This window comes from Luteithermobacter gelatinilyticus, from assembly GCF_005849285.1.
GTDB lineage: Bacteria > Pseudomonadota > Alphaproteobacteria > Sphingomonadales > Emcibacteraceae > Luteithermobacter > Luteithermobacter gelatinilyticus.
Map to the genome: position 1 here is coordinate 192,501 of NZ_CP040517.1, position 230,686 is coordinate 423,186.

A 230,686-nucleotide genomic window follows, 5' to 3' on the forward strand; every position below is an offset into this window, starting at 1 on the left:
TACTGGGCCTGGCGGGATGTGACGGATCGCGTAAGTTGTCTTGTCTGATCGGATTGACAAGGCCGCGAAGCGGTCCCAGGAAATAGCCCCGCCGTATAGACCGTACCCTAAACCGACACAGGTGGACAGGTAGAGCATACCAAGGCGCTTGAGAGAACGATGTTGAAGGAACTCGGCAAATTGCCTCCGTAACTTCGGGAGAAGGAGGCCCTCCATGAAGGCAACTTTATGGAGGGGGCACAGACCAGGGGGTGGCGACTGTTTACTAAAAACACAGGGCTCTGCGAAGCCGCAAGGCGACGTATAGGGTCTGACGCCTGCCCGGTGCCGGAAGGTTAAAAGGAGGTGTGCAAGCACCGAATTGAAGCCCCGGTAAACGGCGGCCGTAACTATAACGGTCCTAAGGTAGCGAAATTCCTTGTCGGGTAAGTTCCGACCTGCACGAATGGCGTAACGACTTCCCCACTGTCTCCAACATCGACTCAGCGAAATTGAATTGCCCGTGAAGATGCGGGCTACCCGCGGTTAGACGGAAAGACCCCGTGCACCTTTACTACAACTTCAGAGTGATAATGGATATGTTATGTGTAGGATAGGTGGGAGGCTTTGAAGCGCGTGCGCCAGTTCGCGTGGAGCCGTTGGTGAAATACCACCCTTAACCTGTCTATTATCTAACCGCGACCCGTGAAGCCGGGTCCGGGACCCTCTGTGGTGGGTAGTTTGACTGGGGCGGTCGCCTCCCAAAGAGTAACGGAGGCGCGCGATGGTAGGCTCAGGCTGGTCGGAAATCAGCTGTGAGAGTGCAATGGCATAAGCCTGCCTGACTGCGAGACTGACAAGTCGAGCAGAGACGAAAGTCGGTCATAGTGATCCGGTGGTCCCGCGTGGAAGGGCCATCGCTCAACGGATAAAAGGTACGCCGGGGATAACAGGCTGATACTGCCCAAGAGCTCATATCGACGGCAGTGTTTGGCACCTCGATGTCGGCTCATCTCATCCTGGGGCTGGAGCAGGTCCCAAGGGTTTGGCTGTTCGCCAATTAAAGAGGTACGCGAGCTGGGTTTAGAACGTCGTGAGACAGTTCGGTCCCTATCTGCCGTGGGCGCAGGAGAATTGAGAGGAGCTGTCCCTAGTACGAGAGGACCGGGATGGACACACCTCTGGTGGACCTGTTGTGGCGCCAGCCGCACTGCAGGGTAGCTATGTGTGGAAGGGATAACCGCTGAAAGCATCTAAGCGGGAAGCCCCCCTCAAGATAAGTTCTCCCCTGAGAGCCGTGGAAGACCACCACGTTGATAGGCCGGGTGTGGAAGTGTGGCAACACATGAAGCTAACCGGTACTAATTACTCAATCGGCTTGATCCATCACCGTCATGAACAGAGATGAGATTATCTGATCTCTACAGACGCTCACACACAAAACGGAACATAATCAGAGCATACACAAACCCGATGTTTTTAATTGACCTGGTGATCGTAACGCCTGTGTCCCACCCGGCTCCATCCCGAACCCGGAAGTGAAACCAGGTTGTGCCGATGGTACTTCGTCTTAAGACGCGGAAGAGTAGGTCGTCGCCAGGTCTATTAAAAACATCGGACCCCAAGACAAACCCAGTCACAATGTCAAAAAACAAAACAAGCGGCCCAAAGCCGCTTTTTTTGTCCCAACAACGCTCTCCCGCGCGCCAGGCTTGCGGGCAAGCGATAGGCCAGTTAGCTTAACCACGGGGGAAGCACCCCCCAGCCCTGGCTCCCCCAGGGCGAAAAGATAAAAAAGCTTCAGGTCCCCTGAAGCGGAAAACAGAAAAAACCTCGGCTCCCCCGAGGCGGAAAATAAAGTGCCGGGCAACGTCCGGAACCATGCACTCAAGCAGCAAAGCGGTAGTGCGATTAAAGTGACGCGGGGTGGAGCACGCCCCAGCTTCAGGTCCCCTGAAGCGGAAATATAAAGTGCCGGGCTGCGCCCAGCGGCCCAACATATCCTTGACGCGGGGTGGAGCAGCCCGGTAGCTCGTCAGGCTCATAACCTGAAGGTCGCAGGTTCAAATCCTGCCCCCGCAACCAAACAAGTCAAAGGGTTGGCAGAGATTCTAATCCTTTATTTTTGCCTTTGAGCGGCGGGGGGTGTCATTGCGCCGCTTTCCAGGCGGCAAGGATCTCCGCTCCCGTCGCCGGCCACAGATAATCTTTTTCCGATAACATCTGCAGCAGTTGATGCAGGATATGAATGCGAAACGGCTGGCCGATAATATAGGGAGTGAGTGAAAGGTGCAGCACGCGTCCGCCGCCCCTTTCCGCCTCCTGCGCCAGAAATTCACAGGCCTCCTTAATCTGTTCGAGATAAACCTGTTCCTGTTGTCCCAAGGTTGATAGCAGATGCCGGTCTTCCAGTTCATAGGTGTGCGGCATGGCAAACAGCGGCCCGCTGCGGGTGGTCATCTGATAGGGCAGATCGTCATTGACCCAGTCACAGACATAGTCAATGCTGTATTCCGGCAGCAGGTGCAAGGTGTTTTCACTTTCCGATCGGGCGGGCGACAGCCAGCCGGTCACCGCCTGGCCGCTTTTTTCCCGTAGCAGGTCGAGCGCGTCTTTGATGTACCGCCGTTCGGTTTTTTCATCCAGCCCGCCGTAATGAAGGGCATTCATGTCCAGGCCATGACCAATGATTTCCCAATGCCGCGCTGTCATTTCCTCAAGCAACGGGGGATAGCGTTTGGCAAGGACGGCGCTCATGGGCACGGATACCGGAAACGGAAACTGATCCAATAGTTTCAGGAGGCGGTAAATGCCCACCCGGTTGCCGTAATCCCGGGCCGTGAAGGTCCGATAATCCGGAAATGGGGTGACCATGTGACCGGGGGCGCGAAACGGGCCGTCATTGGGGCTCAGTGGAAAAAATTCCAGCGCTATGGTGATCCACAGAGCGACCTTTTTGCCGTCCGGCCAGTGCACGGGCCGGCGTTCATGGATGTAACTGACCGGATAAAGGTCATGATCCATACCATGGTGGCGGCGTGGATAAGTGAGATAAGAGGATGGCAAGCTCATGATGATCCCCTTCCGTGCTTACGGGCCCGGATATGGGCCAGGGCGTCATCGTAATAATGTTCCAGATAATATTCGGCAATTTCCACCGCCGTGGTCACCCAGACATCGTCCCGGTGATCGGTGGCATACCGCAGGATTTCGCGGAAGGGGTCAATGCGATGCGCCCGGCCGATCAGATAGGCATGGATCGGGATGCACATGACCGTACCGCTTTGCTCCCCTTCGGCGAGAAGGGTATCAAACTGTCGTTTCAGTAAATCCGTATATTCCATCGGGCTCTGGCCATAGACGTTAAAGGCGTAATGGTCATTCACCTCCAGGGAATAGGGCATGGAAATCAGTTTCTTGCCGTTTCCGGTTTTCAGGGGTTGGGGCTGGTCGTCCTGAAACAGGTCACAGCTGTAATAAAAATCATATTCGCTTAAAAGCCGGATGGTGCGCTCCGTATGGGTCAGCGCCGGGGCCAGATAGCCGCGAATTCGTTGTCCCGTGGCCTGTTGAACGGTACGGATCGAATCTTCCAAGACCGCCCGTTCCTGGGCTTCATCCATGCCATAGACATATCGGGTGTTGTAAATCCCGTGGGAAAAGAATTCCCAGTTCCGCACCCGGCAGGCATCAATGATTTCCGGATGATGCTGGCACATGGCCACCGATAGGGAAATGGAGCCGCGCACGCCATAGTCATCCATGGCTTCCATCAAACGCCAGTTGCCGACCCGATTGCCATGGTCGCGATAGGAATAGGGCATAATGTCCGGATAAGGCCGGGACCAGCTTTTGCGAAAAGGGTTTTCCGGCGGGTTCAGTTCGTAAAATTCGATATTGGGCGCAACCCAGAAGGCCAGCTTCCGTCCTCCCGGCCAGACGATTTTCGGCCGATCTTTGTAGGGCCAGTAGTCATAAAGGCCTGTATCCTCTTTTGTATTCGGTTTTGTCGTCTGTTTGGCGTGTTCCCGGGTCATTATTCCCCCTCATAAGCTTCGAGCCAGTCAATCACGTCCTGCACGCCGACCACATCGGCATATTTCAGCAACAGATCTGTGAGGTTGGCAAAATGATAACTTTCATGTTTATCGGCCACACATTCGAGGGGCACGATTGTTCTGAAGCCGTGTGACAGGCTGTCCACCGCCGTGGCTCGCACACATCCCGAGGTGGAGCCGCCGGTGACGACAACCGTGTCCACCTTGTGCCAGCGCAAGAAGGAATTAAGCGGGGTTTCAAAAAACGCCGACGGCATGCGTTTGGTATAGACCGCGTCCACAGCCGGATGGATTTCCAGCCGGTCGTCAAATTCATGGCGTTTGGAACCGTATTTGATGTTCTGAAGGCTGTCCGGCGTGTCGGTGCGAGTGCCCCAGACGCCGGCATCGGCTGCATTTTTCATATAGGCCACATGGGTCCAGACCACGGGCAATCCCTTGCGTCGGGCCAGATTGGAAATATGGTTGATATAATCCATCTGTTTGGGATCGGTGATGTAGGCGGTATTGGGAAACAGATCGGGGCGTGTATAGGCTTTTTGCGGGTCCACATTGACAATCGCCAGTCTGTCACCGAACCCGAAACGGGCGCGTGCCGGGGTGGCGCGGATTTCTTCGAATATCTCCCGGGCCGTAGCCTTTGATGCTTTCATGGTGGGGGCGAGGGGGGGAGTTTCTCTGGCCATATCTGATGTCCCTTGCATAATGCTGAAACTTGTACTCTCGTCTGGTTGTAGTGCCCAAGCAAAGCCCCGCCAAGCTTCCCGACCGGGCGAAATATCCGGCGCATAAGGGGGCGGAATGACAACGGGGCCGGATGTCTTCCTAAAGTTTGCGCGATAATTTCCCAGAGCGGCAATGACAAAAATCATTCTGGCGCCATCACTTCTGTGATATTTAAAAAAATATTATAAATATATCATTATATTCTATCGGCGGAATGGAACTGGGTCAATGCGGATTCGTCGTGAATATATGCCGTCTGAATTTGGCCAGGCGCCTATGTATCTGGCGGGAGAGGGAAAGCCACTGAAACTGGCTGAAACAAGATATTCAAACAGGTATTGAGGAGAGCATAATGGAAATTTATATGCATGACGTGCTGCGCTGGATGCATGTCATTTTCGCGGCCTACTGGTTGGGCGGTGAATGGGGGGTGTTTAATGCCTCGACCAATGTGGCGAATGCCAGTCTTACTCTGGAAGACAGGCTGCGCCATATGGAAACCGCCTACCGCATTGATATTCTGCCTCGTTCATCCATCATCTGGTTATTGCCGGTCGGTTTTCATATGGCTGACAATCTCAGCTTGTCGCCGGTTACCGGAGTCTGGGTGCCTGTGGTCTGGGTGGCGACGGGGATCTGGTGGTGTCTGATTTTTGCGGCGTTTTGGCATCGTGGCACCAAACTGGGCATCAGGCTGACTGAACTTGATGACAAGGTACGATATGTGGTGATCCCCATGCTTTGGCTTTTGGGCGGTTATACGCTTGTCACAGACAAGGTTCTGTTTGTCGGGGATACGGTGGACCAATATTGGTTTGCCACCAAATTGGTGCTATTCGGGTTTATCCTGATTATCGGACTGTCCCTGCGCTACACCATGAAAGACTGGGCCGTGGCGTTTCACAGACTGGAAGCGGAAGGGTCCAAACCCGAAATCGAACATATCTTCACGTCCACGCTGGCAAAGGCCCGCAAACATGCCTATATCTACTGGATTGGTATCGGGACCATGGCTTTTCTGGGGGTTACAAAACCGTTCTGAAGTCCCGGGGCGACGCCCGTTCCAGAATGAATTGTGATAAGCGGGACTCGTCATAGCCAGAAGCGTCAGTGACGCGGTTATCAAGCATCAATTTGCAAAACACTCTAAAGGCAGGGCGGGCCGCCCTGCCTTTTGATTTTTCATGCTGACGGGCATGCCTTTATTTCCCGATTGTCATGGGTGCCGCTGAAAAACATACCCGTCGGGATATCCTTTGGGCAATCCGGCTTCGGGGACAAACCCAAACAGGTCTTCATCAGGCAGGGCTTCGGCTAGGATGGTGCGCACCTTCAGCAGTTCTTCAAGATTGATGCCGGTCTTAAGCCCCATGGCATCCAGCATGAAAACCAGATCTTCTGTAACGATGTTGCCGCTGGCGCCGGGGGCGAACGGACAGCCGCCCAGCCCGCCCAGCGAGGCATCGAATGTGGTGATGCCCTGATCCAGCGCCGCCAGGACATTGGCGAGGCCCAACCCTCGGGTGTTATGAAGATGCAGACCAGTCAGCCTGTCCTCCCCCACCTCTTTCTTGACCGCACGGACCAGACGGGCAATGTGGCCCGGGGTTGCATAGCCGGTGGTGTCGGACAGTCCCACCTCGTCGCAGCCGGCCTCCATCAGGGCACTGGCCAGGGCAAGGATTTTGGCTTCGGGCACCGGGCCTTCTAGGGTGCAGCCAAAGGCGGTGGAAATGCCGCCTTCGAATCTGGGGCGGCGTTCCGGGGGCAGGGTCCGGATCAGAGCGACAATTTTTTTCACTTCGTCGATCATCTGGTTGTGGGTCCGGTTGACATTGGCCATGCTGTGGGTTTCACTGGCTGAGAGCGGGATGGTGACTTTGTGAACGCCGGCCTTGATGGCATTTTCCGCGCCCTTGAAATTGGGCACCAGGGCGGCCACCACAAGGCCATCAATAGTCCGCGCATGGGCCACGAGTTCCGCCGTGTCCGCCAGCTGCGGCAGGAGGCGTGGCGGCACAAAGGAACCCACCTCGATTTCCGGGACGCCACAGGCCGCTTCTGCGCTGATCCAGGCTTTTTTCGCGTCTAGCGGCATGATGCTTTTGATGCTTTGCAGGCCGTCACGGGGACCGACCTCGCTGATTTCAATGTCAATTCTATTCATAATATCAAAGCCTTATGTAATAGTTTCCGGATATGGTCATGATTTTAGTTGATCCTGGTCAGCATAAAGTATATAAATAAATGTAATAATGATATAACAAAATACTTTTTATAATAAAACAGAAACTTTATGGTTGACAGGGCAGGTCGATCATAGGGAACCGAGTATTGGGAATTATATGGCTGATACAAACGATCTTCCTCTTGATGGTGTTAAGGTAATTGAATTCACACACATGGTGATGGGGCCGACAGTTGGGGTGATCCTGGCCGATTTGGGGGCAGAAGTGATCAAGGTGGAGCCCCCGAAGGGAGATAATACCCGACGCCTTGTCGGCTCCGGTTCGGGATATTTCCCCATGTACAACCGGAACAAAAAAAGCCTGTCTTTGGATTTGAAATCTCCGGAAGGTCTGGACATCGCGCATATACTGGTGCGGCAGGCGGATGTGGTTATTGAAAATTTTCGCCCCGGGACCATGGACAAGCTTGGTCTGGGATACGAGGTCTTGAGCCAGCTTAACGAGAGACTGATTTATTGTTCGGAAAAAGGTTTTCTTGCGGGGCCTTATGAACATCGCACGGCCCTGGATGAAGTGGCGCAGATGATGGGCGGACTGGCTTATATGACGGGGCCCCCCGGACGGCCGCTGCGCGCCGGTTCCAGTGTGATTGACGTGATGGGCGGCATGTTTGGTGTGATCGGTGTGCTTGCGGCGTTGAAACAGCGGGAAATTACCGGCAAGGGGCAATATGTACAAAGCGCGCTGTTTGAGAGCACGGTGTTTCTGGTGGGCCAGCATATGGCGCAATATGCGGTTACCGGACAGCCGGCAAATCCCATGCCGGTGCGTATCTCCGCCTGGGCGATTTATGAAATATTCGAAACCGCCGATGATGAGCAGGTATTTGTCGGCGTAGTGTCTGACACCCAATGGGGGAAATTCTGTGAGGCATTCGGCTTGGAAGAATGGCGGGACGATCCGGCTTATGCCACCAATGCGGAACGGGTCAGGCGCCGGGATGATCTGATCCCGCAGGTGAAGGATTTGTTCCGGCAATACAGCAAAAAGGATCTGATGGATAAACTGGAGCATATGGGATTGCCGTTTGCGCCCATATCCCGGCCGGAGGAAATGTTCGATGATCCCCATCTGACGCAGTCGGGGGGGCTGGTTGAGCTGACGATCCCGGATGGCGAAAAAACCCGTCTGCCGGCGTTGCCCCTGGAGATGAACGGTCGAAAATTCGGGGTGCGTCATGACCTACCGCAGATTGGGGAGCAGAGTTATGATGTTCTTAAGGCGGCGGGTCTAGACGAAGAGCGGATCAGGGATCTGGCCGATCGGGGCGTGGTGAAACTTGCCGGGAAGACCTGATCCTCGTCTATCGCAACTTGCTGTTGTCTGGTGTCGCGCCTTCCTTTGTCATTGCCGCCTGTACAGGAGCGACGAGAGAGGAGCGGAAGGACACGTCATGGCGAGGCGCGGCAGTGGCGAAGCAATCCATGGCGCCGTCAGTGGTTTTCTTGTTTCTATTATGTGTCGAGAATTTCCCAGGCGGCCCGTTCAGCGGATTCAAATGCGCCTTCCATCCCGGCTGAAAAAGTGGCGGTGTGTTCGCCGGCAAAGTGAATATTGTGGTGTGGTTTATCGAACGTTGCACTGAATTTGCGGATCTGTCCGGCTTTCCAATAAGCCCAGGCGCCGCGGGCATGAGGCTGGGCGGTCCAGGAGTGGATTTTATGCACGGTCAGCTTCCCCTGGGTGGCGGGTCTGAGACGGGCGAGTTCCTCAAGGATGGTTTTTTCCTGTTCCGCTCTGGCCAGGCGGTCAAAGGTCAAAGCCTGTGCGCCATTGATCAATCCCCAGAAAATATCCACCTGTCCGGAAGGCGAGGGCAGCGGGAAAATGCGTTCCAGAATGCTCGTGGTCCACATGCCGGGCGGCAGGCCGTCCTGTTCCCAAAAGGGCGTTTCGGCGGTAAAAAAGAAAGAGGTGACCGGAAGATAGGGGATATGGGTGATGGCCTGGTGTTGCAGGGCAGGAACAGGGGGATCAAATGAGATATACCGCACCACGGAGAAGGGTGCCGTGCAGATGATGTGATTGGCGGAATACTGGCTGCCATCGCTGCATTTCACCCATAGTCTGGCCCCCTCACGGTTCACATGGATGACTTTTTTGTGATGTCTGATTTCACATTTCAGGCTTCTGGCCATGACTTCCGGCAACCGGCTTGATCCACCTTTGATTTTTTGGCTGGTGCCGTTGTTTTTTTCAAACATCATGACCCTGTTCTTGCGCAATTCGCCCAATGCGGAGACATCATTGATATTGATCCCCTGAAGGCCCACGGCAGCCATTTTCCGTATGGCGGCGCTATCCCCCATTTTATCCAGATACCGGCTTACGGGCACATCATATTGAAAAGCGTCAGCCTCTTTCCAGCTGTCAAGCTCAGCCAGCGGGTTGGGCCGGGGCAGGGCGGCATTCAGTAGCGCGAAAGGCGGAATCTTTTTTAGTTTTTCCGGCAGGGGGTTGTGACTCCAGTCTGGCCAGCCCTGTAAGGTGGTGGAGTGTCCCTCATAACTGATCATCAGGCCCGGCGGGGACGGCGGAAAGTCTTCCAGGTCGATGCCAAGCTCCACGGCGGTGGATCTCAATCTTGCATACATGGGGCCCACTTGCAAACCGCCGGCTTCCGGTCGGCCGGGAACGTCTTTCAGGGTCAGCAGTCTGCCGCCGGTGCGGGCGCTGGCTTCGAGGATAAGAAGCTTTGCCCCCTCGCGTTCAAGAATTCGTGCGGCATGGAGTCCTGATATTCCGGCGCCGATGATAAGGACATCATAATGTGATGCCGCTGCGGTATGAGTATGAGCCAGGCCGGGGCTCAAGGACGCGGCGCCGGCAACAGCCCCCAGACCGGCAAGAACACGACGCCGCGTCGGAGTCTGGACAGATTTTTTCATGAACCTTCCCCACAGAGACTAGATACAACATAATGATATAATATTATATTATATAATGCGGGGACGGTTCTGTCCAATGATTATTTTCGGTTTATTCTTGTTGGGCTGACCAGAAGTTTGACGTTTCGCCGACAACCCGGGATAGTTCGAGATTGAGCTGATACAAGTCCGGCCGGTAATAAATGGTGATATATTCTACCGGGCGGTCATATTCATCATAGACGATCCGGGCCACTTTGAGCAGGGGGGAGCCAATGGTCACATTGAGCGCCGGCCCGGTGGTGTCGTCCGCCAGGGTTGCTGTGATCGTTTGTTTGGCCCGGGAAATGACGATGCCGGCCCGTTCTATCAGCGCCAGGATTGGTTTGTTTTCCAGTTCCTCATAGGAGAAAGACCGTCCAATATCTTCCGGTACATAAGTGATGACATACGAAAAGGGGGTTTCGTCCTTGTGTCGCGTACGGATCGCTTTTTGAACGATTGAGGACGGCGGGAGTTGCAGGGCGTCCGTGGCATGGGGCGGCGCCTTGACATAATCAAATTCCAGGATGTTGACGCTGGTTTCCAGCGCGATGTTTAACAAATCGCCCATCAACCCGTCCATTGTGCCCGACGAGGACGACACGGGGTTGGAAAAAGTGACCGTGGTGCCGCGGCCCCGCTGACGGGAGACCAGCCCCTCCGCGGCCAGTTCATCCATGGCGCGCTTGACGGTGATGCGTGAAACACCGAACATTTTTTCCAGTTCATTTTCGGTTGGCAGCAGTGACCCGTTGGGATAGACCCCGGAAAAGATCTTTTCCCGCATCAGCACATAGATCTGATGATACAGGGGGGTTGGAAGGCTGTCATTAAGGGCATTTTTCGGTTTTATGATTTTGTCTGTCATATGTTGTTCCGTGTTTTGTCGCGTTACACCTTGCGCCGCCATCCTGAGGGCCGGATCCTGTATTCTGGCGGGCATCAATGACAAAAGTCATTGTTGATTACATATATTGATATATCATTTAAGTCTTAAAAGACAAGAAGATTAGGGTCAGGACCCATTAATTATGTTCATTCTGTGGTCTTTGGTCGCAGGGCCCATCAAACAGGAAAGGATCGCATATGCCGGCATATATGATCATTGTTGCGGAGCTGGAGGACCCGGACGGATTCCGGGAGTATGCCCAGGCCGCCGGCAATCTGATCGGGAAATTCGGCGGTGAATATATTGTGCGCGGGGCCCGGCGCAGCGTCTGCTTGGAAGGGGACTGGCCGGATGAACAGAAGATTGTGATCTCAAAATGGCCTTCTCTGGAGGCCGCGCAGGCTTTCTGGAATTCCAGGGAATATGGCGAGATCAGGAAACTGCGTGAAGGGCGGGCCCGGGTCAGGGTGCGCCTGGTCGAGGGGGCAGGGTCATGACCAAAAGGATCCCGGTTCGCAACCCGCGCAATGGCCGTTATGATTATGAAATAACCGTCACCACATCAGCGGAAATTTCCGCCCTGGTGGAGATAATGCGCCAGGCGCAGAAGGCTTGGCAGGTCAAGGGGCTTGCCTACCGGATCAGGGTTTTGGAAAAACTAAAGGCCGCCATTGCCCATCACCGTCGGGCCCTGATTGACGCGTTGGTGATCGATACGGGCCGGCTGTTTATTTCCGTGGCCGAAGTGGACGGTCTTGCCGGTGCCATTGACCGCTGGATTGGTATCGCCTCATCTGAAACGCCCCCGCAAACACATCAATCAACGGCCCTGCCGTTTATTGAATATCGGGTCGAGAGACAGCCCTATGCGGCTGTGGGCGTGATCAGCCCGTGGAATTTTCCGCTGACCCTTTCCCTGATTGATGCGCTGCCGGCGGTATTGGCAGGATGTAGTGTGATCATCAAGCCCAGCGAGGTGACCCCGCGTTTTGCCCAACCACTCAGGCAGGTGATCGCGGATGTGGAGGAATTGCGGGATCTTGTTCAAATTGTCGATGGGGACGGCAGTACCGGCGCGGCCTTGATCAAGCATGTGGATGTTGTCTGTTTCACAGGCAGCGTGGCCACCGGGCGGAAGGTGGCGGAAGCCGCAGCACGGAATTTTATTCCGGTTTTTCTGGAACTGGGAGGCAAAGATCCAGCAGTGGTGCTGGAAGATGCCGATGTGGACCGAGCGGTGAGCGCTTTGTTGCGGGCGTCGATTGTCAACACCGGGCACGCTTGTCAATCCATAGAACGTATTTATGTGGCCCGTTCCCTGTATGATGAGTTTCTGGCGAAACTGGTGGACCAGGCGCGCGCCGTTGACCTGAACTACCCGGATATTCATGAGGGGCATATCGGGCCGATCATTTTTGAACAGCAGGCCCGGATTATTCAGCGCCATCTAGAGGATGCGGTGGCGCGGGGCGCGATCATTCATTGTGGCGGAAAAATTGAGACCCTTGGCGGCGGGCTGTGGTGTCGGCCTACGGTGGTGAGCGATCTTCACCAGGATATGGCGCTGATGCAAGAGGAAACCTTTGGTCCGGTGCTGCCGGTCCTGGCGTTTGATAGTGAAGATCAGGCCGTTGAAATAGCCAATGACACGGCATACGGGCTGAGTGCGGCGGTGTTCTCAAGATCCCTTGAGCGGGCCCATGGAGTGGCGGCCCGCCTTGACGCCGGTGGCATCAGTATCAATGACGCCAGTCTGACCGGTTTGATGCATGAAGCCGAAAAACAATCCTTCAAACTGTCCGGGATGGGCGAATCCCGCATGGGGCCCGCCGGGTATAAACGGTTTTTCAGGAAAAAGGCGATCATGACCAATGTGGGGGACGTTTTTGACGTGGAGGCGTTCCATGAAAGCCGGGCAAATTATCCATGATTTGATCCGGCGGTGACAAATGTCATGGCCTTATCCCCGGCGGCAAGGGAAGATCAAACCATAATCCATGTTCACAGACCATATCTTGGGAGGTTGAGTGCAGAATGGGAAATGAAATGCTGTTGTTATTGTCGGGCGCTGCATCAATCGCCTTTGTTCACACATTGCTGGGTCCCGACCATTATCTGCCTTTTGTGGCGGTCGGGAAGGCCCGGGGGTGGAGCGTGCCCAAAACCGGTCTGGTGACGCTGCTGTGTGGTCTGGGGCATTCCGTGGGGTCGATCGTCCTGGGTTTGATTGGGGTGTTCGCCGGGCGGGCGCTTGCGGACCTGGTTGAAATCGAGGCGTTTCGGGGAGATCTGGCGGCCTGGAGTCTGCTGGCCTTCGGGCTGGTCTATTTTGCCTGGGGCATGAAGAAAACAGTACGCGGGAAAAAACATACCCACTGGCATACCCATGCAGACGGCACCCGTCACCGGCACGAACATGATCACTGGACCCAGCATATGCATGTCCATTCCTCTGGTGAAGGGGCAGCGTTGCAAGAGACAAAGGGACTCAGGGCATTGAGGATGCGCATTTTTGCCCCCTGGGCCCTGTTTATCGTTTTTGTGCTCGGCCCGTGCGAACCGCTGATTCCGTTGATGATGGTGCCGGCGGCCCAGGGAAATATTGCCGGCGTCATGCTGACGGTTGCCGTATTCACTGCCGTGACGGTTCTGACCATGCTGGTGGTGGTTCTGTTATCTTCATGGGGCTTGCGGTCGGTTTCCTTTGGGGGAGTAGAAAAATATAGCCATGTTATCGCCGGCGGTACCATCAGCCTGTGCGCGTTTGGCATGTTGGCCTTTGGCCTTTGAACGAAGGAACAGCGGATGACCCAGGATCGGAATACAAGGAATTTTCTGGCAATTGATGCCGTGGTCAATATCTGGACCCGCGAGGCGCTTCAACACCGCCCGGACTGGACCGATGAATTTTTTATCGGTAAGGTCAAGGGCGAACACGGTTCCGCGGGCACCTCGCTGGAAGAAATGATCGACCAGATGGACGAGGCGGGCATTGAATATGCTTTTCTGGTGGCGGCAAAGACCGGCCGTCCGGGCCTTCCGGGCTGTTATCATATGCCGCCGGAAGTGGTGGCGGAAGCCGTGGCCAAATATCCCAAACGGTTTTTCGGGCTGGTGGGTATTGACCCCTATCAGGGGATGGATGGGGTACGTGCCCTGGAAGATGACGTCAAAAACAAGGGCTTTATCGGGGCGCATCTTTATCCGCACTGGTTTGAGCTCGCACCCAACCACGCCAAATATTACCCCTTTTACGCCAAATGCATCGACCTGGATATTCCGATCCAGATGCAGGTTGGCCAGTCCCTGATATATGCCAAGAACAACCGTTGTCGTTCGGTCGGCCGGCCGATCTATCTGGATGATATTGCCTGTGATTTGCCGGAACTGAAACTGATCGGTTCGCATGTGGGGATCCCCTGGCATGAGGAAATGATCGCCATGGCCTGGAAGCACGAGAATGTCTATATCTGCACCGATGCCCACAGCCCGAAATACTGGCCCGAATCCGTCTGGAAATACATGAATTCCTATGGCCAGGATAAAGTCATCTTCGGCACGGATTTTCCAGTGTTGCGGTTTGGCCAGACGATAGAGGAAATCCGGGCTTACGGTCTGAAACCTGAGGTCGAGCGAAAGTTTCTGCGCAACAATGTCATCAAATTGTATCGCCTGGAACAGCGCGGCGTGCAGCCGGCGGTGGAGGTATGATAATGAGCGGCCCTCTTGAAGGTGTGAAAATTCTTGAATTCACCAGTGTTGTCCTGGGACCGTGGGCCTGTCAGATGCTGGGGGATCTGGGCGCGGATGTGATCAAGGTGGAACCGCCTGCTGGAGATACCAACCGCCATCTTGGGCCCCGTAATGTTCATGAGGATATGAGCGCCCTGTTTCTGACCTGCAATCGCAACAAGCGCAGCATCGTTCTGGACCTGAAACATCCGAAAGGTCGAAAGGCGGCCCTGAAACTGGCGGAACAGGCCGATGTGCTGGTGCATAATTTTAGGCCGCAAGCCATGAGGCGGCTGGGCCTTGATTACGAGACCCTCAGGGCCGTTAATCCGAAAATCATCTATTGCGCCACCTATGGCTACAGCAAAAAAGGCCCTTACGGAGACAAGGGGGCACTGGATGACAGCATTCAGGCGGGCTCTGGCGTGGCCATGCTGATGAGTATGGTGGAAGGGGAGCCGCGTTATCTGCCGACTATTGTGGCAGACAAAACCACAGGCATGGCGGTGGTCAATGCGGTGATTGCGGCGCTGTTCTATAGGGAACGCCAGGGCAAGGGACAGGAAATCGAGGTGCCCATGTATGAAACTATGGTTTCCTATGTGATGGTGGAGCATCTTTGGGGGCTGACTTTCGATCCGCCGATCGGCAAAGCGGGCTATGTCCGGTTGATGAGCCAGCACCGGCGTCCTTACAAAACCAAAGATGGTTATATTGCGGTGCTGCCTTATTGGGACAACCACTGGAAAACCTTCTGTGAGGTGGTGGGGCGGCCGGACATGATCACCGACCCGCGTTTTAATAACATGAAAAGCCGGCTGGCCAATATTGATGCAAGTTATGCGGAAACCGCCAAGGCGTTGACCCGGAAAACTACCGCCGAATGGCTGGCGCTTCTGAAACCCACCAATGTGCCGCATATGATCGTCAATACGCTGGACGGACTGATCGACGATCCGCACCTCAAGGAAACCGGATTCTGGAAAATGGTGGATCACCCCACCGAGGGGCGGCTGCGTATGGCGTCACCCCCCTATAGTTTTTCGGAAAGCGCTGCGGAAATCAGGACGCTGCCGCCGCGGTTGGGGCAGCAAAGCAAAGAGATTCTGAAAGAAGCCGGTTACGGAGAGGATGAAATCAGGGAAATGTTTGACCAGGGCATTTCCAAGGGCCCTGAGAACGGGTGAGAACGGGAGCGAGGAACTTGCATGATCAGGATGAAAGAAGGAGATGGACCATGAAACGTGTGCAGGATGAAAAACCCGAACGTTCGGCAGAGGTGAAAGCCTGGCTGAATAAGGAAATCGCCGCCCAGAAGGCGCGTTATGACGCAATCGTCAAGGAAATGGAAGACCTTCAGGAAGAACGCAACGGCTGGATCGCCGAATTTCTGAAAATTATTCAGACCAGGGGGTTTAATATGAATGGGGATATGCGCCGTCAGATTCCTGATGAAGAACTGCCTAAACGCCCTGATCGGCCGGATGCTGACAAGGTGGTCTGGTAATCACGATAATCACAGCAGAAAGGATAAGTCATGGCACGTCCGCACATTGAACCTTTTGTCGAATTGAACGAATCCTATAAAAAATTCACCTTGCCGGGTTTTTCGCCCGCAGGCAGCCATTACAAGGTCCTGTCCCTGGATACGGATGTAGGCGCCTGCACCCTGAAGATGCGTTTTGATGGTGGATACAAACGGAAACCCGGGATGAGTTATTCCGATATGGAACTCTTCATTCTCAATGGCGCCATGAAAATTGGCGACCAGATTTGCCGGGAAGGCCATTATCTTTTTGTGCCAGCCGGTTATGCGTTGGGGGCCATAGACGTGCCGCAGGGGTGTGAGGCTCTGGTCATGTATAATGACGGCGAACCCAGTTTCCTGGAATCCGATGTTCATCATCCGTTGTGTCTGAAGGAAGGTTTTGTTTCCGTGAACGGTTATGAGGATGCGCCCTGGGCCCCAGGCAATCTGGTGCAGCCTTCGGTCGCGTCCGGCTGCCTGATCAAGGTGCTGCATTATGATGTGCTGACCGAAGCCATTTCTTTCCTGTATTGCATGACGCCCGAATTTATGCAGGATAATATCTCCTACCATGACTGTGCGGAAGAAAGTTATCATATCTGGGGCACGTCCTGGATGTTGCAGTTCGGTGACCTGCCGACCGGGGGATATTTCTGGCGGCCGCCCTATATCAACCACGGCTCCTTCCGTTGCAAGCTGGGCACCATCGCCTTTGGCCGTACGGATTCCAAACTGCACAACTATTTTCATTTTAATCCGTGGTCTAACCCGGATGAAAACAAATTAAGGGCGGCGGCGCATCTGTATCGCCAACGGCCGCAGTTATATCAATGGGTGGCGTCCGATGGGCATAATCACCCGCACGGCCCGGCGGACTTTGAACACCCCCATTATCAGAGTGATCCGCAGGTGAAGCATATTCACGGTCATCATGATCATCCGCATCACCATCATCACGATCACGACTGAGGAATAAAACAGGATATGCCATGACGGATCAGAAAGACCTGCAAAAGGATTATGCGGCGGCCCAGTTCGGCGGACAGCTGTTGCCCGGCCGGTGGCCGGCGCTCATTCTGGTTGATTTTGTCATGGCGTATTTTGATCCCAAATCGCCGCTTTATGCCGGTGTGGAAAGTGCACTTGAAAGTGCAAAACGTCTTCTTGAAGCCGCGCGCAAGGCTGGGATACCTATCCTCTTTACCAATGTGAACTACAGCCCTGGCGGAAAGGACGGCGGTGTTTTTTACCGCAAGGTCGGTGCGCTGAAATGTTTCGAGCGGGGCAATCCGCTGGGCGCATTCCCGCCGAACCTGCACCCGGGGGAGGGGGAACTGGTGATTTCCAAACACTATGCCAGCGCCTTTTTTGGCACATCTCTTTCCTCTACGCTTACGGCTCTCGCGGTGGATACGCTGATTATCACGGGGCTGTCCACGTCGGGCTGCGTGCGGGCCACGGCCGTGGATGCGTGTCAGCACGGCTTTGTGCCATTAGTGGTGCGCGAGGCGGTGGGCGACCGTGATAGCCGGCCTCATGAAGCCAGTCTGTTTGATTTGCAGGCCAAATATGCCGAAGTGGTCTCGGAAGCCTTTGTCATGTCCTATCTGGCCCGTGACGTTTCATGACGGCCCGCCGCAGCGGGCTATTTTTTCCTTTGTATTATAAGCGCCTTGTGCAAAATAAAGGGAGTAACAGATTGGATGCTCAAGGAGGCGCGCGTGGGTACGGTCTGCCAAAACTGCTTGGCCCGAAACAGCCCGTTGTGTTCTGCTCTTGCTGGAGACAGGATTGAGGAGCTTTTTGCCATTGGCCACCGGGTCAGCGTCGAGGAAGGCGGCTATCTGTTGCATGAAGAAGACCCCTCCACTTATGTTTATAATATCTCGTCCGGGGTTTCCACACTGGAACGGCTGGCCAGTGACGGGCGTCGCCAGATAATGGCCTTTGTCTATCCGGGTGATTTTGTCGGCATTACTTCGGGGGCATTCTATAGTGTTAGCGGCCGCGCCCTGACGCCGCTGACGGCATGCCGGTGGCATGTACGCGATCTTGAAGGTCTGTACAAAAAATATCCCGCGCTGGAACAGCGGATTCATGAAATCGCCTCTAGGGTGCTGGCAGCGACCATGGATCAGCTGTTTGTCTTGGGGCGCAAGAATGCGGTGGAAAAAATCGCCTATTTCTTATTGTTTATTGACATGAAGCAGGAAAAGTTTGACGGCCATACCGACAGTTTTGCGCTGCCCATGTCGCGGGTGGATATTGCCGATTATCTGGGGATTACAGTGGAAACTGTTAGCCGGACTATTTCGACCCTGAAAAGGCTAGGGCTTATCGAAGTGTCGCAGTCCTGGATGGTGAACCTAAAAGATAAGGAACGTCTGCGGGACATTGCCGAGCATTACGGACCGGTTCGTTAGCGCGAATTGATGACTGCGTCATCTATCCCATTTTAGGTTTTAATTCCGGATAGCCTGCGTCATCAACACAGTTTTATATTTTGTTTTTGGTTGTCGCTGTCTCTGATTTTGACATTGAGGATGACAATGAGTTTTCGGGCTATGGCGATGATGACGACGAAGGGAGACATGTCATTACAATTCACTCTAATGTGGGGCCACCGCCGGGGGATCTCAAGAGACCGGGACCGCCTGCAGCGCTTCCCGGCCTGAAGTTTGAGTGTGGTTATATAATGTGGCGTTCTGCGAGTGCCTTGATGTCCTTTTCCGACAGGTTCAGCAGGTTCCGGTAAATGTCATCATTATGCTGTCCCAGCGCCGGTCCGGCCCACCGGACCTGGCCTGGTGTTCTGGAAAATTTCGGAAACACGTTCTGCATTTTGAGATTTTTGAACTGGGGGTGCGCCACCTTGATGATGGCTTCCCGGGCCTTGAAATGGGGATCTTCTAGCATGTCCGGCGCACGATAGATTTTCCCTTGGGGGATGTTGTATTCGTCCAACCGTGCCATCAGTTCCTCAGCAGTGAGGGTGGCGGTCCATGCGGCCACAAGCTCATCCAGTTCGGCCTGGTTTTCCCCACGGGCGGAATGGGTGCTGTAGCGGGCGTCCTCTGCCAGCTCCGGCCTGTTCATGGCAGCGGCTAGGCGCTTGAAGACCGTATCCTGATTGGCGGCAATGAGAATCATATGGCCGTCGCTGGTGGGATAGACATTCGACGGCGCCACATTTGGGAGAATCGCGCCGGAGCGTTCTCGGATATATCCGGCTTCCACATATTCGCTCACCAGGGATTCCATCATGGCAAGCACTGCTTCGTAGATGGCCGAGTCGATGACCTGGCCTTCGCCAGTCTGATGACGATGATGTAGCGCCGCCAGCGCCCCGAGGCAGGCAAATGTAGCCGCCAGTTCGTCGCCGATGGAAATACCCATGCGGCTGGGTGGGCTGGACGGATCGCCCACGACATACCGCAACCCCCCCATGGCTTCACCAATGGCGCCGTAACCGGGGCGTGAGGAATAGGGGCCGTTCTGGCCGAACCCGGAAACCCTGACCATGATCAGGCCGGGGTTGACTTTTTTCAGGTCCTCATAGCCCAGTCCCCATTTTTCCATGGTTCCAGGGCGGAAATTTTCAATCAGAATATCTGATTTGGCCACAAGGTCGCGAACGATCTGCTGACCTTCTTCGGTTCTCAGATTAAGCGTGATGGATTTTTTGTTGCGCGCAATGACCGGCCACCATAATGACAGGCCATGAGGTTTTTCCCGGCCCCATTCCCGCATAGGATCCCCGGTTCCGGGTTGCTCTACCTTGATCACTTCTGCGCCGAAATCGCCCATGATCTGACCGCAAAAGGGACCCGCCAGAAGCTGCCCCATCTCAATGACACGAATGCCTTTCAGGGGGCCTGTGGGATAATTTTCGTTGTTTTCACTCATGCTCAGTCAATCCATTTTGCAAAGTAATAATGATATAATGATATATTATCTTGCTATTATAGTCCATCTTTGTATAAAATAAATCCGCTATTTCTGAAATTATGCAGGCAGGGCGGTATGAAACGCAAAATTAATATTCTGGAGGTGTCCCCACGGGATGGCCTGCAAAGTGAAAAGACGATTGTCTCGACCGAAAATAAGCTGGCGCTGATCAAGCGCGCCATTGCAGCGGGGCTAAAACGCATTGAAGTGACCAGTTTCGTCAATCCGAAACGTGTGCCACAAATGGCCGATGCGGAGGAGCTGGTCAGGGCCCTGCCGCGCAGGGATGATGTCAGCTATGCGGGGTTGGTGCTGAATTATCGGGGATTTGAGAGGGCGCGGGCGTTGAACATTGACGAGGTGGGCTGCGTAGTGGTGGCGTCCGAAACTTTCAATCGGCGCAATCAGGGGGCGGAAATCCGTCAGACCCTGAAGGACTGGAAACGTCTTGCCGAAGATGCCCACGCCGCAGGGATCAAACCCCAGATGACCATCGCCGCCTCCTTTGGCTGCCCCTATGAGGGCGAGGTTCCGGTGCAGCAAGTCATTAATATTGCCAAAGAGATAGCAGAAAGCCGACCCGCGGAAATTGCGCTTGCCGATACTATCGGCGTTGCGGGGCCAAGTCAGGTTACCGACCTGGTCGCAGCCCTGAAAGCGGAACTTCCGGATATTCCCTTGCGGTGCCATTTCCATAACAGCCGCAACACCGGCATTGCCAATGCTTATGCAGCGGTGATGGCGGGGGTTGAAACGCTGGATGCCAGCATCGGGGGCATTGGCGGCTGTCCCTTTGCGCCCAATGCGACGGGCAATATCGCCACCGATGATCTGCTGTATATGTTGAACCGCATGGGTGTCGAAGCCGGGGTGGATCTGGAGAAAATCATTGAAACGTCGTTATGGCTGGAAACAGTGTTGGACAAACCCGTGCCCTCGCAGGTGGCCAAGTCGGGCATTTTTCCGCCTGTGGCGCAACCATAATCATGAATGACTGGATGGAATTGAGGAACAGAATATGGACTATCGTTTAGGTGTGGATGTCGGGGGGACCTTTACCGACCTATTATTGATAGAAGATGACACCGGCCGCACATATCGCAGCAAAGTACCCTCAACGCCCGACGATCCGTCTCAAGCGGTCTTGAGGGGGACGAAGAAAATTTGCGATATGGCAGGAATTGCGCCCAGCGACCTGTCGCTTTTCATGCATGGGACAACCGTGGCGACCAACGCCATACTGGAAGGCAAGTTTGCCCGGGTGGGCCTGATTGTTACGGACGGGTATCGTCAGATTCTCCAGGTGGCCCGTTCTTTGGTGCCGGGCGGTCTTGCCGCCTGGATTGTCTGGCCCAAACCCGAGCCGCTGGCGCCACTGGAATCCACTATCGAGGTCAAGGAACGTTTGGATGCGCAGGGAAATATTGTCGAATCCCTGGACGAGGCGGGACTGCGAGAGAAAATCCGGGTTCTTAAAGAAGAAAATGTCGAGGCCGTGACCGTCTGCCTGATCAATTCTTTTGCAAACAATATTCATGAAAAACGGGTGGAAGAAATCGTCAAGCAGGAAATGCCGGGCATTCCGGTGTCCATTTCTTCGGACATCCTGCCGGAAAAACAGGAATATGAGCGGGCGCTTACTACCGTTGCCAATTCAGCGGTGCGCCCGACCGTGGCCCGGTATGTCCAGAACCTGCGTAAGGAGTTGCGCGGTCAGAATATGAACGGACAGATTAATCTTCTGCGTTCCGATGGCGGCCTGATGTCGTCTGAAAAAGCCGAAGAGCTTCCGGTATCTCTGTTGATGAGTGGTCCCGCCGGCGGGGTTGCCGGGGCGGTATGGGTCGCAAAACATGCCGGTTTTGAGAATATTCTGACTTTGGACATGGGAGGAACCTCCACCGATGTATCCCTGATTGAGAATGGAGTGCCGCGGCTCACCCGGGATACGGTGGTCGGGGATCTGACGGTGCGCACTTCCTCGTTGGACGTGAAAACGGTGGGCGCTGGCGGTGGTTCGATTGCCCATGTGCCGGAACTGACCCAGGCGTTGCGGGTCGGGCCGGAAAGTGCCGGTGCCGTGCCGGGACCCGCCTGTTACGGCCGGGGTGGAGACCTGCCGACGGTGACCGATGCCAATGTGGTTCTGGGATATTTACCGGATACCCTTTTGGGCGGCGAGATGAAACTGGATGTGGAGGCATCCGTTAAGGCGGTGCAGAAGATTGCCGATGCGTTGGGGATTGGCCTGCGGGAAGCCGCGGCGGGCATTATCGACATTGTGAATGAGAATATGTTCGGGGCCATCCGTCTGGTGTCCGTGCAACAGGGATATGACAGTAGGGACTTTGCCCTGATGGCGTTTGGCGGCGGCGGGCCGCTTCAGGCCAACGCCATTGCCAAGCTGGCGCAGTCCTGGCCGGTGATTATTCCCAATGCGCCAGGGGTGTTGTGTGCCTATGGTGATGCGACAACGCGGATGCGTGCCGAAACGGCCCGCAGCTTTTCCAGCCGTCTGGATACGGCGGAGGGGGCGGAACTGGAAGAAAACCTGAACCAGATGGCCGCTGAAGTGGGGGCGGAACTGGCGGTGCAGGGCGTGCCGCGCGATGAACAGGAAGTACAGTTCGAGGCCGGCCTGCGGTACCAGGGACAGGGATTCGAAGTGGTGCTGCCCTTTGAACGACAAGGATTCGCCGAACGCGGTCTGGATTTGCTGGCGGAAGCTTTTCACAAGGAGCATGAAAAACTGTTTACTTTCCGGCTCGACGCACCCATCGAGCTGGTCAATCTCAGGGTGACGGTGCTGGGCCGGGCAGCCAATGTCAAGGCCGGACTGATTGAGATCGGCGACGGTAACCCGGAAGCCGCCATTGTCCGGACCACCCGGGTCTGGATGGATAATGAGGAAAAGGAGGCCATCATTTATGACCGCGGCAAATTAAAAGCCAAAGATAGGATCATGGGGCCCGCCATCATCACCGAAATGGATTCAACCACATTGGTGCTGAGTGAGCATGTGGCGGATATTGATACCTACGGCAATATTCTCATCAATCCGGCCAGCTAAGGAGGTTACAATGGTTGCAAAAATTATTGAAGAAAACACAACCCCTTTCAAGACGGTGGAGGTTGACCCGATTACGCTGGATCTCATTGAGAATGCACTGAAAAACGCTCGCCATGAGATGGATGCAACATTATTCCGGACGGCCATGTCGCCGGGCATTCGCGAACAGGGTGATGCCTTTCCACTGATTGCCGATCATCACGGCCTGATGCTTGCCGGACAATTCGGCTCCTTTATTCAGGGGTTTCTGGATGGTTTTGATGGTGAAATTGAAGAAGGAGATGTGTTCTGGTTGTCGGATCCTTATTCCTGCGACGGAGCGATCAGCCACGCCAATGACTGGTTGGTTTTGATGCCGATCTATCGGGAGGGGAAACTGGTCGGGTGGGGGGCCATGTTCGGTCATATGACCGATGTGGGGGGCATGGTGCCGGGATCCCTGCCCACCAATGCCACCTCTATTTTTCAGGAGGGGGTCCGTGTGCCGCCTGTGAAACTGTACCGGAAAGGCGTGCGTCAGGACGATCTTCTCAAGGTGGTTCTGCATCAATGTCGGATGCCGGACTGGGCCGGAGCTGATCTGAATGCAATTGTGGCGGCCTGTCGCATGGCAGAACGGCGGGTTCTGGAAATGTGTGACCGTTTTGGAGTGGATACTTATGTATCGGCTACGGACAAGCTTCTGGCCCGCAATAAAAAGGCCATGGCGCATCTGATTGAAACCTCTATTGGTGCGGAAAAAGTGTCCTTTGAGGATTACGTGTGTGACGACGGACGCGGTTACGGGCCGTATAAGATCAAATGCACCATGTGGCGGAAAGACGGCAAAGTCATTCTCGACTGGGAAGGCACTGATCCCCAATCTGAAAGTTCCATCAATTTCTATCTCAATGAAAACATGCTGAAAATGTTTTTCGGCATTTATATGATCATGGTGTTCGATCCGCAGATCCTATTCAATGATGGCTTTTACGATTTGGTAGAGGTCCGCATTCCCGAAGGTTCGCTGCTGAAGCCGAAATTCCCGGCGGCACTCAGCTGCCGGACTCATGCCCTGGGCCGGATTTTTGACGCCCTGGGGGCATTGCTGGGGCAGCGACAGCCGGAATTTCTCAATGCGGCCGGCTTCTCCTCCAGCCCGCATCTGATGTATTCCGGTTATGACAAGGACGGAGAATGGTTCCAGCTGTTCCAGATCGGTTTTGGGGGCATTCCGGGTCGCCCCTTTGGCGATGGTCCGGACGGTCATTCCCTATGGCCGGGGTTTACCAATGTACCCAATGAATTTCTGGAAGCCTATTTCCCGCTGCGCATTGAACGTTATGAAACCATTCCGGATTCGGGCGGTGCCGGTCTGCACCGGGGCGGCAATGGCATTTCCATCCATTACCGTTTTCTGGAAAAAGGCACGATTGCCATTCATGACGACCGCTGGTTTACCTATCCCTGGGGCGTGAACGGGGGGGCGCCGGGCCTGCGGTCGACCAAAAAGCTGATCCGCGCCAACGGGGAGACGGAGATGTTGCCATCGAAATGCGACGGGGTCATTGTCAATCGGGATGATATTCTGATTTACAATACCTGGGGCGGGGGAGGCTGGGGCAACCCGTTGCAGCGGGACGCGGAGCTTGTGGCCCTGGAGGTGAAACGGGGGCTGGTGACTCGGGAGGGCGCCCAGGCTTATGGGGTTGTCTTGCGGGATGATTGGAGTGTGGACCAGGACGCGACGGCGGCGCTGCGCGCGCAAATGGCCCCGCAAATTGCCGCTATTCAGGTGTTCAACAGCGGTCCACCGCTGGAAGAGTTGCGGGCACGATGTCTTGAGGAAACGGGGTTGGAACCCCCGATCCAGCCGGTTTGGGATGAACACCGGGCCTGAAAATTAACAGAGTTTTGGAAAAAGGGGAGGCCTGATGATATCCGGTTTTTTTGTTCAAGAAAAAATTTGTAAAAAATAGATCATAGGAGCACCGGCAATGTTTAATCCGTGCTCTAGGGGCGGTTTATGTGTGGCTTGACAATGAATAACTTGTTGAAATCCGTAGGGGGAATAGTCCGGTTTGCCGGTCGGAGGCAATTTTTGAGACTGATCTTTCCAGCCCTGATTGGAGGGGGGATTTTTTGCACCGCCAATGCGCAGGCAGGCCCGGAGCGCCGGCCAGAAGACGAATTGGTCAAACTGACCGTGGGGGCGTTTGCCGCGCCAGGCTCCCCGTGGGATGTGGACTGGCAGACCTTTCGGCGGAATCTGATGGTCCACGAAGGGATGGGACCCGAATTCAGGGTCAAGCTGTTGATCCGCGGCGAGGCTGGGGGAGAGCCGATCACCATGACCAATATCCGGCGCAACCGGATGCAGTTTGGCGGATTTACCATTGGCGGCGCATCCGCGGTGGTGCCGGAACTTTCCATGCTGCTTTCCCCTTATGTTTTTGAGAATACCGACGAACTCGACTATGTGATGGATCATTACATGCTGGATGTTTTTCAGCCCTTGTTTGCCGAGAAGGGGTTGGTGCTGATCCGCTGGGTGGATGTGGGCTGGCTTAGCATGTATGGCAAGAAGCCGATCCGCCGGCCCCAGGATGCGAAAGGGTATCGCCTGCGCTCACAGGCCTCGGAAGCCGCGCAGGTCATGATGGAATCCTTGAACGGCGATTTGCTCCAGATGGAATTTCAGGATGTGGTGCCGTCACTGCAAACCGGCCTGATTGAGGGAGGAGAGACCAATGTGGTGCTCTACAGCGTGACCGGCCTTGCCAGTGAAGCCCCGCATCTGATGCTGACCCGCCATGCCTATGATACCGGTGTCATCGTGGCGAATAAAAAGTGGTTCGATAGCCTGAGCCCTCGCGCACAGGAAAGATTGCGCCGGGCTTTCCCAACGTCAGAGGAGGCCCGGGCGGGCGTGAGAAAAATGACGGCATCGCTGCTGGCGATGCTGAGAAAAAATCCTGATGTGACCGTGCATGACCTCACCGTGGAGGAACGGGCTGCCTGGATCGAGGCAACCCGGGACAATCATAAACGCATCATTGCAGAAATCGGAGGGCAGGCGAAAAGGGTGTATGAGGCCATGATCGCCGGTCGGGATGCCTATCGCAACGCCCGACGCAACGCGGGGGGCGGACAATGATGAGTGCAGCAGGGTTTTTGAACAGGATATACCAGTTTGAACGCCTCGTGGCGGTGTTGTCCTTCCTGGTGATGACATTAGTGATCATTGCCGATGTGATCAGCCGGAAGACGGTCGGGGTTGGCATTGCCGGCGCGCCGCGGGTGGCGGTCTATGCCATGATTGTCACCGCCTTTATCAGTTTCGGTCTGGCGTCACACAAGGGGCGGCATCTGCGGCCGAAATTTGCCGACAGGGTTCTGCCCGGCTCCTGGAACACCTGGATCGTCCGGGTGCAGGAGGGGCTGATGGCGATCTTCTGCCTGGTGTTTGCCGTCGTCGCCGTGCAGGTGGTGTATGAGACTTATCTGTTGCAGGAAACCTCTCGCATGTTGCGTATTGTGATCTGGCCGATGCAGGCGGTGATTCCCCTGGCATTCGGTCTTGGGTTTATCCGCCATGGACTTTACGCCCTTGATCCTTCGATCCGGCCCCAGGAAAACAGGACCCCCCGCTTGCAGAAGGAAACCGGCAAATGATTATGGGCCTTTTTGTGTTGGCGATTGTTGCCGGTTTGCTGCTGCGCCAGCGGATCGTGGTTATTCTGGGTTTCGTATCGGCCTGGTGTTATCTGGTGTGGGGGGACGGCAAGCTCAATTATGTCATTCTGGATTTGTGGGCGGCGGCGGATCAAGAAGTGCTGCTGTCCATCCCGCTGTTTATATTGGCAGGCAATATCATGTCTACGGGAAGTATTGCCGAGCGGCTGATTACCATTATGCGGGTGGCTACGGCCCCTGTTCCCGGAGGGCTGGCCATTGCCACTATTCTGTCCTGCGCCTTTTTTGCCGCCATCTCCGGGTCGTCGACCGTGACCCTGATTGCCGTGGGGTCGATCATGTATCCGGCGCTGACCAGGGCCGGCTATTCCCGATCGTTTGCCCTTGGCGCATTATGTGCGGCGGGCACTTTGGGCATTATTGTCCCGCCCAGCATTCCGCTGATCCTGTATGGGGTAATGACGGAAACATCCATTGCCGACCTGTTCAAGGCCGGCATTGGCCCGTCGATCCTGCTGACCCTGATGATGGCGGGATATGCCTTACTCAGGAACCGGGCCATTCACCGGAACAAAACGGATTTCTGTGAACTGGCCATGGCGCTGAAAAAAGGCGGTTTTGCGCTTTTTATGCCTTTTCTTATTCTGGGAGGCATATATGCGGGATTGTTTACGGCCACGGAATCGGCGGCGGTGGCGGTTTTTTATGCGGTTTTGGTGGAAATGCTGATCCACCGGGAAATGAAATGGGCACAGCTGGAAGGGGTTGTTGTTGAAACAGCCACCATGTTGGGGTCGTTAATGCCCATGCTGATGATGGCGTTGTCCATCAATACCTTCCTGACCTATGAACAGATCCCGCATACATTGGTGCAGATTATCGAAAATCTGGTCACGGATCAGACTTCTTTCCTACTGCTGACGCTGGTGGGGCTGATCATTGTTGGCTGTTTTGTGGATATCGGGTCAGCCATCCTGATTCTGGCGCCTCTTCTGGCACCGCTGGCGGTGGCGCAGGGCGTGGACTTGATCCATTTCGGCATCATGATGATTGTCAATCTGGAGCTGGGCTATCTGACGCCGCCCTTGGGTCTGAACCTGATTGTTGCGATGGGAGCGTTTCGGGAGGATTTCTGGGTCATCGCCAAGGCGGTGTTGCCTTTTCTTCTGCTGATGTTTGTGGGGCTTCTGGTGGTGACCTTCTGGCCGGCATTGTCGCTGTTCTTGTTAAGATGAACCAAGGAAAAAACATGTCCGTGTTATGCAGCAGGCAGATTCGATTAAAAACCCGCCCTGCGGGGATCCCGGCGGCGGATCATTTTGAGCTGGTCGAATGTGACATGCCGGCGCCCGGGATTGGTGAGATCCTGTGTAAGACTCTTTATCTGTCCCTTGACCCCTATATGCGGGGTCAGATCAGTGGCCGCCATATTTCGGGCACGATCGATCCGGGCGACTTGATGCGGGGAGAAACCGTGTCTGAAGTGGTGGTGTCCAATAGTCCCGATTTCGAGGCCGGGGAGCTTGTGTGCCATTATGGCGGTTGGCAGACATATTCGCTCACCACTGCCGAGGGGGTGTCCAGAGTGGATGCGCGCCTCAGGCCGGCATCGCTGGCGCTCGGCATCATGGGCATGCCGGGGCTTACGGCCTATGCCGGGCTGTTTTACCTGGCGGAAGTGAAACCGCGTGATGTGGTTCTGGTGTCGGCAGCATCGGGGGCGGTAGGCTCCTTGGTGGGGCAGATGGCAAAAATTCAGGGTTGTCGCGTCATTGGCATTGCTGGATCTGAAGAAAAATGCGCCTGGCTGCGGCAGGTGGCGGGCTTTGACGGTTGCATCAATTATAAAACGCAACCACTATCGGATGCCCTTCGGCAGGAATGTCCCGACGGTGTTGATGTTTATTTTGATAATGTCGGCGGCGCGATACTGGATGCTGCTATGGACCAGCTTGCCATCGGGGCGCGGGTGGTTCTCTGCGGGTTGATGGCGCAATATAATACCGATAACGTGTTACCGGGACCGACCCCGGCCACCATCATCAGGTCCCGTGCGACAGTGCGCGGCCTGGTGGTGTATGACCATTTCGATAAACAACAGGAATTTCTAGACCGGGTACTCCCTTGGCTGGAGGCTGGTAAAATCAAATATCGGGAGGACGTATCGTGCGGGTTGGCACAGGCGCCGGCCGCCTTCGCCCGTCTGATGCAGGGCCGGAACTTCGGCAAAACCATCATAAAGGTTGCCTGAGGGATCTTTCAACTCCCGGGAAGAACAGCATCGCATATCAGGCGGTGCTTTTTTTATATAGGTCCTTGTCACTATGGAGCTTCTTTTATAGAGGCCCCCTTTGTATGTGGATGCTTGGTATGCGGATGCTTCTGGACTGCACATGGTTTTCCGGTAGGGCTGTTTCGTCTTATAAATATTATTGACATAATAATATAACTTTATATTATTAAGGGCATTATTTCATCAACAGACAAACTTAATCAATAACTGGATCAATAAGGGGAGTGAAAAGTTGAAACAAACCTCAGTCTTGCTGTCATCGGTTGCTCTGGGATTGCTTGTCACGTTCCCAAGTCTTATTCCGATACACGCTGCTACGGCAGAAGAAGAAAAAGAAGCCGCCATTTTTGAAGAAATCGTGGTCACCGCCCGTAAACGTGAAGAAAGTCTGCAGGAAACGCCTCTGGCCATTACGGCCTTTACGTCGGAGGGGCTGGAAAAGGCGAATATCAAAAATCTTGTGGATATCGCGGACTTTACGCCGGGCTTCAGTTTTGCCTCGGCTTTCGGGCGGCAGGGAGATCGGCCGGTAATCCGGGGCATGTCCAGCATCCAAGGCGGGGCAAATGCCTCTGTCTTTGTGGACGGGGTGTTTGTTACGGGATCCAGCCAGTCGATCCTTTTGGATAACCTGGAACGGGTTGAGGTGATCAAGGGGCCGCAAAGCGCCCTGTATGGCCGGGCTACCTTTGGCGGGGCGGTAAACTACATTACCCGCCGCCCGACTGAAGAATTGGGCGGGCGGATCTCGGCGACGGCGGCGGAATATGACAATTTCGAATTTTCCGGTTTTCTGAGCGGCCCGTTCATGAAGGACAAAATATATTTTGACATAGGGGCAAAATATTACACTTTCGGCGGGGATTACGAAAACAGTTTCCCCGGCCTGGAGGGGGAGAAAGTCGGGGCAGAGGAAACCTATACGGTTAACGGTACCCTGCTGTTTTATCCGGCAGCAGGGCTTGAAGTTATCGTCCGGGCCAATTATTCCGAAGATGATGACGGGCATTATGCCATCGCCCTTCAGGGGGCCGAGGCCAATAACTGTTTTCTTGGGGTGGCGCGGGAATATTTCTGTGGTGATGTGCCAATCCCGGAGGGCGGCCCCCGCTTGGAAACAAATTTTTTTGAGGACACGTCCGGCATTCGCCGGGAAACCTGGCGCACCAGCCTGACCCTGAATCTGGATATTGGGGGTCATCAATTGACCTCCATTACGGCATATGCCGACCGGAACGTTAGGACGATACAGGACCAAACTTTCGGCGGGACGGATCGTCATCCCTTCGGATTCCGTTTCGGTTTCATCACGGATGAAAAAGACAGCCTGGAAGATGTCGCGCAAGAGCTGCGTTTGATCTCCCCAGCCGAAAATGCCTTTCGCTATATAGTCGGGGGCTATTATTACAAACAGACCACCGAGGAGGTTTCGAGAGGATCCGACGGTCCGCCGGATGCCGATTTCGGTTTTGACGGGAAAACCGAAGTGCGCAACTATGCTCTGTTCGGGCAGGTGGAATATGATGTTAGCGAAAAGCTGACGGTCAGTGCCGAATTGCGCTATGCGGAAGATAAGCTGGAGGTGCTGACGGCTGACATAGAGACCTTCGAGGAAACCTATACCTCATGGACTCCGCGTTTTACTCTTGATTATCAGGCCAGCGAGGATGTGCTGTTTTATGGGGTGGTTTCCCGAGGGAATAAACCAGGCGGTTTTAATACGAATTCGGGACTTGACCCTGATCTGATCCCTATTGAGGAAGAAAATCTATGGAACTATGAAATTGGCATGAAGTCGGTCTGGATGGACAACCGTCTATTACTGAATTTGGCAGCCTATTACCTTGACTGGTCCGACCAGCAACTGACCCAGAATATCCTGATCAACAACAATCCGGATTCCATCACGGTTAATGTGGGTAAAACAGAAACCTATGGCTTTGAAGCCGAACTTAAATTCGCGCTTAGCCGGGAGTTGTCCGTGGAGGTGATTTATGCCTTTACCCATCCGGAAATCCAGAATTTTGATTTGTCCGGGGACCGTTTTAACGAAGCGGAACAATTGGGGTTTAAGAACGGCATTGTCAAGGGCACCTTTACGCCCCAGTCGCCGAAACACACCCTCACGCTCAGCGGTGAATATCGCACGGGACTGGGGAGCAGCGATCTCGAATTTTTTGCCCGGACGGATTATATTTATTCCTCCACCCGTTATGCCCAGGTCTTTAACCTGGCCGGGACGGGGGATCGTCATATTGTCAATCTGCGGACTGGTGTCGAAAATGACCGCTACCGTATTTCTCTGTGGGCGAAAAACCTGTTTGACAATGACACGCCCACATCCATTCTGCGTTATGTTGACGTGCCGAGTTTCTTTCAAAAAAGAGCGTTTGCCGTCAGCCTGCCCCGAAAACAGCAGTTTGGTATTACGGGAAGCGTGAGATTCTGAGCCCGGGCAATGGGCCTTCCTGAGGGGGCCAGAATTTTTGGGCTAGAATTTTTGGGCTAGAATTTTGGGGCCGGGATGTTTCCCGGCCTTTTCTTGTCTCTGCGGGGCAAATGACATTTGTCATTTCCTGACACGAGCCAGTCTGGCTTACTCAGAGTGAAGCGTGATGAGATTGACGCAATTCACTCTGGATCACTCTAGGGGTTCGGGCTTACAGGGGTTGAGAAAACAATGGCGTTTGCAAAACCGGTCTGGGTTCCGGGGCAGGAAAAGAAAATCGGTTTTGTCTTGTTTCTGGCCACATTAAGTGGATTGTCACCTTTTGCAATGGCCATTGTGGTTCCGTCCCTTCCCGGGCTCGCTCATATTTTTCAGCTTGAATATGATTCCCTGCAATATGCGGTCTCGGCGTATTTGTTGGGTATCGGGTTGTCCCAGCCGGTCCACGGTTTTTTATGTGACCGATACGGGCGTCGCCCCGTGCTGCTGTTCAGTCTACTGCTTTTTGTCCTGGCAAGTTTGGGGTGTGTGATTGTCGAGAACTGGTTCCTGCTTGTGACCATGCGTTTCATGCAGGCCATCGGTGTGGGCGTCGGCACCGTCACCAGCCGGGCAATAGTCACCGATGTGTCAAGCCGTCAGCATGCTGCCCAGACTCTGTCCTATATCGCCATGGCGATGGGGATCGGCCCGATCATAGCACCGGTACTTGGCGGGTATCTGGATGTGACCTTTGGCTGGCAGAGTAGTTTTCTGTTTAGTGGGGTGGTGGGCGCTGTGGTGTTGCTGTTTGCCTGGGCCCGGCTGGCGGAAACCAGGCCGGACGCTGTCAGGGTAACTGGGGGATCGTTCGGGCAGGTATTACGGCAGTACCTGGGTCTGCTGCGGTCCCCGGTTTTCATGGGATATACACTGGTTTTCGGCTTTTGCCAGGGAACCTTTTTTGCGTTCCTGCCGGTGGCGCCGCAGGTATTCGAAACTAGGTTCCGGATCGGCGCAGAGCTTTTTGGGGTTTACTGGGGCATCTTGTCCTTTTCTTATATGCTCGGTGCTTTTTTCAGCGGCAGGCTGATGCGGACCTTTGATCTGGACGCCACTCTTTTTGCGGGCTGTTCCGGTTTATTCGTGTCCACCCTCATTCTGTTTCTGGCTGCCCTGTATGGTTCTGTGACGTTCATGGTGCTCCTCTCCACGATCACTGTGGGAATGTTTTTTTCAGGCATTGCCAGTCCTTTGGCGCTGACCGGTTCTGTTAGTCACAATCCGGAGATGGCCGGTGCCGCCTCGGGCCTGTCCAGTTCACTGGGCATGGGGGTGGGGGCGCTGTTTTCGATTTTGACAGGACATCTGTTTGACGGCACAGAGGGCCCTATGATCCGGTTGATGGGAATGGCGGTAACGGGCGTCATGATGGCGCTTTTTATGAGCCGGAACAGAGGGGCAAAGGCAGGATGAACAAGATTCTGCTTTCCTTATAAGATATAATATTATATCATTAATGTTATTTTGAAAATAAAACGGTTTTGTGCCGTATAGGAGATAAAATGAAGATGACGCAGAAGATTAGGGGAGTAGTCCGGGGGATGATCTTGGGCGTTTGCCTTACTGGCAGTGCGGTTGCCGCGGATAATGTTGACCTGACGACTCCTGAGGGGGCGATTGTGGCCAACCGCAAGATTCAGTGTTCCACCATTGATAACAGACCTGTGTTTTATACGTGGCAGGGATCGGCTTTTTCCCGCAGACGCGGGGAGGCCGACCAGTTGTTGTTCAAAGTGTCTGGCATGAATGTGCGCCAGTGTGTGACGATCAGGGATGAAAAGCGTGGTGAGGGGTATCGTCTGGTGAGCCGGGAAATCATGATTTATCTTGATCCCAGAACCGGCAAGATTATGGACAGGTGGCGTAATCCCTTTCTGGGTCGGGATGTGGACGTGATGCATGTGGCTAATGATCCGGTCAATCAGCCGCCCAGTTTCCCCTACTCCGCATCCGCAAAGCCGGTGGCGCGCTGGTATGGTACGGAAATCACCGGGTCCTGGTTCATGAACCTGACTATTCCGCTTTTTTACCATAATGTATTGCAGGGGGAGTATCAGAAATATGTTGGCGGGGCCTATCATGCCGCCGAGATGTTTAATTTCATGGGGGAAACCGCAAACCTGATTGATGGCCGCAAAGACACCGCCGCGGTAAAGGTGGGATGGGTCCGTGTGTCCGAATGGTTGCCCTGGATGGAAATGCAGGGTCGGGAGGGGCTGGTCTATGTCCATGCCGCAGGCAAGAAACTGAATGGGTATGAAGACCTGTCACCAGAACTCAAAGAGTATATCGAGACTCGGGCTCCGGCCTATAAGGTGCCGCCTCCCGGCGATGACACACGCCCCAACGCTACAACCTGGACCGTGTTCAAGGAGCAGACCAGACCTGAAAAACTGCCCCGCGGCGGGTACCGGTAATCCCCGGGGGCTTTGGAAGAGCTATGAAATGTGAAAAGCCTATGAAAGACGTGCAGGAAAATGGCCGCGCAGACCTTGTTTGAAAAACTCTGGACTGCTCACACCGTCGCCGACCTCGGGGGCGGGGCTGCGCTGATCTATATTGACCGCATTTTTCTGCATGAACGAACGGGCAGCATCGCTTTGATCAGTCTTGCCGAGGCGGGGCGGCGTGTTGCGACCCCGGGAAAGGTGTTCTGTACGATGGACCACATTGTCGATACGTTCCCAGGACGGGGGGACGAGACGCGCATGCCCGGCGGCCGGGATTTCATCCGGATGACCCGGAAAGCCGCATGGGCGGCGGGAATCAAGTTGTTTGACATCGGAATGGAACAACAGGGTATCGTCCATGTCATCTCCCCGGAGCAGGGCATCGTACTGCCGGGACTGACACTGGTTTGCCCGGACAGCCACACCTGCACCCAGGGAGCCTTCGGGGCTCTGGCATGGGGGATCGGCTCGACAGAGGCGGAACATGCGCTGGCGACCAATACCCTGCGCCTGAAAAAACCAAAATCCATGCGTGTGAAGTTCGACGGAGACGTGCCCAGGGGCGTGACGGCCAAGGACATGATTTTGCATTTGATCGGGACATATGGTGCCGGTGGCGGCAACGGTTATGTGGTGGAATTTACCGGTGCGGCCGTCCGCCAGCTTTCCATGGAAGGCCGGATGACCTTATGTAACATGGCAGTGGAATTTGGTGCCTTTACGGGGCTTATCGCTCCGGATGAGGTGACACTATCCTATCTTAAAGGGCGGCCTTATGCGCCGCAGGGAGAAAAATGGCCGCAGGCCGTGCGCGCCTGGCGGGAGCTGGTGACGGATGAGGAAGCCGTTTTCGACAGGGAAATCGTTGTCGAGGCATCCGCCATCCGCCCCACGGTGACCTGGGGCACCAGCCCGCAGCATTGCGTCGCCATCGACGACACCGTGCCGGATCCGAAAAGTTTTAAGGACAACGACACGCGCTTGGCCGCCGAAAAGGCCCAGAAATACATGGGGCTGGTGCCGGGGCAGAAAATGACCGATCTTGCCATTGATGGCGCGTTTATCGGCTCCTGCACCAACAGCCGCCTGTCAGATCTGAGACGGGCGGCGGAGGTGCTCAGGGGCCGGAAGGTGGCCGAAGGGGTGCGGGCCATCTGTGTGCCCGGTTCAACCCGGGTGAAGCAGGAAGCGGAACGAGAGGGGTTGGACAAAATTTTTCAGGACGCTGGTTTTGAATGGCGTGAATCCGGGTGTTCCATGTGTTTTTATGCGGGTGGCGAAAGTTTCGGGTTTCAGGAGAGGGTGGTAACCAGCACCAACCGGAACTTTGAAAGCCGGCAGGGACCGCAGACCCGATCGCATCTGGCCAGTCCGGAAACCGTGGCCGCTTCGGCGGTGGCCGGGCATCTCTGTGATGCGGCGTCCCTACGGAAAAAGGAGGCATAATGGAACCTGTTCGGGAGTTGCTGGCCGTGGCCGTGCCGCTGATCCGCATCAATGTGGATACGGACGCCATCATTCCCTCGCGGGAAATGAAACGGGTTTCCAAAAAAGGGCTGAGCGCCGGGCTGTTTGCCGGCTGGCGTTACCGGGAGGTGAGCTGCCGGGAGCCCGATCCCGGCTTTATTCTTAATCACCCCGATTATGCTGAGGCCCGGATTCTGCTTTCCGGCGCAAATTTTGGTTGCGGATCGAGCCGGGAACATGCTGTGTGGGCGTTGCATGAATATGGGTTTCGGGTGATTGTCGCGCCGTCCTTCGGAACAATATTTTATAAAAACTGCATCCGCAACGGCCTTCTGCCCATAGAGCTGGAGGAAAAGGCGATCCGGTATTTGGCGGAAACGGTGCGAAAGGATCCGAAAAGAAACAGGCTATGGGTGAGTCTGCCAGCGCAGAAGATCGGTCTTCCGGGCGACAGGATGTTCGCCTTCTCTATCGCCCCGCAGGACAAGCTGATGCTTCTGGAAGGGCTGGATGCCATTGACCTGACCCTGAAACAACAGGCCGACATAGAAAAGTTCCAAGCCAGGGATCGGCGCGCCCGGCCCTGGGCCTACCTGGGCCTATTTGTAAAACTTTTCGCGGGATGGAGCCCGTCAGAAGAACTGGGTGACCCCGAGAAAACCACAAATCAGGATAAACAACCATAGCAGGAGCGCCTGCTGAGAGGCTTTGCGGCGGGTCATGCGGATGATGTTTTCGGCTTCCCGTGACGGCCCGCCCTCCCGCAGCATCATGAATCCTCTGGCCCAGGCGCCGACCTGTATTCTCAGCAGCAGCCCCAGCAGAATAATGCCGCCAAAGAAAAGAAGCTTCACGGCAAGCCAAGGGGGCATGCCTTCTGATGCGCCCACCAGACCGTAAAGCCCGTAGCCTGTTATGAGAACTAGCATGACATAGCGGATAAGAAGGTCAATCCGGCGCAACTTCTCCCCAATGGGGTGGCCCTCCTGCAGATACACTGCCCAGGTCAGGGCCAGCCAGGCCAGCCCCACGGCCCAGATCAGGACAAGCGGTGTTGCGGACAGGTCCGCCATGTCCAGATTGGCGGCCATGTGAAAGCCCACGGGCAGCATCAGAATTAGTGCTGTGCGGGGCGCCATGTCCAGCTTCAGTGCCAGATGCAAAAAATCCAGTCTTTCTTTCAGGGGCAGGGCGGGATCGGAAACCCGGTTTGCTGCCAGATAAACGCCGAGATCCCCGCCCAGCCAATATCCCATCAGGATGATATGAATGAAGGTCAGAACGTTGTGGCTGTCGATCATCGGGCTTCGCCTTGTGTTCAGATCACGTTTTTTCTCGCCAGGCGGGCAATGCAGTCCGTCTGGGTTGTCATGAAATGGGTTCTGTCAGGAATTCTGTGATGGCCCTTGTCGTTCAACAGGGTGTTGGCTTTCTGGCTACCGAGGGTGGCGTAGCTTTCGGCGAAAAGCTCGAACCTCTGGCGGGCCAGAAAATTGCCCATGCCGGGCCGGCGGCGATAACGGCGCAGGGCGTTAAGATCAATGGCGCCATATGCTGTCATGGTCTCGCCCCAGCCGGATTCCGCCAGCGTCTGTCCCTGGTAGTCAATCAGGGCGGAGCGTCCGTCTGTTGCGGCGCAGGGCAATTCATGTCCCCGGATTGTGCCGGCATTGGCGGAAATCACATAGGCCATATTTTCCAGCGCCCGCGCCTTGCGGGCAATATTTTTCGGCGTATTGGTCATGTTGCCCATCTCCCCGGTGGAATGGAGGAAAATTTCTGCACCGCGCATGGCGAGACAGCGGACGATTTCAGGATACAGGATTTCTTCGGAGGCGATGGCGGCCAGCGCGCCGATCTCGGTTCGGGCGACCGGGAAAACCCCTTCCAGGCCATAGAGGTCCAGATATTTATCCCAGACGTCATGTGGCGTTGGCGCAAACATGGAATTCAACCGCCGGTAACGCAGGATCACGTCCCCGGACGGGGCAATGATAAAACAGCTCTGGAAATAAAGGCCGGGAAAATGATCGTCCAGTTCATAGGCATTTCCGGCAAGATAGATTTTGTTATCCTGCGCGATCCGGCCCAGGGCCTCATATTCCGGGCCATCCGTGCGAATGCTTGCTTTTTGCGCCCATCCCTCAATGGTATCGCCCAAGGGGTAGGCGGTCAGGAAATATTCCGGCAGTACGAACAGTTTCGTATCCGGGCCGATAAAACGTTTGCTGGCCGGGATTTCCCGGGCCAGCCGATTGAGGGTGCGGGTTATGACCTCTGCTGCCTCCGCCTGGCTCTGACAGCCGTTCACGGCGTCTACGGCGGTTTGCAGCGCAATGGCGTAATAGGTGGGACCCAGGAGTTTCTGATCTTCAGTCATGCGACAAACCTTTGTCTAGTTCATGAGGGTGTTTCATGGGGCTGTAATTCGATATGGGCAAGATGGTCGAATTCTGTCGGCCACAGGAAGTCGGGGGTCGTGTGCAGATATTTTGCGGTATTTTCCCGGCCGTTGATGGAGTCCGTTAGTGTCCAGTTTGTCTCTTCAAGCAGTTCCTTGAGTGAGCTTTTCGAAAATCCCGTCAGCAGGGGTTCCCCATGTTTTTCGGTAAACTCAAAAAACACTTTAATACTCTTTTTTAAAACCGGATCGGTGACAAGGAAAGTGTCGTCAAACAGCCGTTCATCCATGTAATCAAAGGTCATATGGCTGCCCGGTGCCAGAATCCGGTCCAACGCTTTCAGGGTCTCAAGGATATCAGATTTTCTCAGGTAATAGGTCATTCCCATCCAGGAAACATAGACGGGCCGGCTCAGCTCAATGGTTGACCCGGATAACACGTCGGCAATGCTGTCCCGGGAAAAATCAATCGGGATGAAATGATGTTGATGAGGAGAGCGCAATTGCCGGGCCGCCAAGCGTTGCTGTTTGGTCGCCTGGGTGTTGGGATGGTCCAATTCATAAATGGCGAGGGTTTCCGGCAGTGCCGCGAATTTCAGTGCAAAGGCATCCAGTCCCGCCCCGAGAACGAGAACCTGGCGGATGCCCTGACGATAGGCGTTGTGGAAGTATTCTTCGGCATAGCGGGCCCGGGACAGGATCGTCAGGGAAGCTCCAAGCCGTCTGAGGAAATATTTTTCCATGATCAGCCGGCGCAAGAAGGGTGTTTTGACGATAAAGCGGAATAATGGGCTGGTCAGGTCAATTGCAAAGGGGTCTTCATGCAAAACCTTTTCCGGGCGATATTGATAGGTTGCCCGGATGGCGGCGGCAAAATCCGCGGTGTGGCTTGCCCTGTCCGCTTTCATGGGCGTTTACCGGGCTTCAATCAATTCGATCAGTTCCCCCGCTGCGCCGATGCAGCAGGCGGACCGGCGGCCCTCATAAGGGGGTGTGCCCAGTCTGAGGGGAGGGCTGATAAACGGGGCTTTCACCCTGTCCAGATCTTCCACAATATAGCTGGTCATGGCAATGCCGGGCGGCAGCAGGCCCTCCTTACCGGGGCGTATGGTGGTGCCCTCGGGATACTGGTCAATTTCATTATTGACGATCCGGCCGACACAGGTCATGGACAGATAATGCGGGGTCTCCTCGGGAAGATTGAAGGCGTCGTTGATTACGCCGTATTTGACATGATAGGTATTGCCCTGCGACCAGCCGAAATGATCCAGGTAGAAATCAACCGCCTTTTGCACATCTGGGGCGGCAAGGATCATAATAAAGATATGATCGACAAATGAACGGGCCATGGGCAGGTCATAATCCGGAAGATTGCCGCGTACCTGATTGAGGTAAAATACCTCATCTGCCAGTCCCACGGCCTGCATCGGATAAATCTTGTCGCTGAAATCAAGATATGTCGGATCACCGATGATTTTAAACGGGGATTCCTTCAGCCTGTCATTCAGCGCCTCCACATCCGTGACGGTAATTTCAATGGCATTCCATCCAAAGGTTTTTAGATATTCATAGTCGGGGACAGGCTCGTTTTCCACCAGCCGGATATAGACTTTTGTCCCGCTTTCCGGGCCCATGACGATCTGGCGTTTTCCTTCCATTTTCGAGGCGCCCCAGGCCCAGGCCTGTTCCGGGCTGACCGTTCCCTCATCGACCGTGATATATCCAAGATAATCCTGATAACTTCTGGCAGTGGCGTCGATGTGCGGGGCGCTCACCGTCGCGGCCTTGATCCGCCCCTCGCCATCTTCCCGGCAATCCTGTCTGATCATGTTTACATCCTTTGGGTTTGCATCCCTTGGCGTGTCCGGGAACGGCCTGACGATGATGCCTTCCGGATTTTGTAACGCCGCTACAGATCCCATGATTTCGTCGTTTATGAGCGGCGGCAATGACAAATATCATTTTGGCGGTATTAATCGTTGATATACTTCGACATGGTGATTTCGTACCGGCTTGTCCCCGAATAAGTCTGTCTCAGGCCCGCCTCAGGTTTGGATCAGGTCTGGTCCAGATGAGGTCCTGACTGGATGTGCCGGTTTTTGTCGTCAGTTGTATCGCCAGTTTTTTGGAAGGATGTTTCTGTGGATCATGATTTTAGCATTTTAAGGGAAAAACTGACAAACATCCTCGGCGGGGACAACCTGATCACCGATGCCCGGGAGTGCGCTTATTATTCGCAGGATGTCTACAGTGAAGCGCCCTATGTGACCAAGGCGGTGTTGCGTCCGGCCAATATCGGGGAACTGTCGGCAGCGGTCAGGGCTGTTACGGCGGCGCGGTTTGCCCTTTTTCCCCGTGGCGGGGGCATGTCCTATACCAGCGGTTATCTGCCGTCTCGGGAGCGGGCGGTCACGCTGGACCTGACCCGGATGGACCGGATCCTGGAAATTAATCTACAGGATATGTATATCACCGTGGAAGCCGGGTGTCGTTGGGTCGATATTTATCAGGCCTTGAAGGACAAAGGGGTGCGGCCGCCTTTCTGGGGCACGCTGTCGGGACTTTATGCCACAGTGGGCGGTGGGGTCAGTCAGAACAGTATCTTTTTCGGAACCGGTCTTTATGGGACGGCCGCGGATAGTGTGATCGGACTTCAGGTGGTCGGCGCGGACGGGGAAATCATTCGCACCGGCTCCGCTGCAGTTAAGGGGGGCACGGAATTCTTTCGCCATTACGGTCCGGATCTGACGGGCATTTTTACCGGCGATACCGGGGCGCTCGGAATCAAAGCGATTCTGACTCTGAAGCTGATCGCCAACCCGCCGCACCGTTGTTTTGGGTCTTTCTGCTTCGATCGTTATGAAGACATGTTGCCGGTGATGAGCGAAATTTCCCGATGCGGCTTGGCCAGCGAATGTTTCGGATTTGACCCTTATCTTCAGAAACAGCGGATGAAGAGGGAAAGCCTGAGCCGGGACCTCAAGAATTTGGGGGGGGTCATGCGGGCCAGCGGCGGCGTTATCGAGGCCTTTAAAAGGGGATCGAAATTGGCTATGGCCGGCCGCCGTTATATGAAAGATGTGAATTTTTCCTTCCATGTGACTACGGAAAATCGCCATAAAGCGGCGGCTGAGGGCGATCTTGAGTTGATCCGGAAGATTGTAACAGGGGCCGGGGGGCAGGAAATTGAGAACAGTATCCCCACCCTGATCAATGCCAATCCCTTCATGCCGGTGAACAACATGATCGGCCCCGAAGGCGAAAGATGGGTGCCGGTTCATGCCGTTGTCCCGCATTCCCGGGCTGTGACGTTGATGCGGGCCATGGAAGACCTGTTTTGCAACCATGCCGGCAAGATTGAACAATATGGCATCGGCATTGGCTATTTGCTGACCACCATAGGCCAGAGCGCGGTTTTGCTGGAACCGGTGTTTTTCTGGCCGGATGCGTTGAAGGAATTTCATCGCCGTCATGTGGAAAAACAGGTTCTCAAAACCATAAAAGAATTTCCGGAAAATCTAAAAATCCGGGAGTTCGTCCAACAGGTCCGCCAGCAGCTTACCCAGCTTTGTCTGGACCATGCGGCGGTGCATTTCCAGATTGGTAGAACCTATCTCTATAGCGAGGGGCTGGATTTAGGCAGTCTGGATTTAGTGCGGTCCATCAAACGGCATATGGATCCCTATGGGCTGATTAATCCTGGAGCTTTGGGGTTGGCCGGGTCAAAGGGGCCGGCAGGGAATGGATCCACCCCAGGAGAATGACGTGACGCAACAGGCACCGCAAACCCTTTATGACAAGATCTGGGAAAGCCATCTGGTCCGCACGGGTGATGACGGCAACTGTCTGATCTATATCGACCGTCATATCGTGCATGAGGTGACCAGCCCGCAGGCCTTTGAGGGCGTTAGGGAGGCGGGCCGGAAATTGCGGCGTCCGGAAACCATTTTGGCGGTGCCGGACCATAACGTGCCAACGTCCCCGGATCGAGTCATGCGGATCAGGGACCCGCAGTCCCGCCGACAACTGGATCTGCTGAAGAAAAATTGTGAAGCGTTCGGGGTCAACTATATTCCCATACAGGATATCCGCCAGGGCATTGTGCACCTTGTTGGCCCGGAACAGGGTTTCACCCTGCCGGGGACCACGGTGGTTTGCGGTGACAGCCATACTTCCACCCATGGGGCTTTCGGAGCGCTCGCATTCGGGATCGGCACCTCGGAAGTGGAACATGTCATGGCAACTCAAACCCTGGATTTGCGCCGGTCAAAGAATCTGAGAGTCACAGTGGAGGGGGAGCTGGGGATCGGGGTGACGCCAAAAGATGTTGCCCTGGCGATCATCGGAAAGCTGGGCACCGCCGGGGGCACCGGTCATGTTATCGAATATTGCGGCTCAACCATTCGCGCGTTCAGCATGGAAGGGCGTATGACGCTTTGCAATATGTCCATTGAAATGGGGGCCCGGGCCGGATTGGTGGCGCCGGATAAAAAAACTTTTGATTATCTCAGGGGACGTCCGTTGGCACCCAAGGGAGAGTTTTTTGATCAGGCGGTGGCCACATGGAAAACTCTGAAAAGTGATGCGGGGGCGCGCTATGACAAGGAAGTGTTTCTGAAAGCGGGAGACATCGAACCGCAGGTTACCTGGGGGACCAGCCCGCAGGATGTTCTGCCGATTGGGGGAGGTGTGCCGGATCCGGCGCAGGAGAGAGATGCGTCCCGGCAGGAGACGATTCGCCGGGCTCTCGATTATATGGGGCTAGAGCCGGGCATGTCGCTTCAGGATGTCCGGATTGACGTGGTGTTTATCGGCTCCTGCACCAACAGTCGCATTGAAGACATTCGCGCGGCGGCACACATCGCCCGAGGACGCCGTGTGGCCTCAGGGGTGCGGGCTCTTGTGGTGCCGGGATCGGGACTGGTCAAAAAACAGGCCGAAGATGAAGGACTGGACAAAATTTTGCGGGATGCCGGCTTTGAATGGCGGGAACCCGGCTGTTCCATGTGTCTGGCCATGAATGAAGATCGGCTATTGCCCGGGCAGAGATGTGCTTCCACCTCAAACCGTAATTTTGAGGGACGTCAGGGGCCCGGCGGCCGAACCCATCTGATGAGCCCGGCCATGGCCGCGGCTGCGGCCGTCACGGGGCATCTGACGGATGTGCGTCGGCTGATGAACGAGGACAGATAAGATGGATAAATTTGTTGCCCTAAAAGCCATCGCGGCGCCCTTGCCTCTTGAAAATGTGGACACGGATATGATTATTCCCCAGAAATTCCTGAAAACCATCGGGAAGTCGGGGCTGGGAGTGAATGCTTTTTACAACTTGCGCTATCACGGGAACGGCATGCCAAAAGAGGACTTTGTCCTGAATATACGCCCCTACCAGCAGGCGGAAATCCTGATTACCGGCGCCAATTTCGGGTGTGGGTCAAGCCGCGAGCATGCCCCCTGGGCCCTCAAGGATTTTGGCATTAAGGTGATTATCGCCTCCCACTTTGCCGATATTTTTTATGGTAATTGTTTTAAAAACGGCCTCCTGCCCATTGTTTTGCCGGATGACATCGTTAAGCATTTGATGTATCAGGTTCAGGACAAGGCCGCTGCGGTCTTGTCTGTGAACCTGCAACACCAGATTATCACTGACGTGGCCGGCCGTGATATCTCCTTCGATATTGATCCGTTTCGCAAACACTGCCTGCTCAATGGGCTGGATGAAATCGGCCTTACCTTGGAACAGGCACAGGATATTGAACAATTTGAAAAGATGCAGCGGACTCACCAGCCATGGCTATACCAGAACTGACATAGACAAGTCAGGGCATTGTGCGAGGTTGTCACACTGGCAATCCGCTGGTCCTGAGGGAGCTGTGGAGTCTTTCCAGCCCGTCAAGGCTGGTGCCGGATATTCCGGGAAGGTTGCAATTTTCCAAGGGAAATCACCTTTTGTCACCCGCCTCCAAAGAGTGGGCCCTGAAAAAGAAAAAGCGGGATCTGATCAATACACTGGACAGTCAGATTATTAAATGATATAAAGCTATGTCATTATATTAATAAAAAATGATTTATAACTTTACCGGGAGAGGATTATGGCCAGAACCCCCTACAGAGCCCCTTACAAAACCCCCTACAGAATTCCCGTTTCAGGCCCTGCAGCTGTATGGGCTGTCATATTGGGTGCCATGACGTTGAACTCACCGGCCCAGGCGGCTGAGGAGGAAGCGCTGGTGCTTGAAGAAATTGTTGTCACGGCACAACGACGGGCGCAGGGACTTCAGGAGGTGCCGATTGCGGTGTCCGCCTTCAGCGAAACCGAAATGGAAGCGCGGCAAATCACCGAAACGCTGGATATCATGGCCTATGTTCCCAATATGGTGGCGTCCAACAATACGGGGCTGGGCACCGCCAATACCTATTTTATGCGGGGGCTTGGCAACACGGAATCCATTGCCACCTTTGATCCGCCGATCGGAACCTATATCAACGATATTTATATTTCCCGTCAGAATGCCAATAACTTTTCCTTTTTTGACGTGGAACGGGTGGAAGTTCTGCGCGGGCCGCAGGGGACCCTGTTTGGCCGTAATACCACCGGTGGGGCGGTCAACATTATCCTGAAAAGGCCCGGTGAGGAAATGGCGGGATTTGCCGAGGCCGGATATGGCCGGTTTGACCGGGTCAGCTTTCGGGGCGCAGTGGACCTGCCGGTTAGCGATAAGGTGTTGACCAAATTTTCGGCCTATTATGTGGATGATGACGGTTTTGTCGATAATGTCACCACCGGTGAAACCCTGAATGATGAAACCTCCTGGGGGCTGTATGGGGCGGCCCGGATTCTGATCAGTGAAAATGCCACCTGGGATGCGTCCGTCAGTTACATGGATAGTAACAAGGCCAGCATCCTGAACTTTGTGGATCCGGACACCGGTGATCGAGTGTCGCGGACGGGACTGTCCAGTGCGGGGACCGGCCTTGATCTGGTGCGCGGGCCGAAAAATGACCTGCCTTTGGGCAACCGCACGGACACGCTCATCCTGACGTCCAGCCTGCAACTGGATTATGAGGGCGTCAATATCGAGTTCCTGACCGGTTATGTGGACCTGCATCAGGATTTTCTGTTGGATTTTCTTGATGGTCCCGTCTCCTATGGCGGATTTACCATCGTCAATATCGGGGATCATGAGCAGTTCTCCCAGGAAATCAAACTGAACGGCACATTGGGTGGCGACAAACTGGATTACGTTGTGGGGTTGTATTATCTGGATGAAAACAATGTGGTGGATTTTGCCGATATTTTTGATGTCGGGTTCCCGCTGGTGCTTGCAGATCGGATTTTGTCAAATTCCACAGAGGCCTGGGCGGCTTACGGGCAGTTCGATTATCACCTGAGCGAACAACTGACGGCCACGGCTGGGGTTCGGTACACGGATGAGGACAAGACTATCGGTTATGTGGACAACCGCGGCGGCGGGCTGACAACGGAAGCCATGGTTGCGGCGGGAATTCCAGTGCGGCAGAATGCCAAGGTCTGGACCCCGCGTTTTGTTCTAGATTACAGCTTTGATGAAGATATCAGCGTTTTCGTTTCGGCCACACGTGGCTTTAAATCCGGCGGGTGGAATGCCCGCGGTACAACGGCCGTCGCCAACACGCCGTTTGACCCGGAAAAGATCTGGTCTTATGAGGCGGGTCTGCGTTCCGAACTTTTGGACAGAAGGCTGCGTCTGAATGTCACGGCATTTTATTCGGATATTTCCGAACTCCAGGTCGTGTCCGGCGTGGACGTCGGCGGGGGCAATATCCAGTTCCTGACGGATAACTTTGCCGATATGGACGTCAAGGGGGTCGAAGCGGAACTTTACTGGCTAGTGGCCGAAGGATTGTCCATCTATTCCACTGTGGGACTGATGGATGCAGAATATACCAATATTGACCCCAGTGTACTGGCCCAGCAGGCGGCATGTCAGGCCGGAGATGTGGCCAGCTGTAACCGGGGTATCGTCAATCCACGCGGTGATATTTCAGAACCCAGCCGGACCCCGGATGTGACGCTGAATCTGGGGTTTACCTATGAGGTGCCGGTCAACGCTCTGAAGGGCCGAATCATCAGCACCGCCAATATGCGGTATATGTCAGAACATTTTGTGAATACCTCCAACCCGGATGTCGGGTTGGTGGACAACCGGCTGCTTTTTAATGGTGGAATCAGCTATGTGACGGATGATGACCGATGGACCGTTTCCGCGGAATGTCGGAACTGTTTCGGCGAGGAATATGTGCATACCGTATTGATCGTTCCTTACCTCAATGATCCGGCGACCTGGTCTCTGCGTGTCAAATATAAATTCGGGGATGATTGAGACGAGGCTTTCGCAGGATCCGGGGGCGGCGCCACGTCGCCCCCTTTTTTGTAACAAGCGGATGATCTGATAAGGGGCGATGTCAATGATTTCAGAAATGACCCGGCATTATGTGAGTGTGAACGGCCTTCGCATTCATTATCGGAAAGCCGGGCGGGGGCGACCGGTTATCTTGTTCCACCAATCGCCCCGCTCCTCAGCCGAATATGAGGACCTGATTCAGGAATGGTCGCGAGAGTTTCTTCTCATCGCCCCGGATACACCCGGTTGTGGATATTCCGATCCGCTGCCGCTGGAAGATCCCGATATGATGGATTTTGCCAAGGTTATGGCGGATTTCGTCAGGGCGTTGGACCTGGGCAAGGTCGGGCTCTATGGTTTTCATACGGGCGCTTCGCTGGCCTGCTGTGTTGCCGGCCTTCTACCGGAGCGGATTGCCATGGCGGTGGCGCATGGGCTGGCCAAATTCCGGCCCGATGAGAGAGCGGATCTTCTGGCACGTTATCTGCCCCCGTTCAGGCCGCAATGGGACGGCGGACATCTGGCCTGGCTCTGGGCGCGTTTCCGGGAACAGGCGACCTTTTTTCCGTGGTACAGGCGAGAGAATGAAACCCGGCTACGCATGTCTATGTATGATGCGGACAAGATGGCGGCACAGGTGAATGATTTCCTTTTGTCCGGCGATGAATATCGCAAGGCTTATGCCGCCGCTTTTTCCTTTAATCCCGATGCGGTTCTGGGCGATATGAAAGCGCCGATAAAAATCCTGGGCGCACCGCCGGACCCGTTGTTCATTCATTTGGACCGGCTTGAGGGATATTCCGACTGCTGTGAACTTATCGCCTATGAAAGCCCGCAACAAGCCAGGGAGGGGACCTTTGAGCTTTTGAAACAAGCCGAGTATGGCGACCCGACACCAAAGACGGCCTTGGCAGAGGGGCCGGAAAGTTCTGGAAAGGGGTTTGTTTATAGCGGGGGGGTGCGGCTGCATTACCGCAAATCGGGCGAGGACAGGCGGCAGCCGCCTGTGGTTCTGCTGCATGATCTGACGGAGAATACCGCCGCCCGGGAGGAGATAGTCAACGCGCTTGGCAAAACAAGAACGGTGATCGCCCTTGACCTGCCGGGGCATGGTGGTTCGGCCCCATTACCCACAGATGATCGCCGGCCTGTGGAAACCTGTGCGGATCTGTTGTTGGGCGCAATCTCTTCCCTAACGGGGGAAGCTGTGGAACTGTTGACCTATGGGATCTCGGCCATGATCGGGCACAGGATGCGCTGTTGCTCCGAACGCATCCTGAAACATACGGCTCTGGGTTTCCTGGTGCCCGCTGCTGACATGCTGGAGGACTTCGGGAAAAGTTTTCTGCCGGATCTGTCCCGCAATCCGTGGGGCGGACATCTTATGTCTGCCTGGTATTGCGTAAGAAACCGGCATCTGTTCTGGCCCTGGTATCAACAGCAAGCGGAAAATATTATTCCGATCACCTCGGATTTCCAGGCATCAAAATTACATAACTTTTTTGTGGCGTTGTGGCAGGTCGAGGAAAAGACGGCTCAATGTCTGTTTGAGGACATTCTGAATCGGCTCAGGACGGACGGAGTGCCGGCCTTTGAAGGGGAGAACATGGCCTGGCTTCCGGGTTGGGCAAAAGACAGCAAGCTTGTACACCTGCCCGACGGACAAGTGAAATTCTATGGGGCGGGGTCGGAGCCTCTGATCCCTGAAGCGTAGAGTTGTCTTCGGAAAGATGGGGCAAGCTGGGCTTGCCCCGCGGCGCCGTTTACGGTAATGGAAATGAGGATAAGGGGAGAAGAAAGCCTAGGTTCAATCGACATTCATACTTCACAAGATGTGTTTTATGTGATTCATAGGGTTTCACCTTTAATGTTGGAGCCCTTTTGATGTCGAAGCGCTATGAACTGACGACCACACAATGGAACCGGATCGCGCCGCTCTTGCCCGGCAAGGCGGGTGATCCCGGCCGTACCGCGGTCGATAACCGGCAATTTGTCAACGGGGTGCTGTGGGTGCTGCGCTCGGGGGCCCACTGGCACGATCTGCCGCCCCGCTACGGCAAGTGGAAAACTGTCCACAAGCGCTTCACGCGCTGGGCGAAGCGCGGGGTCTGGGACCGGATTTTCAATGACCTGGTGGAGGATCCCGACAATGATTATGTGATGCTGGATGCCACACTGGTCCGCGCCCATCAGCAGGCAGCGACCGGAAAAGGGGGGACCAAAATCAGGCTCTGGGGCGTTCCCGAGGAGGACTGACCACCAAAGTTCATATGGCGAGCGATGCCCTTGGGCGCCCCCTCCGGTTCATCCTGACACCGGGACAGCGGGGCGACATCACACAGGCTCCCGCCTTGCTTGACGGGTTGAGCGCCAGCCATGTACTGGCCGATAAAGCCTATGACAGCAATGCCCTGCGCCAGATCATCAGGGATATGGGGGCAGAGGCGGTGATCCCGTCAAACCGGACCAGAAAAATCGAGATCCCCTACGATAAAACCATCTATAAGGCGCGAAACGCCATCGAGCGAGCCTTCAACAAACTCAAACATTTCCGCCGCTTCGCAACCCGATATGATCGAAAAGCCTGCAACTTCCTCGCCTTCACCCTCCTCGCCGCATCAATCATATGGATGCGATGAATGTCGATTCGGCCTAGTGTGGTGAATTTGAAGTTCCTGTTATTGATTATGTTATATGACTTAGGAACTTCAAATTCAGAAACCACACTAGAGTCAAATAATTAACTAGTCTTCTTGTTGACTCTGAAATTCGAATAGCCTGCTACAAATATGATACGAATTTCAGAGTCAGAAGACTAGTCGTCCTGTTCGTGGAACGTGTTGACGATCTGGATATGATCGGCGGCATTATTGGCTTTGGCCATCTCATACATCAGACGGGCGTCCACCACCACGGCGATGGAGCCGTCTTCATTATACCCCACAAGCGGACCATGGGCGATGGCAAACATGGTGGTGCCATCCGGAGAATCCGGCTGGTGGATCGAGCCACTGGCTTCCAGAACGTAACTGCCCACACCGCCGCGGTCATCGTCCCCATAGCCGAACTCCCCTTCGGTTACATAGGCTTCGATGCCGCCGATATGATGATGTACCGGCGCTTCGATCCCGGGGTCCACTTTGAGCATGATGGTAAACCCGCCGGTCATTTCGTTGATGTTCAGCAGCTTGAAATAGGTCCCTTCCATAACCCAGTTGGTCCAGGGCAGTTTGTGAGTGTCCAAAAAAGCCTTGCGGTGCGGGATTAACGGTTTGATGGCGTTTTTATGGGATAATTGGGTTTGTTCTGACATGAAGTCTCCTTCCGTAAATTTGGCCGTAAATTTGGCCGTAAATTTGGCCTTAGATTTGGCCGTCGTGACCGGCCATAAGGTGATCATCGGAGGAAACTATAAAAGGACACTGGCCGGTCTCCTATGACGGAAACCACTCATTTTCCGGAAACAGGGTCATGCCGAAGGGGAGAGATGGAAAGCAAGACTGGTCCGGTTTCTGACACCCACTTTCTGGTATATGGACCGCAGATGGTTTTCCACCGTACGCACACTGATGCACAGGGTTTCGGAAATTGCCGTATTGGTGGCGCCCATGACCACCAGTGACGCAATATCCGTTTCCCGTTTCGACAGGCCGAAACGATCAATCGCACTGGCGGCAACGGCCGCAGGGGCCTTTTTGCAGGTTCTCAGCAGCAAACGCCGAGCGCCCGGATTGGTGGGTGGTCTGAGGGTTTCGACTTCTATTGTGATGTCGCCAATCTCCAAATGCGTTTTGGCCCGCCTGTTGGGGATAAGGGCTTCTTTTTCCTGATGCCGTCTCAGCATATCCCTCAGCGGTTCGCCGGGGATGATCCTGCCTTTCTGTGTTTCCTGAACACCGATCGCTGGTTTCAGATGGTTGTGTTCCAGATGAGTCCGGCCGGCGGGATTGGCAAAGATCACCTCATCATTCTCGTTCAGTATGACAAGGCCCTGTTCTGTTGGTTCTGTGCCGATGGCGGAAACAATCATGGTCTGATCGTCCAGGCGTTCCTTGAGATGCAGATTGTGAAAGGCCATGTACAGGCTGGGGCCCAGAAGGCTGATCTTCCGCGCGTCTGTTTCGGTGAACGGGCGGTGGCAATAACGATGCAGGCCGATAATGTATATCATGGAACTGTCAAGCGGCGTGGGAATGCCCAGCGCCAGCACCTGGTGAATGGAATTGGGGCGCAGAAATTCATTGTAATACTGCCCCCGCGAAAATTGTGACGGGTCGATGATATGGTCCAGCGTAAAGGTAAAACACTTGCTGCCATTCAGCCGGTTGCGCAGCCGGGTGGTGTTAAAGGCATGCGGCAGCACCGGGTCATCCGATTGAAAATTCCGGGCATAGCTGTGCAGGCAGGTTGGCTGAATGTTGCGGCTGATAAAATTGCCGGCCCGAATATGGTGGCCATCGTCTTTTTGTACAATACCGAAGATGGAGGTTTCCGCGCGCACCAGATCCGCAAGAGGCCCCAGAATATTGTGTTTGATATCACCATAGGTTGACGTGTCGGCGATCCGGTTGCTGGTCACGTGGAATTCGTCCAGCGAAAGCGTGTCAGAAAAAGCCATATGTTGAACTCCTAGCCTGAAGTACAGCCCGCCCTAGTGTGGTGAATTTGAAGTTCCTGTTATTGATTATGTCATACGACTTAGGAACTTCAAATTCAGAAACCACACTAGAGTCAAATAATTAACTAGTCTTCTTGTTGACTCTGAAATTCGAATAGCCTGCTACAAATATGATACGAATTTCAGAGTCAGAAGACTAGGGTCTGATTTTTGTTATCCGAGCCCGGCTGTCCGGTCTCCCTATATTTTGCGGCTCATGATAGCGGATTTCAGCAACAGAGAAAATGAGTGTTTTCCGCTATTGGCGCTGGGCCGCCGTTCCCTCATGATGGCGGCCGGTTTTAAAAAGACCGGCATATTGGGGGGAGGCAAAAACAAAAGGGTCCGGGGTGCCGCTGCCTGATCGGGGCGGCCATCGGGAAAACAGGGAGCTTACCATGAACAGACAGCATAAAATATATTCCGCAGTGGCCTTGGGGGCGTTGATGGGGGGTGGTATCGGGATTGGCGGCCTCGCTTTACCAGCTCAGGCAAATGAGGCGGAAGACGGGGCGGGAACGACACTGCTTTTGGAGGAAATTACCGTTACCGCCCAAAAACGTTCACAGAATTTACAGGATGTGGGTATTGCCGTCAGCGCCTTTTCCGGGGATCAGCTCAAATCACTGGGCATGGTGGATACGGCCGATATCGCTGCGCATACGCCGGGTCTGCTGTTCACCCAGCCCGGCGGGTCCCAGCTGATTGGCCTGCCGGCCATTCGCGGCGTCTCCCAGAATGATTTTGCCCCACATCAGGAAACCCCCAATGCGCTTTATGTGGATGAGGCCTATGTCAGCTTTGTGGCCGGAAATTCACAATATATGTTCGACGTGGAACGGGTCGAGGTTCTGAAAGGCCCGCAGGGCACCCTGTTTGGCCGCAACGCCACCGGGGGTCTCATTCATGTCATTTCCCGCAAACCCGGTGAGGAGCTTGAAGGATATGCGGATCTGACGGTCGGATCCTTTGACCAGATCCGGTTGGAAAGCGCCATTGGCGGGGCCTTGTCGGAAACAACGGCTTTTCGCGCCGCCGGCTTCTACAACACCCATGATGGTTATGTGAAAAACAGCATTGGCCGGGACAATTACGAAGACGACACCATCGCCGGAAGGCTGCAATTACAAGTCCAGCCCAGTGAAGATCTGGAAATCCTGCTGATCGGATCCGGCAACAAAACCGACGACATTGTTGTGGGCGGCGGCCAGTTTACCGGCGCCGGAAAGGATGACGACGGGCTGGGCATCACCATTTCGGGGCAACCAAGCCTGTTCGGCTATCTGGATACTGACGGCGATAATCATAAAGGCGCGTATGATATTGATGGCCGGATGAACAAGGAAAGCTATACGCTGACCGGCAAGCTCACCTATGATTTCGGCCTTTATACCCTGACGGCGATTTCCAGCTATACGGATTTTGAGTTTGACTATTTTGAAGATAATGACCTGACCCCGGACCCGATTTCCATGTTCAGCATGGACCAGAAATCGGAACAGTTTTCCCAGGAGCTGCGGATCAACGGCGCGCATGAGAAACTGAAATGGGTGGCGGGGGCCTATTATCTGAGCATCGAAAGTGACAATACCAGTTCCTTTGATCTTCTAGCCTTTGGGGCGGATCAAAACAATGTCTTCGCGCTGTCCACCACGTCTTGGGCGCTGTTTGGGCAGGTGGAATATGATCTGAGCTCTGAACTGACGGTTATCGGTGGTTTCCGCTGGTCCGAAGAAGACAAGGATTATACCTTCAGTTCGGCCTGTGTTGACAATGTCCCGACATTGGTTCCTGTGGGCTGCGCTGGCGCCTTTCCGGCACTTGCGGGCACCATCAACGATATCGGCACATTTAACGGGAAAATCGACAAGGGCGATTGGTCCGGCAAGGCGGAAATCGACTGGCGCCCCCATGAAGACCTTCTGGTGTATGCCAGCGTCACCCGTGGCACCAAGGCCGGCGGCTTTAATGCGCCGCTGGACGGCCTGTTGACCGCCGAGCAGATGGCCTTCGACAGTGAAATTCTCACCTCCTATGAGATGGGGATCAAATCCACCTTCTGGGATGGTCGGGCCCGGTTTAATGCCGCCGCCTTTTATTATGATTATGGCAACTATCAGTCCTTCGACATGCGCGGGTTCACCCAGGTGATCGCCAACAGCGATGCGGAAATTTATGGCCTGGATGCGGAGGTGGTCGTACAACCTGGATATGGTCTTTCCCTGATGGCCGGACTCAGCCTGCTGGACGCCACCGTAAAGGATACGCCGCTGCCCTCCGGACGCCTTACCGACACCGAACCGCCCCAGGCGCCAAGCTTTTCGGCCAACGGGCTGATTGCCAAGGACTGGGACATGACAACGGGCCTCATCCGTGCCCAGTTTGATTTTAGCTATGTAGGCGACTATCAGGTCGGGGTCGCCAATGCGGAAGTGACCGCCATTGACAGCTATTTTCTGGGCAATGCCCGGATCAGTTATGTGGACGGGGAGGATCGGTTTGAAATCGCCCTGTTCGCCAAGAATGTTTTCAACAATGACATCCGGGTCTATGCCTATGACATTTCCAATCTGGGATTTGGGGAAAATGTCTATCTGCCGCCCCGGTGGTTTGGCGGCCAGTTTATTGTCCGCTTCTGATCTGTTGTTACGGGAGAGTTTGCAGATGCAAAGATTTAACAGAAAGCGGGCGCTGGTGACCGGCGGCGCTTCCGGTATCGGGCGCGAAACAGCACGCCAGCTTGCGGCCGAAGGCTGCCGGGTGGTCATTGCCGACGTGAATGAAACCGGCGCCCGCGCTGTGGCCGAAGAAGTGGGGCCGAGTTGTTCGGCCATTGTCCTGGATGTGAGTCGCGAGGAGGCCTGGCAGGCGGCAATGGATCATGTGCGTGAACGTCTGGGAGGGCTGGATATCCTTGTGAACTGCGCCGGTATCGGGGTTGCAGACCCCTTTGAGGACATGGCGTTGGACAGCTGGAACGCCATGTTGGCGGTCAACCTGACCGGGGTGGTGTTGGGCTGTCAGCACGCCATCCGAATCATGAAGGACAACATAACGCCGGCGGCCATTGTGAATATTTCCTCGGTGGGCGGTCTTGTGGGCGGTGAGGATATCGCCGGATATTGCGCCACCAAAGGCGGGGTAACGCTGCTGACCCGCTCGCTGGCTCTGTATTGTGCTGGCAAGGACTACCCGATCCGCTGCAACAGCGTGCACCCCACTTATGTGGATACGGAAATGCTGGATCCGGTGGCCGCCGCTTTCCCGTCACGGGAGGAAATGATCGCCCTCATGGCCGCGCAGGTTCCCCTGGGACGGGTGGCCACGCCGGCTGATGTGGCTGCCGCCATTTTGTTTCTGGCGTCTGAAGAGGCGGCCATGGTCAACGGCCATCAGATGTTGGTGGACGGGGGACAACTTGCAGGTCTTCCCGCCCAACACACAGTTTAATCAGGAAAGAGCATATCATGGAGCAGGTAACAGGACGGGTGGCCGGGAAGGTTGCCCTGGTCACGGGGGGAGCGTCGGGTCTGGGTTATGCAATTGTCCGCCGGCTGATTGAGGAAGGCGCCACAACCATCATGACCGATATTCAGGAAGGGATGGGACAAAAGGCCGCCAGTGGGCTCGGGGCAGGATTCGTGCCCCAGGATGTGTCCGATGAGCAACAATGGCGGGATATTTTGAAGGCGGTTTTTGATCAGTATGGCCGTCTGGATATTCTGGTGAATAATGCCGGGATCAGCGGTCCCTTGACTCATTCCGATCCAGAAACCACCCGTCTTGAAGACTGGCGCAAAATTCAGGAAGTGAACGCCCAGGGGGTTTTTCTGGGGTGCAAACATGCGCTTGGGTATATGCGCCGGTCCGGGGGCGGCTCGATCATTAATCTGTCTTCCATTGCGGCGCTAGTGGCGACCCCGTTTATCACGGCTTATGGGGCGAGCAAGGCGGCAGTGCGGCAATTGACCATGTCGGTGGCCATGCATGGCGCGACCACCGGGGCCCGAGTGCGTTGCAACAGCGTGCATCCCGGGCAGATCCGCACGCCCATGCTGGAAAACCTGTTTGAGGAAAGCGGGAAACTGATGGGCGTGGCGGCCGAAGAGGTGGAACAACAGTTTTTAAGCCGCATCCCACTGGGGGAATTCGGGGAGCCGGAGGACATTGCCCATATGGTGCTGTTTCTGGCGTCCGACGAGTCAAAACATATCACCGGCGGGCAGTTTGTCGTTGATGGCGGCATGCAGCTCAACGGATAAATTTCAACTCATAAGACAGGGAGAAGGCAATGCGACAGCCGTTGGGGTCCATGATGCAACTGGGATATATTGTTGAAAACCTGGAAGACAGCATGGATCACTGGTCCCGGTATCTGAACACCGGCCCCTTTACGGTGTTTGAGGACTTTCAGGTCAATGATCCCCTGTATCGGGGGCGACCGATGCAGGAAGAAAAGTTCCGTGTGGCCATGGCCTATACGGGCAACATGCTGATCGAACTGATCCAGCAGGTGGGTGCAGCCCCTTCGGTCTATCAGGAAGTGATCCGGCAACGGGGATACGGGTTCCATCACTGGGCCTATATCACCAAAAATTTTGACGACGAGGTGCGGAAATACCGGGATCGGGGCCTGGAGGTTTGTTTTTTCGGTTCGGTGCCGGTGGGTGCCCGTTTTGCCTACATCGACGCCACCGCCGAGGTGGGCAGCATGATCGAGATCATCGAACACGCTGTCTCAGTGGAAGCCTTTTTTAACAGTTTGTAGCGAATTGGCCGTCCCCACCCGGCCAGGCCGGGAAGGACGGAAAGGTTATATTTTCTTCAGCCGGTAGGCGAGTTGGGGCCGGGTAATGCCCAGGCTGCGGGCGGCGGCGGACAGATTGCCATCGGCTTTATCAACGGCGGCCTGTAGGATCTGCCGTTCCAGAACCTCGAGCGAGACATTCTGCTCAACGATATGATCTGCAATTTCCCGATAATTCTGGCCGGACATGCCGTATGCGCCCAGGCAGTCTTCCGCGGTTGCATTCAGGCTGCCGTCCCGGTTGAGACCAAGCATAGAAATGGAAAAATCCTCGCCACAGGTAAACAGATGGTTGAGGTCAATGGCTCCGTCATCGGGGGCCAGGATCACCCCGCGCTCCACTAGATTTTCCAGTTCCCGGATATTGCCGGGCCAATCATAATTGAGAAAACCGTCAATGGCGCGTGAGGTAAACCCCTTGATGCTTTTGCCGTATTTTTTGCTGTATTTCTGCAAGAAATGGTTCATGAGCAGGGGGATGTCCGCCTTGCGGTCCCTAAGCGGCGGAATATGAATAGGAAACACGTTCAGGCGGAAATACAGATCTTCGCGGAATCGCCCGGCTTTCACTTCACTTTTGAGATCCACATTGGTGGCGGCGATAACCCGAATATCAACATGGGTGGTTTTTTTGCTGCCGACCCGCTCGACCTGGTGTTCCTGCAACACTCGCAGTAGCTTCCCTTGGGCGGACAGCGACAGGGTGCCAATTTCATCCAGGAAAATGGTGCCGGTATCGGCGCGTTCAAAACGGCCCGGCCGGGATTCGATGGCACCTGTAAAGGCGCCTTTTTCTACGCCGAACAGCTCCGCCTCCAGAAGGTTTTCCGGAATGGCGGCGCAGTTGACGGCCACATATGGTTCCTTGGCCCTTTTGCTGATTTTCTGGAGGGTGCTGGCGAACATTTCCTTGCCCACCCCGCTTTCGCCGAGAAACAGCACCGTGGCGTCGGTTTCCGCCACTTTGCTTAACATATGGCAGGCCACGTTAAAGGCGGCGGACGCCCCCACCATGTCGGTGGACATAGCCCCCGACAGGGGGCTGCTTATCGGGACTTCTTCCGGCGCCATCACCCGATGGGACGGATTCTGGGCGGTGCGGATCGTTTGGGCGTTGGCAAAAGCCTGGGGCTGCATAAAGGCCAGATCCTCGTCAATATCATTCCATTCGGAAACGGGTTTGCCGATGATCCGGCAATGGCTGTGTCCCATGCCGCGACACTCGACCTCCTTGTAAAAAATGGGGCGCCCCATGAAGACGGACGTATAGCCACTGGCATAACCGATCTGCATCCAGCAAACCGGATCCGCCCCGATACCGTAACTTTCGATATGGGCTTCGTCCTCGATGCTGTCATGCCAGAGAAATTCGCCGTAATAATGGCCTTTTTCCGTATCAGCCTCAAGGCGCACGGGTTCGACATTGACGATGCCTTCCAGGGAATGCAGCTGCGGCCCGACGGCAAAAACGTCAAAAAAGTCTTCTCCGCCCCGCAGCTTGGCGGCCAGTTCCGCATCCTTGGCCCCGGATACATACCCCATGCGTGTCAGCAGCGCCCGCGCCTTGTCCACGCCCAAGGATTCGATCATCTCATTCCTAAGCGCACCAAGGGATGTAGCATGCAGCATCATCATACGCATGTCATCAAGCCAGATACGGCCTTCTTTGGGGGAAAATTTGAGGCGGGCTGACAGATCCTTGAAATCCGGCAGTTCGGGAATAAGTTCTATTTTGTCACTTAAATCTTCCAGCTGTCCCAAGGCGGTTTTGCCGGCATATTTCAGTGTCGTCGTCATACAAGGGCCTCCCTATTTATTATGTGCCCAGGATGATGGGGATCATGATCCGTATCATCCGATCGAGTATAACCGATCCTGTTATTTATATCCTAAATATTCACCAGCTTCATCTGATGATTTCGTCAAATGATCAGGCGAAAAACCGCTTTTTTTGATCATTTCAGAAAGTCGAAAAAACCGGAAATATTTGTTGGGATGACCTGATGACGGGGGGTCTGGCACATGAATTGTCCGGGCAACGCCTTGAAAGTTAACAAATAATTAATCATGGCGGGACAATCGAAGCTTTCAACCTGGCGAGGAGTCAGACCTTTTGGCACAGCCTTTGCAATTTACGTCAGGGCGCGCCGGTCTGACTAACAAAAATAATCGCCGGTAGCAGCAAAAAATATAGGGAGATCACAGAGTGTTTAGGCGCTTTAATGTGAAGACTCGGGGTTGGCCCGGGATCTGTTTATGTCTGTCTTTATTATTTCTCGGGGCCTGTGAAGCCAAACTGGATCTGTCCGGGGTGGAAGCCGAAAAGCAACGGACGACAACCCGCTATGACCAGTTTCTGGCGGCTGCCGCCAATGAGCGGGTTTCTGTCGTTGTCGGGATGCGGGGTGTCGTGTTGACGTCCTCTGATGCCGGGTATAGCTGGCAGCGACATATAATTTCCAGCACAACTGCCGTTCGCCATCCAGCCCTGATTGATGTGGAAGTCTGTCCGGACCGGACCTTTATCGCGCTGGACGCGGACCGGAAAATATGGTCTTCCGATGCTACGGGGGCGACATGGACGCCGGTAACGATTGAGACGACCGAGGAAGTCGTTGACCTTGCCTGTGATCCGGCGGGGAATTACTGGGTCGTGGGCAGTTTTTCTCTGATCCTCAAAAGCGCTGATCGTGGCGCCACATGGCAGGATCTGTCCATCGGCGAGGATGCCATGTTTTCCCGCATTCAGTTTCTCTCCTCTCAGGATGCGGTGATTACCGGTGAGTTCGGGGTGGTGTATGTGACGACGGACAGTGGGCAGTCGTGGGTCTCACGCGGGCCGGTACCCGGCGAATTCTATTCGGCAGCCAGTCATTTCAGGACCCCTGAGGAAGGCTGGGTCGGCGGCTTGCAGGGAGTAGTGTTTCATACTTCTGATGGCGGGCGGAACTGGTCCCGCCAGGCAACTGATACACTCTCTCCCCTCTATAACTTCCTGGAAGTTCAACAAAGTCTTTATGCGCTCGGCGATCAGGGAACCATCCTGAAATATGCGGATGGGCACTGGCAAAAAATGAATGCACCGGGGCTGGGATTCGGCTATCTGCGCGCGGGTCTGCCGGTGGGACCGGAACAGTTTGTCGTAGCGGGAGGCAATGGCCTGATCCGGCGTGTTCCATAACGGGATGGCCATAGAGAAACGGCCCCGTAAGCCCGGGCCACGCCACGATCCGGCCAGAACGGGTGCCCCCTCAAAATTCTCAAGACCACAGATAGGGATGTCATATGTCTAGGTTTACCCATTTCCTGAAAGATATCGACGATCATATTTTTGCGTATCCCAAGCTGATTCTTGGGCTGCTGCTGGCGATCACGGTCTTTTTTGCGGTCCAGATTCCGGCCGTGAAAATGTATTCCGATTTCGCCGACCTGCTGCCCCAGGAACATCCCTATATTCAGCTGCATAATGATATCCGCGACAATTTCGGCGGGGCCAATGTGGTGGTGGTCGGCATCGAGGTGGAAGAGGGGACTATCTTTACCAATGAAACGCTGGCCCTAATCCATCGCCTGACCCAGGCGGTGGATAATCTGCCGGGCATTAACCACAACCTGGTTTCAAGTCTGACCCACCGGACCACGCGCAAGGTCTGGCTGTCGGAAGAAGGCTCGGTGCTTTCGGAACCTTATTATGATCCGACCAAAAAGCCGGTTCTGAACGCAGTGGAACTGGAAGAGCTTAAAACGGCGGTATTGGCCAATCCGCGGGTTTACGGCCTGATGGTCTCCCCGGATCTGAAATCCGCCCTGATCAAGGGCCAGTTGAATGAAGGGGCCCTGGATTATGAGAAAACCTTTGAACAAATTCAGCAGTTTCGTGACCGTGAACAGATGGACGGGGTGAAAATTCATGTCACCGGCCAGCCGGTGCTGGTGGGGTGGGTTTATACTTATATTCCGCAGATTGTTCAGATCTTCCTGTTTACCATTCTGTTCATGTTTGTGTTGCTGGTGGTGTATTTCCGGCGCCTGTACGGGGTGTTGATCCCGATGATCGGGATTGCCATTTCCTCCATCTGGGGCATCGGGATCCTGTCCTTGCTGGGGTATAATCTGGATCCGCTGACCCTGGTGATTCCGTTTCTGATTTCGGCCCGCGCCATGTCGCACGGCATTCAGCTGGTGGAGAGGTATTACGGGGAGCTGGCGCTGGAAGGCAACAGCCGGACCGCTGCCCGCAAGACCTTCGACAGTCTGTTTCGTCCGGGATCCCTGGGCGTGGTGTCCGATGCGGTGGGGTTGCTGCTGATTTCCCTGGGTTCTATCCCCATCAATACCAAATTGTCCTATTATGCGTCCCTGTGGGCCATATGCGTCATTCTCAATGTGTTGTTGATGGTGCCCTTGCTGCTGTCAGTACTGCCGCAGCCGCGCAACATCAACATCAAACACGGTTGGATCCAGAAGCTTCTGTCCAGGATCGGTTTTGTGGTGTCTGCGCGCGCCGGGGCCGTCGGTATTCTGGGAGTGGCGGTGTTGTGTTTCCTGATCGGCGGGTATGGCAGTTCATTTGTCCAGATCGGCGAATCCGAGCCGGGCAGTCCGCTGCTTTATCCCGATCATGACTACAACTTGTCCTCCAAGGCGATCAATACAAGTTTCCCAGGGTCCGAGGAACTCTATATTGTTGCCAGAACCCAGGAAAAGGGCGGCCTGAAAAATCCTGATGTGATAAGGGCCCTTGAGGATTTTCAGGCCCATATGCTGAATGATCCGGAACTGGGCGGGGCCAAGGGACTGCCGGATCTGGTCAAGCAGATGAATCGCCTGCTGCACAACAATGATCCCCGGTACAGCCAGGTGCCCCATGAGGATTATTATGTGGGCGGGTTGATGTTCGCCTATATGGCCTCAAGCCCGATCCCCGGCGCCCTCAAGGAATTTGTCAATCCCGAAGAAACGGACGCCAATATGGTCTTTTTCTACAAGGACCACCAAGGGGGTACGATCCGGCGCGCCATTCATATGGTGAAGGACTGGATCGCGGAAAAAGGCGATGCGGTGGAAGGGTTAAGCTTCCATCTTGCCGGGGGCATCATCGGCGTGACGGCGGCCATTAATGAAGCGGTTTTTGAGACCAACCGGATCGTCATCCCGCTTGTGCTGGGACTGATTTTCCTGTTCGTCACCTTCTTTTACGGCTCGCTTCATGCCGGCTGGCTCATGTTCCTGGCGATGTCTTTCGCCACCATTTTAAGCTACGGCTATATGGGGGCCATGAAGATTGGCATCAATGTGAACACGGTCCCGATCATTGCGGTCGGGATCGGGGTTGGCATCGACTATTCCATTTACATTATGGATCGTATCCGTGAGGAAATGCTGCGCTGCCGGTCCCTTCAGGAAGCGGTCATCCGGGCCATCAGCACCACGGGACTTGCGGTCTGCGTGACGGCTGGGGCGCTGATCCTGGGGGTGGTCATGTGGGTGTTCCTGTCGGATCTGCGCTTCCAGTCGGATGCGGCGTTGTTGCTGGTGATGATGCTGATCTTCAATATGGTGGCGGCCCTGTTTGTGGTGCCCAGCTGGATCACTCTCTTCAAACCCAAATTTATCACCGACATTGAATTGGTGGACGGCGTGATTGCCGAACGGGCCGCTGTGGAGACGGCGGAATAGAAAACTGAACAGAAGGGGGAGCTGTATCAGGATGAATTGTCTGTTGATCTTTTTTTGCAAAGTGGGAGGACCTGAATGAATACAACATATCGAAAATGGCAAAAGTGGGGGGGTGTGGCGCTGGCGTCAACCTTGTCCCTGATTGGCGCCACCGGGGCCGGGGCGTATACGTCTGCGGATGGCACCTTCGAACTCTATGGTTTTGTGGAAAACGCCACTTTTCTGCGCAAGGACCGGGGATTATCAAAGTTCCGCAATACCGTGCAGTTGGAAATGAGCAAACAGTTCAATACCGGGGACTTCTTTTCCAGCCTGTCGCTCAATGCCACGCTTCGGGCCTCCTATGACGGGGTTTATGATCTTAATAGCGATGAGTTCGGCAGTGATGCCGGCGGTCCCATCATGCTGGAAAGCACCTTCAGCGGCGGCCCGTCCGCCGTACCCCATGGCGGGGGCATCGTTTCTACGGGGCTGGCGTTTTTCGGGTTTGATACGGCGGCCAATCCCAATGACGGGTTGATGGTTCTGGGCAGCGACACCCATGAAACGGCCGGCGGTGTTGCCTTCGGGGTGCCGGTGCGGCCCTGTGATGTGGACAATCGCGGCTGCCTCGCCGGATATATGGATGCGTCCCTGGATGAATTGCGGTTTCCCGAATTCAACGACCGTCTGGATTTTCTGCGGGAATTTTATCTGGACGGCAACATTCCCTTCGATAATGGCAATGAGCTGAACATCCGGCTGGGCCGCCAGCAGGTGGTCTGGGGACGGACCGATCTGTTCCGGGTGCTGGATGTAATCAACCCGGTGGATTATTCCCGTCACAATATTTATGACGAACTGGAAGACATTCGTATCCCCCAGTGGATGCTGGCGATGGAATATCGCATGGGAGCCACAGGTGGGTTTGAAGACCTGAATCTGAGCCTGGTCTGGAATTTTGATAAATTCCGGCCCAGTAATCTGGGACAGGCCGGCACGCCGTATCAGATCCTGGGTGCGGGAAGTTTCTTCCGCGGCATGAAAAACTGCTGGGACAACGGCTGTACCGTGGCCAATTTCGCTGGCCTGCCTGTGCCGGATACCACGGGGCTTGCGGCCACCGACTTTCCGGCCGGTTCCATCGGCATCCGTCAGGTCAATCTGCCGGAATGGGAACTGGATAACACCCAGCTCGGCGTCAAGGTGGAAGGGGTACTGAGCGGGGTCGGTTTCTCGCTGAATTATCTGACTTATCTGAGCCAGCTGCCGTCCCTGCATGGGGGGGCGGTGGGCCCCGAAGCGTTCAATGCCTTTACCGGGGAAGTCCGGCAATGGCCCTATCTGATCGCGTTCGATATTGAATTTCCACGCATTCACCTGTTTGGCGGATCGCTGGATCTGTATATGGACAGCATCAAATCGGTCTTCCGGATTGAAGCAGCCTATACCACCGGTGAAGAATTTGCCAACACCCTGCGGCCCGAGCTGTTTTCCGAATCCGATGTGCTGCGGTACGTCATCGGCTGGGACCGGGACACCTTCATCCCATTCCTGAACGAGGACAAGGCCTTCCTGCTGTCAGCGCAGATTTTCGGTCAGCATATTCTGGATCATGAACTGGAAGAGACGGCGGGGTCTCTGGCCGGTGTGCCGGGATTTGGCAAGGCAGGGATTCCGGACTGGAAAGACAACTGGATTGCCACCTTCCTGATCAAGGGCTGGTGGAACCAGAACCGGCTCAGCCCACAGATCATCGCCGCGTATGACTTCCGGGCTCAGACCGCCGTGCTGGCGCCCTCTGTGGACTGGCTGATCGACGACAACTGGCGTCTGATTGTCGGGGCAAATTTCAAATTCGGGGCCGGTGCCAAGTCCTTTGATGATTGCCGTAGCTGTAACCCCTGGCCGCCTTTTACGGCAAGCCCGCTTCATGCGGACCCGACCCAACCGGGATCTGTGGGGCTTTCCGGGTTCGAACCTCTGGGCCGGTTCCGCGCCGGTCCCATCGGCATGGCCGAAGCAGAGGACGAGATTCAGATCACGTTGCGGTATCGCTTCTGACCGGCATTTCCCGGACATGACAATTGATTAGGTGAAAGGATGACAACATGAAACGAAAAGTCATGAAAAGAACAGCACTAACGGCCGTTGCGGCATTAAGCCTCGGACTGGGGGCCGTGAACGCTCCGGCGGCGGATATGAAGGATGTGGAAAACAGTTTCTATCCCTATAAAAACGGGGTGCCCACCTATGAGGGGCTTGAAGCCGGCATGACCATCACCCAGGCCAATGTGGAACAGTTCAAGGAAGTCCTTGATGAAGGCATGTATGAATTCATCAAGCGCGGCTGGACCGAAATGAAGGTGGGGGAAACCTTCGCCCTGACATTGAACCAGGGGTATATTGACGCCACCGTTGCGGGTCTGAACAAGGTCAGCCTGGGCGACAGTCCCGGGCAGATCAACGGCTATGTGGCGGGCCGGCCCTTTCCCGAGGAGCCGGAGCTCAACGACCCGCGCGCGGGGGAGAAACTGGCCTGGAATTATAAATATGGCTATAACTGGGGCGACAATGCTGCAATTTATCCCTTTTACTGGAAATTTCGCGATCTCAAATCCGGGAAGATTGAACGGACCATCAAGTTCAATTTCCATTTTCTTAATTTGAAGCACCGGGTTGTCAATGATCCGAAACCGGACCTGCCGAATAATCCGGGGGAACTGTTCCGGGCCATTTACGTGCAGGCGCTGGAGCCGTTCGATGTGCGCAATACCCAGCTTCTGATTCATCGTTATGAAGATGATCTGAAACGGGATGATGCCTGGCTGTATCTGGGCTTCCAGCGCCGGGTACGCCGCCTGTCCAGCGGCCAGACCACGGATTCCTTCTTGGGATCTGACCTGATGATTGAGGATTTCGAAGGCTATAACGGCCGGATTTCGGACATGAAATGGACCTATAAGGGCACCAAAAATATCCTGTTGCCGTTCTACAAACATAACGAGCTGACCCTGAGCGAAGATCATAAGGAAAGCGACGGTTATCAGTTTGTGGAATTTGGCGGTCAGGGCGGGTGTTTCCCCAACATCACCTGGCAGTTGCGCAAGGTGTATATCCTGGAATCCCAACCGGTGGATCCCAACCACCCGATCAGCAAGCGGGTGCATTATGTGGATGCGGAAACCTTTACCCTGCCGAGGACGGTAATCTATGACCGCAAGGGGGATTTGTGGAAAACCTTTGTGATCGGTCAGGCACATCCGGATTACCACCTGCCGAAAAACAAAGGCAGCGGCGTGTCCATCGACGACAGCTTCATGATGCTGGACGTGCAGGGCGAACACTGCACCACCGGCCAGTTTAAGGGACAGGTGGACCCGGCGCTCAATCCGCGCAGCAAGTTTACCGTACAAAATCTGCGTGTGACCGGGAAATAAACCGTTTGGGCCGGATGGGGGTGCTCATCCGGCCGTTATTTTCAACAGGAGAAGAGCCATGCCCGAGCCAGCCGACGTCAAAGTCTATTTCAATTTCCGCAGTCCCTATTGTTATCTGGTGTCAAAGTCTCTTTTTGCGGTTTTTGAAGATTATCACACCCGACTGGTGTGGCGTCCCTTGGGCGGATGGTCGGGACGGTCCAGCCCCGAACGGGCCAAGGTCAAGATCCCCATTACCCGCCAGGATGTGGAACGTCATACCCGGAAGCTGGGCATTCCTTTTACACCACCGCCGCTGGAAACAGACCCGACGCTTGCGGCCATGGTCTCGCTGGCGGCGGAGCAGGAAGGGCTGCTCAAACCCTATGTGATCGAGGTGATGCGCAAGGAATGGGCCGAAGGCCGTAACATTGGCGAAATCGAGGTATTGATGGAAGTGGGCGAGGAAATCGGTCTGGGGCGCGGCGTGATCCAGCGGGCATCCCAGAATTCGGACTATGCCGCAATCCTTGAACGGAACTGGCAGGAGGCGCAGGCGGACCACGTTATGGGGGTGCCGTCCTTTGTGGTGGGGGATCAGGTGTTCTGGGGCAATGACCGGGTGCATTTTTTGCGCGATCATCTGCATGAGCTGAGACTGCGGCGGATATAGGGGGCGCCAATGTTCAGGCTTTTTCACCGCCCGGATTGTCCGTTCTGCTGGAAAGTCAGAATCGCTCTTTATGAGCTGAACCTGCCTTTTCAGGAAACCTTGGTGACGTTGGGGGAAAAACATCCTGAGGTTCTGGCGCTTAATCCCAATGGCACGGTGCCCGTATTGATCACAGATGACGGGACCGTGTTATGGGAGTCCGCCGCCATACTGGAATATCTGGTGGATCATGTGCAGGACAACGGGGCGGCCCAGACCCTGCTTGTCGGGAGTGCTGCCGAAAAAGCCGAAATTCGTCAGATCCATATTTTTTCAGATAATCACTTGGGCAAGGCGGTGTTTCCGTTGATCCGCCACCGACGGGAAAATCCTGGCCGGGAGGCGGACCCGCACATCTTTGAACGGGCCCGGCTGGCTTGGCATGAAAATCTGGGTGTTCTGGAAAAAGCGCTGCGGCATCGCCCGTTTTTTGGCGGGGAGACATTTTCGTGTGCCGATTGTGCCTTGGTCCCGCGGGTGACGCTTGCGGAAGTCTACGGATTGCCCTTTGCCAAGGAAATGCCACAGCTCAAAACATGGTATGCGCGTGTCGGCTCACGTCCGTCGGTGCAGGCGGCGCGACCGGCCCGTTTTCCGGGGATTGACGATTTCATAAAACCTGTTTCCGGGAAAATTTGATGATTTGATCAATCAGAGCCACGAGGGTGCGGTGCTTCTCTATGGTAGGAAAAAATAAATCAATAAAATCAATTAATTGGATTTGTTTATAGAGATTTTTCAAGACTGGCACGCTCTTTGCTGAGGCAAGGAGCAGGGAAGCAAAACAAAAAACTGGGAGACCATGATGGGTAGTTTGCCCTTTGAGGAGAGAGACCGCCTCATTGACTATGAGAAAACCGCCAGGATCACCGGCATCCGTAAGGGTCGCTTTATCGAATTTGATTATACGGTGGGCGCCCCTGAGCTGACCGTTGAGCTGGTCATGCCTCTTTCTGCTTTCCGGGAGTTTTGTGACCTGAACCATGTGCATACGGTGACAACGGAAGCCACTATTCGCAAAGACTATGAGCAACTGATCTGGCGCGAAAGCCACGGCGGAAATGTGTTCCTGTCGAGATAAGGAGACTTCATGTGAGCTTAGATATTAAAACCAATGTCATTGAACCCCGCCGGCAGACCTATGCCCATGTGGCGCAGCGGCTGGGGGCGGACAAGCCGGCCAGTCGGTATCAGGAGGCTACCTGGGATGTGCAGGCGACGGCAAATTTTCATTACCGGCCCACCTGGGCGCCGGAGCGGGAACTGTATGATGTCCGCCTGACCGCCATCCAGATGGACGACTGGTATCGGTTCAATGATCCGCGCCAGTTTTATTACGGCACCTATACTATGGCCCGGAACAAAATGATGGAAACCGAAGAGGCCAATTTCAAATTTGTTGAAAAACGCGGCCTTCTGGACCAGATGGATGATAACTGGAAGGAAAAAGTCGCATTTTTCCTGTTGCCGCTGCGCCATTATGAATGGGGCGGCAACATGAATGGCTGCAATGCTTCCGACAAATCTTACGGTACGGCGATCAACCAGGTTCTTCTTTATGCGGGCATGGATCGTCTGGGCATCGCCCAGATCATCAGCCGGATCGGGCTGCTGTTGGACGGCAATTCCGGCGACAGTCTGACGGCCGCCAAAACCTTCTGGATGGAGGATGAACGTTGGCAGCCTTTGCGCCGGCTGGTGGAGGACAGCCTGGTGATCGACGACTGGTTTGAGCAGGCCGTGGCCCAGTTTTTCTGTATGGACGGCGTGGTTTTCCCGCTGGTCTATGATCATTTCGATCAGGAAAATGCACGCCACGGCGGCGCGGCCTTGTCCATGCTGAATGAGTTCATGATCGACTGGTACGCCGATGAAATGAAATGGGTTGACCGGCTCTTGAAGGTCACCGCGGCGGAAAATGCGGCGAATGCCGAACTTCTGACAAGCTGGGTTCAGACGTGGGGCGAACGGGCGCTGGAAGCCGCGCGGCCTCTCGCCTTTCATGTCCTGGGCGACAGAGCGGAAACTGTCCTTGAAGACATCAAAGCGGCGCTGCACACCCGTGCGCGCAAAGTCGGCCTTGCCCCTTGGGGAGATTCACAATGAGCAGAACTGTATCCATTACCTTGCAGAATAACGACGACGCCCGCCCGATTATCGAGGCCATTGAAGAGGATAACCCCGACGCCACGGTCAACGTTTACCCGGCTATGGTCAAGATCGACTGTGCTGGTCGTCTGATCGTCCGCCAGTCCACGGTGGAGGAAAAACTCGGTCGGGACTGGGATGTACAGGAACTTCATCTCAGCGTCATCAGCCTGGCGGGCAATGTGGATGAAGAGGATGAATATCTGGAATTGAGCTGGGGGTAAAGCCGTCCAGCCGCCGCCTCACCGGAAACATGCCGGAGATATAGGGAATTTACGGAGATAAATATGACACAGAAAAAGGCGAAAAAACTCGGTCTCAAACAGCGTTACGCCCTGATGACCCGCGGGCTGGACTGGGAAACCACCTATCAGCCCATGGACAAGGTCTATCCCTATGACACCTATGAGGGCATCATCATTAATGATTGGGACGCTTGGGAGGATCCGTTCCGCCTGACCATGGACGCCTACTGGAAATTTCAGTCGGAAAAAGAACGCAAACTCTATGCGGTGATTGACAGCTTTGCCCAGAATAACGGCCATCTGGGCATTACCGATGCCCGGTATGTTAATGCCATCAAGTTGTTTCTGACCGGGGTCTCTCCCCTGGAATATCAAGCGTCCCGGGGCTTTACCCATGTGGGTCGGCATTTTCGCGGTGCCGGCGCCCGGGTCGCCTGCCAGATGCAGGCGATTGATGAACTGCGCCATGTGCAGACCCAGATCCACGCCATGAGTCATTACAATAAATTTTTTGATGGCATGCACAGCGGGCCGTATATGCATGACCGGGTGTGGTATCTGTCTGTGCCCAAATCCTTCTTTGATGATGCCCGCACGGCAGGGCCGTTCGAATTCCTGACCGCCATTTCCTTCAGTTTTGAATATGTGCTGACCAATCTTTTGTTTGTGCCGTTCATGTCCGGGGCGGCCTATAACGGCGATATGGCCACGGTGACCTTCGGCTTTTCGGCCCAGTCCGATGAAGCGCGGCACATGACATTGGGGCTGGAGATCATCAAATTCATGCTGGAACAGGATGAACGCAACATCCCCATTGTCCAGCGCTGGATCGACAAATGGTTCTGGCGCGGCACACGTTTGCTGGCGCTGGTGGGCATGATGATGGATTATATGCTGCCCAAACGCATCATGTCCTGGAAAGAAGCCTGGGAGATTTATTTTGTTGAAGCTGGCGGCGCCCTGTTTGAGGATCTGTCCCGGTACGGCATCAAACCCCCCAAATTTGCCGAACTCGCCACCCGTGAGGCGGAACATATCAGCCATCAGGCCTGGGGTATTTTTTACAACTACACCCATGCCGCCGGATTCCATACCTGGATCCCTACGGATGAAGAACTCGACTGGCTGTCCGAAAAATATCCCAACACCTTTGACCGCTATTACCGGCCGCGATTTGAATACTGGCGGGAACAGGAAAAGGCCGGCAAGCGGTTCTACAACAATACCCTGCCGATGTTGTGTCAGGTCTGCCAGATTCCGATGGGCTTTACCGAAATGGATGACCCCGGCACCATTTCGTTCCGCAGTTCCACCTATAAGGGGGAAACCTATCACAGCTGTTCGGATGGCTGTAAGGAGATTTTCGACCATGAGCCGGAAAAATATGTGCAGGCCTGGTTGCCGGTGCATCAGATTTACCAGGGCAACTGTGGCGGCGCCGATATCGAGGATGTGTTGAAGTGGTATCACCTCAATCTGGGCGCCGACAATCTGGATTATAACGGCTCGCCGGAACAGAAGCTCTGGGAAGAATGGCAGGCCGCGCGGGTCAGAGCCGCCGGGTGAACGGAACCCGGGACGAGATTTGAACGCCGGGGGAAAACATCCCCCGGATAACCGGAATACAGGAGAGGCTGATGTCTGTGAAAGCCATTGGGACATACGAATTCGAAACACTGGATGGCCAGGAAAAATTCCACGGCAATCAACTGGTTTATATCAACTGGGAACGTCATCTGATGTTTTGTTCCCCCGTCTGTCTGCCCTTGCCGCCGGAACTGCCCTTCGGCGCGCTGGTGGATGAGGTTCTGCCCGGCATATATAGCCAGCATCCGGATTTTGAAAAGATTGACTGGGCAGCGGTGAGCTGGCAGCACAACAATGATCCCTTTACCCCCGATCCGCAAAAATCGCTGGCAGAAAACGGCATTACCCATAAGGACGTGTTGCGTTTCACGACGCCGGGCCTTGACGGTATAAAAGGGAGCGGTTCCTGATGACCTGGCAGTTGACCATAGAACCCATTGGCGAAGTGGTCGAGGTTGAAGAGGGCCAGACCATTCTGGATGCCTGTCTTCGGGCGGGGATTTATATTCCCTATCAGTGCAGCCACGGCCTGTGCAGCACCTGCAAGGTGGATGTGCTTGAAGGGGAGGTGAATCTGGGGGAGGCGTCGCCCTTTGCATTGATGGACTTCGAACGGGATGAAGGCAAGGCTCTGGCCTGTTGCTGTACCCTGGAAAGTGATGCGGTGATTGAGGCGGATATTGAAGAGGATGAAGACGCCCGTTACCTGCCCATTGGGGATTATACTGGTACCGTGTCCAGCATTACCGACCTGACGCCGGACATTAAAGGCATCAGGATTGCCCTGGAGGGATCGGGCCTGGAGTTCCAGGCCGGGCAATATATCCAGCTTGACATTCCGGGGGTTGAGGGGGCGCGGGCGTTCTCGATCGCCAATCCCCCACAGCACAATATGGAAATCGAACTGCATGTGCGTTTGGTGCCTGCTGGTGCGGGGACCACGTATCTGCATGAGCGTTTGAAAGTCGGCGACCGGCTGACCTTTTCCGGGCCCTATGGGCAGTTTTTTGTCCGCAAGTCACAGCAAAAACCGATGATTTTCATTGCTGGCGGGTCGGGGCTGTCCAGTCCCAAGTCAATGATCGAGGATGTGCTGGCCGAAGGCACGGATCAGAAAATCTACCTGTTTCACGGGGTCAGAGCCAGATGTGATCTGTATTACGAGGCGTATTTCCGGGAATTGGCCCAGCAGCATGACAATTTCACCTATATCCCGGCACTTTCGGAAATGGCGCCTGATGATGACTGGCAAGGCGAGACGGGGTTTATCCATGAGGTGGCAGAGCGTTTCTTCGGAGGGGAGTTCAAGGGCCATCAGGCTTATCTGTGCGGCCCACCGCCGATGATCGAGGCGTCCATTCGTGTGCTGATGAAAGGACGCCTGTTTGAGAAGGATATCTACATGGAAAAGTTTCTGACCCGGGAAGACGGGCAGGAAACCAAAAAGTCCCCCTTGTTCAAAAGGATCTGACATGGCGTCCAATGCGGATTTTCAGATTGCTATCGAAGGGGTCAGGGAAAAAATTCCGTGCCCTCGGGACCGTTCGGTCCTGGTGGCGATGGAGGCCCGGGGGCTGGCCCGCATTCCCGTGGGATGCCGGGGCGGCGGCTGTGGCATCTGCAAGATCAGGGTTGTTTCGGGCGATTATCGGACGGGCCGGATGGCCGCCTGTCATGTCACCGAGGAAGAGCGCCGACAGGGTTATGTGCTGGCCTGCCGGCTTTATCCGAACAGTGATCTGATCATTCGTCTCAGAACCAAGAACCGGGGGGTGATCACCCCGGCGCTGTTAGGGAAACACGGAACAGGGAACGTTAGCTAAAGGAGAACAGAAATGGCAATGACGGGAGTTTTACGTCCGGGGTTCGCCCAGATCAGGGTGCTGGACATGGCGGAGGCGCTGGTTCATTACCGGGACCGGATCGGTCTTGATGTGGTCAGTACCGGCGAGGATGGCCGGGTGTACCTCAAGGCCTATGATGAATTTGACCGCCACAGTATCGTTTTGCGGGAGGCGGATACGGCGGGCCTTGACGTGATGGCGTTCAAGGTGGTGGACGAGGCAACGCTGAAGGAACTGGAGCAAAAGCTCACCAACGAAGGCATGGATGTCAGCCATATCCCCGCCGGCGAACAACCCGGCGTCGGCCGGCGCATCAGTTTCCGGGCGCCCACCGGGCACCGGTTTGACTTATATGCGGAAATGGAGTTGTCCGATAAAGGGCCGATGACCAGCAACCCCGATGTGGTTCAGGAGGACCTGCGGGGCATGAAGGCCATCCGTTTCGACCATTGCCTGCTGTATGGCGGGGATATCGACGGCACCAAACGGGTCTTTGAAAACGCCCTCGGGTTCAGGATGTCGGAATGTGTACGGGACGAGAATGGTATGCTGATTGCCATATTTCTGACCTGTAGCACCAAAGCCCATGACCTGGCGCTGGTGCGCCATGAGGAGGACGGCAAACTGCACCATGTTTCTTTCCTAGTGGAAGACTGGACCGCCCTCAGGGATGCGGCCGACATTATGACCCGATATGACATTTCCGTGGATATCGGTCCGACCCGTCACGGCATCACCCGCGGCCAGACCATTTATTTCTTTGATCCCAGCGGCAATCGTAACGAGGTGTTCGCCGGCGGATATGACTATTATCCCGACAATCCGCTCCGGGAATGGAAACTCGATGAAGTCGGCAAGGCGATTTTCTATTACGAACGCCAGTTGAACGATCGCTTTATGACAGTAGTTACCTAAAAATCGTCTGACTACAGCGGGCTGGTTTCCGGCCGCAGGCCCAGGCCGGGCCGGAGACCAGCCAACTTTTTGAACAACAACCCCATATTACAGGAACAAGCCATGTCTTATAAAGCCATGTCACATAGGGACGTTCTGCATTTTATCAATGGCGAATATACCCCTGGGACCTCCGGCCTGACATTTGAGAATATCTGCCCGGTGGACGGGCAGGTGATCGGCCGGGTGCATGAAGGCAAGCGGGATGAAGTGGATGCGGCGGTACAGGCGGCTCGAGCGGCGCTTAAGGGGCCGTGGGGACGCATGAGCATGGCGGAGCGGGGAGAGATTCTGCACCGGGTGGCGGATGGAATCACGGCCCGGTTTGACGAATTTCTTGAGGCCGAGTGCCTGGATACCGGCAAACCGCGCAGCTTGGCCAGCCATATCGACATTCCCCGCGGGGCAGCCAATTTCAAGATTTTTGCCGATCTGGTGAAAAATGTGCCGGAGGAAAGTTTTCATCTGGCGACCCCGGACGGCGCCGGCGCCCAGAATTATGGCATCCGGGTGCCAAAAGGCGTGATCGGGGTGATTTCACCCTGGAATTTGCCGCTGTTGCTGATGACCTGGAAGGTGGGGCCGGCACTGGCCTGCGGCAATACGGTGGTGGTCAAACCTTCCGAGGAAACGCCGCTGACCACGGCGCTTCTTGGGGAGGTGATGAATGACGCCGGAGTCCCCAAGGGGGTTTATAACGTGGTGCACGGGTTTGGCCCGGACAGTGCCGGCGCGTATCTGACGGAGCATCCCGGTGTGGACGCCATCACTTTTACCGGCGAGACCCGGACCGGCACGGCCATTATGAAAGCAGCGGCAGTAGGTGTGCGTGACGTGTCCTTTGAACTGGGCGGCAAGAACCCGGCCATTGTGTTTGCGGACTGTGATCTGGACAAGGCGATTGAGGGGACCATGCGGTCGGTATTTGCCAATTGTGGCCAAGTCTGTCTGGGTACCGAACGGGTTTTTGTGGAACGCCCGATTTTTGATGAATTTGTGGCCCGCCTCAGGCAGGGGGCCGAAGGTCTGAAACTGGGGCGTCCTGAAGATGAAACGGTGAATATGGGGCCGTTGATCAGTAAGGAACATCAAAAGAAAGTGTTGGGATATTACGATCTGGCCCGCGAGCTCGGGGCGACGGTGGTGACCGGCGGCGGTGTGCCGGACATGCCCGAAGATCTGCGCGGCGGGGCCTGGGTGGAGCCCACCATCTGGACCGGTCTTGGTGATGACAGCCCGATCATGAAGGAAGAAATTTTCGGCCCCTGCTGCCATATCAGCCCGTTCGATAGTGAAGAGGAAGTCATCGAACGCGCCAATGACACGGTTTATGGCCTGGCGTCGGCGGTATGGACCGAAAATATGTCCCGCGGCCATCGGGTGGCGGCGCAGATCGAGTGTGGGATTTGTTGGGTCAATAGCTGGTTCCTGCGGGATCTGAGGACCGCTTTCGGCGGCAGCAAGCAATCCGGGATCGGTCGTGAGGGCGGGGTGCACAGTCTGGAATTCTATACCGAACTGAGAAACATTTGTGTGAAGCTTTGAGGATAACATGACAGTGGAAACAGAAGAGATTGAATGCGCAGCGGCGCAGTTGCGTTCGGCGCAGGCGTCGGGCACACCCTGTGCGCCCTTGCGGGACTATGTTGCGGCGGATGATATTGACGCGGGCTATGCGATTCAGGACCTCAACACGGAACATGCCTTGGCGCAGGGGCGGCGTCTGGTGGGCCGCAAGATCGGGCTCACGTCACGGGCGGTGCAGGGACAGCTGGGCGTGAGCCAGCCGGATTTCGGCATGTTGTTTGAGGATATGGCTTATGCGGACGGCGAAGAGGTGCCGCTCAGCCGGCTGTTGCAGCCCAAAGTGGAGGGAGAGGTGGCCTTTGTTCTCAACAAGGATCTTGCGGGGGAAGCACTGACCCTGGCGGACGTAATCGGCGCCATTGATTACGCCCTGCCGGCGCTCGAGATTGTCGACAGCCGCATTGCGGACTGGAAAATCAGCATTGCCGACACGGTGGCGGATAATGCCTCTTCGGGGCTGTATGTACTGGGGTCCCGCCCGGTGAGGTTAGGTGATTTTGACCATCGCCTGTGTGGCATGGTGATCGAACATCAGGGGGAGCCGCTATCTACCGGGGCGGGACTGGCATGTCTGGGCAATCCGCTCAACGCCACGCTGTGGCTCGCCCGGGAAATGGTCAGGCGGGATCGCCCGCTTCAGGAAGGGGACACGGTGCTGTCGGGGGCGCTGGGTCCTATGGTCACCGTATCGGGACCGGGGGTGTATGAGCTGCGCATCTCGGGACTGGGAACGGTACAGGCAAGATTTACACAGGATTAGACTGTCATGAACAAGATCAAATGTGCCATTATCGGTTCGGGCAATATCGGGACCGATCTGATGATCAAGATAATACGGACCAGTTCGGTTCTGGAAATGGGGGCCATGGTGGGGGTGGACCCGGCCTCGGACGGGCTCGCCCGGGCCGTGCGTCTGGGGGTGCCGGTGACGTCTGAGGGCATCGAGGGGCTGATGCGGATGCCTGAATGGGCGGACATCCGCATTGTGTTTGATGCCACTTCGGCCTACGCGCATCAGAAGCATGACGAAATCTGCCGGGCGGCGGGTAAGGTTCTGGTGGATCTGACCCCGGCGGCGATCGGCCCTTATACGGTGCCGGTGGTGAATATGGAGGCGCATCTGGACGAACCCAATGTGAATATGGTGACCTGCGGTGGTCAGGCGACCATTCCCATTGTGGCAGCGGTGGCCCAGGTGGCGCCGGTGCATTATGCCGAGATTGTGGCTTCGGTCTCATCCCGGTCGGCGGGACCGGGCACGCGCGCCAATATTGACGAATTCACCCAGACCACGGCCCGCGCCATCGAGGTTGTGGGCGGGGCGAAACGCGGCAAGGCAATCATCATTCTCAACCCGGCGGAACCGCCCATGATCATGCGCGATACGGTGTTTACCCTGTCCGATATGGCGGAGGAAGCGGCGGTGGAAGCCGCGGTTGAAAAAATGGTTCGGCAGGTGCAGTCCTATGTGCCGGGTTATCGGCTGAAGCAGAAGGTGCAGTTTGAACGTTTCGGGTCCAACAATCCGCTGAAAATACCGGGATATGGGGAATTTGAAGGGCTCAAGACGTCGGTGTTTCTGGAAGTGGAGGGCGCGGCCCATTATCTGCCAGCTTATGCGGGCAATCTTGATATTATGACCTCGGCGGCCCTGGGCACCGGGGAGCGTATCGCCCGGCGTAAATTCGCCGTGGCGGCCTGAGGAGAACATCATGACGAAAAACAACACTGCGGTGCCGCCCAAACTCTATATTCAGGATGTGACCCTGCGCGACGGCATGCACGCCATCCGCCATATGTATGGTCTGGACCATGTGCGCCAGATTGCCAAAGCCCTGGACGAGGCCGGGGTAGACGCCATTGAGGTGGCGCATGGGGACGGTTTGGCCGGGTCCAGTTTTAATTACGGTTTCGGGGCCCACACCGATTGGGAGTGGCTGGAGGCGGTGGCCGAGGTTTTGCAACGAGCCACCCTGACCACCTTGTTGCTGCCGGGGATTGGTACCGTCAATGAACTGCGCCGGGCCTATGATCTGGGGGTGCGTTCGGTGCGCATTGCCACTCATTGCACCGAGGCAGATGTGTCAAAACAGCATATCGAAATGGCCCGTGAGATGGGTATGGATACGGTCGGTTTTCTGATGATGAGCCATATGATCGAGCCGGCAAAGCTGGCCGAACAGGCGCAACTGATGGAAAGCTACGGCGCGACCACCATCTATGTGGTGGATTCGGGCGGGGCGCAGAACATGGATGATGTGGCGGCGCGCATGCAGGCCTTTGAGGCGGTGCTGAAGCCCGAAACCCAACGCGGCATCCATGCCCATCATAATCTCAGCCTCGGGGTGGCCAATTCCATTGTGGCCGTCCAGAACGGCGCGGTACGGGTGGATGCGTCGTTGGCCGGCATGGGGGCCGGAGCCGGCAATGCGCCGCTGGAAGTGTTTATTGCTGCCGCCGATCGCTTGGGCTGGGATCATGGCTGTGACCTGTTCAAGCTCATGGATGCGGCGGAAGATCTGGTGCGTCCCCTGCAAGACCGGCCAGTGCGGGTCGATCGGGAAACGCTCAGCCTCGGTTATGCCGGGGTTTACTCTTCTTTCTTGCGCCATGCTGAGACGGCGGCGGAAACCTATGGTCTGGACGTGCGTGAAATCCTGGTGGAACTGGGCCGGCGCAAGATGGTGGGCGGTCAGGAAGACATGATCATTGATGTTGCCCTCGATATTCTCAAGGACAAAGAAAAGGAGAGTGCCTGATGGCCGATCTGGAGGAAATTGCGAAAATTGTTGATGATGCCGCGCGTTATGCGACGGCGATCCCTCAACTGTCTGAGACCGGTTATGATCTTACTCTGGAAGAGGCTTATGAGGTGCAGGCCCTGTCCCTTGCCCGACGTTATGAGCGCGGCGAGCATCAGGTGGGGGTCAAGATGGGTTTTACCAGCCGCGCCAAAATGGTGCAGATGGGGCTGGAGGAGATGATCTGGGGCCGTCTGACCAATACCATGCTCATAGAGGATGGCGGGGAGATCGACCTTGCGGACTATGTGCATCCCCGGGTTGAGCCGGAAGTCTGTTTTCTGCTGAAGAGGCCGCTGGAAGGTATTGTCAGCCCGGCGCAGGCGCTTGAGGCCGTGGAAGCCGTGGCGCCGGCATTGGAAATCATTGACAGCCGGTATGAAAATTTCAAGTTCAATCTGCCGGATGTGGTAGCGGACAATACTTCGACATCGAGTTATGTAGTGGGCCCCTGGTGCCGTCCGGATCTGGAAATTGACAATCTTGGTATGGTGATGACCTTTGACGGTGAGCCGGTTCAGATCGGATCCAGCGCCGCCGTGCTGGGACATCCGGCGCGGGCCCTGGCCGGGGCGGCGCGTCTGGTGGCGGAAGCCGGCGGGCGGCTGGAAGCGGGTTGGGTAGTCATGGCTGGCGGGGCCACCGCGGCCGAGGCGTTGACCCCCGGCGTGCGGGTACGGTTGGAGGCCGAAAAAATGGGCCGGGTCAACTTTTCGGTGAAAGCAGCATAGGCCCGGCGGCAGGCCCAGGAGGGTTTCAGGTGCCGACCCTGAGCGGCGCGACAAGCCCCCGCAAGGCGGCGATGACGCTTAACGCCGTGATCTTGCCGGTACCGGGATTCTCTTCGGTCGGGATATTCTCGATGGTCAGTTCAAACCGGGCGCTGTCCGCATCCACAAAAATAGTGTGGGTGTTGCGATCTTTTGTGGGGTCGGCCCAGATTTCCAGATAGGTTTTGTCCGGCCCCACGCCCGCCAACCCGAGGGCGGCGGCCACATTCACATTGGAGGGAAATTTTTGCGCGCCGTCGCGGGCGGTGCCGGAAAAAATGCGCAACGGTTCATCAAGCGTGGCAATATTAATGTTGTTTTTGACAATATAGTCCGCGCCGGCCAGGGACTTTGGCGGTTTGCGGGTAACCATGCGGACGGAATGAATGGTGCCTTCGGCAGCCGCTCTGACGGCGTCCAGCCCCAAAAGCGCGCCGGTGGCCAAAATGATTTTGCCGCCATTATCCCGGGCCAGGTCGATAACCTCGGGATGAGCCAGCACTGCCGCCCCGCTTACCGTGACGAGGGTTTTTCCGGCTTTCAGGGCCGGGCCGGCGATGTCCATAAAAACAGCCGTCGGGGCACATTCTACAATGATGTCCGCCATTTCGGCCATTTCTTTGGCCGAAACAACAGGCACCGGGGTGGTGAAGTCTGCCATTGTTGCAAGGGCCTTTCCCGGGGTGCGGGTGCAGACCCCGACAAGTGTGAGATGTTCCACGCCCTGGTCTAGGGCCCTGCCCACCGCCTTTCCGATGGTGCCAAATCCGGCTATTCCGACTTTCATGAGTCCGCTCTTCGTAAAGTTCAAGATGAAGGCAGGGGCCGTAAACAGTTCCGAATGACCCTTGCCGGCGTATGATTCTTTTTTATAAATACAAAAATATTTAATTGTGCACAAATTAAAAAGAATGTACTTTGAAAAAATACTCTGATAAAGATGTCAGGAAATTATGCATGGGAAAGCCGGAAAATACGTAAAAAATATACGAATAAAACGATGCGGAAAGAAAAACACTGATGCCGGCCAACTTATATGAAGTTCACATCACGTGATGATGTTATTAGATCGTTAGGAAGAAGAATGGAACTATGGTCTGACTTGCTGCCTCTGGTGGGTATGATGCTGGCGACGGGACTTGTCGGGGGAATTCTGGCCGGTCTTTTGGGGGTCGGGGGCGGTATTGTGATTGTCCCGGTTCTGGAATTGGCTTTGGGCATTTTGGGGGTTGACCCCTCGATCCGGATGCATATTGCCGTGGCCACCTCCTTATCTACCATTATTCCCACCTCTATTTCATCTTCCCGCGCCCATAAAAAGAAAAATTCGGTTGATACCGCCCTGGTCAGAAAGTGGGGGGGCTATGTGTTTCTGGGGGCGGCGTTGGGAAGCTGGCTGGCGGCACAGGTGGACAGTGTTGTTCTGGCAGGGATTTTTGCCACCGTGGCGTTGCTGGTGGCGTTGAAGATGTTATTACCTTTGGGGAACTGGACCATTGCCCGGGATGTGCCCAAGGGCGGTGCGTCCTATCTGGTGCCGACCGGAATTGGTACTGTGTCAAGCATGATGGGAATTGGCGGAGGAACCCTGAGCGTGCCGGTGCTCACGCTGTTGAACCAGCCGATTCACCGGGCGGTGGGATCTGCGGCACTTTTTGGCTTGTTGATCAGCATTCCTGGCACCGTTGGTTTTATGATCAGCGGATATGGCGTGCCCGGGCTGCCGCTGGGCAGCATCGGCTATGTCAATCTTCTGGGATTTATCATTATTTCCCCGGCCACCATTCTGGCCGCCCCTTGGGGAGCGTGGATTGCTCACAGCCTCAGCCAGCGTCATCTGAGTATGCTGTTCGGGTTTTTCCTGCTGATCGTTTCGGCAAGAATGTTTTATCGCACGCTGATGGGGTAACCTTGGTAGGTTTAGAGTGTTTTGCGCATTGAGGGGCGTCATCTACCATGTGTTAGGTTTTCAATTCCGAAGAGCCTGCGTCATCGCGAAACCCGGTAGGGGCGTGGCGATCCATAGACAGCAGTATTGTCCTGTGAATCAGGGATTGCTTCGCTTGTGCTTGCAATAATGACGATGCCATCTTATCAAGAATTTATGCTCCCCGCTTAATCCCGGTCCCGGTTGTGGGCCGGGATCACGCCCCGGATTTGGACTTGTTGAGATATTCCATGGCGTTCACGCTGGAATTGGCGACATGGTTGTGCATCGCTTCAAAGGCCCGGTTCATATCTGCCGCTAGGATGGCGTCCACAATGTCCCGGTGTTCCTGATAGGAGGCTTTCATCCGGTCCCGCACCTTGAAAAACACGCTGCGACGGAAGGGCGCCAGGCGATGCCAGAGATTGGAGGCCATGCCCGTCAGGCTTTCATTGTGGCAGCCCCGATAAATCATGGCATGAAATTCCGCATTGATTGAAGAATAGGTTTTTTCGTCATTCCTTTTCAGTGCCTTGTCAAATTCCTCCAAAAAGCCTTCCAGTTTTTTGCGTTCAAGTGTGCTCATCCGCAACGCCGAGAATTTGGCACAAAGGGCTTCCAGCTCCACCAACGCCTCAAACATATCAGTAAGCTGGTCAATATTCAGGTCGACGACAGTAACCCCCTTGCGGGGTTTGATTTCAACCAGACCGGTTGAGGCCAACTGCCGTAGCGCATCCCGCACGGGGGTGCGGGAGACAGAAAACTGGTTCGCCAGACTTTGTTCCTCGATTTTCTGGCCGGGGGCCAACGTGCCGGAAAGAATTTGTTCCGCAAGCTGCTGGCAAATGGTTTCCGATATGGTTAAATTCATTGAACTGTTCCCTCTCAGTCATTTCAACCCGAAATGAAGCCACACACAAATTCTGGGGATCTACCGTCCCGACGACCAAAATCAGCTAAGCGCCCGATGGGTATGACCTGATCCAGATCCTCTTGTGCAAATAATACTCTCAAAACTGAACACAGTATACAAATAAACACGCTTGTGTTCCAGAGGCAGTATTTTGTTTTGCTAAACCCCCATCCCTGTCGATTATTGAGGTGTTGTTAACAGGAGATCCTGCAAGACATAGCAGGCCGTTCTTGTCAAGACAAGCGGGAACAGGCCCGGGTCAATCTATTCACAATTCACTCTAGAGATCAATCTCGATCACCCCGCCTTCCTGCTTCGCCCGAGAGGAACATAGAATGATATGGGTTGCGCGTTCTTTGGCGGAAAGGACAAAATCCCGGTGTTCCACCTCGCCGGAAACCAGGCCGCATTTACAGACGCCGCATATACCGTCGGAACATTTCATCGGCACATGAATCCCCTGTTCGGCCAGCACGTCTGTAATGCGTTTTTCCGCCGGGACCGGGATGTCGCGCCCGGACCGGACAAGACGAACCGTAAAGCGGTGATTGACATAATCGCCCGTTTCAGGCACGGAAAAATATTCCTTGTGAAGGGCGTCTTCGGGCCAGCCCAGTGCAGAGGCGGTGTCCAGCACGGCGTTCATATACCGATCCGGGCCGCAGGTATAAAGATGAAATCCTTCCTCATAACCCTCAAGCAATTTGTCCAGGTCCGCGCGGCTGCCCTCATCCGAAAAATGCAGATGTACCCGGTCCGCCCAAGGCACCGTGGCAAGATCGGACAGAAAAGCGGCGCTCTGGCGCGAGGCGCAGGAATAATGCAGGGTGAACGCTGCGCCCAAGGCATGAAGCCGATAGGCCATGGCCATCAGCGGCGTGATGCCGATTCCGCCGGCCATCAGCAGGCTTTTCTGGGCGTCCTCCTGGAGCGGAAAATGATTGACCGGCCGGGTGATGAAGACCTTGCGGCCTTCTGTGAAAATGCGATGCAGCAGCTGGGAGCCGCCGGTGCCGCTCTCCTCGCGCAATACGGCGATGCGATATTTTGAGCGGTCCGCCGGATCGCCCGCCAGGGAATAGGACCGGATGAATTCGGGGGCCACGACCACATCCACATGAGCCCCCGCCTCAAAAGCCGGCAGCGATGCCCCATTCAGGGAGGTGAGATCATAGCTGATGATATCTGCTGTCTCTCGTTTGACCTTGGCCACTTTGACCCGCAAGACGGGAGGGGGCCCTGGCGGTAATTTGTATTCATGGGCAAGCCCATCCACCTTGCCGTGGCGCAGCCGGTCCCGGTAGGTTTCGGGAGACAACAGGTCCCGATATGCCTGAATACCTTTTTCCCTGTTCATGGGAAAGGTATAGGGCCAGGGTGGCGGGGCCAGATTGGCCGGATAGACGGCCAGGGTCTGGTCTTCGAATTTCAGGTCCAGATCCGGTTGCAGATCGCGTTTATTCACCTCATGTCGGCTGGGGGCGTAGGGACCTTCGTCTTCCATTTCCAGGTCCCACCACCATTTTTTGACCGGGTTAAGACGGCCGCGGCCTAATGTGTCATCAAGGCGGGCCAGGGTCTTGGCAAGAACCGGGACATGGCTGGCGAGCCAGCGAAAGGGGGCTTCCGCAAACAAACCTTCCAGATTCCATGGACAGGTTTTCATGCAGCGCCCGCACATGGCGCCATTCGGCTGACCGACGCGATACTGGGTGCAGCGCTGGCTGTCGGATTTCCAGATCTCGTAGCCATTGAACATTTTTTTCGGGCCGGCCGTGATGGCGCCGGACGGGCATTCTCGGGCGCATTTGTTGCAGTTGTTGCAGAAATTCTGTAACCCGAAGTCAATCGGCTTGTCATGTTTGAGGGGCATATCCGTGGTAATCACGCCGGATTTGAGGCGGGGGCCCAGAAACGGATTGAGGATCACTTCGCCAATGCGGCTGACTTCCCCCAGGCCGGACAACAGCAGCAACGGCGGTTGCAATACCTCGCCATCCATTACCGAATGCACCCGAGCGGAATAGCCCAGGGCGCGAATCTGGTTGGCGATCACCCCGCCCAGCAGGGAAAACCGCAAATAGGCCCGCATGGATTGGGAACAGGCAATCCAGTCGTCTCCCGATGCGCCGTCCATGGTTTCGTGCCCCTGATCAATGATGACGGAAATGGCGTTTTGGTGATAGGGCGTGATGGGCTCTCCCAGTGCATTGTGACTGTAATAAACCCAGTCCGGACAGCGCGACAGACCCACCGCATCAGCCCCGAGGAAATACAGGGCCGCCTTAAGGTTCAGGCTGTTTTGTTCCGGCGAACGGGCTGTTTCAGAAATCGTCTCCGCCCTGGGGCCGTCCTGCAACAGGACAAAAGCCGCCAGCGCCCGCCGGGCAGCAAAGGAAATCGGGCTTTTGCGCACATAATTGCCGTTCTTGGCTTTTTCCTGAAGCGTTTTGCCCATATCGCCAAACAGGGCGCGGGCGAACATGTCGGTTCTTTTGGGTACCCGGGGCACGCGGGCTTCGTCAATAAAGGTGGTGGGGGTTTCGACGCGGTTAATTTTTTCAAAAGGATGTTGTCCGTCGGCAAAGCGGCGCCGGGCAAAGGCCTCCCGATTAAAGGCATTTTTGGCAAATCCCTTGCCCACCCACCAGGCGGGGCCGTGACTGTGCCAGCGATTCCACATGTTACGCGGGGCCAGGGGCCGGTCCGGGCTTATATCCAGTGTGGTGGTGACGGCGGCAATGCCAAACCGCCGGCCCAGATAGGGGTTTTCGATACAGGGACCATCAGGACTGTGCACCACGTCGCCAAGTCCGGCGGCGATAACCAGTTTGTTGAGATCCACATCGGAAGCCGATCCGGTATGTCCCCGGGCTTCCCAACCCAGCAGCCGAATATAGTTGGACAGGACAATGGCGGTTTCTGCACCCCTGAGTGCGGCCCGCTGGGGCTGAGCCTCCCGGATCCAGGCCGTTCCTGGCTCATTTGGGGCCGGGTCACGGGGATATTCATACAGAAAAACCAGCGCATGAGTATGATGGGAAATGTCACGGGGCGGGGCTTCCATCGTTTCGCGCAATTCAGCCATCACCACGTCGATGCCGGAAGCCAGGGTTTCGGTCTGTCTTGTTTTCAGGTCCTCGGCAAGTTTGTCGACCCCCGGATTGACGAGAGGTTCTTCCAGAAACATGTCAGGCGTCAGCCGGCAGATTCCCACCTGGCTTGCGTCACAATAATAGCCGAAAGCCTTGAGATGGGCGGCGCGTTCCTCAAGGTCGTCTGGAATGACGGCGCGTTCTTTTTTCACCAGGCCGTCGCGAATGGCATCCATCATGGCCTGATAGTCCCGCATGGCGTTGACCAGGCTCAGGGGGTCTTCCTGGCGGACAAAGGAGACCGGCACCATGGGCGGCACGGCGGACAGGTCGGGGAGCCCGGAGGTTCGCTTCAGGCGTTCCAGCGGATAGGGGCCCAGATGAACCGGCCGATCTTTATAGGAAAAAAAGCGCATCTTTCCGGCCCCTGTCTATGAAGAGCGCCCGTTTTGGGGGTCGCCTGTCCACGGTTTGATCGTCATCTTTTGATCACCATTTTTTAATCACCTGCGTCTTTTAATCACCTGCGTCATGCTGTTTTGGTCCCGTTCCGGTCATGAGAAGCCCACTCTAGATTCTGGGGATCAGATTCTTGGGATCAGATTCTGGGAATCGCCGTATCTTCTCCCTCCATCAGTTTGTCAATCAGCCGGTAGAATTCGGCCAGTTCCTGTTTGGTGAGTTTGGATTCGAAATGCCGTGCGGTGGCGGCCGCATGTCTTTTAACCTTTTGCAGGATGGATTGGCCTTTATCGGTCAGCTCAATACAGGTGGCTCGCCCGTCTCCGCTATGGGGTTTTTTGATGATCAGCTTATCTTTTTCCATATCCCGCAACAGGCGGGAAATTATGGATTTCTCCACCCCCAGATAAGCGGCGATGGCAGAAGGAAAAACGATCTGTTCCAGGCCCACAGCGCACAACACGCACCAGGTCAGTCGGGAAATGCCGATGGGAGAGATGGCTTCCTCGAAATGTTTTTCATTGATACGGGACAGCCGCGACAGGCGGTATCCGTAACTTTCATGAAGACGATATGAGATGTCCTGTGTCATTAGTTGACAATGTAAACTATATAGTTATCATTGTCAATAAAATCGTACATTTAAATACACAGGAGGCAAGCACACAGGAGGCCCATAGGGGTGTTCGCTCCGAAACATCAGGGGGTGATAGATTTGACTATCTTGTAGAGATAAATTTGGGTAGACAAGAGAGCGAGCTCGATCGATATATTTTCTGCTCATCGAAAAGACAGCCATATGCAGAACGGATCATCTTCATGAGGCCTGGCCCGAATTACACAGATCTAAACCGTATTTACGAAGGGTTTAACGAAGCATATTCGTCTGAACCTGAACGATATGCCGTGTTAAGTTTCCAGTCGTCCGGTGACGTGCATAACGGAATTCGCCTTGACTTAAACGATGAAATGGCCAAGGGATATTGGGAACTTCTACGTCCGCATCGGGATTTGCTAATCTGTATTGCCGACGGCATGTATCATGCAGATTACCGGCAGACCATCCTGCCGCGTCGTGATATCATTTCCCTGCGTTTTCTGCTGTCCGGCAGTCTGGCGTTTACCTTTGACAAGCTGGGGAAGGTTGATGTGCCGCAAGCCAGCGTGTCGGTCCTGTACACACCGGAAGATAACCCTTTTGATCTGTTCATTGATCGGGGCAGTCACTTGTGCTCTGTAACCCTTCATTTGCATCCTGATATGTTGCGTAATCATTTTGGTTTGGATCGGCGCAGGATTCCTGCAAGCCTGGAAGATGTCATTTATGGCGGTAAACTGGATAAAAACCTGTATAACCTTCCGTTGTCAGCGGCGACAATGAATATTGTTCTGAGTATGATGAACGCCCCATATCAGGGAATGCGAAAACGTATTGTGGCCGAAGCCAAAACCGCCGAGTTGATCTGTCGTCTGTTTCAGGAAATCGAAGAGGGCGCGAACGCTGGTTTCCGCTCGCTTGCCTCAGAAAATTCTCCGAACATTTCACTCAAGCAGAAGCTGTTCACAGCGCAGAAAATTCTGATCGAAAAACATCAGAATCCGCCCACTCTCGCCAGTCTGGCCCGTGAGGTGGGGCTCAACCGTAATACACTGAGTGCCGAATTCAAACGGCTTTTCGGGCATACTGTTTTTGAATTCTGCCAGGCCTATCGCATGAATAAGGCCCGCGAATTTCTACAGGACAGAAGCTTGAGCATATCCCAGGTGGCCGAGCGCGTCGGATATGAACATCCCACCAATTTTACATCAGCTTTTAAAAAACATTACGGGGTGTTGCCAAAAGCCATGCGTCCGGCTGATTAGGGATGTGTTTTTGGCGTGAATTGTGAATAGGTTGTCTCAATTCACTCTAACCATCAAGTCTTTCGCTGAGGGGGCAGGGGTCGGCGATTCGGAAAATCCCCATATTGTTGGCTTTTTCAGACGGGTCTGGCTTCAGGCGGCTGGGCCGATCTGTTGTGATCCTTTGCCCGTTGTATTCACAAAAATGTATGTCCAGAAATTGATGATTGCATCATTTATTGTGCGGATCGCATCATTATTAAAATTTAATTTCGATTATAGTCGCCTCTCAATAATTAAAAAACTTCACGAATAAACAATTGTCAAGGTGCGTACTTGGCGCCTTCCTAACATAAATTGAGAGGTCGAGGAAAACATGACATATTACCACACGAGGAAGTTATTGAATGTTACGGCGCTATCCACTTGCGTGCTGAGCGGTGCTGCCGTTCTTCCCGCATCTTCCATCGCGGAGGAGGCCGCTGCTGACATGGCCTTTGAGGAAATCATTGTGACGTCTCGCAAAAGGACGGAAACCATGCTGGACGTGCCGATCAGCATCAATGTGGTTTCCGAAGCGTCTCTGGAAAAACTCGGCGCCAATGATTTTACCGACATTCTGGGCACGGTGCCGAGCCTGACTGCCTATCAGAATGGTCCGGGCCGTACCCGCATCACCATTCGCGGCGTGTCCAATGGCGGCGGCAATGACAACGATACCCAGAACCAGGAAACCGTCGGGGTGTATCTGGATGAAATCCCGATTTCCATGGGCGCCATGAACCCGGAACTGAACTTGTTTGACCTGGAACGGGTCGAGGTGTTGCGAGGCCCCCAGGGTACGCTTTATGGCGCCGGGTCCATGGCCGGTACCATTCGCCTGGTGTCCAAAAAGCCCAATCTTTCGGAGATTGAAGGCAAAGCAGAGGTCAGCCTGTCCACCATTAGTGAAGGCACGGAAAATTACTCCGTGAAAGGTCTGATCAACATACCGGTAATCCAGGATAAATTCGCCCTGCGCACCAGCGGGTATTATCTGAGCAAAGGCGGGTATATCGACAATGTTCTGGAAGGACACGAAGCGAAAGACCTTAATGATGGTTCTTCCAAGGGACTGAAAGTGGCCGGGCGCCTGCAGGTCAGTGACGCCCTTACCATCGACCTGTCTTTCATGCATCACGATTATTCTGACAATGGTCGCCCCGAAGACGTGGATTCCGCCCCGGAACTGAGCCGCAATTATCCGTCCTTTGACGGGTATGACGACGAGATGCAGATCTATAACATGACCATGACTTATGATCTGGACACGGTGGAACTGGTCTCTTCCACCTCTTATTTTGATCGGGAAATTGTCAATCCGCGTTCCCTGGACCAGTTTTTCCAGCTAGTGCCCGGGTTTGGCGATCTGACGCCGCACGAGTTGATCGACATTACCGAAACGGAAACCTTTGTGCAGGAAGTGCGGGTTTCTTCAACCACCGACAGCCCGCTGCAATGGACCGTTGGCACCTATTTCGATCAGAAAGACGTGTTTTATCGCAACACCTGGCCGGTCCCGGGCTCCGACGAGATCCTGCCCGCGCCAGCCAGTGACTTCGGGGCGCCGGCCGACCATCTGTATTTCGGCACCGATGACCTGACGGTCAAGACCTTTGCGATATTCGGCGAGGCTTATTACAGCTTTGACCGCTTTACTCTGACCGCGGGGCTGCGTTATTTCAACTGGAAACAGGACATCGAAACCTATGTGTCCGGCATTCTGGCCGGCGGTGGCGAACTGGATACCCCGCCCCAGGGCACGGCCGATGGCATCAATCCCAAACTGAACCTGTCCTATGACGTAACCGACGACATGCTGGTTTATGCCCAGGTGGCACGTGGTTTCCGTTATGGTGGGGTGAACGCCACCATTCCGGAATCCGAATGTGCCGCCGACCTGGAACAGGTGGATATTTCCGTCGAAGACACCAAATTTTTTGATCCGGACAAAACCTGGAACTATGAACTTGGTACCAAGGGGCGCCTGTTTGACGGCAAGGTGATGGTCAATGCAGCCTATTTCCTGGTCAAATGGAACGATATGCAGACCAGCCGCCGTTTTGAATGTGGGTTCGGGTTCCGGGAAAATGTCGGGGAAGCCACCAGCCAAGGGGTAGAACTGGACCTGACGGCGAACCTGGCCGAGGGCCTGACCTTTAACGTGGGGGGCTCCTACATGCGGTCCGAGCTGGACGAGGATGTGCCGAATCTCAGTGCGGTAAAAGGCGACCGGGCTCCTTATGTACCGGAATTCAGCATGAATGCCACTCTGGAATATGTCTATCCGCTGGCGGATGACATGGATGGTTTTATCTGGATGAATTATCAGCATGTAGGCCATCGCCAGACCGAATTTAACTCATCACATCCCGATTACCGGGACATGGAGGCCTATGACCTGGCCAATGTCCGGGTCGGGGTAACCTGGGAAGATCTGGAGATTTCCCTGTTCGCCAACAACCTGTTCGACAGCCGTGGTGTGGTGCGGGCCCTGCGGCGCAAACCGTTTGATCCGGACGGCGCGATCCGGGTTGAGCCGAGAACACTGGGAATTACCGTTCGCGGTTATTTCTAAGCTTTCTTGCAATCATGTCCCGGGGACCATCGGTTCCCGGGATAGCTTTTGGACCAGATATATCTTTCTGCCTTTCGTGGCATACCCTAGGTGATGAATGCCGACTCCCCCGATTGAGATCCGCAATGTTGATATTTTTGACGGTCTGTCCCCGGACCTGAAAAAAAACCATCATCTTTTGCTCGAAGACGGTAAAATCCGGGCCATCTCCAGACACGAGATTAACGCGCCGGGTGCAACGGTGATGTCCGGCGCGGGCCAGACCCTGATGCCGGGTCTGATTGATGCCCATTTCCATGCCTGCCTGGTGCAGGTGGACGGGTATCGCCTGGATAACCTGCCTCCGTCCCTGATGTTTGTGGCGGCGGGCCGGTTGTTGGAAAATACCTTAAGACGGGGCTTTACCACCGTGCGGGATGCCGGCGGCGCCGATTTCGGTCTGGCCGAAGCGGTCCGCCAGGGGCTGATCAACGGGCCGCGTCTGTTCATCGCTGGCCGTCCCTTGACCCAGACCGGTGGTCACGGGGACGGCCGCGCCCGTCATCTGGCGGAACCCTGTTTGTGTGGGACACCGCATCATACCCTGATCCGGGTGGTGGATGGGGTCGACGATATCCGCAAGGCCGCCCGGGAAGAATTCCGACGGGGTGCGGACCAGTTGAAACTGATGCTGAATGGCGGGGTATCGTCAAGCGGCGACCCCGTTTGGCTGTGCCAATTCAGTGACGATGAAATCCGCGCCGCGGTCGAGGAAGCCCGGCGCCGGCGGTCTTATGTGATGGCGCATCTGTATCAGGACGCGCAGATTCATAAAGCCGTCTCGCTGGGGATTCGCTCGGTGGAACACGGAAATTTCCTGCGTCCGGATACCGCCCGTTATATGGCGGCGCAGGACGCGTTTCTGGTGCCTACCTTGGTCACCTACCAGGCGCTGCGGGAACATGGCGCATCTTTCGGGTTTACGGAAGATAATTTCGCCAAGCTGGACGAGGTGCGGGCGGCGGGTCTGTATTCCCTGGAACATGCCATGGCGGCCGGGGTCAAGATCGGTTTTGGTACCGATCTTCTCGGACAGATGCACCGCTACCAGTGTGACGAATTCCGGATCCGTGCCCAGGTGCAAAGTCCGTTTGACATCCTGAAATCGGCAACGTCGGTCAATGCCGAACTTCTGGGCCGGGCGGGCGAACTGGGCGTGGTGGCCGAAGGCGCTTGCGCCGACCTGATCTTGATCCGGGGCAATCCTCTCAAGGATCTGTCCTTGTTTGACGAAACCGGCAGCCAGATCTCGGCTGTTGTCAAGGCGGGGCGTGTGGTATGTCAAACGGGATCGGGATCATAACATCGGAGGAGGGGAGAGATGATGAAACATATGCTGAATATGATCCGGGTGGGGCTGCTGCTGGCAGTCTGTGGCGTGGCCGGGGCTCAAGGCCAGCCCGCAGAGAGTGACCCGCCCGTAGAGATTGAGATGAACACCACGGCGGGACAGGTCCGGCTGGAACTGTATCCCGGCCGGGCCCCGGTGACCGTGGCCAACTTCCTGAAATATGTGGATGGGGGGTATTATGACGGCGCGAGTTTTTACCGGGTGGTGCGTCAGGACAACCAGGCCAAGACCCCCATCAAGATCGAGGTGATCCAGGGGGGGCGGGGGTTTGCCGCCGCGGCAGAGGCGCCGTTTGCGCCCATTGCCCATGAAACCACAAAACAGACGGGCCTACGCCATACAACGGGGGTGATTTCCATGGCCCGGCTGGATCCCGGCACCGCCACATCGGAATTTTTTATCTGTGTTACCGATCAGCCGGCGCTGGATTATGGTGGCCGGCGTAATCCGGATGGTCAGGGCTTTGCCGCCTTTGGCAAAGTCATTGACGGCATGGATGTGGTCCGACATATTCAGGGCTTGCCAACCATTCCGCCGAAAAAGGGGGAACAGGACTATACCGGTGGGCAGATCCTCAAAGACCCCGTCCGGATCCTTGAGGTGCGCCGGGTTCAATCCAGATAACATGTGGGCCGTTTGCCAAAGACAGATTGTTAAAAGGTAAGGAAACAACATGATCAGAACATTATTTGCGTTATGCCTGTGGGTGGTTTGTATCACGCCTGTTGCGGCAGCCGGCGAAATGACGGACGCAGAAAAAAACATACATGCGGTACTGGATGATTTTCATGATGCGGCAGACAAGGGGGATAAGTCCCGTTACCTGAATCATTTTGCTGACAATGCGGTCTTTCTGGGTACTGATGACTGGGAACGCTGGCCATTGCCGGAATTCGCCGATTATGTGAACACGCGGTTTAAAGACGGCAAGGGTTGGTCCTATAAACCGGTGCAGCGCCATGTGGCGTTTTCCGAGGATGGCAGGACGGCGTGGTTTGATGAGATCACCGTATCGGAAAAGTGGGGCCGGTTCCGCGGGACAGGGGTACTGCTGAAAGACGGAAAGGACTGGAAAATCGCCCATTACGCTCTGGCCATTCTGGTGCCCAATGACTCCATGGAGGACATCGCCACTCTGGCCAAAGAAGGCTACGCCAGACAGGAATAAGGCGTAGCCTTCTTTTGTTGGGACAGGGGATAAGGATTACCCGGCCTTGCGGCGGTTCCAGGCTTCCACCAGGGCCCTTGCTTTGGCGGCATCTTCGATTTCCGGGAAGAAATCCTGCGTCTTGGGGAAATTGCCAAAAAAGTGCCGGTCCGCAAAAGCCCTGTCCCGGGCGGCCTGCATCAGCATGATGGAGCCGGCTTCGGTCAGCGGTTCCAGCAGAATGTTATTGAAGGTATAGGCATATTTACCAGCCGAATGCCACCAGTCGTTGTTGACTTTGTCCATCCAGTTTTCGTCGAAAACGTTGTCGCCGCGGGCCATGACCTGATCCGCCATATATTTGGCGTTCCGGCTGGCATGATTGCCGCCCTGACCACCGATCGGATCAAAGGTGACGGCGGTATCCCCGATGGGCATCACCAGACCGCCGGACGGCAACCGGCCGAATGCCTTGCGTACGGTCGGGGGAAACCGTCCCTTCAGCCAGCCATAGGGATCACCAGAAACAAACCGCATGCCTTTCACGCGTTCCCATTCCCAGGGTGCATATTGTCGGATGAAGCTTTTGGCTTGTTCGACGGCTTCTTCCCCGCTGCTGACATCCCCGAAAACATCCATTGCGCCGCCTGGCCGGGCCTCAAACAGCACACACCAGGTGGCCCCGGCGGTCTTGTGGGTATAGGGGACCCAGAAATATTCTCCGGTATCGCCATAAAAATTGAATTTGACCGGCCGGAAATCCACCTTGTCGTCCCAGCCGTCAACCCCTTCGGCGATGATCATGCACAGATTGCGCTGGGGTTTGTCATAAACGCTTCTTTCCGGATCGCGCGGGATGACGGCCCCCAGATCTGCCTTGCCGGCGGCGAGCACGGTAAGGTCCGAGGCCAGCGCAATCTCATCAAGGCGTTGGGGGGTCACGGATTCAATTACCAGTGTGCCGCCGCGTTTTTCAAGATCCTCCAGCCAGCGGCTGACCCGCAGGCGCTGATCAATGGCGCCGCCGCGGTCCAGAAAACTGCCGGCCACCTCAATATGGGTTTCGCCGTTGATTTCGGGTTTGAAATCCAGCAGCACCCCCCCGCCATCAAACATGGTGTCGGACCAGTAATCCATGCCCAGCTCCCGCTCGATGTCGATCACCGATCCATACAGATAGGCCGTGCCCGTCGGCGGGCAGTGGTTCAGCCATTGATCGGGGGTCTTGTCGGAATATACCGTGACATCATATCCCTTGCGCAGCAGCGCATACGCGAAAATTAACCCTGCCGGCCCTGCGCCGATTACCGATATTTTTTTCATCCTGTGTCTCCTTGACTGATCAGACATGTTCTGTCCGTGCAAGGAAAACAGATCTGTCCCGGGTCCCACTATGCAGAAAATGCGAAGGGTGTGCGAAAAAGTGAGGCAATCCGGAAAAAGAAACCAGCAAGGGCGGAAATAAAGGGCTTATCCGCCCTTGCGCAGGGTCTCGGACGGGGATTCTCCGAATTTTTTCCGGTATTCGACGGAAAATCGTCCGAGCTGGCTGAATCCCCATTTCAGGGCAATCTGGGTGACGGTGTGCCGGGAGTCGTTGTGGTGCAATTCCTCGTGCACTTTTTGCAGACGCTGGTCCCGGACAAATTTCATCGGGGTGGTGCCCCGGAATTCCCTGAACCCCGCAAACAGGGACCGGGCGCTCACGCCAGAGGCTTGAACAAGATCCTCTATGGTAATGGTGTTTTTCAGATTGGCGACAATATAGTCTTCCGCCCGCTTGACGTAGCGGGGGGCCACTCTTGTAAGGCCGGTTTCCAGACAGTCGGAATAATTATGGGGCTGGGTGTAAATCAGGGCCAGCTTGCACAACTCGGCGAGCTGGTTTAGCAATGGCACCGGAATTTTTCTGTCTGGTCCGGCTTCAAGTTCGGCTTGCAGATGCATGACAGACCGCAGCCAGCGTCCCTGATACATGCGCCGCTGATCCAGAAGCGGCTCAAAAACCAGCGGCCGGGGCAGGTGTGCGCCCAGAATGTGGGCCAGACACCGTTCCAGTGCCTCTCTGTCAATTTTCACGATCAGGTTGCGGGTGTTTTCGCTCCATTTCATCCGGGCGTGCTGGTCGGGGGAAATCACCAACGCATTCTGCGGTTCCACAAGGCAGGTCTGGCGGCCGGCCCGCATTTCGATCCGGCCTTGCAGCGGTACCGGCACCAGATAAAAATTTTGCAATTTCCCGGGATCAATCTCCACCGCGGGGCCATAGTGCAGGTAATTCAAGGACACCTCGCCCGCGGGCGCATGATTCATCAGGGTCTGCACCTTACCCCCGGGGTCCAGCGGGGCCAGACGATGGGCGCAAAAGATCTCGCTCACCCGTGTCTGGGCTTCTTCAAGATCTGTGGTGTGCAGGACCGGATAGCCGCTTAAGGGGCTGGCGGTCTTACTGGCATATGGAAAATCTCCCATCATGTTTTGTCTCATTTGCCACAATCAGCCGTCCCAATTCTTTTCAGGATATTTTATATGTGAATTATCCGGTCATGGTAGACGTTTTCCCGCCCTTTGGGAAGCCCGCATTTTGGATCACGTTTCAGTGATCGGCTTGATTTTTTATGCGATCCCGCCAATATGTCCCTCACCTCATGAGCACCGAATGCCAATGATGACCGTATGAAGGAGCGACCAGTATGATTGACCTGTATACCGCGGCCACCCCCAATGGCTATAAAATTTCCATTGCCCTGGAGGAGCTGAACCTGCCTTATGAAGTGCATGCCCTCAATCTTCTTGAAGGGGAACAGAAAACCCCTGACTTTCTGAAAATCAATCCCAATGGCCGGATTCCGGCGATCATTGATCGGGACAATGACAATCTGACCATTTTTGAATCCGGCGCAATCCTGATCTATCTGGCGGAAAAAACCGGCAAACTTCTGCCCAAAGACGACAAAGGCCGCTATGAAGTGCTTCAGTGGTTGATGTTCCAGATGGGCGGTGTGGGGCCGATGCAGGGCCAGGCCCATGTGTTTTATCGGTATTTTCCCGAAACGCTGCCTTCTGTGATTGAACGCTATCAGAAAGAAACCCGCAGGCTGTATACGGTTCTGGACGGTCGTCTGGCCGGGCGCGACTATATTTGTGGCGATTACAGCATCGCGGACATTGCCACCTGGCCGTGGGTACGCTCCTATGAATGGGCGGGGGTCGAGGTAGACGACTTGCCGCATTTACGGGCCTGGATGGACCGCATGGCCGCCCGCCCGGCCTGCGCCAAGGGCATCACCATACCTCCGAAACTGGAACAGCCCGAAGACAGCCGTGAAATGGGCAAAAAAATATTGGTCAAATAACCCCATGACGCAGCGACAGGACATGGCCGGTCTGCCGGTGCTCTGTGACGGGTCGGAGGAGGCTGAGCGCCTGGTCATCCTGGCCCATGGCGCCGGCGCGCCTATGGACAGCCCGTTTATGGAGTATTTCGCGACGGGGCTGGCCGCGGCCGGAAATCATGTGCTGCGGTTTGAATTTCCCTATATGGCCGAGCGCCGCCGGACGGGCAAAAAACGTCCGCCGGATCGGCCGGAAAGACTATTGGCGTCATGGCGTCAGATTTTTGAGGCGGTTGATTTCAAGGGTAAAATTTATATCGGCGGCAAAAGCATGGGCGGGCGTATGGCCAGCCTGGTGGCCGATGAGCTGGCGCCTGCGGGGGTGATCTGTCTGGGGTATCCCTTTTATGCGCCGGGCAAGGCAGACCGGCCGCGCACCGCCCCTCTGGAAAACCTCAAAACCCCGACATTGATTGTTCAGGGAGAGCGCGACAGCATGGGCAACCGGCAAACGGTCACGGGGTATGCCTTGTCACCGGCGATCCGGTTTCACTGGGCAAAAGACGGTAATCATGATCTGGTGCCGCGCAAGGTCACGGGGCTTTCGGCCGAGGACAACTGGGATCGGGCGCTTCAGGCGATGACCGGCTTTCTAAAGTGAATTGGGTCAACCTGTTCACAATTCACTTTAGACAAGTAGATCGGGGGGTATCCTCATTCTGGGGCCAGGAACTCACGGGTCTTGCGAATGGCGTCGGCCAGGCCGAGCCGTTCCACCACCACCCCTTCGGGGAAAGCACTGAGCAGACGCGAGGGGGTCGCTCCGTCTAGCATGACAAACACCCCCTTGTCCGTCTGGCGCCGGATCAGCCGCCCGTAAGCCTGTTTCAGACGTAAACGCGTGATCAGATCGTCATAAGCCTGCCGTCCGAACTTTTCCCGCCGGGCCTTGTGCAGGAGAGTGGGGCGGGGCCAAGGGACCCGGTCAAACACACATAGACGCAGCGCCGGCCCCGGCACGTCCACCCCATCGCGCACCGCGTCGGTGCCCAACAGGCAACTGTGTTCCACCTCGCGAAAAATATCGATTAGGGTTGCCACATTGATGGGGTCCACATGTTGGGCATACAGCGGCAGGCCGGCGTCTTCCAGGGGGGCGGCGAGCCGTTGATAAACCCCGCGCAGGCGGCTGATGGCGGTAAACAGGCCCAGCGCCCCGCCGCCCGCCGCCAGAAACAACTCGCGATAGGCCGCCGCCAGCTGATCCAGGCTGCGGCGGTTCATGTCATTCACAATAAAAATGCGACTTTGGGCGGGATAGTCAAACGGTGAGGGCAGACTCTGTCGGATCGGCGGTGTGAGTATATGGGCCGCTCCCGTGCGCACCTCCGCCGTATGCCATTCAATGTCAGGATTATGGGCTTCCGTCAGCCGGTCGCGCAGTGTGGCCGAAGTAATCAGTACTCCCTGCGCGGATTTCAGCACCGTTTCGGCAAACGGCCGACTTGGGTCGATCCAGTGGCGATGCATGCCCACATTGACTTCCCGGCCCTGCAGGCGTTCCACTTCAAACCAGTCGACGAAATTTTGGAGCGTCTCCTCCGACGGAGGAGTCATCAGGTCGTGCAGCATGGGAACCCAGCCATGTTCAAGCATTTCCCGGCGGCGGGCAATGCTCTGGCTTAGGGAGTCCAGCCGGTTGCGCGCGCCGCTTTCCAGGCTGTCGGCCTCTGTATCGAGCTTTTTCAGCAACTGCCGGCTGAGAGCGGCCATGGGCCGGATCAGATTCTCAAGGGCCTGGGCCAGGGCATCAGCAGCTTCGACCAGGCCGTCCCCTGTCGGGTGTGGGGCGCATTCCAGGGAATGAAACTCTTCCCGCCCTGCCCGGGCGTAAACCTGAGCGCGCACCAGTGCCAGAAAGGCTTCCGCAGGACCGACCGGGCCGCCATCAATCAGCCGACCGTGCCAGCCCTCGGCAGGCAGGATCCGGGCCTGATGGATTACCTCCTGCAACAGACCATGGGCTTCCTCGTCCTCCAGAATCAGCTCTTCAAGCCGGCCCTTGAGGCCCCGACTCCGGCGGCTGGACTTTTCCGCTCCCCGGATCCAGCGCCGTAGTTCCAAGCCTTCCTGTCCCGTGAGATGGGCGGAAAAGGCGCTGTCTGCCGCATCAAACAGGTGATGGCCCTCATCAAAAATATAACGGGTTGGCAGTTCCGCGTCCCGGCCGTCACGGGATGTTTTGTCCTGTTCTGAAGTGTCCCGGACAACTTCACTGCGGGTCGCTGCCTGGATCATTACCAGCGCGTGATTGGCGATGACCAGCGACGCCTTACGGGCCCGGCGTTTGGATTTTTCGATATAACATTTTTTGTAATGGGTACAGGCAGAATAGATACACTCGCTGCGCCGGTCCGTAAGTTGGCTTAACCGACTTTGTCCGAAATGTTCGCCCAGCCAACTGGGAAAATCGCCGCCAATCATATCGCCATCCCGGCTATAGCGGGCCCAGCGTTCCACCAGTCCCAGCAGAATCCGCCCGTCATTGTGGATGGCGGAACCCGCAAGCTCCTGAAGATTGAGCAGGCAAAGATAATTTTCCCGGCCCTTGCGAATGACGGCTTTGCGCATTTTTTGTGCCGGGTCAGGATAGAGGCGGCTGAGCTCCTGATCCAGCTGGCGTTGCAGATTCTTGGTATAGGTAGCGATCCAAACGGCGCCGTCGTTTTTTTCCGCCCACAGACTCGCCGGGGCGATATAGCCCAGGGTCTTGCCGATCCCGGTCCCGGCTTCTGCGAGAACCAGTACCGGCTCCTGTTCGTGTTGGGGGGGCGCGAAACTCCGGGCGGCGAGGGCGGCATAATCCTGCTGGCTGGTACGCTGTTCCGCATCGGGACCCAAAAGGGCAGCCAGCCGGGCTTGCGCTTCTGCCGGTGACACCGGTTCGCTCCCGGCTGGGGGAAGGGGGGCATCTTCTTCCCACTCCGGCAGATGGTCCCAGACCTGCCATGGACGGGGGGTGTCAGCGGAGCCGAGCGCGCCGAGCACCAGCGGGCCCCAGCTCCATCCGGCTTCGGCCATGCGATGGGCGGTGGCGTGCACGCCTTCAGGGAAGGCATAGGCGGGATCGGCGAGTTCCCGAAGCAGGGTCTGCGTCGCCGCCATCAAGGCCAGCGCCTCGTCTTCGGGGCTGTGATGGGGCCTGTGATGGGGCATGTCGAGGCCGAGCGCCTCCGCCAAGCCCCGGGGCAGTGGCAGGCAGAACCGGGCGGGCCGCACAAAGGCGAACAGTTCCAGAACGTCCAGGCTTCGGGTCCCTGCCATGCCGAGCCGGCGGGCAATGACAGGACGGTTGCAGATGAGATATGGCCTGCTCCTCAGACGCCGCCGCAGCGTTCCATGATCCAGTTCTTCCACTTCGCCCTCAGGCGAGACAATGACGCCGGAAGACGACCCGACCACCAGCGCGGACAGGCGCGAGAGGGCCTCAAACGGGTCGGGAAACTGCATCAGGGACTGGCTCATGGGTCTTTGCGGGTCAGGCTTTAGTCTGCTTTTATATGTTCACTATCTGTTTCAGGCACTATAGACGGGATTTTTTTTCGGCTCCAGATCAAAAAGGGCCAAAACACCATAAGTTCGGCGAATGGGGTGATATTTTGCAGAATTTCTTCAATCTAGCCATAATCTGGCCATGTGTCGCTTTACAGGCGGGCCATAACCTTTCATTATGACGCGTCTTTCCCTGCATGCCGGGAATATCATGTTAAACGGGACAAACAGGATAACTTTATGACACCAAATTTTATCACCCTGAACAATCAGACCCATCGTCATCTGAAAATTCGCAACTTTACCGACTATGCCCATGTGAAAAATGAACATCTGGCGCCGCTGGCCATTCATGAATTTGTCAGAATGTCAGGCAGTTTGCCGATTATTTTTGTCAAATCGCCCAATGATGAAAATTTTCAGGCGGTGACGATGATGGGCTTACGCCCGGGGGAGAATCTGGTGGTGAAAGGGGGCGGGTGGAACGCCGTCTATATTCCCGGCAGTGTGATCACCTATCCGTTTGGACTGGCTCGGGTGCCGGCGGGGGAAGAGGGCCAGGAAGACCGCTTTGTCATAACCATTGATGAAAACAGCCCGCTGGTGAACGAGGAAGACGGCACACCGCTGTTTGATGAGGATGGCAATGCCACCGAATTTCTGGAAAACTGCCGGAAGAGTCTCATGACCCATTTCAACCATATCCAGAGTTCCCACGAAATCACACGCTATCTTGCCGAAAAAGATCTGCTGATGGAAAACGCCCTGACGGTAACTCTGGAAGAGGGGCAGGAACCGATGCGTATAGGCGGGGTTTTTGTGGTCAACGAAGAAAAACTGAATAACATGCCGGCGGAAGAATTCGAGGACCTGCGTCAACGGGGGCTGTTGCCGGCGCTGTATGCGCAGCTGGCGTCGCTGCATCAGGTTCACCGTCTGGTCAATATGGCTCGCTCCGCCTGAAAATTATGGCCTGAAAATGATGGCCTGAAAATGACAGCGAACAGGATGGCCCCATCGCCAGACGGCGCATAAAACATTACGAGTCAGAAACGACCCGCCTGAAAGTCGCGGCTGGCGTCGATGATTTCCTGACGGGTGGTCATGACAAAGGGGCCATACCGGGCGACGGGTTCACCAATCGGTTGGCCTGCCACCAGAACGACCCGGCTGCCCCTTTCGCCCCGTAGGTTCAGCCGCCTTCCGGTGCTGAGATGCGCTAGCCTGCCGGCTGTGAGGGGCTGCCCGGCAATGTCGATTTGCCCTGCCAGCCCGTAAAGAAAGGCGTTATGGGTCGCAGGCAGTGTCAGACTGACCGGGCCAGAGGCTCGCCAGAGCAGGTCGGCAAAAAGTGGCGTCTGTGCGGCGCCGCGGGCTGGGCCGGTATGGCCTGACAGCGTGCCGGAGACCAGGGTGATGTGTGCGGGTCCCTGGTCAAAGACGCTCATGGCATGGGCCGGGATGTCCTGATAGGACGGGGCGGTCATCTTGTGGCTTGCCGGCAGATTGATCCAGAGTTGCAGACCGCGCAGCAAGCCGTCCTCCTGTTCGGGCATTTCCGAATGAATAATCCCGCGTCCGGCGGTCATATACTGTGCGCCGCCGGCTTTCAGAAGCCCACTTCCACCCTTATTGTCCTCATGCCGCATGCGGCCGTCGATCATATAGGTCAGGGTTTCGAAACCCCGATGCGGATGGGCGGGGAAACCGGCAATATAGTCTTTGGGATTGGTGGAATAAAATTCGTCCAGCAGCAGAAACGGATCAATCTGCATCAGCGCTGGCGTGCCCAGAACCCGGCGCAAGCTGACACCGGCCCCGTCTGTTGCCGGGATGCTGTCATGCAGGGCCCGGGCCTGTCGTTCCTGGTCGGGATGTGTCATGTTTACATCTCCTGCTCAAGATGATTTCGGCCATGGGGCTGGTCCAGATCCAGTTTCGGGCCCGCCGGCACGATGCCGGTGGGGTTGATGGTGGTGTGACTCTGGTAATAATGGCCTTTGATATGGTCGAAATTCACGGTTTTGGCAATGCCGGGCATCTGGTACAGATCTCGCAGATAAGCGCTGAGATGGACGTAGTCTACAAGCCGTTTAAGATTGCATTTGAAATGCCCCACATAGACCGCATCAAAACGGATCAGGGTGGTGAATAGCCGCCAGTCCGCCTCGGTAAGCCGTGGTCCGGTAAGGTAGCGGCGATCGGCGAGCCGCCGGTCCAGCTGGTCCAGAGTGTCAAACAGCGAGAACACGGCTTCTTCATAGGCGTCTTGGGTGGTGGCAAAGCCTGCCTTGTACACGCCATTGTTGACAGTGGGGTAGATCATGTCATTCAGGGCGTCGATGTCAGCCTGCAAGGGGTGCGGATAAAAATCCAGCTCATTGACGCCGTCCAGGGTGTTAAAGGCCGAATTGAACAGGCGGATAATCTCCGCCGATTCATTATTGACGATGGTTTTTTCCTGCTTGTCCCACAGCACCGGCACCGTGACCCGGCCGGTATAGTCGGGCATGGCGGCGGTATAAATTTCATGTAGGTGGCGGGCGTTCAGCTCCGGGTCAGGGATCACCCCCTCGCCATCCGCAAAAGACCAGCCTTCTTCTCCCATAAGAGGATGCACCACAGACAGGCTGATATGCTGCTCCAAGCCCTTGAGCCGGCGGAAAATCAGTGTCCGATGCGCCCAGGGGCAGGCCAGGGAGACATAAAGATGGTACCGCCCGCTTTCCGGCGGATGTGGCCCGTCGGCGGTAATTTGACGGCGAAACCGGCTCTCTTCCCGCCTGAATCGGCCGCCGGTTTTTTGGGTGTCATACCATTGATCGACCCATTTTCCGTTGATCAGCAGTCCCATATTCTGTCTCCTGTTTGGGGATTTTGGCCGTCCTATGCGGCAAGTTTTTGAGCGAGGCCGGCTACATGCCGGGCCTGATGACGCACGAGATCGAGTTCCGTTGCCGTCGGCTCGCGGCTGCCGTCGGCGCCGGCCAGGGTGGAGGCCCCATAGGGAGAGCCGCCGCGCATTTCACTCAAATCGGTCAACCCCGGGGCGCTGTAGGGCAGGCCCACAATCACCATGCCATGATGGGCCAGGGTGTGCCAGAAGGAGGTAATGGTGGTTTCCTGCCCGCCGCCGGTGCCGGTGGAGGTAAAGACGCTGCCCACCTTGCCGATCAGTTGTCCTTTGGCCCACAGGCCGCCGGTTTGGTCCAGAAAATTGCGCATCTGGCTGGCCATGTTGCCAAAACGGGTAGGGGTGCCGAAAATAATGCCGTCATATTCCGCAAGCTCCTGAGGCTCCGCCAGCGGCGCATCCTGATCCAGCTTGACACCGGCATTACGGGCGACCTCTTCCGGCATCAGTTCAGGTACCCGCTTCAGGGTTACCTGGACACCTTCAACTTCTCGCGCGCCTTCGGCCGCGGCCCGGGCGAGGGTTTCAATATGACCGTAAGACGAATAATATAGCACCAAAATCTTTGTCATGTCTTTTCTCCTGTTTCATGAACCTTTGAAAAGACTCTACCTGTTTCCTTAAAGGCGACATAGATCAATAATAGCCAATATTATGTTGCAAAATATGAAACGCATTAGAGACGGCTTCTCAATCTGCGCACGGAATTGTGAAGAGCCCTTTCTTGTTGTGTGAAGGGGCGTGGAATATACTGCTTTTCCTATAAGAATAAGCTATATCCCCCCCCTTTGGTTAACCCGTTGAAGGAGAAGAAGATGCCCCCTCCCAAAGTCGTTTCGCATGAGGAGTGGGTGAAAGCCCGGAAGGACTTTCTCGTTAAGGAAAAAGAGTTCACGCGCCTTCGCGACGAACTCAGCCGGGAACGACGGGCGTTGCCTTGGGAAAAAGTGGACAAGACATATCTGTTCGACGGGCCGGACGGGCGGGAAAGCCTCGCCGACCTGTTTGCGGGCCGGAGCCAGTTGATCGTCTATCATTTCATGTATGGGCCCGGCTGGGAGGAAGGCTGCAAGAGCTGTTCCTTCCTGGCGGATCATTTCAATCCGGCCATCATTCACCTCAACCAGCGGGATGTGAGCATGGTCGCCGTCTCCCGGGCACCCCTGGCGAAATTGCAGTCTTTCCAAAAGCGCATGGGATGGACGTTCAGATGGCTCTCGTCTTTGGAGAATGATTTCAACCAGGATTATCATGTATCCTTTTCGGCAGACGAGATGCAGCAGGGAGAAGTCTATTATAATTACAAAATGACAAACTTCTCCAGTTCCGAAGCGCCGGGCGTCAGTGTTTTTTATAGGGACAAAAACGGCGCTGTGTTTCATACCTATTCCTGTTATGAGCGCGGCCTGGATATGCTGATCACCGCCTATCATTATCTTGATCTGGTGCCAAAAGGGCGGGATGAAGATCATTTTTCTTATACAATGGAATGGCTACGTCTTCATGACAGCTATGACGACTAGAGTGAATTGAGACACCCTATTCACAATTCACTCTAAACCGGGAAGGGGTCAATACATACAGGAGGAGGTCATGAGCTTTACGGTTGTAAATGATTATTTTTTCAAACCTGGGGGAAATGTCGAAGAAGGGAAGGCCGCCGCAAAGGAGCTGGTGGAATATTTCAATGAAAAAGTTCCCGAAATTCAACTGACGCTCTGGCTGGAGAGTCGGGAAAATCCACTTCATCATTACCATATTACAGTTTTCGATACGGCCGAGGCGCTGCAGGAGGTGTGTAACAGCACCGCCATTAAGCGTTTCACTGACCGGCTGTATCCCCATATTGATCATTCAACGTTCATTGCTCCCGGCTGCGATGTCTGGCTGGCGGATGGCAAGGGGATTAGCCGCGTCGGCGGGGAGGGGTGAGGGAACGGGGCAAATCTGGAAGTGGAGGATTTGGTCAACGTTTTCATTCCTGAAAACCAATTGGCGATGACAAGTTTAAAGATTGGCCCGAATGTCCTCGCGGGCGAAATAGGCGGCCAGAATATCAATCAGATGGCGCACTCTGGTGCTGAGCAGTCGGGTTTCAGGATAGACGGCATAAAGCCCCATGGTTTCGGTCGGCCAATCCTGCAGAATTTCCACAAGCCGGCCCTGCTCAAGCTGATGTTTGACAAAAAAATACGGGATGCGCAGGATTCCCAGTCCTGCCTCGGCGGCCTGGGCTTCGAGATCCCCGCTATTGGTTTTTAGGCGCCCGCGAACCGGAACGGTTACTTTTTGGCCGTTCCGCAGGAAGGTCCAGTGATGGGCGTCGCGGGCATTGCTGTAGAGAATACAGTCGTGATCCTTGAGATCGTGCGGGGTCAGCGGCGCGCCGTGGGCCTTGAGATAGTCCGGACTGGCCACCATCACATGGCGAATGCTGGCCAGTTTGCGGGCAATCAGCGAAGAATCCTGTAGGATGCCGATCCGCAGACCCAGATCAAACCCTTCCCGCGCGATATCCACGAGACGGTCGGAAAAACTGACCTCCAAAATCAGGCCCGGATGTTGTGTCATGATGTCGATCACCGCTGGGTGAATAAACAGCCGGCCAAAGGATTTGGGGGCCGCTAGACGGATCACTCCCGTCAGGGTCTGCTCTGTGGCGCGCAAACTGGAATTGGCGTCGGCCAGTTGGGAGAGGATATTCTTGACCTTCTCATAATAATCAAGACCGGCCGGGGTGGGGGTGATGCCGTGGGGGGTACGGGTCAGCAACCGGGCGCCCAGTTCCGCTTCCAGGGTTTTCAGGCGGCGGCTGACCACGGATTTAGTGATGCCGATCCGGTTGGCGGCCTCGGTGACGCTGCCGCTTTCTAGAACGGTCACAAAGGTACGGATATTTTCCAGTTCATTCATGGAAGGTCCCGGGGTCCTGTGGACGTCTAATATTAAGACATTGGTTGACGAATGCATGGCTTGGCCTTATTAAGCCTTCGGTTTATTATTCCTCTTTATTCCTTAACAGTAAAGGCACAGATCATGACCGCGTCCCCCGAACAGATTGAGATCGCCCTTGAGAGCAAAGCCTGGCCCTTTCAGGAAGCCCAGAAGCTTGTTGAGCGTCTCAAGAAATTCGGAAATCCCAAGGGGTATGTGCTGTTTGAAACGGGCTATGGCCCCTCCGGACTGCCGCATATTGGTACTTTTGGCGAAGTGCTGCGGACCACCATGGTGCGTCATGCCTTTGAATTTATCTCCGATGTACCGACCCGGCTGATCGCCTTTTCCGATGATATGGATGGTTTCCGCAAGGTGCCCGGAAATTTGCCGAACCAGGACATGTTGCAGCAGCATCTAGGGCTGCCGCTTACCCAGGTGCCCGATCCGTTCGGGACTCATGAGAGTTTCGCCCATCATAATAATGACCGGCTGTGCAAGTTTCTTGACAGTTTCGGGTTTGACTATGAATTCAAAAGCGCCACAGAGGCCTATAAAAGCGGGGAGATGGATGTAACGCTGCTCTGCATGCTGGAACATTACGACAAGATCATGAGAGTGATCCTGCCGACCCTGGGCGAGGAGCGGCAAAAAACCTATAGCCCTTTCCTGCCCATCTGTCCCCGCACCGGCCGGGTGCTGCAGGTGCCGATCCTGGAGCGGGATCTGGCGGCTGGCACCGTGACCTACCGGGACGAGGAAACCGGCAAATTGGTGGAGGTCCCGGTCACGGGTGGTCACTGCAAGGCCCAGTGGAAAGCGGATTGGGCCATGCGCTGGGTAGCGCTGGGGGTGGATTATGAGATGGCCGGCAAGGATTTGATTGAAAGCGTGAAATTGTCCAGCGCCATTGCCCGCATCCTGGGGGCGCAGCCCCCCGAAGGTTTCAACTATGAATTGTTTCTGGATGAAAACGGTCAGAAAATTTCCAAGTCCAAGGGCAATGGCCTGAGCATGGAAGACTGGTTGCGGTACGGCACCCCGGAAAGTCTTGCGCTTTATATGTTCCAGTCGCCCCGCAAGGCCAAGAAGCTGTATTTCGATGTGATCCCCAAGGCGGTGGATGATTATCTGACGTCCTTGGCGGCGTTTCCGGAGCAGGAGGGCAAGGAAAAATACGGCAACCCGGTCTGGCATATCCATAGCGGCACTCCGCCCCGGGAAGAGCTGCCGGTCAGCTTCTCCCTGTTGCTCAACCTGGTCAGCGCCAGCAACGCCCATGACAAGGAAACATTATGGGGGTATATTTCCGCCTATGCGCCAGACATCCGGGCGGAGGATCATCCGCTCTTGGACAAGTTGGTGGAATATGCCCTCGTTTATTATGAGGACTTTGTCAAACCGACCAAAAAATACCGTGCCCCTACGGCCACGGAAATCGCGGCCCTGGAAGATCTAATCCGGGAACTGGAGGCCCTGCCGGAAGATGCGGCGGCCGGGGAATTCCAGACGGCGGTCTTTAGCGTCGGCAAGGCGCACCACTACGAAAATCTGCGCGACTGGTTCAGGGCCCTGTATGAAATTCTTCTGGGCCAGCAGCAAGGGCCGCGTATGGGATCGTTTATCGCACTGTATGGCCGGGACAAAACCATCGATCTGATCCGTAAAGCTATAGAAAATCCTAGGGTCTAGGGGTAGGGCCATGATCCATTAATTATGTCTGTTCTAAAAGATTAGTCTAAAACCACTAGAGGGCACTTTCTTCTTGCTTTCGGGGGACTGCTTTGATACTGCCTCATAACACTATGGTCTCATAAAAAAAGGTTATGGAGTTGAGGGGGACGGGAGCTGGTTTGTGTTGTCTCTTATATAGCGAACAGGAGCGGCGCTCGTCATTCATAACAACATCACAATGGTGTCATCATCATCATAATGTTGTCATGTTTGATTCTTATGGTGCGATGCTCAGGAATGTCAATTTCACAGAACAGCGTCCGTTAAGCGCACGTTAACCTTGGCCGGGTAGATTGCTTGAACAATATGGATAAGAGGAAACGATGTTGGGTTTGACATATAAACGGTTCTGGAAAAGAATTCTTGATATTGTGGGAGCATCTGTTCTTCTGGTTATCTTGTCCCCGGTATTGTTGCTGACGGCGCTGGCGGTTCGTTTGAAGCTGGGCAGCCCGGTTTTTTTCAGGCAGGAGCGGCTCGGGCTTAATGGTCAGGTTTTTGAAATTTACAAATTCAGAAGCATGACCAATGAGCGCGATGAAAACGGTGTTCTGCTGGACGATCGGGAGCGGCTGACCCCGTTTGGGAAACTTCTGCGCGACTGGAGTCTGGATGAACTTCCCCAATTGCTGAATGTGCTCAAAGGCGACATGGGGCTGATTGGCCCACGGCCGTTTATTGCTGAATATGCCTCACGTTATACCTCCGAACAAATGCGTCGCCACGAGGTTCGCCCCGGGATTACCGGCTGGGCGCAGGTCACCGGCCGCAATGCCATCAGCTGGAATCAGAAATTTATCCTGGATGTGTGGTATGTGGATCACTGTTCTTTCCTGCTGGATCTGAAGATTTTGCTGATGACCATTCCGGTAGTGATCAAAAGATCCGGCGTGTCTGCTGATAATCATGTAACCATGCCGAAATGGACTGGCAACAGCGAAAGCACCGAAAAGGCATTGTCGGAATAAGAGCCTTAGCCCTGCCGGTTTGAAGCCCTGCCGGTTTGACGTTATTTCCCTAGAGAATTGCATCATATTTATGAGTTTACGGCCTGGTGCAATCGTTTTGTCCGGAGACCGGTTTATCAGGTGCGAATAACCTTTTCGATGAATTCATCAATTTCCTGTTCCATGGACCGGCTTTCCATAACCAACGCTGCGGCAGCATCCAGAACGTCTGAAACCCCTTGGCCTACTTTGTTGGACGAATCCCGCACGCCGGTGATGTTGGAGGCGACTTTCTCCGTGTCGCTGGCGGCGCTGGAGATATTTTCTGCGATTTCCCGGGTGGCCGATCCCTGCTGCTCCACAGAGGCGGAGATAGCGGTGGCAATGTCAAACAAACCGTCAATGGTTTTGCGGATTGTGGCAATGGCGTGAACGGCCTGATCCGTGGAAGCTTGCATTTCGGAAATCTGGCTGGTGATCTCTTCGGTAGCAGCGGCGGTCTGATTGGCGAGGTTTTTCACTTCAGAAGCCACGACGGCAAACCCTTTGCCGGCCTCTCCGGCGCGCGCGGCTTCGATGGTGGCGTTCAGCGCCAGCAGATTGGTCTGTCCGGCAATGTCATGAATCAGCTTAACCACGTCCCCGATCCGGGAAGAAGCCCGGGACAGGCTTTGCACGGTGGAATTGGTGCGTTCCGCTTCTTCGACGGCATTGTTGGAAATGCGGGAGGATTCCTTGACCTGGCGGCTGATTTCCTCAATGGATTGTGATAATTCCTCTGCGGCCTGGCTTACCATACGTACATTCTTTGTGGCGTTTTGAATGCTGTCTGCCGCCGCTGAAGACTGGCTGGTGGCGGTTTGTGCCGTCTGGGACATATGTTGCGCCGTATTTTCCATTTCCGATGATGCGCCGGCCACGATGGAGGCCATTTGACGGACTCTTTCAGCGAGATGGATCTGTTCGGATACGTCTTCCCAGATCACCATATTGCCGATATAGCGGCCATTGGTGTCATTGATGGCGGACAAGGACAGTTTGAGAGTTGTCTCGCCCAGCTTGATCAGCCGGATGGCCGGCAGGCGGGCCGGATCGCTCATCTGGGTCCGGAAGGATTCCGGGTTGGTTTCGAGTCGGCTGATGTCCTTCCCCACCAGTGCATCGGCCCCGAACGGCAAATACTGGGCCAGTGCGCGCATCTCTTTTTGGGAAGACAGATTGGCATAATTGATAATGCTGGTGCCGGGGTCACAGATCAGCACATTCACCGGCATATTTTCAATCATGGCCAGAAGGCCGGCGGCCCGGGCGTCGGTTTTTTTCTGTTCCGTAATGATATGCCAAGTGATCAGGAGTTGGTGCAGGTCTCTGCCCGCAGACGTGACAGGGGTGATGAGAACATCCAGGAATTCCTCCCCGAGCGCTACGGTTTGGCGCAAGGGGAACTGGCGCGCATCGGCAAGTTTTTCACGCGGGGCGCCCCCTTCGCCAAACAGAAGATCCAGCGATTGGCCCAGCAACCCCTTGCCGGTCACTGGAAGGACATGTTTCAGACGTCCGGAGGTTTCAAAACATTTGTTGTTGCAATAAAGGATTTCCAGGCTTTCGCGGTCGCAGATCATCATATTGACCAACATGGAATCAATCCAGGCCTGATGACTGTTTCCCCCCGAAGTGTGCAGATCTTCCGCCTTCCCCCGTTTTTCAGGCGCGGGTATCTCTTTGTTTTTCAATGATAAGTTAAACATTTCCGATCCCTCATGAAAGTCCCCTGTGTGTTCTGGCATCACGCCGTAACACAACCAGCCGGACATTTGTACAGGAGGGGAATTAACGTTCCGTAAATGATACGTCTTCAGGACAATTTTTCCGCGATATTAAACATAAAGCTTTCTTTATATAAAAGATGTGTTATATGTTTTGTAAATTTGAGTCTCGTGTAGTTCAGGAGAAAAGATTTGTCCCGCAAAAACTATTTATTTACCAGTGAGTCTGTTTCCGAAGGGCACCCCGACAAGGTGGCGGACTATATTTCTGATTCCATTCTCGATCGTTATCTGGCCGAAGCGCCGGAATCACGGGTGGCGCTGGAAACTTTGGTGACCACTAATCGGGTGGTGCTGGCGGGGGAAGTCCGAGGACCGGAAACCATCACCCCTGAAGTTCTGGAGGAGGTCGCCCGTAAGGCGGTGCGCCAAATCGGCTATGACCAGAACGGTTTCCATTGGGAGAATCTGGAGGTTGACTGTTATGTTCATGAACAGTCCGCCGATATCGCCCAGGGTGTGGATGCAGCCGAAAATAAGGAAGAAGGGGCCGGCGATCAGGGCATCATGTTCGGATATGCCACCAATGAAACACCGGTCTATATGCCGGCGCCGATCTATTATGCCCACCTTATTCTGCGTTCCCTGGCCGAAGCCCGGCATAACGGCACGGCGCCGGAACTGCAGCCGGACGCCAAAAGCCAGGTAACCCTGAAATTTGAAAATGGTGTTCCGGTAGGAGCCCAATCCATTGTAGTCTCGACCCAGCATCGTCCGGATGTGTCGCAGGAACGGGTGCATGAGATTGTGCGGGCGCATATCGAAAAAACCCTGCCGGCAGGCTGGATGTGCCCGGAAGAGGAGCTGTATATCAACCCCACGGGGAAATTTGTGATTGGCGGTCCGGATGGTGATGCGGGTCTGACCGGCCGTAAAATCATCGTGGATACCTATGGGGGTGCCGCGCCGCATGGGGGCGGGGCATTCTCCGGCAAGGATCCGACCAAGGTGGACCGCTCGGCGGCCTATGCCGCGCGCTATCTGGCCAAAAATGTGGTGGCGGCGGGGCTGGCCGAACGCTGCACTATCCAGCTGTCTTATGCCATCGGCATTTCCAAGCCCCTGTCATTGTATGTGGACCTGCATGACACCGGTCGCGTGGATCCGGAGCGCCTGGAAAAGATTCTGGGCGAGGTCATGGATCTCAGGCCCAGCGGCATCCGCGAACATCTGGGGTTGAACAGACCGATTTACGCCCGGACGGCCGCCTATGGGCATTTTGGCCGCGAACCGGAGGCCGACGGTGGTTTTTCCTGGGAAAAAACCGACCTGGTCGAGGTGCTGAAAAAACAATTCTGATCCCTGCCTTAGGTCCCAAAGGGCTTAGGGGGTATTGTAACGAGGGTGACTCAATTCACTCTGGCTATGGACAAAAAGGCGCATGGTCCTTATATGGGGGCCATGCGTGATCTGGAACATATCAAAAGCAGCCGGATTTATGGGCGGAGGCAGGGCAAACCCCTGAAACCTTCCAGCCAGCGGCGCCTGGAAGAATGGTTGCCCAGGCTGCAACTTTCAAAACCGGAAAGCGGGGCTTCTCTGGACCCCGCGGAATATTTTGACCGGCCATATGACGGCTATACCCTGGAAATCGGTTTCGGTAAGGGGGAGCATCTGGCCTGGCAGGCGACTCATTGTCCCGACTGGGGGCATATTGGCTGCGAACCTTTTCTGAATGGTGTATCGGGTCTGGTAGATAAGGTGGTGCAGGAGCGGCTCGAAAATGTGCGTATTTTCATGGATGATGCCCGCCTGCTGATGGGCGGCCTCAGGGACCAGTGCCTGGACCGGGCATATATCCTGTTCCCCGATCCGTGGCCGAAAAAACGTCATCACAAACGCCGGGTGATTAACCCCGGTAACATCCGGGAACTGGCCCGATTGCTGAAATGCGGAGCGGAGTTGCGCATCGCGACAGATCACCGGGATTATTGCCGCTGGATTTTGTCGCATATGTTGCAGAGCGAGGCGTTCGACTGGTTAGCCGAAGGTCCGGCGGACTGGCACCGGCGGCCTGATGACTGGCCACCCACCCGTTATGAACAAAAAGCTTTGGAGCAGGGTCGACGCAGCACCTATCTCAGATTTATCCGCAAACCCCACCGGCAATAAGGGGCGGTGACAGGCGGCTCGTTCCGTGTCCGGCATGGCTGCGGTCGGGCGGGAAAAAGCACTTGAAGTTCAGGAATATTCGGCTATATATATAGCAACCGAATCACTTGAATTTTTGAGGTGCGGGCAAGTGGATCACTGCCTGCATTTTTATTTTCAAGACGGTTGTTTTGTGTTCAGGCGAGTGATTGGCGAAGCGGAAAACTCCGCCCTGATGGTTCCGTCCCGGTCCTGGGGCAGAAAAAGCAGGATTGGAACAAAGATGATCTCCGGCGTGACAGATAAAATTACCGAAATCATCAGCCCGGTTTGCACGGCGATGGGATATGAGCTGGTACGCATCCAGATGCAAAGCGGGCCGCGGGGTGTGCCGGTTTTGCAGATTATGGCGGAGCGTCCCGATGGCACCATGCGGGTTGAGGATTGCGAAGCGCTCAGCCGGGAAATTTCCGTGCTTCTGGATGTGGAAGATCCGATTGCGGGAGAGTATACTCTGGAGGTAAGTTCCCCCGGCATTGATCGGCCGCTGACCCGGCCGAAGGATTTTGTCACCTATGCCGGCCATCTGGTTAAATTTCAGTTGTCCGTGCCGGTTGACGGCCACCGGCGGTTCAAGGCGATGTTGCGGGGGATGACGGAAAGCCTTGTCCAGGTGGACATTGATGGTGAGCCGCTGGAGTTTGACTTTGATAATATTCAGAAAGCCAAGCTCGTCATGACGGACGAATTGTTGAAACAAGCGCTGGCTAAAGACTGAAGGTCAAAACAGGGTGCAGGCAGGCGCAGAGCCAGAAAAGATGAAACAAAAGATGACACAGAATATATCAACTCAAGGTGAAAAGGTCCGGCGGGCCGGAGAGGGCCGGACGGGCAAAGCGGAGTTCATGGAATGACGACAGCAGTGAGTGCCAACAGGCTTGAATTGTTGCAGATCGCGGATGCAGTGGCGCGGGACAAGACTATTGACCGGGATATTGTTCTGGAGGCAATGGAAGAAGCCATTCAGAAAGCCGCCCGCTCGCGATATGGGGCGGAGAACGAGATCAAGGCACATATTGATCGCAAGACCGGCGCCATTAAACTTTACCGGGTGCTGGAGGTGGTGGAAAATGTGGAGAATCACGCCACGCAGATCAGCCTTGAAGATGCCAGAGTCAATAAGGAAGACGCCCAGATTGGCGATATGCTGGCGGATGAATTGCCGCCCATAGATTTTGGCCGGGTCGCGGCCCAGACAGCGAAACAGGTGATTGTGCAGAAAGTTCGGGATGCCGAGCGGGCGCGTCAGTATGAGGAATACAAGGACCGGGTCGGGGAAATCATCAGCGGCGTGGTCAAGAGAGTGGAATACGGTAACGCCATTGTGGATATTGGCCATGCCGAAGCCATTATCCGCCGGGATCAGATGATTCCGCGTGAGCATATCCGGAATGGCGAGCGGGTCCGGGCTTATATTATGGATGTGCGCCGCGAACCGCGCGGGCCCCAGGTTTTTCTCTCCCGTACTCATCCCGAATTTATGGCCCGCCTGTTTGCTCAGGAAGTTCCAGAAATCTATGATGGCGTGATTGAGATCAAGGCGGTCAGCCGTGATCCGGGAAGCCGGGCCAAGATCGCCGTCTATAGTACTGACCCCAGCATTGACCCTGTGGGGGCCTGCGTCGGCATGCGGGGCAGCCGGGTACAGGCGGTGGTCAATGAGTTGCAGGGGGAAAAGATTGATATCATCCAGTGGTCCCCCGATATCGCTACCTTTATCGTCAGCGCCCTGGCGCCTGCCAATGTATCCAAGGTGGTTGTGGACGAGGATAAGCAGCGCATTGAGGTTGTTGTCCCCGAGGACCAGCTCAGTCTCGCCATTGGGCGACGCGGCCAGAATGTGCGGCTGGCGTCGCAGCTGGTGGACTGGCAGGTGGATATTCTGACCGAAGCCGACGAATCCGAACGTCGCCAGGCGGAATATAAACAGCGGGCCGATTTGTTCCGCGAGGCCCTGGATGTGGATGACACGCTGGCGTTGCTGCTGGTATCCGAAGGTTTCAGCACGCTGGAGGAAGTGGCTTATGTGGCACCGGAAGAGTTTGCCGGTATCGAAGGGTTTGACGAAGAACTTGTGGAAGAGTTGCAGAACCGGGCCCGGGAAGCGCTGACAGCGCGTGAGCAGGAGGCGGAAGTGCGCCGCAAGGAACTTGGCGTTGAGGACGAACTGGCGGCGCTTGAAGGGTTGAATGGGCCGATGCTGGTGACTCTCGGGGAAGCCGGGATCAAGACCCTTGATGATCTGGGCGATCTGTCGGCTGATGAACTGATCAGCAAGGAAGACGGCATCCTGCGCGACTATGATCTCAGTGAGGACGCCGCCAATGAAATCATCATGGCTGCCCGTGCCCACTGGTTCGAAGATGAAGACCAGAATGAAGACCGGGACGAGACGGCCGATGCCGAAGGAGCCAATGTCGACAGCGACAGCGTAGCATCGACTGACGGATCCAAGGCCGAATAATAACGGGGCAAACAGAAGCAGAGGTGGATCAGATCCTTGAGCGGAACCTTACGTGAGCGAAAATGTCTGGTGACAGGCGCACGGCTTCCCTCGGAAAAAATGATCCGTTTTGTTCTGGGGCCTGACAATGTTATTGTCCCCGATGTGGCCGCCAAGTTGCCAGGTCGGGGATGTTGGATCGTTGCCGACAAAGCAGTGGTGGCGGAGGCGGTAGAGGGCCGGCGGTTTACGCGGTTTATCCGGCAGTCAGCCCCGGGGACAGTGTCCGTCACGGTTGCCGAAGAGTTGCCGGACTTGGTGGAACGGCTGTTGAAAAAGAGATGTCTGGATTATCTAGGTTTGTGTAATCGGGCCGGGCATCTGGTCAGCGGGTTTGAAAAAGTCCGCAGTGTTCTGAAAGCCGGAAAGAGCCGGATTCTGGTCACGGCGGCGGATGGTGCGGCGGATGGACGCAGAAAATTGTGTCAGGGTCTTGAGCGATCTGGATCAGATCGCGGATCTGGTCCGGGGCGTGACAAAGGAGATGAAAAGGCGCATAACGGCGGGTATGAAAACCGGGGGATTGAAAAATTACGGGTGATTGATATTTTCTCCCGGGAGGATCTGAGCCAGGCCCTGGGGCTGGAAAATGCGGTGCATGTGGCATTGCTGCCGGGCGGGGTGACGAACAGTTTTTTGCGGGAATGGACGCGGTATGCGGCGTTCCTGGGCAAAATGCAGGATGAGTGATTGTAAGGCGGAACAAAGAATGAGCGACGATAAGGACAACAAAAAAACATTATCAGTTTCAGGGCGCAAAACGTTGCAGCTGAAACCTTCGGCCGGGGCGGCTCCGGCGCGGGGCAGCGGTGGCGTTGTGGTGAAGCGCAAAAAGAAACTGATTTTGAAGCCGGGGGAGACTGCCCCGGCCGAGACAGCTTCTTCCGCTTCTCCCGCAGCCCCAAAAAAGGTTTTGAAAAAACAGGCCGTGCCGAGTGCGAAAAAAGAGGAACCCCGCGATCCAGCCCTGACGGAGAGTGAACGCGAGGCTCGTCTCAGGGCGCTGGAACTGGCCCAGAAAGCCAGTGAGGAAAAGGCCCGCCGCGAAGCGGAAGCCGCGCGGAAACGGGCGATTTTGGAAGCCGCCAAAGCCCAGGAAGAAAAGGAACGCAAGGCGAAAGAGCAGGCCGAAGCGGAAAAAACGCAGGCGGCTGAAGTGACTGCCGAAAGCGGGGGTAAGACCCAGGAAGAGACGGTTGCTCCGGCGCGGGAGGAAGGGCAAGCTGACGTAAAGGCTGAAACCAAAACAGAGGCCACAGCCAGGACGGCGGCCAAGGACGAAGACCAAAAAGCCGGTACGGAAGAAAAGCCGTTCGGAGAAAGACCGGAAAAGCAAAAGGACGCGGCCTCAAAACCTGCCGCTAAAGAGGCGCGCAAAGGGGATGATGATCACGCCCGCCCGGCGCGACCCGCGCCGAAAAAGGCGGCGGAATTTGTGGAACGGGATGAGGTCAAGAGCAGACCCCCCCATAAACCGGTTAAAAGCCGTGGTGAGCCGCGCCGACGCAGTGGTAAGTTGACCGTGACTCAGGCCTTGGGTGATGGGGATATGGAAACCCGTCAACGCTCGTTGGCTTCGCTGAAACGGGCCCAGGCGAAACAGAAACGTTTGGCCGGGCAGCAGCAGAAACAGGCGCAGAAAGTCTATCGCGAAGTTGTTGTCCCGGATTTCATTACGGTTCAGGAACTGGCGAACCGGATGACTGAAAAAGCGTCAGATGTGATTAAGGCGCTGATGAAAATGGGGGTCATGGCAACTATCAACCAGACCATTGATCAGGATACGGCGGAACTTATTGTGGAAGAATTTGGGCATACGGTAAAACGGGTTAGCGAGTCTGATGTGGAAATGGATTTGCAGGGACCGGAAGATAAGGAAGAAGATATGCTGCCCCGGCCACCGGTGGTGACCGTGATGGGGCATGTGGATCATGGGAAAACCTCCATTCTGGATGCCTTGCGCAAAACCGATGTGGCGGCGGGTGAGGCTGGGGGCATCACCCAGCATATCGGGGCGTACCAGGTCAAGCTTGCCGACGGGGCGCGCATCACCTTTCTGGATACGCCCGGTCACGCGGCCTTTTCCGCCATGCGGTCCCGCGGAGCACAGGTGACGGATATTGTGGTCCTGGTGGTGGCAGCCGATGATGGCATCATGCCGCAAACGATCGAGGCCATCAGCCACGCCAAGGCGGCGGACGTGCCGATCATTGTCGCCATCAACAAGATCGACAAACCGGAAGCCAATCCGGACAAGGTGCGCCAGGATCTTTTGCAGCATGAAGTGTTTGTGGAAAAGATGGGCGGTGAGGTACTGGATGTGGAGGTTTCCGCGAAAACCGGCCTTAATCTGGACAAGCTGGAAGAAGCGATTCTGTTGCAGGCCGAAATTCTGGATCTCAAGGCCAACCCGAACCGGGATGCGGAAGGGATTGTGGTCGAAGCCAAGCTGGACAAGGGACGCGGCCCGGTAGCAACGGTACTTGTCAAACGCGGCACCCTGAGGGTGGGGGATGTGTTTGTTGCCGGCAGTGAATGGGGGCGGGTTCGAGCCTTGGTCAATGAACGAGGGCAGCAGTTGAAGGAGGCGGGCCCCTCTACGCCGGTGGAAATTCTGGGGCTGCAAGGTACGCCGGAGGCCGGGGATGAAATGGTTGTGGTGGAAAATGAAGCCAAGGCCCGTGATGTCTCCGAATTCCGGTCCCGCCAGAAGAAGGAAAAACAGTCGGCTGTTCCGAAAGCCAGCTTGGAAGCCATGTTCAGCAAATTGGCCGAAAAGGAAGCGGCCAGTGTACCGGTGGTGATCAAGGCGGATGTGCAGGGCTCGGTGGAAGCCATTAGCGGGGCGCTGGAGAATCTGTCCACCGATGAAGTCAGGGCCCATGTGCTGCATGCGGCAGTGGGCGGCATTTCCGAAACCGATGTGCAGCTCGCCGCGGCGTCCTCGGCGCCGATTCTGGGCTTTAACGTGCGTGCAAGCCGCCAGGCGGCGGCGCTGGCTCAGCAGGAAGGTGTGGAAATCCGCTATTATTCAGTGATTTACGACCTTGTGGATGATATGAAAGCCGTTATGAGCGGCCTGTTGGCGCCTGAGCTGAAGGAAAAAATCATCGGTACGGCGGAAATCCTGGAAGTCTTTTCCGCGGGTAAGGCGGGCAAGGCGGCCGGTTGTCTGGTCACTGACGGCGTGGTGCGGCGCGGCGCCAAGGCGCGGCTGCTCAGGGATGACGTGGTGATTTACGAAGGTGACCTGGGATCGCTGCGGCGGTTTAAGGACGATGTCAAGGAAGTCAAGGCCGGGACCGAATGCGGCATGAACTTTGAGAATTACAACGATCTCAAAAAAGGCGATATTATCGAATGTTATGAGGTCCAGGAAGTCAACCGCGAACTTTAACAACAGTTTCGGATCTTCGGCCCCTTGTGGTAGACTGATGTCTATGCAGTAGACGGATGTCTGGCTTGGGGGCCGTCGTTCTTTGAGGTGAAAGTCATGTCCAGATCATCACATTTCGACGATGAGCGTGGCGGGGGGCACCGCTTGCTCCGGGTGGGGGAAAATATACGTCATGCCTTGGCCGGTATTCTGTCCCGGGAGGATCTTCAGGATCCGGATCTCGAAGGCGTCTCCATTACTGTTACTGAAGTGCGGTGCAGCCCTGATTTGCGCAATGCAACGGTCTATATCATGCCGTTGGGGGGCAATGGCGAGCAGGAAGTGGCCGATGCGCTTAACCGGTGCAGCCGGTTTCTGCGGGGGCAACTGTCCCGCCAGGTGCGCATGAAATATCTGCCTCGGCTGAAATTCATCGTTGACGCAAGTTTTGGTGAGGCCGATCACATCGAACGGTTGTTGCACAGTCCCAAAGTGGCCCAGGATCTGGAACGCCGGGATGACCGTGACGAAGAGGACCGATAAGGCGTGGGCAGAAGTGATCAGGGCGGACGTGGTCAGCGAAAGCGCAAGGGCGTCAAGATTGACGGTTGGGTGGTGATTGACAAACCCTTGGGGCTTACCTCCACCCAGGTTGTAGGGCGGGTGCGCCGCCTGACAGGGGCGGCCAAGCTGGGACATGGAGGCACGCTGGACCCGTTGGCCTCTGGCGTTCTGCCCATTGCGTTGGGGGAGGCGACCAAAACCATTCCCTTTATTATGGAAGCCCGCAAAACCTATCATTTTACGGTGCGCTGGGGACAGGATCGCAATACGGACGATGCGGAAGGCGAGGTGGTGGCGACAAGCGCCCATCGGCCGTCACCTGAGGATATCGAGGCGGCCTTGCCGGCCTTTCATGGTGTGATCATGCAGCGCCCGCCGGCCTTTTCCGCCATCAAAGTGGCGGGACAGAGAGCCTATGACCTGGCGCGACGGGGGGAAGAGGTCACCTTGCCGGCCCGGGAAGTGGAAATATTTGCTCTGCGCCTGCTTGAGGCCGCCACAGAGGAGGCGCGGTTCGAGGTTGAATGCGGTAAAGGCACCTATGTGCGCGCCCTCGCCCGGGATTTGGCACATTCGCTGGGCACCTGCGGGTATGTTTCACATCTTAGGCGCACCAAAGTGGGGCCATTTGGACTGGATCGGTCGATTTCTCTGGATAAACTGGAAAAATTGGTTCATAGTGCGCCGCACAGGGACTGGAGTCTCGCTGTGGAGACCGTGCTGGACGACATCTTGGCACTGGCCGTAACAGCGGGGGATGCCCGCCGCCTCAGTCAGGGGCAGAGCATCCGGGTTCCTGACCGCCGGCAGGGGCTGGTTCGGATTATGCATGAGGATAAACTCGTGGCGTTGGCCGAACTGAAACAGGGCCTTCTGAAGCCGGTACGGGTGTTTAATTTATGATTGAATGGAGTACACGATGTCGATTACTGCAGAAAAAAAACAGGAACTGATCAAGGAATTCGCCACAAGCGAAGGGGATACCGGGTCTCCGGAAGTGCAGGTTGCACTTCTGACTGAAAGAATTGTCAATCTGACAGAACATTTTAAAACTCACGCGAAAGACAATCATTCCCGCCGTGGTCTGCTGATGCTGGTGAATAAACGCCGACGTCTGCTTGATTACCTGAAAAAAACGGATATGGAGCGTTATCAGTCGCTGATCAAGCGTCTGGGGCTGCGTAAATAATAATAACCGGAAGGGCGTTCTCATTGGGAGGGCGTCCTACCGGCCGGGTCCGATTCATGTCAGGGCCCGATACAGGATAGAGAAGATACAGAACAGGGTACGGCCATAGGGGCCGTGTCAGGATATTTGGGGGGACTGGCGGATCGGCCGCTGGATCCCGTCCGGGTATCGCTAAGAAGGTTAGAACTGGAATATGTTTGATATACATCGTAAAGAAATAATGTGGGGCGGACGCCCTCTGATCCTGGAAACAGGACATTTTGCCCGTCAAGCGGACGGGGCCGTCATGGTGACTTATGGGGAAACAACAGTACTGTCAACGGCCGTGGGAGCGAAAAAAGCCAACCCTGCCATCGACTTTTTTCCGCTCACTGTAAATTATCAGGAAAGAACCTATTCCGCCGGGAAAATCCCGGGCGGATTTTTTAAACGTGAAGGCCGTCCCAGTGAGGCGGAAACTCTGATTTCCCGCCTGATCGATCGCCCGATCCGGCCGCTTTTTGTCAAAGGATACAAGAACGAGACCCAGGTTGTGGCCACGGTTATGGGGTATGACCTTGAAAATCAGAGCGATATTCCGGCTCTGATTGGTTCAAGCGCGGCGCTGACTTTGTCGGGGCTGCCGTTCCTTGGGCCCATTGCAGCGGCCCGGGTGGGGTATATTGACGGGGAATATGTGCTTAACCCGACCGTGCCGCAGATGGAAAATTCCGCTCTGGACCTGGTGGTTGCCGGGACCCGCGATGCGGTTCTGATGGTGGAATCCCAGGCCAGCGAACTGAGCGAGGAAGTGATGCTCGGGGCGGTGATGTTCGGCCATGAGCAGATGCAGCCCGTGATTGAGGCCATTATCGAAATGGCGGAAGTGGCCGCCAAGGACCCCATGGAACTGCCTGAACCGGAAGATCATTCCGAACTGATCGCCAAGATTCGTGACATGGCGGAAGCCGATCTGCGCGCGGCCTACAAGGAAACCGTAAAACAGGTCCGCACCACCAAAGTGGCCGAAATCAAGGATCGGGTGAAAGAGGCCTTTGTGCCGGAAGGCGACGATGCCCAGGCTCTTCTGGTCGGCGACATTCTCAAGGATCTTGAGAAAGACATTGTGCGTGGCGACATTCTGAAAACCAAAAAACGCATCGACGGCAGGGATCTGGATACGGTGCGACCTATTGCTTCGGAAGTGAATGTGCTGCCCCGCACCCACGGGTCTGCCCTGTTCACCCGCGGCGAAACACAGGCGTTGTGTGTCGCCACCCTGGGCACCGGTGATGACGAACAGTTGATTGATGCCCTGGAAGGATCTTATAAGGAATCCTTCATGCTGCATTACAACTTTCCGCCCTATTCCGTGGGGGAAGTGGGGCGCATGGGCGGTGCCGGTCGCCGGGAAATCGGTCATGGGAAGCTGGCCTGGCGGGCGCTGAAGGCCGTTCTGCCGAGCCGGGAGGAATTCCCCTATACCATTCGCCTGGTTTCCGAAATTACCGAATCCAACGGTTCCTCTTCCATGGCGACGGTCTGTGGTTGTTCGCTGGCGATGATGGATGCCGGTGTGCCGATCAGCCGTCCGGTGTCTGGCATTGCCATGGGGCTTATCCTGGAAGGGGATGAGTTTGCCGTGCTGTCCGATATTCTCGGGGATGAAGATCATCTGGGCGATATGGACTTCAAGGTGGCCGGGACGTCCGAAGGGATCACCTCGTTGCAGATGGACATCAAGATTACTGGCATCACCCGGGACATCATGGAAGCGGCCCTGAATCAGGCCAAGGCTGGCCGGGCTCATATCCTGGAAGAAATGAAAAAGGCTCTTTCCGGAGCCCGTACGGAAATCAGCCAGCATGCGCCGCGGATCGAAACCATCCGTATCAACCGCGAAAAAATCCGTGAAGTCATCGGCACCGGGGGTAAGGTGATCCGCGAAATCTGCGAGGTGACCGGCGCCAAGGTGGATATTGAGGATGACGGCACCATCAAGGTGGCGTCCGCAGATGCCAAAGCCATCGAAGCCGCCATCAAGTGGATTCAGGGGATTGCCGCGGAGCCGGAAGTGGGTAAAATTTATGAAGGCAAGGTGGTCAAGACTGTTGACTTTGGCGCTTTTGTGAATTTCCTCGGCAGCCGTGATGGTCTGGTGCATATCAGCGAAATGGCCAATGAACGCGTGAAGCAGGTCACTGACGTTGTCAAGGAAGGCGATGTGGTCAAAGTCAAGGTTCTGGGGATTGACGACCGCGGCAAGGTACGCCTCAGCATGCGGGCGGTAGACCAGGAAACGGGACAGGATTTGTCGGCGTAAAAGTCAGGCTTGTCCGGTGTTCTGTCCGTAACTGTAACATTTTGAAAAGGGGCGTCTTGTTCTTGTATCTTTGGGTCATATACCCATATTATGGATAGAGAACGGCGTCCCTTAAGACATGAACCAAAACACCCCAAAACTACCAGGTAAGACACTATCGTTATGAAATCACTTGAGCCGTTAATGATCTCCGGAAAAAGAGTCTTTCCTCTCATTGAAGGCGGAAAGGGCATTTCTGCAACCAATGGAGAAAGCTCTGGCGCCTGGGCGGCGGCCGGCGGCGTGGGCACCGTGTCCTGCGTCAATGCGGACAGCTATGATGAGGATGGCAACGTCATTTCCCAAGTTTATCATGGCAAGACTCGCGCCGAACGCCATCAGGAATTGATTAATTACGGAATCAAGGGCGGCGTAACCCAGATTCAGCGCGCCCATGAGGTTGCCGGCGGCGAGGGTCGTCTGCACATCAATGTACTGTGGGAAATGGGCGGCGCGGAAGCGGTGCTGCATGGGGTTCTGGAAAAAACCAAGGATCTGGTGCATGGCATCACCTGTGGTGCCGGCATGCCCTATCGTCTTAGCGAAATTGCCGCCAAATACGGGGTGTATTACCATCCGATCATCTCTTCGGCTCGGGCTTTCGGGATTCTTTGGAAGCGGGCCTATAAAAAATACGCTGAATGGCTGGGCAGCGTGGTTTATGAAGACCCCTGGCTTGCCGGTGGCCATAACGGGCTGAGCAATGCGGAAGACCCGCGCCAGCCCCAGGATCCCTATCCGCGGGTGGTGGCCCTGCGCAAGGTGATGAACAGTTTCGGCTTGCACAAAGTGCCGATCATCATGGCGGGGGGAGTCTGGTATCTGCGGGACTGGGAAAACTGGATTGATAATCCGGAGATCGGTCCGATTGCCTTTCAATTCGGCACCCGGCCGTTGCTGACCCGGGAAAGCCCGATTCCGCAGAAATGGAAAGATGCCCTGCTGAAGCTGGCCAAGGGAGACATCCTGCTGCACCATTTCAGTCCAACCGGGTTTTATTCTTCTGCCGTACGCAACAGTTTCCTGCGCGATCTGGAGGAGCGCGAACGCCGCCAGATCCGCTTTAGCGCCAAACCGGACCCGGATGAGGGGTACACTTCAGAACTCAGGGTGGGCCGCAAAACCTATTATGTGCGTCCTGAAGATAAGCCGCGAGCCGAAGACTGGATGCTGGCAGGGCATAGCGAGGCCATGAAAACGCCGGATGACACGCTGGTATTTGTCACGCCGGAAAAAGCCGATACCATCCGCCGGGATCAGCGGGAATGTATGGGGTGTCTCAGCGCCTGCAAATTTTCCAATTGGTCAGATAATCCTGAAACCAATTATTCCACGGGGCGCAAGGCGGATCCGCGCAGCTTCTGTATCCAGAAGACCTTGATGGATATTGCCCATGGTGGCAGTACGGAACACAATCTGATGTTTGCCGGTCATTCCGCCTATAATTTCGCGACGGATCCCTTTTATAGTAACGGTTTTATCCCGACAGTGAAACAGCTTGTGGACCGGATCCTGACCGGGGACTGACCTGAGCTGCCCTTCATCACTGTGCGAACCTCACAGGAGACGGGTAGGCCATCCTGTTGGCAGATCATCATCTGGGACAGGGGGCGCCCGTCTGGACGGTTCAAGATGGACGTTTCTTGAAAAAACAGCCTGATTTCTTATTTATTAAGAGATAAGATATATTATAAGCATCGGAACACAGACGTCCGGCCGAACATACGGATCCCCGAGATGATATCATGGCGGAAACAGGCCAGTGTTGGGAAAGTTTGTGGGGAAAGTTTGCCGGAAAAGGTTTGTCAGAGGAGTTTATGAGGGGGTAGGGCGTAGTCCCTGTCCGGATGATAGGGAGCAGTTAAGGGACGGGAGACCAGGGTTGTCAGAAATGAATAAGGAACGGCCATATTCCCAGGCGCTGAACAGGCTGCGAGAAGCGGGCCTACGCCCGACGCGGCAGCGGCTGGTGCTGGCCAAGCTGTTGTTTGATGGGCATGATCGTCATGTCACCGCCGAAATTTTGCATGAGGAAGCTGTCTCTATGGGCGGCAATGTTTCTCTGGCCACGGTGTATAACACCCTTCACCAGTTTACGGATGCGGGGCTGTTGCGGGAGGTCGTAGTGGACTCCGGGCGCACCTATTTTGATACCAACACCACCGATCATCATCATTTTTATTTTGAAACCGATGGCCGTCTTGAAGATGTGCCGGGGGATCAGATCGCCATCACCGCTCTGCCGGAAGTGCCCGCAGGCAAAAAAATATCGCGGGTAGATGTGGTGCTGCATGTGAAGGACGAAACCTGAGCTGGATCAGGGGTCTTTTCCTAGAGTGAATTGTGAAAAGGTCGGCTCAATTCACTCTAAAATTCAGCATGAGCAGTGGGGATGTTTCCGTGCGGGTGTGCGCGGCGCGGGACCTCAGTCAAATTCTTCCCGTTTCAGACAGCCCCAGATGTGATCCTGCGGCACCCAGCCCTTGAATCCCTGAAGTTCCATTCGGCACCAGGCGTTTTCGCATTCCAGAATTTCCCCCAAAACTCCGGCTTCAGCCAATACGGTGACCTCTGAGTCTGGGTCGGGCTTGCGATGGAACGCCTGCCGGTCGGCCAGCACCAGCCCCATGCGCCGGCTGGACAGCAGAGGGCCCCAGATCCACCCGCTGGCGCCTTCCGAATCAATGATTTTGCGCCAGTCGCCATATTCCGCGACCACTTTGACCGGCAGGCCCTTTTTATGAAAGACCCATTTGATGGGGTATTTTTTATCGGGACCAGTGCGTACATTGACCTTGTCGCGCGCCAGGGAGACAAACCTTGGAACCGGATATCCTGATTTGCCAATCACGGTATGTTCCGCCGATCCGGCGGTGGCCTGTACCCCCAGGTTTCCCAGGATCAGCACACAGAACATCACAGTGCCGCTGGTCCGTTTCAGGATATTGACGGCATGCATGATCATGGGGGGCAGAAGATGGGAGACTTTTCCGGGCATCTACGGGTTCTGATTCATTATGTTTAGTGTTGCCACCCTGGGCGGTTTCCTGCCTGATGTTATGTCGTGTTCACCGCTGAGGGTCAAGGCCGAAAAAATGTTTACTCATCAGTAGCATTCCTTGCATCAGACATTTGAAAGTCGCGTTCAGTTCTGCTAGACACATAACAGGAGGAGCCATCTCACACCCCCCTCTCTTAGGGTGAGGGGCTTGGGAGTCGCCTATGACTCTCTGGAGTGACTCTCTGGCTCCAAGGTCGCAAAAATCTAACCGTGGAGTGTCCGGATGACGTCCAGAAAGCCTTTGGTGGTGGTAACCCGTAAACTGCCTGATCCTATTGAAACGCGGATGATGGAACTGTTTGATGTCAGGCTTAATCTGGATGACCATGCCTTTTCCTCTGCGGAAATGATCGAAGCTCTGCAACAGGCCGATGTGCTGGTGCCGACGGTGACGGATCGTCTTGATTCGCGGGTTCTGTCTCAGGCAGGGCCGCAACTGAAACTGATCGCCAATTACGGTGCCGGGGTGGACCATATCGACTTGGCCAGTGCGCGTCAGCGGGGCATTACGGTCACCAATACCCCCGGTGTGCTGACCGAGGATACGGCGGATATGACCATGGCGCTGATGCTGGCCGTGCCGCGGCGGCTGATCGAGGGCGAAAAACTTCTTCAGGCCGGGAACTGGAAGGGCTGGTCGCCCACCGGCATGCTGGGGCGGCGTATCTGGGGCAAGCGACTGGGCATTATTGGTATGGGCCGGATCGGTCAGGCCGTGGCCCGGCGGGCCAAGGCTTTCGGTCTGTCCATTCACTATCATAACCGTCACCGGGTCAGCAGTGAGGTGGAGGAAGAACTGGAAGCGACCTATTGGGAAAGCCTGGACCAGATGCTGGCGCGCATGGATATTATTTCCGTGAACTGTCCGCATACGCCGGCCACCTATCATTTGCTGTCGGCCCGGCGTTTGAAACTGATGCAGAAACACGCCTTTATCATCAACACCTCTCGTGGCGAGGTGATCGACGAGAATGCCCTGATTCGCATGCTGGAAGCCGGGCAGCTTGCCGGGGCGGGGCTGGATGTGTTTGAAAATGAACCGGCAGTCAACCCCAAACTTCTGTCTCTGCCGGGGGTAGTGGCATTGCCGCATATGGGCTCGGCTACCCTGGAAGGCCGGATTGACATGGGCGAAAAGGTACTGATCAATATCAAAACCTTTGCCGACGGGCATAATCCGCCGGACCGGGTATTGGAAGATTGGAGCTGAGTTTAAAGATTACCAGCCGGTGCTATGACGGGGCTCTGACACCCACATTGTGCCTCCCGTATTGTCATAATGGATTGCCGCGCCCGTTCGGGCTTGTGATGATAAAACTCACTCCGGTTCGGGAAAGACCAGGGGCGAAAGGTTCGGTTCCACCCAACCCCGCCGGGCAGCGACGGAAAAAAGCCGCTGTTCTGAGAAATATCGCAACAGGAAATCCTTCTGGCCATAAGGGCCGCTGACCAGTTTATGGCATCCGGACACGAATCCGGTGTCCATAGGCAACCGTTTGATAAAATGCGTGATGGCCTTCAGGTAAGCCTGGGTAATGGTTTCATGATACCCTTCGCTGTCGGAATTAACGACGCCGGTAACGTCATTATAGCGGCGAATGATCCCTGGTAGGGAGTGCTTCAGGTCATCATAAGACTGATGGTGCAAAAGACAATATGTTGCCGCCAGATGTGCGGCATGGGTCCAATCTGTTTTGGGCAGACTGCAGTCCAGGAGCCTGTCGGTCAGGGCATAGATTTCTTCCCGGGTTTTATAGAGATCACTTTTCGTCATCATATTTCCTTTATCGCACAGAAAACATCAGACCGGCCCCACCAAACCTCTGGCTGGTTCAATTCCGCGAAAATTCTGATGTCGGAAGGGATTCAGTACGGGTTCAGCAAGGTCGGGATATCACAGACATTGCTGAGATTGGGCATGAGATTGGGCATGAGATTGGGCAGCAGAAAGCACCCGATCCCATGTCGGGCAAGGAAAGGTATTGCAAAAATGGTATGTCACTATATCCAATTCTTTCCACTGTTCAGAAATCGAACTATAGCAGGGGCTTGGGAAAAATCAACGTTCTTGCGACCTGGACCCGCAGCAGGGGCAATGCGGGTCCTTGGGCAGTTTCAGGGTACGGGTGCGGGCGTCCAGTGCGTCGTAAATCAGCAGCCGACCCGCCAGACTCTGCCCCAGGCCTAGGACTTCCTTAATGACCTCCACCGCCATCAGGCTGCCCATGACTCCGGCAATGGCGCCCAGAATGCCGGCCTCGGCGCAATTGCCTACATCTCCAGGGTCCTGAGGCACAAAACAGCGATAGCAGGGCAGGTCCGCCTCATAGCCGCGAAAGGTGGCAAGCTGGCCGTCGAACTGGCTGAGGGCGGCGGACACCAGAGGTTTTTTCAGCTTCAGACAGGTTTCGTTCACCAGGAACCGGGTGACAAAATTGTCGCAGCCATCGGCCACCAGGTCATAGCCGCCAATCAGCGCGGCGGCATTTTCCGCGGTTAACCGTTCCATATGCGGAATGACCCTGATATCGGGATTGAGCCGACCGATCCGTTCTTTGGTGCTGTCGGTTTTGGCCGTACCCAGCCGGTCGGTGTCGTGCAGGATCTGACGTTGCAGATTGCTCAGACTCACCACATCATCATCCACCACGCCGATGGTGCCAACCCCGGCAGCGGCCAGATACAGGATCAGCGGACTGCCGAGCCCGCCGGCGCCGACTACAAGCACTTTTGTATCAAGCAGTTTCTGCTGGCCCGCGCCGCCTACCTCCTTAAGGATGATATGCCGGGCATAACGTTCCAACTGGTCATCGGTGAAACTCATTGCGGGTCAGGCTCTCCCTTGTCTCCGCCATTGAGGTCAGGCGGGTTATCCTCTTCCATGATCTCAATGGCGGTGTCTATTTCTGTCTCCGGGGGGGTGATGACATAAATCGCCCCCTCCCGCAGCACCAGATCATCGGGAGATGCCACTTCTTGACCATTACAGAAGACGGCGAATTCCTCAAGTCCCACCGCCCGCGCCTCCGCGAGAAGGCGGGGCACCGTAATATCGCTGAGCGGTAATGTGCATTCCGTGCCATTGACACGCAGAATGGCGGTGGGAACGGCTGAGGTCATGACATTTTTCCTTCTGCTGCGGTTTTTTCCGAAGGCCGCCCTTATAATTCATTGCCCCCTTACAGGCCATCAAAAAGCGCTGTGGTGAGGTACCGTTCGGCAAAGGACGGAATGATCACCACCATGGTTTTTCCGGCCATCTCCTCCCGTTCCGCCACTTCGAGGGCGGCGGCGACAGCGGCGCCAGAGGAAATGCCCACCGGGATGCCTTCCAGACGGGCCACCTGGCGGGCCACTTCAAAGGCCGTCTCATTGCCGATGGTCAGCACCTCGTCAATATATTCCGTGGCCAGGATGGGCGGTACAAATCCTGCGCCGATCCCCTGAATCTTGTGTGGTCCGGGCTGGCCCCCGGACAGAATTGGGCTGTCTTCCGGTTCCACGGCAATCAGTTTCAGATCCGGCTTGCGCGGTTTCAGGGTGCGGGCAATGCCGGTCAGCGTGCCGCCGGTGCCGACGCCGCTGATCACCACATCGACCTTGCCGCCGGTGTCATTCCAGATTTCCTCGGCGGTGGTGATGTCATGGATGGCCGGGTTGGCCGGGTTGGCGAACTGCTGCGGCATGACGGCGTTGTCATCGGCGGCCACCAGCTCCTCGGCGCGGGCAATGGCTCCTTTCATGCCTTTCTCCGCCGGAGTCAATTCCAGCCTTGCGCCCAACAGCGCCAGCATCTTGCGCCGTTCAATGGACATGCTTTCCGGCATGACAAGTGTCAGGTCATAACCCTTGGCCGCGCAGACAAACGCCAGCGCAATGCCCGTATTGCCGGATGTGGGTTCGATGATCTTGGTGTTTTCGTTGATTTTGCCCTGTTTTTCCAGATCGGCGATCATGGAAACGCCGATGCGGTCCTTGACCGAGCCGATGGGATTAAAAAATTCCAGTTTCAGCAGAATATCCGCCTTGCTGTTTTTGTTCATGCGTGTCATACGCACCAGCGGTGTATCCCCGATGGTTTCCAGGATGTTTTCATAAATCCGGCCCCGGCCTTTGGTGCCTGTTTCCGTTACTGTCATGTTTAGTCTCCCGCGATTGCTCCGGATGTTGCTCCGGGTGAGATCTATCTTGGCACAAAATTGTATCGGTTATAAGAGGGTGTGGTAGATTATTCCGCTTCCGTCATGAACTATTCCATCATGGATTATATCGTAAACACGAACCCCTTGTCGGCATCAGATTCAACACCTTCGAGGCTTGCCTGTTCACAAAGATCCTGCAGGGTGATGCTGTCCAGTTTGCCCATGATCTCTGCATTCAGTTCGTCCAGCAGGGGATTGATCACTTTCCGGCCCATTTCGGATTTGGAAACAAATTCTGATTTGCTGCTTTTGGCATCCAGTTCGTTGATCACCCGGACGATTTCACCCACGCTGATGCGGCGCCGTTCCCGGGCCAGGAAATAACCGCCCTTCGGCCCGCGCACCCCTTTGAGAATATTGGCGCGCACCAGTTGCTGCATGACCTGTTCCAGATATCGCTGGGGAATGCCCTGGCGTTGGGTGATGTCACGGCTTTGGACCGGGTTAACCCGGCCATTATACGCAATGTCTACCACCGCTTCGAGCGCATAAATCATTTTTTTTGTCAGGCGAAACATGGTCTCTTTTCCCTCCCGTTTGCTGTCAGCTTAGCTGGCGATCCCGGTGGATCCGAAGCCACCCGCGCCACGGGCCGTACCCTCCAGGCTGTCACGCAGTTCCCAGGTAATCTGGGTCACGGGCGCAATCACCATCTGGGCGATGCGCATGCCGCGCGTAATGACAAAGTCTTCCTGTCCCAGATTAACCAGAATCACTTTCACTTCACCCCGATAGTCCGCGTCAATGGTGCCCGGGCTGTTCAGCACGGTTACTCCATGTTTCCAGGCCAGACCGGACCTGGGCCGGACCTGGGCCTCAAAATTACCGGGCAGGGCCATGGCAAAGCCGGTGGGGACCAGATGCCGATCACCGGGCCGCAGAATCAGGGGGGCTTCTTCGGGCAGGGCGGCCATCAGGTCCATGCCGGCACTGTGGGATGTTTCATATTCCGGAAGTTTGAGGCCCTCGCCATGGGGCAGTCTCTGGAAAGCTACGGTTACCATAGGCTGTTTTAGTCCTTGTTCTGATTTTGCATGAAATAATGATCAATTTTTTCCGCCAGCTGTCGGGCGATATCGGTTTTGCTGGTTTCAGGCCAGGAAAATTCTTCTTCCGGCGTAATCAGGAGAACCCGGTTGTGGTCCGCGCCCATCACACTTTGCCCATCGGTGAAGGAGACATCATTGGCTACGATCCAGTCACAGCCCTTGCGAAGCCTTTTGGCGCGGGCGTGTTCGGCAATTTTTTCGGTTTCGGCGGCAAAGCCGATCACCAGCGCCGGGCGATCCTTGGGGCGCGCGCATAGCGTTTTTAGAATATCCGGGTTTTCCGTCAGCCGCAGTACCGGCGCGGCGCCATCCTGTTTTTTGATCTTATTGCCGGCGCAATCTTCCGGCCGCCAGTCGGCCACCGCCGCGACACAAATGGCCGCATCCGCCGGCAGGGCCGCTTCACAGGCCGCCAGCATGTCACGCGCCGTTTCCACATCCACCCGCCGCACCCCGGCCGGACATGGCAGGTCAGTGGGTCCCGAGACGAGGGTGACTTTGGCACCCCGCTCCACCAGCGCCGCCGCCAAGGCATAGCCCTGTTTGCCGGACGAACGATTGGCGATATAACGTACCGGATCAAGGGGCTCCCGGGTGGGCCCGGCGGTAATCAGCACATGTTTGCCGCGCAGCGCGCTGTGTGGAAAACGGTCAAGGAAAAAACCCTCAATGGCGGCAATCAGGTCCGGCACTTCGGCGAGCCGTCCTGCGCCCACCTCTCCACAGGCCAAATCTCCCGCCCCGGGGTCGATGATCCGCACACCGTCCCGAATCAGGGTGTCGAGATTGCGTCTTGTGGCCGGGTGCTGCCACATCATGGTGTTCATGCTGGGCGCAATCATGACCGGTTTGTCTGTGGCCAGAAGCGCCGTGGTGGCCAGATCGTCGGCCTGACCTGTGGCCATCTTGGCCATCAGATCGGCAGTCGCCGGCGCCACCAGCACCAGATCGGCCTCGCGGGACAGGCGGATATGACCCATTTCCGCCTCGTCGGTCAGTGAAAAGAGGTCCTCATAGACCTTTTCTCCCGACAGACTGCTGAGCGACAGCGGGGTGACAAACTGACGGCCGCCTTTGGTGAGGATACAACGCACCTGCATGTGCCGTTCTTTCAGCCGCCGGATAAGATCCAGACATTTATAGGCGGCAATGCCTCCGCCTACGATCAGCAACAGTCGCTTGCCGTGCAAAATATCGTGTTGCGGGACAGGCTGGGTTTCGGACGAAATATCGGCCATCGGAAAATCCCCGGGATGACGGTTGAGAACAAAAAATATATGAGCGTTATAATGTACAGTGACTGTAATGTAGGTCTTGTTTTGTGGAAAATCAACATTTTACCCCAAAAAGGGATGTTAAATGTTTCATATTAAAGACCCGGCGTAAATTGTGATGTGATGGATTTACTGCCCTTTAATTCAGAAACAGCATATAAAACAGCATGGCGGCGAGCAGGCCGCCGAAAACCCCGCCGGTCAGGCCGGGCAGCAGGAGGCGTAGCCAGCCGTTTTTCCTGTTTTCCGGGGTATATTGGCGCAGGCCGCGGGTGTTTTCGGCAATCCGGTCGATATCTTCGATCAGTTTGGGCAGATGCTGGAGCGTCTCGCGGGTGGTTTCGGCAAAATCCATCAACCGGGCCCTAAGGCCGACATTTTCTTTCATCCAGGATTCGATAATGGGCCGCGACGTGTTCCACATATTGATGTCGGGATAAAGGTTCAGCGCCACGCCTTCCACGGTGACCATGGTTTTTTGCAGCAGCAACAGTTGCGGCTGGGTTTGCATGTTGAAGGTTTCGGTGGTCTCGAACAGTTGTGTCAGCAGGCGGCCGATGGAGATTTCATGCACCGGCTTGCCCACCACCGGATCGCCGATGGCCCTGAGCGCCTGTTTGAACTTGACCAGGGACTGGTCCGGCGGGACATAACCGATTTCGAAATGTGCCCGGGCGACCTTGTCATAGTCGCGGATAATAAACCCGTGCAGGATTTCGGCCAGGGCCCGGCGGGTCTTGCGGTCGATACGGCCCATAATACCGAAATCAATGGCGGTAATCACATCGCCTTCGCAGGCGAACAGGTTGCCTTGATGCAGGTCGGCATGAAACACCCCGTCGTTCAGCGCCTGGCTGAGAAACGCCTGAACCAGGGTTTCGGCCAACTTGCGCCGGTCATACCCGCCTTCGGCCAGGCGCTTTGTGTCGGAAAACGGCACCCCTTCCACCCAGGAGGTGGTCAGCACCCGACGGGCGGTGCGGACCCAGTCCACATCCGGTACTCGATAGGCGGGGTTATGGGCCATGTTTTCTTTGAGTTCTGAGGCGGCCGCGGCTTCATAGCGAAAATCCATTTCCACGGCGATGGTTTCCTCAATGGTTTCGATCACCTTGGCCGGTCGCAACCGGCGGGTCTTTTTGAAAAAGAATTCCATCTTGCGGGCCAGCCACTTGAAACTGTCCAGATCCCGGGCAAAGGCTTTTTCAATATCGGGCCTGAGAACCTTCACCGCCACGAGACGGCCGTCGGTGGTGACCGCCCGATGGACCTGCGCCATAGAGGCAGCGGCCACGGCGTCAAGATCGAAGTCCCGGTAAAAATCGCTCAACGGCCCGCCCAGTTCCTCTTCGATAATGCGGACCGCTTCTTCCCCGGGAAAGGGAGGAACCCGGTCTTGCAGACGCATCAGATCGGTTGCCACCTCAATGCCCACCAGATCGGGCCGGGTGGCCAGCGCCTGGCCGAATTTGATGAAACTGGGGCCCAGGCTTTGCAGGGCAAGGCCCAGATTGGTTTCCGGCGTGTCATGCTGTCCCGGAAATTTCACCCGGCGAATGGTCTTGAGCTGTTGCAGGGCCCGGGAGCGGCCGCCGAAAATGGCCAAAAGATCGGTCAGGGCATCATGCTGCAAAAGGGTGTAACCAACCTTGAGCAGGCGGCCCATATGGCGGATTGCCCCGAACATGCCTACAATCGCCACCCTGAATGCAGCGCCACCACGCCGCCGGTCATGTTGCGATAGCTGACCCGGTGGAACCCGGCGTCCTCGATCATGTCCCGGAACCTTTCCTGGGAAGGGAAACGGCGGATGCTTTCCACCAGATACTGATAAGAATCCCGGTCGCCCGCTACCCATTGCCCAAAGCGGGGAATCATCTGAAAACTGTAAAAGTCATAGATTTTTTCCAGCAGTGGCAAATCCACATGGCTGAATTCCAGGCACAGGAAACGTCCGCCCGGCCGTAATACACGCCGGGCCTCTCGGAGGGCCTTGTCAATGTGGGTGACATTACGGATGCCAAAGGCAATGGTATAGGCATCGACGGTATTGTCCGGCAGCGGCAGGGCCTCGGCATCGCCACAGACCCAGTGAATATTGTCCATAAATCCCCGGTCAAGGCCCCGGTCGCGTCCGACGCTCAACATGTTTTCATTGATGTCGCAGACAATGACGGAGGACGACCTGATCGTCGCTTCTGTCTCTTCCGCGACCTTCTTCTGTACGGGGAGGCGGTCGGTGGCGTTCAGGAACCGGAACGCAATGTCGCCGGTGCCCCCGGCCACATCCAGAAGTTTCATGCCTGGCTGCGGACGCAATACCCGGATCATCTCGTCTTTCCACAGCCGGTGCAAACCGCCGCTCATCACATCATTCATCAGGTCATATTTGCGGGCCACAGTGTCAAAAACATTGCGCACCAGCCCCTGTTTTGCGGCGGCGTTGACGGTACGGAAACCAAAATGGGTAGTTTCCGTCTGGCTTTTTTCAGCGGCTTTTGTATTCTCATGCGACATGATGCGGAACATAACGCACCGGGCGGGCCTGATCCAGCCTAATATGTATCTACCGCTTAAAAATTTGTCCCTGTCAGCCGCTTTGTGTGAGGAGTATGGGCAGCCATGCCTGAATTACCAGAGGTGGAGACCGTACGCCGGGGCCTGATCCCGGTTCTGGAAGGATGCCGGATCGCCAGAGTCGTTAAGCGGCGCGACGATCTGCGGGGTCACTTGCCGGAAAATTTCGTGGGGCGTCTGGAAGGCCGCCGGGTGGACCATATCCATCGGCGTGCCAAATATCTTTTGTTTCGTCTGGATAATAGTGAGGTGCTGATTCTTCATCTGGGCATGTCCGGGCGGCTGACCCTGGTAGCGGCGGCGGAACGCACGGCAGGGCTGGGCCAGGGAAAACATGATCATGTCCTGTTTGAGACGAGCCGGGGCGATCTGGTGATTTTCACCGACCCACGCCGTTTCGGCCTGATGGATCTATGCCGGGAAGAGGACCTTGCGGCCCACAGACTGTTTCGCCATTTGGGGCCGGAACCGCTGGGCAATGACTTCAACGGGGCTTATCTCAGTGCCCGACTCAGGGGACGCAAGACATCCATCAAGAGCGCCCTTCTGGATCAGCGCATTGTGGCGGGGCTGGGCAATATCTATGTGTGTGAAGCATTGTATGATGCGGGGATTTCGCCCCGGCGCCGGGCGGCGTCGGTGGCCGGTCGGCGCGCCGAACGACTGGTGCCGGCCATTCGCGAGGTGCTTCATCGGGCTATTGCGGCGGGGGGATCCAGCCTGAAAGATTATGCGCGAGTCGATGGCGAACTTGGGTATTTCCAGCATGATTTCGGGGTCTATGGCCGGACGGGCGAACCCTGCCGCAAAACCGCCTGTTCCGGGCGAATCAGCCGTTTTGTGCAGGCCGGACGCTCCACATTCTATTGTCCCGCCTGCCAGGGTTAGGTATCCTGCCAGAGCAGGAAAGGATGGCAGTAATGATGAAGCGGCATAAAAAACCGGAGAGGGCACGACAAGGGAGCATGGCTGTTGTTCTGGGGCTGCTTGTAGCGCTGTTTGGGATGAGAGCGCTGGCGGGTCCGCAGGATCAAACACCCGCGATGCCCGAGATGCCCGCGATGAATGAAGAGCTGCTGACTGATCTGGACGTCCCGCTTTATGAGGGGCTGCGGGAAGAACCGGAAGAACGTGTGGTATTCGACAGCGCCGAAGGCCGGATCATCCAGGCCCGGGCCCGGGGAGGAGTCCCGGCCCGGAAAATTTATGATTTTTACAAGGTTGTGTTGCCATCTCTGGGATGGCGAATTTCCGCTTCCGGGGAAGATGGCGGGCCGGCAGATCCCCTGTGTGAGGCCGGGGTGAGGTATTGTCTGAAGGCGGAGCGGGACCGGGAAAATCTGGTCATTGGGATTATGCCGGAAGCCGCGTCTGAAACAATGGGGAGGACTGTGAGCCGGGTGAGTTTTGTGCTTACTCCAAAATAACATCACGCAAAGACAAAAACCGGATTCGGGCCGGCACATACCTGGTGGGGAAAATCTTCCTGTCTTGCTTTCAGGATATCAAGCAGATATATCCCCGGAAGGCGTATCAGGACAGGAAGGCCAAAGGTGACAGGCTGAAGAATGACCTGAGCCAAAGGAATGGCCTGAAATATGATCCGGATATGATCCGGACAACATAATTAAGGAGAAAAGAGTTATGTCCTATGAAATGATACTGGTAGATCGCAAGGAACCGGTCGGTCTGATTACCCTGAACCGCCCGGATGCCCTGAATGCTTTGAACCGCCAGCTCATGGACGAGCTAACCGATGCGCTCAGGAAGTTCGAGGCCGATGATGAGATTCGGGCCATGGTGATTACCGGCAGTCAGAAAGCCTTTGCTGCGGGCGCCGATATTAAGGAAATGCAGTCCAAGGGATATATGGACGTCTTTCGCGAAGACTTCATTACCGCCAATTGGGAAGAAGTCACCCGGTGCCGTAAACCGGTCATTGCGGCGGTGGCCGGTTATGCATTGGGCGGCGGCTGCGAGCTGGCCATGATGTGTGATTTCATTCTCGCAGCGGATAATGCCAAATTCGGGCAGCCGGAAATTAAGCTCGGGGTGATTCCCGGCGCCGGCGGAACCCAACGCCTGACCCGCTTTGTCGGTAAATCCAAGGCCATGGAAATGGTGCTGACGGGGCGGATGATGGATGCGGAGGAAGCCGAACGCGCCGGTCTGGTCAGCCGGGTTGTTCCTGCTGATGATCTGCTGGATGAGGCGCTCAAGACGGCGACCAAGATCGCCGAATTGTCCCTGCCGGCGGTGATGATTGCCAAGGAATGTGTGAATCGGGCGTATGAGACCACTCTGGCTGAAGGCGTAAAGTTTGAGCGTCGGATCTTCCATTCCCTGTTTGCGACGGAAGATCAGAAAGAAGGTATGGCGGCGTTTGCCGAAAAACGCACTCCGGAATTCAAACACAAATAAATGCAAACACAACTCATCGGTCCCAATAACCGATCATGATCCCCTGGCCGGCAGCGGGGATACCCCCGCTGTCCGCCTTTCCCGGTTGTTTTTCCCTCACAATTCGCCCTAAAAAAGCCGGACTGAGACGAAAAGGCTGTTGACCAATAGGGCAGGCATGGTTATAAGCCACCACTTGAAATGAATTCAAAAGAATTTGGGGTCTTGCGATTCTTTTATCGTTCCGGACCGGCGATCGGTCGGAGAACCGGACAGAATACAGCGAGACAGCCCCTGTTAAAGATAAGGTTACCCTGATGGCTAATACGTTACAGGCGAAAAAACGTGTCCGCCGCAATGCGCGGAGACAGGAAATCAACAAAGCACGGCGCAGCCGGATCCGTACTTTTGTGAAAAAGGTGGAACTGGCCATTGAAGCCGGTAATGCCGAAGAGGCCCGCAATGCCCTTCGTGCAGCTCAGCCGGAACTGATGCGCGGTGTGACAAAGGGCGTTCTGCATAAGAAGACGGCGTCGCGCAAAGTGTCCCGTTTGGCAAAACGCGTCAAGGCGCTGGCGGCGTCATAAAGTCGCCCGAGTCGCAGGCGAAAACGCTTGTTTTGAGAAAGATCTGAGTCGAAAAGCCAGTCCCTGCCCGGGCTGGCTTTTTCCATGTCTTTGTAATGGCCGGTTCGGGAGAGCATTACGGCATGACGCCTGTTTCATATCGGGACGTTCCGAAAGGCCGTTTACTACATGTAGTAGGTCGGCCACCTGTCAAGCCATATCAATGTATTTTTTTTGATCTTCGGCTTGTCGAATCAGTTGACCGGAGCAGGCCCGGAAAGGTAGGCTAAATGCCTCCTCATGAAGGGGAGACTGTACAGATTACGGCACGATGTTCAGGCCCGTTGAACTCATGCGTCCGGAAATTTCTGGTGAAATTTTCTGGTGAAATTTCTGGTCCGGCCGTGTTGTGCAGGGTTGTCCTGAGATCAGGGATTTTCTCAATACTTGACCGTTTGCCGTGATGAAAATCGTGGCCTGCGGCGTGTTGAATTTTGGGGGAGAGGGTTGAATTTTTCGGGCACAGGTCGCCCGGCAAAATCTGCTCAGAACCGGCGGCGGTTTCGAAGCGCAGGGCAGAAAGAGGGCGCGGGACGACAGGGACAGGCAAGGCGTGTTAAGGGCAAGCGCTTTCGGTGACACATAAGCAGAGATATTGGCAGAAACAGAGATACAGGGTTTGTAAATGGCAGGTTTTGCAGGGGATGTGACGGTAGAAGAGGCCTGGCAGGCGTTGCGGGAAAATCCGGAATCTGTTCTGGTGGATGTGCGTACGGAAGCGGAGTGGGCTTTTGTGGGCATATGTGATTTGCGTCCGCTGAACAAACAACCGCTTTTTATCAGTTGGCAGGTTTATCCCGACATGCAGGTGAACAATAATTTTATCCCCATGTTGGAGGCGCAACTGAATTCCCGGTCCGCCCCCGTATATTTTATCTGCCGATCAGGGGCGCGCTCCCGCGCGGCGGCGCAGGCTGCGGCGGCAGCCGGTTATGAAGCCTGCTACAATGTGGCCGGTGGTTTTGAAGGAGAGAAAGACAATCATCATCACAGGGGTGTGGTGAATGGCTGGAAAGCCGCCGGGTTGCCCTGGATACAGCAATAAGAGGAAGAAATGAAGCAAGAGGGGGCTTTGGCAAGCGCAGATTTTGAGGGTGTGGGGAGTATTATGGAAGCGCAGTGGTCAAGGGTTCTTGACAGACTAAAAGCTGAATTTGACGAGGGGGTCTATAACAGCTGGTTTAAGCCGCTGGCCCTCGTCAATGTGGAAGAAGGCTGCGCCGTCATGGCGGCTCCAACCAATTTCATGCGCAATTGGCTGGAATCCAACTATGCCGACCGAATCCGGCGTGCCTGGAAGCAGGAAAACCCAGAGGTTACCGACATCAGCATTATTGTCCTGTCGGCCTTTAAGGCGTCGGAAGCGGCATCCACAGATACCAGTGGCCTGCTGGACAATGATGAACGTGAGGAGCGCGAGACCGGCGGGCCGGCAACACCGGCTGCGCGTCCGAGTGTTCCGACGCGTGCTTCCCGTGCCGCTGTGGTGCAGGAACCGGGCAACGATTATGGCGCCCCGCTAGACCGGCGGTTCACCTTTGACAGTTTTGTGGTCGGAAAATCCAATGAACTGGCCTATGCTGCGGCCCGCAGGGTAGCGGAAAATACGGCGGTGAATTTCAATCCCTTGTTTTTGCATGGTGGGGTGGGGCTCGGCAAAACCCACCTGATGCACGCCATCGCCTGGACCCATAAGGAAATGTTCCCGGATCGGCGGGTGGTGTATCTGTCGGCCGAACAGTTTATGTACCAGTTCATCAGTTCCATCCGCTTCAAGGACACCATGGCATTCAAACAGAAGTTCCGTTCGGTGGACCTTCTGATGATTGATGATCTGCAATTTATTGCCAACAAGGATTCCACCCAGGAGGAATTTTTCCATACCTTTAATGCGCTCATCGACCATCACCGCCAGGTGGTGATTTCCGCGGATCGCTCGCCCACGGATCTGGAGGGCATCGAGGAGCGCATTCGGTCCCGTCTGGGCTGGGGACTGGTGGCGGATATTCATCCCACTGATTATGAGCTGCGCCTCGGCATTTTGCAGCAAAAGGCCAATTCGGTGCCGGAGGTGGAAATCCAGACGGAAGTGCTGGAATTTCTCGCCAAACGGATCACCTCCAATGTGCGGGAGCTGGAAGGGGCGCTCAACCGTATGGTAGCCCATGCCACCCTGATCGGCCGGCCGATCACCCTGGAAATGACCCAGGAAGTGCTGCAGGATCTGCTCAGGGCCAATGACCGACGGGTCACCATTGACGAAATTCAACGCCGGGTGGCGGATTATTTCAACATCCGCCTGTCCGACCTGCTGTCTTCGCGTCGGGCGCGGCAGGTGGCGCGGCCGCGACAGATCGCCATGTATCTGTCGAAACAGATGACCTCCAAATCGCTGCCGGAAATCGGTCGGCAGTTTGGCGGTCGGGACCATACCACGGTCATGCATGCGGTCAAACGGATCGAGGAACTGCGCCGCACCGACAGCGTTCTGGAAGAAGATCTTTTGCATTTGGAACGGATTTTCAGCACCTGACGCTTCTTTCCCCGGGGCCTATCCGGGGCTTTTTCTTCTAAAGTGAATTGATGACCGTGTCATCTGTCATGTTTTCCCCTTCCGTCGCTCCCACGTAGGCGGGAGCTCAGAGTCCGCCAAAATACTCTCCTCAAAACCGGGCGGGACGTTTTATTGATGAGCTGGATTGCCGCCTTCGCGGCAATGACGAAGGAGAGGCGGCAAGGACACAGGAAAGGGCGGCAAAGGGGGATTGCGACTCGGCAAAGGCCCTTGGCAAAAATGCCTCTGAGCGGGGTAAAAATGCCTTTGACCGGGCAGTTCTGTGTGCTAGTCTCTGACCATTAACAGGTGGTCCGGGAGGCCGCTTTTGCAGAGGAAATTCCTTGAGGAAATTCCCTGAGTCGGAAGGGGGCGGCTGAGGTCTTTCCTGTCGGGAATGTCCCCTAGGCCGGCAGGAGGAAAGTCCGTCTGAAAAGTGAGAGTTGTCCACCCTACACTGAGTCGACAGCAATTAGATTTAGTCATAATAAGAGAAGCGCGATAAAAAAATGAAGCTGAATATTGAACGCGGTGCATTACTGAAGTCTCTGGGTCACATTCAAAGCGTTGTGGAGCGCAGGAATACCATCCCGATCCTGTCCAACGTCCTTTTGGAAGGGGAGCAGGGCCATCTGAAACTGGCGGCTACCGATCTGGACATCGCTATTTCGGAAACAGTGGGCGGAGAGACCCTGGACCCTGGCGGCATTACCGCACCGGCGCACACCTTGTATGACATTGTACGTAAATTGCCCGAAGGCAGCCAGGTGGAGCTCAGCTACAGCCCCGACAGTCAGCGGCTCAGTATCAGCGCCGGCCGATCGAAATTCACCCTGTCCTGCCTGCCCCGGGAAGATTTTCCGGTGATGCACGAAGGTGAGCTGCCGCACAGTTTCCAGGTGGCCAGCATTGACCTGAAACGGTTGATTGACAAAACGCGCTTTGCCGTTTCCACCGAAGAAACCCGGTATTACCTGAATGGTATTTATATGCATGTCGCTACCGATGACGATGGGGCGCCTGTTCTGCGTGGCGTGGCCACGGACGGACACCGCCTGGCCCGCTTTGATGTGACGCAACCGGAAGGGGCCGAAGGCATGCCCGGCGTCATTGTGCCGCGCAAGGCGGTGGGCGAATTGCGCAAATTGGTCGATGAATATGAAGGCGATGTGGAAGTGGCTTTGTCGGAAACCAAAATCCGATTTGCTTTTGCCGATATTGTGTTGACCTCCAAACTGATCGACGGCACCTTCCCGGATTACAGCCGGGTGATTCCCGAAGGCAACGACCGGGTCATGGAAATTGACGGCAAGCAGTTTGCCGAAGCGGTGGACCGGGTGTCTACCATTTCCACCGATAAGACCCGGGCCGTGAAACTGAGCCTCGGCCCGGGCCGGTTGCAACTGTCCGTGAACAGCCCTGAACATGGCACAGCGACCGAAGAGCTAAGCTGCACCTATGAATCGGAAGAAATGGAAATCGGTTTTAATTCCCGTTATCTGTTGGATATTCTGACACAGATCGAGGGAGATGTGGCCCAGATTCTGCTGGCGGAATCAACGGCGCCTACTGTGCTGAAGGACCTGAGCGACGAAGGGGCGCTCTATGTGTTGATGCCCATGCGGGTCTGATCGGTTGGATCGGCCAGTGTCCGGGGCGGCCTGGTTCCGGACCGTCGGCCGGCTCTGAGACAGGAATGCAGAATTGTGAAATGGTGATCAACTCCGTCAGCTTCCCAAAAACCTACACAAAAATTGATGACGAAGTCCGGGGAGAAACTTGTGGAGAATCTGGACCGTTTTCTGGGCCTGAAGCTGGACAGGGATTTGGGACTTGCGGCATCGTGGTCAGGAATATGGTGAATCTGAATGCGCTGAAAAACAGAGTGATCCCAAGATGTTGTGAGCGACAGCGGAATTTGGAAGGCTGGGCATGCTGAACATGGATCCCCCCGTTATGCCCGTTGTGCCCGCCACACAGGAAAGACCAAGAATAGCGGTCGAGCGCCTGATGTTGACGGAGTTTCGCTCCTATGCGCGGGCGGAGCTTTATCCTGCAAGCCGTCATGTGGTCTTTACCGGGCCCAATGGAGCCGGTAAAACCAACCTGCTTGAGGCCGTATCATTTCTGTCCCCTGGCCGGGGTCTGCGCGGGGGAAAACTTTCGCAGGCCACGAGGCTGGGCGCGGCGCGCGGCTGGGCGGTGTCGGCCCGGCTGGAAACCCCGGAGGGGCAAATGGATGTGGGCACCGGCCTGATCTCCCGTACCGGGGGTGCTTCGCTCGCAGGCCCGATAGAAGGGGGCAGTGAAGATGGTTCGGAGCGGCCGCAGGATCGTCGCATTGTCCGCATTGACGGGGAAACCGTATCCAGCCCTGCTGTCCTGGATGATTTTATCCAGGTGATCTGGCTGACACCACAGATGGACGGTTTGTTTATCGAGGCGGCTTCGGCCCGGCGACGTTTCTTGGACAAGATTGTTGCCGGGTTTCATCCTGGACACAGTCGCGAGGTGAATGCTTACGAGCGGGTGATGCGGGATCGCAACCGCCTGTTGGCCGAAGGGGCCAGCGATGCGGGATGGTTGGCGGCACTGGAAGCGCGTATGGCGGAACATGGGGTTGCCATTGCCGCCGCGCGCCGTGAAGCTCTGGACCATCTGGCCGGAGCCATCGCGGCGACAAGTTCCAGTTTCCCGCAGGCGGCGTTGGCACTGGAGGGAGAACTGGAAAGCGCGCTTCGCGATCGGCCGGCCGTCGAGGTGGAAGAAGGGTTTCGTGACACGTTGGCCCGGATGCGTCCGGAAGACAGCCGGGCCGGACGCACGCTGAGCGGGCCTCACCGGACGGATCTCAAGGTGCGCCACGCCGAGAAGGATATGCCGGCGGAATTGTGTTCCACCGGCGAACAGAAGGCGCTGTTGCTGGGGCTGACCCTGGCCAGTGCGCGGCTCACCGCCAGCCATTTCGGGGCGGCGCCGTTGTTGCTGCTGGATGAGGTGGCAGCCCATCTGGATGAACGGCGTCGGGCGGCGCTGTTTGATGAGCTGATGGCTATTGGAGCGCAGGTCTGGCTGACGGGCACCGACCGGGCGCTGTTTGCGGCGCTGGGAGAGCGGGCCTGTTATTACCAGGTCGATAATGGCGTGATTACGGAAGAAACATAAAGCAGAAACAACAAAGGGTCCCGACCCTAGGTACTATAGTAAATTCAAGGAAAGTAAACCGGATGTCAGAAGAAACACAGTTCAAGGATGCGAACGAAGGGGCGGAAGACTATGGCGCAGATTCGATCAAGGTGCTTAAGGGCCTTGATGCGGTGCGTAAACGTCCCGGCATGTATATCGGGGATACCGAAGACGGATCCGGTCTGCATCACATGGTTTTTGAGGTGTCCGACAACGCCATTGATGAAGCGCTGGCGGGGTATTGTGACAAGGTGGTGGTCACGCTAAATGCCAACGGATCGGTTTCCGTAATGGACAATGGCCGGGGTATTCCTGTGGACATCCACGAGGAAGAAGGTGTCTCCGCCGCTCAGGTGATCATGACTCAGCTGCATGCGGGCGGCAAGTTCGATCAGAACAGCTACAAGGTTTCCGGCGGGCTGCACGGGGTGGGGGTTTCCGTGGTCAATGCCCTGTCCGACTATCTGGAACTCAGGATCTGGCGTAACGGCAAGGAACATTTCATGCGGTTTGAACGGGGCGAACCGCTTGAGGATCTTGTTGTGGTGGGAGAGGCCAAGGAGGGGCAGACCGGCACCGAAGTCACCTTCCTGCCGTCTATGGATACCTTCAAGAATATTGAATTTGACTTTCATCGGTTGGAACATCGGTTCCGGGAACTGGCGTTTCTGAACAGTGGTGTGCGGGTGGTATTGCGTGACCACCGTCATGCGGACCCGGTGGAGGTGGATCTTTATTATGAAGGGGGCATAAACGAATTTGTCAAATATCTGGACCGCAGCAAAAACCCGCTGATTGACGCGCCGATCAGCATTGCCGGCGAACGGGACGGCATTACCGTGGAATGCGCCTTGCAGTGGAACGACAGTTACCATGAAAATGTGCTGTGTTTCACCAACAACATTCCCCAACGCGACGGGGGGACCCATCTGGCCGGTTTCCGGGGGGCGTTAACCCGAACCATCAACAGCTATGCCAATGAAACGGGTATCGCGAAAAAGGAAAAGGTGAATCTTTCCGGCGATGATGCCCGTGAGGGGTTGAGTTGCGTGCTGTCGGTCAAGGTGCCGGACCCGAAATTTTCGTCCCAGACCAAGGACAAACTGGTTTCTTCCGAAGTGCGTCCTGTGGTGGAAAGCCTGATCAATGAAAAACTGGGCCAGTGGTTTGAAGAACACCCTCAGGAGGCCCGCACCATCATCGGCAAGATTGTGGAAGCCGCCGCCGCCCGGGAAGCGGCGCGCAAGGCGCGCGAACTGACCCGGCGCAAGGGGGCGTTGGATATTTCCTCCCTGCCCGGTAAGCTGGCCGACTGTCAGGAACGCGATCCGGCCAAGGCTGAATTGTTCCTGGTGGAGGGGGATTCCGCGGGCGGATCTGCCAAACAGGGCCGGCACCGGGCCAATCAGGCGATTTTGCCGCTGAAGGGGAAAATCCTCAATGTGGAACGCGCCCGGTTTGACCGGATGTTGAGTTCGGCGGAAATCGGCACCCTGATCACGGCGCTGGGCACCGGCATTGGGCGCGACGACTTTAATCTCGAAAAACTGCGGTATCACAAGATTATCATCATGACCGACGCCGATGTGGACGGGGCGCATATCCGCACCCTTCTGCTGACGTTCTTTTACCGGCAGATGCCGGAACTGATCGAACATGGTCATCTGTATATCGCCCAGCCGCCGTTGTATAAGGTCAGCCGGGGCAAGTCGGAGGTGTATCTCAAGGACGATGCGGCGCTGGAGACGTATCTGGTCAATCAGTCTCTGGAAGACATGACCCTGATCCTTGAGGATGGGGCGCAGATTGCCGGTGGCGATCTGGCGGATCTGGTGTCTGCCGTGCGGCGGTTCTGCCGGGTGCTGGCCATGGTGCCCCAGAAATATAACCGGGAACTGGTGGAGGAGCTGGCGGTTGTGGGGGCGCTCAATCCCGAAACCCTTTCTGACCGGGAAATGGCGGCCCAGGCCATCGCCATGGTGGTGGATCGCATGAACGCCAAGGCCAGCGAAGGGGAAAACAACTGGCAGGGCCGTCTGGACGAGGTAGAAGGGGGTGTGGTTTTCACCAACGAAATTCGCGGCATCAAGGATGTGTACCGGATCGACCGGGCCTTTATCCATTCTGTGGAAGCCCGCCGCCTGGATGAAGCGGCCCGCGAACGCCGGGAAATATTCCTCAAACCGTCCACCATCATGCGTAAGGAAGACAAACATGTGGTTTCCCTGCCCAGCAATCTTCTGGATGTGGTCTTGGCCTATGGCCGCAAGGGCCTGTCGATTCAGCGCTATAAGGGGCTAGGGGAAATGAATCCGGATCAGCTCTGGGAGACCACACTGGATCCCGAGGCCCGCAGTCTGCTGCAGGTGAAAGTGGATCATGCGGACACCGCAGATGAAATTTTCACCAAGCTGATGGGGGATGTGGTGGAACCGCGGCGCGAATTCATTCAGGACAATGCATTGAATGTGGCCAATCTGGACGTATAAGCGTCTTTGTCGGGCATTTGCCCTTCCCAGCCTGCAAAAGAAACGGCCGGATCCTGTGATCCGGCCGTGATCTTAAGAACATATGTTCAGAGTGAATTGTGCGTAGGTTGGCCCACCGTGTTGCCTGTTCACCAAGGCAAAGGGTTATTCGCCCACAATCACAGAGGGTTCTTTTTCACCCAGCAGGAAGTTCAGTTTCTCCCGGGCGCGGGAGAGCAGCAGATACAATATGGGCACCAGGAACAGGGTGGCGATGGAGGCGATCAACACGCCGAAGGCCAGGGCCACCACCGTCGGCACCAGGAACTGGGCCTGGAAACTTTTTTCCATCATCATCGGCACCAATCCCACAAAGGTGGTCAATGAGGTGAGGAAAATTGGCCGGAAACGTTCTTCTGCGGCCACTTCGATGGCTTTGAGGGCCTCATATCCCTGGTCCCGCAGTTTATGGATATAGTCCAACAACACTAGGTTGTCATTGACCACCACCCCGGCTGCGGCCACGATGCCCATGATGGAAAACATGCTGAGATCCATTCCCAGGAGCAGATGACCGATAATCGCTCCCATATATCCGAAGGGAATGGCGGTGAAAATCAGGAACGGTTGCACATAAGAGCGGAACGCGACCGCCATTAGGAAATAAATGGCCAGCAGGGCAATACCGAATCCAAAGGCCAGCGCGGCCACAAATTCGGCCTGTTCTTTCTGGTCGCCTTCGAGGCTGAATTCCACATCGGGATATTTGGTTTTCCACATCGGGAAATATTTTTCCTGAATGTCCTGCAAGATTTCCTGGGCATTGGCCTGTTCTGTGTCCACATTGGCGCGCACTTCGAGGGTACGCATGCGGTCGGTGCGTTCAATGGCCGTATAAGCCTGCTGATAGCGAACCTCGGCAGCCGCATTGAACGGCACTTCATCGCCGCCTGGTGTGCGCACCCGCATATCATGAAGGGTGTCAAAGGATTTCCGGTCTTCCTCGGGCAGGCGCACCATCACTTTGACATCGTCCTGCCCCCGGGGAATGCGCTGGACCTCTTCGCCGTAAAAGGCCTGACGAACCTGGCGGGCAAGATCAACCAGCGACAGGCCAAGGTTTTCCGCACTGGGTTTGAGGGACAGAACCGCCTCCATCCGTGCGGTGTCGCCGGAATCGGTGATGTTGTAAAGGCCGCTATAGGTGGCGTAAACCTCCTTGAGTTCTGCGGCGGCGGCTTCGATCTGTTCCGGATTTTTGGATTTGAGAAGAAGCTCCAGGCGCTTACCTCCGCCGCCATCCACGGAAAAGTCAAAATTGATGTCTCTGGCGTCAGGCACATCCGGGGTAAGCTCCCGCCAGCGATCGGCAATTTCCTTCACATTGACCGTCCTGTTCTCCGCGGGTTCCAGGATCAGAAAGGCGCGGGCCTGTCCGCGGCTGCTGGTCCAGCTGAGGATGTTCCGGAAGATTTTCTCATCCGGATATTTTTCACTCAGTTCCTTTTCCATGGCTTTTGCGGACTGCTCCAGAACGGTGGTTGCGTCAGAAATGGTCTGATAAGGCGAGCCGGCGGGAAAGACGATACTGGCCTGGATAAAATCGGCCGGCACGTCGGGCATGAAGGTGTTTTTTACCCAACCGGACATGTTGATCGACAGAATGACGTTGCTGCCGGCAATGATGATACACAGGGACAGGACAGCATGTTTGAGCACTTTGTCCAGAAACGGCCGGTACAGGGTATAAATCAGGTAATTGAGGAACCTGTTGGCCAGAGTTTGGCAAACCTGAAACATGGCTGTCAGACGCGTGAGCGCCGGGGGCGGGAGTAAGAGGCCGCCCAGGCGGCTTGCCAGCCCGCGCCGTTGCTCGCCGCCATGACGCAAATGGGTGGGCAGGATAAACAGGGATTCCAGCAGCGAGAAAATCAGACACAAAACCACGACGACCGGAATCACATAGGTGATTTTTCCGGAGTCTCCCGGCAGGAACGCCAGGGGGGCAAAGGCGATCATGGTGGTCAGTGCTGAAAAGATAACCGGCTTGGCCACTTTTGTGGCCCCCAGAACTGCCCCCGGGCCACCGATCAGGCCATGCTGATTTTCCCGGTGCACGCTTTCGCCGATGATGATGGCATCATCCACCACGATGCCAAGGATCAGCAGAAAACCGAACAAGGACAGCATGCTGAGGCTGACGCCCGCATAGGGCAGCATCATCAGGCAGCCGAAAAAGGAAATGGCAATCCCCACCGTAACCCAGAACGCCAGCGCGGGTGTGAGGAAAATCATCAGGCCCACAAAGACCAGCACCAGACCGCTGATGCCATTTTTCAGCAACATGCTTAACCGGCTTTCAAACAGGTCAGAAGTATCGAACCAGTTGTCAATCTCCACACCTTCGGGCAGGTTGGGACGGATTTCCTCCTCAATCATTTTGTTGACGGCGCGGCTGATTTCCACCACATCGGCCACACCTTCGGTTTTGACAAATATCAGGGCGCCGGGTTTGCCGTTGAATTTGACGGAAAACTGGTCATCGGTAAAGCCATCCACGATGTGGGCCACGTCGCTGAGCAGGATTCGGGTGCCGTCCGGATTACGGATCAGGACAATGTTTTCAAAATCCTCCTTCACATAGGCCTGACCGCGGGTCATGATCTGAATCTGGCCTGCTTCGTTATCCACTTTGCCGGCCGGCAGGTTGACCGACGAGCGGGCAATGGCGTCCGCCACCTCATCAAAGGTCAGGCCGTATTTCTGAAGCTGAAACTCCGATACCTCGATGGAAATTTCATAATCCCGGACAGCTTCCAGTTGGGTCTTGGCGGCGCCCGGAATCTGGGCGATCTTGTCCCGAATGTCGCGACTGATTTCTTTCAGGTCTCGTTCGGGAATGTTGCCGTAGACCACCAGGTCGATGACATCGCTCTGGGCATAGACCCGCTCCACAATGGGCCGTTCGCTGAGACGGGGAAAGGTATTGATGGCATCCACCCGCGCCTTGACCTCGTTCAGCAACTTGTCCGGGTCATAACCATCCTGGACTTCCACGGAAACCCGGCCCAGCCCTTCGGTGGCGCGGGAATAGATTTTTTTGATTCCCTGCAGGTCGAAAATGGCTTCCTCGACCCGCACCAGAACCCGTTCCTCCACTTCCCTGGGGCCGGCCCCCAGATAGCTGACGTAAATGTTGATGGTGTTGGTGGCAAAGGTGGGAAAGGCGATTTTGCCCACATTGATATACCCAATCACGCCACCGGCCAGAATAATCAGCATGATCAGATTGGTGGCGACCGGGTTGTTCACAAACCATTTGACGATGTTGCTCATGATTTGTCCTCCCCGTCCGTCCGGGCGCTTAATGTGCTTCCCTTGTCAACCGGCACGGCTTCCACAAGCGTGCCGTCTACCGCAATGCCAAGCTGCGAGATACAGACCTGCTCTCCTTCATCCAGACCGCCATCAATGACCACATACTGACGGTTGGCGTCCAGAACCCTGACCTGGCGGGTTCTGAGCTTATTCTCCTGATCCACCACCAGCACGCTATTGCCCTGACGCAGGGCCTCACGAGGCAGGCGGATGGCATTGCCATAGGAGCGGCCCTCGATCCGGGCGGCGACGAACTGGCCGATGGTGATCGGTGTGCCTGTGTCCACGGCGCGCAGCTCCTCGCCACTGAGTTCCGCGACCACATAGAGAATGCGGGTTTTGGTGTCAATTACCCCTTCGGTGCGCACAATCCGGCCTTTCCAGCGGCTTTCCCGGTCCGCTTGGCTGCCGATCAGGGTGACCGACAAAGGTGCCCCCTCTTGCAGCCGCGACAAATCAAGCTTGCCCAGATCCCGGTTGGACAGCGGCAGGCGCACTTCAAGAATATCTGTGGAATAATACACGCCGAGACGGCTGCCGGGCGAGATGAACTGCCCCAGATCGACGAGTTTCTGTGTCAGAAGTCCGTTGAACGGAGCCCGGATGACAGTCCGTTCCAGATCAAGACGCGCTTTGTCCAGATCGGCCCGGGCCGCCTTGAGTTTGGCTTCAGCATCGGCCAACTGAGGTTTGCGCAGAACCAGGTCTGTCGGTTCTCCCTTGCCCAGCATTTCCCATTCCTGACGGGCCAGTTCCGCTTCCTGCTGTTCACGGATCAGGTGTTGTTCGGCTTCGGCCACCCGCGCTTCGGCGGCGTAAACCGCTGCCTGATAATCCCGCGGGTCGATTTTCAGAATCACTTCACCTTTGGTGAAACGTCCACCGGCCACAAATTTTTCGGAAACAAAGTCGATTTTCCCGGCCACCTCCGGCACCAGGTCAATCATGTGGCGGGGCTGGACCGTGCCCTGGCTGTCCACCGTGAGATCCACGGCGCCACGCCGGGCGGTAATCACCCGTACCTTGCGCGGTTCAATGACCACTTCTTTTTTTTCAGGCTCCGGTTTGGCGGCATAAATACCGGCACTTATGGCAACGCCGGTCCCCAGCACCAGCACCGGCATGATATAACGCAGAATCCCCATCAGTTATTCCTCTTCTTTGTTCTGATACGCTGTTTTCTGAAGGGCGGTCTCCCGGGGGGATCCCTCCTCCGCGACATTTTGGGCCTGATGATCTTCCGAAATAATAAAGTCTCCTCCCAAGGCGAGATGGAGCCTTATTCTGTTATTTATTTTTTGACGTTTGACAAGCAGGAGCTGGCTTTGCTGGGCCAGGCTCTGGCGTTGTGAATCAAGCAAGGTGGTGATCCGGATCAGTCCCCGGCTGTATTGATCCAATGCCACCTGTTCAGCGGCAATAGCATTTTCGGCCGCGCGGGCCGTATGGCGCACCTGTTCCGCCAGCGCCCGATCTGCAGACAGGGCATCTTCCACTTCCCGGAATGCCTGCAGCAGGGTTGCGGCGAATTGTTCCTTCTGGGCTTCGAACCGGGCTTCTTGGGCCTTGGCACCGTAATGCAGGCGCCCGCCCTGGAACAGGGGCTGGGTAATATTACCGACCAGATTCCAGAACACATCATCAAATTTCAGCAGATCGCTGAAATTGTCCGAGGTGTTGCTGCCGCTGGCCGTGAGGGAAAAGGAGGGCAACAAAGCCTTGTTCGCCTGTTGGGCTCGATAGCCCGCGGCATACAGGCGATGCTTGGCGGCTTGCAGATCTGGTCGTCGCTCCAGAAGATCCGCTGGCAGTCCTGCCGGCACCTCAGGCAGGTCTTCCGGAATCTGGCCGACGGCCCGGATGGCGGCGGCGGGATACGCCCCGGCAAGCAATTCCAGCGTCCGGCGGGCCTGGGCAAGCTGATCACGGCGTTCACTCAGGCTGGCGCGGGCCGCTTCTAGATTGCTCAACGCCAGACGCAGATCCAGTCCGGTGTTCAGCCCCCGTTCATACCGATGGCGCACAATCCGTTCGGATCTTTCAAAGCTTTCAACGGTCCGCTGGGCCAGTTCATATTGCTGCTCGGCTTCCAGTGCCGCAAACCAGCTTTGTGCCACTTGGGCGGCAAGTGACAGCCGCGCCCCTTCCAGATCGTATCGGGCCACGGCATAATCCGAGGCGGCGGCCGCTTTTTGGGCCGTCAATCGGCCCCAGACGTCGAGTTCCCAACTGGCGTCAAGGCCCACGTCCAAGGCATTCCGGGTTACGGAAGGGGAAGACGTATGCTGGCGCGTGGCGGCGAAGGAGGCTCTCAGCTGCGGCAGAAGATCCGCCCGGGCCACGCCTAGATCGAATTCTGCCGCCTCCATTTGGCGGGCGGCGCGGCGATAGTCCGGGTTGTTTTCCAGAACCCTGCTGACAAACCGGGACAATTCGGGCATGGCCAGACGATCCAGCCATCCCTCTTGGACAAAGCCATATTCGGATGAGGGGGATTCCTGGGCGGCCCATTTTTCCGGAAGGTCAGTAGTGGCGCTGGGTACTGGAAGCTCGGCATCAGTTATCGGCACGCTGCTACAGGCTGCCACCGCAATTGCCGAGACAGACAATAGCCAAATATTTATTTTGGTCATTCACATATATCCCTGAGCCCGTTATTTTATTGTTATATCCTAGTTCCGTAGGAACGGGCCCCGATTAACAGTTAATGATAACTGATATCTTCCACGTCCAATCTATCAGAAAACATATCCCGAAGCGACTGGCTCTGGCACCGTCCATCCCATTTTTTTGTGCTTTTATCGCAAACGGTCCGGATATGCACCCGAAAACGGCTGTGGGGCGGCGGGGTTAGAATGACTTGTGACTAGAGTGAATTGTGATAAGACCGGTTCAAATTACTCTAGTCGACGGTGATCTGGTCCTGGATCTCGCCGTCATCTGAAAAACATACGGCCGTCAGACCGCCGCCCCGGCCGCAGCCGCTGTCTATGGTGGCGATATAAGGGTGATCGAGCACCAGACCCTTGTTGCGATGATCATAACCACGAATGACTTTTTTGAAGCCGGAATAGGGGGTGGTGATGTCCTCGAACCGGCCGTTGTCCCACCAGAACTGGTCCCGCTGCATGTCAATGGGGCGGCTGGGGTCCACCGAGGCATGCACAAATAGCAGGGAACCGGTTTCGGTAAAAGCCGCGCGGCGCAGATGTTTGAGCAGATCGCCATGGCCCGGATGGGTGTGGATTTGTCGGCGCAGGCCATTGGTCCAGCGGGTGATGGACAAAGTGCCTTCCCGGGAAATGGCGCGGGCAACATGAGGTTTGGTGCCGTAAGCCTCAATCACGCCGCCCATGCCATGATCCAGAAGCCAGTCCATGATTTCCGCCGGATTGGGCGCAAATTGCAGTTGCAGAAGCTTGCTGAACATTTCTTCCCTGGCCCCGCGCAGATAAACAAAATCCTGCGGCATATACACCGACGGCATGGACATGATCGCCCGGCGGGTTTTCAGCATTTCATCCAATGTCTCGATTGTGCCCGGCCCTTCGCCCAGATAATTGCCAAGATAAATCAGTTTGTCCCGCCGGTACAGGCGGGGTATCAGCTGTTTGTGCAGCTCTCCCAGCCGCCGCGCTTCCCCGTGAATGGCGCCAATAGCCCATAGGCGCTTGGGATGGGACAAGCAGCCATAGCGGTCCGGGTCCATGTGCCGCAGATCTGCCGTTTTGGACTCTGATTCTGCCGTCTCCAGATCTCTTGCTGTCATGAAAAATTGCCCTTTGCCGATCAGATATTCCCGATAATGTATGGGGTTCTGTGGTCCCTTTTATTCCCTTTTATTTTGTATATTCTGTTCAGTGTCTTGTGTTGTCCTGCGTTCGGGGCCGAACCCTGTCCACCCGCCCCGCCCCCGATACGTTATTGACTTCGGCTGTCCAATCAACCAAAAAAAAGAGCCTGAATTATGACAGGCTCTTTATTCCGATCAGCGTTTATCGAAAATCAGGCGACTTTCAGGAAACTTTCCAGTTTTTCCAGCGCTTCTTTTTCGGCAATTTCCTCGACAGCGGCCACTTCCCGGGCCAGGCGGCTGATGGCGGATTCGTAAATTTGCCGTTCACTGTAGGACTGTTCTGTCTGGTCTCCTGAACGGTGCAGGTCCCGCACCACTTCGGCGAGGGAAATCAGATTGCCTGAATTGATCTTGGCTTCATATTCCTGGGCGCGGCGGCTCCACATGGTGCGTTTGACCCGAGCTTTGCCTTTGAGGGTGACATAGGCCTGGTCCATGGTGTCTTTGCTGGACAGGGCCCGCATGCCGGCCGCCACGGCTTTGTTGGTCGGAACCCGCAAGGTCATTTTTTCACTTTCGAAGCGGATCACGTAAAGCTCCAGCTTGATCCCGGAAATTTCCTGTTCTTCGATGTCAATAATGACGCCGACACCATGTTTGGGATAAACGATGTGATCGTTAATCGCAAATTTTAGTTTGTTCGACTTTACCATTTTGAGACTTGATCTCCGACTATACCTGTTGACACGGTTTTTCGCCTTATCAGGCAGTACAAAATATGTCACAGAACCATCATCCAACTGTCAAAAAAATGGCCGACTGTGACAAAAATCCTTCAAAAACACTGAGAATCGTTAAAAAAGCCCCTCCGGACCATCATGCCCTGTTGGTCCGAGAAAAGCCCTTCTCAGGAAAAAAGAAAAGCAGAACAAGCAGATAGTTTCAGGCATGTCCTGTTTTTCTTACAATGTATACAATATAGCATATTTTTAATAAAAAAACACCCCCTAGAAGCGCGTCGCTTCGAGGGGGTGTTATTCCGTTCTGTCCTCAGCCGGAAATTCTTAGCCAGAAATCCTTAGCCAGAAATGTCGCCCTATGGGGGCAGATATGCTGTCGTTATGCGGAATCCTCTGCGGCTCTTTAGAGTGAATTGTGCATCGGTTGGCTCAATTCACTCTAGTGTATGGCATCGAGGCTTCATCATAACAGCTCATGGAGTGACGATCACAGACCTGCCGGGTCACCGTGGGAGCCTTATGGCAGGCTCAGGAGCCGCTGCCCGGTTTGTCACTGAAATATTTCTCAAATTTGTTGCTTTCGTTCTGGGCCTCGTCGGCGCCTTCCATAGGGTCTTTCTTTTCGGTGATATTGGGCCATTCCGCCGAATATTTTTCGCCAAGTTCGATCCATTTTTCCAGGCCGTCTTCTGTATCGGGCAAGATGGCCTCGGCCGGGCATTCGGGTTCGCACACACCGCAGTCAATGCATTCATCGGGGTTGATGACAAGCATGTTTTCGCCTTCATAAAAGCAATCAACCGGACAGACTTCTACGCAGTCCGTATATTTGCAGTTGATGCATGCCTCGGTGACGACATAGGTCATAGAGCTCTCCTATCCTATCCAACCGGCGGTTTGGCCCGCTCAGAGCCTGCCGCTCCTTAACTACACTACGATACCCTGCACAGGCATATACCATGTTTCAGCGGCATCACAAGTGCAAAAACAAATTCTTCCCCCTTGTTTTCCCTGTTTTTTCTCATCCCGGCGTTATTTCACGGACCATCATATGGATCAGCCGCGCCGGTTGAGGACTTTGCGGCGCAGCTCGCCATTGACTCTGTCCGGGACATAAAGCAGTCCCGCAATCCGCCGCATCAGGTTGCTTTCAAAGGCGTCTTCCCGGCCGTCCGCATACACCACTTCCCACAACAGTTCCATAATGTTTTCCCGGCCCTGCTGGTCAAAATGATCCTTGATGGTACGGGTGAAAGACAGAATCTGATGGCTGTTCTCCACATGAGCCTCCGCTTCGGCGAGCAGTTGATCCGCCTGGTCTTCCGGCAGGTGAAGTCGTTCCACCAACAAGGTGCGGATTCGGCGGCGTTCGTTGTCCGAGAAATTGCCGTCCTGTAGCGCCACTTCGACCATGAGCGCGGCGGCTGCCAGTTTCTTTTCCTGCTCGGGATCGACGGGTTCTGTGGTCTGGCCGGAAAAAATCCGGCTGAGTTTTTCCAGTAATGACACGCCAGTTTCCTTCTGTTTACAGCGAGAGTGAATTGTGATGAGAGTGACTCTTAGGCCTAAGTTTAAAACAAATTCCGGTAGAATATACAGATCCTTTTTAAGGTTTTTTCAGCGCACCAGCAGGGGATGCCGGAAATGATCTGGAGCTCCGCAGCGGATGATGTTTTTATGACTTTCCTGTGAAAAAAGTGGTTCAATACCACCGGAAATAACAAGTTTTGTTGCCAAATGCTTCAAAAAAGCATAAAAAGTAAGACTGAAAATACAGTGAAGGTAATGCCGCATTCGTTTCGAAGGTCTGCTTAACTTCCTGATTTTTCCTGTTCTTCCATGACCCTTGAAAGGGAATCATGGAATTTTTTAGAAGTTACTAGATGAAGACATGAAGGACGAATTGATGGCAAACGGTACTGTCAAATGGTTTAACCCCACCAAAGGTTATGGTTTTATTCAGCCCGACGAAGGAGGCAACGATGTGTTCGTGCATATTACGGCCGTCCACAAGGCAGGCATGGACTCTCTGGATGAAGGCCAGAAAGTAAATTACGACCTGGAAGAAGGGCGTAATGGTCGTATGGCCGCCACTAACCTTGTTGCGGGCTGACCTCTAACTTGCCAGAGTAAAAACAGCGAGTAAGAACAGCAGATGCGGGATCCTCCGGGGTCCCGCATTTTTGTTGGGGGCGTTTTGTGAGAATGAATTGTCAGGAACGGAAACAATCGGGAGAAAACTCATGAATCTGGGACTGAAGGGAAAAAAGGCTATTGTCTGTGCTTCCAGCAAGGGATTGGGACGGGCGGTGGCCGAGGCGCTGGCGGCGGAAGGCGTGGACCTTGTTCTGAACGCGCGCCGTTCGGCCCCTCTGGAAGAGACGGCAAGGGAATTACACAAGGCTTATGGCGTGCGGGTTACGCCTGTGGCGGATGATATCACCACCGAGGCAGGGCGGGATAAGGTGTTTGCGGTCTGTCCTGATCCCGATATTTTGATCAATAATGCGGGCGGACCGCCGCCGGGCGATTTCCGCGGCTGGACGGAAAAGGACTGGCAGGCGGCGCTCACGGCCAACATGCTCACCCCCATCGACATGATTCGCCGGACCTTTGATGGCATGGTTGAGCGCCGGTTCGGCCGGATCATCAACATCACCAGTTCGGCGGTCAAATCGCCGATCAAGGCGCTGGGCCTGTCCAATGGCGCGCGAGCGGGCCTCACAGGCTTTGTCGCCGGCATTGCCCGGGACGGGGTGGCCCATAATGTGACCCTGAACAATGTGTTACCCGGCCTGTTTGCCACCGATCGTATGACGACGCTGATTGAAACGATTTCCGCCCGGGAGAATAGTTCCGAACGCGAGGTGATTGCTGGTCTGACCCACAGCTTTCCAGCCGGGCGGCTGGGCAAGCCGGAGGAATTTGGGGCGCTGTGCGCCTTCTTTTGCAGCACCTTGGCGGCCTATATTACTGGTCAGAATATTCTGATTGACGGCGGCGATTATCCGGGCACTTTCTGAGCGGACAAGACAAAAAACCCGGGGTCGTGAAACCCCGGGCCAAGGGAGCAGTTTTTCAGGATGAAACCATCAGAACCGGTAATCCACGGTCAGGGTGAAGGTCCGCGGATTGCCGTAAAAGGCGGTTAGCGTGCCTTCCGTTCCCAGCGTCGGGGTGATGGTGCCGTCATCCCCGATGGCAACGAAATTATACCCGGCCACGATATATTTCTTGTCGGTGATGTTCTTGGCATGCAGCCCGACGGACAGTTTGTCATCTTCCGCATTCCAGACGATGCTGGCGTCCCACAGCGCAAAGCCAGGCTGATCCAGGAACGGGTTGGGGGTTTCAAACTGGCTGGCGTCGCTGCGATAGGCCAGGGACGTGATCAGCGACAGCGCGCCGTCATAGGAGCCCAGCGCCATCGGCCGGGTATAATGCAGCGAACCGCTGGCCGTCCATTCCGGGGTGTTCTGGAATACCCGCTCATCTGCCACGTCTTGCCCGAAGGCGTCGATAAATTCGTTAAACTTGGCGTCGAGATATCCTACCGCCCAGGTCATGTTCAGCGTATCGCCCTGACCGGTCATATCGGCTGCCAGAAGGGCGCGGCCTTCGACTTCGATACCGTTAACGTCTGCGTCGCCGGCATTGGACGTAACCCCGATAAAGGTGCCGTCAGGTGCGCCAACGGAGCCCGGGATCTGAATGTCGGTATAGCTGGACAGGAAACCGGCAACGCTGATGTCCATGCGATTGTCGAACAGCGAGGCTTTCCAGCCCAGTTCGAATGTCTTCACGGTCTCGGGCTCGAACGACATGAAGGCGAAAATATCCGCGTCATCAATGTCGCCGTCGCCATCCAGGTCAGGAGCCGCCGTTGTCTGACCGCGCGGGTCGAACCCGCCGCCTTTGAACCCTTCGCTATAGCTGAAATAGATATTATGGTCATCGTTGGGTTTCCAGCTCACTGATGCGCGCGGCGTGAATTTGGTGAATTTTTCGCTGCCGTCAAAGTCAGACGTGGTGGCGATCAGGATCGGGTTGCCGCCGAATCGTTCGGATGCGCCGCCGATAAAGGTGCGCCGAAGTACGCGTGAGGAGCGTTTGTCGCTGGTATAGCGTCCGCCGACGGAGACGCTGACCTGTTCGGTGAGGTCATAGGTGAAGTCGCCGAAGACGGACCAGGTTTTGGTGTCCACGTCGCCAAACGTATTGGCGTTGAGCCCCGGCAGGCCAAGAATGTCGCCGGTTGTCCCCAGAATCACGTCAAAATCGTTGAGCGCATTAGCCTCAAGATAATAAAAACCGGCCACGCCGCTCAGCTTCTCGCCTTCATACAGGATCTGGAACTCTTCCGAAAACTGATCATTCTCGTACACCACCGGCACATCGACATCGGCAACCGGCAGGCTGTCGAAATCAATGGGGCTGTAGGATTCATCCTTGCGGTAGGCCACGATGTTTTTCAGCATCAGGGTATCCGTGAGCTGCCATTCAAACAGGCCGGAAAAACCATAGGCTTCGACGCTCTGGACCGGATTGTTGAGGCCGGCGCGGGTGTCAAAGACATCGTCAAGTACCGGATCGCCTGAGGTGCTCGGGATCAGGCGGTGTCCCTGCCGCGGATCAGAATCATCTTTCACATAGTCGGCGGCAAGCCGGATGAAGATATTCTCAGAAGGCAGCAGTTCCACGGAACCACGTCCTGCCAAGACCTGTTTGTGATAATTGTCAATGCCTTCGAGGTTCAGGTTTTCCCCAAAACCGTCGCGGTTGAGGGTGGCAAACGAGGCGCCAACCCGAACCATGTCTGAAATCGGCACGCTGCCGGAAACAACCAGGTCAAGTTGTTTATAGCTCCCGACCGACCCCCGGACATTGAGTTCCGGTTCTTCGCCCAAACGCTTGGTGACATATTTCACGGCGCCGCCGATGGTGTTGCGGCCATACAGGGTGCCCTGGGGCCCGCGCAACACCTCGATGCGCTCCACATCGTAAATGTCCAGCACCGCGCCCTGGGGCCGGTTGAGGTAGACATCGTCGATATAAAGGCCAACCCCGGCTTCAAACCCCGCAACCGGGTCCTGCTGACCGATACCGCGAATAAACGCTGTCAACGTCGTGTTGGTGCCGCGGGAGACTTCAAGGGTCAGGTTCGGGGTGAATTTTGCCACTTCGACAATGTCCTGAACGCCCTGGTTTTCCAGCATCTGGGCGCCAAAGGCGGAAACGGCGACCGGCACATCCTGCAACGATTCCGACCGGCGCCGCGCAGTGACGACAATTTCATCAAGTGCCATACCGCTTTCGACATTTTCTTCTGCCGCCCAGGCCGGCGCGGCAATACTCATCGCGCCGGCCAGGACGCCCCCCAGAATCCCCGTGCCCAAAACGCTATGCAAGGAAACTGTGGGCAAGGAAACTGTGGGCAAGGAAACTGTGGGTAAGGAAACTGTGGAAAGAATTCTGTTTTTGTGTGGTGTCTTATGCATCAGATCAACCTCCCGGATGGTTAAAGTTTTTTGCCCTGCACGATATTTCGGGTGCGATACTGGACGTGATCTTGCGTCCACGCGGCTTCCCAAGAGTGCAGGGGGTTCAACAATATTGCTGCCACCCTATCACAGGCCGCTGCTGATGACCCTATAGACCTAGGTCCATATACCCCCCCGGCTTTGCTTTGTCCTAAGATAAACCTCTGTAAATTCAAAAAATTACTATAAATCAGATAGATAGATGGGGGCGTGATCAGGGAGATGGTAATTCGATGTTAAGCCTTATCGGACTTATTGGCGGACTGGCGCTGCTCATAATTCTGACCATTCGCGGGGTCAGCATCATGATCGCGGCGCCATTTTGCGCGTTGATTGTGGCGCTGACGGGCGATCTGTCGCTGATGCCGCAACTGGTGGACCGGGCGACGGATCCGCAGGCGGTCGATTATGTCACCCGCTACATGACGGGGTTCACCCGGTTTATTTTTTCCTGGTTTTTCATGTTTCTGCTGGGGGCTCTGTTCGGCAAGGTCATGGAGGATAGCGGCGCCGCCTACAGCTTTTCCGACTGGCTCATCGGCAAGCTGGGGCGCAACAATGCCCTGCTGGCGGTGGTGGCCGCCTGTGCCGTGTTGACCTATGGCGGGGTGAGTGTGTTTGTGGTGGCCTTTTCCGTCTACCCAATTGCGCTCAGCCTGTTTAAGGAAGCCGATCTGCCGCGCCGGTTTATCCCGGCCACCATGGCCTTTGGGTCCGTGACGTTTACCATGACCTCGGCCGGGTCGCCGGAAATTCAGAACTGGATTCCCATCAAGTTTCTGGGCACCACCCATTTTGCCGGCTGGCAGGTCAGTCTGGTGGTAGCGTTGGTGATGATGGTGATGGGGTATATGTGGCTGAAATTCATGGTGCGCCGGGCCGTGGCCAATGGAGAACGCTTTGAGATCCGTGTGGATGACGTGTTCGAACGCTCTGCCAGTAGCCTGCCGCATCCGGTGCTCAGCCTATTGCCGTTGCTGGCGGTATTGGGGGTATCATTTTTCTTTCATGACACCCTGAAGGAATCCGCGTTGATCGTTGCCCTGCTGAGCGGGGTTCTGATGGGGATATTTCTGAATCTGAAACGGTTTGAGAATTTGCAGAAAACCTGCGCTATTGGGGCGACAGGCGCGGTGATTGCCATTGCCAACACGGCGGCGGTGGTGGGGTTTGGCACCGTAGCGCAGGCGACGCCGGCTTTTGCCGAGGCGGTGGCTTTCATGACCAGCCTGCCAGGCAATGAACTGGTGGGCGCGGCCGTGGCGGTGACGGTGATTGCCGGGCTTACCGGTTCGGCCTCCGGCGGGCAGTCCATTGCTCTGCCGCTCCTGGCCCCCCATTATCTGGAGGCCGGGGTCAATCCCGATGCCTTGCACCGGGTGGTGGCCATTGCCTCCGGTGCGCTCGATAGCCTGCCCCATAATGGCTATGTGGTGACCACCATTCAGGCCATCTGCAAGGAAACTCATAAAAATGCCTATGCGCCACTCGGGGCGCTGACGGTGATCGTGCCAACCCTTGGGCTGATCCTGGCGATTGCCCTGTTTGTGATATAAGAGATCGAAAATGAAACAATTTCATAAAAAAACGATTCTGCCTTTGGTGGCCCTGACGGGCGTGTTGTTCAGTAGCGCTGTTGCCGGAGGAACACAGAAACTCGCCACAAACCTCCCGGGGGAACAGGGAATCCGGCCCGAGTATCTGTTAGGGCAGGAAGTCATTACCTATTATGACGGTACCGACAATGACCTGCTTACGGCGGGACTGGGCACCAAGGGATTGAACGGCCCGGAACCGGCGCCGCAGGATCCCCTGAATCCCACCGACGAGGAATTGCGGCGGCTGACCATTTATACCAATTTCCGGGCGCTGGTGGATGTGACGGAAGCCGGTGGATATGGCCGGCTGTATGGCCCCAAGGGAGAGGGTAAAGTGGCGGGCCATGAATATCTGGTCATGGGAGAGGTGGACGGTCTCAACCATCCTGTGACGTTCATGGTTCAGGTGCCGGATCATTTTGATCCCGAAGACCCCTGTCTCATCACCGCGCCGTCGTCCGGCGGGCGCACGGTATATGGCGCGGTGGGCACGGTGGGAAGCTGGGCCCTGCCCAAGGGATGCGCCGTAGCCTATACGGACAAAGCCACCGGCATTGGGGTGCAGTATCTGCGCGACCACCAAGGGCATGACATGAGGGGACGGCTGATCTCTTTGGACGAGAACAAAGAACTGCCTTTCCGCCTGGCCATGAATGAAAGTCTGAAAGCCTTCATCAAGGACCACCCACAGCACGTGGCTCTGAAACATGCCCATTCCCGGGACAATTCCCAGAAAGACTGGGGCCGGATCGTGCTCAACTCCATCGACGTGGCGTTTTATATCCTAAACAAACATCATCGTGCCCAGGAAGATGCGCCGCGCTATACCCGCGATACTGTGCTGGTGATTGCGTCCAGCATTTCCAATGGCGGCTATAGTTCCCTCAAAGCGCTTGAAGCGGACCGGGAAGGTCTGATCGACGGACTGGTGGTTTCCGAACCCAATGTGATGCCGGATATGGCCACAGCGCCGTCCGTTGTTATTGAGTCTGCGGGAGAGGTGTTGGAATCGCCGGGCCAGTCGTTTCTGGATTATGCCAGCCGGATGAATGTGCTGTTACCTTGCGCATTTGTTTTGGAACCGATGACAAATCCGCTGAAGGCGCTGATTCCTACCGGGCAGGAAGCGCTGGAAAACCGCTGCCGGACTCTGGCGGCACACGATATTGTGACGGGTGAAACCGTTGAGGACATGGCCCGGGATGCCCGGGAGCAGTTGCGGGCCTATGGCATTCTGGACGAGACCCGACTGTTGGACGGGTTTTCGGTGTTTGCGGAAATCTGGCCTTCCGTGGTCACGGACTACACCCTTGCCTATGGCCGGTACGGGGTGGAAGACAATCTGTGTGGCATCGGCATCGCGCCGGCGGACCAGCAAGGCGTTGTCACCTCGTATTCCGATATCCAGAAACACACCAATTTTGCCAAAAGTTCCGGCATGATTCCCAATAATGGCCTGTATTGGGTGAAAAAGGCCGGGGATGGCTGGAAGCGCAGCCTGTATGTGCCGAACCCGGAAAACGGCCTTCTGGACCTGGATGGGGCGGGGGCACTGTGTCTGGACGAGCTGGTCCGGGATAATCCGGCGGTGGCCCGGGGCAAGCAGGAAGTGAAAAACAGTGGCGATCTGGGCGGGCGGCCGGCGATCATTATTCATGGCCGCATGGACAACCTGATTCATGTGAATCATGCCTCACGCCCCTATTACGCACTCAATAAGCTGCGCGAAGGGGAAAAATCCGCTCTCAGATATTATGAGGTTCGCCACGGCCAGCATTTCGACAGCCTGCCCATGTTCCCGGTCTATGCGCCGCATCTGGTGCCGCTGCATTATTATTTGGAACAGGGGCTGGAGTTGATGTGGGATCATCTGAAATCCGGTCGCGCCCTGCCGCCCAGCCAGGTCATCCCCAGTGTGCCACGCGGCATCAATGAGAAGGGCACCATCCCGCCACTGGACCAGCGCAATGTCCCGCCCATTCTGGAAAAGCCCGGAAAAAATGCTATTACATTTGACGGCGGGCGCCTCATGATCCCAGAATAGGCCCGGGAAGAAAAGCTGATACAGCGCACGGTCTTTACCATGAGGGCGTGCGCAATGCCATTCCCACTTTGTGGATCGCCATGGCTCCTTTGGGGCTTCGCGGTGACGGAAACTGACAAGATGTTTTGTCACAAGGTGTTTTGTCCCAAGGTGTTTTGTCATTGCGCGCGAGGGTCGCGAGCGCGACAATGCATGAAGTTCGTGCTCCGCCCTTTACGGATCCACCGCCCCCGCTGATGTGGGGTTGCGCAGATGGATCTGGGCGGCGGTTGGTAATGGAGGAACAGACGGGATGAGAAACAACCATCCATGACGGAAGGTTTGGTAAAAAACTTTCCAGAGGGAACAACATGCTGAACAACTGGTCCATCATTCTCATCTCGCTGGGGTATATGGGGCTGCTGTTTTTTATTGCCTGGCTTGGTGACCGCCGTCCCGAACGTCTCAACCGGTCCCGCTGGCGACCGATCATTTACGGTCTGGGATTTGCCGTGCATACCACCACATGGGGCATGTACGGTACGATCGGCCAGACAGTGCAGACCGGCTGGATCACCGGCCCCACCTATATTGGCGGCATTATTGTCATGCTGCTGATGGGCGGCTTTCTTGCCAAGATGCTAGCGGTGGGGCACCGCCAGCATATCACCTCCATCGCCGATTTTATTTCGGCCCGATATGGAAAATCCCAATCTCTGGCGGTTTTTGTCACCGTGGTGGCGATTATTGGGGTCACGCCCTATATTGCCTTGCAGCTTAAGGCGCTGGCGGTCAGTTTCAACGTTCTGGCCGGGGCTGGCGAAGGGGCGGGCTGGCCGTCCACCTCGCAGCCTTTCGGGCGGGATACGGCCCTGTTTGTGGCGGTGGTCATGGCCCTGTTTTCCATCCTGTTCGGCACCCGGCGAATCGTTTCTTCCGAACGGCATGAAGGCATGATGCTGGCCATCGCCTTTGAGACTCTGGTCAAACTCACGGCGTTCCTGGCGGTGGGCCTTTTTGTCACTTTCGGGCTGTATGACGGTTTTCTCCATATTTCTGAGACCGCCGCACTGGAGGGGATTTACGCACATCTGGCGGCGGAAGAAACCCGGCAATACAGTTTTCTCACCTCCATTTTTCTGGGGGGATTGGCGATTTTCTGTCTGCCTCGGTCGTTTCATGTGATGGTGGTGGAAAATAACGAAGCCGGAGACCTGAAGCAGGCCCGCTGGGTTTTTGCCGCTTTTCTGTTGCTCATGGGGATTTTTATCTGGCCCATTGCAAGCGCCGGTCTGTTGCTGCTGCCGGAAGGCGCCAATCCGGAAATGTTTATTCTGGAACTGCCGCTCATGGCCGAGAAGCCCTGGCTTGCCCTGTTTGTTTATATCGGGGGGCTTTCCGCAGCGACCAGCATGGTGATCGTCTCTTCCGTGGCGCTCAGCATTATGATCTGCAATGATGTGGTGATGCCGTTTCTGTTGCGGCTGCCGTATTTCACACGGGACAAATCCCGTGATTTTGCGGGGCTGGTGCGTCTGGTCCGGCGGCTGGCCATTGTCGGCATCCTGGCGCTGGCCTATATTTATTATCGCCTGCTGGCGGATTATACGGAACTGGCGTCTTTTGGCCTCCTGTCCATGGCGCTGCTTAGCCAGTTTGCCCCCTCGCTGATTGGTGGTCTTTACTGGAAGGCGGGGCATCGGCGGGGGGTGATGGCGGGTCTGGTGATGGGATTCGGGGTCTGTCTTTACACCCTTCTGCTGCCCGAACTGGCCCGTTCGGGCCTGATTGATTCGGCATTTCTCCAGAACGGCCCCTTTGGCCTGCGCTGGTTGCGGCCCGAAGCCCTGATGGGTATTGAGGCCATGGACCGGATTGGCAACGGCCTGTTCTGGAGTCTGCTGGTCAATACTGGGGGATATGTTTTTGTGTCGCTGCGCTCACGGCCCAATCTGGTGGAGCATATTCAGGCGGCAAGCTTTACCGATCATGACCAGGATCCGGTCCGCGATGATCTTCCCCCGTTCCGCAGCGCCGCCACCAATGCCGATTTGCAGACCCTGGCCGAACGTTTTATTGGCGAAGAGGCGGCGCAGGAAGCGTTTCGCAAATTCGCCCGGGATAAGGATGTGCAGCTTGGCCCCGCCGATAAAGCCTCCTCTACCACCATTCATTTTACTGAACGGCTGTTGGCCGGTGCCATCGGCTCGGCGTCGGCTCGGGTGGTGCTCCGTATGGCGTTGGAAGGGCGCGACATGGGTGTGGAGGATTTTGTCAGCATCGTGGACGAAGCCTCCAGCGTGTTTAAATACAATCGCGACCTGTTGCAATCCTCCATGGATAATGTCAGTCCGGGCATCAGCGTGGTGGATCACAATCTGCGTCTGGTGGCCTGGAACAAAAGTTATGAAGCCATGTTCGGCTATCCGGAGGGGTTTTTATATGAAGGCCGCCATGTCGCCGATCTCCTGCGCTACAACGCCGAACAGGGGCAGTTTGGTGATAGCGATCCGCAAGAAGAAATCCGTAAACGCCTTGCCTATATGGAACAGGGGTCGGCCTATACCTATCAGCGCTGGCGCAGGGATGGCACGGTCATTGAAATGCGTGGCAAACCTATGCCGGGCGGCGGGTTTGTCACCAGTTATACGGATATTACCGAATTCAAAAAGGCGGAGCAGGCGCTCAAGGAAGCCAATGAAACCCTCGAGCAGCGGGTGCGCGAGCGCACCCGGGCCTTAACCGAAGCCAATAAAAATCTCATTCTTGCCAAACAGGAGGCAGACCGGGCCAATAAAAGCAAAACCCGGTTTCTGGCGGCGGTGAGCCATGATGTGTTGCAGCCGCTCAACGCTGCGAAACTGTTCGCCACGGCCCTGGCTCAGCAGAATTATGACGCGAAGACCCATGATCTTATTGATCATCTTCACAGCGCCCTGAATTCGGTGGAGGATATTCTGCGCGAGGTGCTGGATATTTCCAAACTGGAATCGGGGGCCATCCGGCCAGAGGTCACGACGGTGTCCCTGCGTGAGCTGTTTGACAATCTGAGCCGGGAATTCCTGCCCCTGTTTCGGGAAAAGGGTCTTGAGCTGCGCACCGTTGGCACCGATGTTGCCGTGCGCAGCGACCGGCAGTTTTTGCGCCGCATTTTGCAGAATTTCCTGTCCAACGCCCTGAATTATACGCGGGCGGGCAAGGTGCTATTGGGATGTCGCCGGGCGGGCCCCGGCCATCTTCGTCTTGAAGTCTGGGATATGGGGCCGGGTATTCCCGAAAGTCACAGAGAGGCTATTTTCGGGGAGTTTCAGCGGCTTGATCTCCATGACAATGGCGGCCCGAAGGGGGCCAAAGGGCTGGGGCTGGGCCTGGCGATTGTCCGGCATATGAGCCGGATTCTTGATCATCCGGTAACGCTCAGATCCTGGCCGGGTCAGGGCAGCGTGTTTGCCGTGACGGTACCCCTGGACCATAAAGCCGCCGATCCTGTCCGTCGCGAAGACCGTGCCGTGCCGCCGGCGAGGTTGTTTGCTGGGGCGGAAGTGATCTGTCTGGACAATGATCCCGCCATTCTCAGGGGCATGGAAGCGTTGCTGGAGGAGTGGGGATTGAAAGTGATTTGCTGCCGCACGGAGGAGGAGTTTATGGACCGCCTTAACGGCCATCGCCCGGGAGTGATTCTTGCGGATTATCATCTGGACGGCGCCCGCAACGGGCTGGATATTCTGGCGGATCTGAAAGGCCGTCTGGATGTGCCCTGTATCGTGATTTCCGCGGACCAGATGGATCACGTGAAAAAAGAAGCGCGTCGTCAAGGCTATTACTATCTCAGCAAGCCGCTCAAGGCGGCCTCGCTCCGGGCGTTGCTGAATAAACTTCTGAGCTAGAGTGAATTGCGAATAGGTTGGTTCAATTCACTCTAGGCCCGGTCGGTTTGCTTTCGTTTGATGACCCGGTTTGCAAGCTTTGCTGTCATGGCGAGTCAGCGCGAGTCAGCGCGAGTCAGCGCGAGTCAGCGTCAAAGCCGAGTTCGTCCAGGTCCAGCCGTTTCATCGCAGCCACGATCTGGGTGCGCCGGAAAACGCCGAATTTTTTCAGAATGGCGGTCATGTGGGCTTTGACAGTGGAAATGGACAGCCCCATTTCATAAGCAATCTGTTTGTTGAGCAGCCCTTGGGCCATATAACACAGGACCCGGTATTGCTGCGGGGTGAGGCCGCCCAGGATTTCCGCAAGTTGTTTTTGATCCAGATCCGGTTCATGGTGCTGCTCCCGCGCCTGTTGCGGGATCCAGACCTGTCCCTTGTCAATCGTTTTCAGGGCGTCGGCCATCTCAGGCAGACTTAAGGATTTGGGAATGAACCCCGACGCGCCATAGCCGATACACTGATGAACGGTCTTGCTGCTTTCATTGCCGGAAACGATCACAATGGGCAGGTCCGGATGATGTTCGCGCATAAAAATCAGCCCGGAATAGCCATAAGTTCCCGGCATGCTCAGGTCCAGAAGCAGCAGGTCGAGAGCCGTTCCCCGGTCCAGTTCGGCCTGTAGGCCCTCAAAATTTCCGGCTTCTTTGATTTCGGTGTCGCCAAAGGCCTGGGGGATGGCCTGGCGCAATGCAATCCGGAACAGGGGGTGGTCGTCAGCTATAAGTATGGTTTTTGTCATGAGCCCGACAGATGAATTGTTTCTCCCGCGGGGTATGCTAACGGTTTTGCCGATCAAGGTACAGGAAATATCTTGGCGGAACAGGGCAAAAGAGACAACAAAAAAGCCACATGCGAGTCAGATAATTTTGAAACCCGACATCGTTCAGCGGATCAAGGCGCGTCATCTCCGCCTTACAGGTCCGGCGCGTTCGTCGCCTTTTGCCGTTTGGCTTCCTCGGCTTTTCTTCGAAGGTCAGCCTGATACGCCATGGCGGCTTTTCTATGGAAGTATTCCTGCCCCGGATTGACGAGCTTGGCTTCCATATTATTGACGATCCCGCCATTGAAGGTCAGCGAATAAATTAGTGCGGTTGCGCATTTCTCGGGCGGATGCCCCATGTCGTCAGGATAGCTGCTCGCTTGTCTCTTCGCTGGCAAATTCGATTTCAGCGGCGCGCAGTCCGCGGCACCAGAAGGGTAGAGCCATTTCAGCAGCAAAATTGCACCGGCCTTGTCTTCTTCCGTAGGTGGACCGTATTTGTCGATCAGGAACTGGCGGTATACTTCCAACGAGGTTTGTCGATCACTAAGGGAACTGTAATGCTCCTTACGATAGATGGACTCTACCAGGTTGTCGGCCGGCGGTTTTGCGAAACTGATCTGAATTTCGTGGGTGTTTCCCGGGCCAATGGCGCGCAGGCCAGTAACGAATGCGCCCGGCGTATCTGCTTTGATCGGTGGCCACCCTGATGAATGGTCGGGGTCGAATGATGACCAGGTGCGGGGTAGGAGTCGAACGTTGTCCGGCTTGTTTTCATTCAACGCCGCTTCGGCCTCATCCGGTGTCATGCCTAGGCGCACGCCGAGAATATCGGCTTCGACAGCGGCGACGTCAGCCTCCAGCGCGGCCGGCGCGCCTGTTGATGCGACGGACGTGTTCTCTGAATTGCCGGAGCTTTCGGCAGCGTCCTTACTCCCGTCTCCACAGGACATCAACAATACTGACAAGGCCGCAATCGAAAAGGCCGCAATCGAAAATGTGGATTTAACAGATAAGTGTTTCATTCTTGTCCCTCCATTTTGGTTGAAGAAATACAAACCCGCTCCACATTTGCAATTTACTCTAATGCGGCCGCAATGAACTAAAATCCATAAATAACTACTTTAGCATATTGTGGTCTAACGGTGCAAACGTCAGGTTGCCGGCTTCGCGGATGGCAGTGGCGCAAGAGGTGCAGATAACAAAAAAGCCGCTCGATGGCGGCCGGGAGTTTCGCTTTTCCAAACTCTGATACTCGTCTTGTCCCCGTATAATTGCTCTGGTGTCACATTCCAGTAACTCTTAATACTGGCCAGTAACTCTTAATAACTGGAGCTCGGAACTCTTATACTGGAGCGGGCGAAGGGATTCGAACCCTCGACCCCAACCTTGGCAAGGTTGTGCTCTACCCCTGAGCTACGCCCGCATTCCGTATAGGGACCGCCGTATGAACGGCTTGTGGGCGGATAATACGCAGAACTTTATGAATTGCAAGCCCCAATTTAAAATTAATTTTATTTGCGTGGTTTATGGCCGGGACGATATACAAAGGGCCGTTTTTTGCTGGCAAATGAAGGGATGATTCATGGCGACTCTTGACCCGAAGGTGATGCTGACCACCTCTGGGGAGGTGGAACAGAGAGAACAGAAACTGTTCGGTTTACTGGAACGTTTGGGAATCGAAACCGTCACTCACCGCCATCCGCCACTTCATACGGTGGAGGAAAGCCGCAGGTTGCGTGGTGATATTGAAGGGGGACACTGCAAGAGCCTGTTCCTTAAGGATAAAAAGGGCCAGCTGCTGTTGGTGGTCCTTATGGAGGACAGGCGGCTGGATATGAAAAAGCTGACCGCGTACGGGCTGTTGCCGACGGGGCGGCTGAGTTTTGCGCCACCGGAGCTGATGGAAGAAATTCTCGGGGTCACGCCGGGGTCGGTGACCCCGTTCAGCCTGATCAATGTGCCGTCGGAAATTCTGCAACAGGGCCGGCTGACGGTGGTGCTGGATCAGGCGATGATGGCCCATGAGAAACTGAACTATCATCCGCTGCATAATCAGGCCACAACAACCATCCGTACGGCGGATCTGGATAAATTTATTCGCCATTTCGGTCTTAGCCCGGTTATCATAGACTTTGACAATCTGTAAAACGCGCCTACATAAGAACAATGTGGAAAAAGACCCGCGCATGAACATGAAGGAACAGCAATGCAGGATATGAATTTTGCCGGCGCCACTCCGTCAGACACAGGCGATCTGATCAAGGATTCGACGATTTCCGGCTTCATGAAGGATGTGATTGAAACCTCCCAGCAGGTGCCGGTGCTTGTGGATTTCTGGGCTCCCTGGTGTGAGCCCTGCAAGGCGTTGACGCCGACGCTGGAACAAGTGGTGAAAGAAGCCAAAGGAGCGGTGCGGCTAGTGAAGATCAATATTGATGAGAATCAGCAGCTTGCCGCACAAATGCAGATCCGCTCGGTGCCCACGGTGGTGATGTTTTCCGGGGGACGGCCGGTGGATGCCTTTGCCGGCGCCCTGAATGCGGATCAGATTCGCCAGTTTATTGCCCGTTTTGTTGGCGAGGTAGGGCCGTCGCCCGAAGAACAGCTTTTGGAGCAGGCCGCGATGTTGAAGGAGCAAGGGGACCTTGAAAATGCGGGCGCATTATATTCCCAGCTTCTGCAGTCAGATCCCGAACATGCCGGCGCGATTGCCGGCCTCGCCAAGGTGCTGATTCAGATGGGAGATCTGGAAAATGCCCGGAATGTGCTGAGTTCCGCCCCGGCCGAACAGGAAAACAATGCGGAGATTCTGTCCGCCCGCCGGGAACTGGAAATGGCGGAACAGGCGGCTGAGCTAGGGGATGTGACGGAACTGGAAGCCAAACTGTTTGAAAATCCGGAAAACCATCAGGCGCGGTTTGATCTGGCGCTGGCTTTATGGGCGCAACAGCGGCGTGAAGAGGCCGGGGAGCAACTCCTGGAAATTATCCGTCGGGACCGTAGCTGGAACGAAGATGGCGCCCGTCAGCAGCTGGTGAAATTTTTTGAAATTGCGGGACCTGCGGATCCGTTTACCGTCAAGATGCGCCAGAAACTCTCAAGCCTGCTGTTTGCCTGAGATATTTGGTGAGATATTTGGTGAGATATTTGGCGCCGTTTCCGCCGGTCGGGGGCGCGCCCCGAGGAACCGCCCGCGCCCTTTGCCACCGGCAGGGATCTCAGGCGAAAGATTAAGGATCATAGAATGTTCGGTCTGGAAGAATTGCCAAAGGAAATCCCGGTGTTTCCGCTTGCGGGAGTTCTTCTACTGCCCAAAGGTCATTTGCCGCTTAATATTTTTGAACCCCGCTATTTGGAAATGGTGCGATATGCCCGCGAGGGCATGGGCGTGATCGGCATGATTCAGCCGCTCTCAGTTGACCAGGATGCCCGCCGGCAACCGCTTCCCGCTGATGTGCGCGGGGCAGGGGTAGACAATCCACCCCTGTATAAGGTGGGCTGTCTGGGTATGATTTCCGATTATGAAGAAACCCGCGACGGGCGGATTCTGATCATGTTGACGGGGCTGAGCCGCTATGACATTGTCGAAGAACTGCCCCGGCGCCATATGTTCCGGGAAATGCGGGTGGATTACCGGCGGTTCTGCCATGACTGCACCGCTCCTTACCGCTCGGGCGACCTGGATCGCAAGCGGTTGGTGGAAAACATAGAAAAATATTTGTCGCTGCGGGGGATTTGCGCGCGCTGGGAAAATTTTGAGCGGGTCGGGGATGAAGAACTGATCAACGCGCTGGCGATGGTGTGTCCGTTTGATGCTCCGGAAAAACAGGCTCTGCTTGAGGCTCCTACGCTTAAGGATCGGCTGGACCTGATGATCCGCCTGATGGAATTTAATCTCAACAGCACGACCGGTGATGGCGACCCGTATCTGCATTGATGAAAGCCTTGAGCCCGGTCGTAGGGAAGGACGAAAACATGACGGAAAACCAGAACAGTTCACAGGACAAGACGCAGGGACGGGATTATGGCAAGGTGGACCCGAAGCTGTTGGAGGTTCTGGCCTGTCCGCTGACCAAGGAATCCCTGGTATATGACCGGGAGAAGGGGGAATTGATCAGCCGCAAGGCGCGTCTGGCTTTTCCTATCCGGGACGGTATTCCCATTATGTTGATGGAAGAAGCGCGCGAGCTGACGGATGAGGAAGTGAAGGCGCTGTCCAGACGATAACAATTACAGTTTTTCCCCCCGCAGCAGTCGCGGCAGGTGGCCCACCGTGCCGCGGGCGTGGCGCATGAAGAATTTTTTCAGCGGCGGTATTTCATTGACCAGTCCCAACCCCACCTGCCGCGCCAGGCGCAGCGGCGCGATATCGTTGGAAAACAGGCGGGTCAGCCCATCGGTGATTACGGCGAGGGCGGCATTGTCAGTACGGCGCCAGCGGGCGTAACGCTCCAGAGTCAGGGGGGCTCCTGCATCTCCCCCCAGGCGTACCGTATCAATGATGACCTCCAGCAGCGCGGCAATATCCCTAAGCCCCAGATTAAACCCCTGTCCGGCGATGGGGTGAATGCCGTGGGCCGCATCCCCGACAAGACAGAATCGTTGCGCCGTATACTTGTCGGCAAGTTGCAGGCTTAAGGGATAACACCAGCGTTTGCCAAGCGAATGAACTTCGCCCAAGAAGGTGCCGAATTTTTTCCTGAGTTCCGCATCAAAGGCGGCCTGGGACAGGCCCATAATGGTTTCGGCCAGGTCGTCGGGTTCGGTCCAGACGATGGAGGAACGGTTGTGACGCAGGGGCAGGATGGCAAAGGGCCCACCGGGGAAAAAGCGTTCATGGGCGATGCCCCGATGGTCCTTTTCATGTTCGACCGTGGTGACAATGCCTTTTTGCCGGTAGTGCCAGGTGCGCACCCGGATGTTGTTGATTTCCCTGAGCGGAGAAGTGCGACCTTCCGCGGCCACGACAAGCGGGCTTTTCAGGGTTATGCCGCCTTCAAGGTCCACTTCCGCATGGCCCAGCGTGGTGCGCATCGCCGTGATTTTTTCGGGCATGTGCAGGGTAATGTTTTTGCTTTCGCGTACGGCTTCAAACAGACCCTGGCGGATGTGCCGCACCTCTACCATGAAGCCCAGCGGATCTTCCCCAAGGTCCTCATGGTCAAAATGCAGAAACAGCGGCGAATAGCCGTCGGTCACCCGGATTTCATTGATTGGCTGGGCGTCAAATCCGATTCGCTCCCACAATCCTAAGGTTTTCAGCATCAGATAAGGGGCGTAAGCGATGGCATAGGCCCGGCCGTCGAAATCTTCGTTCATGGTTGCGGTCAGGTCGATCTGGTCAAGCAGGGTGACGTGAAGTCCTTCCTGAGCCAGTCCCAGGGCCAAGGTCATGCCCGCAACGCCGCTGCCGGAAATTAGAATGTCTGTTTTCGTCATTTTTCCTGTCCTCTGCCCTCTGCTGACGGCTGGATCTTATGGTTTCTATTCTATAGGACGAGGGGCAGGTTGGGCAAAGCACATATTTTGATTAAAAAATAGTCATATTAAGATTATGCATAAAATATAGCCTATTTTGATGCCCCCCTATCCTGATGTTCAAATGGCATTATAGGAAATTTATCCAATAAAAACAAGAAATTGCATGGATTTTTCGAGTTTGGCACGAGTCTTGAAGTTTTTCGCCTGCGACGGACAGACAGGAGGAAAAGTCCATGAAATTCATTATTGCGATCATCAAGCCGTTCAAGCTGGAGGATGTGCGCGAGGCGCTCACCGGCATTGGCGTCGAGGGCATGACAGCCCATGAGGTCAAGGGATATGGCCGCCAGCAGGGCCATTCGGAAATCTATCGGGGGGCGGAATATGACGTGGTGTTTGTGCCCAAGGTGCGCCTTGAACTGGCGGTGAAGGAAGGCCTGGCCGAACAGGTCATGGAAACGGTCCGCCAGGCAGCCTATGGCGGACGCATTGGCGACGGCAAGATTTTCATGCTTGATCTGGAGCAGGCGATGCGGATCAGGACAGGTGAAATGGGCGAGGATGCTCTGTAGGAGAAAGAAAAATGAAGACGTTAAAACGTAGTATAGGTGTAGCTCTTGTCATGACATTGATGGCCGGGGGGACTTCGGCTCAGGCCGCAGTCAGCGAGGAAGTGGCTTATGTGTTCAATACGCTGCTGTTTCTGATCGGCGGTTTTCTGGTGATGTGGATGGCGGCCGGGTTCTGTATGCTGGAGGCCGGTCTGGTGCGTTCCAAAAATGTGGCCACCATGTGCATTAAGAATATCGGCCTGTTTTCCCTGGCGGGCATCATGTATTACCTTCTGGGCTATAATCTGATGTATGCGGGTGTGGCCGAGGGCACCGGGTTTATCGGCACCTTCGCCCTCTGGGGGCCGGGGGAGACAGTGGCCCAGGACGTTATCGACACCGCCGCGGGGTATGCATCGGCGTCTGATTGGTTTTTCCAGATGGTGTTTGTGGCTACGGCTGCCTCGATTGTCTCCGGCACTCTGGCCGAACGCATCAAGCTGTTTCCCTTTTTCGTTTTTGTGATGCTGCTGACCGGGCTGATCTATCCCATCCAGGGGTCCTGGGAATGGGGCGCGGGCTGGCTCGACGGTCTGGGCTTTAGCGATTTCGCCGGGTCCACGCTGGTGCATTCCACCGGGGGCTGGGCGGCGCTGACCGGGGCGATTGTGCTGGGGGCGCGCCGGGGAAAATATGGTCCTGGCGGGCGGGTCAATGCCATTCCGGGGTCATCCCTGCCGCTGGCGACTTTGGGCACGTTCATTCTGTGGCTGGGCTGGTTCGGCTTCAACGGGGCCTCGCAACTGGCGCTGGGCTCCGCCATGGATGCCGTGGCCATCGCGCAAATCTTTGCCAATACCAATATGGCCGCTGCCGGCGGCGTGGTGGCCGCCATTGCGGCGACCAAGATATTGTATAAGAAAGTGGACCTGACGATGGCGCTTAATGGCGCGCTGGCAGGTCTGGTGTCCATTACGGCCGAGCCCCTTGCCCCGAGTGTGGGCGCTGCCATTCTGATCGGGGGCGCGGGCGGTGTGCTGGTGGTGCTGGCTGTTCCCCTGCTGGACCGGCTGAAAATTGACGATGTGGTGGGAGCCATTCCGGTGCATCTGATCTGCGGGATCTGGGGCACGCTGGCGGTGCCGTTGAGTAATGCCGAGGTGAAGTTCCTGCCGCAGTTGATCGGTGTGGTGGCGATCGGGGCTTTTGTGTCAGCGTGCAGTTTGGTGATCTGGATGGCGCTGAAAGCCACGGTGGGCCTTCGCATGCATGAGGAAGACGAAGACAAGGGCGGTGACCTTGCGGAGCTGGGCATGGAAGCCTATCCTGAATTCGGTCATGGATCCCAGAAACTCTAACAAAAACGGCGGCCTGTCTTCCTTGCCGAGGGGCAGGCCGTCGGGTTTGGTGTGAATTTGATCTTGTCTCGGAGGGATGGCAAAAGTAAAGTGGCGCAAATGTTAACCTTGCGCCGCTTACGGCGTTTTTTCAAGGATTCGCCCGTGCTGAACACCCGGTTTGACGATCTGCCAGAGTATCCGTTTCCCCGCCTGCGGGCGCTGCTCGGGGGACTTGCAGCGAAAGACCCGGAAGGGTTGAACATGTCCGTGGGCGAACCCCAGCATGCCGTGCCGGAATTTGTCGCCGAAATATTGCATCGGGAGCGGGCGTCATATAACCGCTACCCGCCGGTGGCCGGGACACCGGAGTGGCAGGCCGCCATGTGTGGCTGGTTTTGCCGGCGGTATAACATGGCGGACGATATTCTTGGCCCGGATCATGTGCTGCCATTGCCGGGCAGCCGTGAAGGACTGTTTTCTATTGGTCAGGTGGTGCTACCGCGTCAGAAGCACGGCCACCGCCCGGCGGTCCTCATGCCAAACCCGTTTTACCAGCCTTATGCCGCTGCCGCGCTCAGCGCCGGGGCCGAACCGGTTTATGTCACCGGCACTCGGGCGCAAAATTTTCTGCCGGAATATGAGAAACTGCCGAAGGCCCTGCTCCGGCGGGTGGGGCTGGCGTTTTTGTGCAGTCCTGCCAATCCGCAAGGCAGTGTGGCGGACCTGGCTTATCTGAAACGCCAGATTTTGCTGGCTCGCCGATATGATTATGTGCTGGTAGGGGATGAATGTTATTCGGAAATTTACGATCAGGTGCCGCCGCCGGGCATTCTGGAAGCCTGTCTGGCGCTTGTGAAGGATGGGAAGGCGGAGGCGGCGGATCCTTTCCGGAACGTACTTTGTTTCAATTCCCTGTCCAAACGGTCTAATCTGGCCGGGCTGCGTTCTGCCGTTGTGGCGGGGGATCCGCAAATCATCCGGGCTTTTGCGCGGCTGCGCAGTTATGGCGGCACGCCGTTGCCGTTGCCGGTGTTGGCGGCGTCTGCTGCCGCCTGGGCCGATGAGGGGCATGTGCAAAAAAACCGTGACCTGTACCGGCAGAAATTTGACCTGGCGGAAAAATACCTGGCCGGGCGATTTGATTTTGCCCGGCCGCAAGGCGGGTTCTGCCTGTGGCTGAATGTGGGGGATGGTGAGGCCGCCACCCGGCGGTTATGGAGCGAGGCGGGGATCAAGGTGTTGCCCGGTGCGTATCTGGCGCGGGAGGGAGAAGACGGGACAAATCCGGCCCTGTCTTATATTCGCCTCGTTCTTGTGCATGATAACGATCGCCTGGAAGCGGCGCTTGAGAAGATTGCCGCAATTCTATAATAAATAGTTTTGCAAGAGATACGGGAATTTTTAAGGATTGCAGAGAAAGAATTTACTCTTTTGAAGTATGCTCCGGGGATATGTGTTGCGGATAGGCCCGGAAAAACGGACGAAATAGGACGAAGATTTGGCAAGCAGAAGGAAAAACATCAAAAAATCGGCACGAAAGTCCCTGTTGCCGGAAGCGGTGAGCGAATTCCTGAAAAAAAGCCTGATCCGCCTGTGGGGCAGTCTGCTGGTGTTGTTTGGTCTGGCGGCTTACGCGGCATTTATCAGTTATGATATTCATGATCCGAGCTGGAATAACGAAGTAAGCGGACCGGCAGGCAACTGGCTGGGACGGCCGGGATCTCATGCTGCCGACCTGTTGATCCAGACGCTGGGCCTTGGAGCGGTAATTCTGATTTTGCCGGTTCTGACCTGGGGATGGCGGGTGATCAGCCTCAAGGGATTGCCGTATATCTTCCGTCACCTTCTGGTGCTGCCGGTGGCGGTGCTTCTGGCTTCCCTGGCCCTTGCGCTGCTGCCTACCTTCAGCAGCTGGCCGCTGAAGACGGGACTGGGGGGCATATTGGGCGACATTCTGCGGGATTATCTCATGTCGCTGGTGGCGTTGAGCGGTTTTGATGTTTATCCCGTCATCTATGCCCTGGTCGTCCTGTTTTTCATGGGGTTCAGCCTGCTTTTTGTGTTGGGGCTCGACAGGGAAGAATGGCAGGAGATGGGACGTTTTCTGGTCCGGTCCGTGTTGTGGTTGCTGCGTTATATGGGGCGGGGAATACGCGGTCTGATCGCGCTGATCCGCCGGCCGTCAGTCGCCTCGTCTGCCCCGGCGGAAAGTGGCGGTAGAAAGGCCAAAACCCGTAAGGAACCGGCTTTGAACAAGGGGGAAGAGCCCACCCCCCAGAAATCCATTCCGGTGGTGGATGTGCCCAGTGCTACCCCCGCCCCCAGCAAGCGTGAGCAGGCGGAACGGCAACCCATGCTGGATATTCTGCAGTCCGGTGAATTTGTTCTGCCGGCACTCAGCCTTTTGAACAAACCCAAACCGCTGGACAAACAGGACCGGCTGACCAAAGAGGCCCTGGAACAGAATGCCCGGATGCTGGAATCCGTGCTGGATGACTTCGGTATTCAGGGCGAGATTACTAAAGTGCGCCCCGGCCCAGTGGTGACGCTTTATGAACTGGAGCCGGCGCCGGGCACCAAATCGTCGCGGGTGATTAATCTGGCGGATGACATTGCCCGCAGCATGAGCGCCGTTTCCGCCCGGGTGGCGGTGATTCCGGGCAAAAATGCCATCGGCATCGAGCTGCCCAACAGCAAACGGGAAATCGTGGCCCTTCGGGAATTGTTATCCAGCCCCGCCTATGAGGACAGCCGGGCCAAACTGCCGCTGACCTTGGGTAAGGATATCGGCGGGGCACCGGTGATAGCGGATCTTGCAAGCATGCCGCATCTTCTGGTGGCCGGTACCACGGGGTCGGGCAAATCTGTGGCCATCAATGTGATGATTTTGTCGCTGCTGTACAAACTGACGCCAGAGCAGTGCCGCCTGATCATGGTGGATCCGAAAATGCTGGAATTGTCGGTTTATGACAATATCCCGCATCTGCTCACGCCGGTGGTGACGGATCCGAAAAAGGCGGTCGTGGCGCTTAAATGGGCGGTCCAGGAAATGGACAAGCGTTACCAGAATATGGCGAAACTGCAGGTGCGCAATATCGGCGCCTATAATCAGCGCCTGGAACAGGCCCGCAAGAAAGGGGAAAAAATTGTCCGCAAGGTGCAGACCGGTTTTGACCCGGAAACCGGGCAACCGGTTTACGAGGAAGAGGAATTGGATCTTACGCCGTTGCCCATGATTGTGGTGATTGTGGATGAAATGGCGGATCTGATGCTGGTGGCGGGCAAGGATATCGAAGTGCTGATCCAGCGCCTGGCCCAGAAGGCCCGGGCGTCGGGCATTCATCTGATCATGGCGACCCAGCGCCCGTCAGTGGATGTGATTACCGGCACCATCAAGGCCAATTTTCCGACCCGCATCAGCTTTCAGGTGACCTCCAAGATCGACAGCCGCACCATTCTTGGTGAACAGGGGGCCGAACAGCTGTTGGGGATGGGGGATATGCTGTATATGGCCGGGGGCGGGCGTATTACCCGCGTGCACGGTCCCTTTGTCAGTGACGAGGAAGTGGAGCAGGTCTGTGAAGAGCTGAAAAAACAGGGGTGGCCCGATTATCTGGAAGATATTACCGAAGAACCGGATGACGGGTATGACAACACCTTCCTGCAGCATGCCCTGGGTGATGGTAATGGCGGCAAGGCCGGGGGCAGCGGTGATGACCTGTATGACCAGGCGGTGGCCATTGTGGCCCGGGACCGCAAGGCGTCCACCAGCTATATCCAGCGCCAGTTACAGATCGGCTATAATCGCGCGGCCAATCTGATCGACCGGATGGAGCGCGAAGGCGTGGTTTCCCCCGCCAACCATGTGGGCAAACGCGAGGTGCTGATCCAGGATCACAGCGGCCGGGATGAGGCGCCGTTCTGACGGATGGGGCAGATAGCTTGTTGCCAACCTCGTTCCCGATGGATGTTCATGACAGGTTCAGTGTCGTCATGCCAGGCTGGGAAGGCGAAACAAGAGACAGGATGAAAACGTAATGAACAGAACAACAGACCGGTCAGGACGCAGCAGGCACCCTGGAATTACTGTTTCAGGGCGCAATATTCTCCGCTCAGGTCTGGCGGTGAGATGTTTTGTGCTGCTGGGGGTTCTTGTTCTGGCCGCCCCAGTGCAGGCTGTCGAGCGCGCCGCCCAAACGAAAACGCCCCAGGCCGTAGTGATGCCAGCGCCGCGTTTGGTCAGTGGGCAAGAACGGCAAAAGATCATCGCCCGTCTTGAAGAGCGACTAAATGACATTCAGAGCCTGAAAGCCCGATTCTTGCAGCGGGGGCCGGATGGTAAGGTGGTTGAGGGCGATATTTATCTGGAACGGCCGGGGAAACTTCGGTTTGATTACGGGGACAGCCAGCCGTTTCTGATCGTTAGCAATGGCGATATGCTGAGTTTTGTTGATTATGAAGTGGATCAGGTGACCCGTTGGCCTATTGGCAAGACTCCGCTGGGCCTTCTGGTGGAAAAGGAGATCAGCCTGACGGAGCGGGTGGAAATTCCGGAAATTATGCGCTTTGCCGGCTTGCTCAAGGTGCCGGTGATTGACCCGGCGCGGGAGGATCAGGGGTTTATCACGCTGATTTTTGAAGAAAGCACTTTGGAGCTCAGGGCCTGGGAAGTGACCGATGCGCAGGGGTATCTGACCCGCGTCTCCCTGGTCAATCCCGAATATAATGTGGCCATTGATGATGACCGTTTCACCTATCGTGATCCTCGTCCGCTGCGCAAGCGACCGTTGCAGGGCCCCCGCCGGTAGTGGGCCGTTAGCGGGAATGTCACGGCGGGCGGACCGCCACTCGTTAATAGAACTTATCCGGTCTATGGAACTTATTATAAACCGCTATTTCGTGCATCGGCATGTCATTGTGAGTTCAGCAAACAATAAATTGTACATGCCGCCTATTGAAAAACAGGAATTATTAATTATCTCTAATATGTAAGCCGCGTGGACACTATGATCTACCCTTCCTCAGGTCATTTTGTCCGCGGTTTACCTGCAAGAGGTTTCCCCTCCCCCTCCCTCTTGCAACGCATAGCGTAAAACTGCCCGGCCAGACCTCCTGGCCGGGATTTTTATTTCCCACACTTGTATAAAACCGTCAGGGGCGTTAGACCTAATCCGGGTTAAGAGAGTATGACAAGGACAGCATTCATGGATGATATCAATCCGGAAGATTATCCAACCCTGGTTCAGGTGGGCCGTTTTGCCCGGCTGATTGCCGGCATAAGCTGGTTTCGCAATATTGGTGAGCCGCTCAGCAATGACGTTCGGGAGCTGGCCCGGGCCTATGGGGATGCGTTGGGATTTCCGGGGGCGGATGTGGCCCAGATTTACGATTGGGATGAAGCCGCCGCCACGCTGGAGACTCATGACCTGAACAGTCCCGCTTGGGAGGCGGAGGAACAACTGCTCAGCGCTCTGCATCACCAGGCGCTTGATATTCTGGATCCGCAGATGCTGGAGGTGGCGCTCACTCATGTGAACAGCCAGGCGTCCGACGCCATTACTGAACGGGTGATGAGCGCGGCGGATCTTTGGGGAATCGAAGACGAAGAATTACTGCGCGCCAGTATCGGCACCGCTATTCACGCCTGTTATCAGGCAGCGCTGGTGGTCGCGGCCGGAGAAAGCGAGGATCATCCCTTTGCCTTGAAATTCCGGCTTTTTGAAAAGGGTTGGTGGCCGCTTGGCATTGTTGGGAATACGTTGAACATTTTCTGAGAATATTTTCTGAGATTGCTCAGTTAAGCCTTGGGAAGGAAATTTTATGCCTGCTCTCAGACTTGCGACCTGGAACATTAATTCCATTCGTATCAGATTGCCGCTTGTGGATCAATTTATCGCTCATGCCCAACCGGACATCCTGTGTCTTCAGGAAACCAAGGTGCGCGATGAACAGTTCCCGGTCAGCTTCTTTACCGAACGGGGATATCATCATTATGCCCTGGCGGGGCAGAAAGGATATCACGGGGTGGCGACATTTTCGCGCCTGCCTCTTGACAACCAGACCCGAATTGATTGGTGCGGCAGGGGGGACGCCCGACATGTGGAAGTCCGGCTGCTTGATGGTGTGATGCTGCATAATTTTTATGTGCCGGCTGGCGGCGATGAACCGGACCCGGCTGTGAATGACAAATTCGCCCACAAGCTCGACTTCCTGGATGAAATGACGAGCTGGTCAAAGGAGCTGCCGCGCAAGGGGCGGCACATTCTGGTGGGCGATCTGAACGTTGCCCCCTTGGAGACAGATGTCTGGTCTCACAAGCAGCTTCTGAAAGTGGTTAGTCATACGCCGGTGGAGGTGGAAAAGATAAAACGGCTTCAGGACAGCCACGGCTGGGTTGATGCCATGCGGCATTTTGTGCCGGAAGAGCAAAGGCTGTATACGTGGTGGTCCTATCGCGCCCGGGATTGGAAAGTCTCAAACCGGGGCCGACGGCTGGACCATGTCTGGGTCAGCCCGGTGCTCAGAGAAGGTCTGGCGGCCATGCAAGTAGTGGAAGAGGCACGCGGCTGGGAAAAACCTTCCGATCATGCACCGGTGCTTGTGGATATTTCACTCTAAATATAGTTTTTTTAGTATTTCCTGGGCATAATGATATTAGAAGAATAAAATATACATAATCTATCTTTTGAAAAATATCCGATGGGGTAGAATGACGCGGCTGACAGAACTGAAATATGCGATGGTCGAGGACGTTCCGCTTGAACGGCTACGGGAGGATCACCCCGTCCGGTATTTTGCCGAATACTGGCAGGAGCGGCGGGGGACTGAAAAAGCTCCCAGACGCGCACTTTTTTCCCCGGCTCATATGCCTCAACTTCTGCCTTTTCTGGTGGTACTTGAATATGTGGAACGGGGACAGGGCCCTGATTTTTTGGCCCGGCTGGAAGGGGAGTATGTTGTCAGTATCTCCCGAATGAACTCTATGGGGCGTTATCTGAGCGATTTTATGAGTCCGGCACAGTTTGATCAGCGTTGCGCCGAGTTTTTGCGTTTGAAAAATAGGCCGTCCCCCATCATTCAGAAAGTTTCCTTTCATAACGAATTTGAAGACCGGTTAGCGGGATATCGTGGTGTTTTCCCGTTTCTGGTGGAGGATGGCCAGGTGGGGCAATTGTTTATCGTGGTGGCGGCCGAGGATATTGAGGTGAGACCTTTTGCAGGCTAGAGTGAATGGTGAAGAGGTTGGCTCAATTCTGTTGGCGGATTGTGGCCCGCCTCACGCGGAAGACGGCGCCGGGCGATGCGGGGCATCGGGCCAGGCGTCTGACCCAGGAGTCTGACAAAGTGAGCGGCCCCAAGCCGCCACCCCGAAGGGCCGGGCCGATCTGGTCCAGTTCCGGCGGGGTTTGGCTTGGCCGTACCGTCAGTATGGCCTGCGCCAAACCCCTGGCTCCTGAACCAGACCTGACCGGCAGAATGGGTCAACCTCTTCACAATTCACTCTAGGCCTTATCCGGGGGAGTATATTCCGCCTTATTCCCCATAATCCCGTTCCGAAACTGTCCCATATGTTCTGAAAAATGTCCCGGATGGTGCGCCAGGGTGCCGGATGTTGTGGCGGGCTGGAAAATGGGGAAAATGGTGCCCGGGGGCGGATTTGAACCACCGACACGCGGATTTTCAGTCCGCTGCTCTACCCCTGAGCTACCCGGGCACGGGTCACATCTGTATTCTTCAAGGTAGGCCGCTGCGTTATAGGAAAAAAGCAGGAGCCTGTCCAGTCCCGAAAATAAAAAAAAATCATTTTTTCGGAGCTTTCAGGAGTGTCCCCGCAACAGCGTTCTTCGCAGTGGCAAACGGGCCTGATTCTTCCCCCTGTTCTTCCTCATGCCTGCAATTGAGTCAACCTATTCACAATTCACTCTATGGGGCCGGCCGTTAGGCTCTGTCAGGTTTCTTCATCAGCGGGTGACGGGTTGTCCGGTGCTTCTTCGGTGGGGATGGCATATGCCCCCTTGAGCCATCGGCCCAGATCCACATCGGCGCAGCGCGCCGAACAGAACGGGCGATATTTTTCCACCACCGGATTGTCACAGACGGGACAGCGGGCCTTGCTTTTTGGGCCATGTTGGGGGACTTGAGCAGACATGATCATTCCTTCTCCAGCGTAAGCGGGCTGCCGCTTCGTCGGGTGAACTCCTGGAGGAGATGTTGGTGGCGACCGAGCCAGTCCAAGGCGGCGGCGGAGCCTTTGAGGTGGAGTTCGAGGCCAGGCCGGTGGCGGGCGTCCTGCTCCGCTCGCCTCAGCAGGGTGAGGGCCTCCGTTTCCGGCGAGGGCAACACCTGACGGGGAGCCGCCATTTGCGCCGTCAGCGGCCGATAGGTGGCCTTGCGGGTGAGCTCCATGAGCCCGAAGGCGGAAATGTTGCTGCGCTGGACCTGTTGCGGATCCTTGAGAATCAGGCTGTCCACAATCTTCAGAAGCGTGGTTACATCTCCCTTGCCGGACATGTTGATGAAATCCACCACCACAAGCCCGCCAATGCCGCGCAGCCGCAACTGGCGGAAAATTTCCCGCGCGGCCTGTTTGTTGACCTCAAGGATCTGGCGGTCCTTGTCCGTGCTGAAGGCCGCTTCGCCCATATTCACATCAATAACGGTCAGGGCTTCCGTTTCCTCGATCGTGATCCAGGCTCCGCCCGGCAGCGGTATTTTTTTGTCAAAAAGCTGTTCCAGCTCCTCTTCCACGCCATATTGGCTAAACAGCGCTTCGTCGCCCTGGTGCAACCGCAGGCGCCCGGTCAGGTCCGGGGCAAATTCCGCTGTCCAGGCCTGGGCCTTTTTCAGTGCTGCGGGATGGTCAAAGACCACTTCCTCCAATGTGGGCGAGCCATAATCGCGGAGGATTTGTAATACCGGGTCGGGCCCTTGACTGAGCAGACAGGGGGCATGATGTTTTTCTGCTGTGACACGACGCCAGTGGTCAAGCAGATTCTGTACCGTCCGGGCGAGCTGTTTTTCGGGTATGTTTTCCGCCTCGGTGCGAAAGGTGATGCCCATGCCGCCCAGGTCGAGACTGTTGCCGAACGCCTTCAGAGCGGTTCGTCGTTCCGGATCCTTGATGCGGCTGGACACAAAGGCGCCGGCCCTTAGGGGGTGCAGCACCACACTTGAGGCACGAACTTCGAGCCGGCCGGTGAGTTTAAGCAGTTTGTCCTCGCGCGCATCCTGGGTGACCTGGACCATGATTTCCTGCCCTTCCTGAAGCAGGGTCGTCAGGTCCTTCGGTTTCTTGCCTGGGATCTTGGGCAGCAGGTCCAGGGGCAAAAATCCCATAAGACCGCCCCCAACACGGGAATCGAGTTCCACAAAGGCCGCCTGCATTTCCCGGTTCAGGCGGCGGACTCGGCCCAGATAAATGCCGCCCACATAAGACGGCGCGCTGTCGCGGAACAGTCGGATCTCCACAGGCTGATCCTGTTCCAGAAGCGCAAAACGGGTTTCGCCGATGGCGCTATTGACCAGAATTCGACGGTTCATGCGGCTCCCTCCTTGCGGGATTGTGTCAAATTTGCCTTTTGTTCGTCAAAAACCGGATAACCGTTGCCTTCCAGAAGGTTAACGGTTTCAAACAGGGGCAGCCCCACCACGTTGCTGTACGATCCGTTTAAGGATTTGACAAACCGTGCGGCCAGGCCCTGAATGGCATAGGCTCCGGCCTTATCATGCCATTCCCCTGACTTCAGATACAATTCCAGCTCCTGCTCGCTGAGGCGTTTGAAGATCACCGCAGTTTCGACGATCCGGCAGCGTTCGCGCCCTTCCGGTGTGATCAGGCACAGGCCGGTATACACTCTGTGGCGTCTGCCGGACAGGAGAGACAGGAAACGGCGGGCTTCGTCTTCTGTGGAGGCTTTGCCCAGAATCCTTCGGCCGCAGGCGACCACTGTATCAGAGGCCAGGATAAACGCTTTTTCCCCATTCAGGAGACCAGCGGCCGCGCGGGCTTTGGCCTGGGCAAGGCGTTCGGCCATATGTCGGGGCGATTCGCCTGGTTCAGGGCTTTCATCAATATCAGTAGGAATGATGCGGTCCGGTGTCAGAGCGACCTGTTGCAGAAGATCCCGACGACGCGGTGATGCCGAAGCCAAGATAAAAGGCACCGTATGCTGTTGTGTGCAGGTCATGAAAGAATGGTCGCCGGTCATCTCGAACCCAAAAAGTACGTCATGCCGGGATCGGGACCGTGGCGTTATTTAAAACGATACGTGATGCGGCCTTTGGTCAGGTCATAGGGGGTCATTTCGACCAGGACCTCATCACCAGCCAGAACGCGAATCCGGTTCTTGCGCATTTTCCCGGCGGTGTGCGCCAGAACTTCATGATCGTTTTCGAGTTTTACCCGGAACATGGCATTGGGCAGCAGTTCCGTGACGGTTCCTCTTAACTCGAGCAGGTCTTCTTTCGCCATCAGGGCTCCTAACGTTAGATTTTACAATGAGTCAGACATGCAGTCCTGTTCATGTCCGATTACATCGTACACAGTGCAAAAAATATTCATCATGTGGAAAAAAGCAACTGTTTTATTGAGATTTGGGGACAAAACCCCTCAAAAAAGACGGTTTGGTGTTCGCTAGAGTGAATTGTGATGAGGTTGCCCCATTCTGTCGGTCAGGGCTGGTAAGGAATGGCGGCGGATAAAGACCGCAAAGGCGCTTATAATCCGGGTGAAGGGGCGGCTTCGAAACGGGTCAGAATTTTGTCTTTCAACCGATCCCGCAAGTCACGATAGGCGGTCAGAATGGTCTCCCGGCTGCCACTTACAAGAGAAGGGTCCAATGTCGGCCAGTATTCCACCTCACAGGCCATGGTCCGGGTCCAGTCCAGGGCTTTGTGGTGAGACTCGGGGCTTAGGGTGACAATCAGATCGAAACTGCTGTCTTCCAGATCCTCAAGGGTTTTGGGCGTATGCTCCTCGATGCTGAGGCCGATTTCCTCCATCACCGCCGCCGCAAAGGGATTTGCGGTTTCGCTTTCCGGCCGGATGCCGGCACTTTCCACGAAATACCGATGGCCGAAATAATGCCGGGTCAGCGCCGCAGCCATGGGCGAGCGGATGGCGTTAAAATTACACATAAACAGGATGCTGCCGATTTCGTCCGGCCTGAGGGCGGGGGTGAGGGCGGGGTTGTCCTGCAGAAAGGGCATGTCCGGCGGAACCTGTTTGGGCGGCGTGACCATTTTTGCGTTACCGGATTTGCAACACGCAGATCAGGGTAAACAGGCGTCGCGCGGTATCAAAATCCACTTCGACCTTGTCCGCCAGGCGTTCCATCAACAGTTCGGACCCCTGATTATGGATGCCCCGCCGGCCCATGTCGATGGCTTCAATTTGGCGGGGGCTGGCGCTTTTGATGGCGTTGTAGTAGCTGTCGCAGATCAGAAAATATTCCTTGATAATACGTTTAAAGGCGGTCAGCGGTACAGTGAAACTGTGCAGCGGTTTGTCCTCGGTATCGTTAATGTCCAGCGCCAGACGGTTGTCTTCCATGCGCAGCACCACATGATATGGGCCTTCATAGCCGCCCACCAGGTCGGAACGGGGAATGAAAAGATTGTCTTCCAGCAGATCAAAAATGGCCACACGCCGTTCATGTTCAACATCCGCATTACGCCGGATGATGGATTTTTCGTCCAGCGTAATATGGGCGATTCTGTGAGTGTCTACGGCCTGTTCACGATTTTGTTCGCTCATTTTTTATCCTGAAAGTCACTCACCTCTGAATTAATTGTGTGGATTTATCGATGGCCCTGAACGCGTTCGGGGCGGTGCGTCATTCATTCCTCTTGCGTACCCTTCAGCCGGATGCCGATGGATCTTTCGTGAGCCTCAAGGCCTTCTTCCCGCGCCAGGGTCATGGCGGCCGGACCGATCCGGGCCAAGCTCCCGGCACTGCATTCTATCATGGTATTTCTTTTCATGAAGTTAAGGGCGCTCAGACCGGACGCAAAACGCGCCGTCCGGTCGGTGGGCAGTACATGGTTGGGGCCTGCCACATAATCACCAATGGCTTCCGGTGTGTACCGGCCCAGGAAAATAGAGCCTGCATGAGAGATCTTCTCTGCCATATCCCGTGCGCTGTCCACCGCCAGTTCAAGATGTTCCGGGGCCAGACGGTCAACAAGCGTCGGCGCCTCTTTCATCAGATCCCGGACCAGCAGGACAACCCCGTGATTGTCCCAACTTTTGCGGGCAATATTGGCGCGGGGCAGGGTGGCCAGATGGTCTTCCACCGCCATACAGGTGGCTTCTGCAAAGGCTTCGTCGTCGGTGATGAGAATGCTCTGGGCCACTTCATCATGTTCGGCCTGACTGAGCAGGTCCATGGCAATCCAGCGGGGATCGTTGCGGTTGTCGGCAACCACAAGGATTTCGGACGGGCCGGCAATCATGTCGATGCCCACCTGACCGAACACTTCCCGTTTGGCGGCTGCCACATAGGCATTGCCGGGTCCGGTGATCACGTCCACTGGCGGAATGGTTTCGGTGCCAAAAGCCAGCGCCCCGATGGCCTGGGCGCCGCCGATCCGGTAGATTTCAGTAATCCCGGCCAGTTCCGCCGCCACCAGAACCAGCGGGTTGAGATAACCGTCAGGGGCCGGCACCGCCATGACGAGCCTTTCAACTCCCGCGGCTCTGGCAGGGATGGCGTTCATCAACACGGAAGAAGGGTAGACCGCTTTCCCGCCCGGAACATAGATTCCGGCGGCTTGAACGGGCCGCCAGCGGGTGCCCAATGTGACTCCCGCCTCGTCCGTGTAGCTGTCATTCTTTGGCAAGTGACGTTTATGAAAGGTTTCGATACGTTGGGCGGCCAGTTTCAGAGCCTCATAGGTTTCCGCAGTTACCCCCTTCCGGGCGACCTTGATTTCCGCCGCGCTGATCCGCATGCTCTCCGGCGTCAGGCGGAGCCGGTCAAAGCGCGCTGTATAGTCGATCACGGCGGCATCACCGCGGCTGCGGACGTCCTTCAGAATAGTTCGTACGGTATCGGCAACATCTTCTTCCACAGACCGCCGGGCGCTGAGCAGCGCGGCGAAGTCCTGTTCGAAACCGACGCGGTATGTTTTAAGCTTTTTGACCATTGAGGCTCTCGCTGACTTTTTTCAGGATTTCGCTGATCTCGTCATTGCGGGTTTTGAAGGCCGTGCGGTTGACGATAAATCGGCTGGTAATGTCCATGATTTTTTCCACTTCCACCAGCCCGTTGGCCTTGAGAGTGGCGCCGGTGCTGACCAGGTCCACAATACGCCGGCACAGGCCGAGACTCGGGGCCAGTTCCATGGCGCCGTTAAGTTTAATGCATTCCGCCTGCACCCCGCGGCGGGCAAAATGTTTGCGGGTCAGGTTGGGATATTTGGTGGCGACGCGAATATGGCTCCAGCGGCTGGGATCGTCGGTTTTGCTGAGTGCGCTCAATTCCGCCACCGACAAGCGGCAATGGCCGATGTTCAGGTCCAGAGGGGCGTAGATTTCCGGATAGTCAAATTCCAGCAGCACGTCATTGCCGGCCACCCCGATCTGGGCGGCGCCGAAGGCCACAAAGGTGGCCACATCAAAACTGCGAACCCGGATAATTTTCAGATGCGGATGATTGGTCGCAAAAGTCAGCTTTCTGGACTTGGGGTCGTCGAAATCGGGTTCGGGGATAATGCCCGCTCCATGGATAATGGGCATTACCTCTTTGAGAATACGGCCCTTGGGCAGGGCGAGGATCATCTGTTCCGGACTGGACACCGGTGTTTCTCCTGAAAAAACGCTTTTTTTTGTATTGTGTTCAGAGTCTGCCCACTATTACGCAATTGCGGGACAATTTGCCAGAAAAGATTCCACCTTACCCCGAAGGAGCTCTTTTCTGCTCTTACAGGCATACAGGGCGGTCCGGTAGGCCGGCTCAGTCCCTGAGCTCTTCGAGAATTTTGTGTTTGGGGTGACATTTGGCCGGCCAAGGGTCGCCAATGTCCTGCATCCGAGCATTGATCAGTTCCGCTTCAAGACGGATCACTTCATCGCCGGCAAAAATCAGGTCGATAAAACAGTTACCCTGATCGCCTGCTGTAGCCTCGATAGCCAAAAGCTCCAGGACATGGGATTTCAGTTTTTGCGGCATGTTCTGGGTCGAAACTCTCAGCACATCCTCAAAATGCAACGCCGTGCGGATGCGGGCGCAGGCCTCATCATCCTTGCGGATCGGCTGGCCGGTTTTCTCGCAGGTATTTTCCCAGATATAGCGATTCAGCATGATAACAAAACGCCGCGCCTGGGGCTGATAGGCGATATCCTCAATGACCGTGACAGCATCCTGCAGATAGGCAGAAAGGATCAACAGGTCTTCTTTGTCTTCGGCTTTGAGTTTGAGCGGTTTGAACATGGCGATCCCCTGTACCATCCATTTTGTTTGTTCTAGAGTGAATTGTGAATAGGTTGGCTCAATTCACTCTAAGTATAGCTGACCTGCGTCGTTGCGTCAGCCTTTTGCCACAATTTTTCCGCTGCGGGTGCGGTGGTTTTACGATCTGTGTCGGTGCGTTCAGGCCGGTTCCGTTTCCCGGCGGATCTGTGCCCCGCAGGCGCCAAGCTTGAGTTCCAGTCCCTCATACCCCCGGTCAAGATGATAGATACGGTTAATGGTCGTTTCCCCCTCAGCGGCAAGGCCCGCCAACACCAGCGACATGGAGGCCCTAAGGTCGGTGGCCATCACCGGTGCGCCCAACAGCTTTTTCACGCCGCGTACTGTGGCGGTGCTGCCGTGAATGGTGATGTCGGCGCCCATCCGACTGAGTTCCGGCACGTGCATGAAACGGTTTTCAAAAATGGTTTCGGTGATGACCGAGGCTCCTTCGCACAGCGTCATCATCGCCATGATCTGGGCCTGCATGTCGGTGGGAAAACCGGGATAGGGCTGGGTCACCACATTGATGCCGTGAATGCGGCCGTGGGCCAGGCGGCAAACCACGCCATTGCCGGTTTCCCGAAAGCCGATCCCGGCATCTTTCAGCACATCCAGGCTGCCGGTCATTACGATCCGGAGATTGTGGCCCACAAGTTCGATTTCTCCTCGGGTCATGGCGGCGGCCACGGCATAGCTGGCGGCTTCGATCCGGTCAGGCATTACCGCATGTTCTGCCCCATGCAGGCGCTCCACGCCTTCGACAATGATCATTTCTGTGCCAATGCCGGAAATCCGCGCCCCCATTTTATTGAGACAATGGGCAAGATCGGCGATTTCCGGCTCGCGTGCGGCGTTTTCAATGATGGTTGTCCCTTCGGCCAGGGTTGCGGCCATCAGAATATTTTCGGTGGCCCCCACCGAGACCATCGGGAAATGCACGGTTCCGCCTTTGAGGCGTCCCCCCGGCGCGCGGGCCCGAACATACCCTTCCTGAAGGTCGATTTCCGCGCCCAGTTCTTGAAACCCTTTCAGATGCAGGTCGATCGGACGGTTGCCGATGGCGCACCCGCCGGGCAGGGAAACGGTGGCTTCTCCCTCTCGGGCGAGCAGGGGGCCGAGGACCAGGATGCTGGCGCGCATTCTGCGCACAATGTCATAGGGGGCGGTGGTGCTGGTGATATCCTGGGCAGTAAGGCTTAAGGTCTCACCGCCATTCAGCGGCGTGCCGGCCTTTTCACAGGTTAGCCTTGTGCCATGCTGTTGTAAAAGTTCGGACAGGGTACGGATGTCGGCAAGATGTGGCAGACGGCTCAGCGTCAGGGTCTCCCGGGTCAACAGGGCGGCGCACATCAGCGGCAAAGCGGCGTTTTTCGCGCCGCTGATCGGGATTTGTCCTTCGAGACGGTGGCCGCCTTGCAGTACCAGTCGATCCATATGATTTTCCTGACTTTAACAGTTCGGGGTCTAGAGTTTGGGCAGCGTGACGCCGGTCTGTCCCATATATTTGCCATCCCGCATCCTGTAGGAAACCTCGCAGGGCTCGTTGCCTTGCAGGAACAGGAACTGGCACGCACCTTCATTGGCGTAGACCTTGGCGGGCAGGGGGGTGGTGTTGGAAAACTCCAGCGTCACATGGCCTTCCCAGCCCGGCTCCAGTGGTGTGACATTGACGATAATGCCGCAGCGCGCATAGGTGGATTTACCCAGACAAATGACCAGCACGTCTTCGGGAATCCGGAAATACTCCACGGTGCGGGCCAGCGCAAAACTGTTGGGTGGAATGATGCAAACATCGCCCGGCCGGTCGACGAAACTTTTTTGTGAGAAGTCCTTGGGGTCGACGATGGCGGAATCCACATTGGTGAAGATTTTGAATTCATTGGAGACCCGGGCGTCATAGCCGTAGGAGGACAGACCGTAGGAAATGACGCCTTCGCGGTTCTGCCGGTCCACAAACGGGTCGATCATGCCGTCATTCAGTGCTTTTTCCCGGATCCATTTATCGGACATGATGGCCATAGGGGCGTATTCCTTCAATTGTTTAAGAAAATTGTGCAAAAAGGTCTTTTTTCTTATCCCAGTTTGTCCCCCAGGACAAGTCAGCTTTGTGTGTCGGTGGGGCCGGATTTTTTGCCGGGGGGCGTTGTCTTGTGATCTTGGGCTTTGCGACTTTGGGCCTTGCGGCGTTTCAGATTGGCCCTGAGCGCCTCGGCGAGCCGGTCCTGTTTTTCCTGACGGGTGCTTTTCTTGTTGTTGCTCATGGGGACGGTTTTCGGTTTTTGTTTCTATTCTGGTTCGTTTCCTTTATTCTTTTTATTGTTATTGCCGTTCAATTGCGGCAGGAGCAGGGCCAAAAGCCCGGCACCATTCCCTTATTAACGGCCGGGCAAAATTTTCGCAAATATTTCCATAATTAGGTCTTGCGCGGCGGGGCAAGCTATGGCATGTTCCGCGCCATTCCGGCAAGAGTCGTGGCCCGCAAGAGTCGTGGTAATGTTTTTGCCGGATCCATCTTTCGGGCCGCTGTAGCTCAGTGGTAGAGCGCACCCTTGGTAAGGGTGAGGCCGAGAGTTCAATTCTCTCCAGCGGCACCATCTATCCCCCTCAAATCATTGGGTTTTCACGGCTTTCCCTTGTGATTGGTACACAAAACTGGTACACAATGGGGGTGAGCGTCCTAATCCTCTGACAGGGCCAGTTCAATCAGGTTTTCCAGTGCCCGCCGGCCGGTTTCGTTGATGTGACGGCGTCCCAGCATGTCGTTGATCCGCATTTGCAGTTCTTCTGCGCTTAAGTCTTTGAGATCGGCAAGCCTTTCGATGCCGATCATGTCCAGATACCTCACCATTGTTGGTCCAATGGAGGAGGCTTTCATCATCTTGTGCCGTTCCTCATCAGGGATCATGGGTCAACCTATGCACAATGCACTCTAGCGTCTGGCGCAAAACGCCCCAACAATTTTACAGAAGATTGGAGTAGGGGGAAAGAAAAATGGCAGAGAGGAAGGGATTCGAACCCTCGAGGGCTTGCGCCCAACACGCGTTCCAGGCGTGCGCCTTAAACCACTCGGCCACCTCTCTGCACGAACTGTATAGGGGATATATAAAATCTTGCTTTGGATCGCAAGGGGCAACCTGCAAAAAATCGTCATTTTTTTCCGCCGTGATGCCCTCTCAATGCCCTATAATGGACATAAATGCCGGGATACTTGGAAAAGTGTCACCCCGGAAGGAGGGGAAAATGCTGCTCGGCAGGATTATCGGATTTGTCATGATCGCTTGTGCGCTTCTGGTGGCCGGCGCGGATCTGTTACGCCTTTTTGAAGCACGGAACTTTTCCCCGCTGTCGCTGGAGGAGATATGGGGAGCGATCAGCCCCACGGGGCCTGCGGCTCTTAGGGAAGCAGTCATTGCCGGCCGCTTTCCCGGTCTGTGGGATGATGTGATCCGGCCGGTTCTGGCCCTGCCTGGGGCGATTCTGTTGTTTGCCCTGGGTGGCCTCCTGCTTTATCTGAACCGGAAACGTCATCTGAGCTGAAATAACAGAAGAGCACTCCTGGGCGGGGGAGTGTTCGCCAGTACATCAAAACCAGTACATCAAAATATGGGAGAAAGAGGCGACCCAGGGACAGTTCGGCCTGCAAGAAAAGCTTGACAAGTCCGGTGAGTTTAACGATAAGACCACTTTCATGATTGAGACATTTTTTCAGGAACCTGCCTTGTCCTGGTAATCAGAGGCAGGGTCCGGTTAACCCCCGGCAACGGGATGAGTAAAGTTAGGATAAAACGATGGCAGTTCCAAAAAGGAAAGTCTCACCGTCCCGCCGCGGAATGCGCCGCGCCCATGACGCGTTGAGTGTTGATAAATATGTGGAAGATCAGGAAAGCGGCGAACTGCGTCGCCGACACCATATTGACCTGAGCACGGGGAAATATCGGGGACGTCAGATCCTGGAACCTTCCGACAAATATTGATCCCTTTTTCTGGGTGAGAAAAAACCGGCCGGTTTCTGGCCGGTTTTTTTGTGCCTGTTTTGTCGATTTTATAAGGGCCCGCGCAGTGTCGTGGTATTTTGGCGTTTTTGCCTTTATCCGGTAAGATGGACAAGATATCCTGTGGCGGAACATCCGAAAAAAAATCGAAAAAGTGTCAGAAAGCAGGGGAAAACCATGAACTTTTCCAGGATTGCCCGGATATCCGTGAAACTCATTTTGTGGGGAGCCATGATGACAGGTCTTGCCCAGGTCGCGGCCCAAGCGGACGATACACGGACAACAGGAGAATACCGACTGGTGATTCACGGCGGGGCCGGCACGATTATGAAAGAAAACATGACCCCGGAACTGGAAGCGGCGTATCGGGCCAAGCTGAAACAGGCCCTCAGGGCCGGGCAGGCGGTGCTGGCCCGGGGAGGGGCGGCGCTGGATGCGGTGACGGCGGCCATTACCGTGATGGAGGATTCGCCTCTGTTCAACGCCGGCAAAGGGGCGGTGTTCACCCATGAGGGGCGAAATGAGATGGATGCCAGTCTGATGGAGGGGCGGGATCTTAATGCCGGAGCGGTGGCCGGCGTCAGACGGGTCAAGAATCCGATTCTTCTGGCCCGCAAAGTCATGGAGCACTCGCCGCATGTGATGCTGGCGGGAGAGGGCGCCGAAGAATTTGCCGAATTGCACGGAATGGAGCTGGTGGATCCGGGCTATTTCAGAACAGAACATCGCTGGCGTCAGTTGCAAAAAGCATTGCAAAAAGACCGTATCGAGCTGGACCATTCAGACGAGGAGACGGGGGACCAAAGCCGGAACCAGAACGGGGTGGCGCCTCTTGAAGGAGTTGAGCCGGGGGACCCGGACTACAAGTTCGGCACCGTTGGAGCTGTGGCTTTGGACCGGCATGGCAATCTTGCTGCGGGCACCAGCACCGGGGGTATGACCAATAAACGCTGGAACCGGATCGGGGACAGCCCGGTGATTGGTGCGGGGACTTATGCAGATAATATGAGCTGTGCGGTTTCGGCCACGGGCCACGGGGAATTTTTTATTCGCGCCACCGTCGCGCGCAGCATTTGTGCGCTGATGGAATATAAGGGACTTTCCCTTGAACAGGCCGCCGAGGAGATTATCCACAACAAGCTGGTGAAGATGGGCGGCGACGGGGGCATTATCGCCGTGGACCGGGCCGGTAATATCTCCATGACCTTCAACACCTCCGGCATGTATCGGGGGTATGTCAGCGGAGATGGCGCGCCGGTCGTCGGGATTTACAAAGACTAATGCCACCCGCGATACGTCAGCCGCTAGACGGGTTTGCTGTCGGCGTTATGCTGGGGTTGTGCATGATCTGGGGGCTGCAGCAGGTGGCCATCAAGGCGGCCGCCCCGGATCTCAGCCCGGTATTGCAGATTGGCCTGCGTTCCCTCATGGCGGCCGGTCTGGTAGCGGGGGTGATGGTCTGGCGGCGACAGAAAGTCACTTTTTCCGACGGCACGCTGATCCCCGGACTGTTGGCGGGGCTTTTATTTGCGGCGGAATTTCTTTTTGTGGCCTGGGGACTGGATCACACCACGGCATCACACATGGTGGTTTTCCTCTATACCGCGCCGGTCTTTACGGCACTGGGCCTGCATGTCTTTGTGCCGGGAGAGCGCCTTGGCCTGATGCAGGCGGGGGGCGTGCTGCTGGCTTTTCTGGGACTGGCGGTCACCTTTTCCGGCGGTTTTGCGAAGGGGAGCGGGATTGAGAAAAATATCCTGCTGGGCGATGCGCTGGGGGTGCTGGCGGGGCTGTGCTGGGGCGCGACCACGGTGCTGATCCGGGCCACGTCCTTGTCCGAGGCGCGCCCGACCATGACCCTGCTGTATCAGTTGCTGGTGGCGGCCGTTGTGTTATGTTTTGTGGGGCTGGTCCAGGGGGATTTTCTGACCCTGCGCATGACGGGGCTGGCTTGGGCCAGCCTGTTGTATCAGGGGGTGGTTGTAAGTTTTGGGGCATTCCTCACCTGGTTCTGGCTGTTGAGAAGATATCTGGCCGGACGCCTCGCGGTGCTCACTTTCCTGAGTCCGCTGTTCGGGGTGGCCTTCGGGGTCGTGCTTTTGGGCGAAACGCTGGAAAAAGAATTTATGGCCGGCGCCGTGCTGGTGTTTGGGGGTATTATTCTGGTCAATATGAAGGTCGCAGCCCAGAAGCTTCCCCCTGGCCCTAAAGTGAATCGTGAATAGGTTGACTCTAGAGAATTCGGGCCCGCTGTAAAAGGTCCCTGACCCGGTGTTCCAGCGGCGAGGGTAATATCGCCCATCCCAGATTGCCTTCAATCAGCCGGGCGCCTTGTTCGGTGATGCCGATGTCCCAGGCGATCATGGGCTGGGGATAAAATTTCCAGGCTGCTTCCCGGGCCAACGCCACGGCCTCGTCCCAATGGGGCAATGCCGTTCCCGGCAAGGTCATTGCGGTCTCTTCATAATAATCCGTGGTGATGAAACGTTTGTCGCCAGGAGCCAGCATATGAGCCGATTGAATTTTTCCGGTGGCGCAATCGACGCTGATCCACAGATTGCCGCTCTGGCCTTTGGAAAAATTATCGCTGATATTTCCCTTGCGCGCGATGCGGAACAGGCCGTATAGCAGCAGCAGTTCATTATCCAGAATCAGGGTCGTCAGTCGATAGGTGGAAATGGACCGGTTGCCGGTGATCTTCACAATATCCGGATGGGCAAAAAGCCGTTCCTGGATAATCCCTTTATGGGATCTGTGAGCGAGGCCAAGGCCGTGGCTCCACAGCCCGGTGGCGAAATAATTCTTTCCGCCCAGTGACTGAAGCACACCATATACATCCTCTGCCTGATAGGCGGTGCCCCGATGATCCAGAAAATGGCCGTCCTGTCTGGAAAAGGCCTGAACCCCTTGGCCGATCAGGCCCAGGGCCGGTTTGACAATGAACTGTTCCGGCAGGTCGTGTAAGAATCCGATCCACTCTTCTTCACGGCCTAACGGCCGGCCGTCAGCTGTCCAGCCTGCGGGCTGATCGAACACAGCATAAAGAGCTGGAATCGGGAGGCCCGCAGCCTTGCAATAGGCGTAAAAGACCGCCTTGTCAGAGGTGAGGCAGTGATAGCTGCGTGGGACAAGCCGGCTTTCCAGCGCGACCTGATATTCGCGGCTCAGATAATACGCCAGCCTGTCCTCCGGAATGTCCGGTGACAGCAGACCATTGAGAAAGATTTCTTCGGGGGAAAGTTTCAGCTGATGATAAAGGCGCCAGAATCGCCGCAAGGTCGCTGCGGGGGAAATGCCGTAATATCTGCTGTCTTCCAAAAGATGCCGGACTAGTTTCAGCCTCTTGAGAAGTTTCTTTTTAACCCCCACGCGGCTTCCCCTGATGTTCAATCCGGCAGCCACTATACCCTGTTTTGTGGGGGAAAACCAGAATCGTCTTTCTTGTGCACCGGTCAGGACGGCTCCGCGGGGATATCTTATAGAGGGCTTATAGAGGGAATGTCATCGCTTCCCCCTCAGAAATTGATGCGGCTGATGACCCCGATCGTGCGCGGCTGATTACGCAAATAGGCCGCCCGTCCTGCGCCGCCGCGTTCCCGGTCCAGCGCCAGTTCGGCATGTTCGTTCCAGAGATTGCGGATATAAAGGGCCAGATCCCAGCCCTTGTGGGACCTTATCCCCACGCGCAGATGCCCCAGATTATAGGCGGATAATTCGGCTGGAATCCGAATTCTGAGCGGATCATCCGCCGCCCGACCGAGCAGCACGTCCACCGGTAGGGTGGCCTCGTTTCTCTGGTCCAGAAGAAAACTGATGGACCCGCCTACATGCTGAACCGTAAAACTGCCGTAGACTTCCCATGCGTCTGAGACCGGCTGGGCATAGGACAGGTTTGCGCTGAACTGGAAATCAGGCGAGGTGGGCAGGCGATCGTCCGGGCGAATATCCACCAGATCAATGCCCCGGGTCACTTTGGTGTTGTTGTAATTCATCACCAGGCTGAAGTCCAAGCGGTCGCTGGGGCGGGCGAAAAACTCCAGCTCCGCACCGACGGACCGCGCCTTTGGCACATTGAGGATAATGGTGGACGAGCAGGGCAGGCGCACCGCCACCTGTAGATCTGAAATATCAATATAATAAGAGGCCGCATTAATCCCGATCCGTCCGCCAGCCAGGGCCGCCTTCACCCCGACTTCATAATTCCAGACGGATTCCCCGCCAATCCGTTCCAATCCCGGGCCGCCCAGCGCATCCAGATCTTCCCGGCAGATATCCGTGATCAGTGGATCATTGATGCCGCCCAGCCGGAATCCCCGTGCGGCCTGAAAATTAACGCTTATGTCATTCCTGAGCCGATAAGACAGGATAAAACGAGGGTTGAAACTGCTTTCTGCGGTGGTGCGTCGGCGCAGCTTCGGGGCTGTCGGACCGTTATTGAACAAGCCAGCAATGATGCCTTCCCGGTCCTCATCGAAATTATACCAGCGCAGACCCACCGTCGCCGTCAGCCGCTCCGTCAAATCATATCCGGCTTCGCCAAAAAGAGCATATTGCCGGAAATGAATGTCGAAATCGGAGATAAACAGGATATCGGGCCGGGTCGTGAGCGGCCGGGAAAAGGCGGCGGTGTCGATAAAATTCGCCGGGGTGTTCTGAAGGGCATTAAAGGCGTCTTCAAACCCCGCCACATCCAGTGTTTGACCGTACGCCTTGTTCTGAACCATAAAATAACTGCCCACCAGCCATTGAAACGGCCGATCTTCGGCAGAGGTGAGGCGAATTTCCTGGGAAAATGTCTGAAGGTCGGTCCGATCCAGCAGCGGGGCGTCCCGGGTGGCCAGCGAAGGAGCGCCGAAAATAAAGGCGTTGATAAAACCGGTCAACTGGCTAGCGTCGCGCAATACCCGGAGTTTTCGATCCAGAAAGGAGGTTACCGATGTCAGGGAGAACCGCTCAAAGTCATAAGTCAGTTTCCCATCCACCAATAAAAAGTCGTCGTTCAGCCCTTCCCTGAGCTGAATGAATTGCTCCAGAGGACCGAAACCCGCGGCCGGGCGTGTTGTCGTATACGTATTGCGAAACAGGTTAAAGATATCGCCACGGGGGAAACCGTTGGTTTCAAGGCGCTGATAAACGATCCGCGGGGTAAAGCTGAAATCTTCATCAGGCGCCAGGGTGACGGCAAAACGCCCGCCATATTTTTCTCCGTCATTCACGTCTTTCCAGACAGTGCCCGTGGGCGTATGGGCATCAATAAACCCACCGATCCTGTTATAGTAGCCAACGGCGCGGAACGCCGCCTTTTCTTCTAGAAAGGGCAGATTCATCATGGCCCGCAGGGCATATTCAGCCGTTCCGTCCTCGATTCCGCCGTAACCGGTCTCAAGGATGTGTTCCCGCCTCGACAAGTCGGGTTGACGGGAAATATACCGCAAGGTGCCGCCCAAAGACCCGGCCCCAAACAGGGTTCCTTGCGGCCCGCGCAGCACCTCCAGCCTCTGCAAATCGAACAGATCCAGATCCGGGGTGAACAGGGCCACGGAAATCAGGGACTCATCCAGATATACGCCCACGGTTTCCTTGCGGCTGGCTTCGTCACGCACCACCTGCCCCGAACTCACCCCGCGGATGGTTACCTGATTTTGCCCTGGCCCTAGATCCACAATGGTCAGTCCCGCGACATTTCGCCCTGCTTCGACCAGACTGTCTGCTCCGGACATGCGCAACCGATGTTCCCCGAGAACCGCCACTGAAAAGGGAACTTTCTGGAGGCTGGTTTCCCGTTTGGTGGCCGTCACAACAATTTCATCCAGAAACGGCGTGCGGTGGGACGACGGGTTTTGCGGGGGCTGTTCACGGGCATCAGCCGCGTGGGCAGTATCGGGAGAGGAGGAGGGCTGCGCGACCGAAGTTGGAGTGTCTTCCTTGTCGCCAGATAGGGGTCGGGGGCGGATGACCACCGTTTCAGGGGAAATAAATTCAAAGGCCAGCGCCGTGTCCTTAAGCAAAAGCTCAAGCGCCTGACGAGGCGTATATCTTCCCTCCACACGTGCCGTTTGGCCTTGTCCCAAAGTTTGGGGCGAGGTCAGAAGTTGAATTTTGGTCTGTTCGGAAAAAGCCAGAAGGGCGTCGGCAATGGCCTGTGCCGGGATATTTATTTCCACATAGCGTGTTGCGTTTTTTGAGGCCGGAGGGGAAGCGGGGGGGATATGTTGAGGTGGTTGGGCTGCGCCAGGCGAAGCGGCGAAAACGGCCATCAGAAAAAAGCTGCACCCCAGAATCGGGAGCCTTTTTCCGATTTTTCCGTCAGGGTGACTTTTTTGGTATGTTCTGCATCGGACAAAGGAATAGACGTCTCCCACGGCACTAATCAACCGCACCCCATTCTCCCGATTTATCGTTTTCTCCCTATATTCTGATGAATAATCCTTACAGATTTATCAGGCAAGTCAAGAAAAACGGTTCGGCAAACCGGGGGGGCAGGTCGGCTCAGGAGGTCTTTTGCTGGTGGGAACGAATGATGACCTGATTCCCCTGATTTTTCACAGTGACGGGAAAAACACTCGTGAGCGCCTCAAACCAGTGATCAATATTTTCCAGTTGCACAGTGCCAGTAAACAGAAACTGTTTGGCCATCTCGTCCTGGATTACCACTTCCCGTTCCGTATAGCGGTTAATGCTGGAAATGACATTCTCCAGGCTCTCCCCGGAAAAGCTAAAGATGTCTCTGGTCCAGGAAATGGCCTGGTCGGGGTCAATGGATGCCGGGGTGAGAACCGGTCTGGTGCGGGAATAGGTCACCTGCTGTCCCATCTCTAGCAGAGCTGTCGGCGCGGGTTGGCCTGTTTGGTTTGTATCCGTTTGGCGTCCGGGGGCTATGGCTGGGGGGGCCAGGGGCTGGACCTCGACAACGCCTTCCACAACGGAAACAATTACGCTGTCGGCAGCGCGGCGGACGTTAAACGCTGTTCCCACCGCCCGGACATCAAGGGCTTCTGCGGTTCTGACCACAAAGGGGCGCATCGGATCTTTTGCCACGGTAAAGTAGGCCTCTCCCTGACTGAGCAGAATCAGGCGCTGATCATCTGAATATTTTTGCTGCAGAACGGTACGTGCCCCGAGCAGGACACTGGAACCGTCTTCAAGAAAAATGCGCCGGTGTTCAGCAATATCCGTTTCGATGGTCTGCATCCCGGTCATATTCAGAGTCAGAGCCACAACAACCAGGACGAAAACAGCGGCCAGGCCCGCAGCGAACGCAAATTGCCGCCGTAAAGGGAAAGCCCAGGAAAGTTTTTGGGCAAGCGTTCTGCGCTGTGCTGCGGGGCGGTCCGTGACGGTTCCGGTACAGGCCGTTACCGTCCCCTGGCGCGCCTGATAAGTCGTCACCGGGACGGTGCCGTCATAGGTGTCTGTTTGCAGCTCTTTTTTCGTGGGATCGCCGGGGCGCGGCACATGGTCCAGAAGGTCCCAGAGAGCTTCGAGCCGGGCCAGCGTGGCGGCGTGCTGTTCTGATTTGGCGGCCGTATTACGGTAATGATCCCATTCCTCCAGGCTGGCCTCCAGGTTGGCCTCGTGAGAGTGCAAGGATAAAAACCTTTCCACACAGTTGTTCCAGATCCGGTCCTCTTGTGTCATATGAGTCCCAACCGTTTTTTCTGTGGAGGCTCCACCCGTATCCCCAGCCGGGTTTATCGTTTTTTCAGTCGTCATTTATCCCACTCAGTTTCAGTATTCTTTTAATCTTTCCGCACAATACCTTACGGCCTGTAAAACATATTTTCTGATCATGCTTTCGCTCAGTCCCATGCGTCGGGCAATCTCGCGATATTCGAGCGCATCAAACTTGTACAACACAAACGCCAGCCGGCATTTGGGCGGCAATTCCTGGATGACCCGTTCCAGAAAGTCGATCTTCTGACGAGCTTCCACGGTTTTTGCCACATCACTGCCCGGGGCCTCCAGAGGGAGTCTGGTGACGTCCTGGGTCTGATCCTCTCCCTTTCTGTTGCGCTCCTGAATCCGGTTTATCGCCAGATTCCGAGCGGTGCGGAACAAATAGGCCCTCAGATGATTTATCACATCAGGATTGTCCAGTCCCAGCACCTTGACATAGGCTTCCTGAGCAATATCCATCGCTTCCTGACGCGATCCCAGCTTGACACACAGAAACCGAACCAGGGAATCGTTATGCTCCTCATACAGTTTCTGTATCTCTTTTTTATGGCCGGCGCTTATTTTGCTTCTTTCATTTCCCGGGTTCCCAATGCCGGTATCGGAAACCTCTTTCATCCTGACGGATGCTCGCTTGTGTTCTCCCTTCAACGGACTTTCCTTTTCATACGACGGCCGTCGCAGACCGGTCCTGTTATCTCTTAAGACAAAAAATCCGCATGATTTGGGAATTTTTTTAAGATGTTCCCAAATTAAAAAGCAGGGGAAACACCAAACCCTTGATGGATGCCCCCCTGCTTCTCAAGGGGGTATTTTACCGCAGAACACAAAAAAAGTCATTTTCCGCGTACTGAGACAGGCTTGATGAGAAAGCACAACGGGATCTATTCGGAAAAGATTTTGGCTTTGACCGGGAAAAAGACGGATACACAAGTCCCAACGTCAGGGGTGCTGTTAATGGTCACCCGCCCTCCTTGCAATTCGGTCAAATTCTTGACAATGGCCAGTCCCAGACCCACGCCTTCGTGATTGCGGGTGAAACTCATATCCGCCTGGGCAAAGGGGCGGAAGACCTTGTCAATATCTTCCGCTTTCATGCCGATGCCCGTATCCTGAACATAAATCTCCACATCGCCTTCAGGGATGTTTTCGGGGGAGGCATGCAGCCGGGCACCCATAATGATTTTTCCACCGGAATCGGTGAACTTGACGGCATTGGTTAACAGATTGCTCATGATTTGCCGGCACAGCCTTTTATCCAGATACAGATCAGGAATGTCCGCATCAATATCTGTCTGAATAGCGATGTTCTTGGCCAATGCTTTTTCCGTAATATAACGCAGCGTGCCGGTAATCAGTTCCTCCGCCCGGATCCAGTCCGGTTTGACCTGAACCGCGCCGACCTCAATCCGCGACAAATCCAGAATGTCATTGATGATTGATAATAAATGCTGCCCGCTTTCCAGAATATAACCGGCATATTCACGGTATTGGGCCGGGCTGTTCCCGAACAGCCCCTTTTGCATACCGCTGCTGAAGCCGATAATGGCATTCAGCGGTGTACGTAACTCGTGGCTCATCGTAGCCAGAAACTGGGATTTGGCCCGGTTGGCGGCTTCCGCCTGATTGCGGGCTTCGGCCAGGGCTTTTTCGCGATGCCAGCTTTCCGTAATATCCTGAACCGTTCCTGTCATGCTGAGTGGCTCGCCTCGTTCATTGCGCAGCACCTCCCCCAGTTCATGAACGATTTTTTCCTTGCCGTCGGGACAAATAATCCGATGAATGATGGAATAGGGTTTACCCGATTTCAGGGCGTGTTCCACGGCCTTCTCCACTTTTGGACGATCCTTTTCATGGATCGTGGCCAGAAAGGCCGCATAGGATGCCTCAAAAATGTCGGGCGTCAGGCCGAAAATCCGATAGACCTCATCCGACCAGTAAATTTCGTTTGTGGAAATATTCCACTCCCAGTTGCCTAGGTGGGCGATTTGTTGTGCCCGGGCCAGCCGATTCTCACTCTCTTTCAGGGCTTCATTGGTTTTGACAAGACGGGTCACGTCCACGGCTTCCAGAACAATCAGCATTTCGCCCTCGGGGCCCGTGGCAAATTTCTTGAGGCTCATGTCCAACGACATGGAGCGCCCCTCACAGGAGGTGATCTGTGCCGTCAGGCGGCTGAACCCGTCATCTTTCAGATGTTTAATTTCATATCTTACCATCGCGGGGTAGATCTCGCCGTTCCAGAAATCACATCTCCAGATTTCCTGTCCCACGTAATTGGCTTGATCCTGTCCCAGAAAAGTTCGTGCGGTTCTGTTTATTTCAAGAATCCGTCCCTGATCATCCATTAAAATGATCAGGCGATTGGAGCTGTTGAAAATCGCCTTGAATTTGGCGTGGTTTTCCGCAAGGCGCTGTTCGCGGCATAGCCTGTGGGAAATGTCCCGGCATATGGCCGTAAAGCGGATCGGGCTGGCCCCGCGATGTTTCTGGATCGTAATTTCAAGGGGGACTTCCCGACCATCCCTGGCTTTGCCGTAAAGGGGGATTGTCTTGCTCATTATACGGGACGTTTGGGCCGTCCGGCTGAAGGTTTCGATATATCTCTTGTGGGCTTTGCGAGAACTGGCGGGAAGCAAAATGGTCAGCGGCTGGCCCAGAACTTCTTTCGACGCATAACCGAAAATTTTTTCAGCCCCGTTGTTGAACAGGACAATATTCTGATTCTGATCCAGGGATATAATGCCATCTTCGGCAAACTGGATGATCTCCTGAAGTGCCTCAGGATAACTGCCCAGCTTGTTCCAGTCTTGCGTCATACCTATTGCCCCTTTAACCTCAGGACTAGAGTCAATCTCATCACAATTCACTCTATGGTTTCGGACCGCATTGCCCCGTAGGGAACAGGGAGCATCGTTGGTGACGCCCCGCTGCGGCCCGACCAGTTAATCAGAATTCCATATACCCTGAAGGTTACTCTCTGAAATAGACGGTTGAAGGACAGGGGGGTTTCGGAACATTCGTTGATGGTCTCTGACCGGAAACTCACTGACGCTCACCCTCATATTTCTGCCGTAACACTCTTTTTACACTCGTGACACTCGATATCGGAGACCTTATGAAGGGTTGAATGATTGAATTTCGGTTTCGGTTTCCATATCGGCGTCTTATATATTTTAAGCCCTGTATGGGCATCTCATCCTATCTTGTTTAAGATTAGGTTAAGGCGGATAAAGTCTAGAGTGAATTGAGCCAACCTATTCACAATTCACTCTAAACAACAAAAAGGCCGGACTCTGGCTGAGCCCGGCCTGATGTCCTTGTGCGTGTGCGGGTCCTTAACCTTGCGCCGGCACCCGAATACCCCTTTCTTCCAAAATCGGCAGTACCGTTTCGGCAAAATAGGGCAGTTCCTCGGCATAGTTGACAAAGGCCAGTGTGGTGCCGCCAAAACCGGCCTCATAAAGGTCGATAAGCCCCTGGGCCACCACTTCCGGCGTGCCCACCAGCGGCACGCCTCCATGCCCGCCGGCAAAACGGTTTCTCAACGCTTGCAGCATTTCCGGCGGGAAGGACTGGGCATGCTGGAACATCAGATTGATGATGTTGTCCACGGCCTGCCAGTCGGCATTGTCCCGGGCATAATATTGATGAAATTCCTCGGCTTCCTTCTGGGTCGGACGGCAGACCACATAGGAGAAGGTCAGAACCCCCACGTCGCGGCCTTTTGCTGCGGCCTGTCCCTTGAGCTCGGCAATCTCCGCTTTGGATTTTTCCAGTTCAATCATGGAAGTGAACAGGAAGTCGGCATTGTTGGTGGCAAATTCACGGCCTTCTTTCGAGCCTGCGGCATTAAAAATCGGCACGGTGCCGCGAACCGGTTGCGGGTCGCCATAAGTGTTTTTCAGTTTGAAAAATTCACCGTCCCAGTCAAAGGGTTCAGGGTGTGTCCACAGCTTGGAGACAATATCAAACCATTCCTGACCATACCGGTAGCGGGTTTCATGATCCTGCGGCAGATCCAGGCCAAAGGCGTCATATTCCGGTTTGTTCCAGCCGCATACCACATTCAGGCCGGCGCGCCCCTTGGACAGCTGGTCGATGGTGGCAATTTGTTTGGCGACAACACCCGGATGGTTGAAGGCGGTGTGAATGGTGGCGAAAACATTGATATGTTCTGTCTTGGCCAAAAGCCCCGCGGCCCATGTCATGGTTTCCAGAACACTGCCGTGAAAATTGGTTTCACCGCCATATCCGACCCAACGGGCAATCGGTAACAGAAAATCAAGCCCCACCTTGTCGGCGATCTGGGCCATTTTCAGATTATTTTCCCAGCTATTAACCCAACGTTCGGGAATTTTGGTGACGGCCATGCCGCTGGAGCAGTTGGCAGAGAACAGTCCAAGGCGGAATTTGTTCCGGGTGAAAAGTGAATTTTGTCCTGACATCGTTAAAGCCTCGTCATTTTTGGTTAAAGACATGGTTTGAATTTATATTATTATAATGTATTTTACATATAAAATTTATCATTAAAATACAAATAAAAAAATTATTTAAAACGCTTTTAACAAAATTCGGCTAATTTATTGATAAAAAGAAGGGAGATGCCTGATTTTAAAGTTTTCAAAAGCGGCGTGAACGCCTACACTGAAGGCCGTGGCCTGCCCTGCAAAAAGGGCAGCCAGCGCAAACAAGGAAATCCGGCGCAAATAAGAAAATAAAGAGGCTGCCATGTCAGACGATGCAAACAGAAAAACCAAGAATAAAACCGCCAGCCCCAATTTTGAAGATGAGGGACTGGACCGGCGGTGGCATCTGGCCACCACGCCGCGTGAGGTGGCGGTGACCGAGCTGGAATATTCCCTGTTCCGGTCTTTTGAGGCCTTTTGTAAATGGCAGGTCGAAGGAATGGCGGTGGCGTCCGGCAAAAATCTCAGCGCCAGTGACGGGGCCATTCTGAATGTGATTGCCATGCGGGACCGGCCCAAGGGAATCACGGAAATCGGTCGCCTGTTGAATCGGGATGACATGACCAATATTCAATACACCATCCGCAAGCTCACCCAGGAAGGGTTGATTGAGAAAACCACCAAGGATAAACGCCGCAAGGGCGTGAGTTATCGGGCCACGGAAAAGGGCCTTCAGGTTATCCAGCGTTATGTGTCGTTGCGCAAACGCCTGCTGATCAAACTTACCGAAACCATCCGCGGTATGAATGAGCTCCTGGAAAACGGCAGTCACATTCTGGACCTGATGACCGGTATTTATGAGCAGGCGGCCCGGGTTGCGGCCGCTCATCGTAATCCAGTGGATGATGATCAATAGATTCAACTCATAATAGACAGCCGCGCCAATGCATCCTGGCCGAGGGCCGTGGACCATGGCGCAAGGCGCGCGGAATGCCGGTTAATGATCCGGCAGCATAGGAAACATATAAAGAGACTATCGAGGTCATGACATGTCGCTGAACAGAAGAAGTTTCCATAAACGGGTGGCAGGGGGGCTCTTGAGTTGTTTTATTGGCGGGAAAACGGTTTTACTCACGCCCGCAGAGGCAACCCAGAAAAAAATCCCTTTCCGCATCCTGACCCCGGGGGAGGGGCGGCTGCTGTCTCTGCTGGGAGATGCCCTTGTGCCCGGGGCCCGTGAGGCCGGCCTGGCTCATTATGTGGATCATCAGCTGTCCGATACCACAGAACGCAACATGCTGATGCTGCGTTATCTGGGGGTAAGGCCCCCTTTTACCGATTTTTATCGTTCTGCTCTTGGGGCAGTGGCGCAAAGTCTTGAGCAGGCGGCCGGGCGGCCTATGGACGCGGTTTTTGAAAACCCGCCGGCTGAAAAAGAGCTGGAAGACTATATCGCCCGCCTCTCCCGGGAAAACCCGCCGGGCTGGGACAAAATGGAAAATGCGCCGCCAGCGCCGTTTTTCTATTTTGTTCTGCGGGCCGATGCTCTGGACGTGACCTATGGCACCCGGGAGGGGTTTGAGCGTCTCGACATTCCTTATCTGGCCCATATCGAGCCGCAGCGGAGGAGCTGGTCATGACAAAGCTGCCTCAGAAAGAAAAAGTTGACGTGGTGATTGTGGGCTCCGGCGCCGCTGGCAGCCTGATGGCGGCCAAACTTTCGGCGGCCGGCAAGACGGTTGTCATTCTGGAGGCCGGACCGAAACGGGAAATGAAGGACCTGGTCAGTTCCGGGCTTAATGCCCGTCGTCTGAAATGGGCGGGCTCCCCGGTTGAGGAGGCCGGCAACCGACCTGTGGGCAATGGTTTCAACAGCGGTTATGGTACCGGTGGCAGCGCGCTCCATCATTATGCGGTCTGGCCGCGTCTGCATGAAGAAGATTTCAAAATGCGCAGCCTGTATGGTCGGGGACTGGACTGGCCCATAAGTTATGGCGACCTGCGGCCCTGGTATGACCGGGTACAGAAAGAAGTTGGTTTGTCCGGCGATGCGGCGGCGGAAATCTGGCGACCGGCGGGAGCGGCCTATCCGATGGGGCCAGTGCCGGTGTTCGGTCAGGGCGAGGTCATCGCCCGGGGGTTTGAAAAGCTGGACCGGGTTACGGCCCCGCTGCCGCTGGCCATTACCACCGAAGAGTATCAGGGCCGCAGCGCCTGCCTGTGGGATGGTTGGTGTGATGCGGGGTGTCCGATCGGGGCGCTGGCCAATCCGCAGACCATCTATCTGCCCCGTGCCCTCAAGCAGGGGGCCGAATTGCGCCATCGAGCGACGGCGGTTGAAATCCTGACCGATGAGACGGGCGAAAAGGCCGCAGGCGTGGTCTATCTTACGGCCGGGGGAGCGCGTGTTTTTCAGCCGGCGGAACTGGTCGTGCTGGCGGCTTTTGCCGTGCAGACCCCGCGCCTAATGCTGCTGTCCCGTTCGGACAAACATCCCGAGGGGCTCGCCAACCGCAACGGTCTGGTGGGCAAATATGTGATGAGTCATGCCGCCGGTTTGATCTATGGCCTGTTTGACGAGGATACTCAGTGTTATCTGGGGGCGACAGGTGGGCAATTGCTGAATCAGGATAATTATGATCATAAAGACCGCCGCGCCAAAGGCTTCGGAAGTTACCAGTGGATGATCGCCCAAGCCACCAAACCCAATGACCTTCTGGGCTTTGGCGGTAGCGACCCGGCTCTGTTCGGGGCGAAACTCACCAAATTTATGCAACAGGCCACCCGTGGTTTTGCGACCATGACGGCCTGTGTCGAGGATTTGCCGGTGGTGGAAAATCGGGTGACCCTGTCCGAGACGAGGGATCAGCACGGCCTGCCGCTGGCGCATGTGGTGCATAATTCTCATGTCCAGTCCCTGGCTCTTTGGGAAGACAGCCTTGAAGACGGGCGTCGGGTTTTTGAGGCGGCGGGGGCAAGGGAGATCTGGACGGGCCCGCCCGGGGCCATGCATATCATGGGCGGAACCATTATGGGTCAGGACAGCGCCACCTCGGTCACCAACAGCTACGGCCAGACCCATGAAGTGGCCAATTTGTTCATTGCCGGACCGGGCCTGTTCCCCACCAGCGGCGGGGTCAATCCCACTTTTACCATTCATGCGCTGACCCTGCGGGCTGCAGACTATATTGTGAACAACTGGGGCGGGTTGGTGTAGGTCCTTTCTAGAGTGAATTGAGCCAACCTATGCACCATTCACTCTCTATGCACAATTCACTCTGGCTCACGATTGTCTGTTTAAATTTTGTGATATGCATGGGATCCGCCATACTGCGGATGTCGGGACCGCCCCCACAAAAAAGACCCGGGCGTTCGGCCCGGGCCATCCATTACAGTATAAGGTGAGGTCTCTACACTTGGGAGCTTAAAATTTCCGTTTCACGGAAAGATACCATTCGCGGGGCCGGGCATAGACCCCTTCGATCACCCCGTCGGTGGAATTGTCGCCTGCCACCAGATAGGTCTCATCGGTCAGGTTCCGGACCCCCAGATTAACGTTCCACAGATCCGCCTGATCGGCAAACATCAGCGCCGCATTCACCAGATGCAATCCGTCCTGGATCAGTTCCGGCGTGTTTTTGGCATCATTGGCGATTTTTGAGGTATAGGCGTAATCCACTCGCGGTGTCACCGTCCACTCCTCGCCCAGATCCAGGGTGTAACCAACGCCCACATTGACGGACCATTCGGGGGTGTTGACCAATTGATGGTTCAGCGTCAGCCCAGCGGCAATAGCCGGCCCGGTCAGTTCGTTATAGTTAGCGTCCAGATAACCAAGACCGGCCTCGACCACCCAACGTTCATCCGGCACAGCGATCAGTTCCAGTTCCGCGCCCTTGATTTCGGCGGCGGCTGCATTGCGGGTGATGATGCCGATATCCTGATCGGTGCCACCCGGCGTTTTTTCCGTCACGTTCACCTGCATATCGGTGTAATCGCTGTAGAAAAACGCGCCATTTAACCGGACTTGGTTGTCAGCCCAGGTGGATTTGAAGCCCAGTTCATAGGCTTTGACCTTTTCCGGATTTGCGCTCGGTATGTCAGGGCGCGGCGGGAACACCCGCTGGGTGAAGGTGCCGCCCTTGAAGCCTTCGGAGAAGGAGGCATAGGTCATGAAATCCTCGGTCCAGCGATAGGCCAGGTTGACATGGATGTCGAACACCTTGTCGGCCTGTACCCCTTCGAAGGTCGGCAACACCAGCACCCCGACCGGAATCCCCAGGCCATTATCCTGGGCGACGACGGAGTCCGGCGTAAACCGTTTGTCTTCGTCGGTCCAGCGGAACCCGACCGTGGCGCTGAACTGATCAGTCACATCATAGGTGGCCTGGCCAAAGACGGCCTTGGATTCGTTATTGATGCTGCCGCCGCTGTCAAACACAGCGCCGGGAATTTCTACCACATCAATATGTTCGCCTTCTTCCTTGAAATAATACACGCCCAAAATCCAGTTGAGGCGTCCGTCCAGATTATTGCCCAGCAACTGGAATTCCTGGGTGAACTGCTCCTGGGTGAAATCATTTACGGTTTGCAGGATCAACAACGGGGAATGATCCACATCCCGGGCCCAGTAACCGCTCAGCTCCCGATAGGCGGTGATGGATTTAAAGGTCAGGCTTTCATTAATGTCCCAGTCCACCCCGAGGGAAATGCCCCACAGGTCCAGTTCTGATTTGGGCTCCATCGGCCGGCCCAGGAAAGTGTTCACAAAATCGTTGGGGGTGGTGTGGGTGCTGTAGGTACGGAAGGGCCCTGCAATCCACTGCGCATTCCAGCAGGTGGGATCGTTCAGCCGGGCCGGATTGTTTGCATCGGCACAGACGGCGCTGGGGGTCGGCAGGCCATGACGGTTGGTGAACAAGGGCAGAGCCCCGTTGGTGATCAGCGGGAAAAACTGGCTTTCATCCACCCCGATCAGGACGTTGGCCGCCGGGGCCTCGCGCTCGCGGGTGCCGTCGATGGCCAGGTTAACCTCAACAGTGTCGGACGCCAGCCAGCGGAATGCGGCGCGGCCTGCCCAGGCATCTTCATCACCCAGCTCAGGGCCGCCCGGAATCAGATTTTTGACATACCCGTTGCGTTTCTTGCGCGAACCGGCGAAATTGGCAAAAAACGTATCTGAGACTGGCACATTAATGCCGAAACGCACATCGGTGCGATCCTCGCTGCCGATGGTGACTTCGCCATACCCTTCCAGCTCCTCATGGGGTTTTTTGGTCGTGATGCTGATGGCGCCGCCAATGGTGTTGCGCCCGAACAGGGTCCCTTGCGGCCCTTTCAGTACCTCGACCCGTTCCACATCCAGAAGGTCCATGACGCCACCGACGGAGCGCGCAATATACACCCCGTCCACATAAAGCCCCACACCCGGATCGGTCGGCAGGGCCCAGTCGATCTGGCCCACGCCACGAATGTAAATGGCGGCGGCTGAGCTGGTTGCGGCAATGGCGGCCGTGTTGTCAAACACCAGGTTGGGGGTGAATTCTCCAATTTCGGAAATGTCGGAAATTCCGCGGGCCTCCAACCCGCCCGAAGAAAATGCGGTAATGGAAATCGGCGTCTCCTGAAGGTTTTCCTCCCGTTTACGGGCCGTCACCGTAATTTCTTCCAGCATCAGACTGCCGCCATCATCCTGGCTTTCTTCCGCCAGATTTTCCGCCATTCCCGCGGCGGGCAGGGCCGTGAGAGCCAATGCGCTGTATGCTACCCCATAGTACATGAACCGGACGTATTTATTCATCGTCCGCCTTCCCTTGATATTTTCCATTCTGGTATTCCTTCCCTGTTTAATGGACTCAGAAGTTTGATAATTTTATTTGTAGAAAAGATTAGATTTTTATAGGTGTTTTTATTATTAATTTTAAACCTAAAATAATTTTATGAATTGTCAATCATTTTCTTTTTTCAAGTCCTTGTTCTGGCTGTAATAAAAAAGCCGCGCGAGGCGCGGCAGATCGGGCGAGAGGGATTTAATCCTGATAAGGCTTAAGACGCAGGTCTTGATCCTAGCGTGAATTGTGAATAGGTTGACCCATTCTGCCGGTCAGGTCTGGTTCAGGAGCCAGGGGTTTGGCGCAGGCCATACTGGCGGTACGGCCAAGCCAAACCCCGCCGGAACTGGACCAGATCGGCCCGGCCCTTCGGGTTGGCGGCTTGGGGCCGCTCACTTTGTCAGACGCCTGGCCCGATACCCCGCATCGCCCGGCGCCGTCTTCCGCGTGAGGCGGGCCACAATCCGCCAACAGAATTGAGCCAACCTATTCACAATTCACTCTAGCGTGAATTGAGCCAACCTATGCACAATTCATTCTAAGAACAGGAGTGGGGGATTACGATGCCTTTCCGGTGCACTCGCAGGACAGGATCAGGGTCAGCAGATTTTCCACCAGCGCCGTGCGGGCATCGTGATAGGTTTTCAGGGCATCGCGCAGGCCGCGATAGTTTTTCTGATAATACAGGCGGCACAGATCCAGAAGTTCGGTTTGGGCGTTTGGCAGGAAATCGGGTTCATGCAGGCGAATGTAATGGAGACGGTCATTGATGTTCCGAATTTTCCGGACAATTTCGCGGTTGTGAGACTGGCTTGCCACGTGATTGAATAATTGTTCCGTAATCTGGACCAGGGCCTCGGCCTGGATCTGGGCCTCAGCCTCTGTTGGTGACGGCTCGGGAAATAGTCGCGGGGGGCGGACCAGGCCGGTCACCAGATGGCCTTTACGCAAGGCCCCTAGCGACCAGTCCAGCAGCAGCCGGTTCAGGTCATACAGATTGCGGATTTCATGCTCCGTGGGGTGATGGACAAAAAAACCGATTTGTGGCACATCGTCAATCAGCCCTTCGGAAACCAGCCGGTTGAGAACTTCCCGCACAGGTGTGGTGCTGACCCCCAGATCATCGGCCAGATGGCCAATATTAAGCCGGGTTCCGGGTTTGATATGATAGGTCATGACCTGTTGTTTCAGCTGGTCATAGACCCGTTTGATTACAACCTCTGTGGCCATCGCATTCCCCTGAAGATGTCTAGAGTGAATTGAGTCAACTTATTCGCAATTCACTCTAGAATGTCCTTGTTTCTTCTTTATGAGTAAAACGATATTTGCCGTCCAGCGCACCCCTCTGTTCTGGCGTCTGGTCAGCTTTTCTTTTTGGGCTTTCGAGGATGCTTGTTGAGTCGTGGCGTAGGGGGCTTAGAGTGAATTGAGCCAACCTATTCGCAATCCACTCTAGGTCAATCGATAAGAACCTTCTCATATGTTTTGAGTTCCACGATCGTTCCGTCCGGGTCTTTAAGATAAAAGGACTGCCCATAACCCCGGGCGCCCCAGACGCTTTCCGGCTTGCTTAGGGAGACGGTTTGGGCCTGTTGGAGACGATCCAAAATGGCGCGCCACTTTTTCGCCGGGAGCGCCAGGCAAAAATGGTTAAGATTAGGATGCGATGCAGAAGGGGCGGCGGAAGAAGATGGCGGGGCTTTGGGGCGCCACATTTCTGGTGGGAAAATGTCAATAATCAGCGTTTCGGAGAGTCGGACGCTGGGAAAGGGAACCTCTCCGGCCTGAAAGGCGGCCCAGCGTTCCGGTTCCGCTTCCAGCAGGTCGCAATAAAAGCGCAAGGTTTTTTCTACATTGGTGGCGTTTAAGACAATATGGTCCAGGATGATCATGTAGGCCTCATATTGGTGGTTGGCTGATGATAACTCTATGCCGTGTGGGAGATCATAATATCATGATCGGCGCTACAAGGGTTTCAAAAAAACAACTCCAACTATTCTATTATGGGCCAATATGATGGGCCAATATGATGGGAAGAGTTAATCTCATCACAACTGGCTCTGGAAAGCGCAGCCATCCTTGTTGTGATGAGCCTATGAATCCTCTGGATCGCCACACCTGTGTTACGGGTTCGCGATGACTTCTCTCTGCCGTGTGGATTGCGAAGCAGAGCTGAGGGAGGGGTTACGGTTTTCCTCGTCCCCGGGGGCGTCCGCCGTTTGTTCTGCGTCGTGCTTTTCCGTCGGATGAGATGTTTTTGACGGCTTTGGTCAATTCGTCCTCCGTGACTCGACAGTCGCCATTCAGGTCAAGTTTTGCGAAGTTTGGACTGCCGTGCCCTGTAAATTCGTGCCCAGCAAGCCCGTAGCCAGCAGACCCGTGCTTAATAAATTCCTCATAAGACACCAAGGCGTCATGGTTTGTATCGTAAAGGGTCATGTGGTCCCGAGCATAGGCGGGGTGGCTCCAAGGGGTTTCCTGAAACTCTTCCAGGTTTAGTTGACCGTTTTGATCTTTGTCGGCGGCCTGAAATCTTTGGCGTTGCTGCAGGCGGGCGTCCGCGCAAGTGATCAGGCCATCCTGATCAGTATCCAGTTTTTCTTTCAGCCGGTGGCGCATCAGGTCAAGCTGTGCTGATGAGGTATCGGCGTGATGTTTGGGCGATGCGCAGGCGGAGAGTGTCAACAGCACTAAAATTATGCCCTGGCAGGCAGGGGAAAACGGTATATTTTGTAGGGGACGTTTCGTGATCATGAGGGCTCTTTCCTTGCTGCTTTTAGGGGGGATGCATGGCTGTCCCCGTGCCAAAGCAGCGGTTTCCCGTTCCCGCATCTTGTGTTTGATACGCTATTTGCCGAAGAATCCTTTGCGCTGTGGAAAAATTTTTAAAATTCTACTTTTAAAATTCTACGGAGGCTAGAGGCCCGCAGCGATGATATATTTATCTGAATAAATATGGCAAAAAAGACATGGGGTTTGCCCGCGCTCCAGAAGGACGCTGGCTGGTTTTCGGTTTTATTCGGCGTTTTTGGGGCGGCGACTGAGCTGTAGATACTGGATTAGCTATTTGATTCGCAAGGGTTTTATAAAAATATCAATTCTTCTCTGTAGAAAGAAATTTTATTGCGTTTAGCAATCTGGCCGCGAAAACAGAGACAAAAAAGCATCACTGTTGCTAAAAAAGCACACTTTTCTGGATTATCGAATTTTTTTACAAAAAAATAATATCAATCAGAATTTTGTTCTGTTTGTTGATTTTTTATGTTCAGAAAATGTCATTTTTTCTTATGCTGTATTCGAAAAACGGTTTCTTTCTGGCGGGGTGGGGGATCGTGGCGCAGGTTAAAAAAATTGACGGTGATTCAGACTAATGATAGCGTCTCGGCGTTACCTTAATGTTTCACTGTGTGGCCTGTCATCATATTTTGGGGAATGGCAGGAGAGGCATTAAAGGCAACGCACACCATAAAATTAATAACGAATGGTGGAACGATGATCCAAAACGAAAGAGGAGGAAAGTCACTATTTTTCTGAAATCACTATTTTTCTGATGTCTTGGAAGAGGGTCTTTGTGTGGAAGGCCGTCTTGTGGTGTGCATAAGGATGTTCAGGAAAATAGCCACCAGTTGTTATCAACTTCTACGGAGGAATGAACATGAAGAGCGATCTTACATCGCGTCTGAAGTATGGCGTGTCTGCTGTTGCAGTCGCAGCTACTTTTACCCTTGCCGCTCAGGCAGCCCAAGCCCAAGAAACGGCCATGGCCGAAGAAGAAATGATGCTGGAAGAGGTGGTCGTCACCGGTTCCCGTATTAAGCGTAAGGATGTGGAAAGTGTTAGTCCGTTAACTATCACCGGTTCTGAGGAGATTAAATTCAGCGGTTATACCCGTATGGAAGACATGCTGAATACCCTCCCCCAGCTGGAAACTGCGCAAACTGCATTCATTGCCAATGGTGCTACGGGGACGGCGCAGCTGGACCTTCGTGGTTTGAGCCCTATCCGTACCCTGGTTCTGGTTAACGGTCGTCGCCTGCAACCTGGCGGTGTATTCACTAACGCTCCTGACATTAACCAGATTCCGGCTGGCCTTGTTGAGCGTGTCGAAGTGGTCACTGGTGGGGCCTCATCTGCCTACGGGGCAGATGCTGTTGCTGGTGTTGTTAACTTCGTGATGGATAAAAACTTTGAAGGTGTTGAAATTTCTGCCGGTATTGCAGCATATCAACACAATAACGACAATGATTACTTGCCGCCACTGATGGATGAGCGTGGTTTTGAGTATCCCAGCGGCAGCACCTGGGGTGGTGAACAGTATAACATCGACATGATTGCTGGTGGCTCCTTCGCTGATGATCGTGGTCATGTTACTGTGTATGCTAACTGGCGCAAAGTCGAAGAACTGCGTCAGGGAGAAAGGGATTATTCCTCCTGCGCCCTGAATAGTGCTGGTACCTCCTGTGGTGGATCATTTAACGCTATTGTGCCGAACTTCGATATTTATCCTATTGATCCGGACACTGGAGAGACTATCTATACAGGGACCTTTAATGGTGTTGATGCGAACAAATTTGTCACTCTAACGCCTGATGGAGGTTTTACCAGTGCTCTGGGTAATCTTTACAACTACGCCCCCATCAACCATTTCCAGCGCCCGGATGAGCGTTGGTCTGGCGGCGCCTTCCTGAATTATGAAGTGAATGAGTACTTCAAACCTTATATGGAAATCAGCTTCACGCGTGACAGAACCGTGGCGCAGATTGCAGAAAGTGGTACTTTCTTTGCTGAAGAGTATCATCTGAGTTGCTCAACACCGTTGCTCAGTGCTGAACAACAAGCCGCAATTTGCGGTGATTACGGGCTGGGGCCGGATGATGAATTTGCCGTCTATATCGGTAAACGTAACGTTGAAGGTGGTCCTCGTCAGTCCCTTCTGGAGCATAATGCTTTCCGTATTGTAACCGGGAGTGAAGGGGATATTTCCGAAACCTGGAGCTACGATGTTTCCTTCCAGTATGGCTCAACCAGCAGTTCACAGGGCTACGTGAATGACTTCTTCGCCGACAACATCAGGAATGCCATTGATGTCACCGTTGATGGTGAAGGTAACCTTGTGTGTGTTTCCGGTGGGGATTGTGTTCCCTATGAGGTCTTTACCTATCAGGGCGTAACTCCTGAGCAGGCCGCCGGTTTGACAGGTGTTGGTATTCTTCAAGGGATTACCAAGGAATATATCGTCAATGGTTATGTTACCGGCGATCTTCCACTGACCATTCCGAGCGCGAGCAATCCGATCCAGGTTGTATTTGGGGCTGAGTACCGTAAGGAAGTCTTTGAGCGTCTGAGCGACCAAGTCATGGAGGAAGGCCTGCTGTTGGGGCAGGGCGGTCCGACCGTGTCCGTGGCGGGTTCCTATGACGTCAAGGAAATCTTTGGTGAGGCCATAGTTCCGCTTGTCCAGGATACGGATTTTGCTCAGGACCTTTCTTTGGAGCTTGGGTTGCGGTTTTCTGACTATAGTTCTGTAGGGAGTACCGAAACTTATAAAGTTGGGTTGAACTGGCAGCCAGTAGATATGGTGAAGTTCCGTGCCAGCTATAACCGTGCGGTGCGTGCACCGAACGTTACGGAACTGTTTATTCCGCAAAGCATTGGTCTGTGGCAGGGTGAAGATCCTTGCGCCGGTTCGACGCCGGAACTTACTCAGGCTCAATGTGCCAATACGGGTTTGACGGCGGCACAATATGGCAATATTTCAGCCAGCCCCGCCAGCCAGTATAATGGCCTCTTTGGCGGTAACCCGGATCTGGATCCGGAAACGGCCGATACCTGGACGCTGGGCTTGGTAGCTAACCCGGTTGAAGGTTTGCGCCTGAGCGTTGATTACTGGGATATTAAGGTGGAAGACATCATTGACACCATCTCCGAAGAATTGGCCATTACCCAGTGTGGCCTGACAGGTGAGGCAGTTTTCTGTGACCTGATCAACCGTGCGCCTAACGGCAGCCTGTGGCTGGGTCAGGAGGGCTTTGTTACCGCAACCAACATCAACCTTGGTAGCCGTCACTGGCAGGGAATCGACTTCACAGCCGACTATGTTATGGATGCTTGGGACGGTGGAACTTTCCGTGCAGATTTTACCGGGTCTTTATTGCTGAAGAAATTCACAGAAGAGATTCCTGGTCTCGAATCCTCTCAGTATGACTGTAAGGGGGTCATCTCAACGGACTGTTTCGCGTCTCCGAAATGGCGTCACACTCTGCGTCTGACTTATGCGTCTGACAGCTTCTGGACGGCTTCTGTCAAATGGCGTTTCTTCGGTAGTGTGAATAACCCGGATGTAGATGAAGGTCTGAATGCTGGAATCGGGTCTCAGAGCTATTTTGATCTGACCGGTAACTTTGACATCAATGAAACTCTGGGTCTAACAGTAGGGGTGAATAACGTCTTTGACAAAGAACCTCCGATGGTTGGCGGTAGTCTTTCTACAAATGCCAACACTATTGCTGGTTTCTATGATACGTTGGGACGTTATTTCCACGCCACGGTAACGGCTAAATTCTAAACCGACGCGTTTAGAAGAAAGATCCAAATACGAAGCGGCGGGATCTCCCCGCCGCTTTTTTTTATGCCTTGCCCCGAAAACGAAAAAGCCCGGCCGGGCGGGGCCTGGGCCGGGCTTTTGCATTGCGGGTCCAGAAAATCTATTCCTCCTGTGCGTCCGGCTTTTCCTCCAGGCTGAACAGTTCCGTATTGCCGCCGGTGGCGACCGTGTTGATGGTTACGGTTTTTTCGGTGGCAAAGCGGAACAGATAATGCGGGCCGCCGGCCTTGGGCCCGGTCCCGGACAGCCCCTGGCCGCCGAACGGCTGCACGCCGACCACAGCGCCAACGATGTTGCGGTTCACATAGACATTGCCCACATCCAGCCGTTCGGCCAGTTCCCGTGCGCGGCGTTCGATCCGGCTGTGAATGCCAAAGGTGAGGCCGTAGCCGGTTCCGCGCACCTCCTCCAGAATGCGGTCCAGATCACCGGCCCGGTACCGGATCACATGCAGGATGGGCCCGAACACTTCCCGCTCAAGCCGGGTGATGCTGTCAATCTCATAAATCCTCGGGGCGAAGAAAGTGCCTTTGGCGCAGGCCTGAGGAACCTCCAGCGCCGTGACCAGCCGGGCGTCTTGGTCCATACGGGCCGCATGGCTTTCCAGCATGGCGCGGGCGTCCTCATCAATGACCGGCCCCACATCGGTGCTGAGCCTGAGCGGGTCACCAAGCCGCAGACATTGTGTCGCCCCCTTCAGCATTTCCAGAATGGGCTCGGCCACATCTTCCTGAAGATACAGCACCCGGAGCGCGGAACAGCGTTGCCCGGCGGACTGAAACGCCGACGCCAGCACATCATCCACCACCTGTTCCGGCAGGGCCGTGGAATCCACGATCATCACATTCTGCCCGCCGGTTTCCGCAATCAGCGGAACGATCGGACCTTCCCGTTGCGCCAGCGACAGATTGATGGCCCGCGCTGTTTCCGTGGAGCCGGTGAACGCCACCCCGGCGATGCGCCGGTCCGCGACCAGCGGTGCGCCCACCCGGGCCCCGTCGCCCGGCATCAAATGCAGAACCTCCGCCGGCACCCCTGCTTTATGCAGCAATTTTACGGCTTCGGCCGCGATTAGCGGCGTCTGTTCTGCCGGTTTGGCGATGACCGCATTGCCCGCCGCCAGCGCCGCCGCAACCTGACCGGTGAAAATGGCCAGCGGGAAGTTCCACGGGCTGATACAGACAAAAACCCCCCGGCCCTGCAGCTTAAGGTCGTTGTCCTCGCCGGTCGGGCCCGGCAGCGGTTTTTCAGTGGCAAAATGAAGACGAGCCTGCTGGGCGTAATAGCGACAGAAGTCCGCCGCCTCACGCACCTCGGACAATCCGTCAACCAGTGTCCGTCCCGCCTCACGGGAAATCAGACTCATCAGCCGGGCCGTATTCTCCTGTAACAAATCGGCGGCTTTCTCAAGAATTTCCGCGCGGGCATCGCCGCCCAAGCGGTTCCAGTCTTTCTGGGCCCGTACCGCCGCGCCCAGCGCCCGGTCCATGTCTTCCTGTTCCGGAATGCCGACGGTACCCACCACTTCGTCACGATTGGCCGGGTTGCACACATTTTCTGTCGGTCGTTCGACCAGTTGACCACACACGATAGGGCCGCTGCGCCAGTCTTCCCGGGCCGCCTCCTGCATCTCTTGCTCCAGGGTGTCCACCGTCAACGGATCAGCGAGATCAAGCCCCGGCGAGAATACCCGTTTAAGCGGCTCCCGTCCGGAATGGCTGAGGATATCCCGTGGTAGCGGAATATTGGGATGGCGCCGGGGAGTGGCCTGTTCCACCTGGGAAATGACATCCTGCATCAGTTCCTCCACCGGCACAGTCTTGTTCATAAAGCGATTGACAAAGGAACTGTTGGCGCCGTTTTCCAAAAGCCGCCGCACCAGATAAGGCAGCAGGTCCCGGTGCGCCCCCACCGGCGCATAAACCCTCAGGGAAACGGGATTGTCCAAGGTGCTGAACAACTGTTCATACATCAGATGTCCCATACCGTGCAGGCGCTGGAATTCAAAATCCCGGTCTTCGCCCGCCAGTTCCAAAACCATGGCGATGGTATAGGCGTTATGGGTCGCAAACTGCGGATAGATCACGTCGCGTGCGGCCATCAGCCGTTCGGCGCATACCTGATAGGACAGGTCCGTTGTCGGCTTGCGGGTATAGACCGGATAATCCGGCAGCCCCATCTGCTGTGCATGTTTGATTTCGCTGTCCCAATAAGCGCCCTTGACCAGCCGCACCATGAATTTGCGATCCGTTTCCCGGGCCAGTCGCACCAGCCAGTCCAAAACATAAGGCGCACGTTTCTGATAGGCCTGAACCACCAGGCCCAGCCCGTCCCAGTCGGCGAGTGTTTCATCCCGAGCCAACGCTTCAAAAATATCGAGGGAAATGTCCAGCCGGTCGGCTTCTTCCGCATCAATGGTAAAACCGAGCCCGCCGGCCTTGGCTGCTGCTGCCAGTTCCTTGATGCGCGGCAGCATTTCACGCATCACCAGGTCACGCTGGGCATATTCATAACGTGGATGCAGGGCGGAAAACTTGACGGAAATGCCGTCCGCCTCGCGCACATTGTTCTTTTTATTGGCGGTGGAGATTTTATTGATTGCCGACATATACGCCTGGAAATACCGGTCGGCATCGGCCATGGTACGGGCCCCTTCCCCCAGCATGTCAAAGGAAAACCGCGTCCCCGGATGGTTCAGCTTCAGACCGCGCTGGGTCGCTTCTTCAATGGTGCGGCCCAGAACATACTGGCTGCCCATGATTTTCATGGCCTGCATTACCGCGGAGCGGATCACCGGTTCACTGGCGCCGGAGACGATTTTCTTGATCCAGCTGCGCGGATTCTTTTCGGCATCTTCGCCCAGTTCCACAACCCGCCCGGTCAGCATCAAGCCCCAGGTCGAGGCATTGACCAGTGGTGATTCCGAATGCCCCAGGTGTTCGTCCCATTTGCCGGAACGCACCTTTTCTGCTATCAGGTCATCGGCCGTTTCCCCGTCCGGCACCCTAAGCAGGGCTTCAGCCAGACACATCAGGGCCACGCCTTCCTTGTTGGACAGGCCGAACTCCTGAAGAAAATAATCCATGGTGCCCTGTTTGTCGCTTTTGGACCGAGACAGGGTCACCAGATTACGGGCGCGCTCGACAATGCGTTCGCGCGCGGCATGGGTCAGGCCCGAAGCCCGGATCAGATTGCGGATACAGCTTTCCTCATCCGCATGGGTGGCCTGGCGTATGGCGCGGCGGAGATCCGCGAGGCTCTGTGAATGCACCATGGAAATCAGGGACAGGTCATACATGTTCGATCTCTTCGCTTGTTCAGACTAAGTTTCGTCTGAAATATATCAAGGCGTAAGCAGATTATGTTGCTATATTCGCGAAATAAACGATATTCTGACTAATATTTCACAGAAAAATCAGAATAAAAAACTAAATGAAGAGGTGTCAGCACAGTGGCACGCTGACGGCCAGACCGCCTTTAGAGGTTTCCTTGTATTTATCCTGCATATCCCGGCCGGTCTGATTCATGGTTTCAATCACTTTGTCCAGCGAGACCATATGTTTGCCGTCGCCGCGCAGGGCAAGGCGGGCGGCATCAATGGCCTTAACCGCGCCCATGGCATTGCGTTCGATACACGGGACCTGCACCAGTCCGCCGATGGGATCGCAGGTCAGGCCCAGATTATGTTCCATGCCGATCTCAGCGGCATTTTCCACCTGTTCGTTGCTGCCGCCCATGGCCGCCGCCAGCCCCCCTGCCGCCATGGAACAGGCCACGCCTACTTCCCCTTGGCAGCCCACTTCCGCCCCGGAGATGGAGGCGTTTTTCTTATACAGTGACCCGATGGCCGCCGCAGTCAGGAGGAAGGTGTGAATGCCGTCTTCGCCGTGCCGATTGTAAAACCGGTCATAATATCTCAGTACCGCGGGAATGATTCCGGCCGCGCCATTGGTGGGGGCGGTAACCACCCGGCCGCCGGCGGCGTTTTCCTCATTCACCGCCAGCGCCCACAGGTTGATCCAGTCCAGTATAATGGTGGGATCGGCAAGCTGTTTTTCCTGACTCTCCCGAAGGCTCTTGCACAAGGCATGGGCCCGGCGGGTGACGTTCAGGCCACCGGGCAGGGTACCGGTCTGGCTGCACCCGCGGTCGATACAGTTTTCCATGGCCTGATGGATGTCATTCAGCTGGTCCCGCACCATCCTTTCAGGTGCCAGAATCTTTTCATTGGCGAACATCAGCTCTGCAATGGTCAAATTGTGCTGCCGGCAAAGGTCCAGTAACTCCGCCGCATTGTCAAACGGATAGGGCACTTTTACCTCCGGCTCGGCGGGCTGGTTGCTGCCGATATCCTGTTCCGACTGAACAAAACCGCCGCCTACGGAATAATACACTTCCCGGGCCAGAAGTTCGCCGTCCTGGTCATAGGCAAAAAATTCCAGACCGTTGCTGTGATAGGGAAGCTGTTCTTCCATGCGGTACTGGAAGGTTGTCTTTTCGTCGAACTGGATGGGGTGGCGCCCCAGAAGTGCAATTTTTCCCGTTTGCCGGACCGCATTCAGCCGTTCTTCTATGATGTCCGGGTCGATGGTGGCAGGGTTATGCCCTTCCAGCCCCAGGATCAGGGCCTTGTCGGTGCCGTGGCCGATGCCGGTCAGGGCCAGAGAGCCGTAAATAGTGACGCCAATCGAAGAGGTTGTTGACAGGCGATCTGCAGCGTCGAGCGCCTTGAGGAAACGGCGGGCCGCAACCATCGGCCCCACGGTGTGGGAGCTGGACGGACCGATGCCGATTTTGAAAAGCTCAAAGGCACTAAGATACATTGTTCACTCCGCATGAAAAAATGCGGGATGTCATATGACCTTCAGGAGGACTGTGCAGTCTGTACTGCGCCGGCCGGTTTGAAACGTGACGTTTATAAACGCGGCGTCTTAAACGTGGCTGGCCTTGCCGTTCAGACTTTTTTCAATCGCCCTGATATGGTCCAGAACACGAAACCATTTATTCGCCTGGCAAATCTGAATCGCTTGAGACCGTCCCATGCGACGAACCAGCTGGCGCGCCAGGGTTTCAATGGTTTCCTCACCCATAGTCTTACTCATTTTTTTAGCTGCTTTATTATGCCGCACTGTATTTCGGGGCCGCAACCCCGATAAATTTCAGACTACACCAGCCTATTTTTTATGCAACACAAATTCATCGCGCAGTCACAAAAAAACAATTTATTGCAATACCTTGCCCGGTTTTCGATGAAAATTTTTCCAGAACCGCCTTTTTTAGTCAGAGATTCGGGCCATGGGAGGGCCTTGACCACGACCTTTTCTGCGCCATGGCTTCAGCCAAAAAAGGGGGATGGAAAAAAGGGGCTCTTCGTTTTGGAAGAGCCCCTGAGTATCGGCATTTAGGAGAAACAAGAGAACCCGCATGCTTTCAGATCATCCCGGTCATATATTGACCTGCATAAAGGTAAGAGTGCCACCTGTTGGGGACAATATATAATCTGTCCCCCGAACCTTCATGATAAGGACATGATGGCAAAGCCACCCCCATCATATCCCGACTGCAAGCATGCGTGGTCCCTGGGTTGGGGCCGCGCCATGCGGTCTGGCCCCTGCATTCACATCATTCGCCGGAAAGGCTTGAACAGTCCGGAGAATGACTTTAAAATCACCAAAAGCTCGAAAGCCTTGATTCGTCTACAGACTATCTTCAAAAAAGCAGAATATGTTGCTATATTAGAATTAAATTTGGAATAATATCTATTTTCAGATCACAAAAACAGTATAAAGAACTATGCCTCCAGACACTCAGCGCCGACTGGACCGGATTGACCGTAAAATCCTTCGCATCCTGCAAGAGGACGGACGGATTCCCAATGTCAAGCTGGCCCAGATGATCAATCTCAGTCCCACCCCCTGTCTTGAACGGGTCAAGCGCCTGGAACGGGAAGGGTATATCCGGGGGTATGTGGCGCTTCTGGAACCCCGACTTCTTGATGCCGGGCTGGTGTCGTTCGTGGAGGTGTCGCTTGACCGGACCACTACCCGGGCGCTGGATAATTTCCGGGAAGAGGTTTTGCGCATGGAAGAGGTTCAGGAGTGTCACATGGTGGCCGGCGGGTTCGATTACCTGATCAAGGTCAGAACCCGGGATATGGAACATTATCGCCGTTTTCTGGGCGAAAAACTGTCGACCATCAAAGACGTTAGCAGCACGCACACCTATGTGGCCATGGAAGAAGTCAAGGCCACCAGTGCAATTACCATCCCCGATACTTGATCGCGTCTGATATTTTCTCTATATGAAAAGCTCCCAAAAAAACAGACTGGAGTATCGGTTTATGACGAAGATTACCTTCATCACGGAAGATGAAACCCGCTATGAGGTGGACGCGGAAGATGGGGCGTCCGTCATGGAAGCGGCCGTGAATAACGGCGTCCCCGGCATTGATGCCGATTGTGGTGGCGCCTGCGCCTGTGCCACCTGTCATATTATTGTGCCCGACACCTTCAAGGCCCTTACCGGTACGCCGGGGGAAGATGAAAACTCGCTGCTTGATTTTCTCGACAATCGTGAAGAAAACAGCCGCCTGAGCTGTCAGATCGAAGTGTCCGGAGCGCTTGACGGAATGGAAGTTCGCGTTCCGGCGGCCTGATTCTCAGCCCTTTCTCAACATGTTGATGATGCCGGAAAAGTCCGTGTTGGCATTTCCGGCTTCCGTATACTGGCTGTATAGCTGTTCCGCCAATGCTCCCAGAGGGGTCTGGGCCCCGCTGTTTTTTGCTGCAGACTGGGACAGTCTCAGGTCTTTGAGCATCATGGCGGCGGCGAAGCCGGGTTTATAGTCGTTATTGGCCGGCGAGGTGGGGACGGGCCCCGGTACCGGGCAATAGGAGGTCAGCGACCAGCACTGTCCGGATGCCTTAGAGGAAATATCGAACAGTTTTTGCGCATCAAGCCCCAGTTTTTCCGCCAGAACAAACCCTTCCGCCACGGAAATCATCTGGATTGCCAACATCATATTGTTGCAGATTTTTGCGGCCTGGCCGGCCCCGGCATCACCAGCATGGATAATGTTGGCACCCATGACGTCCAGATAAGGACGGGCCGCGTCAAAGGCTTCTGCCGTGCCGCCGACCATGAAAGTGAGTGAGCCGGCCGCCGCCGCCGCGACACCGCCGGAGACCGGGGCGTCCACCATAAGAATATTTTTTTGGGCCGCTGCGGCGATGACTTCCCGGGCGCTGTCCACATCAATAGTGGAACAATCCATCAGGATGGCCTCGGGGCGGCAATGGGCCAGAACCCCGTCTGGTTCCAGATACACCGTTTTGACATGTTGCCCGGCCGGTAGCATGGTGACCACGGCATCGGCGCCTTTAACGGCGTGGGCCGCGCTTTCCGCCGCCACGACACCATCGACCTCAAGGGCCGCCACCGCTTGCGCATTCAGGTCAAACGCGTTGACCTGGTGTCCGGCCTTTAAAAGATTGCGGGCCATGCCGCTGCCCATATTGCCCAGTCCGATAAATGCTATTGTCGCCATAATGCAGCTCCCGTCATTGTGTTCGATAGTGTCCTGCCCGAAACCCCAACCTCAGAGTTTCAAATCCCTGTCCCCAAGGCTCTCAAAATGTTTCAGCACATGATCCCGGCTCACCTCTTCCAGTGACGCCGGCGACCAGCGCGGGCTATTGTCCTTGTCAATCAGCACCGCCCGCACGCCCTCGAAAAAGTCGCTCTGATAGGAGACCAAGTGATTGACCAGCCGGTATTCCATGATCATACAGTCATCAAAATCCAGTGTTGCTCCGCGTTTCAGCTGTTCCATAACCAGTTTCTGGCTGGTGGGGGACAGACGGCGCAAGCCGGTGAGTGTCTGGCGGGCCCAGTCATGATCCAGAGCATCCAGATGATCATAAATGTCTTCCACGCTGTCTTCATCAAATGCCGCGTCGATCAGGTCCCGGAATTCATCCAGCGGTGCCGCGCCCGGATCCTCAGCGAACCCGGCAATGACCTCATCCACATCCTGGGGACCGTTGAGGGGGCGTTCCACCAGTGCCGCTTTCAGTGCCGCAAGCCGGTCGGAAGGCACATAAGCGGTGCCGATACCGGCATATAACGTATCCGCCGCCTTGAGCCGTGCGCCGGTAAGGCCCAGATAAAGCCCCAGCCGTCCGGGCAGGCGCGGTAGAAAGTAACTGCCGCCCACATCGGGGATCAACCCAATGCCGGTTTCCGGCATGGCAAACAGGGTGCGTTCCGTCACGATCCGGTGTGAGCCATGCACCGAGACGCCCACACCGCCGCCCATGGCAATGCCATCAATCAGCGCGATATAGGGTTTGGGAAAATGAAAAATCCGGGCATTCATGCGGTATTCGGTGGCAAAGAATTCTTCGGCGGCCCGAGGGTCCTTCGGCCCGTTTTCCGCCAGCGCCCGCACGTCTCCGCCGGCGCAGAACGCTTTTTCACCGCTGCCTTCAATAATAACTGCCTGAATGTCCTCGCGCCCGGCCCAGTAGATCAGTTTTTCATCCAGCGCCCGGCACATGGCGGTGCTCAGCGCATTGAGCGTCCGGGGGCGATTCAAGATGACAATCCCCAGGCCGCCCTTTTCTTCAAACAGTATTTCGGCTTCGCTGGTCATAGGCTCTCCTTATTTTTCTATGGGGCGGTATTTTTCTATGGGCCAGTATTTTTCCATGGACCGGTCAGGCCAGAAGCTGGCGGGAAACGATCAACCGCATGATCTCGTTGGTGCCTTCCAGGATTTGGTGCACCCGCACGTCCCGGAGGAACCGTTCTACCGGATAATCCCTGAGATAACCATAACCGCCGTGCAGCTGCAACGCCTCATTGACCACTTTGAACCCTGTATCCGTGGCCAGGCGTTTGGCCATGGCCGCATATCGGGTAGCTTCCGGTGCGCCGGCGCTGACCATGGCGGCGGCCTTGTGGAGCAGAAGCCGCGCGGCTTCCAGTTCCGTCGCCATGTCCGCCAGTCTGAATTGCAGGGCCTGGAAATCGGCGAGAGGCTTGCCGAACTGTTTGCGGTCCTTCATATAGGTGATGGTCAGGTCAAGGCAGGCCTGCGCCGCGCCCAGGGAACAGGCGCCGATATTGAGTCGGCCGCCGTCCAGGCCTTTCATGGCGATTTTGAACCCTTCGCCTTCTGCGCCCAGCCGGTTGCTTGCCGGCACCCGGCAGTCCTCAAAGATCACCATGCTGGTGGGTTGGCTGTGCCAGCCCAATTTTTTCTCTTGTGCGCCAAAACTGAGCCCTGGCGTCTCCTTTTCCACCACCAGGGCGCTGATGCCTTTCGGGCCGTCTTCGCCGGTGCGCACCATGACCACATACACGTCCGAACGCCCGCCGCCGGAAATAAACGCCTTGCTGCCGTTCAGCACATAATGATCGCCGTCCCGCACCGCCCGGGTCTTAAGCGCTGCCGCGTCGGAGCCGGAGCCGGGTTCCGTCAGGCAATAACTGCCAACCAAGTCAAATTTTGCCAGTCCTGGGCAGTATTTCCGGCGTAATTCATCCGAACCGTACCGGTCGATCATCCAGGTGACCATGTTATGGATGCTCAGAAACGCCGCTGTGGAGGTGCAACCTTTGGACAGCTCCTCAAAGATGATGGCCGCATCCAGACGGTCCAGGCCGGACCCGCCGACGTCTTCGCGGACGTAAATGGCCGCTAGGCCCAGCTCTGCGGCCTGTTTCAGCTTGTCCTCGGGAAAATGATGGGTTTCATCCCATTTTGCGGCATGGGGGGCAAATTCCCGCTCCGCGAAATCCCGGGCCATATCCTGGATGGCCCGCTGTTCTTCTGTAAGACTGAAGTCCATATGCGTATCCTTTGATTGGCAAACGGTCTCTGGTCCTGAAATCACCAAGGCCCGGCAGAAGCCGGGCCCTGGTTCCGCCCGTTACTTCAGGGTCGGAATGGAGAAATCGGTGGCCAGTGTTTTTTCGGACCAGCGCGCGGTAACGGTTTTTACCTTAGTATAAAACCGCACGGCTTCCTGGCCATACTGGTTGTGATCCCCAAAGGCGGACTGTTTCCATCCGCCAAAGCTGTAGAAGGCCAGCGGGACGGGGATCGGCACATTGATGCCGACCATGCCCACTTCCACCTTGTCCGCATAGGTGCGGGCTGCTGCGCCGTTGCGGGTGAAGATGGAGGTGCCGTTTCCATATGGGTGTTCGGTGGCCAGTGCCAGACCTTCTTCAAAGGTCTTGACCCGCACCAGTTGCAACACCGGCCCGAAGATTTCTTCCTGATAGGAGCGCATATGCGGTTTGACATTGTCAAACAGGCTGCCGCCTAGGAAAAAGCCGTTTTCATAACCGGGCAGGGTAAAGTTGCGGCCATCCACAACCAGGTCGGCGCCTTCCTCCACGCCCATCTGGATATAATTCATGACCTTTTCCCGATGTTCCCGGGTCACCAGCGGGCCCATCTCCAGCCCTCTTTCATGGCTGGGGCCGATTTTGAGCGCCTTGACGCGGGGTTTCAGGAGTTCCACCAGCTTGTCGGCCACTTCGTCGCCCACACAGACCCCAACGGAAATCGCCATGCAACGTTCGCCGGCGGATCCATAGGCCGCCCCCATCAGGGCATTGGCTACATCCTCCAGATCCGCATCCGGCAGGATCAGCATGTGGTTCTTGGCCCCGCCCATGGCCTGACAGCGTTTGCCGTGGGCGGTGGCAGTTTTATAGACCTCTTTGGCAATGGGGGTGGAGCCCACGAAACTTACGGCCTTGACCCGTTCATCCGTGAGCAGCACATCCACAGCTTCCTTGTCGCCATTGATAACGTTAAATACGCCTTTGGGACCGCCGGCTTCCACAAACAATTCTGCCAGCCGCAGCGGACAACCCGGATCCTTTTCGGAGGGTTTAATGACCACGGTGTTGCCGCAGGCGATGGCCATGCATGCCATCCACAGCGGGATCATGGCCGGGAAGTTGAACGGGGTGATGCCCACGCAGACGCCCAGAGGTTTACGCATGGAATAAAGATCAATTCCCCCGGACACGCCGTCGGAAAATTCTCCTTTCTGCAATTGCGGAATGCCGCTGGCAAATTCCGCAACCTCGATACCGCGTAGCACGGAGCCCATGGCGTCTTCAAACACCTTGCCATGTTCGGAAGAGACCAGTTCGGCCAGCTCCGGCTGATGTTCATACAGCAACTGGGTGTAGCGGGCCATAATGCGGGAGCGTTGTAACACGGAGGTAGCGGCCCAGGCCGGGAATGCCGCTTCGGCAGCTGCCAGCGCCTTGTCCACATCGTCCTGGTTGGCAAAGGGGACCTGAGCACTCACTTTGCCCAGGGTCGGGTTGTACACGTCACCAAACCGGTTGCTGCTGCCGGTGAAATGCTCACCATTGATAAAATGGGTATAGGTTTTGGTCATGGTTCCTTCTCCGGATCATCAGGGCCGCATGGGCCCCGTCTCAAGCTGACATTTTGGGCCGACTGGCCGTGGTTGACGGGCCATTGCCCGATCAAGCCAATCGTCGAAATTTTGTGCCTCGCCCCTGTTTTGACCCAACAGGTGTATTTTTATTGCAGTTTAATAGAGACAAAAATGCAAGGCTATGACAAAATACTCACACTTAATCTGCAAAAATGCACAATATGAACCGGGCTGAAATGAGCCGGGCCAAAATGTTCTTCTCAGGATCGGGAGCCTTGAAGACAGGACAGTTTTTGAAAAATGTATGACTGGAATGATCTGAAATATTTTCTGGAATTGTCACGCCGCGGCAAACTGGTGACAGCGGCGCAGCGGCTGCATGTGGATCATACCACGGTAAGCCGGCGCATTGCGGCGCTGGAAAAGGCGCTTGATGCCCGTTTGTTTGACAAATCCCCGCGGGGGTATCAACTGACCGATGCCGGGCTACGGCTGTTGCCATTGGCCGAGCAGATGGAGGCGCAGTCCAACACGTTGTATCAGGAAATTTCCGGCAAGGACGCCAGCACCTCGGGCACGGTGCGCCTCGCCGCGCCGGAAGCGGTCGGCACCCAGATTGTGGCCCGGCATCTGCGGGAATTCCGGGCCCAATATCCCCATATTGAACTGGAACTGATCGCGGAAACCCGGCGCATGAGCCTGTCAAAACGCGAAGCGGATATCGCCATTTCCCTGGCCCGGCCGGATTCCGGGCGGTTGGTGGCCTGGAAGCTCAGTGATTACCGGCTGCGGCTTTATGGCACCCGGGCCTATCTGGATACGCACCCGCCGATCCGCCGTCGCGAGGACCTCACCGGCCATGATTTTATCGGCTATATTGATGATCTGATCCAGATGCCAGAACTGCGTTTTATTGACGATGTAATCCGCGATCCCCACTTGGTGTTTCGCAGCACCAATGTCATGGCCCAGTATAACGCAGTTCTCGATGGGGTAGGGCTGGCGATGGTGCATTGTTTTATGGCCAGCGCGGAACGGCAACTGGTGCCGGTACTGCCGGATGAAATTTACATTGATCGCCAATATTGGCTGGTGGTGCATGAGGACCTGAGGAAGGTTGCCCGCATTGACGCGGTGTGCCGGTTTCTTACCACCCTGTTCCGTAATCAGCGCTCCCTGATGATGGGGCTGGGCTGAATTTCCCCTCCCGTCTTTGCCCTGGATGGCTTCGATGCTGGTGCGCCACGCACTCACGGTGAAAGGACGTGAAAGGAAAAAATGTCATTGTGCTCCCTCTGGAAGGGCGGAACGATCCGTCATTCACAGCGCCATCAGGGATTCTGTAGCCTTCAACAACCAAGCTTTTTCTTCGCCGTCCAGATGCGGGGCGATCAATTCGCGCACCTTGGCATGATAAATGTTGAGCCAGGTGATCTCCGCCCCACTCATCATATATTCATTGATCAGGCGCGTGTCGATGGGCACATAGGTGAGGGTTTCGAAGGTCAGCATCGGTCGTTCTTCTTCGTCGATGCGGCTTTCTGTCACGACCACCAGGTTTTCGATGCGGATGCCATATTCCCCGGGCTTGTAATATCCCGGTTCATTGGACAGGATCATGCCTTCTTCGAGAGGGGTGGAAAAACTCAGTCGGGAGATTCCCTGAGGTCCTTCATGCACACCGAGATAGCTGCCGACCCCGTGACCGGTGCCGTGATCATAATCCAGTCCCGCATCCCATAACGGTTTGCGCGCCAGACTGTCCAGATGGGCGCCGCTGCGGCCTTTGGGAAAGCGGGCCTGGGCCAGCGCGATATGGCCTTTGAGCACCCGGGTAAAGCGGTCTTTCTGTTCTTCCGTCGGGCTGCCGATTACGATGGTGCGGGTAATATCCGTGGTGCCATCCAGATATTGACCGCCGCTATCCACCAGATACAGCATATCTGGCTGCAAGGGGCGGTTACTTTCCGGCGTGGCCCGATAGTGTACAATGGCGCCGTTGGGCCCGGCCCCGGAAATGGTATCGAAACTGGTGTCCTGGAACAGGGGCTGTTCCTGGCGCAGGCGCAGCAGCTTGTTCGCCGCTGTGAGTTCATCGACGGTGCCCTTGGGGCCTTCCCTGTCCAGCCAGTAGAGAAACTTGCACATGGCAATGGCGTCGCGCAGATGGGCGCTGCGCGCGCCTTTGAGTTCCACGCTGTTTTTGCGCGCCTTGGGCAGAATGCAGGGATCATCCCCGGTGATAATCTCGGCGCCGGCATCGTCCAGCCGGTCAAACACCGCCGCATGGGTTTTTCGGGGGTCCACAAGAACCTTTTTGCCCGAGAGCCGGACCAGTTCAGAGACAAAGCTGTCCCGGGACAGAAGTTCCACCCCGTCCCCCAGATGCGTCTGCAATTCCGGCGTTACCTTGGCCGGATCCAGAAACAGCTTGGCACGGCCGTCCTGATACAATAGGGCAAAGCTGAGCACCACTGGCGTGTGTGCTACGTCCTGGCCCCGGATGTTGAACAGCCAGGCGATGCTGTCCAGCAGGGTCAGCACCGCGACCTCGGCTCCCTTGGCCCGCAGGTCGGCGCCGAGTCTCTGGCGTTTGTTGGCGCTGTCTTCGCCGGCATAGGCGAGGGGATGCGGTACGGCCGGGGCGGCGGACGGGGCCGGGCGGTCCTGCCACAGCGCATCAATGGGGTTTCCCGCCACGGGCACCAGCTCTGCGCCTTTTTCCGCCAGCGCCCGGGACATTCTGGCCCGCCAGTCCCGGGTATGCAGCCAGGGATCATAGCCGATCCGCTCCCCCGTCTTGACACGGGCCGCGAACCAGTCTTCCATCGGGTCTTCATGCAGTTTCAGCGGCGTGAAAAAATGGCTGTCCACCTGCTGGCGCACCTGCAGGGTGTATCGTCCATCCACAAAAATTGCGCCTTCGCTAAGTGTGATAGCCGCTTCGCCCGCCGATCCGGTAAAGCCGGTCAGCCAGGCCAGCCGCTCCGCATAGGCCGGGGTATATTCGCTTTGATGTTCGTCGGTGTGCGGGATCACAAACCCCGCGAGTCCCTGTTCCCGCAAAACTTGTCTGAGGGCGAGCAGCCGTGCTTTAACCATGATCCCCGTTCCGATGCCGATGATATGTCGGTTTAAAAGTTGTCATATTTATTTAACATGCTAGCGGCTCCCCCTGTCAATGTCGAGAGGCGGTGAGGGAAAAGATTAGGACCCGCTGTGCCCCAAAATGCCAATTCTCTTGGCAGAAAGAAATTCTAAGCTCCTGAAAAGATTGGTGCGCCCGGCGGGATTCGAACCCACGGCCCCCAGATTAGGAATCTGGTGCTCTATCCTGCTGAGCTACGGGCGCCCGATGGTCTGATGGTCTCTGTGGGCCGCCGGGGAACCGTGTCCCGCCAACGGCTCCCTAGAGATGCCCGAGCTTGACCGGCAAGTCAAGCCTGATGATCTGCCCCAGGGCGCGATATAACGCGCCCCGCCCGCTGTTCATGTTTTTTTGATCAGGATGTTTTTGATCCCGGGCCGCCAAATCCCCTATAATCCCGCATG

General features: G+C 55.6%; 194 protein-coding genes, 6 tRNA genes, 2 rRNA genes and 1 pseudogene (1 of these 203 running past the window's edge). 120 read left to right on the forward strand and 83 right to left on the reverse strand.

Annotated features, from left to right (window positions below; genetic code table 11):
* From FE788_RS00890 to FE788_RS00900, 3 genes are all read left to right on the forward strand, one after another.
* Positions 1 to 1,365, forward strand: a 23S ribosomal RNA gene (locus FE788_RS00890); it begins 1,385 nt to the left of the window's first position.
* 101 nt (positions 1,366 to 1,466) lie between these two features.
* Positions 1,467 to 1,581: ribosomal RNA gene (gene rrf / locus FE788_RS00895) — 5S ribosomal RNA — on the forward strand.
* A gap of 406 nt (positions 1,582 to 1,987) precedes the next feature.
* Positions 1,988 to 2,064: transfer RNA gene (locus tag FE788_RS00900), tRNA-Met, on the forward strand.
* Between the two features lie 63 nt (positions 2,065 to 2,127).
* Here the strand turns inward: FE788_RS00900 and FE788_RS00905 are convergent.
* The 3 genes from FE788_RS00905 to FE788_RS00915 are packed head-to-tail and all read right to left on the reverse strand — an operon-like array spanning position 2,128 to position 4,690.
* The gene (locus tag FE788_RS00905; protein WP_138378872.1) at positions 2,128 to 3,051 is read right to left on the reverse strand and encodes a polysaccharide deacetylase family protein; all 924 of its coding nucleotides are present in this window, start codon (positions 3,049 to 3,051) and stop codon (positions 2,128 to 2,130) included.
* A complete protein-coding gene (locus FE788_RS00910; RefSeq protein WP_138378873.1) occupies positions 3,048 to 4,016 on the reverse strand; it encodes a polysaccharide deacetylase family protein in 969 nt (322 codons plus the stop codon). The genes FE788_RS00905 and FE788_RS00910 overlap by 4 nt, the downstream gene beginning before the upstream one ends.
* Positions 4,016 to 4,690: an isochorismatase family protein gene (locus tag FE788_RS00915; protein ID WP_138381233.1), complete on the reverse strand. Its 675-nt coding sequence runs from the start codon at positions 4,688 to 4,690 to the stop codon at positions 4,016 to 4,018. Before FE788_RS00915 ends, FE788_RS00910 begins: the two co-directional genes overlap by 1 nt.
* Before the next feature lie 425 nt (positions 4,691 to 5,115).
* On the opposite strand from FE788_RS00915, the gene FE788_RS00920 reads away from it, so the two are divergent.
* Positions 5,116 to 5,805, forward strand: a complete 690-nt coding sequence (locus tag FE788_RS00920) for a hypothetical protein (RefSeq protein ID WP_138378874.1) — start codon at positions 5,116 to 5,118, stop codon at positions 5,803 to 5,805.
* A 174-nt stretch (positions 5,806 to 5,979) separates the two neighbouring features.
* On the opposite strand, the gene FE788_RS00925 is transcribed toward FE788_RS00920, so the two are convergent.
* Complete coding sequence (locus FE788_RS00925; RefSeq protein ID WP_138378875.1) at positions 5,980 to 6,930, reverse strand: hydroxymethylglutaryl-CoA lyase; 951 nt, start codon at positions 6,928 to 6,930, stop codon at positions 5,980 to 5,982.
* A 178-nt stretch (positions 6,931 to 7,108) separates the two neighbouring features.
* On the opposite strand from FE788_RS00925, the gene FE788_RS00930 reads away from it, so the two are divergent.
* Positions 7,109 to 8,308: a CaiB/BaiF CoA transferase family protein gene (locus tag FE788_RS00930; RefSeq protein ID WP_138378876.1), complete on the forward strand. Its 1,200-nt coding sequence runs from the start codon at positions 7,109 to 7,111 to the stop codon at positions 8,306 to 8,308.
* A 158-nt stretch (positions 8,309 to 8,466) separates the two neighbouring features.
* Here the strand turns inward: FE788_RS00930 and FE788_RS00935 are convergent, their stop codons facing one another.
* Positions 8,467 to 9,900, reverse strand: a complete 1,434-nt coding sequence (locus tag FE788_RS00935) for a flavin monoamine oxidase family protein (RefSeq protein WP_138378877.1) — start codon at positions 9,898 to 9,900, stop codon at positions 8,467 to 8,469.
* Positions 9,901 to 9,991: 91 nt separating this feature from the next.
* Positions 9,992 to 10,789, reverse strand: a complete 798-nt coding sequence (locus tag FE788_RS00940; RefSeq protein WP_168190205.1) for a GntR family transcriptional regulator — start codon at positions 10,787 to 10,789, stop codon at positions 9,992 to 9,994.
* A gap of 218 nt (positions 10,790 to 11,007) precedes the next feature.
* Here FE788_RS00940 and FE788_RS00945 point away from each other — a divergent pair, with 218 nt between their 5' ends.
* The 9 genes from FE788_RS00945 to FE788_RS00985 all read left to right on the forward strand — a co-directional run bounded on the left by FE788_RS00945 (position 11,008) and on the right by FE788_RS00985 (position 18,493).
* Entirely contained in the window at positions 11,008 to 11,307 is a 300-nt protein-coding gene (locus FE788_RS00945; protein ID WP_138378879.1) for a DUF1330 domain-containing protein, read from the forward strand.
* Entirely contained in the window at positions 11,304 to 12,740 is a 1,437-nt protein-coding gene (locus FE788_RS00950; protein WP_138378880.1) for an aldehyde dehydrogenase family protein, read from the forward strand. Before FE788_RS00945 ends, FE788_RS00950 begins: the two co-directional genes overlap by 4 nt.
* 116 nt (positions 12,741 to 12,856) lie before the next feature.
* Positions 12,857 to 13,600 (forward strand): hypothetical protein, encoded by a 744-nt coding sequence (locus FE788_RS00955; protein WP_210414069.1) that lies wholly within the window; start codon positions 12,857 to 12,859, stop codon positions 13,598 to 13,600.
* A gap of 15 nt (positions 13,601 to 13,615) precedes the next feature.
* Positions 13,616 to 14,521, forward strand: coding sequence for an amidohydrolase family protein (locus FE788_RS00960; protein ID WP_138378882.1), 906 nt, complete (start codon positions 13,616 to 13,618; stop codon positions 14,519 to 14,521).
* Between the two features lie 2 nt (positions 14,522 to 14,523).
* Complete coding sequence (locus FE788_RS00965; RefSeq protein WP_138378883.1) at positions 14,524 to 15,729, forward strand: CaiB/BaiF CoA transferase family protein; 1,206 nt, start codon at positions 14,524 to 14,526, stop codon at positions 15,727 to 15,729.
* A gap of 50 nt (positions 15,730 to 15,779) precedes the next feature.
* Positions 15,780 to 16,049 carry a hypothetical protein gene (locus FE788_RS00970; RefSeq protein WP_138378884.1) on the forward strand — a complete coding sequence of 90 codons (270 nt, stop codon included), beginning with the start codon at positions 15,780 to 15,782 and terminating at the stop codon, positions 16,047 to 16,049.
* 30 nt (positions 16,050 to 16,079) lie between these two features.
* Complete coding sequence (locus FE788_RS00975; protein ID WP_138378885.1) at positions 16,080 to 17,039, forward strand: DUF4437 domain-containing protein; 960 nt, start codon at positions 16,080 to 16,082, stop codon at positions 17,037 to 17,039.
* Between the two features lie 20 nt (positions 17,040 to 17,059).
* A complete protein-coding gene (locus FE788_RS00980) occupies positions 17,060 to 17,698 on the forward strand; it encodes an N-carbamoylsarcosine amidohydrolase (RefSeq protein ID WP_138378886.1) in 639 nt (212 codons plus the stop codon).
* A 75-nt stretch (positions 17,699 to 17,773) separates the two neighbouring features.
* Positions 17,774 to 18,493, forward strand: a complete 720-nt coding sequence (locus FE788_RS00985) for a Crp/Fnr family transcriptional regulator (protein ID WP_138378887.1) — start codon at positions 17,774 to 17,776, stop codon at positions 18,491 to 18,493.
* 265 nt (positions 18,494 to 18,758) lie between these two features.
* On the opposite strand, the gene FE788_RS00990 is transcribed toward FE788_RS00985, so the two are convergent.
* Complete coding sequence (locus FE788_RS00990) at positions 18,759 to 19,976, reverse strand: CaiB/BaiF CoA transferase family protein (protein ID WP_138378888.1); 1,218 nt, start codon at positions 19,974 to 19,976, stop codon at positions 18,759 to 18,761.
* A 117-nt stretch (positions 19,977 to 20,093) separates the two neighbouring features.
* On the opposite strand from FE788_RS00990, the gene FE788_RS00995 reads away from it, so the two are divergent.
* The 12 genes from FE788_RS00995 to leuD (FE788_RS01050) all read left to right on the forward strand — a co-directional run bounded on the left by FE788_RS00995 (position 20,094) and on the right by leuD (FE788_RS01050) (position 36,150).
* The gene (locus FE788_RS00995; protein ID WP_138378889.1) at positions 20,094 to 21,002 is read left to right on the forward strand and encodes a hydroxymethylglutaryl-CoA lyase; all 909 of its coding nucleotides are present in this window, start codon (positions 20,094 to 20,096) and stop codon (positions 21,000 to 21,002) included.
* A gap of 34 nt (positions 21,003 to 21,036) precedes the next feature.
* On the forward strand, positions 21,037 to 23,088 hold the full coding sequence (locus FE788_RS01000) for a hydantoinase/oxoprolinase family protein (RefSeq protein ID WP_138378890.1): 2,052 nt from the start codon (positions 21,037 to 21,039) through the stop codon (positions 23,086 to 23,088).
* Positions 23,089 to 23,098: 10 nt separating this feature from the next.
* The gene (locus tag FE788_RS01005; protein WP_138378891.1) at positions 23,099 to 24,967 is read left to right on the forward strand and encodes a hydantoinase B/oxoprolinase family protein; all 1,869 of its coding nucleotides are present in this window, start codon (positions 23,099 to 23,101) and stop codon (positions 24,965 to 24,967) included.
* Positions 24,968 to 25,168: 201 nt separating this feature from the next.
* Positions 25,169 to 26,224, forward strand: a complete 1,056-nt coding sequence (locus FE788_RS01010) for a TRAP transporter substrate-binding protein (protein ID WP_168190206.1) — start codon at positions 25,169 to 25,171, stop codon at positions 26,222 to 26,224.
* Positions 26,221 to 26,742: a TRAP transporter small permease gene (locus FE788_RS01015; protein ID WP_138378893.1), complete on the forward strand. Its 522-nt coding sequence runs from the start codon at positions 26,221 to 26,223 to the stop codon at positions 26,740 to 26,742. Before FE788_RS01010 ends, FE788_RS01015 begins: the two co-directional genes overlap by 4 nt.
* A complete protein-coding gene (locus FE788_RS01020) occupies positions 26,739 to 27,998 on the forward strand; it encodes a TRAP transporter large permease (protein ID WP_210414070.1) in 1,260 nt (419 codons plus the stop codon). Before FE788_RS01015 ends, FE788_RS01020 begins: the two co-directional genes overlap by 4 nt.
* 14 nt (positions 27,999 to 28,012) lie before the next feature.
* On the forward strand, positions 28,013 to 29,014 hold the full coding sequence (locus tag FE788_RS01025; protein ID WP_210414071.1) for an NADP-dependent oxidoreductase: 1,002 nt from the start codon (positions 28,013 to 28,015) through the stop codon (positions 29,012 to 29,014).
* A gap of 274 nt (positions 29,015 to 29,288) precedes the next feature.
* The gene (locus tag FE788_RS01030; RefSeq protein ID WP_138378894.1) at positions 29,289 to 31,505 is read left to right on the forward strand and encodes a TonB-dependent receptor; all 2,217 of its coding nucleotides are present in this window, start codon (positions 29,289 to 29,291) and stop codon (positions 31,503 to 31,505) included.
* A 231-nt stretch (positions 31,506 to 31,736) separates the two neighbouring features.
* Positions 31,737 to 32,960 carry a multidrug effflux MFS transporter gene (locus tag FE788_RS01035; protein ID WP_138378895.1) on the forward strand — a complete coding sequence of 408 codons (1,224 nt, stop codon included), beginning with the start codon at positions 31,737 to 31,739 and terminating at the stop codon, positions 32,958 to 32,960.
* 95 nt (positions 32,961 to 33,055) lie between these two features.
* Positions 33,056 to 33,964 carry a DUF1838 family protein gene (locus tag FE788_RS01040; protein WP_210414072.1) on the forward strand — a complete coding sequence of 303 codons (909 nt, stop codon included), beginning with the start codon at positions 33,056 to 33,058 and terminating at the stop codon, positions 33,962 to 33,964.
* Between the two features lie 60 nt (positions 33,965 to 34,024).
* The gene (gene leuC, locus FE788_RS01045; RefSeq protein ID WP_138378897.1) at positions 34,025 to 35,443 is read left to right on the forward strand and encodes a 3-isopropylmalate dehydratase large subunit; all 1,419 of its coding nucleotides are present in this window, start codon (positions 34,025 to 34,027) and stop codon (positions 35,441 to 35,443) included.
* Positions 35,443 to 36,150 carry a 3-isopropylmalate dehydratase small subunit gene (leuD, locus tag FE788_RS01050; protein ID WP_138378898.1) on the forward strand — a complete coding sequence of 236 codons (708 nt, stop codon included), beginning with the start codon at positions 35,443 to 35,445 and terminating at the stop codon, positions 36,148 to 36,150. Before leuC (FE788_RS01045) ends, leuD (FE788_RS01050) begins: the two co-directional genes overlap by 1 nt.
* Here leuD (FE788_RS01050) and FE788_RS01055 read toward each other — a convergent pair.
* Genes FE788_RS01055 through FE788_RS01070 form a run of 4 tightly spaced genes read right to left on the reverse strand, consistent with a single transcriptional unit; the run spans position 36,097 to position 39,694 of the window.
* Positions 36,097 to 36,765 (reverse strand): hypothetical protein, encoded by a 669-nt coding sequence (locus FE788_RS01055; protein ID WP_138378899.1) that lies wholly within the window; start codon positions 36,763 to 36,765, stop codon positions 36,097 to 36,099. The two genes, leuD (FE788_RS01050) and FE788_RS01055, sit on opposite strands and share 54 nt — an antisense overlap.
* 17 nt (positions 36,766 to 36,782) lie before the next feature.
* Positions 36,783 to 37,844 (reverse strand): nitrilase-related carbon-nitrogen hydrolase, encoded by a 1,062-nt coding sequence (locus FE788_RS01060; protein WP_138378900.1) that lies wholly within the window; start codon positions 37,842 to 37,844, stop codon positions 36,783 to 36,785.
* A 20-nt stretch (positions 37,845 to 37,864) separates the two neighbouring features.
* Positions 37,865 to 38,773 carry a class I SAM-dependent methyltransferase gene (locus FE788_RS01065; protein ID WP_138378901.1) on the reverse strand — a complete coding sequence of 303 codons (909 nt, stop codon included), beginning with the start codon at positions 38,771 to 38,773 and terminating at the stop codon, positions 37,865 to 37,867.
* 6 nt (positions 38,774 to 38,779) lie between these two features.
* The gene (locus FE788_RS01070) at positions 38,780 to 39,694 is read right to left on the reverse strand and encodes a VOC family protein (protein ID WP_138378902.1); all 915 of its coding nucleotides are present in this window, start codon (positions 39,692 to 39,694) and stop codon (positions 38,780 to 38,782) included.
* 312 nt (positions 39,695 to 40,006) lie between these two features.
* Between FE788_RS01070 and FE788_RS01075 the strand changes: the two genes are divergently transcribed.
* The 6 genes and pseudogenes from FE788_RS01075 (at position 40,007) to FE788_RS01100 (ending at position 48,888) form a co-directional block, all read left to right on the forward strand.
* A complete protein-coding gene (locus FE788_RS01075) occupies positions 40,007 to 41,629 on the forward strand; it encodes an FAD-binding oxidoreductase (RefSeq protein WP_210414073.1) in 1,623 nt (540 codons plus the stop codon).
* Position 41,630: 1 nt separating this feature from the next.
* Positions 41,631 to 43,058, forward strand: coding sequence for a 3-isopropylmalate dehydratase large subunit (gene leuC / locus FE788_RS01080; protein WP_138378904.1), 1,428 nt, complete (start codon positions 41,631 to 41,633; stop codon positions 43,056 to 43,058).
* A 1-nt stretch (position 43,059) separates the two neighbouring features.
* Positions 43,060 to 43,674, forward strand: coding sequence for a 3-isopropylmalate dehydratase small subunit (leuD, locus tag FE788_RS01085; protein WP_138378905.1), 615 nt, complete (start codon positions 43,060 to 43,062; stop codon positions 43,672 to 43,674).
* Positions 43,675 to 44,050: 376 nt separating this feature from the next.
* Positions 44,051 to 46,228, forward strand: coding sequence for a TonB-dependent receptor (locus FE788_RS01090; protein WP_168190207.1), 2,178 nt, complete (start codon positions 44,051 to 44,053; stop codon positions 46,226 to 46,228).
* 85 nt (positions 46,229 to 46,313) lie between these two features.
* A complete protein-coding gene (locus tag FE788_RS01095) occupies positions 46,314 to 47,963 on the forward strand; it encodes an alpha/beta fold hydrolase (protein ID WP_168190208.1) in 1,650 nt (549 codons plus the stop codon).
* A gap of 170 nt (positions 47,964 to 48,133) precedes the next feature.
* A pseudogene (locus FE788_RS01100) lies at positions 48,134 to 48,888 on the forward strand (IS5 family transposase).
* Positions 48,889 to 49,064: 176 nt separating this feature from the next.
* Here the strand turns inward: FE788_RS01100 and FE788_RS01105 are convergent.
* Positions 49,065 to 49,562 carry a 2,4'-dihydroxyacetophenone dioxygenase family protein gene (locus FE788_RS01105; RefSeq protein WP_138378908.1) on the reverse strand — a complete coding sequence of 166 codons (498 nt, stop codon included), beginning with the start codon at positions 49,560 to 49,562 and terminating at the stop codon, positions 49,065 to 49,067.
* Between the two features lie 156 nt (positions 49,563 to 49,718).
* Positions 49,719 to 50,867 (reverse strand): helix-turn-helix transcriptional regulator, encoded by a 1,149-nt coding sequence (locus FE788_RS01110; RefSeq protein WP_138378909.1) that lies wholly within the window; start codon positions 50,865 to 50,867, stop codon positions 49,719 to 49,721.
* 437 nt (positions 50,868 to 51,304) lie between these two features.
* Between FE788_RS01110 and FE788_RS01115 the strand changes: the two genes are divergently transcribed.
* Genes FE788_RS01115 through FE788_RS01130 form a run of 4 tightly spaced genes read left to right on the forward strand, consistent with a single transcriptional unit; the run spans position 51,305 to position 55,674 of the window.
* Positions 51,305 to 53,545, forward strand: a complete 2,241-nt coding sequence (locus FE788_RS01115; RefSeq protein ID WP_138378910.1) for a TonB-dependent receptor — start codon at positions 51,305 to 51,307, stop codon at positions 53,543 to 53,545.
* A gap of 25 nt (positions 53,546 to 53,570) precedes the next feature.
* A complete protein-coding gene (locus FE788_RS01120) occupies positions 53,571 to 54,356 on the forward strand; it encodes an SDR family NAD(P)-dependent oxidoreductase (protein ID WP_138378911.1) in 786 nt (261 codons plus the stop codon).
* A 17-nt stretch (positions 54,357 to 54,373) separates the two neighbouring features.
* Entirely contained in the window at positions 54,374 to 55,168 is a 795-nt protein-coding gene (locus FE788_RS01125; protein ID WP_138378912.1) for a glucose 1-dehydrogenase, read from the forward strand.
* Positions 55,169 to 55,197: 29 nt separating this feature from the next.
* On the forward strand, positions 55,198 to 55,674 hold the full coding sequence (locus tag FE788_RS01130) for a VOC family protein (RefSeq protein ID WP_138378913.1): 477 nt from the start codon (positions 55,198 to 55,200) through the stop codon (positions 55,672 to 55,674).
* 45 nt (positions 55,675 to 55,719) lie between these two features.
* Here FE788_RS01130 and FE788_RS01135 read toward each other — a convergent pair whose 3' ends face one another.
* Positions 55,720 to 57,510, reverse strand: a complete 1,791-nt coding sequence (locus FE788_RS01135; protein WP_210414075.1) for a sigma-54-dependent Fis family transcriptional regulator — start codon at positions 57,508 to 57,510, stop codon at positions 55,720 to 55,722.
* Positions 57,511 to 57,919: 409 nt separating this feature from the next.
* On the opposite strand from FE788_RS01135, the gene FE788_RS01140 reads away from it, so the two are divergent.
* The 19 genes from FE788_RS01140 (at position 57,920) to FE788_RS01230 (ending at position 77,399) form a co-directional block, all read left to right on the forward strand.
* Positions 57,920 to 58,894, forward strand: a complete 975-nt coding sequence (locus FE788_RS01140; protein WP_138378914.1) for a WD40/YVTN/BNR-like repeat-containing protein — start codon at positions 57,920 to 57,922, stop codon at positions 58,892 to 58,894.
* A 104-nt stretch (positions 58,895 to 58,998) separates the two neighbouring features.
* Positions 58,999 to 61,392, forward strand: coding sequence for an efflux RND transporter permease subunit (locus tag FE788_RS01145; protein ID WP_138378915.1), 2,394 nt, complete (start codon positions 58,999 to 59,001; stop codon positions 61,390 to 61,392).
* Between the two features lie 75 nt (positions 61,393 to 61,467).
* On the forward strand, positions 61,468 to 63,435 hold the full coding sequence (locus tag FE788_RS01150; protein WP_138378916.1) for a DUF1302 domain-containing protein: 1,968 nt from the start codon (positions 61,468 to 61,470) through the stop codon (positions 63,433 to 63,435).
* Between the two features lie 47 nt (positions 63,436 to 63,482).
* Positions 63,483 to 64,811 carry a DUF1329 domain-containing protein gene (locus tag FE788_RS01155; RefSeq protein WP_210414076.1) on the forward strand — a complete coding sequence of 443 codons (1,329 nt, stop codon included), beginning with the start codon at positions 63,483 to 63,485 and terminating at the stop codon, positions 64,809 to 64,811.
* A gap of 58 nt (positions 64,812 to 64,869) precedes the next feature.
* Positions 64,870 to 65,463 (forward strand): 2-hydroxychromene-2-carboxylate isomerase, encoded by a 594-nt coding sequence (locus FE788_RS01160; RefSeq protein ID WP_138378917.1) that lies wholly within the window; start codon positions 64,870 to 64,872, stop codon positions 65,461 to 65,463.
* 9 nt (positions 65,464 to 65,472) lie between these two features.
* Positions 65,473 to 66,141, forward strand: a complete 669-nt coding sequence (locus FE788_RS01165; RefSeq protein ID WP_138378918.1) for a glutathione S-transferase family protein — start codon at positions 65,473 to 65,475, stop codon at positions 66,139 to 66,141.
* Positions 66,142 to 66,304: 163 nt separating this feature from the next.
* Positions 66,305 to 66,583 (forward strand): phenol hydroxylase subunit, encoded by a 279-nt coding sequence (locus FE788_RS01170; protein ID WP_138378919.1) that lies wholly within the window; start codon positions 66,305 to 66,307, stop codon positions 66,581 to 66,583.
* 11 nt (positions 66,584 to 66,594) lie between these two features.
* Positions 66,595 to 67,608, forward strand: coding sequence for an aromatic/alkene monooxygenase hydroxylase subunit beta (locus tag FE788_RS01175; protein WP_138378920.1), 1,014 nt, complete (start codon positions 66,595 to 66,597; stop codon positions 67,606 to 67,608).
* Positions 67,605 to 67,874: an MmoB/DmpM family protein gene (locus FE788_RS01180; RefSeq protein ID WP_138378921.1), complete on the forward strand. Its 270-nt coding sequence runs from the start codon at positions 67,605 to 67,607 to the stop codon at positions 67,872 to 67,874. The genes FE788_RS01175 and FE788_RS01180 overlap by 4 nt, the downstream gene beginning before the upstream one ends.
* Before the next feature lie 63 nt (positions 67,875 to 67,937).
* Entirely contained in the window at positions 67,938 to 69,461 is a 1,524-nt protein-coding gene (locus FE788_RS01185; protein ID WP_138378922.1) for an aromatic/alkene/methane monooxygenase hydroxylase/oxygenase subunit alpha, read from the forward strand.
* A 71-nt stretch (positions 69,462 to 69,532) separates the two neighbouring features.
* Positions 69,533 to 69,892 carry a phenol hydroxylase subunit P4 gene (locus FE788_RS01190; RefSeq protein WP_138378923.1) on the forward strand — a complete coding sequence of 120 codons (360 nt, stop codon included), beginning with the start codon at positions 69,533 to 69,535 and terminating at the stop codon, positions 69,890 to 69,892.
* Positions 69,892 to 70,953, forward strand: coding sequence for an NADH:ubiquinone reductase (Na(+)-transporting) subunit F (locus FE788_RS01195; RefSeq protein WP_138378924.1), 1,062 nt, complete (start codon positions 69,892 to 69,894; stop codon positions 70,951 to 70,953). Before FE788_RS01190 ends, FE788_RS01195 begins: the two co-directional genes overlap by 1 nt.
* A gap of 1 nt (position 70,954) precedes the next feature.
* Positions 70,955 to 71,305: a 2Fe-2S iron-sulfur cluster binding domain-containing protein gene (locus tag FE788_RS01200; RefSeq protein WP_138378925.1), complete on the forward strand. Its 351-nt coding sequence runs from the start codon at positions 70,955 to 70,957 to the stop codon at positions 71,303 to 71,305.
* 12 nt (positions 71,306 to 71,317) lie between these two features.
* Positions 71,318 to 72,241 (forward strand): catechol 2,3-dioxygenase, encoded by a 924-nt coding sequence (locus FE788_RS01205; RefSeq protein ID WP_138378926.1) that lies wholly within the window; start codon positions 71,318 to 71,320, stop codon positions 72,239 to 72,241.
* Positions 72,242 to 72,343: 102 nt separating this feature from the next.
* The gene (locus tag FE788_RS01210; RefSeq protein WP_246057954.1) at positions 72,344 to 73,825 is read left to right on the forward strand and encodes a 2-hydroxymuconic semialdehyde dehydrogenase; all 1,482 of its coding nucleotides are present in this window, start codon (positions 72,344 to 72,346) and stop codon (positions 73,823 to 73,825) included.
* A 7-nt stretch (positions 73,826 to 73,832) separates the two neighbouring features.
* Positions 73,833 to 74,627, forward strand: a complete 795-nt coding sequence (locus FE788_RS01215; RefSeq protein WP_138378927.1) for a 2-keto-4-pentenoate hydratase — start codon at positions 73,833 to 73,835, stop codon at positions 74,625 to 74,627.
* Between the two features lie 6 nt (positions 74,628 to 74,633).
* Entirely contained in the window at positions 74,634 to 75,569 is a 936-nt protein-coding gene (locus FE788_RS01220) for an acetaldehyde dehydrogenase (acetylating) (protein WP_138378928.1), read from the forward strand.
* Positions 75,570 to 75,579: 10 nt separating this feature from the next.
* Positions 75,580 to 76,626: a 4-hydroxy-2-oxovalerate aldolase gene (dmpG, locus tag FE788_RS01225; RefSeq protein WP_138378929.1), complete on the forward strand. Its 1,047-nt coding sequence runs from the start codon at positions 75,580 to 75,582 to the stop codon at positions 76,624 to 76,626.
* Positions 76,626 to 77,399: a 2-keto-4-pentenoate hydratase gene (locus FE788_RS01230; RefSeq protein WP_138378930.1), complete on the forward strand. Its 774-nt coding sequence runs from the start codon at positions 76,626 to 76,628 to the stop codon at positions 77,397 to 77,399. Before dmpG ends, FE788_RS01230 begins: the two co-directional genes overlap by 1 nt.
* A gap of 25 nt (positions 77,400 to 77,424) precedes the next feature.
* On the opposite strand, the gene FE788_RS01235 is transcribed toward FE788_RS01230, so the two are convergent.
* Positions 77,425 to 78,225 carry an aspartate dehydrogenase gene (locus FE788_RS01235; RefSeq protein ID WP_138378931.1) on the reverse strand — a complete coding sequence of 267 codons (801 nt, stop codon included), beginning with the start codon at positions 78,223 to 78,225 and terminating at the stop codon, positions 77,425 to 77,427.
* A gap of 297 nt (positions 78,226 to 78,522) precedes the next feature.
* Between FE788_RS01235 and FE788_RS01240 the strand changes: the two genes are divergently transcribed.
* Positions 78,523 to 79,347 carry a sulfite exporter TauE/SafE family protein gene (locus FE788_RS01240; RefSeq protein ID WP_138378932.1) on the forward strand — a complete coding sequence of 275 codons (825 nt, stop codon included), beginning with the start codon at positions 78,523 to 78,525 and terminating at the stop codon, positions 79,345 to 79,347.
* 235 nt (positions 79,348 to 79,582) lie between these two features.
* On the opposite strand, the gene FE788_RS01245 is transcribed toward FE788_RS01240, so the two are convergent.
* The 3 genes from FE788_RS01245 to FE788_RS01255 all read right to left on the reverse strand — a co-directional run bounded on the left by FE788_RS01245 (position 79,583) and on the right by FE788_RS01255 (position 84,430).
* Entirely contained in the window at positions 79,583 to 80,239 is a 657-nt protein-coding gene (locus tag FE788_RS01245) for a GntR family transcriptional regulator (RefSeq protein WP_138378933.1), read from the reverse strand.
* A 322-nt stretch (positions 80,240 to 80,561) separates the two neighbouring features.
* Complete coding sequence (locus tag FE788_RS01250; RefSeq protein WP_138378934.1) at positions 80,562 to 83,792, reverse strand: reductive dehalogenase; 3,231 nt, start codon at positions 83,790 to 83,792, stop codon at positions 80,562 to 80,564.
* Positions 83,793 to 83,974: 182 nt separating this feature from the next.
* The gene (locus tag FE788_RS01255; protein WP_138378935.1) at positions 83,975 to 84,430 is read right to left on the reverse strand and encodes a MarR family winged helix-turn-helix transcriptional regulator; all 456 of its coding nucleotides are present in this window, start codon (positions 84,428 to 84,430) and stop codon (positions 83,975 to 83,977) included.
* Between the two features lie 227 nt (positions 84,431 to 84,657).
* Here FE788_RS01255 and FE788_RS01260 point away from each other — a divergent pair, with 227 nt between their 5' ends.
* From FE788_RS01260 to FE788_RS01280, 5 genes are all read left to right on the forward strand, one after another.
* Positions 84,658 to 85,701: an AraC family transcriptional regulator gene (locus tag FE788_RS01260; RefSeq protein ID WP_168190209.1), complete on the forward strand. Its 1,044-nt coding sequence runs from the start codon at positions 84,658 to 84,660 to the stop codon at positions 85,699 to 85,701.
* Positions 85,702 to 86,056: 355 nt separating this feature from the next.
* Complete coding sequence (locus tag FE788_RS01265; protein WP_138378937.1) at positions 86,057 to 88,297, forward strand: TonB-dependent receptor; 2,241 nt, start codon at positions 86,057 to 86,059, stop codon at positions 88,295 to 88,297.
* A 97-nt stretch (positions 88,298 to 88,394) separates the two neighbouring features.
* Positions 88,395 to 89,639 carry a metal-dependent hydrolase family protein gene (locus FE788_RS01270; protein ID WP_138378938.1) on the forward strand — a complete coding sequence of 415 codons (1,245 nt, stop codon included), beginning with the start codon at positions 88,395 to 88,397 and terminating at the stop codon, positions 89,637 to 89,639.
* 18 nt (positions 89,640 to 89,657) lie between these two features.
* The gene (locus tag FE788_RS01275; RefSeq protein WP_210414077.1) at positions 89,658 to 90,311 is read left to right on the forward strand and encodes a peptidylprolyl isomerase; all 654 of its coding nucleotides are present in this window, start codon (positions 89,658 to 89,660) and stop codon (positions 90,309 to 90,311) included.
* Positions 90,312 to 90,360: 49 nt separating this feature from the next.
* Positions 90,361 to 90,855 carry a nuclear transport factor 2 family protein gene (locus tag FE788_RS01280; protein WP_138378939.1) on the forward strand — a complete coding sequence of 165 codons (495 nt, stop codon included), beginning with the start codon at positions 90,361 to 90,363 and terminating at the stop codon, positions 90,853 to 90,855.
* A 36-nt stretch (positions 90,856 to 90,891) separates the two neighbouring features.
* Here FE788_RS01280 and FE788_RS01285 read toward each other — a convergent pair whose 3' ends face one another.
* Both FE788_RS01285 and FE788_RS01290 read right to left on the reverse strand, forming a co-directional pair.
* Positions 90,892 to 92,157 (reverse strand): styrene monooxygenase/indole monooxygenase family protein, encoded by a 1,266-nt coding sequence (locus tag FE788_RS01285; RefSeq protein ID WP_168190210.1) that lies wholly within the window; start codon positions 92,155 to 92,157, stop codon positions 90,892 to 90,894.
* Positions 92,158 to 92,304: 147 nt separating this feature from the next.
* Positions 92,305 to 93,309 carry an AraC family transcriptional regulator gene (locus FE788_RS01290; protein ID WP_168190211.1) on the reverse strand — a complete coding sequence of 335 codons (1,005 nt, stop codon included), beginning with the start codon at positions 93,307 to 93,309 and terminating at the stop codon, positions 92,305 to 92,307.
* 218 nt (positions 93,310 to 93,527) lie between these two features.
* On the opposite strand from FE788_RS01290, the gene FE788_RS01295 reads away from it, so the two are divergent.
* Both FE788_RS01295 and FE788_RS01300 read left to right on the forward strand, forming a co-directional pair.
* Positions 93,528 to 94,190 carry a glutathione S-transferase family protein gene (locus FE788_RS01295; RefSeq protein WP_138378942.1) on the forward strand — a complete coding sequence of 221 codons (663 nt, stop codon included), beginning with the start codon at positions 93,528 to 93,530 and terminating at the stop codon, positions 94,188 to 94,190.
* A gap of 4 nt (positions 94,191 to 94,194) precedes the next feature.
* On the forward strand, positions 94,195 to 94,830 hold the full coding sequence (locus FE788_RS01300) for an alpha/beta family hydrolase (RefSeq protein WP_210414078.1): 636 nt from the start codon (positions 94,195 to 94,197) through the stop codon (positions 94,828 to 94,830).
* Positions 94,831 to 94,883: 53 nt separating this feature from the next.
* On the opposite strand, the gene FE788_RS01305 is transcribed toward FE788_RS01300, so the two are convergent.
* A complete protein-coding gene (locus tag FE788_RS01305; protein WP_210414079.1) occupies positions 94,884 to 97,694 on the reverse strand; it encodes an ATP-dependent DNA helicase in 2,811 nt (936 codons plus the stop codon).
* Between the two features lie 267 nt (positions 97,695 to 97,961).
* On the opposite strand from FE788_RS01305, the gene FE788_RS01310 reads away from it, so the two are divergent.
* Positions 97,962 to 98,684, forward strand: coding sequence for a SapC family protein (locus FE788_RS01310; protein ID WP_138378943.1), 723 nt, complete (start codon positions 97,962 to 97,964; stop codon positions 98,682 to 98,684).
* A gap of 83 nt (positions 98,685 to 98,767) precedes the next feature.
* On the opposite strand, the gene FE788_RS01315 is transcribed toward FE788_RS01310, so the two are convergent.
* From FE788_RS01315 to wrbA, 3 genes are read right to left on the reverse strand one after another with little or no spacing between them, the layout of a single operon-like run.
* Positions 98,768 to 99,604 (reverse strand): pirin family protein, encoded by an 837-nt coding sequence (locus tag FE788_RS01315; RefSeq protein WP_138378944.1) that lies wholly within the window; start codon positions 99,602 to 99,604, stop codon positions 98,768 to 98,770.
* A 2-nt stretch (positions 99,605 to 99,606) separates the two neighbouring features.
* Complete coding sequence (locus FE788_RS01320) at positions 99,607 to 100,575, reverse strand: glutathione S-transferase family protein (RefSeq protein ID WP_138378945.1); 969 nt, start codon at positions 100,573 to 100,575, stop codon at positions 99,607 to 99,609.
* Between the two features lie 32 nt (positions 100,576 to 100,607).
* Positions 100,608 to 101,207, reverse strand: coding sequence for an NAD(P)H:quinone oxidoreductase (wrbA, locus tag FE788_RS01325; protein WP_138378946.1), 600 nt, complete (start codon positions 101,205 to 101,207; stop codon positions 100,608 to 100,610).
* A gap of 243 nt (positions 101,208 to 101,450) precedes the next feature.
* On the opposite strand from wrbA, the gene FE788_RS01330 reads away from it, so the two are divergent.
* Both FE788_RS01330 and FE788_RS01335 read left to right on the forward strand, forming a co-directional pair.
* Positions 101,451 to 102,158 (forward strand): DUF899 domain-containing protein, encoded by a 708-nt coding sequence (locus tag FE788_RS01330; RefSeq protein WP_138378947.1) that lies wholly within the window; start codon positions 101,451 to 101,453, stop codon positions 102,156 to 102,158.
* A 70-nt stretch (positions 102,159 to 102,228) separates the two neighbouring features.
* Complete coding sequence (locus FE788_RS01335; RefSeq protein WP_138378948.1) at positions 102,229 to 102,567, forward strand: hypothetical protein; 339 nt, start codon at positions 102,229 to 102,231, stop codon at positions 102,565 to 102,567.
* 75 nt (positions 102,568 to 102,642) lie between these two features.
* On the opposite strand, the gene FE788_RS01340 is transcribed toward FE788_RS01335, so the two are convergent.
* Positions 102,643 to 103,548: a LysR family transcriptional regulator gene (locus FE788_RS01340; protein ID WP_168190212.1), complete on the reverse strand. Its 906-nt coding sequence runs from the start codon at positions 103,546 to 103,548 to the stop codon at positions 102,643 to 102,645.
* Positions 103,549 to 103,671: 123 nt separating this feature from the next.
* Here FE788_RS01340 and FE788_RS01345 point away from each other — a divergent pair, with 123 nt between their 5' ends.
* Together FE788_RS01345 and FE788_RS01350 are read left to right on the forward strand one after the other, a co-directional pair.
* Positions 103,672 to 105,261 carry a lysine--tRNA ligase gene (locus tag FE788_RS01345; RefSeq protein WP_138378950.1) on the forward strand — a complete coding sequence of 530 codons (1,590 nt, stop codon included), beginning with the start codon at positions 103,672 to 103,674 and terminating at the stop codon, positions 105,259 to 105,261.
* Between the two features lie 365 nt (positions 105,262 to 105,626).
* Positions 105,627 to 106,271, forward strand: coding sequence for a sugar transferase (locus FE788_RS01350; RefSeq protein WP_138378951.1), 645 nt, complete (start codon positions 105,627 to 105,629; stop codon positions 106,269 to 106,271).
* A 116-nt stretch (positions 106,272 to 106,387) separates the two neighbouring features.
* Here FE788_RS01350 and FE788_RS14320 read toward each other — a convergent pair whose 3' ends face one another.
* A complete protein-coding gene (locus tag FE788_RS14320) occupies positions 106,388 to 107,998 on the reverse strand; it encodes a methyl-accepting chemotaxis protein (protein ID WP_168190213.1) in 1,611 nt (536 codons plus the stop codon).
* Positions 107,999 to 108,208: 210 nt separating this feature from the next.
* Here FE788_RS14320 and metK point away from each other — a divergent pair, with 210 nt between their 5' ends.
* The 12 genes from metK to irrA all read left to right on the forward strand — a co-directional run bounded on the left by metK (position 108,209) and on the right by irrA (position 122,511).
* Positions 108,209 to 109,375 carry a methionine adenosyltransferase gene (metK, locus tag FE788_RS01360; RefSeq protein WP_138378953.1) on the forward strand — a complete coding sequence of 389 codons (1,167 nt, stop codon included), beginning with the start codon at positions 108,209 to 108,211 and terminating at the stop codon, positions 109,373 to 109,375.
* Between the two features lie 45 nt (positions 109,376 to 109,420).
* Positions 109,421 to 110,188, forward strand: coding sequence for a tRNA (guanine(46)-N(7))-methyltransferase TrmB (gene trmB / locus FE788_RS01365; protein WP_210414080.1), 768 nt, complete (start codon positions 109,421 to 109,423; stop codon positions 110,186 to 110,188).
* 274 nt (positions 110,189 to 110,462) lie between these two features.
* On the forward strand, positions 110,463 to 110,945 hold the full coding sequence (gene rimP / locus FE788_RS01370; RefSeq protein WP_210414081.1) for a ribosome maturation factor RimP: 483 nt from the start codon (positions 110,463 to 110,465) through the stop codon (positions 110,943 to 110,945).
* A gap of 132 nt (positions 110,946 to 111,077) precedes the next feature.
* On the forward strand, positions 111,078 to 112,691 hold the full coding sequence (gene nusA / locus FE788_RS01375) for a transcription termination factor NusA (protein WP_138378955.1): 1,614 nt from the start codon (positions 111,078 to 111,080) through the stop codon (positions 112,689 to 112,691).
* A 36-nt stretch (positions 112,692 to 112,727) separates the two neighbouring features.
* Positions 112,728 to 113,420 carry a DUF448 domain-containing protein gene (locus FE788_RS01380; RefSeq protein WP_138378956.1) on the forward strand — a complete coding sequence of 231 codons (693 nt, stop codon included), beginning with the start codon at positions 112,728 to 112,730 and terminating at the stop codon, positions 113,418 to 113,420.
* Between the two features lie 19 nt (positions 113,421 to 113,439).
* Positions 113,440 to 116,127, forward strand: coding sequence for a translation initiation factor IF-2 (gene infB / locus FE788_RS01385; RefSeq protein ID WP_138378957.1), 2,688 nt, complete (start codon positions 113,440 to 113,442; stop codon positions 116,125 to 116,127).
* Between the two features lie 96 nt (positions 116,128 to 116,223).
* A complete protein-coding gene (rbfA, locus tag FE788_RS01390; RefSeq protein WP_138378958.1) occupies positions 116,224 to 116,649 on the forward strand; it encodes a 30S ribosome-binding factor RbfA in 426 nt (141 codons plus the stop codon).
* Between the two features lie 3 nt (positions 116,650 to 116,652).
* Positions 116,653 to 117,573 carry a tRNA pseudouridine(55) synthase TruB gene (gene truB, locus FE788_RS01395; protein ID WP_138378959.1) on the forward strand — a complete coding sequence of 307 codons (921 nt, stop codon included), beginning with the start codon at positions 116,653 to 116,655 and terminating at the stop codon, positions 117,571 to 117,573.
* A 16-nt stretch (positions 117,574 to 117,589) separates the two neighbouring features.
* The gene (gene rpsO, locus FE788_RS01400) at positions 117,590 to 117,859 is read left to right on the forward strand and encodes a 30S ribosomal protein S15 (protein WP_138378960.1); all 270 of its coding nucleotides are present in this window, start codon (positions 117,590 to 117,592) and stop codon (positions 117,857 to 117,859) included.
* Between the two features lie 193 nt (positions 117,860 to 118,052).
* Positions 118,053 to 120,161: a polyribonucleotide nucleotidyltransferase gene (gene pnp / locus FE788_RS01405; protein ID WP_138378961.1), complete on the forward strand. Its 2,109-nt coding sequence runs from the start codon at positions 118,053 to 118,055 to the stop codon at positions 120,159 to 120,161.
* Positions 120,162 to 120,323: 162 nt separating this feature from the next.
* A complete protein-coding gene (locus FE788_RS01410; protein WP_138378962.1) occupies positions 120,324 to 121,727 on the forward strand; it encodes an NAD(P)H-dependent flavin oxidoreductase in 1,404 nt (467 codons plus the stop codon).
* Positions 121,728 to 122,091: 364 nt separating this feature from the next.
* Complete coding sequence (gene irrA, locus FE788_RS01415; RefSeq protein WP_138378963.1) at positions 122,092 to 122,511, forward strand: iron response transcriptional regulator IrrA; 420 nt, start codon at positions 122,092 to 122,094, stop codon at positions 122,509 to 122,511.
* Positions 122,512 to 122,625: 114 nt separating this feature from the next.
* Here irrA and FE788_RS01420 read toward each other — a convergent pair whose 3' ends face one another.
* The gene (locus tag FE788_RS01420; RefSeq protein WP_138378964.1) at positions 122,626 to 123,198 is read right to left on the reverse strand and encodes an SH3 domain-containing protein; all 573 of its coding nucleotides are present in this window, start codon (positions 123,196 to 123,198) and stop codon (positions 122,626 to 122,628) included.
* A gap of 286 nt (positions 123,199 to 123,484) precedes the next feature.
* Between FE788_RS01420 and FE788_RS01425 the strand changes: the two genes are divergently transcribed.
* Positions 123,485 to 124,471: a 2-hydroxyacid dehydrogenase gene (locus tag FE788_RS01425; RefSeq protein ID WP_138378965.1), complete on the forward strand. Its 987-nt coding sequence runs from the start codon at positions 123,485 to 123,487 to the stop codon at positions 124,469 to 124,471.
* A 108-nt stretch (positions 124,472 to 124,579) separates the two neighbouring features.
* Here the strand turns inward: FE788_RS01425 and FE788_RS01430 are convergent, their stop codons facing one another.
* From FE788_RS01430 to ubiE, 9 genes are all read right to left on the reverse strand, one after another.
* Complete coding sequence (locus FE788_RS01430; protein WP_138378966.1) at positions 124,580 to 125,035, reverse strand: hypothetical protein; 456 nt, start codon at positions 125,033 to 125,035, stop codon at positions 124,580 to 124,582.
* A gap of 285 nt (positions 125,036 to 125,320) precedes the next feature.
* Entirely contained in the window at positions 125,321 to 126,085 is a 765-nt protein-coding gene (locus FE788_RS01435) for a HesA/MoeB/ThiF family protein (RefSeq protein WP_138378967.1), read from the reverse strand.
* Positions 126,082 to 126,381, reverse strand: a complete 300-nt coding sequence (locus tag FE788_RS01440; protein WP_138378968.1) for a hypothetical protein — start codon at positions 126,379 to 126,381, stop codon at positions 126,082 to 126,084. Before FE788_RS01440 ends, FE788_RS01435 begins: the two co-directional genes overlap by 4 nt.
* 59 nt (positions 126,382 to 126,440) lie before the next feature.
* Complete coding sequence (cysK, locus tag FE788_RS01445; protein ID WP_138378969.1) at positions 126,441 to 127,400, reverse strand: cysteine synthase A; 960 nt, start codon at positions 127,398 to 127,400, stop codon at positions 126,441 to 126,443.
* A gap of 125 nt (positions 127,401 to 127,525) precedes the next feature.
* The gene (locus FE788_RS01450; protein WP_138378970.1) at positions 127,526 to 127,981 is read right to left on the reverse strand and encodes an RrF2 family transcriptional regulator; all 456 of its coding nucleotides are present in this window, start codon (positions 127,979 to 127,981) and stop codon (positions 127,526 to 127,528) included.
* A 30-nt stretch (positions 127,982 to 128,011) separates the two neighbouring features.
* Entirely contained in the window at positions 128,012 to 128,467 is a 456-nt protein-coding gene (dut, locus tag FE788_RS01455; RefSeq protein WP_138378971.1) for a dUTP diphosphatase, read from the reverse strand.
* A gap of 8 nt (positions 128,468 to 128,475) precedes the next feature.
* Positions 128,476 to 129,750: a bifunctional phosphopantothenoylcysteine decarboxylase/phosphopantothenate--cysteine ligase CoaBC gene (gene coaBC, locus FE788_RS01460; RefSeq protein WP_138378972.1), complete on the reverse strand. Its 1,275-nt coding sequence runs from the start codon at positions 129,748 to 129,750 to the stop codon at positions 128,476 to 128,478.
* 175 nt (positions 129,751 to 129,925) lie between these two features.
* Entirely contained in the window at positions 129,926 to 131,488 is a 1,563-nt protein-coding gene (gene ubiB / locus FE788_RS01465; protein WP_138378973.1) for a 2-polyprenylphenol 6-hydroxylase, read from the reverse strand.
* The gene (gene ubiE, locus FE788_RS01470) at positions 131,476 to 132,303 is read right to left on the reverse strand and encodes a bifunctional demethylmenaquinone methyltransferase/2-methoxy-6-polyprenyl-1,4-benzoquinol methylase UbiE (RefSeq protein ID WP_210414082.1); all 828 of its coding nucleotides are present in this window, start codon (positions 132,301 to 132,303) and stop codon (positions 131,476 to 131,478) included. Before ubiE ends, ubiB begins: the two co-directional genes overlap by 13 nt.
* A 105-nt stretch (positions 132,304 to 132,408) precedes the next feature.
* Here ubiE and mutM point away from each other — a divergent pair, with 105 nt between their 5' ends.
* The 9 genes from mutM to gyrB all read left to right on the forward strand — a co-directional run bounded on the left by mutM (position 132,409) and on the right by gyrB (position 143,618).
* On the forward strand, positions 132,409 to 133,251 hold the full coding sequence (gene mutM, locus FE788_RS01475) for a bifunctional DNA-formamidopyrimidine glycosylase/DNA-(apurinic or apyrimidinic site) lyase (RefSeq protein WP_138378975.1): 843 nt from the start codon (positions 132,409 to 132,411) through the stop codon (positions 133,249 to 133,251).
* 32 nt (positions 133,252 to 133,283) lie between these two features.
* Positions 133,284 to 133,790: a hypothetical protein gene (locus tag FE788_RS01480; protein ID WP_138378976.1), complete on the forward strand. Its 507-nt coding sequence runs from the start codon at positions 133,284 to 133,286 to the stop codon at positions 133,788 to 133,790.
* A gap of 217 nt (positions 133,791 to 134,007) precedes the next feature.
* Positions 134,008 to 134,784: an enoyl-CoA hydratase gene (locus tag FE788_RS01485; RefSeq protein ID WP_138378977.1), complete on the forward strand. Its 777-nt coding sequence runs from the start codon at positions 134,008 to 134,010 to the stop codon at positions 134,782 to 134,784.
* A gap of 296 nt (positions 134,785 to 135,080) precedes the next feature.
* A complete protein-coding gene (gene rpsT, locus FE788_RS01490; RefSeq protein WP_138378978.1) occupies positions 135,081 to 135,350 on the forward strand; it encodes a 30S ribosomal protein S20 in 270 nt (89 codons plus the stop codon).
* A gap of 664 nt (positions 135,351 to 136,014) precedes the next feature.
* On the forward strand, positions 136,015 to 136,434 hold the full coding sequence (locus FE788_RS01495) for a rhodanese-like domain-containing protein (RefSeq protein WP_138378979.1): 420 nt from the start codon (positions 136,015 to 136,017) through the stop codon (positions 136,432 to 136,434).
* Between the two features lie 9 nt (positions 136,435 to 136,443).
* The gene (gene dnaA / locus FE788_RS01500) at positions 136,444 to 137,922 is read left to right on the forward strand and encodes a chromosomal replication initiator protein DnaA (protein ID WP_138378980.1); all 1,479 of its coding nucleotides are present in this window, start codon (positions 136,444 to 136,446) and stop codon (positions 137,920 to 137,922) included.
* A gap of 530 nt (positions 137,923 to 138,452) precedes the next feature.
* Positions 138,453 to 139,574 carry a DNA polymerase III subunit beta gene (gene dnaN, locus FE788_RS01505; protein ID WP_138378981.1) on the forward strand — a complete coding sequence of 374 codons (1,122 nt, stop codon included), beginning with the start codon at positions 138,453 to 138,455 and terminating at the stop codon, positions 139,572 to 139,574.
* A 301-nt stretch (positions 139,575 to 139,875) separates the two neighbouring features.
* Positions 139,876 to 141,108, forward strand: a complete 1,233-nt coding sequence (gene recF / locus FE788_RS01510) for a DNA replication/repair protein RecF (protein ID WP_210414083.1) — start codon at positions 139,876 to 139,878, stop codon at positions 141,106 to 141,108.
* A 62-nt stretch (positions 141,109 to 141,170) separates the two neighbouring features.
* Positions 141,171 to 143,618 (forward strand): DNA topoisomerase (ATP-hydrolyzing) subunit B, encoded by a 2,448-nt coding sequence (gene gyrB / locus FE788_RS01515; RefSeq protein ID WP_138378982.1) that lies wholly within the window; start codon positions 141,171 to 141,173, stop codon positions 143,616 to 143,618.
* A 144-nt stretch (positions 143,619 to 143,762) separates the two neighbouring features.
* Here the strand turns inward: gyrB and FE788_RS01520 are convergent, their stop codons facing one another.
* The 7 genes from FE788_RS01520 to FE788_RS01550 all read right to left on the reverse strand — a co-directional run bounded on the left by FE788_RS01520 (position 143,763) and on the right by FE788_RS01550 (position 153,020).
* Positions 143,763 to 146,933, reverse strand: coding sequence for an efflux RND transporter permease subunit (locus tag FE788_RS01520; RefSeq protein ID WP_138378983.1), 3,171 nt, complete (start codon positions 146,931 to 146,933; stop codon positions 143,763 to 143,765).
* Positions 146,930 to 148,120 (reverse strand): efflux RND transporter periplasmic adaptor subunit, encoded by a 1,191-nt coding sequence (locus FE788_RS01525; RefSeq protein ID WP_138378984.1) that lies wholly within the window; start codon positions 148,118 to 148,120, stop codon positions 146,930 to 146,932. The genes FE788_RS01520 and FE788_RS01525 overlap by 4 nt, the downstream gene beginning before the upstream one ends.
* Positions 148,121 to 148,123: 3 nt before the next feature.
* A complete protein-coding gene (locus tag FE788_RS01530; RefSeq protein ID WP_138378985.1) occupies positions 148,124 to 149,608 on the reverse strand; it encodes an efflux transporter outer membrane subunit in 1,485 nt (494 codons plus the stop codon).
* 269 nt (positions 149,609 to 149,877) lie between these two features.
* On the reverse strand, positions 149,878 to 150,744 hold the full coding sequence (locus FE788_RS01535) for a metallophosphoesterase family protein (RefSeq protein WP_210414084.1): 867 nt from the start codon (positions 150,742 to 150,744) through the stop codon (positions 149,878 to 149,880).
* A 236-nt stretch (positions 150,745 to 150,980) separates the two neighbouring features.
* Positions 150,981 to 151,484, reverse strand: a complete 504-nt coding sequence (locus FE788_RS01540) for a CarD family transcriptional regulator (RefSeq protein WP_138378986.1) — start codon at positions 151,482 to 151,484, stop codon at positions 150,981 to 150,983.
* Between the two features lie 555 nt (positions 151,485 to 152,039).
* Entirely contained in the window at positions 152,040 to 152,378 is a 339-nt protein-coding gene (fdxA, locus tag FE788_RS01545) for a ferredoxin FdxA (RefSeq protein WP_138378987.1), read from the reverse strand.
* Between the two features lie 189 nt (positions 152,379 to 152,567).
* Positions 152,568 to 153,020 (reverse strand): tellurite resistance TerB family protein, encoded by a 453-nt coding sequence (locus FE788_RS01550; protein ID WP_168190214.1) that lies wholly within the window; start codon positions 153,018 to 153,020, stop codon positions 152,568 to 152,570.
* Positions 153,021 to 153,417: 397 nt separating this feature from the next.
* Between FE788_RS01550 and FE788_RS01555 the strand changes: the two genes are divergently transcribed.
* Positions 153,418 to 153,624, forward strand: coding sequence for a cold-shock protein (locus tag FE788_RS01555; RefSeq protein WP_138378989.1), 207 nt, complete (start codon positions 153,418 to 153,420; stop codon positions 153,622 to 153,624).
* A gap of 130 nt (positions 153,625 to 153,754) precedes the next feature.
* Positions 153,755 to 154,534 carry an SDR family oxidoreductase gene (locus FE788_RS01560; RefSeq protein WP_138378990.1) on the forward strand — a complete coding sequence of 260 codons (780 nt, stop codon included), beginning with the start codon at positions 153,755 to 153,757 and terminating at the stop codon, positions 154,532 to 154,534.
* A gap of 69 nt (positions 154,535 to 154,603) precedes the next feature.
* Here FE788_RS01560 and FE788_RS01565 read toward each other — a convergent pair whose 3' ends face one another.
* The gene (locus FE788_RS01565) at positions 154,604 to 156,868 is read right to left on the reverse strand and encodes a TonB-dependent receptor (protein ID WP_138381245.1); all 2,265 of its coding nucleotides are present in this window, start codon (positions 156,866 to 156,868) and stop codon (positions 154,604 to 154,606) included.
* Positions 156,869 to 157,284: 416 nt separating this feature from the next.
* On the opposite strand from FE788_RS01565, the gene FE788_RS01570 reads away from it, so the two are divergent.
* The 3 genes from FE788_RS01570 (at position 157,285) to FE788_RS01580 (ending at position 164,559) form a co-directional block, all read left to right on the forward strand.
* Positions 157,285 to 158,607, forward strand: coding sequence for a GntP family permease (locus tag FE788_RS01570; protein WP_138378991.1), 1,323 nt, complete (start codon positions 157,285 to 157,287; stop codon positions 158,605 to 158,607).
* 10 nt (positions 158,608 to 158,617) lie between these two features.
* The gene (locus tag FE788_RS01575) at positions 158,618 to 160,693 is read left to right on the forward strand and encodes a 3-hydroxybutyrate oligomer hydrolase family protein (RefSeq protein WP_138378992.1); all 2,076 of its coding nucleotides are present in this window, start codon (positions 158,618 to 158,620) and stop codon (positions 160,691 to 160,693) included.
* Positions 160,694 to 161,043: 350 nt separating this feature from the next.
* Positions 161,044 to 164,559: a PAS domain-containing hybrid sensor histidine kinase/response regulator gene (locus FE788_RS01580; protein ID WP_138378993.1), complete on the forward strand. Its 3,516-nt coding sequence runs from the start codon at positions 161,044 to 161,046 to the stop codon at positions 164,557 to 164,559.
* Between the two features lie 115 nt (positions 164,560 to 164,674).
* Here FE788_RS01580 and FE788_RS01585 read toward each other — a convergent pair whose 3' ends face one another.
* From FE788_RS01585 to FE788_RS01595, 3 genes are all read right to left on the reverse strand, one after another.
* On the reverse strand, positions 164,675 to 165,340 hold the full coding sequence (locus FE788_RS01585; RefSeq protein ID WP_138378994.1) for a response regulator transcription factor: 666 nt from the start codon (positions 165,338 to 165,340) through the stop codon (positions 164,675 to 164,677).
* A 173-nt stretch (positions 165,341 to 165,513) separates the two neighbouring features.
* Positions 165,514 to 166,386: a hypothetical protein gene (locus FE788_RS01590; RefSeq protein ID WP_138378995.1), complete on the reverse strand. Its 873-nt coding sequence runs from the start codon at positions 166,384 to 166,386 to the stop codon at positions 165,514 to 165,516.
* Between the two features lie 326 nt (positions 166,387 to 166,712).
* Positions 166,713 to 166,787 (reverse strand) — tRNA-Gly (locus tag FE788_RS01595).
* A 159-nt stretch (positions 166,788 to 166,946) separates the two neighbouring features.
* Here FE788_RS01595 and FE788_RS01600 point away from each other — a divergent pair.
* The 4 genes from FE788_RS01600 (at position 166,947) to FE788_RS01615 (ending at position 169,591) form a co-directional block, all read left to right on the forward strand.
* On the forward strand, positions 166,947 to 167,510 hold the full coding sequence (locus tag FE788_RS01600; RefSeq protein WP_210414086.1) for a prolyl-tRNA synthetase associated domain-containing protein: 564 nt from the start codon (positions 166,947 to 166,949) through the stop codon (positions 167,508 to 167,510).
* 60 nt (positions 167,511 to 167,570) lie between these two features.
* The gene (trxA, locus tag FE788_RS01605; RefSeq protein WP_138378996.1) at positions 167,571 to 168,482 is read left to right on the forward strand and encodes a thioredoxin; all 912 of its coding nucleotides are present in this window, start codon (positions 167,571 to 167,573) and stop codon (positions 168,480 to 168,482) included.
* A gap of 126 nt (positions 168,483 to 168,608) precedes the next feature.
* A complete protein-coding gene (locus FE788_RS01610) occupies positions 168,609 to 169,301 on the forward strand; it encodes an LON peptidase substrate-binding domain-containing protein (protein WP_138378997.1) in 693 nt (230 codons plus the stop codon).
* A gap of 38 nt (positions 169,302 to 169,339) precedes the next feature.
* Positions 169,340 to 169,591 (forward strand): Trm112 family protein, encoded by a 252-nt coding sequence (locus tag FE788_RS01615; protein WP_138378998.1) that lies wholly within the window; start codon positions 169,340 to 169,342, stop codon positions 169,589 to 169,591.
* A gap of 3 nt (positions 169,592 to 169,594) precedes the next feature.
* Here the strand turns inward: FE788_RS01615 and FE788_RS01620 are convergent, their stop codons facing one another.
* On the reverse strand, positions 169,595 to 170,803 hold the full coding sequence (locus FE788_RS01620; protein WP_138378999.1) for a UbiH/UbiF/VisC/COQ6 family ubiquinone biosynthesis hydroxylase: 1,209 nt from the start codon (positions 170,801 to 170,803) through the stop codon (positions 169,595 to 169,597).
* Positions 170,804 to 171,078: 275 nt separating this feature from the next.
* On the opposite strand from FE788_RS01620, the gene FE788_RS01625 reads away from it, so the two are divergent.
* From FE788_RS01625 to FE788_RS01660, 8 genes are all read left to right on the forward strand, one after another.
* A complete protein-coding gene (locus tag FE788_RS01625) occupies positions 171,079 to 171,417 on the forward strand; it encodes a P-II family nitrogen regulator (protein ID WP_138379000.1) in 339 nt (112 codons plus the stop codon).
* An 11-nt stretch (positions 171,418 to 171,428) separates the two neighbouring features.
* A complete protein-coding gene (locus FE788_RS01630) occupies positions 171,429 to 172,754 on the forward strand; it encodes an ammonium transporter family protein (RefSeq protein WP_138379001.1) in 1,326 nt (441 codons plus the stop codon).
* A 99-nt stretch (positions 172,755 to 172,853) separates the two neighbouring features.
* Positions 172,854 to 174,107 (forward strand): aminotransferase class I/II-fold pyridoxal phosphate-dependent enzyme, encoded by a 1,254-nt coding sequence (locus FE788_RS01635; RefSeq protein ID WP_138381247.1) that lies wholly within the window; start codon positions 172,854 to 172,856, stop codon positions 174,105 to 174,107.
* Positions 174,108 to 174,234: 127 nt separating this feature from the next.
* Positions 174,235 to 176,661 (forward strand): FtsK/SpoIIIE family DNA translocase, encoded by a 2,427-nt coding sequence (locus tag FE788_RS01640; RefSeq protein WP_210414088.1) that lies wholly within the window; start codon positions 174,235 to 174,237, stop codon positions 176,659 to 176,661.
* A 112-nt stretch (positions 176,662 to 176,773) separates the two neighbouring features.
* Positions 176,774 to 177,544, forward strand: coding sequence for a LolA family protein (locus FE788_RS01645; protein WP_138379002.1), 771 nt, complete (start codon positions 176,774 to 176,776; stop codon positions 177,542 to 177,544).
* Positions 177,545 to 177,940: 396 nt separating this feature from the next.
* Positions 177,941 to 178,510, forward strand: coding sequence for a hypothetical protein (locus FE788_RS01650; protein ID WP_138379003.1), 570 nt, complete (start codon positions 177,941 to 177,943; stop codon positions 178,508 to 178,510).
* Between the two features lie 46 nt (positions 178,511 to 178,556).
* Complete coding sequence (gene xth / locus FE788_RS01655; RefSeq protein WP_138379004.1) at positions 178,557 to 179,354, forward strand: exodeoxyribonuclease III; 798 nt, start codon at positions 178,557 to 178,559, stop codon at positions 179,352 to 179,354.
* Between the two features lie 91 nt (positions 179,355 to 179,445).
* Positions 179,446 to 179,961 (forward strand): PAS domain-containing protein, encoded by a 516-nt coding sequence (locus tag FE788_RS01660; protein WP_138379005.1) that lies wholly within the window; start codon positions 179,446 to 179,448, stop codon positions 179,959 to 179,961.
* Between the two features lie 22 nt (positions 179,962 to 179,983).
* Here FE788_RS01660 and FE788_RS01665 read toward each other — a convergent pair whose 3' ends face one another.
* From FE788_RS01665 to FE788_RS13985, 14 genes are all read right to left on the reverse strand, one after another.
* On the reverse strand, positions 179,984 to 180,178 hold the full coding sequence (locus FE788_RS01665) for a hypothetical protein (RefSeq protein ID WP_138379006.1): 195 nt from the start codon (positions 180,176 to 180,178) through the stop codon (positions 179,984 to 179,986).
* A 197-nt stretch (positions 180,179 to 180,375) separates the two neighbouring features.
* Positions 180,376 to 180,450, reverse strand: a tRNA-Phe gene (locus FE788_RS01670).
* A gap of 234 nt (positions 180,451 to 180,684) precedes the next feature.
* Positions 180,685 to 180,885, reverse strand: a complete 201-nt coding sequence (locus FE788_RS01675) for a DNA gyrase inhibitor YacG (RefSeq protein ID WP_138379007.1) — start codon at positions 180,883 to 180,885, stop codon at positions 180,685 to 180,687.
* Between the two features lie 2 nt (positions 180,886 to 180,887).
* Positions 180,888 to 182,276: a ribonuclease E/G gene (locus FE788_RS01680; protein WP_138379008.1), complete on the reverse strand. Its 1,389-nt coding sequence runs from the start codon at positions 182,274 to 182,276 to the stop codon at positions 180,888 to 180,890.
* Positions 182,273 to 182,923 carry a Maf family protein gene (locus FE788_RS01685; RefSeq protein ID WP_138379009.1) on the reverse strand — a complete coding sequence of 217 codons (651 nt, stop codon included), beginning with the start codon at positions 182,921 to 182,923 and terminating at the stop codon, positions 182,273 to 182,275. Before FE788_RS01685 ends, FE788_RS01680 begins: the two co-directional genes overlap by 4 nt.
* Before the next feature lie 65 nt (positions 182,924 to 182,988).
* Positions 182,989 to 183,207, reverse strand: coding sequence for a translation initiation factor IF-1 (gene infA / locus FE788_RS01690; protein ID WP_138379010.1), 219 nt, complete (start codon positions 183,205 to 183,207; stop codon positions 182,989 to 182,991).
* A 245-nt stretch (positions 183,208 to 183,452) separates the two neighbouring features.
* Entirely contained in the window at positions 183,453 to 183,944 is a 492-nt protein-coding gene (locus tag FE788_RS01695; protein ID WP_138379011.1) for an arsenate reductase ArsC, read from the reverse strand.
* Positions 183,945 to 183,984: 40 nt separating this feature from the next.
* Positions 183,985 to 184,491, reverse strand: coding sequence for a UPF0262 family protein (locus tag FE788_RS01700; protein ID WP_138379012.1), 507 nt, complete (start codon positions 184,489 to 184,491; stop codon positions 183,985 to 183,987).
* Positions 184,492 to 184,574: 83 nt separating this feature from the next.
* Positions 184,575 to 185,882 (reverse strand): histidinol dehydrogenase, encoded by a 1,308-nt coding sequence (hisD, locus tag FE788_RS01705; RefSeq protein ID WP_138379013.1) that lies wholly within the window; start codon positions 185,880 to 185,882, stop codon positions 184,575 to 184,577.
* The gene (hisG, locus tag FE788_RS01710; protein ID WP_138381249.1) at positions 185,866 to 186,516 is read right to left on the reverse strand and encodes an ATP phosphoribosyltransferase; all 651 of its coding nucleotides are present in this window, start codon (positions 186,514 to 186,516) and stop codon (positions 185,866 to 185,868) included. Before hisG ends, hisD begins: the two co-directional genes overlap by 17 nt.
* A 175-nt stretch (positions 186,517 to 186,691) precedes the next feature.
* Positions 186,692 to 187,186 (reverse strand): DUF2948 family protein, encoded by a 495-nt coding sequence (locus FE788_RS01715; RefSeq protein ID WP_138379014.1) that lies wholly within the window; start codon positions 187,184 to 187,186, stop codon positions 186,692 to 186,694.
* A 141-nt stretch (positions 187,187 to 187,327) separates the two neighbouring features.
* Positions 187,328 to 188,623 (reverse strand): UDP-N-acetylglucosamine 1-carboxyvinyltransferase, encoded by a 1,296-nt coding sequence (gene murA, locus FE788_RS01720; RefSeq protein WP_138379015.1) that lies wholly within the window; start codon positions 188,621 to 188,623, stop codon positions 187,328 to 187,330.
* Between the two features lie 30 nt (positions 188,624 to 188,653).
* Positions 188,654 to 189,208, reverse strand: coding sequence for a dCTP deaminase (dcd, locus tag FE788_RS01725; protein ID WP_138379016.1), 555 nt, complete (start codon positions 189,206 to 189,208; stop codon positions 188,654 to 188,656).
* Positions 189,209 to 189,288: 80 nt separating this feature from the next.
* Positions 189,289 to 189,450 carry a hypothetical protein gene (locus FE788_RS13985; RefSeq protein ID WP_168190217.1) on the reverse strand — a complete coding sequence of 54 codons (162 nt, stop codon included), beginning with the start codon at positions 189,448 to 189,450 and terminating at the stop codon, positions 189,289 to 189,291.
* 258 nt (positions 189,451 to 189,708) lie between these two features.
* Between FE788_RS13985 and FE788_RS01730 the strand changes: the two genes are divergently transcribed.
* Positions 189,709 to 189,783: transfer RNA gene (locus FE788_RS01730), tRNA-Thr, on the forward strand.
* 83 nt (positions 189,784 to 189,866) lie between these two features.
* Here the strand turns inward: FE788_RS01730 and FE788_RS01735 are convergent.
* Both FE788_RS01735 and FE788_RS01740 read right to left on the reverse strand, forming a co-directional pair.
* Entirely contained in the window at positions 189,867 to 190,067 is a 201-nt protein-coding gene (locus FE788_RS01735; protein WP_210414089.1) for a hypothetical protein, read from the reverse strand.
* A 114-nt stretch (positions 190,068 to 190,181) separates the two neighbouring features.
* Positions 190,182 to 190,269 (reverse strand) — tRNA-Ser (locus FE788_RS01740).
* 160 nt (positions 190,270 to 190,429) lie between these two features.
* Here FE788_RS01740 and FE788_RS01745 point away from each other — a divergent pair.
* The 4 genes from FE788_RS01745 (at position 190,430) to FE788_RS01760 (ending at position 193,406) form a co-directional block, all read left to right on the forward strand.
* Entirely contained in the window at positions 190,430 to 190,726 is a 297-nt protein-coding gene (locus FE788_RS01745) for a hypothetical protein (protein ID WP_138379018.1), read from the forward strand.
* 251 nt (positions 190,727 to 190,977) lie between these two features.
* Positions 190,978 to 191,163: a 50S ribosomal protein L32 gene (rpmF, locus tag FE788_RS01750; RefSeq protein ID WP_138379019.1), complete on the forward strand. Its 186-nt coding sequence runs from the start codon at positions 190,978 to 190,980 to the stop codon at positions 191,161 to 191,163.
* Positions 191,164 to 191,358: 195 nt separating this feature from the next.
* Positions 191,359 to 192,462 (forward strand): isoaspartyl peptidase/L-asparaginase family protein, encoded by a 1,104-nt coding sequence (locus FE788_RS01755; RefSeq protein WP_138379020.1) that lies wholly within the window; start codon positions 191,359 to 191,361, stop codon positions 192,460 to 192,462.
* Entirely contained in the window at positions 192,462 to 193,406 is a 945-nt protein-coding gene (locus tag FE788_RS01760) for a DMT family transporter (protein ID WP_138379021.1), read from the forward strand. The genes FE788_RS01755 and FE788_RS01760 overlap by 1 nt, the downstream gene beginning before the upstream one ends.
* Before the next feature lie 7 nt (positions 193,407 to 193,413).
* On the opposite strand, the gene FE788_RS01765 is transcribed toward FE788_RS01760, so the two are convergent.
* The 6 genes from FE788_RS01765 to FE788_RS01790 form a co-directional block, all read right to left on the reverse strand.
* Positions 193,414 to 194,550 (reverse strand): sugar-transfer associated ATP-grasp domain-containing protein, encoded by a 1,137-nt coding sequence (locus FE788_RS01765; RefSeq protein ID WP_168190218.1) that lies wholly within the window; start codon positions 194,548 to 194,550, stop codon positions 193,414 to 193,416.
* Between the two features lie 146 nt (positions 194,551 to 194,696).
* A complete protein-coding gene (locus FE788_RS01770; RefSeq protein WP_168190219.1) occupies positions 194,697 to 197,345 on the reverse strand; it encodes a TonB-dependent receptor in 2,649 nt (882 codons plus the stop codon).
* A gap of 325 nt (positions 197,346 to 197,670) precedes the next feature.
* Positions 197,671 to 198,819 carry a FecR family protein gene (locus tag FE788_RS01775; RefSeq protein ID WP_168190220.1) on the reverse strand — a complete coding sequence of 383 codons (1,149 nt, stop codon included), beginning with the start codon at positions 198,817 to 198,819 and terminating at the stop codon, positions 197,671 to 197,673.
* Between the two features lie 90 nt (positions 198,820 to 198,909).
* Positions 198,910 to 199,506 (reverse strand): RNA polymerase sigma factor, encoded by a 597-nt coding sequence (locus FE788_RS01780; RefSeq protein ID WP_138379025.1) that lies wholly within the window; start codon positions 199,504 to 199,506, stop codon positions 198,910 to 198,912.
* A 233-nt stretch (positions 199,507 to 199,739) separates the two neighbouring features.
* Positions 199,740 to 201,674, reverse strand: a complete 1,935-nt coding sequence (locus tag FE788_RS01785; protein ID WP_138379026.1) for a sensor histidine kinase — start codon at positions 201,672 to 201,674, stop codon at positions 199,740 to 199,742.
* 519 nt (positions 201,675 to 202,193) lie between these two features.
* Positions 202,194 to 203,303, reverse strand: coding sequence for an LLM class flavin-dependent oxidoreductase (locus FE788_RS01790; RefSeq protein ID WP_138379027.1), 1,110 nt, complete (start codon positions 203,301 to 203,303; stop codon positions 202,194 to 202,196).
* A gap of 283 nt (positions 203,304 to 203,586) precedes the next feature.
* Between FE788_RS01790 and FE788_RS01795 the strand changes: the two genes are divergently transcribed.
* The 3 genes from FE788_RS01795 to FE788_RS01805 all read left to right on the forward strand — a co-directional run bounded on the left by FE788_RS01795 (position 203,587) and on the right by FE788_RS01805 (position 206,481).
* Positions 203,587 to 204,180 carry a winged helix DNA-binding protein gene (locus FE788_RS01795; RefSeq protein ID WP_138379028.1) on the forward strand — a complete coding sequence of 198 codons (594 nt, stop codon included), beginning with the start codon at positions 203,587 to 203,589 and terminating at the stop codon, positions 204,178 to 204,180.
* A 133-nt stretch (positions 204,181 to 204,313) separates the two neighbouring features.
* Positions 204,314 to 204,904 (forward strand): gluconate 2-dehydrogenase subunit 3 family protein, encoded by a 591-nt coding sequence (locus FE788_RS01800; RefSeq protein ID WP_138379029.1) that lies wholly within the window; start codon positions 204,314 to 204,316, stop codon positions 204,902 to 204,904.
* Entirely contained in the window at positions 204,901 to 206,481 is a 1,581-nt protein-coding gene (locus FE788_RS01805) for a GMC family oxidoreductase (protein WP_138379030.1), read from the forward strand. Before FE788_RS01800 ends, FE788_RS01805 begins: the two co-directional genes overlap by 4 nt.
* 207 nt (positions 206,482 to 206,688) lie before the next feature.
* On the opposite strand, the gene FE788_RS01810 is transcribed toward FE788_RS01805, so the two are convergent.
* Positions 206,689 to 209,064, reverse strand: a complete 2,376-nt coding sequence (locus FE788_RS01810) for a TonB-dependent receptor (RefSeq protein ID WP_168190221.1) — start codon at positions 209,062 to 209,064, stop codon at positions 206,689 to 206,691.
* Between the two features lie 329 nt (positions 209,065 to 209,393).
* Between FE788_RS01810 and FE788_RS13990 the strand changes: the two genes are divergently transcribed.
* Positions 209,394 to 209,546 carry a hypothetical protein gene (locus FE788_RS13990; protein WP_168190222.1) on the forward strand — a complete coding sequence of 51 codons (153 nt, stop codon included), beginning with the start codon at positions 209,394 to 209,396 and terminating at the stop codon, positions 209,544 to 209,546.
* A gap of 107 nt (positions 209,547 to 209,653) precedes the next feature.
* Here the strand turns inward: FE788_RS13990 and FE788_RS01815 are convergent, their stop codons facing one another.
* From FE788_RS01815 to FE788_RS01825, 3 genes are all read right to left on the reverse strand, one after another.
* Complete coding sequence (locus FE788_RS01815; RefSeq protein WP_138379032.1) at positions 209,654 to 210,325, reverse strand: GntR family transcriptional regulator; 672 nt, start codon at positions 210,323 to 210,325, stop codon at positions 209,654 to 209,656.
* A 227-nt stretch (positions 210,326 to 210,552) separates the two neighbouring features.
* On the reverse strand, positions 210,553 to 210,987 hold the full coding sequence (locus FE788_RS01820; RefSeq protein ID WP_138379033.1) for a VOC family protein: 435 nt from the start codon (positions 210,985 to 210,987) through the stop codon (positions 210,553 to 210,555).
* Positions 210,988 to 211,279: 292 nt separating this feature from the next.
* Complete coding sequence (locus FE788_RS01825) at positions 211,280 to 211,786, reverse strand: EF-hand domain-containing protein (RefSeq protein ID WP_168190223.1); 507 nt, start codon at positions 211,784 to 211,786, stop codon at positions 211,280 to 211,282.
* 964 nt (positions 211,787 to 212,750) lie between these two features.
* On the opposite strand from FE788_RS01825, the gene FE788_RS01830 reads away from it, so the two are divergent.
* On the forward strand, positions 212,751 to 215,660 hold the full coding sequence (locus FE788_RS01830) for a TonB-dependent receptor domain-containing protein (protein WP_138379035.1): 2,910 nt from the start codon (positions 212,751 to 212,753) through the stop codon (positions 215,658 to 215,660).
* Positions 215,661 to 215,799: 139 nt separating this feature from the next.
* On the opposite strand, the gene putA is transcribed toward FE788_RS01830, so the two are convergent.
* From putA to FE788_RS13995, 3 genes are all read right to left on the reverse strand, one after another.
* The gene (gene putA / locus FE788_RS01835) at positions 215,800 to 218,997 is read right to left on the reverse strand and encodes a bifunctional proline dehydrogenase/L-glutamate gamma-semialdehyde dehydrogenase PutA (protein WP_210414090.1); all 3,198 of its coding nucleotides are present in this window, start codon (positions 218,995 to 218,997) and stop codon (positions 215,800 to 215,802) included.
* 145 nt (positions 218,998 to 219,142) lie between these two features.
* A complete protein-coding gene (locus FE788_RS01840) occupies positions 219,143 to 220,522 on the reverse strand; it encodes an L-serine ammonia-lyase (protein WP_138379036.1) in 1,380 nt (459 codons plus the stop codon).
* Positions 220,523 to 220,630: 108 nt separating this feature from the next.
* The gene (locus tag FE788_RS13995; protein ID WP_168190224.1) at positions 220,631 to 220,801 is read right to left on the reverse strand and encodes a hypothetical protein; all 171 of its coding nucleotides are present in this window, start codon (positions 220,799 to 220,801) and stop codon (positions 220,631 to 220,633) included.
* Between the two features lie 691 nt (positions 220,802 to 221,492).
* Here FE788_RS13995 and FE788_RS01845 point away from each other — a divergent pair.
* Complete coding sequence (locus FE788_RS01845) at positions 221,493 to 221,978, forward strand: Lrp/AsnC ligand binding domain-containing protein (protein WP_138379037.1); 486 nt, start codon at positions 221,493 to 221,495, stop codon at positions 221,976 to 221,978.
* A gap of 61 nt (positions 221,979 to 222,039) precedes the next feature.
* Positions 222,040 to 222,354, forward strand: a complete 315-nt coding sequence (locus FE788_RS01850; protein WP_138379038.1) for a 2Fe-2S iron-sulfur cluster-binding protein — start codon at positions 222,040 to 222,042, stop codon at positions 222,352 to 222,354.
* Between the two features lie 3 nt (positions 222,355 to 222,357).
* On the opposite strand, the gene mmsB is transcribed toward FE788_RS01850, so the two are convergent.
* The 4 genes from mmsB to FE788_RS01870 all read right to left on the reverse strand — a co-directional run bounded on the left by mmsB (position 222,358) and on the right by FE788_RS01870 (position 227,131).
* Complete coding sequence (gene mmsB, locus FE788_RS01855) at positions 222,358 to 223,245, reverse strand: 3-hydroxyisobutyrate dehydrogenase (protein WP_138379039.1); 888 nt, start codon at positions 223,243 to 223,245, stop codon at positions 222,358 to 222,360.
* Positions 223,246 to 223,296: 51 nt separating this feature from the next.
* Positions 223,297 to 224,352 carry an enoyl-CoA hydratase/isomerase family protein gene (locus FE788_RS01860; protein ID WP_138379040.1) on the reverse strand — a complete coding sequence of 352 codons (1,056 nt, stop codon included), beginning with the start codon at positions 224,350 to 224,352 and terminating at the stop codon, positions 223,297 to 223,299.
* 64 nt (positions 224,353 to 224,416) lie between these two features.
* Complete coding sequence (locus FE788_RS01865; protein WP_138379041.1) at positions 224,417 to 225,553, reverse strand: isobutyryl-CoA dehydrogenase; 1,137 nt, start codon at positions 225,551 to 225,553, stop codon at positions 224,417 to 224,419.
* Between the two features lie 81 nt (positions 225,554 to 225,634).
* Positions 225,635 to 227,131 (reverse strand): CoA-acylating methylmalonate-semialdehyde dehydrogenase, encoded by a 1,497-nt coding sequence (locus FE788_RS01870; RefSeq protein ID WP_138379042.1) that lies wholly within the window; start codon positions 227,129 to 227,131, stop codon positions 225,635 to 225,637.
* A 303-nt stretch (positions 227,132 to 227,434) separates the two neighbouring features.
* Here FE788_RS01870 and FE788_RS01875 point away from each other — a divergent pair, with 303 nt between their 5' ends.
* Positions 227,435 to 228,331: a LysR family transcriptional regulator gene (locus FE788_RS01875; protein WP_138379043.1), complete on the forward strand. Its 897-nt coding sequence runs from the start codon at positions 227,435 to 227,437 to the stop codon at positions 228,329 to 228,331.
* 123 nt (positions 228,332 to 228,454) lie between these two features.
* On the opposite strand, the gene FE788_RS01880 is transcribed toward FE788_RS01875, so the two are convergent.
* Together FE788_RS01880 and FE788_RS01885 are read right to left on the reverse strand one after the other, a co-directional pair.
* Positions 228,455 to 230,236, reverse strand: a complete 1,782-nt coding sequence (locus FE788_RS01880) for an aminopeptidase P family protein (RefSeq protein ID WP_138379044.1) — start codon at positions 230,234 to 230,236, stop codon at positions 228,455 to 228,457.
* Positions 230,237 to 230,409: 173 nt separating this feature from the next.
* Positions 230,410 to 230,486, reverse strand: a tRNA-Arg gene (locus FE788_RS01885).
* Positions 230,487 to 230,686: the final 200 nt, after the last annotated feature.

Bases quoted from the DNA above. Each gene is read 5' to 3' on its own strand.
- FE788_RS00905 (WP_138378872.1), bottom strand. From the start codon at position 3,051: ATGAGCTTGCCATCCTCTTATCTCACTTATCCACGCCGCCACCATGGT.
- FE788_RS00910 (WP_138378873.1), bottom strand. From the start codon at position 4,016: ATGACCCGGGAACACGCCAAACAGACGACAAAACCGAATACAAAAGAG.
- FE788_RS00915 (WP_138381233.1), bottom strand. From the start codon at position 4,690: ATGAAAGCATCAAAGGCTACGGCCCGGGAGATATTCGAAGAAATCCGC.
- FE788_RS00920 (WP_138378874.1), top strand. From the start codon at position 5,116: ATGGAAATTTATATGCATGACGTGCTGCGCTGGATGCATGTCATTTTC.
- FE788_RS00925 (WP_138378875.1), bottom strand. From the start codon at position 6,930: ATGAATAGAATTGACATTGAAATCAGCGAGGTCGGTCCCCGTGACGGC.
- FE788_RS00930 (WP_138378876.1), top strand. From the start codon at position 7,109: ATGGCTGATACAAACGATCTTCCTCTTGATGGTGTTAAGGTAATTGAA.
- FE788_RS00935 (WP_138378877.1), bottom strand. From the start codon at position 9,900: ATGAAAAAATCTGTCCAGACTCCGACGCGGCGTCGTGTTCTTGCCGGT.
- FE788_RS00940 (WP_168190205.1), bottom strand. From the start codon at position 10,789: ATGACAGACAAAATCATAAAACCGAAAAATGCCCTTAATGACAGCCTT.
- FE788_RS00945 (WP_138378879.1), top strand. From the start codon at position 11,008: ATGCCGGCATATATGATCATTGTTGCGGAGCTGGAGGACCCGGACGGA.
- FE788_RS00950 (WP_138378880.1), top strand. From the start codon at position 11,304: ATGACCAAAAGGATCCCGGTTCGCAACCCGCGCAATGGCCGTTATGAT.
- FE788_RS00955 (WP_210414069.1), top strand. From the start codon at position 12,857: ATGCTGTTGTTATTGTCGGGCGCTGCATCAATCGCCTTTGTTCACACA.
- FE788_RS00960 (WP_138378882.1), top strand. From the start codon at position 13,616: ATGACCCAGGATCGGAATACAAGGAATTTTCTGGCAATTGATGCCGTG.
- FE788_RS00965 (WP_138378883.1), top strand. From the start codon at position 14,524: ATGAGCGGCCCTCTTGAAGGTGTGAAAATTCTTGAATTCACCAGTGTT.
- FE788_RS00970 (WP_138378884.1), top strand. From the start codon at position 15,780: ATGAAACGTGTGCAGGATGAAAAACCCGAACGTTCGGCAGAGGTGAAA.
- FE788_RS00975 (WP_138378885.1), top strand. From the start codon at position 16,080: ATGGCACGTCCGCACATTGAACCTTTTGTCGAATTGAACGAATCCTAT.
- FE788_RS00980 (WP_138378886.1), top strand. From the start codon at position 17,060: ATGACGGATCAGAAAGACCTGCAAAAGGATTATGCGGCGGCCCAGTTC.
- FE788_RS00985 (WP_138378887.1), top strand. From the start codon at position 17,774: ATGCTCAAGGAGGCGCGCGTGGGTACGGTCTGCCAAAACTGCTTGGCC.
- FE788_RS00990 (WP_138378888.1), bottom strand. From the start codon at position 19,976: ATGAGTGAAAACAACGAAAATTATCCCACAGGCCCCCTGAAAGGCATT.
- FE788_RS00995 (WP_138378889.1), top strand. From the start codon at position 20,094: ATGAAACGCAAAATTAATATTCTGGAGGTGTCCCCACGGGATGGCCTG.
- FE788_RS01000 (WP_138378890.1), top strand. From the start codon at position 21,037: ATGGACTATCGTTTAGGTGTGGATGTCGGGGGGACCTTTACCGACCTA.
- FE788_RS01005 (WP_138378891.1), top strand. From the start codon at position 23,099: ATGGTTGCAAAAATTATTGAAGAAAACACAACCCCTTTCAAGACGGTG.
- FE788_RS01015 (WP_138378893.1), top strand. From the start codon at position 26,221: ATGATGAGTGCAGCAGGGTTTTTGAACAGGATATACCAGTTTGAACGC.
- FE788_RS01020 (WP_210414070.1), top strand. From the start codon at position 26,739: ATGATTATGGGCCTTTTTGTGTTGGCGATTGTTGCCGGTTTGCTGCTG.
- FE788_RS01025 (WP_210414071.1), top strand. From the start codon at position 28,013: ATGTCCGTGTTATGCAGCAGGCAGATTCGATTAAAAACCCGCCCTGCG.
- FE788_RS01035 (WP_138378895.1), top strand. From the start codon at position 31,737: ATGGCGTTTGCAAAACCGGTCTGGGTTCCGGGGCAGGAAAAGAAAATC.
- FE788_RS01040 (WP_210414072.1), top strand. From the start codon at position 33,056: ATGACGCAGAAGATTAGGGGAGTAGTCCGGGGGATGATCTTGGGCGTT.
- leuC (WP_138378897.1), top strand. From the start codon at position 34,025: ATGGCCGCGCAGACCTTGTTTGAAAAACTCTGGACTGCTCACACCGTC.
- leuD (WP_138378898.1), top strand. From the start codon at position 35,443: ATGGAACCTGTTCGGGAGTTGCTGGCCGTGGCCGTGCCGCTGATCCGC.
- FE788_RS01055 (WP_138378899.1), bottom strand. From the start codon at position 36,765: ATGATCGACAGCCACAACGTTCTGACCTTCATTCATATCATCCTGATG.
- FE788_RS01060 (WP_138378900.1), bottom strand. From the start codon at position 37,844: ATGACTGAAGATCAGAAACTCCTGGGTCCCACCTATTACGCCATTGCG.
- FE788_RS01065 (WP_138378901.1), bottom strand. From the start codon at position 38,773: ATGAAAGCGGACAGGGCAAGCCACACCGCGGATTTTGCCGCCGCCATC.
- FE788_RS01070 (WP_138378902.1), bottom strand. From the start codon at position 39,694: ATGATCAGACAGGATTGCCGGGAAGATGGCGAGGGGCGGATCAAGGCC.
- leuD (WP_138378905.1), top strand. From the start codon at position 43,060: ATGGATAAATTTGTTGCCCTAAAAGCCATCGCGGCGCCCTTGCCTCTT.
- FE788_RS01090 (WP_168190207.1), top strand. From the start codon at position 44,051: ATGACGTTGAACTCACCGGCCCAGGCGGCTGAGGAGGAAGCGCTGGTG.
- FE788_RS01095 (WP_168190208.1), top strand. From the start codon at position 46,314: ATGATTTCAGAAATGACCCGGCATTATGTGAGTGTGAACGGCCTTCGC.
- FE788_RS01105 (WP_138378908.1), bottom strand. From the start codon at position 49,562: ATGTCAGAACAAACCCAATTATCCCATAAAAACGCCATCAAACCGTTA.
- FE788_RS01110 (WP_138378909.1), bottom strand. From the start codon at position 50,867: ATGGCTTTTTCTGACACGCTTTCGCTGGACGAATTCCACGTGACCAGC.
- FE788_RS01115 (WP_138378910.1), top strand. From the start codon at position 51,305: ATGAACAGACAGCATAAAATATATTCCGCAGTGGCCTTGGGGGCGTTG.
- FE788_RS01120 (WP_138378911.1), top strand. From the start codon at position 53,571: ATGCAAAGATTTAACAGAAAGCGGGCGCTGGTGACCGGCGGCGCTTCC.
- FE788_RS01125 (WP_138378912.1), top strand. From the start codon at position 54,374: ATGGAGCAGGTAACAGGACGGGTGGCCGGGAAGGTTGCCCTGGTCACG.
- FE788_RS01130 (WP_138378913.1), top strand. From the start codon at position 55,198: ATGCGACAGCCGTTGGGGTCCATGATGCAACTGGGATATATTGTTGAA.
- FE788_RS01135 (WP_210414075.1), bottom strand. From the start codon at position 57,510: ATGACGACGACACTGAAATATGCCGGCAAAACCGCCTTGGGACAGCTG.
- FE788_RS01145 (WP_138378915.1), top strand. From the start codon at position 58,999: ATGTCTAGGTTTACCCATTTCCTGAAAGATATCGACGATCATATTTTT.
- FE788_RS01150 (WP_138378916.1), top strand. From the start codon at position 61,468: ATGAATACAACATATCGAAAATGGCAAAAGTGGGGGGGTGTGGCGCTG.
- FE788_RS01155 (WP_210414076.1), top strand. From the start codon at position 63,483: ATGAAACGAAAAGTCATGAAAAGAACAGCACTAACGGCCGTTGCGGCA.
- FE788_RS01160 (WP_138378917.1), top strand. From the start codon at position 64,870: ATGCCCGAGCCAGCCGACGTCAAAGTCTATTTCAATTTCCGCAGTCCC.
- FE788_RS01165 (WP_138378918.1), top strand. From the start codon at position 65,473: ATGTTCAGGCTTTTTCACCGCCCGGATTGTCCGTTCTGCTGGAAAGTC.
- FE788_RS01170 (WP_138378919.1), top strand. From the start codon at position 66,305: ATGATGGGTAGTTTGCCCTTTGAGGAGAGAGACCGCCTCATTGACTAT.
- FE788_RS01180 (WP_138378921.1), top strand. From the start codon at position 67,605: ATGAGCAGAACTGTATCCATTACCTTGCAGAATAACGACGACGCCCGC.
- FE788_RS01185 (WP_138378922.1), top strand. From the start codon at position 67,938: ATGACACAGAAAAAGGCGAAAAAACTCGGTCTCAAACAGCGTTACGCC.
- FE788_RS01190 (WP_138378923.1), top strand. From the start codon at position 69,533: ATGTCTGTGAAAGCCATTGGGACATACGAATTCGAAACACTGGATGGC.
- FE788_RS01195 (WP_138378924.1), top strand. From the start codon at position 69,892: ATGACCTGGCAGTTGACCATAGAACCCATTGGCGAAGTGGTCGAGGTT.
- FE788_RS01200 (WP_138378925.1), top strand. From the start codon at position 70,955: ATGGCGTCCAATGCGGATTTTCAGATTGCTATCGAAGGGGTCAGGGAA.
- FE788_RS01205 (WP_138378926.1), top strand. From the start codon at position 71,318: ATGGCAATGACGGGAGTTTTACGTCCGGGGTTCGCCCAGATCAGGGTG.
- FE788_RS01210 (WP_246057954.1), top strand. From the start codon at position 72,344: ATGTCTTATAAAGCCATGTCACATAGGGACGTTCTGCATTTTATCAAT.
- FE788_RS01215 (WP_138378927.1), top strand. From the start codon at position 73,833: ATGACAGTGGAAACAGAAGAGATTGAATGCGCAGCGGCGCAGTTGCGT.
- FE788_RS01220 (WP_138378928.1), top strand. From the start codon at position 74,634: ATGAACAAGATCAAATGTGCCATTATCGGTTCGGGCAATATCGGGACC.
- dmpG (WP_138378929.1), top strand. From the start codon at position 75,580: ATGACGAAAAACAACACTGCGGTGCCGCCCAAACTCTATATTCAGGAT.
- FE788_RS01230 (WP_138378930.1), top strand. From the start codon at position 76,626: ATGGCCGATCTGGAGGAAATTGCGAAAATTGTTGATGATGCCGCGCGT.
- FE788_RS01235 (WP_138378931.1), bottom strand. From the start codon at position 78,225: ATGAAAGTCGGAATAGCCGGATTTGGCACCATCGGAAAGGCGGTGGGC.
- FE788_RS01240 (WP_138378932.1), top strand. From the start codon at position 78,523: ATGGAACTATGGTCTGACTTGCTGCCTCTGGTGGGTATGATGCTGGCG.
- FE788_RS01245 (WP_138378933.1), bottom strand. From the start codon at position 80,239: ATGAATTTAACCATATCGGAAACCATTTGCCAGCAGCTTGCGGAACAA.
- FE788_RS01250 (WP_138378934.1), bottom strand. From the start codon at position 83,792: ATGCGCTTTTTTTCCTATAAAGATCGGCCGGTTCATCTGGGCCCCTAT.
- FE788_RS01255 (WP_138378935.1), bottom strand. From the start codon at position 84,430: ATGACACAGGACATCTCATATCGTCTTCATGAAAGTTACGGATACCGC.
- FE788_RS01260 (WP_168190209.1), top strand. From the start codon at position 84,658: ATGAGGCCTGGCCCGAATTACACAGATCTAAACCGTATTTACGAAGGG.
- FE788_RS01265 (WP_138378937.1), top strand. From the start codon at position 86,057: ATGACATATTACCACACGAGGAAGTTATTGAATGTTACGGCGCTATCC.
- FE788_RS01270 (WP_138378938.1), top strand. From the start codon at position 88,395: ATGCCGACTCCCCCGATTGAGATCCGCAATGTTGATATTTTTGACGGT.
- FE788_RS01275 (WP_210414077.1), top strand. From the start codon at position 89,658: ATGATGAAACATATGCTGAATATGATCCGGGTGGGGCTGCTGCTGGCA.
- FE788_RS01280 (WP_138378939.1), top strand. From the start codon at position 90,361: ATGATCAGAACATTATTTGCGTTATGCCTGTGGGTGGTTTGTATCACG.
- FE788_RS01285 (WP_168190210.1), bottom strand. From the start codon at position 92,157: ATGAAAAAAATATCGGTAATCGGCGCAGGGCCGGCAGGGTTAATTTTC.
- FE788_RS01290 (WP_168190211.1), bottom strand. From the start codon at position 93,309: ATGATGGGAGATTTTCCATATGCCAGTAAGACCGCCAGCCCCTTAAGC.
- FE788_RS01295 (WP_138378942.1), top strand. From the start codon at position 93,528: ATGATTGACCTGTATACCGCGGCCACCCCCAATGGCTATAAAATTTCC.
- FE788_RS01300 (WP_210414078.1), top strand. From the start codon at position 94,195: ATGACGCAGCGACAGGACATGGCCGGTCTGCCGGTGCTCTGTGACGGG.
- FE788_RS01305 (WP_210414079.1), bottom strand. From the start codon at position 97,694: ATGAGCCAGTCCCTGATGCAGTTTCCCGACCCGTTTGAGGCCCTCTCG.
- FE788_RS01310 (WP_138378943.1), top strand. From the start codon at position 97,962: ATGACACCAAATTTTATCACCCTGAACAATCAGACCCATCGTCATCTG.
- FE788_RS01315 (WP_138378944.1), bottom strand. From the start codon at position 99,604: ATGACACATCCCGACCAGGAACGACAGGCCCGGGCCCTGCATGACAGC.
- FE788_RS01320 (WP_138378945.1), bottom strand. From the start codon at position 100,575: ATGGGACTGCTGATCAACGGAAAATGGGTCGATCAATGGTATGACACC.
- wrbA (WP_138378946.1), bottom strand. From the start codon at position 101,207: ATGACAAAGATTTTGGTGCTATATTATTCGTCTTACGGTCATATTGAA.
- FE788_RS01330 (WP_138378947.1), top strand. From the start codon at position 101,451: ATGCCCCCTCCCAAAGTCGTTTCGCATGAGGAGTGGGTGAAAGCCCGG.
- FE788_RS01335 (WP_138378948.1), top strand. From the start codon at position 102,229: ATGAGCTTTACGGTTGTAAATGATTATTTTTTCAAACCTGGGGGAAAT.
- FE788_RS01340 (WP_168190212.1), bottom strand. From the start codon at position 103,548: ATGAATGAACTGGAAAATATCCGTACCTTTGTGACCGTTCTAGAAAGC.
- FE788_RS01345 (WP_138378950.1), top strand. From the start codon at position 103,672: ATGACCGCGTCCCCCGAACAGATTGAGATCGCCCTTGAGAGCAAAGCC.
- FE788_RS01350 (WP_138378951.1), top strand. From the start codon at position 105,627: ATGTTGGGTTTGACATATAAACGGTTCTGGAAAAGAATTCTTGATATT.
- FE788_RS14320 (WP_168190213.1), bottom strand. From the start codon at position 107,998: ATGTTTAACTTATCATTGAAAAACAAAGAGATACCCGCGCCTGAAAAA.
- nusA (WP_138378955.1), top strand. From the start codon at position 111,078: ATGACGACAGCAGTGAGTGCCAACAGGCTTGAATTGTTGCAGATCGCG.
- infB (WP_138378957.1), top strand. From the start codon at position 113,440: ATGAGCGACGATAAGGACAACAAAAAAACATTATCAGTTTCAGGGCGC.
- rbfA (WP_138378958.1), top strand. From the start codon at position 116,224: ATGTCCAGATCATCACATTTCGACGATGAGCGTGGCGGGGGGCACCGC.
- rpsO (WP_138378960.1), top strand. From the start codon at position 117,590: ATGTCGATTACTGCAGAAAAAAAACAGGAACTGATCAAGGAATTCGCC.
- pnp (WP_138378961.1), top strand. From the start codon at position 118,053: ATGTTTGATATACATCGTAAAGAAATAATGTGGGGCGGACGCCCTCTG.
- FE788_RS01410 (WP_138378962.1), top strand. From the start codon at position 120,324: ATGAAATCACTTGAGCCGTTAATGATCTCCGGAAAAAGAGTCTTTCCT.
- irrA (WP_138378963.1), top strand. From the start codon at position 122,092: ATGAATAAGGAACGGCCATATTCCCAGGCGCTGAACAGGCTGCGAGAA.
- FE788_RS01420 (WP_138378964.1), bottom strand. From the start codon at position 123,198: ATGCCCGGAAAAGTCTCCCATCTTCTGCCCCCCATGATCATGCATGCC.
- FE788_RS01425 (WP_138378965.1), top strand. From the start codon at position 123,485: ATGACGTCCAGAAAGCCTTTGGTGGTGGTAACCCGTAAACTGCCTGAT.
- FE788_RS01430 (WP_138378966.1), bottom strand. From the start codon at position 125,035: ATGACGAAAAGTGATCTCTATAAAACCCGGGAAGAAATCTATGCCCTG.
- FE788_RS01435 (WP_138378967.1), bottom strand. From the start codon at position 126,085: ATGAGTTTCACCGATGACCAGTTGGAACGTTATGCCCGGCATATCATC.
- FE788_RS01440 (WP_138378968.1), bottom strand. From the start codon at position 126,381: ATGACCTCAGCCGTTCCCACCGCCATTCTGCGTGTCAATGGCACGGAA.
- cysK (WP_138378969.1), bottom strand. From the start codon at position 127,400: ATGACAGTAACGGAAACAGGCACCAAAGGCCGGGGCCGGATTTATGAA.
- FE788_RS01450 (WP_138378970.1), bottom strand. From the start codon at position 127,981: ATGTTTCGCCTGACAAAAAAAATGATTTATGCGCTCGAAGCGGTGGTA.
- dut (WP_138378971.1), bottom strand. From the start codon at position 128,467: ATGGTAACCGTAGCTTTCCAGAGACTGCCCCATGGCGAGGGCCTCAAA.
- coaBC (WP_138378972.1), bottom strand. From the start codon at position 129,750: ATGGCCGATATTTCGTCCGAAACCCAGCCTGTCCCGCAACACGATATT.
- ubiE (WP_210414082.1), bottom strand. From the start codon at position 132,303: ATGTCGCATGAGAATACAAAAGCCGCTGAAAAAAGCCAGACGGAAACT.
- mutM (WP_138378975.1), top strand. From the start codon at position 132,409: ATGCCTGAATTACCAGAGGTGGAGACCGTACGCCGGGGCCTGATCCCG.
- FE788_RS01480 (WP_138378976.1), top strand. From the start codon at position 133,284: ATGATGAAGCGGCATAAAAAACCGGAGAGGGCACGACAAGGGAGCATG.
- FE788_RS01485 (WP_138378977.1), top strand. From the start codon at position 134,008: ATGTCCTATGAAATGATACTGGTAGATCGCAAGGAACCGGTCGGTCTG.
- rpsT (WP_138378978.1), top strand. From the start codon at position 135,081: ATGGCTAATACGTTACAGGCGAAAAAACGTGTCCGCCGCAATGCGCGG.
- FE788_RS01495 (WP_138378979.1), top strand. From the start codon at position 136,015: ATGGCAGGTTTTGCAGGGGATGTGACGGTAGAAGAGGCCTGGCAGGCG.
- dnaA (WP_138378980.1), top strand. From the start codon at position 136,444: ATGAAGCAAGAGGGGGCTTTGGCAAGCGCAGATTTTGAGGGTGTGGGG.
- dnaN (WP_138378981.1), top strand. From the start codon at position 138,453: ATGAAGCTGAATATTGAACGCGGTGCATTACTGAAGTCTCTGGGTCAC.
- recF (WP_210414083.1), top strand. From the start codon at position 139,876: ATGCTGAACATGGATCCCCCCGTTATGCCCGTTGTGCCCGCCACACAG.
- gyrB (WP_138378982.1), top strand. From the start codon at position 141,171: ATGTCAGAAGAAACACAGTTCAAGGATGCGAACGAAGGGGCGGAAGAC.
- FE788_RS01520 (WP_138378983.1), bottom strand. From the start codon at position 146,933: ATGAGCAACATCGTCAAATGGTTTGTGAACAACCCGGTCGCCACCAAT.
- FE788_RS01525 (WP_138378984.1), bottom strand. From the start codon at position 148,120: ATGGGGATTCTGCGTTATATCATGCCGGTGCTGGTGCTGGGGACCGGC.
- FE788_RS01530 (WP_138378985.1), bottom strand. From the start codon at position 149,608: ATGACCAAAATAAATATTTGGCTATTGTCTGTCTCGGCAATTGCGGTG.
- FE788_RS01535 (WP_210414084.1), bottom strand. From the start codon at position 150,744: ATGACAGCAAGAGATCTGGAGACGGCAGAATCAGAGTCCAAAACGGCA.
- FE788_RS01540 (WP_138378986.1), bottom strand. From the start codon at position 151,484: ATGGTAAAGTCGAACAAACTAAAATTTGCGATTAACGATCACATCGTT.
- fdxA (WP_138378987.1), bottom strand. From the start codon at position 152,378: ATGACCTATGTCGTCACCGAGGCATGCATCAACTGCAAATATACGGAC.
- FE788_RS01555 (WP_138378989.1), top strand. From the start codon at position 153,418: ATGGCAAACGGTACTGTCAAATGGTTTAACCCCACCAAAGGTTATGGT.
- FE788_RS01560 (WP_138378990.1), top strand. From the start codon at position 153,755: ATGAATCTGGGACTGAAGGGAAAAAAGGCTATTGTCTGTGCTTCCAGC.
- FE788_RS01565 (WP_138381245.1), bottom strand. From the start codon at position 156,868: ATGAGTATTGCCGCGCCGGCCTGGGCGGCAGAAGAAAATGTCGAAAGC.
- FE788_RS01570 (WP_138378991.1), top strand. From the start codon at position 157,285: ATGTTAAGCCTTATCGGACTTATTGGCGGACTGGCGCTGCTCATAATT.
- FE788_RS01575 (WP_138378992.1), top strand. From the start codon at position 158,618: ATGAAACAATTTCATAAAAAAACGATTCTGCCTTTGGTGGCCCTGACG.
- FE788_RS01580 (WP_138378993.1), top strand. From the start codon at position 161,044: ATGCTGAACAACTGGTCCATCATTCTCATCTCGCTGGGGTATATGGGG.
- FE788_RS01585 (WP_138378994.1), bottom strand. From the start codon at position 165,340: ATGACAAAAACCATACTTATAGCTGACGACCACCCCCTGTTCCGGATT.
- FE788_RS01590 (WP_138378995.1), bottom strand. From the start codon at position 166,386: ATGAAACACTTATCTGTTAAATCCACATTTTCGATTGCGGCCTTTTCG.
- FE788_RS01600 (WP_210414086.1), top strand. From the start codon at position 166,947: ATGGCGACTCTTGACCCGAAGGTGATGCTGACCACCTCTGGGGAGGTG.
- trxA (WP_138378996.1), top strand. From the start codon at position 167,571: ATGCAGGATATGAATTTTGCCGGCGCCACTCCGTCAGACACAGGCGAT.
- FE788_RS01610 (WP_138378997.1), top strand. From the start codon at position 168,609: ATGTTCGGTCTGGAAGAATTGCCAAAGGAAATCCCGGTGTTTCCGCTT.
- FE788_RS01615 (WP_138378998.1), top strand. From the start codon at position 169,340: ATGACGGAAAACCAGAACAGTTCACAGGACAAGACGCAGGGACGGGAT.
- FE788_RS01620 (WP_138378999.1), bottom strand. From the start codon at position 170,803: ATGACGAAAACAGACATTCTAATTTCCGGCAGCGGCGTTGCGGGCATG.
- FE788_RS01625 (WP_138379000.1), top strand. From the start codon at position 171,079: ATGAAATTCATTATTGCGATCATCAAGCCGTTCAAGCTGGAGGATGTG.
- FE788_RS01630 (WP_138379001.1), top strand. From the start codon at position 171,429: ATGAAGACGTTAAAACGTAGTATAGGTGTAGCTCTTGTCATGACATTG.
- FE788_RS01635 (WP_138381247.1), top strand. From the start codon at position 172,854: ATGTTAACCTTGCGCCGCTTACGGCGTTTTTTCAAGGATTCGCCCGTG.
- FE788_RS01645 (WP_138379002.1), top strand. From the start codon at position 176,774: ATGAACAGAACAACAGACCGGTCAGGACGCAGCAGGCACCCTGGAATT.
- FE788_RS01650 (WP_138379003.1), top strand. From the start codon at position 177,941: ATGGATGATATCAATCCGGAAGATTATCCAACCCTGGTTCAGGTGGGC.
- xth (WP_138379004.1), top strand. From the start codon at position 178,557: ATGCCTGCTCTCAGACTTGCGACCTGGAACATTAATTCCATTCGTATC.
- FE788_RS01660 (WP_138379005.1), top strand. From the start codon at position 179,446: ATGACGCGGCTGACAGAACTGAAATATGCGATGGTCGAGGACGTTCCG.
- FE788_RS01675 (WP_138379007.1), bottom strand. From the start codon at position 180,885: ATGTCTGCTCAAGTCCCCCAACATGGCCCAAAAAGCAAGGCCCGCTGT.
- FE788_RS01680 (WP_138379008.1), bottom strand. From the start codon at position 182,276: ATGAACCGTCGAATTCTGGTCAATAGCGCCATCGGCGAAACCCGTTTT.
- FE788_RS01685 (WP_138379009.1), bottom strand. From the start codon at position 182,923: ATGACCTGCACACAACAGCATACGGTGCCTTTTATCTTGGCTTCGGCA.
- infA (WP_138379010.1), bottom strand. From the start codon at position 183,207: ATGGCGAAAGAAGACCTGCTCGAGTTAAGAGGAACCGTCACGGAACTG.
- FE788_RS01695 (WP_138379011.1), bottom strand. From the start codon at position 183,944: ATGCCCTTTCTGCAGGACAACCCCGCCCTCACCCCCGCCCTCAGGCCG.
- FE788_RS01700 (WP_138379012.1), bottom strand. From the start codon at position 184,491: ATGAGCGAACAAAATCGTGAACAGGCCGTAGACACTCACAGAATCGCC.
- hisD (WP_138379013.1), bottom strand. From the start codon at position 185,882: ATGGTCAAAAAGCTTAAAACATACCGCGTCGGTTTCGAACAGGACTTC.
- hisG (WP_138381249.1), bottom strand. From the start codon at position 186,516: ATGATCCTCGCCCTGCCCAAGGGCCGTATTCTCAAAGAGGTAATGCCC.
- FE788_RS01715 (WP_138379014.1), bottom strand. From the start codon at position 187,186: ATGGTACAGGGGATCGCCATGTTCAAACCGCTCAAACTCAAAGCCGAA.
- murA (WP_138379015.1), bottom strand. From the start codon at position 188,623: ATGGATCGACTGGTACTGCAAGGCGGCCACCGTCTCGAAGGACAAATC.
- dcd (WP_138379016.1), bottom strand. From the start codon at position 189,208: ATGGCCATCATGTCCGATAAATGGATCCGGGAAAAAGCACTGAATGAC.
- FE788_RS13985 (WP_168190217.1), bottom strand. From the start codon at position 189,450: ATGAGCAACAACAAGAAAAGCACCCGTCAGGAAAAACAGGACCGGCTC.
- FE788_RS01735 (WP_210414089.1), bottom strand. From the start codon at position 190,067: ATGATGAAAGCCTCCTCCATTGGACCAACAATGGTGAGGTATCTGGAC.
- FE788_RS01745 (WP_138379018.1), top strand. From the start codon at position 190,430: ATGCTGCTCGGCAGGATTATCGGATTTGTCATGATCGCTTGTGCGCTT.
- rpmF (WP_138379019.1), top strand. From the start codon at position 190,978: ATGGCAGTTCCAAAAAGGAAAGTCTCACCGTCCCGCCGCGGAATGCGC.
- FE788_RS01755 (WP_138379020.1), top strand. From the start codon at position 191,359: ATGAACTTTTCCAGGATTGCCCGGATATCCGTGAAACTCATTTTGTGG.
- FE788_RS01760 (WP_138379021.1), top strand. From the start codon at position 192,462: ATGCCACCCGCGATACGTCAGCCGCTAGACGGGTTTGCTGTCGGCGTT.
- FE788_RS01775 (WP_168190220.1), bottom strand. From the start codon at position 198,819: ATGACACAAGAGGACCGGATCTGGAACAACTGTGTGGAAAGGTTTTTA.
- FE788_RS01785 (WP_138379026.1), bottom strand. From the start codon at position 201,674: ATGACGCAAGACTGGAACAAGCTGGGCAGTTATCCTGAGGCACTTCAG.
- FE788_RS01790 (WP_138379027.1), bottom strand. From the start codon at position 203,303: ATGTCAGGACAAAATTCACTTTTCACCCGGAACAAATTCCGCCTTGGA.
- FE788_RS01795 (WP_138379028.1), top strand. From the start codon at position 203,587: ATGTCAGACGATGCAAACAGAAAAACCAAGAATAAAACCGCCAGCCCC.
- FE788_RS01800 (WP_138379029.1), top strand. From the start codon at position 204,314: ATGTCGCTGAACAGAAGAAGTTTCCATAAACGGGTGGCAGGGGGGCTC.
- FE788_RS01805 (WP_138379030.1), top strand. From the start codon at position 204,901: ATGACAAAGCTGCCTCAGAAAGAAAAAGTTGACGTGGTGATTGTGGGC.
- FE788_RS01810 (WP_168190221.1), bottom strand. From the start codon at position 209,064: ATGAATAAATACGTCCGGTTCATGTACTATGGGGTAGCATACAGCGCA.
- FE788_RS01815 (WP_138379032.1), bottom strand. From the start codon at position 210,325: ATGGCCACAGAGGTTGTAATCAAACGGGTCTATGACCAGCTGAAACAA.
- FE788_RS01820 (WP_138379033.1), bottom strand. From the start codon at position 210,987: ATGATCATCCTGGACCATATTGTCTTAAACGCCACCAATGTAGAAAAA.
- FE788_RS01830 (WP_138379035.1), top strand. From the start codon at position 212,751: ATGAAGAGCGATCTTACATCGCGTCTGAAGTATGGCGTGTCTGCTGTT.
- putA (WP_210414090.1), bottom strand. From the start codon at position 218,997: ATGTATGACCTGTCCCTGATTTCCATGGTGCATTCACAGAGCCTCGCG.
- FE788_RS01840 (WP_138379036.1), bottom strand. From the start codon at position 220,522: ATGTATCTTAGTGCCTTTGAGCTTTTCAAAATCGGCATCGGTCCGTCC.
- FE788_RS13995 (WP_168190224.1), bottom strand. From the start codon at position 220,801: ATGAGTAAGACTATGGGTGAGGAAACCATTGAAACCCTGGCGCGCCAG.
- FE788_RS01845 (WP_138379037.1), top strand. From the start codon at position 221,493: ATGCCTCCAGACACTCAGCGCCGACTGGACCGGATTGACCGTAAAATC.
- FE788_RS01850 (WP_138379038.1), top strand. From the start codon at position 222,040: ATGACGAAGATTACCTTCATCACGGAAGATGAAACCCGCTATGAGGTG.
- mmsB (WP_138379039.1), bottom strand. From the start codon at position 223,245: ATGGCGACAATAGCATTTATCGGACTGGGCAATATGGGCAGCGGCATG.
- FE788_RS01860 (WP_138379040.1), bottom strand. From the start codon at position 224,352: ATGACCAGCGAAGCCGAAATACTGTTTGAAGAAAAGGGCGGCCTGGGG.
- FE788_RS01865 (WP_138379041.1), bottom strand. From the start codon at position 225,553: ATGGACTTCAGTCTTACAGAAGAACAGCGGGCCATCCAGGATATGGCC.
- FE788_RS01870 (WP_138379042.1), bottom strand. From the start codon at position 227,131: ATGACCAAAACCTATACCCATTTTATCAATGGTGAGCATTTCACCGGC.
- FE788_RS01875 (WP_138379043.1), top strand. From the start codon at position 227,435: ATGTATGACTGGAATGATCTGAAATATTTTCTGGAATTGTCACGCCGC.
- FE788_RS01880 (WP_138379044.1), bottom strand. From the start codon at position 230,236: ATGGTTAAAGCACGGCTGCTCGCCCTCAGACAAGTTTTGCGGGAACAG.